The organism is Pseudomonas sp. p50(2008) (genome assembly GCF_015351605.1).
Classification (GTDB): Bacteria; Pseudomonadota; Gammaproteobacteria; order Pseudomonadales; family Pseudomonadaceae; genus Aquipseudomonas.
Map to the genome: position 1 here is coordinate 112,789 of NZ_JACMYF010000002.1, position 230,686 is coordinate 343,474.

Genomic DNA, 230,686 nt, shown 5'->3' on the forward strand with positions numbered 1-230,686 from the left:
ATTCTTTGAGTCGAACGCTTGGTCGGCAAGGATGCAGGAGCCTGCGTTGGTGCACTGACAGGCGCTTGCGTGGCCTGGGCCTGAGAGGCCGCTGCGGCGAGCGGAGCATTTGGCGCTGCACGAGGTGCCGAACTGCGTTTGCTGCCTATTAATAAGGACAGCGCCGGCGCCATGCCATTGCCATGCTCATCAAGCAGCTCAAGGACGCGGCTCAAATACTTTTCGTTGACCCAGTCGAGAACAAAACGATTCGGTGCGTACACGCGCAACTCGTCGCCTTCGGCTTCGACCTGTAGTGGACGGATCCAAGTGTTGAATTGTTGGGCAGGCAGCTCATCGCGCAAAAGCTCCACGCACTGCTGCCAAAGTTCCACTGACACGGATATCCCCTAAGTTGAAAGCCGGTGAGGCAAAAACAAGCGGCCATTGTAGCGGCCAGACGCTGACTTATCCACACGTAGGTTGCTCAGCTTCCAAGGGGAATCAACGCTTTATGCGGAAAAAAGGCGACCAACGGTCTGTGCATAAGCTCTGTGGATAACCGACCCTAAGGTCGTTGTACAAGTAGGGGTGAAACTCGGTGGATAACCTGCCTGTGGATAACACCGCCTTTCACACACAGCTTATCCGACAGTGCAGCACAGGGTTACCACCGTTTACCACGGTAGTTGTCATTCTCTGTACATCAGGATTTTAAAGGGCTGGTGGCAGTTATCCACAGAGAACCGCTCCCCTAGCTTTTATAAGCTTTACAAAAAAGCTTTAAATACTTTCCTTCTTTATTTCTATATCTACCGAGGCCTGGTGATCAGCAAAACGCCCAGAGATCTATTTATAAGGAAACGCTGGTTGGAAATTGACCTAGAGGCTTGCTTTCTCTAGAATCCCCGGTCTCTTAAAACGGGGGCCATTCCGGCCCGTTGTGGACGAACCAGGTAACACGACAATGAAACGTACTTTCCAACCAAGCACTATCAAACGCGCTCGTACCCACGGTTTCCGTGCTCGTATGGCTACCAAAAACGGTCGCGCCGTTCTGTCGCGTCGTCGCGCCAAAGGTCGTGCGCGTCTGGCAGTTTGATAAGCCGGCACTGGAGGTGAGTCAGGACTTCAGTCGGGAAAAGCGTCTGCTTACCCCCCGGCATTTCAAGGCAGTCTTTGACTCCCCTACCGGCAAGGTTCCGGGGAAAAATCTCCTGCTCCTTGCGCGCAACAACGATCTTGATCACCCCCGTCTCGGGCTGGTTATCGGGAAAAAGAGCGTAAAGCTCTCCGTCGAGCGCAATCGCCTCAAACGTCTGATGCGCGAATCGTTCCGTCTGCACCAGGATTCTCTGGTCGGCTGGGACATAGTTATCGTCGCGCGCAAAGGTTTGGGTGACGTAGAAAACCCCGAATTGATTCAGCATTTCGGCAAACTCTGGAAGCGTCTGGCACGCAGCACGCCGGTACCAGCAGTCAAAACCGAAACTGTAGGGGTAGACAGTACCGATGCGTAAACTGGCACTCGTTCCGATCCAGTTTTATCGCTATGCCATTAGTCCTCTGATGGCCAGTCACTGTCGTTTCTACCCCAGTTGTTCCTGCTACGCGTATGAAGCCATAGAAAATCATGGCCTTCTGCGCGGTGGCTGGCTGACCTTTCGTCGTTTAGGTCGCTGTCATCCGTGGAATCCCGGTGGTTATGACCCGGTTCCATCTATCCCTACCTCCCGTTCTTCTTCGATGGCCGAGTAATCATGGATATCAAACGCACGATCCTGATCGTCGCCCTGGCAATCGTGGCCTACGTTATGGTCCTTAAATGGAACCAGGACTACGGTCAAACTGCCCTGCCGACTCAGAATGTTGCTTCCAGTACTACCGCACCGGGCCTACCGGATACGGCGACTGGCAATAATGCTTCTGTCAGTGACGACATTCCACGCGCCACAAGCGATGCCAGTGCAACGGCACCTGCGGAAACGCCAGTAGCTGTTAGCAAAGATCTGATCCGTATCAAAACGGACGTACTTGATCTGGCAATCGATCCACAAGGTGGTGATGTTGCCCAGCTGACTCTGCCGCTGTATCCACGTCGCCAGGATCATCCGGAAATTCCGTTCCAGTTGTTCGATAACGGCAACGAACGTACTTATCTGGCTCAAAGCGGTTTGATCGGCACCAACGGCCCGGACGCAAGTCCTGCCGGTCGTCCGGTTTACTCCTCGGAGAAGAAGGTTTACCAACTGGCTGACGGACAGGACCAATTGGTCGTGGACCTGAAGTTCAGCAAGGACGGCGTCAACTACATCAAGCGTTTCACTGTGAAACGTGGCCTGTACGACGTTACCGTTTCCTACCTGATCGATAACGAAAGCGCTCAGCCTTGGTCTGGCGCGATGTTCGCTCAGCTGAAACGTGACGCGAGCGCGGATCCGTCTTCCACAACGGCCACCGGTACTGCGACTTACCTGGGGGCAGCCCTGTGGACAAGTAACGAGCCGTACAAGAAAGTGTCCATGAAGGACATGGACAAGGCTCAGCTGAAAGAAACCGTCAGCGGTGGTTGGGTTGCCTGGTTGCAGCACTACTTCGTGACTGCATGGATTCCGGCCAAGGGCGAAAACAATATCGTCCAGACCCGTAAAGACAGCAAAGGCAACTACATCATTGGCTACACCGGTCCGTCGATTACCGTCGCGCCAGGTGCCAAGGCTGAAACCAGTGCCGTTCTGTATGCCGGCCCGAAAAGCCAGGCTGTACTGAAAGAGTTGTCCCCAGGCCTGGAACTGACTGTCGACTACGGCATCCTGTGGTTCATTGCCCAACCTATTTTCTGGTTGCTGCAACACATCCACGCGCTGGTAGGCAACTGGGGCTGGTCGATCATTTTCCTGACCATGCTGATCAAAGGGATTTTCTTCCCGTTGTCGGCTGCCAGCTACAAATCCATGGCCCGTATGCGCGCAGTGGCACCTAAACTGGCCGCGCTGAAAGAGCAACATGGCGACGACCGGCAGAAAATGTCGCAAGCCATGATGGAGCTGTACAAGAAAGAGAAGATCAATCCGCTGGGTGGTTGCTTGCCAATCCTCGTGCAGATGCCGGTTTTCCTCTCGCTGTACTGGGTTCTGCTGGAAAGCGTTGAAATGCGCCAAGCGCCGTTCATGCTGTGGATTACTGACCTGTCGATCAAGGATCCGTTCTTCATTCTGCCGATTATCATGGGCGCAACCATGTTCATCCAGCAGCAGTTGAACCCGACACCTCCGGATCCGATGCAGGCCAAGGTGATGAAGCTGATGCCAATCATCTTCACCTTCTTCTTCCTGTGGTTCCCGGCTGGTCTGGTGCTGTACTGGGTAGTGAACAACTGCCTGTCCATCGCCCAACAGTGGTACATCACGCGTAAAGTCGAAGCGGCTACTAAAGCAGCTGCCTGATTTACACTGTGGATAACCACTCAGAACGCCCCCTAGTGGGGCGTTTTGCTATCTGTCACTTTTGTCTGGATATCGGTTTATGAGTGTTCCTCGTGAAACCATCGCTGCTGTCGCCACTGCACAAGGTCGCGGTGGTGTGGGCATCGTCCGAATTTCGGGACCGCTGGCCAGTGTCGCGGCCAAAGCTTTCAGCGGCCGTGAACTTAAACCTCGATTCGCCCATTACGGTGCCTTTCTGGGTAATGACGAAGAAGTACTGGACCAAGGGATCGCGCTGTATTTCCCGGGTCCAAACTCATTTACCGGTGAAGATGTGCTTGAGCTTCAGGGACACGGCGGCCCCGTGGTTCTGGATATGCTGCTCAAGCGTTGCCTGGAACTGGGCTGCCGTTTGGCTCGACCGGGTGAATTCAGCGAACGTGCATTCCTCAACGACAAGCTCGACCTGGCCCAGGCCGAAGCGATCGCCGACTTGATCGAGGCCAGTTCTGCACAGGCTGCCCGGAATGCACTGCGTTCCTTGCAAGGCGCATTTTCAGAACGTGTGCATAACTTGACCGAGCAATTGATCGGCTTGAGGATCTACGTGGAGGCGGCAATCGACTTTCCAGAAGAGGAAATCGATTTCCTGGCCGATGGTCATGTCCTCAGCATGCTCGATAAAGTACGGGAAGAGTTATCCACAGTGCTGCGTGAAGCCGGCCAAGGCGCGTTGCTTCGGGACGGGATGACGGTTGTGATTGCCGGCCGACCGAACGCAGGGAAATCCAGCCTCCTTAACGCCCTGGCCGGTCGCGAAGCTGCCATCGTCACAGAGATTGCCGGGACCACCCGGGATATCCTTCGTGAACATATCCACATCGATGGCATGCCGCTGCATGTCGTGGATACTGCAGGTTTGCGCGACACCGACGATCATGTGGAAAAAATCGGTGTGGAACGGGCATTGAAAGCCATTGGTGAAGCAGATCGAGTGTTGCTGGTCGTAGATGCCACCGCACCGGAAGCGCTCGATCCTTTCGCGCTATGGCCGGAATTTCTGGAAGTTCGCCCGGATCCCGCCAAGGTCACCTTGATTCGCAACAAGGCGGACCTTACCGGTGAGCCTATTGCCCTGGAAGTTAGCGAAGATGGCCACGTCACCATTAGCTTGAGTGCCAAGTCCGCAGGTGCGGGACTGGAACTGCTGCGTGATCATCTCAAGGCTTGCATGGGCTATGAGCAGACCTCGGAAAGCAGCTTCAGCGCTCGCCGGCGTCACCTCGAGGCGTTGCGCCATGCGAGTGCATCGCTTGAGCACGGTCGCGCACAGTTGACGCTGGCGGGGGCGGGTGAGCTGTTGGCGGAAGATCTGCGCCAGGCGCAACATTCCCTGGGAGAAATCACCGGTGCGTTCAGCTCCGATGATTTGCTGGGCCGGATTTTTTCCAGCTTCTGTATCGGCAAGTAACCAATACGGGAACCGGCCCTGCCAGCGAAGGCGAATTCAAATGCGCTTCGCTGGCAGATCCCGGAGGTACTGTTGGTAACTTATCCACAGCCCTCGATTCGTTACCAGTTATAGGACACTGAGCCCAATAGCGTCCGGCTTTCACCCCAGTAGCAACGGCCTGCATCGTTACAGCCGGAAACGTACTCCTTGTCGAACAGGTTTTTCGCATTCACGTCGACCGTCCAGTTGCGATCGATCTGATAGCCGATCGCAGCATCCACCAACGTCACGTCACCCGCATCAAGCTTTCCGTAGAGTGAGGGCGAGGTGTACGCGAACGCACTGTCGAAATACCGCACACCCCCTCCGACATAGAGCCCTTTGAGGCGGCTTTCGAGGAAGCGGTACTTCGCCCAGACAGAAGCCTGGTTACGCGGTACACCCGTCATCTGATGATCTTTGACCAATGAAGTGGCCGCGTCCTTGGTGATTCGCGCATCGGTATAGGTATAAGCCGCCGTTACGTTCAGGTTGGGAGTCAAATTGCTGTTGAGCTCCAGTTCCACACCTTTGGAACGGCTCTCGCCCACTTGGCGATAAGTCGAGGAAGTGGCATCGAAGTAGGTGTCGTCCTTTTTACGCAGGTCATACACCGAGGCGGTGATGGCGGTGTCCCCACCGATAGGTTCGTACTTCAGGCCCACTTCGTATTGGCTGCTGCTGATCGGGTCCAGCGGCGCTCCCGAGTTTGAAATTTGCTGCACCGGAACGAACGCCGTGGAATAGCTCACATAGGGCGTCAAGCCGTTGTCGAACTGGTACATCACGCCACCCTGGTAGGTGAACTTCTTGTCTTCAGAGCTGATGTTGCTGGCCGAGGCGACTTTGTCGCGAAAATCACTGTCGACCCAATCCTGGCGACCGCCCAAGAGGAACAGCCAATGGTCGTATTTGCTTTGGATCTGCGCATAAATACCTTTCATCTGCTGTTCCAGCAACGTGTTTTGCACCGCAATTGGCGTCAGAGGGTCGCGCAGGTAGACGGGATTGTAGATATCGATAGGACCCACGAAACCGGCATTCCAGTCCTGATTGAATGAGGTACGGTCGAAGCTGCCACCGAACAACACCGTGTTTTCCATCTCACCCACCTGGAATTTCCCTTCCAGCTGGTTATCCAGCGAGTACACCATCGACTTGTTGAAACGGTCATAGGCCGTCACGTTCAGTCGCGTGCCAAATCCTGCGTTGTTCAGGTTACCCGGCCAGGTTTCGTGGCGGGTGATTCGCGACTGCATATAGCGCGAGTTCTGCCGGAACTGCCAATCGTCGTTGAAGCTGTGGGTAAATTCATATCCAGTGCTCCAGGTTTCCCGCTCGAACGTATTCCAGTCCGGGTCACCGAGCATGGTGTCCTTGGATAACTTGCCGTTCGGGTTGGTAAGCAACGTCCCGGCCGCTGGCAGGCCAAGCTCCATGTTGGTGTGATCCTTCTGGTAGTTCGCCAGCAGCGTCAGCGTATTGAAATCGTCGAAGTTGAGCGTCAGCGAAGGAGCGATGTACAGCCGATCATCCGGTACGTGGTCGGTTTGCGTATCGGCGTTGCGTCCCAGCATCACGACTCGTCCGAGGATGTTTCCACTGTCGTTCAGTGGCCCGGATACATCGACGCCTAGTTGACGACGATTGTTGGAGCCGTAGCTGAGCTGCACTTCGCCCTGACGGGCCGCAGTCGGGCGTTTGCTCACGAGATTGACCAGTCCGCCAGGCGCGTTTTCGCCATACAGCAAAGAGGAGGGGCCGCGAAATATCTCGACCCGTTCCAGTCCATAAGGCTCTGTACTGGTGTCATACCGATTGCCCTGCACCCGCAAACCATCGCGCAACAGGCCATAGCCATAGTCGGTAGCATTAAAGCCGCGGATGAAGAATAGGTCTCCGGCAAGGCTATCGCCAGCAGCAAACGGTGGCGCAAAGATCCCCGGTACGTACCCGAGTACATCCGTAAGTGTCTGGGATTTTTGATCCTTGATACGTTGGCTTGTTACGACCGAGACAGAGCGCGGAGTTTCAGACAAAGGGGTGCTGGTTTTGGTGCCAACCCGGCTGTTCTTTGCGTTGTAACCAACATCCGCAGCGTAATTCAGGTTCATCTCATTCGGTTGTGTGGCATTGATGTTTGTGGCGCCGAGTACCAGCGAATCAGCGTCGGGAACCGGCTGCAAAATGTAACTGCCCACAGCTTGGGGATCTGCCTGTAACCCGGAGCCCTGCAGCAGAATCGAGAAACCCTGTTCGATGGAATAGCTTCCCGCCAGCCCTTGCGTACGCAATTGAGCTGTTTGTTGCGGCGAGAACGACAGGATCACATTGGCTGCCGAGGCAAACTGGCTCAATGCGTTGTCCAGTGGACCGGCGGCGATCGCGTAGCGCTGAGTGGCACTGGCTGCAACTGCACTGGTGGTGGCCAGCACGCAAATCGCCGTGCTGGTCATCAACAAGCTGTAGGCAATGCAGTGGTGGGAAAAGCGCTTTCGAAACGTAGGAAGTCGCATGGGAAGTTAAGCCCTGAAGGTGGCAAAGAGCCGCGTTGATCGCGATTACCTGTAGGGCCGTGTCAGGTTAAAAAAAGATAACCCCGGCATGCATTTATTTTCTTGAGGCGTCGGGCACATCAAACGACATGGCTGATCGAGACCCAATAGCGTGTGAAATAACGCACGCTGATAGGGAGTGAAGCCTGCAGGTTCGCCAGTACCGCGTCCGTGGAGTCCAGTCGAAAGGTGCCGGAGACACGTAACCTTGAGGAGCGCTGATCACATTGCAGGATCCCTGGGCGATAGCGTCCCAACTCTCGAATAACATCGCCCAAAAATGCATCCAGGACTATTAGTTGACCATTGATCCAGGCCGTTTCCGATAAACGATAAGGGCGAGTCACACCGATACTGGCGCTGTCGAAGTCGACCCCTTCGCCAGCTCGCAGAATGCGTGGACTCGCGGTTTGATCGCCTGGTTGAATGCTGACGCGGTCCTCCAGTACACCGACACGTGTCGATCCCGACAATTGATGAACCGAAAACTGCGTTCCCAGTGCCTGGATGCGGCCGTCCTGTGTTTCGACGAAAAACGGCCGAGCATCTCCGGATTTTCCCGTGCGTACGAGAATCTCTCCCGCGCGCAATCGGATCAGTCGTTGCTGGCCATCGAACAGGACATCCACTGCCGTATGGGTGTTGAGGTACAGACTGGTCCCTTCGGCGAGCTCTATCTTTTTTCGTTGACCGACTTTAGTGGCGTAGTCGGCCCATACATTTCCCAGCGAGGTGTATTGCTGGACGTTCCAGCCAACGTATCCGGTACCGGCAAGTAGAAGTAACAGCTTGAGCACCTGGCGGCGATGATGGGTAGAGGAAAGCGCGCGCCGGGTAAGGTCTTTAGGCAAGGCGCCCAGATGTCGTTGCATTTGCTCCATCTGGTTCCAGGCCGCCAAGTGCGCCGGATTGCTCTCGACCCAATGCTGCCAAGCCTGCTGTTGGGCCTGCGAAGGCGGTTCTATTTGAAACTGCACGTACCAACTGGCCGCGGCTTCAAAGATTTTTCGATCGGGGACGACTGGCATCATGCGCTCGCCAAAATCAGAGAACATTCCGTGAGTGCGCGAATCATGTGTTTCTTTACCGTCGTCAGCGACACCTGCAACTCCAGAGCGATCTGTTGATAAGTCAGGCCATCGATCTGTGAAAGCATGAAGATACGCTTCGCTCTTGCACCTAAGCCTGTCAGGGCTTTATCCACAGCTATCAGGGTTTCGATGATAAGGGCTTTATCCTCTTCACTGATCGTGGTGGCATCGGGGCGGGAAGCCACTGACTCCAGATACGCCACTTCGATGGCTCGCCGGCGGTAACGGTCGATCACCAGCCCACGCGCCACTGTCGCCAAATAGTCTCTCGGCTCGCGAATCTGTGCGGCATTTCTGGCTCCCAGGATGCGCACGAAGGTGTCGTGCGCAACATCTGCAGCATCGCAAGCGTCGTGCAACTTTCCCTTGAGCCAACCATACAACCAGGAATGGTGCTGCTCGTAGATCTGCTGAACTGCCGCCGTATCTGAGGGTAAGGGCATAGTGGAATAGGTGAGTTAATGATAATGGCTATTATTAGCTTTTGTTTCGCCTTCTCACAATAGTGTTCCGCTACCAGGCATCGACTGCTCGGCGGCTACTTTTCCCCTCTTATGCACTGCCATGACACCGTCGGGCGAATTTTTCGTGCCCGAGGTTCGGCCAAATGGACGATTTCTGTGGATTAAGCCCTGTGAATAACCATCACTAAGGGCAGTTGATAACAGGGCCTGAAAACTGGATATAACCACCCCTGTGGATAACCACCTCTTTAATCCACAGGCTTACACCGGTTATCCAACGCGCTCATTGGCACATGAACACAGGGTTTTGAATCTCTGTACACATTGATAATAAAGGCCTGTAGACATCTACCCACAGAACATAGCCTCAGTAGAAATAAACATAAAAACAAAGATTTAATAAATTTCTCTCTTTTTAATTTCTATTATCCCGACTTCTCCACAGCTGGTTAAATTTTGTGCAAAGGGTTCTTTAGGAAGGGCGAAGTCCCTATACTTGTCGACCAGGTCCAAAAACCTGAGCTCAAACTATTCCTGATTACCTAACTGAAGCAGGCACGAGGTGCGTGGTGGATTTCCCTTCCCGTTTTGAAGTGATCGTCATCGGCGGCGGTCATGCCGGTACCGAGGCAGCACTGGCCTCAGCACGTATGGGGGCAAAAACCCTGTTGCTGACGCATAACGTGGAAACCCTCGGCGCCATGAGTTGCAACCCCGCTATCGGTGGGATTGGCAAAAGCCATCTGGTCAAGGAAATCGATGCCCTGGGCGGCGCGATGGCCATGGCTACCGATAAAGGCGGCATCCAGTTTCGCGTTTTGAACAGCCGTAAAGGCCCAGCCGTACGAGCCACTCGCGCTCAGGCAGATCGGGTTCTCTACAAGGCAGCAGTCCGCGAAGCACTGGAAAACCAGCCCAACCTGTGGATATTTCAGCAAGCTGCCGACGACCTGATCGTTGAGCAGGAACAAGTGCGCGGCGTAGTGACCCAAATGGGTCTTCGTTTCTTCGCCGATTCAGTGGTATTGACCACCGGCACGTTCCTCGGTGGACTTATCCACATAGGGATGCAGAATTTTTCCGGCGGCCGTGCCGGTGATCCGCCCTCAATCGCTCTAGCGCACCGTTTGCGTGAATTGCCGTTGCGCGTCGGTCGTTTGAAAACCGGCACACCACCGCGTATCGACGGTCGTTCCGTGGATTTCTCGGTGATGACCGAGCAAGCGGGTGATACGCCAATCCCGGTGATGTCGTTCATGGGCTCCAAAGAGCAACACCCCAAACAGGTGAGCTGCTGGATTACCCACACCAACGCCCGTACACACGAGATCATCGCCGCCAACCTCGACCGTTCGCCGATGTATTCCGATGCAGGGCTGATCGAAGGCATTGGCCCTCGGTACTGCCCGTCGATCGAAGACAAGATTCATCGCTTTGCCGACAAGGAAAGCCACCAGGTCTTCATCGAGCCGGAAGGACTTACCACCAACGAGCTGTACCCGAACGGGATCTCCACCTCCTTGCCGTTCGACGTGCAATTGCAGATCGTGCAGTCGATCCGCGGTATGGAAAACGCGCACATCGTGCGGCCGGGCTATGCCATCGAATACGACTATTTCGATCCGCGTGACCTGAAATACAGCCTGGAAACCAAGGTGATTGGCGGTTTGTTCTTCGCTGGCCAAATCAACGGGACGACCGGTTACGAAGAAGCCGGTGCCCAGGGATTACTGGCCGGGGCTAATGCCGCGCTGCGTGCGCAGGGCAAAGACGCCTGGTGTCCGCGTCGCGACGAGGCGTACATCGGCGTGTTGGTTGACGACCTGATTACCCTCGGCACTCAAGAGCCGTACCGGATGTTCACTTCCCGTGCCGAGTACCGCCTGATCCTGCGTGAAGACAATGCGGACCTGCGGTTGACCGAAAAAGGTCGCGAGCTGGGTCTGGTCGATGACGCGCGTTGGGCTGCTTTCTGCACCAAACGTGAAAGCATCACGCTGGAAGAACAGCGCCTGAAAAGTACCTGGGTTCGTCCAGGCACCGAGCAGGGCGATGCGATTTCCGAGAAGTTCGGAACGCCGCTGACCCACGAATACAATCTGCTCAATCTGCTGAGTCGTCCGGAAATTGACTACGCTGGTCTGATCGCAGTGACAGGTCGCGGTGCGGAAGATCCACAAGTCGCAGAACAGGTCGAAATCAAGACCAAGTACGCCGGCTACATCGATCGTCAACAGGATGAAATCGCTCGCCTGCGTGCCAGTGAAGACACGAAATTGCCTGTGGATATCGATTACACGAACATTTCCGGTCTCTCGAAAGAGATCCAGAGCAAGCTCGGCGCTACGCGTCCGGAGACTCTCGGCCAGGCTTCGCGTATTCCGGGTGTTACTCCAGCAGCCATTTCGCTGTTGATGATTCATTTGAAAAAACGCGGCGCGGGCCGTCAGTTGGAGCAAAGCGCTTGAGTTCGTTGGTCACCTCGCAACACGCCGAAGAGTTATCCACAGGTGCTCGCCAGCTCGGTGTCACCCTGACAGAGGTCCAGCACGCCCAGTTGTTGGGCTATCTGGCCCTGTTGATTAAATGGAACAAGGCTTACAACCTGACCGCAGTCCGGGATCCGGACGAAATGGTTTCCCGTCACTTGCTCGATAGTCTCAGCGTGATGTCGTTTGTCGAAAACGGTCGATGGCTGGACGTGGGTAGCGGCGGCGGCATGCCGGGTATTCCGTTGGCCATCCTGTTTCCGGAGTCGCAGGTGACCTGTCTGGACAGCAATGGCAAGAAAACCCGGTTCCTCACCCAGGTAAAACTCGAACTCAAACTGGATAATTTGCAAGTTATCCACAGTCGCGTGGAAGCTTTCCAGCCTGCACAGCCCTTCAACGGGATCATCTCCCGGGCATTCAGCAGCATGGAGAATTTCACCAACTGGACTCGCCACCTCGGCGATACCGATACGCGTTGGCTGGCAATGAAGGGCGTTCATCCAGCCGATGAGCTGGTAGCATTGCCGGCAGACTTCCACCTCGATAGCGAACACGCCCTGGCCGTACCTGGTTGCCAAGGCCAACGTCATCTGCTGATACTGCGCCGCACGGCATGATTGGGAACAAAAGCAAGAATGGCTAAGGTATTCGCGATTGCGAACCAAAAGGGTGGTGTGGGTAAAACCACCACCTGCATCAACCTCGCAGCATCCCTGGTTGCAACCAAGCGCAGGGTGCTGTTGATCGATCTCGATCCACAGGGCAACGCCACCATGGGTAGCGGTGTGGATAAACACGGCCTGGAAAACTCGGTCTACGACCTGTTGATCGGTGAATGCGATCTGGCTCAGGCCATGCATTACTCCGAGCACGGTGGTTACCAGCTGTTGCCGGCCAACCGCGACCTGACCGCGGCAGAAGTGGTTCTGCTGGAAATGCAGATGAAGGAAAGCCGTCTGCGCAGTGCGCTGGCGCCGATCCGTGAAAACTACGATTACATTCTGATCGATTGCCCACCGTCGCTTTCGATGCTGACACTCAACGCTCTTGTGGCTGCTGACGGGGTAATTATCCCCATGCAGTGCGAGTACTTTGCACTCGAAGGCTTGAGCGACCTTGTGGATAACATCAAGCGTATTGCTGAGCTGCTGAACCCGAATCTGAAAGTCGAAGGCCTCTTGCGGACTATGTACGATCCGCGACTGAGCCTGATGAACGATGTTTCTGCGCAGCTCAAGGAACACTTCGGCGATCAGCTTTACGACACCGTGATTCCGCGCAACATCCGCCTGGCCGAAGCGCCAAGCTACGGCATGCCTGCGCTGGCTTACGACAAGTCTTCGCGAGGCGCCATTGCCTATCTTGCATTGGCGGGCGAGATGGTTCGCCGCCAACGCAAAAACTCACGCACCGCCGCCGCTCAGGCAACTTAAGGAATCCCCATGGCCGTCAAGAAACGAGGTCTCGGACGTGGACTGGATGCACTGCTGAGTGGTCCTACTGTCAGTTCGCTGGAAGAGCAGGCGGTGCAAGCAGACCAACGTGAGCTGCAGCACCTGCCGCTGGACCTGATCCAGCGCGGGAAGTACCAGCCGCGTCGAGACATGGATCCTCAAGCGCTGGAAGAACTGGCGCAGTCGATCAAGGCCCAAGGCGTCATGCAGCCGATCGTGGTTCGCCCCATCGGCAGTGGGCGCTTCGAAATTATTGCCGGTGAACGCCGTTGGCGCGCAAGCCAGCAGGCTGGCCAGGAAACCATTCCGGCCATGGTCCGCGATGTACCGGATGAAACCGCGATCGCGATGGCGCTGATCGAGAACATCCAGCGTGAGGACCTCAATCCGATCGAGGAGGCGGTCGCCCTGCAGCGATTGCAGCACGAATTCCAGCTGACACAGCAACAGGTCGCGGAAGCGGTAGGCAAGTCCCGCGTAACCGTGGCCAACCTGCTACGCTTGATCGCGTTGCCTGAAGTTATAAAAACCATGCTGTCGCACGGTGACCTGGAAATGGGTCACGCACGTGCTTTGCTCGGTTTGCCTGAAAATCAACAGGTTGAAGGGGCGCGACATGTTGTCGCACGGGGGCTGACTGTGCGCCAGACTGAGGCACTGGTTCGCCAGTGGTTAAGTGGCAAACAAGAGCCTGCCGAACCGGTTAAACCGGACCCGGATATCGCCCGACTCGAGCAGCGCCTGGCCGAGCGCCTAGGCTCTGCGGTGCAGATTCGACACGGAAAGAAGGGGAAGGGGCAGTTGGTGATTGGTTACAACTCCCTCGATGAGCTTCAGGGTGTGCTCGCACACATTCGCTGAAACATTTCCTCATGTAGCGTGCAGTCGGAAATCACTACCTGACAGTTGAATAGGGGCAGAACCGCCCCTATACTCTGCGCGCATTTTGTCGGCACAAATTATGCCAAGTTATTGAATTCTGGCAGCCGACCATTGGAGAGCAATAGTGATGGAAAGACGCACGCCAAACCGCTTGCCGTTCCATCGCCTGGCAGTTTTTCCGGTCTTACTGGCTCAATTTGTCGTTTTGGTACTGGCCGCTTTGGCGCTTTGGTACTGGCATGGAGTCGTAGCCGGGTATTCGGGACTTTGCGGAGGCCTGATAGCCTTGCTGCCCAATGTTTATTTCGCTCACAGGGCATTTCGGTTTTCCGGCGCCCGAGCAGCCCAAGCCATCGTCCGGTCTTTTTATGCCGGTGAGGCGGGCAAACTGATTTTGACGGCAGTGCTCTTTGCATTGACGTTCGCAGGTGTGAAGCCATTGGCGCCGCTAGCTGTATTCGGCGTCTTCGTGTTGACCCAACTGGTCAGCTGGTTCGCGCCCCTGCTGATGAGAACAAGACTTTCGAGACCTTAGGGCGTTTGAGGCAACCATGGCAGAGACAACCGCTTCGGGCTATATCCAGCACCACTTGCAGAACCTGACCTTCGGTCAGCACCCAACAGGCGGGTGGGGTTTTGCCCACACCGCAGCAGAAGCCAAAGAAATGGGCTTCTGGGCTTTCCACGTCGATACACTCGGCTGGTCGGTCGCGTTGGGTCTGATTTTCGTTCTTCTTTTCCGCATGGCGGCAAAGAAAGCGACATCGGGTCAGCCTGGTGCTTTGCAAAACTTCGTTGAAGTATTGGTCGAATTCGTCGATGGCAGCGTGAAAGACAGCTTCCATGGCCGTAGCCCGGTGATTGCACCGCTGGCACTGACCATCTTCGTCTGGGTCTTCCTGATGAACGCTGTCGACCTGATCCCGGTTGACTGGATTCCTCAGCTGGCCATCCTCATCACTGGTGATGCGCACATTCCGTTCCGTGCCGTATCGACCACTGACCCGAACGCTACCCTGGGCATGGCCCTGTCGGTGTTCGCGTTGATCATTTTCTACAGCATCAAGGTCAAGGGCATCGGCGGCTTCATCGGCGAACTGACCCTGCACCCGTTCGGCAGCAAGAATATTTTCCTTCAAGCCCTGCTGATCCCGGTGAACTTCCTGCTGGAGTTCGTGACGCTGATCGCCAAGCCTATCTCCCTGGCACTGCGTCTGTTCGGCAACATGTACGCCGGCGAGCTGGTCTTCATTCTGATTGCTGTGATGTTCGGCAGCGGTCTGCTCTGGCTTAGCGGCCTGGGCGTAGTACTGCAGTGGGCGTGGGCTGTGTTCCACATCCTGATCATCACCCTGCAGGCGTTTATCTTCATGATGTTGACCATCGTCTACCTGTCGATGGCGCACGAAGAGAACCATTAAGACCAGTCTCGACTAGTCTGATGTCCCACCCGGTCAAACGGGTGGGTGCCCGAACAGGGCTATGAAACGATTTGTTTTACCGCTTTAAAATCTAAAAAACCTAAACCATACGACGTAAAAGTCGGGAGGAAAGATGGAAACTGTAGTTGGTCTAACCGCTATCGCTGTTGCACTGTTGATCGGCCTGGGCGCACTGGGTACCGCAATTGGTTTCGGCCTGTTGGGCGGCAAGTTCCTGGAAGGCGCAGCGCGTCAACCAGAAATGGTTCCAATGCTGCAAGTTAAAATGTTCATCGTCGCCGGTCTGCTCGACGCCGTGACCATGATCGGTGTTGGTATCGCTCTGTTCTTCACTTTCGCGAACCCATTCGTTGGTCAACTCGCTGGCTAATTACTCGAACCTTCGAGTAATTGGTGTGATGTGCAACGAACGAGCGAGGTGTTGGCGTGAACATTAATGCAACCCTGATTGGCCAGTCCGTTGCGTTCTTCATTTTTGTACTGTTTTGCATGAAGTTCGTGTGGCCTCCGGTCATCGCGGCTTTGCACGAACGTCAGAAGAAGATCGCGGATGGACTGGACGCTGCCGCCCGAGCAGCTCGCGACCTGGAGCTGGCCCAAGATAAAGCGGGTCAGCAACTGCGCGAAGCAAAAGCTCAGGCAGCCGAAATCATTGAGCAAGCCAAGAAACGCGGTAACCAGATTGTTGAAGAGGCTGTTGAAAAAGCCCGTATCGACGCTGACCGTGTGAAGGTTCAGGCTCAGGCCGAGATCGAGCAGGAACTGAACAGTGTCAAAGACGCGCTGCGTGCCCAATTGGGTGCACTGGCCGTTGGCGGCGCCGAGAAGATCCTGGGTGCCACAATCGATCAAAACGCGCACGCGGAGCTGGTAAACAAACTGGCTGCTGAAATTTAAGCGAGGGCGATCATGGCAGAATTGACCACGTTGGCCCGACCTTACGCTAAGGCAGCCTTCGAGCACGCCCAGGCCCACCAGCAACTGGCCTCTTGGTCAGCCATGCTCGGCCTGGCTGCAGCAGTGTCGCAAGACGACACCATGCAGCGCGTGCTCAAGGCCCCGCGACTGACGAGCGCAGACAAGGCCGCCACGTTTATTGACGTGTGCGGCGACAAGTTTGATGCCAAGGCACAGAACTTCATTCACGTCGTTGCCGAAAACGACCGTCTCCCGCTTTTGCCGGAGATATCCGCTCTGTTCGACCTGTACAAGGCCGAACAAGAGAAATCGGTAGACGTTGAAGTAACCAGTGCTTTTGCATTGAACCAAGAACAGCAAGACAAACTCGCCAAGGTTCTCAGTGCACGACTCAACCGGGAAGTGCGCCTGCAAGTCGAGGAAGACAAATCCCTTATTGGGGGCATTGTCATCCGCGCCGGCGACCTGGTTATCGATGGCTCGGTTCGCGGCAAACTCGCGAGCCTTGCCGAAGCATTGAAATCTTGAGTTTGAAGGGGCAGCAGAGCAATGCAGCAACTCAATCCTTCCGAAATAAGTGAAATTATCAAGGGCCGCATCGACAAGCTCGATGTGACCTCCCAAGCCCGTAACGAAGGCACTGTCGTCAGCGTATCTGACGGTATCGTGCGGATTCACGGTCTGGCCGACGTTATGTACGGCGAGATGATCGAGTTTCCGGGCGGCGTCTTCGGTATGGCTCTCAACCTGGAGCAAGACTCCGTAGGTGCCGTAGTTTTGGGCTCCTACCAGTCTCTGGCTGAAGGCATGAGCGCCAAGTGCACCGGCCGCATCCTCGAAGTTCCGGTTGGTAAGGAACTGCTGGGTCGCGTAGTCGACGCACTGGGTAACCCAGTTGACGGCAAAGGTCCGCTGAACAACACCGAGACCGACGCGGTCGAGAAAGTTGCTCCAGGCGTGATCTGGCGTAAGTCGGTAGACCAGCCTGTACAGACTGGCTACAAGGCTGTCGATGCCATGATTCCTGTCGGCCGTGGCCAGCGTGAGCTGATCATCGGTGACCGTCAGATCGGTAAAACCGCTCTGGCAATCGACGCGATCATCAACCAGAAAAACAGCGGTATTTTCTGCGTCTACGTAGCCATCGGTCAGAAACAATCGACCATCGCTAACGTGGTTCGCAAGCTGGAAGAAAACGGCGCACTGGCTAACACCATCGTCGTTGCCGCGAGCGCTTCGGAATCTGCAGCACTGCAATTCCTGGCTCCGTACTCCGGTTGCACCATGGGTGAATTCTTCCGCGACCGCGGTGAAGACGCGCTGATCGTTTATGACGATCTGTCCAAGCAAGCAGTGGCTTATCGCCAGATTTCCCTGCTGCTGCGCCGTCCACCAGGCCGTGAAGCTTACCCAGGCGACGTGTTCTATCTCCACTCCCGTCTGCTGGAGCGCGCATCCCGCGTTTCGGAAGAGTACGTAGAGAAGTTCACCAACGGCGCAGTGACCGGCAAAACCGGTTCCCTGACCGCACTGCCGATCATTGAAACCCAGGCTGGCGACGTTTCCGCGTTCGTTCCGACCAACGTGATTTCCATCACCGACGGTCAGATCTTCCTGGAATCGGCCATGTTCAACTCCGGGATCCGTCCTGCAGTGAACGCCGGTGTTTCGGTATCCCGTGTGGGTGGTGCCGCTCAGACCAAGATCATCAAGAAGCTCTCCGGTGGTATCCGTACCGCTCTGGCTCAGTACCGTGAACTGGCGGCATTCGCCCAGTTCGCTTCTGACCTGGACGAAGCGACCCGTAAGCAACTTGAGCATGGTCAGCGCGTTACCGAGCTGATGAAGCAGAAGCAATACGCACCAATGTCGATCGCTGACATGGCGCTGTCGCTGTATGCCGCTGAGCGTGGGTTCCTGACTGACGTTGAAATCGCCAAGATCGGCAGCTTCGAACAAGCGCTGATTGCTTTCTTCAACCGCGATCACGCCGATTTGATGGCGAAGATCAACGTGAAGGGTGACTTCAATGACGAAATCGACGCTGGCATGAAAGCCGGTATCGAGAAGTTCAAGGCCACCCAAACCTGGTAAGCCGCAGCGGGAGCCGCGAGGCTCCCGCTTGCTAACCTGATAGGTGTTACATGGCAGGCGCAAAAGAGATTCGCAGTAAGATTGCGAGCATCAAAAGCACGCAAAAGATTACCAGCGCCATGGAAAAAGTGGCGGTCAGTAAAATGCGCAAGGCACAAATGCGCATGGCTGCTAGCCGTCCTTACGCGGAGCGCATCCGCCAGGTTATTGGCCATCTGGCCAACGCCAACCCGGAATATCGCCACCCGTTCATGCTCGACCGTGAAGTAAAGCGCGTCGGTTATGTTGTGGTGAGCAGTGACCGTGGTCTGTGTGGTGGCTTGAACACCAACCTGTTCAAGGCTCTGGTCAAGGACATGGCGGTAAACCGCGAAAACGGCGTCGAGATCGATCTGTGTGTTGTTGGTAGCAAAGGTGCGGCTTTCTTCCGCAACTTCGGCGGTAACGTCGTAGCAGCTATCAGCCACCTGGGTGAAGAGCCGTCGATCAATGACCTGATCGGCAGCGTCAAGGTGATGCTGGATGCCTACCTGGACGGCCGTATTGACCGCCTGTCCGTGGTGTCCAACAAGTTCATCAACACCATGACGCAACAGCCTACCGTGGAGCAGTTGATTCCATTGGTGGCAACCCCGGAACAGGAACTCAAGCACCACTGGGATTATCTGTACGAACCGGACGCCAAAGAGCTGCTTGACGGCTTGATGGTCCGTTACGTGGAGTCGCAGGTCTACCAGGCGGTGGTCGAGAACAACGCGGCTGAACAAGCTGCGCGGATGATCGCGATGAAGAACGCTACCGACAACGCCGGTGATTTGATCAGCGATTTGCAGCTGGTCTACAACAAGGCGCGTCAGGCTGCGATCACCCAAGAGATCTCGGAAATCGTCGGCGGCGCTGCCGCGGTTTAACGGTTCAAATATTCAGAGGATCCAGCTATGAGTAGCGGACGTATCGTTCAAATCATCGGCGCCGTTATCGACGTGGAATTTCCACGCGACAGCGTACCGAGCATCTACAACGCTTTGAGTGTAAAAAGCGATGCAGGCACCACCCTGGAAGTTCAGCAGCAGCTGGGCGACGGCGTGGTACGTACCATTGCGATGGGTTCCACCGAGGGCTTGAAGCGCGGTCTGGAAGTCACCGATTCCGGCGCAGCCATCTCCGTACCAGTCGGTAAAGCGACTCTGGGCCGGATCATGGACGTTCTGGGCAACCCGATCGACGAAGCTGGCCCGATCGACACCGAAGAGCGCTGGGGCATTCACCGTCCTGCGCCAACCTTCGCTGAACAAGCGGGCGGCAACGACCTGCTGGAAACCGGCATCAAGGTTATCGACCTGGTATGCCCGTTCGCCAAGGGCGGTAAAGTAGGTCTGTTCGGTGGTGCCGGTGTAGGCAAAACCGTAAACATGATGGAACTGATCCGTAACATCGCCATCGAGCACAGCGGTTATTCCGTGTTCGCCGGTGTGGGTGAGCGTACTCGTGAGGGTAACGACTTCTACCACGAGATGAAGGATTCCAACGTTCTGGACAAAGTGGCACTGGTTTACGGTCAGATGAACGAGCCGCCGGGTAACCGTCTGCGCGTAGCACTGACCGGCCTGACCATGGCCGAGAAGTTCCGTGACGAAGGTAACGACGTTCTGCTGTTCGTCGACAACATCTATCGTTACACCCTGGCCGGTACTGAAGTATCCGCACTGCTGGGCCGTATGCCTTCCGCAGTAGGTTACCAGCCGACCCTGGCCGAAGAGATGGGTACTCTGCAAGAGCGTATCACTTCGACCAAAAACGGTTCGATCACCTCGATCCAAGCGGTATACGTACCTGCGGATGACTTGACTGACCCGTCGCCAGCGACCACTTTCGCCCACTTGGACGCCACCGTCGTTCTGTCCCGTGACATCGCTTCCCTGGGTATCTACCCAGCGGTCGATCCACTCGACTCGACTTCGCGCCAGCTGGATCCGAACGTAATCGGCCAGGACCACTACGACACCGCTCGCGGCGTACAGTATGTTCTGCAGCGTTACAAAGAACTGAAGGACATCATTGCGATCCTGGGTATGGACGAGCTGTCGGAAACCGACAAGCAGTTGGTAAACCGTGCTCGTAAGATCCAGCGTTTCTTGTCGCAGCCGTTCTTCGTGGCTGAAGTCTTCACCGGTGCTTCGGGTAAATACGTTTCCCTGAAAGACACCATTGCTGGCTTCAAAGGCATCCTCAACGGTGACTACGACCACCTGCCAGAACAAGCGTTCTACATGGTCGGCGGCATCGAAGAAGCGATCGAGAAAGCCAAGAAACTGTAATCCCGGCGCCCGGCAACGGGCGCTAATTTAGGTTGAGGCAATCAGATGGCTATGACAGTCCATTGCGATATCGTCAGCGCGGAAGGGGAAATCTTTTCCGGCCTGGTCGAGATGGTGATTGCGCACGGTGCACTGGGTGATCTTGGTATCGCCCTGGGTCACGCGCCGCTGATCACTAATCTCAAGCCGGGCCCGATCCGCCTGGTCAAGCAGGGCGGGGAAGAGGAGGTGTATTACATCTCCGGTGGTTTCCTCGAGGTTCAGCCGAACATGGTCAAGGTACTTGCCGATACTGTGCAACGTGCTGCCGACCTGGACGAAGCCTCCGCTCAGGAAGCCGTTAAGGCTGCCGAGAAGGCCTTGCATGAGCGGGGCGCGGAGTTCGATTACGGTTCCGCCGCCGCACGTCTGGCCGAGGCCGCAGCTCAGCTGCGCACCGTTCAGCAAATCCGCAAGAAGTTCGGCCACTAACAGGTCGATACTTTGTTGTGCGATTGATTAAAAAGGGTAGCCTCGGCTACCCTTTTTTCTTTTCCGATATTCATCACCTGGTCGCAGCCGCTGACCACCCAGGATTGGTAGCCAGTCATGTCTCTAGAAATCGTTATCCTCGCCGCAGGCCAAGGCACTCGCATGCGTTCGGCACTGCCGAAAGTGCTGCACCCGATTGCCGGCAATTCCATGCTTGGCCATGTTATCCACACTGCGCGGCAGCTGGACCCACAGCGCATTCACGTGGTGATCGGTCATGGTGCCGACGCGGTACGTGAGCGTCTGGCGGCGGATGACCTGAATTTTGTCCTGCAGGACAAGCAACTGGGGACCGGTCACGCCGTTGCTCAAGCGGTGCCCTTCATCGAATCCGATACCGTGCTGATTCTGTACGGCGATGTTCCGTTGATCGAAGTTGAAACCCTGCAGCGTCTGCTGAAGAAAGTCGCGGCCAAACAGCTTGGCTTGCTCACTGTGGAACTGGACGACCCGACCGGATATGGCCGTATCGTTCGCGATGCCCAAGGTCAGGTGACAGCCATCGTTGAGCAAAAGGACGCCAACGAAACTCAGCGTGCAATCACTGAAGGCAACACCGGCATCCTGGCAATGCCTTTTGCGCAACTGAGTGGCTGGATGAGCCGGCTCTCCAATAACAACGCCCAAGGCGAGTATTACCTCACCGACGTGATTGCCATGGCGGTCAGCGATGGTTTGGTGGTGGCCACCGAACAAGCTCATGACGCCATGGAAGTGCAGGGCGCCAATGATCGCAAACAGCTGTCCGAACTCGAGCGTCATTATCAACTTCGCGCCGGCCTTCGTTTGATGGCTCAGGGCGTAACGCTGCGCGACCCGGCGCGTTTTGATGTCCGCGGTGAAGTCACCGTCGGCCGCGACGTGCTGATCGACATCAACGTGATCCTCGAAGGCAAAGTAGTCATTGAGGACGATGTGGTGATCGGCCCGAACTGCGTCATCAAGGACAGCACCCTGCGCAAAGGCGTGGTGATCAAGGCGAACAGCCACATCGATGGCGCAATCATGGGTGAAGGCAGCGATGCCGGCCCATTCGCTCGTTTGCGTCCGGGTAGCGTGCTCGAAGCTCGCGCGCATGTGGGTAACTTCGTTGAACTCAAGAATGCTCATTTGGGCGAAGGCGCCAAAGCCGGTCACCTGTCCTATCTCGGTGATGCCGAGGTCGGGGCTCGTACCAACATCGGTGCAGGCACCATCACTTGCAACTACGATGGTGTGAATAAGTGGAAAACCGTATTGGGTGAAGACGTGTTCATCGGCTCCAACAATTCGTTGGTGGCGCCTGTGGATATCTCCGACGGCGCAACCACTGCAGCCGGCTCGACCATCACGCAGAATGTGGATAACGCACAATTGGCTGTGGGCAGAGCGCGCCAGAAAAATATCGACGGTTGGAAGCGTCCGGTAAAAATCCAGAAGAGCTGAGTTATCCACAGATCCGTTGGTGTCTGTCGATAACTATCGCGGGCAAGCTTTGCTCCTACAAATAGAAAGTCGTTCATTAAAGTTATGAACAACCTGTTTCTGTAGGAGCAAGGCTTGCCCGCGATGCGTTTATCCACAGATTTTTTGTCGCTTCCCGCTTGACGAAGTTTCGCCGATAGGTTTTGATTGCTTCCGTTATCTTTCGAATCGAAACTTACCAGCTCATGTCGAAGCGTAATACACCACAACGCCGCCACAACATCCTCGCCTTGCTCAACGAGCAGGGCGAAGTCAGTGTGGATGAGTTGGCCAAGCGCTTCGAAACTTCGGAAGTTACGATCCGCAAGGACCTGGCAGCACTTGAAAGCAATGGTCTGCTGCTTCGCCGTTACGGTGGTGCGATTACCATGCCTCAAGAACTGGTCGCCGACATCGGCCAACCGATCTCGAAATACAAACAGGCCATCGCCCGCGCTGCAGTCACGCGAATCCGCGAACATGCGCGGATCATCATCGATAGCGGCAGCACGACCGCAGCGATGATTCCAGAACTCGGGCAACAGCCCGGTCTAGTCGTGATGACCAACTCCCTGCATGTCGCCACCGCGTTAAGCGAACTGGAACATGAACCGGTGCTATTGATGACCGGTGGCACCTGGGACCCGCATTCCGAGTCCTTTCAAGGGCAGGTTGCCGAGCAGGTACTACGCTCTTACGACTTCGACCAGTTGTTCATCGGTGCCGATGGCATCGACCTGGTACGCGGTACAACCACCTTCAACGAATTGCTGGGACTCAGTCGAGTCATGGCTGATGTTGCTCGCGAAGTCGTGGTGATGGTTGAGGCCGACAAGATCGGCCGCAAGATTCCAAACCTGGAACTGCCATGGGGCAGTGTCCATACCCTTATTACCGATGATCGCCTGCCGCTAGAAGCACGCGATCAGATTCAGGCGCGCGGAATCACTTTGATCTGCGCTGCTGTCAGTCAGGAGAAATAGCATGTGTGGAATTGTCGGCGCAGTCGCAGAACGTAACATCACCGCCATCTTGCTCGAAGGCCTGAAGCGCCTCGAGTACCGTGGTTATGACAGCGCCGGTGTAGCGGTCTACACCAACGACGAAAAGCTGGAGCGTATGCGTCGTCCGGGCAAAGTCAGCGAGCTGGAACTGGCCTTGGAAGTAGAACCTCTGGTCGGTCGCCTCGGCATCGCCCACACCCGTTGGGCCACTCACGGCGCTCCGTGCGAACGCAATGCTCACCCGCATTTCTCTGGCGATCTGGCGGTGGTGCACAACGGCATCATTGAGAACCACGAAGCGCTGCGTGCACAACTCAAAGCGATGGGCTATGTGTTCACGTCGGACACTGACACTGAAGTCATCGCGCACCTGCTGAACCACAAACTCAAAGACCTGCCTGACCTGACCGTTGCGCTGAAAGCCACTGTCAAAGAACTGCATGGCGCTTATGGTCTGGCCGTAATCAGCGCGAAGCAGCCGGACCGTCTGGTCGCCGCTCGCAGTGGTAGCCCATTGGTCATAGGTTTGGGCATGGGCGAGAACTTCCTCGCCTCCGACCAATTGGCCCTGCGTCAGGTCACCGACCGCTTCATGTACCTGGAAGAAGGCGATATCGCGGACATTCGCCGCGATAGCGTGCAGATCTGGGATGTAAACGGTCAGGTTGTCGAGCGTGAAAGCGTCCAGTACCGCGACGGCGCCGAAGCCGCTGACAAAGGCGAATTCCGCCACTTCATGCTCAAGGAAATCCACGAGCAACCGGCTGTGGTGCAACGTACTCTTGAAGGTCGCCTAAGCCCGAACGGTGTGCTGGTACAGGCATTCGGTCCACAAGCTGCCGAGCTGTTCGCCAAAGTTCGCAACGTGCAAATCGTCGCCTGTGGCACCAGTTACCACGCCGGCATGGTTGCCCGTTACTGGCTGGAAGAGCTGGCCGGTATCCCGTGCCAGGTCGAAGTCGCCAGCGAATTCCGCTACCGCAAAGTGGTTGTGCAGCCGAACACCCTGTTCGTGACCATCTCCCAATCCGGCGAAACCGCCGACACACTGGCAGCCCTGCGCAATGCCAAAGAACTGGGCTTCCTCGCCAGTCTGGCCATCTGCAACGTGGGCATCAGCTCGCTGGTGCGCGAGTCCGACCTGACCCTGTTGACCCAGGCCGGTCGCGAAATCGGCGTGGCCTCGACCAAAGCCTTTACCACCCAATTGGTCGGCCTGTTGTTGCTGACCCTGTCCTTGGGCCAGGTTCGCGGTACGTTGGGCGCAGGCGTCGAAGCCACCTTGGTCGAAGAGCTCCGTCGTCTGCCAACTCGCCTGGGTGAAGCCCTGGCCATGGACAGCACCGTGGAGAAAATCGCCGAATTGTTCGCCGAGAAGAACCACACACTGTTCCTGGGTCGTGGCGCGCAATTCCCGGTAGCAATGGAAGGGGCTCTCAAGCTCAAGGAAATTTCCTACATCCACGCAGAGGCCTACCCGGCCGGTGAGTTGAAACACGGCCCGTTGGCGCTTGTGGATAACGACATGCCAGTGGTGACCGTTGCACCGAACAACGAGCTGCTGGAAAAACTGAAGTCCAACCTTCAGGAAGTCCGCGCCCGTGGCGGCGAGCTGATCGTCTTCGCAGACGAGAAGGCCGGCATGACCAATGGCGAAGGCACCCACGTTGTGCACATGCCGCACATCCACGACATCCTGTCGCCAATCCTCTACACCATCCCTTTGCAGTTGCTGTCGTACTACGTCGCCGTGCTGAAAGGCACTGACGTTGACCAGCCACGTAACCTGGCGAAGTCGGTGACTGTGGAATAAGTTATCCACAATCTGGTTAACGCGCTGGTTTCTAACAATAAAGATTGACACAAAACAATAAAGATTGACACGACGCAACATAGATTGACACAAGGCCGAAACCCCCGTATCTACGGGGGTTTCCATTTTTGGGCTGAGCCGTCGGTCTAGATTCTCCGCTTCTTCCCGCTCCGGGAGTAGGCTAAAGAGCGCTGTACCATCGGCAGATGGTGGACGATTTTTTCCTATAACTATTTTCAGGGCGAGGAGAGGCGGTCCCGGCGGACGAAGGAGGTAGCATTGCGCGGTCGTAGGTTTTCGTCTGAGACAGATATTCAGCGGCATATTACGAATGGATTCGGTAGCGGTGCTGGTGCCAGTTATCTGCCCTGGCTGCGCGTCCAAGACGTGCCTTCCAGAGGACGCTCCCATAAGATCCAAGGTGTGAAGATCGATCGCCTCCATCACCTCTTTTCTGACCTAGAACGCGCCTATTTTTTGGTATGTGAATTTTCGGAAGATGTTGTGGATATACGCGAGCAGTATCCATTGCTGCCGCGAGAAAGTGCTCAAGCAATCGCTAGCTCTATCGGAGTGCGATACCCCAGGTATCCGAAGACAGTGCTTCCTTACGTCATGACCACGGATTTTTTATTAACAATAAAAAAGCCCGATGGCAGCTTTAAATCCGTAGCACGAACAATCAAATACCGCAGCGACCTCGAAGGCAAACAAGCCAGGAGAACGTTGGAAAAACTTGAGATCGAAAAGCGTTTCTGGGCTGGTCAACACGTTGATTGGGCCATTGTCACTGAAGAAATGTTCAGTCCCGATTTGATCAAAAACTTAGGCTTGCTCAGGAAATTCGCTCAGCTGCCGCGCGCTTTGGTAGAGCCCTCATTACATTCAGATTTTCTGGAGCACTTAGCTAGCTGCCGTCCATACCCTTGGAGTACTGCTGAAAGTCTGCGAAAGATTGCCGCACGTTTATTTATCTCCTATCAAGATTCTCGGGCTTTATATCATCACCTGATATGGTCCAAGTCGATCAACGTAGATTTGGTTGGTACTCCCATTCAAATGACTGCACTACTACCAACCTTTGAAATCATCGAAAACCCAATAAAAATTTCACTGGCGGCGGAGGGCTTATCATGAAAGTCCAAGTCAATGATATTTTTGAACCGGTCACTGAGTTTTCCGTCGTGCCTGGTATCGTTAGGGTCTTGTATCTCAGTGAGCGATACGATGCGGTAGTTTTGATCCAATTAACGGACCCGCCACGCCAACCGATTGGTTTGGGCTTGGAAGAGCTTCGCGGCTCTGTCATAGCAGGCGATACGAAGCCATCCAAGGTTGTTACGCCTGAGTTTCTCTTAGTGCTAGAGGATGACCTGGATGAGAAAAAGAAGCGGGAAAGGGATGAAAAGTGGAACATCATCGCTCCCCTGATCGACTCAGATTACCCAGGTCAGATATTTGCTCCCGATGAGATGGGGCGAATGGTGGGCGCTAGAGCTGTTGAGCTTGGCATGCAGCGCAAGAGTATCTATCGACTTCTGTACCGTTACTGGATCAATGGCCAGGTTCGAAATGCGCTCTTGAAAAACTACGCGGGCGTCGGAGTTCCTGAGCGCAAGTATGATCCCGCAAAACCGCCCGGCAGAAAACCACGATACCAAGGTATTGCCGTTTCGCCGACCAAGCTTATTGATGCCGTGGATAAGCGCTGTATCCGTGTCGGTTACTCGTTATTCGTGGGGGATAAGACTTCTACGATAACCAGCGCCTATGTCGAGATGCTTAGAAGGTTCTACACAGCGAAAGACCTTTCGAAAAATCCAGAATCGGGTGGTCGCCTCCTACCCGATTCGGAAATTCCTTCCTTCAGGCAGTTCGATTATTGGGGAAAGCAATATTTCGACGAAGTTGAAACTGAACGCGGGCGTAAGGGAATGCGGAAGTGGCTAAAAGATTGCCGCCCCCTTTCTGGAACCGTGCGTGACTGGCTTCGTGGCCCCTGCCATCAGTTTGAGATCGATGCCACCATTGCTGACATTTATCTCGTGAACGGCTACTCCAGGCGGATGCTCATTGGACGGCCGGTGGTGTACGTCGTCATCGATAGCTTCTCCGGCATGATCGTCGGTCTCTACATCGGGTTGGAGGGGCCGAGCTGGAACGGAGCCAGGCAAGCGCTGTTCAACGCTTTCACTTCGAAGGTTCAGTTTTGCGCTACCAACGGGGTCACAATCGATCCCGAAGAATGGGCCTGTCACCACCTCCCGCATCACATCTACGCTGATCGAGGCGAGATGTTGGGGAAAGCAGCTGAAGGTCTTGCCACTGGCCTGAATATCGAGCTGGGAATCGCTCCGCCTTACCGGCCGGACTGGAAGTCGATGGTGGAGAGTCGGTTCGGTATCCTGAACGATTTGACGGGCATCAGGTGGCTACCAGGTGGCGTAGCGGCCAGGGAGAAGGAGCGTGGCGAGCGAGATTACCGACTCGACGCGACGCTGAGCATGAAAGAGTTCACTAAGATCATCATCCAGTGCGTCCTTCACTATAACCGCTTCAACCGGCAGCCCGACAGGCTCACTCAAGAGATGATGAACGACGGTGTCGACCCGACGCCGGTAGGTATTTGGACTTGGGCGTTGGAAAATGGCCACGTCGAACCAAACAATCATCCCGACGAGCTGGTCTATCTCCATTTGCTTCCGCGCGAGCAAGCAACGGTGCAAAAGGGTGGTGTGCTATTCCGAGGGATGCACTATGTCTGTGATGTAGCGATCGAGAACAACTGGTTTGCGAAAGCCCGTAGCCGCGGGGTTTGGTCTATAGAGTGTTGGTATGATCCAAATTCCGCGGCACATATTTGGATCCGGGGCGACAACAAACAGTTCATCCGTTGCGATTTGCGTAAGTCCGATCACAAGTATGCTGATTATCGATCCGATGAAATTTTCGACCTGCTCGAAGCTTACCGCCAGGCTCCACCGGCTCATAAACGCGCTGAGTTGGAGAGTCGGATTTCGCTTCTAGAGGAGGTTAATCAAATCGTCAGTGGTGCGATGGCTGAGCGAAAAGAAGAGCCAGTCCCTGCGACCAAGGCCGAGATGATTGGAAATATTCGTGAGAACCGCGCTGTTGAACGCCTCAAGGAGCGGGAGACCGCCCATGTGCCAGAGGGTGTGAGGATTGACCCGCCTGGGCAAAAGGCAGAGACCGCCCCAGAACGCTCGGAGAACTTTGCCGGCCCTCGCAGCGCTCAGGTCATCGATATGCTCAAACGACTCCGCCCAGGACAAAACTAATGAAAGGCGCCCAAGTTTTCGCAAGCTACACCAAGCAGGCGATAGCGGACTACGCGGGAAATCCGCTCATCGAAGCGCTGCCACCTATCTTCTCAGAAGAGGTAGCAATCCAACTGATCTCGAATTTTCCCCGTCCTGTTGATCCAGAAGAGCTCGCCCTTGACCGTTCGACTCGGATCCACTGTATCGACCGGTTGAGGACGGTGGTTCAGCCTCTGTTGGTCCATATTGATCTGGAGTCCGTATTTTCATTGCTGGTTCGACGAGGGTACGTCGGACGCAACCCGACCTCTCCAGACACTGTCAGACATCTACACTCGCTTTCGGGTGCACAGCGCTACCACGATGGATTCAAGTCGACTGCCGAAACGTTCAGTCTGGTTGGCCTTAGTGGCATTGGGAAGTCCACCGCCCTTGAAGCCATTTTGAGTCTCTACCCTCAAACGATCCGACACGAGCGTTATGAAGGAAAGCAGTTCGTTCATACCCAGATCACCTGGCTCAAGCTTGACTGCCCCCGAGATGGGTCACTGGCAGGCTTCTGTCAGCAATTCTTCTATGCGGTCGGGCGAGCGTTAGGTGATGAGGATTACTACAAGCGGCATCGGGCTCGGAACATCAATGACTCGTTGCAACAAATGGAGCAGGTTGCGAGTACATTTTTCATCGGCGCTCTGTTGATCGACGAACTACAGAACCTGCACCTGGCGAAAACTGGGGGCAAGGACAACATGCTGAATTTCTTCCTCCATCTAGTGAACAACATCGGCATTCCCGTGGTGTTCATCGGGACAAATTCGATGATTAGCCTATTTTCGGACGTCATGCGCAACGCACGGCGTTGCTGCGGCGTCGGGGTACTCGAATTTAAACGCTTTGAGAAGGACGATGACGAGTGGCGAATGCTCGTTGAAAACCTCTGGAGCTATCAGTGGTACCAGCAGCCGGTCGAACTGACCGAAGAAGTGTTTGATGCGCTGTATGAGCATACACAAGGCGTCACCGACTTTTTGGTGAAGCTTTTGGTGCTCAGTCAGAGGTATGCGATCCAGAGTGGTTCGGAATGCGTTACCGCCGAGACAATCGCGTTGGTGAGCAACACCAAGATGCAAATATTGAAGCCAGCTTTGTCCGCCCTGCGAAGCCGAGATCCGAAACGGATGCGGCAGTTCGACGATTTGCTTCCGATTGAAGACCAACTAAGCGACATGATGGCGTTCGATGGTTTGGCTCGGCCGGAGCGACTGGCGTTGCTGCGCAGTGTCATCAGTCGCAGCGACAATAGTGCCCCAAAGCCTAATGCGGCGCCCGTTAACCCACTCAAATCGCAGCCTCCTTCGGCGGTGGCGGTTGAGACGTCAGAGGCACAGGCGTTAAGTGAAAGTGAAGACTCCATTGAGGCGTTGAAGAGCGCCGGTTGGATAAACAGAGATCTATTTGAGTTCTCTCCGTTGTATCGGAAGGGGTGAATAAAAGGTGACGAAATGGGGCTCAAATTCCATTTCTTTCCGGCCGTGTTTCACGATGAGACGCTTCACAGCGTCCTTTCAAGATACGCCCGGCTCTGTGGCGTACGTAGCTGCGGAGCAGTTTTCGATGGAGCGCAGTCCGCAAACTTCTTCTCGCAGAACGTGGCTTTTCCATGTCGACTAGCTGAGCTTGCCGAGGCGCTGCCGTGCGGCACAGGCTTATCGCTAGCCGGGGTTATAAAGCGCCATACGCAGCTGCCCTACTACGAACCTTTTTTGACCCAGCAACAAGTGGACGACGCCAATACCTTGATGGCGGGAAATGGCGAGGGGTTGATGCTAAGGTTGGGGTTAATCGCGAGTCGACTCGAGTTCGCTTCGAGAGTGCGATTGTGCTTCGACTGTATCAACCAGGACATGGCCTGTGTGGGAGCAGCGTACTGGCACCGTGTGCATCAGCTTCCAGGCGTTTTGATCTGTCCACACCATGGAACCCCGTTGAAGTTCCTTGATTACCGCTGGTTGAGCCGAAATTCTCGAAGAATGCACTTACCGGACGATGAGGACGTTCAGTCTCACTCCATTTCGTTAGACATCCCTCAAAATCTACAAAGTGCTCTGCACGAAATAGCGCAGCGTTCGATGCAGGTGCTTGAGACCGATGTTCCTCCATTATGTCCTGATGCGATTCGATCAGTGTTTCTGGATAGCGCTATTGCCTTGGAAATGACTTCTGACACTGGTCGGCTGCACTTAGGCAGATTGGCGCGGCACATGTCTGCGTTCTTTGAGGCTCTCCCCTCCTCAGGGGAGTACTCGATACTGAAACAATCGTCTGCGGATATACCGGCGGCCTGGGTTGTGAAGCTTTTGCGTAAGCCGAGGGGCACCCATCATCCGCTGAAATTCATCCTGCTGGCCTGCGCGCTGAAGGTCGACATGGAAAGGATACTGCGGCAGAACGGGCCTATTACCGAGTCGCTTAATCGAACAGCCAATACCGAAACTCCTGGTGTACGAGATGCCAACGGATCTCCAACCAGTCGCTCAAGCACCATTGAGTATATGAGTGAGGCATCTGAAACGATCTGGAGGCTGGCGCTCTCGGGGGCTGACGCGAAGACCATAGCGTCAGTAACAAGGAACTCGATTCCATGCGTCTACCGAATGATACGCGCGATTTCGGATGGACCTGACCGATGGAAAGAGGCGAGGCTTTCGAAACAGCTGGGTGATAGGAGGACTCGATTTGAGGGGGATTACAGAGCTCGCCTAGCTCATGAGTGTCGAGATTATGTGTGGCTTCATCGAAACGATCGGCAATGGCTGTCTGAGCGCACACAAGAGCCAGGTAAAGCCCACAGACCGCGCAGACAGCAAGCAGAAAGATTCAAAGACCTCGACCTTAACCTTGCCAATGAAGTGGTTCAATGCGCTGAAATGTTACGAACGCTTCCAGGTAAACCTGTCCGTATCTCACGGACAAAAATAGGCAGAGAGCTTCATGTGTTATCTAGGTTTGAAAAGCAGCTCAACAAGCTGCCGCGCTGTGCGGCTGCACTGGCGGCCGAATGCGAAACCCTGGATGCATTCCATAGGAGGCGTTTGAGCTGGGCCGAGCGTAAGCTAAAACTAGACGGCAAACCAATTACTCAATCATCGATATATCGAACAGCGTGTATCAGAAAACCGCGCACAGGGGGACTGCATTCTGATTCTAGTATGGATATTGCTCTGTAACGCCGTCGCCAGAAGCCCCGTCAATGAGCAACGCGTAGATTCGCTGTGTGAGTTTTTGGCGAAGCAATACATGAAGGGTATTTATATGTGTTCGGTATTATATTATGACACCGAATAAAAAACGGCGGATTTTTTAAAGTAGTAGTTGGTGGCTGTTCGCTACTGTGTTGCGCTCATAAAAATCCTTGCCTGGGTACAGGGTGATATGTGATAAAAGTACTTCCTTCACAGGATTCGCGTCCTACCAGAACCCACGCTAAAAAATCGGCTACTCATGTCCAGCATTCTTTTTTTTCCAATATCGATGCCAGATGAGACACTGTTATCTCGTATTACGAGGTACCATTTTTTGTCTGGAAACAAAACAGAGGCAGAAACGTTTCGTGACCTTTTTGGCGTTGCCCCATTTCAACTTTCGATTATACCAAAGCAATTAGGGAACCTTGCGTCTCGATTACCTGGAGTTAAAGAAAGCAACTTTAATGAATTGCTTGAAATTAATACTTATTTTCCTGCATACAAACCTTTTATAGGGTTGTCAAAAGACCCATCTAAGGAACTGGACAGAGTTTTGTCAGATGTTGCCCGAGTGCCTAGGTGGGAGGGTACAAAAAATAGCAGAGCCAAAATTTGCTTAGCCTGTGTGCAGGCTGACCTCATAGAGTCAGGTTACGCATATTGGCACCGAGCTCATCATGTACCGGGCGTTACGGCCTGCTGGCGGCATGGCGAGGAACTTCTTCAATCTTGTCAGGATTGTTCTCACCCTTTCTTTCGTAAAAACAAGTTATTGCCTAACTTAACCGATGATTGTGTTTGTGGGTGGAGCGCTATTAAACCTGCGAACCGCTTACTAGCCTCATCTGAAGAACAAGAATATGCAGTTTTTGTAAATGATATTTTGCAACGCAATCTGCCATCGGTGGATTATAAGGTTTTGGCTGCCTGTTATCGGCGTCAAGCAAAGAAGCGTGGGTTTGTTCATGGAAATCTGATTGGTACTGCTAAATTGTTTAGCAGTATTCGTGAAAAATTCGGCGATGAAATTATTTCGAAAATTGACCTGGCATACGCAGCTGGTATCCGACGTCAATGGATTAGACTATCGACAACAAGAGGTCAAATCGATATGCCGTTGGCGCGGCATCTTCTAATATCTCTCCATCTATTTGGTAGTGCAGAAAATTTTGAGAAATGCTTAGCAGAAGAGTCTCTACTTGCTAGCTCGGCAAACCCGACGGTCCGTCTTAAAGAGAAAGCTCTGCCAGAAAATAAAAAAAAGGCTTATCGAGAAAAAATCTCAATACTACTTGAGGTTAAGCCAGGTATTGGTATGGACTATCTTTGGGTCAATGCTTATCAAGTAACACGCTGGCTCAACGAAAACGATAAGGACTGGTTATTGAGTGAAATTACAAGGGACGTAAAGCAGAAGAATAGTGTCGAGTCGGTGGTGAGCGATGAGGACGAAAAATACGCAACCATTCTTAAAGAAGGCGTTGAGAATTTGTACCGCATCACCCAAAAACAGGCTCGAGTAAATATCAGTAACATGCTTGCACTGTTGCCGCGAAAAGTAAGTAGGGAGCGTGCGACTCGTAAGTCGTTTCCGTTAGTGTCAGAACAACTTGAGCTTCATCTAGAATCTCTTTGGCATTTCCGGTTGCGGAGATTTATATGGACGATGTCGGAGATCGCGAGGCTTAAGTTACCCCCAAACAGCTCCAGCTTAAAATTATTGACTACAGTACCTCATGTGGCCTGCCAGGCTCTCATAAATCACTTCGAGTGGGATTTGGACAGCATGGTCAAGGAAAGTATTGACGGTGAAATGATGCTTAGAAATACCGGCGTATCGCGACAATGGGAAGGGCCGCCAGGTTATGATATGCCCATGGGGGGGAATGCATACATGGAGATGATCGCGTCCAAGTAGATATTTTATAGAATATCCGGGTAATGCTCTGGATTCTATGATCCCTCAGGCGTGTTTTTTGGGCGGCGAATGTCACTATTTATATTGAACTAGCGGCACTTCTACGGGGCATTGGACGTGCACTCTATCAGCGTCTTCAGCAGACAAGGGTTCTATGCCGCGTACGGCGTATCGCCCCACTCAATGCCGCAGACATCGGTATTCCCTGACGCCCCGGCTTCACTCCCATTTGCACCTATCCCGAAGTGGGATTCAAGCATTGACAATGGCATGACGTCGGTAACTGGCGCAAGCCACTCCAGACGGCGACACCACCGATTGAAATTGTGGTGTTCAGTGAGGCGAGGGATACGTAGAGCTGTAGGTCTTGAGAACGTGAGCCCGCGATCAGAGGTATCGCGGGGTGAATCAGACCATAGCGACCGGGCTAAGCATCAGCTTTCGAGGAGATGAGTCAAATTTTGCGTGCTGTTCATCGGCGTTAAGACTAGGCGCTTTACGCGCAGCTATGCTGATTGATGTGATTGATTATTCGACTCGATTTTTGAAGTGAGTCGGAGGGACGAATGAATTTGGCGGGCCTAGTTGAACTGCTTTCCGGTGGCGAAAGATTACCTGGATGTGAGCTAGCTCATTCAGACGCCGTGGCTCTGGTCGGATTTTACTTCCCTGGACGCGCCTATTGCATAGTCGCTGATTGGACAGTGGTTGAAATAGCGGTCTCCCCCCGTCAGTTAAAGGCCGTTGTGAGAAGAGGAGTCACTCCCACTTTGGTCAACGCTTTATATGTTATCCACGATAGCAAAGGACGTTTCCCTCGCGGTCATTGGGTAAGAACCTCATTGGGTGTTTCCTTCACCCATGATTGCCTGTTCGAGACTAAAAACACCGTGTATGTGTTGATGGGACCCGGTCGAAGGGTACGAACAGACCTGGACGTCGCGCAGAGCCTGTACTGAAAGTCACTGGTGCGCAATGTGGCAGTCATCGACGTTCCGCGTTTTAGGTTTCGTCCGCCTCAGCCATCCCTATATTTTTCGGTGCTTACCAATAGTGTTGGCCAAGTATCAGCAATCGCCCCCTAGAACCTGGTTTATAGGGGGGGCCTGTCTACTTCAGAGGAGCCGAGCGGCGTGCTTGCTATAATTCAAACGAATGGTTCACATCCCCAGAATTCTCGGCGATGGCGGTTGGTTTTCTAAGGTTAAGCGCAAATTCTAGCGGGGTGGCAACACATGACCATGCCCTGCGAGCGTACCCGGAGTATCGTCCAAACAGGCGAGTTCTTGCGTGAGCTGTCCAGAGATCAGACCCTCCCAGAATCTGTTCGTCAGCAGGCAAAACGCCTCCTGCGGCATTACCCGGAACCATGGGTGATCTTTGGGATCGGCTCCTTCGAAGAGTTGCTTCAAACAAAGGATCCGAGCGATCCAACGCGAGAGTTCGCGATAGTGGTTCACACTCCCCAGTTGAGCTCTAGCACTGACGGGTAAGGCTGGAAAAACTTACTCAGACTGAGTCTATGATAGAGACCATGGTCTGTGGCAATCCGAGATGGTGCTGTCCGCGCTTCAACGCTACGCCCCTCGTGTTGATGAACGGTATAGATCATTATGCTGTATGTATGTACAGTTAATGGGTTCTTGCGGTCTTACTCATTGCCTAAGTGTTGAAGCCCTTAGGCGGTGTCACGTGCCGAGATAAGGCCTGAAGTTTGTTGGGTAAGGTGTTATTTTCAGTGATTCCATATTGATACTATCGGAACGGAATTCGACCTATGATCACACTGAAAACTGCCATTATTCACAGCTTCAAGAAGCTGGCCAAGACCAGCTTTATCTCCGAGGTGGTCAAGAAGGATGTGGCGCTCGATACTGAAAATCCTGCGTTGCATTTTCTGGTCAATGGCATCCACGGCCTCATCGGCAAAGAAGGCAACAGTGTGGTCTATGGACAGTTTGCCAATGATGACCGTCAGGGGCCGTTTCCAGAGCGCTTCACCGCGTTCGTAGAAGTACAAGATGATAAAGCGCAATTTATCGACTTGACCCACTTGGCAATGGACCAGCTGGTGGAGCAAGCCGGTAATCAAGTCTTGTCGACTGGTGGACACATCCTTTGCGCCCAGTACACCTCGGGCGCAACCGACTTTTTCCTGGTCGCCAGCATGAAGGAGCGCGGTGGTATTCAGCTGGACGAAAACTATGTGCCGAAGGAAATTCAAGAGGTCGATCTCAACAAGGTTCAGCAGGCCGCCAGGATCAACTTGGCTAGCTTCGTGGCCATAAAGGCTATGGCTGCTGCGGCCGCTGCTGCGCCTGAGCAGGATGAGGATGAGGATGACGCGGAGGATGAAGTGGATTCAACCTACCTGTGTTTTATCAGCCGCGGCCGTGATAGTCAGGCATCTGACTATTTCATTTCTGCACTGGGTTGTGCGAAAGGAGTGGCCTCCGGACGCGCTACCAAAAATGCCATTGATAACGTTGCCCGGTTTTTTCGCGACAACAAAGCGTTAAAAAGCTTTGGTTATAAGGCCAAAGAGGCGGTGATCAAATATCTGGAGGAGCAGTTGGCCGCAGGCAAGTCCGCGCGCCTGGACGCCATCTGCCACGTCGCTGTCGCACACGTACCCGCTGACTTAGTGGATGAAATCGTTGGGCTGAAAGACTATTTGAATAGTGAGAAACATAAGGTGCCGGACGACTTTACGGTCAATGCGAAATCGCTGAAAGAGAAGACCCGTATCAAGGGGGACGCTGCTAACTGGTCGTTGCAATTCGAGCGTGGAGCGTTAGGTAAGGATCCGGCTGCAGACGTTTACTATGATGAGGGACGTAAGAAGTTGACCCTGTCCAATCTGACTGCCGAACTGGTTGGTGTGATCGAGAAAGAATTGCTGGCTAGGGCTGGCTAAGAATGTTTTCCAATGTGGTAGCTCTCTACCGTGCCCTCGGAGCGCCCACCATTGAGGATGGGGTCATCCGCTATGAGGGGAGGCCAACGCCCGACATTATCGGTGCGTTGCGAATGTGTGATGACCTGCCCGCAGCCTATGGCAAGTTCGAGCATTGCTCTGAAGAAGCGGACTCTCTAGATATTGAGTTTCGCTTGCCATCGAACGAGTCGGGCCGGTTCTACGCGAACTTAGGCGAGTTTGTCGCTCGCAATGGCTCATTGGGCAAGGGCCAATTTCCGAGCAACGTGTACATTGTTGAGCTCAGTTGGGCGGATAGTGATGACACCGAACCTTCGGCGATTAAGGCGCTCAGGCGCGTCTGTCGGTTGATCGAGCTGCTTGCACTGCTAGCGATCGGCGTCGACAAAGACAGCAGTCCAGATGGTTATAACCTGTTTTTTGCCTTGCCTCCTGATGGGGCTAAGCCTCCGAGAACTTTTCTGTTGCCTACCCAGGTTGACGTCAAGGTTCTTGACTATGAGCTCAACCACCTGAGCTTGTTGGAAGAAATACTCAATCGAAAAAACGAAAACAAGGCGCACCTCTCCGAACGAAAATTGATGATTCGGATGGCGGTGGCGAGCGTCATCGAGAAGTTTGAGAGCGAGCCGAATCTGTTCTTGGTGATCGTGCGGGAGTGGCGGGAGGTCCTCGCCACGTACCGTGCGAATCTGCAAACCTACGTCTATAGCTTCTCGTTTGAGCGGGCCCGGCGCGAGGTGGCCCAGGCTGAAATCGACTATGGCACTAAGCTTAGCGGGGTACTGGGCGACATTGCGGGCAAGATGCTTGCCCTGCCGATATCGTTAGCGGGTCTGGTCGTGCTGGAGAAAACCACCTCAAAATTCGAAGGTTTTATTCTTGTCCTTGGGCTGGCAGTGGTCTCTGTGGTTCTGCTTGCGATCCTCCACAATCAAATGCTGCAAACAGAGCGCCTGCTACACAGTTTCAATGTCATCTTCGATGATTTTAAGGACAAGATAAAAACCTATCCCCCAAAACTTCAGGGCTTGCTCAGGATCACCATCGACCAAGTCGACAAGCAGGGCCGAACGCTAACCAGGACCTTTCGCTTGCTGAAGGGGCTGTCCTTGCTGCCAATCGTCGGGGCTTTGCTGCTGGCCGCGATAAAATACTGGGATGGTTTCGTATGGTTATTGATGACCATCCTGTCGATCGTGTTTTCCGCGCTCAACGTAGTCCCGAACTTTCTCAGCCCGTAAAGGCTTTGCCTCATTTCTATGGAAAATTTTAAGGTGAAATTGGATTAGTAAGTTCAAACTGTTGAATAATGATCCACGCTGTCTTCAATTGCTCGAGGAAAAAATTTATGCTCGCAACAAACAGGTGGCGGCTGAGCACGCAGCATCCTCAACGGAGCTGGAGCGTGCGGCGGTTTTCATAAAGGCAGCGCTTTGCGGGAAATCTGGCTTATCCCTCGGCCACGTCGTTTTCAATCGTTCAGTGATAAACGTTAAGAGAGGAAAACCCACCATTTGAAACTCCTGAGGCCATCACAGTTGGCGGTCAGCAGGAGGTTGCCACGTAGTCTACGTATTGAAGGTCCCGCGTCTTACATTAGCGACGAGAAATCCCAGATGAGCGATGAACTGAATGAGGAGGATATGCGCTTGGCGCTATTCGGCTCCCCAAAACAATCCGACCCCGTAGTACTCGCAAAGCCGCAGCCGAGTCCAACGTCCCGACTAAACTCTAAACCGCTATCACCGAAGCTGAGGGTGACACTGCATGTTACCAAGGACTTCGAAGGCGACGTGAGCGTATTCATTTATGATGCGAACACGCTGAGTACTCTTGTCGCGGAACAAGATGCAAAAAATGAAGCTAAAAAGAAGAAATTCAAATATTTCGATGTGGTCTCGGTCAAACCCATCCAGTAACTATCGTATCGTTAAAGAACGTGCTTCATTACACTGCTCTTGCTCCCTATGCAATACCACTGACCAGCCAGTTGTTTTCTTGCAGACATTCGTTTGCATGTAACTTGACCAGTATGCGCCGTAATAGGGACTGGCTGATAAAGTCCAAAAGAAACAACTCCAGCAGTATTAAAAAATACTCGGTTTTTTGAACAAGCGGATGGGAAACCTCCACAACACTACATCCTGAATATTTCCGCTATCGCTGTCTCATTTTGGTTAGCGGCGAGCGCCTTCCGGGTACAGCTATTGCCGCATCCCAACTTGACCGCGGTCACTGCTTGAATCATATAAGGCTGTGTGATGGTCAGATTGGTCAGGTGAGCCAAAAATATAAACAATCTCGGTTCGACTTCGCTGTGACGATGCATCGAGAACTGGTTTCAGCTCCTGAGCATGCGCACTTTCAGGTGTTGATTCGTGCTGCTGGTTAAGAGTACTCCTGAGAAAAGCCCTAGTAAAGGTAGAGCCACCCATCGGTTGGGGGCATGCCGAAAAAGTTAATTTTGAAAAAACAGGCGAACATTACAGAATTGTAATTGTTCAATCATCTCCCCGTTATCTTCAAATTGCAACGATACAAGTCGGCGACGATACGGGGGCAGAAACTGCTCCCGTAAACAATAATTCCAGCCGAAGAGCTTTCTAGTTCTGCCGAACCTAAGGAGTGATTAATGGATAACAATACGAAATTTTCGATGGCCGCTTTGGCGTTGGTTGTCAGTTCTGGGCCTTCTATAGTGTTTGCGGAGGAAAAGACTGGGGGGTTTATCGAAGACAGCAGCCTTACCGTGCTCAATCGAAATTTCTACTTCAATCGTGATCATCGTAACGGTCAATCAAGCCCCACGGGCAATGGCTACTCCGAAGCCTGGTCGCATGCGATTATCAGTAAGTTCGAATCCGGATTTACTCAAGGCACTGTTGGCGTGGGTGTCGATGCTTTCGCGATGATCGGGTTGAAGCTTGATACGGGTGACGGTCGTAATGGCGGTCGTAGCTCGTTCGATGTACTACCTGTCAACGGTGACGGCGAAGCTCGAGATGAATACACGAAAGTCGGTGGCGCGGCCAAAGTTCGCGCTTTTGACACTGTGGTGAAAGTCGGTGATGTATTTCCCGCCAACCCTGTCGTGGCGTCTGGCGACTCAAGGCTTCTACCGGAAAGTTTCCGGGGTGTGACCGCGACCAATACCAGCATCGAAGGACTGACTGTTCAGGGTGGTCGCCTGCATGCTATGAGTCAACCAGTCTCCAGCAATATGCGCGACAATTTCGCGACCTTCTATGCGGGCCCCGTTAATTCGCCTTGGGTCGGCTATTTCGGTGGCGACTACACTGTGAACAAGAATGTCATCGTTAGTCTTTACTCCAGCCGTCTCAAAGACGCCTGGAATCAATACTATGCTGGCACCGGGTTGAACTACTCCTTGTCTGATGAGCTTTCCGTATTCGGCGGTGTGAATTACTATAAGGCAGTTGACGAAGGGAAAAAACTGCTGGGCGAGTTCGACAACAATATTTGGAGCGCTAAAATTGGCGTGAAGTATGGTGCGCACTCACTTGCACTTTCTCACCAGCGAAATAATGGTAACGACGACTTCGACTATCTGCGTCAGTCGGATTCCATCTTTCTCGACAACTCAATCCAGTACAGCGACTTCAACTCGCCAAAAGAACGTTCATGGATGGTTCGTTACGACCTCGACATGAGCTCGTATGGCGTACCCGGCTTGTCGTTTATGACACGTTATGGTCGTGGCACCGACGCTGACTACTCCAACGCTAACGCAACATACATGCGGCGCGATGCGGACGGGAACCCGTTGACCGATCAGAAACGTTGGGAGCGCGACATCGAAGTAAAATACGTCGTTCAGACAGGTTCCTTGAAAGATATGTCTTTCCGCTTGCGGCAAGCGAACACCCGTGCAACCGCATTTGAATCGGATTTGGATGAAGTCCGTGTGATTGTTGAGTACCCACTAGCGATTCTGTAATACCTGAACGGGATGATTCGTTCTTGACGAATATCCCGTTTTCGATAGAAAGATTTCAAAAATGTAATTTTTCAATCATCTCCACGTTAACTTAAATTGCTTATAGTGAGTGGGAGTTAATAGGAACCTAGCTAGCGCATCTGGTTGGATTCCTATAGACAAGTAGCTAGTCTGTGAAAATCTGAAACTCATTGCTGTTCAGTTAAAGCTCCAAGCTCACCTTTAGAAGCTCCTTTGGAAAAAGGTGAATTTTTAAGACGTCCCTCGGGACGTCTTTTTTATGCGTGCGCCAGGCATGGCGCGTTGCGCGCAAGCGCAACCAGCTTGGCTGTGTGGCCTCGCTGGTGACTTGGAGGTGAAAGTCCTCTACACACCCGGCAAGGGGAAGTGTTAGCCAGAGGCAAGGGTGTCGCGGGTGACCGCGAATCTGAAGGAAGCCCGAGGCAAAATGCTGGCCTGACGAACAGCAAGCGGATAGAGGCGGCGCAGCGGGGTAAAGGGGCGTGTTTCCCTAAAGCCCAATACTTGCACGGGACGCTGCGACGTAGATCCGACAGGCATAAGCAGGAAGGTCGCGCGAATTACCCTGGGAGATCTGCACGTTTGCCACAGTGCTACCGAGCGTCGAGAGGCGACGGGATGAACGTGCAGAAGTCAGCCGAGGCCGTAGTAAGTGGCGAATAAACCCGTCACCAAGGGCCGAACAAGTTATGCCGCCAGTAGGCGTCAAAGTCTCGTTGAATACCGAAATGCAGAAATTTCTCCAAGAGAAGACTGTTACTCCGAGTCCCGGACAGTATCCGAGGATGACGGCTGACAGCGCACAGGTATCGGCGGCGTCTGTGACGTGGACGAACGCGGAGCCGGACACGCTGATGGAGCAGGTGCTTGTACCGGCCAACCTTAGGCGTGCGTATCAAGGCGGCCCGCTCTCGCCGTTGCTGTCGAACATCCTGCTCAACGAACTCGACCGCGAACTGGAACGGCGAGGCCATCGCTTCGTGCGTTATGCCGACGACGCGAACATCTATGTGCGCAGTCAGCGAGCTGGCACGCGGGTGATGGCCGGTGTTGAGCGTTTCCTGAATCAGCGCCTGAAACTGACGCTGAACCGGGAAAAGAGCCACGTAGCACGGCCTTGGGTCTGCGACTATCTGGGTTATGGGATGAGCTGGCATCAGCAACCGAGGCTGAGAGTGGCGACGATGAGTCTGGGTCGCTTGCACGACCGGTTAAGAGACCTGCTGCGCGGGGCGCGGGACCACAAGATGGCGAATGTCATCGAACGAATAAACCCTGTGCTGCGCGGGTGGGCAGGCTATTTCAAGCTCAGTCAGAGCAAACGGCCACTTGAGGAAATTGACGGCTGGGTACGACGCAAACTTCGCTGCGTCGTCTGGCGTCAATGGAAGCGGCCCTCAACGAGGGCACGTAACTTGATGCGCCTGGGGCTTAGCGAAGCTCGCACCTGCAAATCAGCCTTCAATGGCCGAGGCCCATGGTGGAGCTCGGGAGCATCTCATATGAATCAGGCGCTGCCGAAGAAGCTATGGGATCAACTTGGGTTGGTCTCGGTACTGGATACGATAAACCGGCTTAGCCGCATAGCTTGAACCGCCGTATACGGATCCGTACGTACGGTGGTGTGAGAGGACGGCGGATGTAAATCCGCCTCCTACTCGATCCGTTAAAACACGAGCATATAAAAAACGCCCGATACCTCTAAGTGTTGAGGTTAATCGAGCGTTATAAATCCCTCTGACAGCAGCATAGCTGCTAGCCGCCTCGTTTACGACACTCTCCAGCCACAGTGTACCTAATTGTATTTAGCTGTCCTTTTGAATCTTCATAGGTCATTGCGGCGGGCACCACTGCGCAGACTTTTGCAGGCCGCACCACACTGATAACCTTCACAACATCCACCTTCATCCCGTACTCGTATTCTTTCGACACAGGGGCGCTTTTCCCCTGGCTAATTGCATACTGCTCCATGGCTTTAGCATTCGCCACCATCATCTTTTCAAAGGCTTTGTCTCCTCCCCCTTCCGCCAGTACGAGAGAGGATAACGTCAGAGCTCCAGCGAAAGTAATAATACTCATGAACTTCATATTTAGTACCTCATATATTAACTGTTACAAGGATATCAATTCGAACATTGCGATGGCGTGGCGGCTAGGTTACGAATGTGTAATAAAGCCGTAAAAAAAACCGCCGCCGGAAACCGGAAGCGGTTTTTTATACGCAGTACTACTACATTTTACCTGTCTCATCTTTAGCATCACTTGAAACCACGGGAACGCTCTTCCCTTCTCTAGCAACATATGCCTCCATTGCCACATCTCGCGCCGCCATCATTTTTTCGAAGGTTCTGTCCCCCCCACCTTCGGCTAAAGCAACTGAAGAAAGGATTAAAGCACCCGCAAGAGCGCAGATTTGAGCAATTTTCATACTGACACCTCATATAGTTAACGCTAGTAGGGTATCAATTCGAACCTATCAACACGGTGGCGCCAAGATTACAGATTCGTTATGTAGCTCACATAAAAAAGCCCACTATCGAATCTCGATAGTGGGCTTTTAAAACTAAAGAATTATACGGCTTCTATTTTATCGTCTTCGTCTTCGGCTTCTTCCTCGTCTCGGCGGTGCGCCCATTGATAAAGCGCAGGCAATATCAGCAGGGTCAACGCAGTTGAGGATAGGATGCCCCCGATCACCACGGTAGCCAGGGGTCTCTGGACCTCTGCCCCCGTTCCGGTGGCCAGTGCCATCGGAATAAAGCCAAGAGAGGCCACCAGAGCTGTCATCAACACTGGGCGCAACCGGGTAAGAGCCCCTTCATTGATTGCGGAACTCAACGAATGTCCTTCCTCCCGAAGATTGCGGATGAACGCAATCATCACCAGACCATTCAGCACCGCCACGCCCGACAACGCGATGAAACCAACACCTGCCGAGATCGACAGCGGGATGTCTCGGAGCCATAAAGCCATGACTCCCCCCGTCAACGCGAATGGAATACCGGTGAACACCAATAGGCCATCCTTGAGGTTGTTGAACATCATGAACAAGAGTGCGAACACCAAGAGCAGGGCCACCGGGACTACAATCTGTAGTCGCTTGGCAGCGGATTGGAGCTGCTCGAACTGTCCTCCCCAGTTGGTCCAGTAACCGGCCGGGATCTGCACTTCTTTATCAATGGCGCTACTGGCCTCCTGTACAAATGAGCCGATATCACGCCCACGCACGTTGGCGCTGACGATCACCAGACGTTTGCCGTTTTCACGACTGACCTGGTTAGGTCCCAACACTAGATCGAGGCTAGCCACCTCTGAAAGAGCAATAAACCCGATCTGATCGGCATTGGTGTTAAGCAGCGCCGGTACCGGGATTAGCAGTGTGGACAATCCCTCGAGATCCTTACGCATGGCGTCGGATAAACGCACCACCATGTCGAATCGGCGGTCTCCCTCATACATCGTACCGGCTTGACGACCACCGACCGCCACCGCAATGGTGTCTTGTACGTCGCCAACGTTCAGTCCGTAACGGGCGGCTTTGTCACGGTCGATGTTGATGGTCAGTACCGGCAGTCCCGACGTTTGCTCGACTTTGACCTCGGAGGCACCATTGATCTTCTGCATGGACGCGGCAATTTTTGCAGCGGTGCTGTTAAGCACCGCCATGTCATCACCGAAGACCTTCACTGCCACATCACTGCGTACGCCTGAAATCAGCTCGTTAAAACGCAATTGAATAGGCTGAGAAAGCTCATAGTTGCTTCCGGGCATGGCGGCTGTAGCTTTTTGGATATCGGCTATCAACGCCTCCCTGGATTTATTCGGATCAGGCCATTGATTCTTCGGCTTGAGCATCACGTAGCTGTCAGAGATGTTTGGTGGCATTGGGTCTGAGGCAATTTCTGCTGTACCAGTACGAGCAAACATCCGCTTGACCTCCGGTACCTTTGCTAACACAAGTCTTTCCAGACGTTGCTGCATTTCTACCGATTGCGTCAGGCTGGTACCTGGTACACGCAGTGCTTGCAACGCGAAATCCCCTTCACTGAGGCTCGGCACAAACTCGCTGCCCATTCGACTGGCGACCACACCGCACACCGCGATAACGGCTAGTGCTATGGCGAATGCCATTGATCGATGGCCCATGACCCATTCTAGCGCTGGCGCATACACCCGACGGGCGCTACGCATGATGATGTTCTCTTCTTCCTTGACCTTACCGGTGACGAACATCGCAATCGCCGCCGGGACAAAGGTCACCGACAACAGCATCGCGCCGAGCAAGGCAATCACCACAGTAAACGCCATCGGATGAAACATTTTTCCTTCGACGCCGGTGAGGGCAAAAATCGGTAGGTACACGACCATGATGATCAACTGGCCGAAAATCAGCGGTCGGCGTGCTTCCTTGGCCGCCGCGAACACTTCGTGAAAGCGTTCGGAGCGGGTGAGGATGCGTCCGTGGTGTTGCTGTGCATGGGCCAGACGACGGATGGCGTTTTCGACAATGACCACCGCGCCATCAACGATGATGCCAAAGTCCAACGCTCCGAGGCTCATCAGGTTGGCGCTGACCTTGTTGGTAAACATGCCAGTGAATGTGAATAGCATCGCGAGCGGGATCACCATGGCAGTAATCAGAGCCGCGCGAATGTTGCCAAGGAACAGGAACAGAATCGCGATCACCAGGATCGCACCTTCAATCAAGTTCTTCTTAACGGTGGCAATTGCCTTGTCCACCAAATTGGTACGGTCATAGACGGTGACTGCCACCACCCCTTTTGGCAGTGAGCGGTTGATTTGCTCAAGCTTGCTAGCAACGGCTTGGGCCACGGTGCGGCTATTCTCACCGATCAGCATGAACACTGTGCCGAGCACCACTTCACGACCGTTTTCGGTCGCTGCCCCCGTGCGCAATTCACGGCCGATGTCCACGGTTGCGACGTTCTTGACACGGATGGGCGTACCGTCGACGTTGGCCATGACGATATTGGCGATATCTTCGGTGGTCGCTACTTGGCCAGGTGCGCGAATCAGTAACTGTTCGCCACTGTGCTCGATGTAACCGGCACCGACGTTGGCGTTGTTGCGCTCCAGCGCTGTAACAAGGTCAGTCAGCGTAAGCTTGTAAGCCGCCAAGCGTTTTGGATCGGGCGCAATCTGGTACTCCTTGGCGAACCCGCCAATGGTATTGATTTCGGCGACCCCGGGAACATTGCGCAGCTGAGGCTTGATGATCCAGTCTTGGATCACCCTCAGGTCGGTCGGCGTATAGGGACTGCCGTCCTCCTTGACGGCACCTTCTTCAGCCTCGACCGTCCACAGGAAAATTTCACCCAGACCGGTTGAGATCGGCCCCATGACGGCTTCCACCCCCTCGGGTAGTTGCTCCTTGGCCACCTGCAACCGTTCGTTGACCAATTGTCGGGCGAAGAACAGGTCAGTGCCTTCCTTGAAGATCACTGTGACTTGCGACAAACCCGAGCGTGACAGCGAGCGAGTTTGTTCTAGAGCCGGCAAACCAGCCATTGCAGTTTCGATGGGAAACGTGATGCGCTGCTCGGTTTCCAGTGGTGAAAAACCTGCTGCCCCTGTGTTGATTTGCACCTGGACGTTGGTGATATCGGGAACGGCGTCGATCGGCAGCTTCTGGTAGCTGGCTATACCGAGGCCGGCCATGAGGAGAACCGCGAGCAGCACGATGATGCGCTGCTCGATGGCAAATTGGATCAGGCGTTCGAACATGAGAACCTTCTCGTGGAAGTGGCGGATCAGTGGGCGTGTTCAGCCGAGGCTTTACCCAGTTCTGATTTCAGAATGAAACTGCCGGCAGCGGCGACTTGAACACCGGGCTCCAGGCCCTCCGTGATCTCGACCAGACCCGCCGAACGGCCACCTGTCTCCACTGGCTGAGCTTTAAACCCGTCGTCCGTTCGAACGAAAACAGTTTGCGTGTCCTCGACCGTCTGGATAGCCGCTTCTGGTACTGCGACCTTTGTTTGCCGAGTATCAGTGTCAACCTGCACGGTCACGAATAGCCCGGGACGCCATGCACCTTGTGGATTGGCCAAGGTCACGCGGACCGTGGCTGTACGAGTTTGCTCGCCCAACAAACTGCCGACATAGGCCACGGTTCCAGTGACTTCGGCATTCAGTTCCGACGCACTGACCGTGACCGACTTGCCCACCAGTACCTTGTTTAAATCCTTTGGCGAGACACCAAAGGTCACCCACACACGCGACAAGTCGGAGAGGGTGAAGGCATTAGTGGTTTCGCTGACAACCTCACCGAGGCCCAAGTGTTTCTCAACGACAACCCCGTCAAACGGCGCACGCAATTCATATCGGTTACCCCCGCTGGTGACCGAGCTGCCACTGAGTACGCTGATTTTTTGTCGAGCATTGCTGAGGGCGATTTCGGCTTCTTGCAAAGCCTGGCGGGCTTGCAGGAAATCCTGTTCGGCAGAGATTTTGTCCTGCCATAACTGTCGCTCTCGCTCGTAGGTAGTACGGGCCAACTCAAGACGACGTTGCGCCGCGGCTTGTTCACTACGCTGATCAGAAATTTGTTGGCTGGCGATCACGGCCAGCAACTGGCCTTTTTTCACCGGTTGACCAAGATTGACATGGACCGACTCGACGACACCGGGTACACGGGGCACCACATGTGCAGTGCGGTCTTCATCAAAACGGATTTCTCCAGGAAAGGGCAATGAAAGGCTAATACTCTGCGCCTTGGCTTCGACCAACTGGATGCCGGCTGAGCTGATCTGCTCTTCGCTCAGAGTCAAGTGACCTTCTTCCGCTTCGCCTTCGGCGTGTTCGCCCTCGGCTGATTTTTTGCCAGTAGTTTCATCGCCGTGATCGTCATGGCCTTTGCCCTCCTGAGCCTGAGCCTGAGCCTGAGCCTGAGCCTCGGCTGAGGGCACCGATGGGCTGCCCATCCACAACGAGCCGATGCCTATACCCAACGTCAAGGTCAGTGCAGTGACGAGAATTAGTTTTTTATCCATGGAAACTCCCTGCGCAGCCCAGTCGGCAGTCACGGATTACCGTGGTATTGCGATGCTGAGCAGCGGTAAAAAAAGCGTTATATGAAATTCACGGAGTGCGAGTGAGAAGGGCGACATCTCCGAAAATTCGCTCGATGCGCACCCAGGCGTCTGTCGCCTCGGCGATAGCCTGGATGTATTGCGTGCGGGCGCTAATCAAGGTGCGCTGAGCATCGAGTACGTCGAGGAAGTTAAACTTGCCCATTTCGAAACCTCGGGTAGCGGTGTCGACGGCACTTTTCGCGGCAGGCAGGATGGTTTGATTGAACGACGCGACTTCAGTGTTAGCCGTCATCCACTGATCCAGGGTGGTCTGGATTTCTGTGCGCAGGCGTAACTCACTGGCGTTACGAAGGTCGCGGGCTTGATCGGTACGGCGGGCAGCGGCTAGTACGTTGCCCTGGTTACGGTTAAACAATGGGATGGGCATAGACAGCCCCACGACATTCACCCGCTCGCGCTCGCGCTCGTCGTATTGGCTCCCGATACTCACGGTGAGGTCGGGAATTCGCTGAGCCTTCTCCAGGCCAAGGGAGGCTTCCCGCTGATCTATTTGCAGTTTTGCCAATCGTAGTTCCGCGGTTTCACCTATGCGATTAAGCAGCAGTGACGAATCCGGTACGGTTGGCATCGACCGGCCTGGATCACCCACAGACACGAATGCAGGCAAAGGCGCGCCCATGACCTGAGCGAGTCGCTGGTAGGCACTGGCCTCATCCCGCTCAGCCCGCCTCAGCTCCAGACGCACTTCTGATAGCTGAACCTCTGCGCGAGTACCTTCAACGGGTGAGGATTTACCACTCTTGATGCGACCTTGAGCTACACGCAAACCGCGCTCGGCGAGCTCAAGTGATTGACGTGATAACAGCAGCCTTTGCTGAGCCGTCGAGGAGCTGTAAAACGCCTGAATGACATCGGCACGCAGAACATTGCGTTTGCGGTCCAATTCAATACCGGCCGCGTCTTGAGCTCGACTGGCCACCTCGATCCTAGCCCCGCGCTTACCGCCAAGCTCGATCGGCTGGTTGATCATTACCGTCGTAGTGCGCGAGTTTCGCCGAGTATCTTCAGCCTCCCAGGAAACCTCAGGGTTAGGGATCAACCCTGCCTGCTGTCGCTCTCCCTGAGCAATACCAGTCTCCCATTGAGCGGCCGCCAGATCAGGGTTATTGGCAAAAGCGGTTTCAAGCGCCTGATCCATTGTTAGCATTTGAGCGGTCGCCGCAAACAAAGGACTAGTCAAAAGCGCAAGGATCGAAATGAGACCTGCTCTTAGCATGGTCTTATGCGTGATTGGGTGAGCAATAAACTTTCTACGCCGAAGTAATTCCATCATTCCTTAAAACCTTTAAAACAAAAAGAATTTCCCATGAGGCAAATGTAATTCTCCGCACCTATCAACAAGGTGACTGAAAAATTACAAATACGTTATCCAGCGGAAAAACCTCAATTAATGCATTAGGATGAAGTCAACAAGTGCTCGCACCAAGAAACAACCCGAAACAAAAAAAGGGAGCCGAACCTAGTACTTTAGGAGGTCAAGGAAACATGACGAACCTTGCAAAGCTTTAAAAAGACCATATTGCGAAGAAAATTAAAGATGTAGCCAGAATCGAAACATTTATACAGATTAATAAAGCCCTTAAACCATGTTTAACGAGCATCCAATCATTCCGATACATTTACCAGAGGGTGAAATCCTATGCGAATCCTTGTGATAGAGGACGAGCTGAAGACTGCTGAGTACTTACATCAAGGCCTGACTGAAAGTGGCTATATTGTAGACTGCGCATCGACCGGGGCTGATGGACTCCATCTAGCACGTCAGCAAGCTTATGATCTGGTAATACTAGACGTAAATCTACCTGAAATTGACGGTTGGGACGTTCTTGAAAATATTCGGCAGACTAGTAGCACTCGGGTAATGATGCTGACTGCAAGAGGGCGTCTGGCAGACAAAATCAAAGGATTGGATTTGGGAGCCGATGATTACCTGGTCAAGCCATTTGAATTCCCTGAGTTGCTTGCAAGAGTACGCACTTTAATGCGTCGCAGCGAACATGTTCCAGTTCCAGAGGTATTAAAAGTCGCTGACCTTGAACTTGATCAAGGCAGACATCGCGCATTCCGCGGAAAGCAACGCATAGATCTGACGACAAAGGAGTTCGCGCTGCTTCATCTGTTGATGCGTCAATCAGGAGAGGTGTTATCTCGCACTCAAATTATCTCTTTAGTGTGGGATATGAACTTTGACTGCGACACAAACGTTGTCGAAGTTTCGATACGAAGATTGAGAGCAAAAATAGATGATCCATTTGAAACAAAATTAATACATACCCTTCGTGGCGTAGGCTATGTATTGGAGGCGAGGAAATGAAACCGGTCAGCCTATCGATGCGGCTGGGGTTGACAGTTAGCATTATGGGAGCGGTACTAGTAGTGCTGTTAGCGATACTAGCTTTTTTAGCGCTTACTCACGAACTTGATTCGCGCGCAAAAAATAGCTTAGAGAAGAAGATGAGTCAGATTGAGCACAGTCTACTGATGGATATCAGTACCCGTGACATGAGTTTAAAACCACACGTGCTATTAGATCAAGTGCTGGGACACGACAATCTTAACCTGACCATCTTTGATGATGACAACATGAGTGAACCTCTGCTGAGTTTTGGAGCAGATATACCTGAAGTATCTACGAATCAAGCCGGAACAGCCGCCAGTAATAAGCTGTCGTACTACTCCCCAGCCGAAGAGTCCGGAATCCACATCCTCACCGCCTCTAAGCTCATGAAATTAAAGGATGGTGAGTTCGTATCGGTCCTACTGTCTATTGATCGCTCGAATGATGAAACGCTATTGAGCGCCTACCTGAGTTCGACCATTGTAGCGGTTCCACTGTTGCTGATTCTGATTGGTTTCAGCGCCTGGGCTATTGTGCAACGAGGCTTATCCCCCCTCCGGGAATTCCGGAAAGTTGCAGCAATGGTGTCGGCCCAGGATTTAAGTCATCGACTCTCAGTTGTCAAGATGCCCCAAGAACTCAGTGAGCTTGCTCACGGTATAAACTTCATGCTGCACCGTCTTGACGGCGGAGTTCAACAACTATCGCAATTTTCTGATGACTTGGCGCATGAGCTGCGGTCACCGATTACGAACCTTATGGGGAAAGCTCAGGTAACACTTTCTCGAGAACGCCCGGCAAAAGAGTACAAGGCTGTTTTAGAGTCATGCACCGAGGAACTAGGACGAATCACCAGAATTGTTTCAGACATGCTTTTCTTGGCCCAAGTAAGTCATCCGGCTGCACTCGTGCCGTTTGAAAGCATTTTACTAGAGGATGAAGCGCTAAAAGTCATCGACCTTTTTTCTCTATCGGCTGAGGAAAAGAGCGTTGGTATAACTGTCAGCGGATGGGGCAAAGTTTTAGGTGATCGACTCATGATTCAACGGGCTATTTCCAATCTTTTATCAAATGCCATTCGTCACTGCCCAGCAGGGCAGTCCATTGCTATAGCGATTGAAACGCAAACTGAAAAAGTCTCACTATCAATAAGTAATCCTGGGGTAGGAATTGAGCACCAGCACTTGTTCCATATTTTCGATCGTTTCTATCGTGTAGATAACAGTCGCTCACGAGCTGAAGGTGGTACTGGATTAGGGTTGGCCATTGTCCGATCCATCATGAGTCTTCACCAAGGAACGGCAGAGGTCAAAAGTATGTCGGGTCATCCGACAGTCTTTCGACTTACATTTCCAAAATATAATGCGTAAAGTAAACTAATAGACCACAAATCGGGGAAGTGTTTTTAGTAAGACTTTAACTAAAATCAAAACAAATAGAAAACAACCTAAGAGTGCGACTCCGAAATCCTTAGAGCATAGATAGGGTGGGATATTTGCACATAACAAAGCGAGATCAACTCCCCTTGGTACATCCTGCCACTCCTCCCCAACGCGTGCGGCATTAAATTGACTGCCTGTACCGTAACACTTCGAAACGATTGCCTATAGATATCAGCCGAGCGGAGCTTGGCTTCAGACTGAAATAAATCTAAGAGAACCGCGCTTTAACACACCTGCGACATATGGTCGCAAATACTTTTATTGTAAAAGCTCTTCCTCCTGTTGACCCTGTAGCAGCTTCAGGCTTGATACTGGACACTTGAGCAATGCGCGGTTTTGAGATCTTTATGATCGAATAGTTCTACATCATTTCTTAGTCGGGCATTTAAGTAAACTTCGAAATTTCATTATTCAATTCATATTACATAGGGCGGCACTACCATGCGAATGCTTGTAGTTGAGGATGAGCTTAAAACTGCCGAATACCTGCATCAGGGTTTGACTGAAAGCGGCTATATAGTAGATCGGGCGGTGAATGGCACGGATGGACTTCACCTTGCGCGTCAACAAACCTACGACTTGGTAATACTTGACGTCGATCTACCACAACTTGATGGCTGGGGTGTACTTGAGCAACTGCGCCAAAGCAGTAACACCCGGGTCATGATGCTGACCGCTCGCGGGCGCCTGGCGGACAAGATCCGCGGCCTCGACCTGGGGGCTGATGACTATCTGGTCAAGCCATTCGAGTTTCCAGAACTGCTGGCCCGGGTACGAACCTTGATGCGTCGCAGCGAACACGTTCCCGTCCCGCAGGTCTTGAAGGTCGCTGACCTGGAACTCGACCAGGGCCGCCATCGGGCCTTCCGGGGCGAACAGCGCATCGACCTGACGACCAAGGAGTTTGCCTTGCTGCACCTGTTGATGCGTCAGTCGGGTGAGGTGCTTTCCCGTACCCAGATCATTTCATTGGTCTGGGACATGAACTTCGACTGCGACACCAATGTGGTCGAGGTTTCCATCCGCCGCCTGAGGGCCAAAATTGATGATCCTTTTGACAACAAGCTAATCCATACCCTGCGCGGCGTTGGCTACGTGCTGGAGGCCCGGGAATGAAGTCGGCAAGCCTGTCGACGCGGTTGGGTTTAGCGGTGAGTATCCTGGGCGCATTGTTGGTGTTATTTCTGGCGGTTCTTGCATTCATCGCGCTAACGCATGAGTTAGATAAACTGTCAAAAGACAGCCTGAGCGAGAAAATGCGGCAAATCGAGCACAGTCTTTCGCTGTATGAAAAACCTGTCGACATCAAAATCAAACCGCACGTATTGCTGGATCAGGTGATGGGGCATGACAACCTGAACCTTACCATTTATGACCTGAAGAATATGAGGACGCCGCTCTTAAAGTCCGGCTCTGGCTTGAAGGACCCCAGGGTGGAGTTGAAGGCGGCAGGGTCTGCCACCGTCAATGTGTCGTACTCCCCAAGCATCGATGATCAGGGCCGGCACTTCCTGACTGCGTCCAGACTTATCCGCTTACCGAACGGTACGAATATCGCCGTATTGCTGTCGATTGATTGCGTCAACAATGAAGCGCTGCTCAGCACATATCTAAGCTCGACGATCATAGCGTTGCCACTGCTGCTGCTTCTTATCGGCATCAGTGCCTGGGCAGTGGTAAAACGGGAGCTCGCGCCGCTGCAGGAGTTTCGCAAGGTGGCCGCCATGATCTCTGCTCAGGACCTCAGTCACCGACTCTCGGTGGTCAAGATGCCACAGGAGCTCAGTGAACTGGCCCGTGGCATCAACTTTATGCTGCACCGACTCGACAGCGATGTTCAGCAGTTGTCGCAGTTCTCCGATGACCTGGCCCACGAACTGCGATCGCCCATTGCCAACCTGATGGGCAAGGCCCAGGTGACGCTGTCCCGGGAGCGGCCTATTGAGGAGTACAAAGCAGTCTTGGAGTCCTCCACCGAAGAGCTTGGGCGCGTAACCCGGATTGTCTCGGACATGCTTTTCCTAGCGCAGGTCAGTAATCCCGCTGCGCTGGTCCCGTTTGAGACCATTGCGCTGGAGGATGAAGCCTCGAAGGTCATCGATCTGTTTTCCCTGTCGGCGGAAGAGAAACATGTCAGCTTGAGCGTTACGGGCAGTGGGTCGACCATTGGTGATCGGCTGATGATTCAGCGGGCAATTTCCAACCTGATGTCCAACGCAATACGCCATTGTCCAGCAGGCCAAGCCATCTCAATCACCATCGAAGTCCATGCCACAGAAGTCTCGCTACTTGTAGCCAACCCAGGCGCAGGTATTGAACCTCAACATCTGCCGCACTTATTCGATCGCTTTTATCGAGTCGACACCCATCATTCTCGCACTGAAGGCAGTACCGGGCTTGGTTTGGCCATTGTGAAATCGATCATGAGTCTGCATCAGGGAGTGGCAGAGGCTAAAAGCTCCCCCGGTAATATCACGATCTTCAAGCTCGGTTTTCCAAACATCCATGGACAAGCCAGCTGGTGACACCAACCATTGAAAAAACAGCCCTTATTCACGTCATCCGTTCATTCGTGCGTGTTACGACACACACCCATAATTTGGTATTCAATAGTGTGAAGCTTTCCAGCTGAGTCCTCATAGGTCATTCGAAAAGGTACAATGTTGCAAGAGCGAATTGGTGGGGTCGTACTCACCACTTTTGCGATATCAAGCTTCATTCCATCACGATATTTCTGAACTTCCGGAGCTGTCTTGCCTTTTTGGGCTGCGTAGGCTGCCTTTTTTTTCTGATTTGCTTCCATGGCGTTGTCGTTGCGATCACCACGGCTTTCAGCGAATGTTATCGAAGACAATGATAGCGTCAGCGCAACAGCACTTAATTTTAAGCGCTCATCGCAGAGTCTCTTTGAAGTGGTTACAAAGCTGTTAAACTTACGTAAGTTTAACGAGATAAACCTTTCTGACTCATTTTAGAAAAATTACTTATTTGTAATTTCCACCCGTTAGCCTCAAAAGCTTAGTGAGGTATCAAAATCAGCCAGGCGCAGTACCGTCCCACCCAGGAGCCATTGGGGAATCCTATAAAACTGACTATTAGAGCAAATATTTGTGCATTCTGAATTTAAATTGAATGTCGATTATTTCACACAATTTCAAAATTCGAAGGATTAAGAGGGCTCATTGATCACGCGTTTCGAGAACATATCCAGCACCACGCAAGGTATGGATTAGCTTCTTGTCAAAAGGGTCATCAATCTTAGCCCGAAGCCTTCTCATTGCTACTTCAACAACATTGGTGTCGCAATCAGCATTCAGCCCCCAGACAGAGGACATGATTTGCTTGCGTGACAGCGTCGTACCAGTCTGGCGCATCAAGAGGTGTAGCAAGGCGAACTCCTTGTTGGTCAGTTCAATCCGCTGCTTGGCGCGACAGGTACGGTGTCTGCCCAGATCGAGTTCCAGGTCGCCGACACACAGCACATCGGGCAATGCCGACAATTCAGTGCGACGCATCAGAGTACGTACTCGGGCCAACAGTTCTGGAAACTCAATTGGTTTGACCATGTAATCGTCGGCGCCTAGGTCGAACCCTTTGATTTTGTCCTCCAGACTACCTTTAACGGTAAGTATCATGATAGGCGCAATAATGACCTTGCGAATGCTTACAAGTAGACCCCAATCGTCACGTTGCGGTAGGTTCGCGTCGAGCACTACAAGATCATAAGCCTGTTGGGATACTAAGCGTAAGCCATCGATTCCGCTGGCGACGCAATCAACGACGAATCCGCTTTCAGACAGCCCCTGATGTAAATAATGGGCGGTTTTCAGCTCGTCTTCTATTATCAAAATACGCATTTTTCATAAAATCTCGATACTAAATAATAAAACTTCCTTATACGCGCACAGATAACTTCACTCACCAACCCATTCCAACATATTTGCATTGATCGATTTTAGTCAGTAAGAATTTATCACGCATTATCGAGGCTCCGCTACGCAATCGACGTAAAACATACAAACCTCCACACTAAATAGATCTTAGACTAATTGTCCGCAGCAGATGGGCTTATAACAAATTTGTAATTCTTCAGTCATCCTTCTGATAACTGCTCAACAGTACATTGAGTGTGCAAAAAATCTACGCGTCATAGGATCCTGCGGACGGGGCGACTTCTGATCGAATCCAGACACCTGAAATCGATGCCCGCAGTTTTTTTAGACCATCAAATATTTATTAGTGAACAAAGAAACAATGCGCTTTGGGGGCGTAAATCTCGTTATGCGATCTCGCATTAGAAAAATGTTGTGGGCGGCAGGTCCACTGTCTCGTGTTTCGTCGTTGATGACGGCGTCGCGACAGGAAGCCCACGTCGAGGCTAGGACAAAACCCCAAACCGCATTACTCAATAACCCAAGCCCCGTAGATGTCCAGTGGGATATCCAAACTGTCCAAACGGGGCACCAACAGACTGATTTGATCCCTAATCCAGTACTAATGGATGCCAAAGCCTTCCGCGAAAATTCGAACACCACCAACGTAAAGCTCCGTCGGACGCCGAAAGTGTGCGTCATGCGTGCACAGCAAGGTCTGATTTCAGTTCAGAGTTCGCAATGTCTGGCGGAACGAGGATGACCAGCATCCGGAAGCGGTTGACCCTGGTGGACGCTTCAACACCGATTTTGTCCTTCGGCCGCAAACTAAAAAGTATTTCGTCGGCGGCCAGCCGCACCTATCAGTCTCGTGATCTGCACAACGTCACCAAGCTACGCCTGCGGTACGAAATCCGCCTCGCTGTAGACAAGCGCTCGACGGCCAACAGAGCAACAAAGTCTACGCGGCCCCGCACCCAGTATTTCGCTTCAGCACAACTACTGGTGTTCAAGGACGAATCGAGCAGATCTACAGCCACGTCGCTTACTTGGGGGGGCACCTCATGAAAAAGATTTTCATCAGTTTGGGGTGTCTGGCGGTTTGGCTAGTCGCAGATCGCCAACTAGCTGACGAGAACGTTCAGGGTCACTGGTGCATCCACGAGTTGCACCGCGCCATTGGCGATTTTTTCTTACCTAAAACGTAGTGACACTCCGGTGGCAGTTCGCGCCTGGATACGTCGAGATATTCCGGAGTACCCATGAATAACAAAGTACCAATTCGCAGTTGGGAAATCACCCTCGGTAGTAATCAGTTAATTCTTGCAGTTTCAACCTGGCTTCTATTGTTTAGTAACTGGCCATTTTGGCGAGCTGTCTGGCAAGGCGTGGGAGGCCTACAGGACGGAAACACCATATTCGTGCTTAGCCTGCCTTGGTTCGTGTTGATTTGGCTATACGTATTGCTCAGCGTGATGGCCTGGGGACGCTTGATAAAACCTGTGTTAGCTATCGTGCTGCTGGTTGCGGCAGCAACGAGTTACTTTATGAATAGCTATGGCATAGTAATTGATTACAGCATGCTAACGAATGTGATGCAGACGGACAGGTCCGAGGCCACGGACCTGCTGAACTGGGAACTACTGCTGTGGATGCTGGGCTTTGGTGTTATACCGGGGTTGATTATTACCCGAGTCCGTTTGATCCAACGATCGTGGTCCCGCGCACTTGCTCATCGATTGATGGGTGTGGCGGTAGCGCTCACCTGCTTGGCGGTCATCGTATTTACGCTTTATCAATCCTATGCATCGCTGATGCGTAACCATCGCGAACTCCGATTGATGTTGGTTCCGTCGAATGTGGTTTCGGCAATCCATGGGTATACGCGTCGCCAGCTAGCAGTTCCCACCGAATTAAAAACCATTGGTGCTGATGCCCGCCGTGAAGAAGCTACTGCTGGTGTACGCAAACCACGGCTAACGGTACTTATGGTGGGTGAAACCGCTAGGTCCGCTAACTTCTCCCTCAATGGCTATACCCGGGATACCAATCCGGAATTGGCCAGGCGTGGCGTCTTAAGTTTTACCAATGTCAGCTCATGTGGAACAGCTACGGCCGTTTCCTTACCCTGCATGTTCCTGGATGTGGGTAAAGAAGGCTACAAAGACGGTATGGCGCTGCGTAGAGAAGGACTATTAGACGTTTTGCAGCGGGCCGGAGTATCGGTCCTTTGGAGAGACAATAACTCGGGTTGCAAAGGCATTTGCGACCGAGTACCAAATGAAAAATTGAACAATCAAAAAACGCTGGGATTATGTAGAGCCGACGAGTGTTACGACGAAGTCTTATTGCAAGATTTACAAGCCTACTTGGATAAACAGCAGCGGGACTCAATCGTGGTGCTACACATGAAAGGCAGTCACGGCCCATCCTACTCGAAACGCTATCCACCAGCGTTCGAACGATTCGGGCCCGTTTGCAATAATAACCAACTCGAACGTTGTACGCGCGAAAGCATTGTCAGTGCCTATGATAACAGTCTCAGTTATACGGACTACGTACTTGGGCAAACGATCGACCTGCTAAAGCGTAACGCTGAACGTTTTGATACGGCGATGCTTTATGTCTCTGATCACGGTGAGTCCCTCGGCGAGAATGGGCTTTACTTGCATGGACTTCCTTATGCCATGGCTCCCAGCGAGCAGACTAGTATCCCCATGGTACTCTGGATCTCCAAAGATATGCAGTCGCGTCAAAACCTAGATCCTCAATGCCTGAAGGAACAACGCGGAGTATCACTGTCCCATGATAACTTATTCCATTCTATATTGGGGTTGATGGGTATTCAAACTACATCATATCGCCCCGAGCTTGATCTGTTCAGTACCTGTCAGTCCAAAGCGTCAACACCGTTAAAGCTCGCGCAGACATTTGAGCGTCAATCAATGAAAACACCGAAATAAGTGGAGCTGCGCGAGAAAGATCTAAAATGACCCTATAGTATGAGCATACTTTGATTAGAAGCCATGCAACTACTAATCGTTGCATGGCGCCACTTCTAACTCTTCCTAAAAATCAGCATCCGGGTGAGCTTTTTTTAAGACTATTTAGTCGGCCACATCAAGCATCAAAAAAGCTGCAAAATTCTGCCGAGCTATTTTCTCAATACATTCACCTTGCACGTATAGATAAAATGTATAACTCAGGTGTTTAATTACAGTTTGGTTCGTTAGTGAATGTGCGTGAAACATCGACCGCCCCCAAGACCCCCAAAGTTTTGCGACCAATCAATACGGGGTAGTTCATGTCGCCTCGATCCCTCAGTGAAAACTCTTCCTTATAAATTTTATCACCTATGCACATCGTCATCATGACTACTGGACGATGTTCAGCGCCACCGGCGCCTCGAACCTTTACATTTCTTTCGACGCGTCGCTCGAAGAGTGCGTTACTCACCTTCTTAGTTTTTGTGTCTTTTACTTTAACGTTGAAACGAACCCATTCCTCTCCATTTTTACGGAATCGTTCTAAGTCTTTCGCATCCATCGAGGATGTAAGAGCACCTGTATCTAACTTTACTTTCACAGCAATATTTTCTGGCAAAAGTATTCCTTCCTCAATCCACCCGTATACCCTTTCTGGATTAGCAGGTGTTGAAAAGCTGGCTGCGCAACAAAAGCCAAAAACAAAGCCAGCCCAGAATAACTTAAAATATTTCTGACCATTTTAATCGACCCTTTTGATCTGTATCGCGACGTATAAACGTTCATCCAGCTTAAATAAATACCACGACTCAGTTAGTGGACCATACCCTCATGATCGTCAGCCAGTTGATCGTGAAAATCAGATCCTTCCATTTGGACGGTAGTATGGCTGATGTGGAACTTATCACTCATAAGGCTGGTTACTTCAGCCAAGATAGCTTGCTCGCTGCGGGAAGCCGAGTCAGCGACAAGATGGACGCTCATAACACTTTTACCACTGGTCAAAGCCCAGATATGCAAATCGTGGATATTCTTGACCCCCTCAATGCCATAAAGCGTTGCCTCTACCTTTTCAATATCGATGCCCTCTGGAACCCCTTGCAGCAATATGTTCATGCTTTCCTTGAGCAATGACCAAGTCCTGGGCAGCACCCAGAACCCGATGCCAGCCGCGACAAGTGAATCAACCCAAGTCCAGCCGGTGAAACGGATCAAAAGAGCTGCGATGATGACGCCAATAGACCCCACCATATCGCTCCAGACCTCTAAATAAGCGCCCTTCACATTGAGGCTTTCCCCACTGGCAGCACTCAGTAGGCGCATTGAAACAAGGTTGACGATGAGCCCGAACACCGCAATGACCAACATGCCAGTCGACTGGATTTCCGCCGGGACTTTAAGTCGCAGATACGCTTCATAAACGATGTATATAGCGACTAAAAACAGCAAGACCGCATTGAAGGTGGCTGCAAGTATTTCAAATCGTGCGTACCCGAAGGTCCGCTTCCTATCCGCAGAGCGCTTGGCTATATGAATAGCGACCAAGGATATCGCCAAAGCCGCAACGTCCGTCAGCATGTGGGCCGCGTCGGATAATAAGGCCAGGCTGCCGGTGACAAAAGCTCCAATGACCTCCGCGACCATAAAGCTTGTCGTCAGGGTGAGTGCGATCCACAGCAACTTTTCGTGACCGGCGCGTACTTGGCCGTGACTGTGTCCTGAACTCATAACCTTTTCCTCAAACGCCGCTTGCTGAAACTCCAACCACCCAGGTAGCACCCTTGCTACGAGTCGATTGCAGGATATAAAGACCAGCTAATACCCAAAACGGTTCCATCTCATGAAACACCCTATTTCAGAATTGGTGCTGGTTCGAGGTATATCCCGATCAAAGCGCGAAATCGCAGCCTTAATCGAACATCTCCTGCAAAAATGATTTTTTGCGGTACGACTGTTGCCCCTGATGCCCACTCTGGTTTTGATGCCCACTCTGGTTTTGATGTCCACCATGACTTTGATGGCCGCTCTGATGACTGCTCTGATGGCCACCTTCTCTCCAACCGCCACCGTGACTTCCTCGCTGATCTCCATGAGCTTGGCTATCTCCATGCTGGCTGTAACCGGGTTGTACTGCTGGAGGAGCATTCTGTACGGGTGGAATTGGGTTCTGTGGAAGAAACCTAACGGCCTCCTGTTGTTGGCTGCGCTCGATGATCTTGTCGAGTTCACCTCGGTCGAGCCAAACGCCACGGCATTGAGGGCAATAATCAATTTCGATGCTTTGGCGCTCAGTCATTACGAGGGCAGTATCTTTGCAGATCGGACATTGCATGATTTGATTTCCTTGTGTGGGCATGTAATTGAAGACGAAGTCGCAGCTTTCGTATCACCGACGCAGTAGCCGCAGTCCGTTGAATACGACCAGCAGGCTCGCTCCCATATCGGCGAAAACAGCCATCCACAACGTAGCGTGGCCGGACAATGCAAGCGCCAAAAATACAACTTTGATACCCAAGGCCAGTCCGATGTTTTGCTTCAAAACAGAGGCACATCGACGACTCAGGCTAATAAAATCAGCAATCTTGCGTGGGTCGTCATCCATGATGGCGACATCAGCCGTTTCAAGGGCTGTGGCAGTCCCTGCGGCCCCCATCGCAAAACCAATGTCGGCTTGCGCCAATGCTGGAGCATCGTTCACACCATCGCCCACCATGCCAACAGTACCAAAGCGGCGTTTGAGTTCCGCGACGGCGACTTGTTTATCCTCCGGCATCAAGTTTCCGCGTGCATCCTGTATACCGAGCTGCGCGGCGATGGACTTGGCCGTTGCAGGATTGTCGCCCGTGAGCATCACCGGTACGACATTCAATGCTTTCAGAGCAGTTACGGCTGCAATGCTTTCAGGTCTTACTGTGTCCGCCACAGCAAAAATCGCCACCGGACCTCTGGCGGCGCAAAGCACGATTACTGTTTTTCCTGCGTTTTCGAGCAACGACAATCGGGCTTCAAGCGCAGGCGAACACAGACCTAACTCCTCAACCAAGCGGTGGTTGCCCAAGTGCCATAATTGACCATCAATAACGCCTTTGACACCACGACCGTTGAGTACACCGAAGTCCTCAACCGAAAAGGGAGCGACGTCTGGTTGCTGTAATTTCCAGCCGTTGACCAACGCCTTTGCCACTGGGTGCGTGCTGTGGTCGTCGAGACTCGCAGCGATCTTCAAAGCCATTTCGATGGGTAGATCACCAAACGGCTCGGTATCAGTCAGTACCGGCTTGCCTTGGGTCAAAGTTCCGGTTTTGTCGAGTGCCACAACTTTAAGAAGTCGCCCGCTTTCGAGGTATGCACCGCCCTTAATCAAAATGCCATGTTTGGCAGCCGCGGCAAGTCCACTGACAACGGTAATTGGCGTTGAAACTACCAAAGCACACGGGCAGGCGATGACTAGGAGGACCAGCGCCTGATAGAGCCAATCGCCCCAGGTACCAGCGAACAGAACGGGGCCTAACGCAGCAACCAACAGGGCAAGAACCACTACAGCCGGGGTGTAATAACGTGCAAACTGATCTACAAACCGTTGAGTAGGGGCTCGTTGAGCTTGCGCGTCTTGTATGGCCGCAGCGATACGAGCAAGAGTGCTTTCTCCTGCTACGGCCGTCACAGTCGCTTCAACCACTCCGTCGGTAACGATACTGCCTGCGTAAAGCGGGTCACCGACCTGCTTATCAACTGGAAGGCTTTCGCCAGTAATTGGGGCCTGATCAAGCGCAGCGCGACCAGACTCGACGCTGGCATCCAACGGTACTCGCGAACCTGTACGAACCCGAATACGACTACCGAGTAACACACTCGCCACGGGCTGATCTTTCCAGGCACCGTCAATCATTACTTCGGCGGTTTCCGGCGCCAACGCAGTTAGCGACTTGATCGCGTTACGCGCTCGCTCCAAAGAAAGTGCTTCGATAGCTTCAGCAATAGCGAAGAGGAAAACCACCATCGCAGCTTCAGGCCACTTACCAATGACGAGAGCACCAACGACAGCCAGCGACATCAGAAAATAAATGTTCAGAGTAAAGTTCTTAATCGCAATCCAACCCTTTTTTAGGGTAGGCAAGCCAGCGCTAAGAATGGAAAGAGCGGCAACAAAGACCCGTATCAAGGGGGACGCGGCTAACTGGTCGTTGCAATTCGAGCGTGGAGCGTTAGGTAAGGATCCGGCCGCAGACGTTTATTATGATGAGGGACGGAAAAATTTGACACTGTCCAATCTGACTGCCGAACTGGTTGGTGTGATCGAGAAAGAACTGCTGGCCAGGGTCGGCTAAGAATGTTTTCTAATGTGGTAGCTCTCTACCGCGCCATTGGAGCGCCCCCCATTGAGGACGGAGTCATCCGCTATGAGGGGATGCCAACGCCCGACATTATCGGTACGTTGCGAATGTGCGATGGCCTGCCCGCAGCCTATGGCAAGTTCGAGCATTGCTCTGAAGAAGCAGACTCTCTCGATATTGAGTTTCGCTTGCCATCGAACGAGTCTGGCCGTTTCTACGCGAACCTAGGCGAGTTTGTCGCTCGCAATGGCTCATTGGGCAAGGGCCAATTTCCGAGCAACGTGTACATTGTTGAGCTCTGTTGGGCAGATAGTGATGACACCGAACCTCCGACGATTAAGGCGCTCAGGCGCGTATGTCGGTTGATCGAGCTGCTTGCACTGCTAGCGATCGGTGTCGACAAAGACAGCAGCCAAGATGGTTTTAATCTTTTCTTTGCCTTGCCTCCTGATGGGGCTAAGCCGCCGAGAACATTTCTGTTGCCTACTCAGGTTGACGCCAAGGTACTTGACTATGAGCTCAATCACCTGAGCTTGTTGGAAGAAATACTCAATCGAAAAAACGAAAATAAGGCACACCTCTCCGAACGAAAATTAATGATTCGGATGGCGGTGGCTAGCGTCATAGAGAAGTTTGAGAGCGAGCCCAATCTGTTCTTGGTGATCGTGCGGGAGTGGCGGGAGGTCCTCGCCACATACCGCGCGAATCTGCAAACCTACGTCTATAGCTTCTCGTTTGAGCGGGCCCGGCGCGAGGTGGCCCAAGCTGAAATCGACTATGGCACCAAGCTTAGCGGGGTGCTGGGCGACATCGCCGGCAAGATGCTCGCCCTGCCGATATCGCTAGCGGGTTTGGTCGTGCTGGAGAAAACAACCTCAAGATTCGAAGGTTTTATCCTTGTCCTTGGGTTGGCAGTGGTTTCTGTGGTTCTGCTTGCAATCCTTCACAACCAAATGCTGCAAACGGAGCGCCTCCTACACAGCTTCAATGTCATTTTCGATGATTTCAAGGACAAGATAAAAACATATCCCCCTAAACTTCAGGGGCTGCTCAGGATCACCATCGATCAAGTCGACAAGCAAGGCCGAACCCTCACCAGGACCTTTCGGTTGCTGAAGGGGTTGTCCCTGCTTCCAATCGTCGGTGCTTTGCTGCTAGCCGCGATAAAATACTGGGACGATTTCTTATGGCTGTTAAAGGCTATCCTAGCGATGGTGTTTTCGGTACTCAACGTAGCCCCTAATATTCTCAGCCCATGAGGCTTTTTTAACACGTTCTTCGTCTCATCTTACTGCGCTCAAACGACTCATCCATCTGGAGCAGTCCAAGCAGCTGTCAATGATATAGAGGAGATGTATCTTTAATAAAAATCTTGGGTGCTTCATGAGGAGCTCGAGTTGGTCCCTAATGCCTTATCTGACGTATTCAGCCTACTCCGCCAATAAGTTAAATTTCTAATAGTCGAGCTCACGTGTACTGTGGAACACCTTACGCATATGTAATATTCGCGGCAGCTTTCTGAAAGGCATCACTGGTTATCCTCTAGTCAGAAGTAAGTGAACACTAGGAGAAAATCATGAAATCACTAAAAGTTTTTTTTGCCGTTTCCATCTTGACGATGTCTTCTTTGGCCATGGCTGAAGGAGGTGGTGACCGTGTTTATGGTCGAATGATGCAAGAGAACCAGAAGGCGATGGAGCAGTACGCCTTAGAAAACGGAAAGACGACACCTGAAGTCGTCCATTATGAATATGGAATGAACCTCGATGTCCAGAAGGTAATCAGTACCACTCAAGCCAATAAAAGCTGTGGCGTAGCCCCTTCGCGCATGACCTATGAAGATTCGGCGGGCAAGCTTAACACCCTGGAATACAAGGTTATGGGTACTAACTGCCCTCACGGAAGCTAGTTAGCGTTGGCCATAACTGCGCCAAGTTGTTCGGTATGTTTTGAGCCTGCTTACTGTTCGCTGACATAGAAGTAATTTTCAGGTCACGCTGGAGTTATCTATTGTATGAAATTATGTCTGCCGGCACGTAGGAGAAATCCTCACGTGCTGGTGGCTTTTTATAACTATAAAAAATTTCATAAAGAAACTCTGCCAAGCTAAAGCCTGGAGTGTTAAATGAACAATAAAAGCATTTATGGTCTTTCTCTCATTGCCCTTAGCATGAGCATGGCGCAAGTTGCAGTGGCTGTTGAGCAAAGACCTGAAGGATTCATTGAGGGGAGCACCTTTAGTATTCTCAATCGGAATCTCTATCTCAATCGTGATTATCGAAAGGGCCAGTCAAGCCCCACGGGAAATGGGTACTCAGCCGAATGGGCTCATGGCATCATTGGCCGGTTCGAATCAGGCTTTACTCAAGGTACCGTAGGCTTCGGCATTGACGCGTTTGCAATGGAAGGCCTCAAGCTCGATTCAGGTGATGGTCGCTCGGGAGCTCGTAGCTCAGTCGATGTCTTGCCGCACAATAGCAAAGGCCAACCTGAAGACTCCTACTCAAAAGTAGGCGGGGCCGCAAAAGTGCGTTTCCTGGATACAGTCGTCAAGGTAGGGGACGTATTTCCATCGACGCCTGTCGTGGCCTATGGCGATTCTCGACTCCTCCCTGAGAGTTTTCGTGGTGCAACGTTTACCAATACCAGCATCAAAGACCTGACCCTTCAGGGTGGTCGACTGCATGCGATGAGCCAACCCAATTCCAGTGGCATGCGTGACGGCTTTTCGACTTTCTACGCTGGTGCGGTAGATGCTCCGTGGATCGCTTATCTAGGGGGCGATTACACAGTCAATGAGCACGTAGGTGTGAGTCTTTACACCAGCCAATTCAAGGATGTGTGGAACCAGTATTACGCAGGCACCACATTGAGCTATCCGCTCTCAGACAGCGTATCGCTAATCGGTGGCTTTAATTACTACCGAGCGGTTGATGAGGGTAAAAAACTTCTGGGAAGCTTCGATAACAACATCTGGAGCGGCAAGACCGGGGTCAAATTCGGAGCGCACACCGTGACCGTTGGGTACCAGCGCAATAATGGTAACGACGACTTTGACTACCTTCGCCAATCCGACTCAATTTTCTTGGATAACTCTATTCAGTACAGCGATTTCAACTCACCGAAAGAGGAATCCTTGCAGCTGCGCTACGATCTAGATATGCAGGCTTTCGGCATCCCCGGTCTCAGCTTCATGACCCGCTACGCTAAGGGTTGGGATGCGGACTATTCCAACGCGAACAGCGTGTACATGCGTCGTGGAGCGGATGGCGCCCCACTGCAGGATCAAAAGCGTTGGGAACGAGACATCGAGGCTAAGTACGTCATCCAGTCAGGTTCTCTGAAGGACATGTCTCTACGTGTTCGCCAGGCAACGACACGAGCCACGGATTTCGAATCTGATTTGGACGAGGTCCGACTGATTGTCGAATACCCGCTGCAACTCCTTTAACGGGCGCTAGCCATCGGCATTAGGCCCCATTACCAGATACACCCCCGTCTCTTTGTTTCTCCTTTGGTTTTGGAGACGGCTTAGGCGCCCGAGTGGCGCCTTTTTTTGTGTATTGATATAACTGTTGGTATGTTCCGGCCATTATTCCAGATCTGATGCTGCCCCTCATGGGCTCTCGCACAATCAATTGCAGAAACAGGTTCTGCACGAGCAGGTGGTGTTGCTAACTGTGGCGTCTGAGGACGGCCGCGCGTGCCAGATGATCGGCGGTTTGAGGTCTAGGCTTAAGGTAAAGGATTTGCCGGGTTAGCCTGCACTTTGGCTTTATCGAGGAGCGTGACGTAGCCGCAGCCTTGAGTCTCTGACACATGAAAGAGCTGGATTTCTGCACGATGCATTCCACCTACTTCTTTAGCCGCGTGACGGTTATCCCGATCAAGCGTATGGGGATGGCTCGTTGGCGAGAAAGCTTGTTCACTTTTTTACTGAAGAACGTCAACAGCAACCTCAAATACTTTAATTTGCCGCTGAACCGACTGATCGAACTGGGTACGCAGGTTGCGATATAGAAACAAACAAGGCCGCAAATGCGGCCTTGTTTTATTCAGGGTGTTACTCGTGTGAGTGTCCGTGCTCAGCGCTCTCGGATGTTGTTCCTTTCTCACCGCCACCGCATGCGGTCATCAGGCCAAGAAAGCAGATCAGGAGCATCGAACGAATCAGCGTTGCTGGGGTTTTCATGGAATGACTTTTCAAAAAATGGATGAGATAAATGGTCTTTATCTAGGCTGAGCGCTGCATTTTCGGCAATAGAACAGCCATCGCGGCTTCGGATTACTGTTTGATGCTCAAGTAATCGCCGGCCGTTCTCAGTGAGATGGTCACGTCGCTGTTGCTGCGATTACGCCAAAACCAACCATGGGTGCCGTCAAAAATAGCGATGAATTCACCTTTATCACTTTTGACCTGCTTGCCCTTGTTGTAGCTGTGGAAGTAACCCTTTTCACCGTTGTAGGGCTCGCCATGGGTGTCGTAGTTCACAGGCCCACCAACCGTTGTCCATTCATAGTTGACGGTTCTGTTTTTCAGCACTTCCAGCTTGATTTCTTTCCCTTCACCAGGCTTCAGCGTGATGGTTAGTTGATCTTTTTTCAGGGCTAGATTGGACTTCGCCACAGGTTGAACCGCAGATTGCACTTCGGGTTTAACTGCTGCAATTTGCGGAGCCGGCTCCGGAGCCGATGCTTGCGGCGGATCTGCGTCCGCTAAAGCCTCTTGGGCAAGGATGATCTTCAATTCGCCCATCTGGGTAAGGCCCAGTGTTCGGCCTACACCTGTCGGATCAATGGCGTATTCCGAGGGCATTACGACTGTTACCAGAAGTCCCGCAGCAACCAATATTGCAAGAACAGTCGAACGTAGCAGTTTGCGAGTGCTGGGCAATTCATTAACAGTGGGAAGCGGAGTATTGAACATGGTCAGAATTCCTTACGCGGAGACAAACAGGCCGGTGATCTGGTAACCCATCAGCAGGAAACCGGCACTCATCATGGCAACGTTGGCGGTATAGGCGTGACGCCAGAAACTGCCGGTGCGCCGCCAATACCCCATCAAAATGAGAATCGCGCTAAGGGCCAGCAATTGGCCGATCTCGACGCCGACGTTGAAGGCGATCAAGTTCGGAATCAGGCCATCAGGCGAGATTTCGTACTCCTGGATCTTAGTGGCCAGCCCGAATCCATGGAGCAGGCCGAAGATCAGCGTGGCCACCTTGGTGTTGGGTTGGAAACCGAACCAGCGCTGGAATGCATCCAGGTTATCAAGCGCCTTGTACACCACCGAGAAGCCGATGATGGCGTCGATGATGTACGAGCTGATGCTGACCTCTGTAAGTACGCCAAGCAGCAGCGTGACCGAGTGCCCTACAGCGAACAGCGTGACGTAGAGCCCCACGTCTTTCAGGCGATAGAGGAAGAAGATCACCCCGAACAGAAACAGCAGGTGGTCGTAGCCCGTCATCATGTGCTTGGCGCCCATGTAGATGAAGGGCAGCAACATGACGCCGGAACTTTCTTGGATGAAGCCCTTGTCACCTTCCGCGACGGCGTGAGCCATCGCCTCGGGCATCCCGACGAAAAGTGTAGCGACAAGTAAAAACAACAGCAGTAGCGGGCGGTGCGATGGCGCAGTGAATGCGACAACGCCGCTCATCGAGTGCGAATGCATAGATCAATCCTACGTTGCAGGGATCAAAGGCCGCAGAGCGGCCATGGTCAGGATGCGAACGGGGGACGGGGTGGACGCTCGATCAAGAAAATCGGCGGACGAGGAACGGAATATCGGCGCGCATCAACTCGTATAGACAGCTTCGGCTGTGCAGCCAAACTTAACGCGGACGTGAGCTGAGGTGTTTCGTGCTGATGGTCAGGGGTCAACGGTGAGTGGTAGTGATCCGAGTAGCTCGCACGCGACATCTCTGCCTGCTGCTCATGGGAGTGATGGGCGTCTTGTGCAATCTCCCAGGCTGGCTGTTTCGATGTCACCGACAACGTATAGGTATGCCCTGCCCAAGCCACAAACATGGCGAGAGCAAGTGCGATTACCACCGTCATTGTCAGTGTTCTGCTGAACATAGTGTTCGGGTTTCAACTCGTTTTGTGGGGCTTTGATGCGTTTGACCGCATCCCCCTAGGGGGGATAGGATGCCAGCGTAATTCATTGAGGCCTGAGGCTCAAGTCATGAGTGAGCAAGAACACGAACACAGCCATGCGCATACCCACCAAAGTCATGAAGCAATCATCAAGCGGCTCAAGCGGGCGGACGGCCATTTACGCGGCATCATCACGATGATCGAAGAGGGTCGTGAGTGCGTGGACATTGCTCAGCAGTTACATGCTGTTGAAAAAGCGGTGTGCCAAGCCAAGCGCACGCTCATTCAGGATCACATCGATCACTGCCTGGAAGACACTGTTTCGGCGTTGGGCAATGGCGAGCGTGCACCGCTAGAAGCTTTCAAACAAATCACCAAGTACCTCTAGGTCTGACATGCCCAACTTCGCTGAACTCTTGCAACAGGGTGGCTCTCACGCCTGGCTATACTTTCCGAGTGCCATTCTGCTCGGAGCCTTGCACGGCCTGGAACCTGGCCACTCAAAAACCATGATGGCGGCCTTTATCGTGGCCATTCGTGGCTCGGTAAAACAGGCTGTATTGTTGGGCCTGGCCGCGACGCTGTCGCATACCGCTGTAGTGTGGTTGGTCGCCATTGGCGGCATGTATCTGGGCAAAGGCTTGGACGCTCAAACCACGGAGCCGTATTTCCAACTCGCGTCTGCTGCCCTGATCATTGTGATTGCGCTGTGGATGCTGTGGCGTACCTGGCGTGGCGAGCAGATGTTCAAGTTCGAGCAAGGTGATGATCACCACCACGACGAGCATGACCATGGTCATCATGATGAGACCCACCGAATTGATACTGGCCATGGCCGTGTTGAGCTGTCGATCTTCGAAGAAGGCGTGCCACCGCACTGGCGCCTGAAGACATTGACCGGACACGCCTGGGCAGCCTCAGATGTTCGCCTGATGACTACTCGTCTGGACGGCAGCACTCAATCGTTCTCTTTCGTCGAGCGCGAAGACTTCCTGGAGTCGGCACTCGATATCCCTGAACCGCATGAATTCAGTGCCCGCTTGAGCTTGGGCCATGCCGGTCATTCCCATGATTATGACCTGGAATACCTAGAGCATGATCACGGGCACGCGCATTCCGAACTGGAAGGCCTGGAGTTGTCGATTGATGGCTATCAGGATGCGCATGAGCGCGCCCATGCCAACGATATCCGCAAGCGCTTTACCAACCGTGAGGTCACCACGGGACAGATCATCATGTTCGGGTTGACGGGGGGGCTCATTCCTTGCCCTGCGGCCATCACCGTTTTGCTGCTCTGCCTTCAGGTCAAAGAAGTCGCCTTGGGTGGCGTGCTCGTCCTGTGCTTCAGCATTGGTCTGGCGCTCACATTGGTAACCGTCGGTGCAGCCGCCGCTATTGGCGCCAAGCAGGCCTCCAATCGCTGGCCTTGGATGGGCACCGTTGCGCGTCGTGCACCGTACCTGTCCAGCGTGTTGATCATCGGTGTTGGTCTGTACGTCGGCTTTCATGGCTGGATCGGCCTGAACGCATGAGGCGATGTCCGAGTGTTTGAACTCACCAGCTACGTTGGTCTGTTCCTGGCGGCATTCGGTGCCGCAACGTTACTGCCCATGCAGTCTGAAGCCGTGTTGGTCGGGATGTTGCTTTCCGACCAATACGTTGCTTCAACGCTTTTGGCGGTCGCAACTTTCGGCAACGTTCTTGGCTCTGTACTTAACTGGGTACTGGGCCGTTCTGTTGAACGATTCCGTCATAAGGGCTGGTTCCCAGTGAGCGAGAGCAAGTTAGAAAAAGCCCAGCAGTCCTATCTGCGCTACGGGCGCTGTTCACTGTTGCTGAGCTGGGTGCCCATCATTGGCGATCCGCTGACGGTAGTCGCCGGAGTCCTGCGCGAACCACTCTGGAGTTTCCTTCTGATCGTCACCCTGGCCAAGGGCGTGCGTTATCTCGTGCTGACCGCCGTCACACTGGGGTGGGCATGACGACGGCTCATACTACCCCGCTCCCCCCACTCAAGAGCCGAAGCAGTAGCCTGGATCTGATCAAGTGGCTGGCGATGCTCACAATGGTCATCGACCACTTACGATTGGTGTGGCCGGAAATGAGCAACCTGTTCATTCCGGGGAGACTTTCCTTTCCGCTGTTCTGTGTCGCCATTGCGGCCAACGTAGCGCGCTCCAAACCGGGCGAATTGCTGACGGTGGCGAATGGTCGATACCTTGCGCTGATGCTGTTGTTTGCCGCCATTTCAGAAGTGCCTTATCGCTACATCAGCACCTCGGGATCATTCAATGTGTTGGTTACCCTGGCATTGGGGCTGGTGATTGCCTGGGGGTGGCAACATCGCACTCTGTTAAGCAGCGCTATGGCGTTGATGGCCGCCGCAGTTGCCTACGGGCTGGATGATCCTCTGATGTACGGCTTCTACGGTGCACTTGTTCCAGCGGCTGGCTTAGTAGCAATAAAGAACCCCGGCGTTCTTTGGTTGCTGCCAGCGGCTCTATGCCTGTTGAGCAATACCCGCAGTAGCATCGTAACCAGGGCGTTGGACTTGGAAATCTATTCAATGCTGGCTTTGAGCACCGCATTCGCGGCCCCGTTGATCGGACTTTGGCTTCTGCGTCAGACCTTCTCCTTCAAGATCTGGCCGGTTGGGCAATGGGGCTACTGGTTCTATCCGGGGCACCTTGCCGCTCTGCAAGCCCTACGGCTCCTAGTCTGAATGTCCGACAACTAGCCTTAGCAAATCTTAGGAACTTACAATCATTTGTTGGGCCATCGGCGATGTTGATCATCGATCACGTATGGATGTTCGTGATCCGCACCTTCCTGGCCGTCGACGTGCGTGTGATCGCCCGGCAGATTCTCATGGGTGTGCTTGATAGAGTCTTGGTCATGAGCTGGACGCCAGATCACGATGCTGACCACCAGCGCACTACCTGCCACGACAGCGAGCCCAACAAACGACGCAGTGAGGCTGATGTTCGCACCCAACCATCCCGCCAATGGGTAGGTAATCAACCAGCAAGCATGGGATAGCGCAAATTGGGCGGCAAACAACGCTGGGCGATCTTCGGCATGTGCCGAGCGACGCAACAGTCGACCGCTCGGGGTTTGAGCCAAGGAGTAGCCCACCCCAAGCACCACCCACAGCGGTAGCAGGAAGTTATAGGTGGTTAGGTTGATGCCAACTGCTAAGCCTGCGAGCAATACTCCTCCACCAAACAACATGGCCGTTCGGTCTTTGATATTTTTCAACAGTCGAGGCAAGACCAGGGCCGCCACCATGGAACCGCCACCAAACGCGGCCAGCGCCAATGCCGTAGAACTCTGCGGCAGAGCGAAGCGCGACTGCACCAGCACCACCGTATTGACGATGACCATAGCACTGGCGGCCGCAACCGTAAGATTGAGAGCCAACAGCCCTCGCAAGCGAGGTGTGGCCAGAAATATGCGCATGCCACGGGTGGTTCGTTCGTAGATGCTGCGTCGTGGTATCTGCTTCGCCTTAGGCAGCAGCACTGTGGCGACTAGGGCCGCTGAGGCAAGGAACCCAATGACCGTGCCGGCGAACAGGCTATGGAAGCTGATCACCGTCAACAGTGCAGCGGCAAGCATCGGGCTCGCGACACTTTCAAGATCATAGGCCAGACGTGATAGCGACAAGGCACGGGTGTAGTCGTCTTCATCCACCAGTATGTCTGGAATGGTCGCCTGGAACGTCGGAGTGAACGCTGCCGAAGCGGACTGAAGGACGAAAATCAGCACGTAGATTTGCCAGACTTCCGTCACAAACGGAAGAGCCAGTGCGACCAGTGCTCGCACCAGATCCAGAGAGACCAGCATTGCCCGACGGGGTAAACGCTCTGCAAAAGCGGCTGCGATTGGCGCAACGCCAATGTAGGCCGTCATTTTGATCGCCAACGCCGTACCGAGCACAGCGCCCGCATTGGCACCTGCAAGGTCGAACGCTAATAGGCCTAATGCAACAGTGGCAAGACCCGTCCCAATGAGCGCAATCACTTGAGCCAAGAAGAGGTGACGGTAGGTACGGTTGGCTAGGATTTTCAGCATGAAATATCTCAAATAGCGAAGTGCGTAACCATGTGGTTACCGAACTTTCCACGAAGAGACGCAATCAGCTGGTTTCGTCTCTGTTGATTGCTGCATCCCCCCAGGGGGGATGTGGTTCGATCCTAAACCATTGACCTAGGCAGCTCAAGAGATAGGCGCTACGCCATCTATCGAATTATTGAAGTGCCGGGCCGCCCATACGGCTTGTATTGGTACTGCGCGGCGAGGCGACGTGCTGAATGTTTCGAATGCAGCATTCAAATGCTGCAACGCTGCTGGTCGGATGGATTCCCTCCCTGGGTTGTATGGCCAATTGGAACGTGTGATTATATTGTTCTAATAGGTAGGGGGGGTATGGTATGAGTCACATGAGATCAAGCAAAGACAATCTTCTTAAGCGCGTAAAGCGAATCGCTGGGCAAGTCCAGGCGATTGAGCGAGCACTCGACTCTGATGATGACTGCTCGAAAACTCTGCTTTTGGTCGCTTCTACCCGTGGCGCTATCAATGGGCTGATGGATGAAATTATCGAAGACCACGCTCGTGAACACGTCGCGAATCCGACACTCAGCAACGACGAAAGAGCGAAAGGTGTCGACGAGCTGCTCGAAGCCATTCGCCGCTATTCCAAATAGGATTTGCCCAGATGAGTAATTCGTACGCCGAGTATTCCCACGACCATATGTTCCTTGGGAAATCACATGAAGAAAACGCCAAGCGAACCTTGTGGGTGGTGGCCCTGACCGTCGTAATGATGGTTGCTGAAATCACCGCAGGTTATCTCACTGGCTCAATGGCGTTGCTTGCTGATGGTTTTCACATGGCAACGCATGCAGGAGCACTGGGCATAGCCGCAGCTGCTTACGCTTACGCGAAAAGACATGCCTCAAGTGCTCGCTACAGTTTTGGAACTGGCAAGGTGGGAGACTTGGGTGGCTTCGCTTCTGCTCTGATTTTGGGACTGGTTTCCTTGGGAATTGCTGGAGAGTCGCTGTTTCGTCTCTTTCAACCGACTCAAGTGCAATTCGGGACAGCGACTCTAATCGCAATTGTCGGACTAGCAGTGAATGTGGTGAGCGCGCTTTTGCTGTCTGGCGGTCATGATCATCACCATGGGCATGACCACGGCCACGATGAGTCTCACCATGCGCATGGTCACGACAATAATTTGCGCTCTGCATACGTTCACGTCATTGCAGATGCACTGACTTCGGTTCTGGCCATCGCAGCCCTTCTTGCTGGTCGATACCTTGGTTGGGTATGGCTCGACCCTGCAATGGGGATTGTGGGTGCCGTTGTGATTGCACGCTGGGCTTGGTCGTTGATGAGGGTGACTTCGGGTGTATTGCTCGACCAGACAGATGATCATGTCGCTGAAGAGATTCGTGAACTGGTTGAGCGACCGGGAGATGCTTCGATCATTGATCTTCATGTCTGGCAGGTGGGGCCGCAAGCCCGCGCCGCGATTGTGAGTGTTCTGGGCAGCCCAGCAGTCAATGCAGAAAACATACGAGAGCGGCTTGCGACGGTTCATGAGATCACTCATCTGACAGTTGAGTTCCGCACGAAGTTGGGTGCTGACTCACCTGATCAGATCGCTGTTCTGGCTTAGCAATGAACCCGCAGCACGCATAAGTTCGACGAGGAATTGAACAATGGCCAAGGACATCGAAAATCCCTGTATTTCTGTTTGCCAGCTGAACAGCGAACTGTGCGTTAGCTGCGGTCGCACCAAGGAAGACATCAGAAAATGGAAACGAATGAAGCGTCCAGAAAAAATGGCCGCTGTACAACGCGCGACCCTGCGTCTGAAGAGCCTTCAAAAAAAGAACTCTTAAGCCACCGTCATTTACGTTTTCTACTGTTTCAGCCGAGACAGATGTCCTGATTCAGGAAGGCAAGCTGAGGGGGGCAACGCCATCTCCGAACTTAACACTATCGCGATCAGCTGCGCAGTGCTTGTCAGCATGCTGAGGATAGGGTCATCTCAAATTGTTATTGAGGACTGCGGTTCGGGGTTGTCTGATTAGGCACAAGCATGCCTTTACGACGGCTGTTGATCGTCTTTAGCCATGGCTTGAGAATGAAATCGAAGGAGCATGTCCCGCTGCATGGTCATGAACGCTGACCATGCTGTGACGGGAGGGATGGGGTGGGATTAGTTTTGAGGGTACTCAGCAATGACCTGATCTGTGCCAGCTTTGGTCAGGCCGATTATCTGGTAGGCCTCATGCACTCCGTCGACTTCCATTCCTGGAGAACCAGGTGGCATGCCGGGAGCAGCGATCCCGAGAAGGTCGTCGCGTTTACTCATCGCAATTATTTGCTCAGCTGGCACGTGGCCTTCAACAAACTTCCCGTTGATCATCGCGGTGTGACAAGACGAGAGTCGTGGAGCGACACCCAGATCTTGTTTGAGAGCACTCATGTTGGTTTCTTCATGATCGATGACGGTGAAGCCATTGGCCTCAAGATGCTGAATCCATTTTTTGCAACATCCGCAGTTTGCATCACGATGCACATCGATGGTGAGGGCCTGCGCCGCTTGAGCCGTTGAGCCAATGAACAGCGCGGCGAATGTTGCGATACGCAGAGATCGACTTGAAAGTCGGAAGCTACCTGTCATGAATATTTCCTTTTCCCTTGGAGACGGCGAGATGTTCTACGAAGCAATAGAACCCCACTCAAGCGTTCATGCCGCTGCAAAGGTTACATTGAAGGATCTACTCTAGAGTCGGGGAGCTAACTCCCCGATCATTAGAATTCGTAGGGCTAGTGATCAAATCGCTTAGAACCACATCCGAATACCAGCTACAAATCGGGCCTCGTTTGTTTTTTCCCCATCATCGCTGGCCAGGTCAGCCGTCTTACCGTATGAGCGATTCCAGCTAACACCAATGTAGGGGGCGAATTGACGAGTAATTTCGTAGCGCAACCGCAGGCCTAGTTCGGTGTTGGCCAATCCAGATCCTATGCCGCGCTGAGGATCATTTTTTCCGTACAAGTTTACTTCGGCGGTCGGCTGCAAGATCAGGCGATTGGTCAACAGGATGTCGTAATCGCCTTCAAATCGAGCAGCGGTTTGACCGTTCTCACCAATATAAGCAGTCGCTTCAGCTTCAAAGTTATAGAGGGCCATGCCCTGAATACCGAGCGCTCCCCAGGTTTGAGGTGACCCGGGTTTGAAATCTTGTCGAATACCGGTGACGACATCCCACCATGGACCGATGGCGTGTCCCCACAGAGCCTGAAGTTCAGCGTTTTCGGTTACGCCATTTGTACGTTCGCCTTCCGAACGCAACCAGAGGCGGTCGACGTCACCGCCGATCCACCCTTTTGCATCCCAAGCCAGCGCACTGCCGTTGTCAGCGTCTTGGTACTCAAATTTATCCAGGAGGATGAACGAGTTAATTTTTTTATCGTGCACACCATGGCCTGGTACGTCTGGAAAAGCGGCGGCCCGGTCAGCGTCGGTAAGTACGGGGATCGGGGTTCGGCTTGTGGTAGTCGCCCCTCCATCCATGCTTTCCATACCGTCCATTTGCCCGTTATCCATGCTCATCTTGCTGTGATCCATCGCCCCCATCTTGCTATGGTCCATGGCTCCCATTGAGCCGTGGTCCATCTTGGAGTGATCCATCGCGGCATCTTTCGCTTTGGCTGGTTTGGATTTTTGTGCAATTGATGGCTTTGCGTCCGCACTTGATGGCATCGCCATCGACGGATCCATCTCTTCAGCGGCTTGAGCCATAAAAAAGAATGCTGGACCGGTGGAGACTGCAAGTGCCATCAGCGTTGGGCGTAAAAACTTACTGGTCATGATCTCAATCTGCCTTTTTGGTTTTTTGGTCATGATCCATCGACTCATGGCTCATCTTGCTATGGTCCATTGACCCGTGATCTAGCTTCGAATCGTTTGCCGCTGCTGGCTTGTCCGTTGCTGTAGCAGGAACAGTGGTTGAATGATCGCTGCCATTTTCCTCTGCCAGCACCGTGGACGAGAGTCCACTCAGCAGGACAGCGGCAAAGAGGCAATCCACGAGGGAATTACGATTTAGGTATGTGCTCACAGATCGTCTCCTTTACTCATCAACCCGTACTTCACGGAACATGCCCATTTCCATATGGAAAAGCAGGTGGCAGTGATATGCCCAGCGGCCTAAGGCATCAGCGGTGACTCGATAGCTGCGTTTGGTACCTGGTGGCATATCAATCGTGTGCTTGCGCACCATGAACTTGCCGTTCTCATCCTCGAGGTCACTCCACATGCCGTGAAGGTGGATGGGGTGGGTCATCATGGTGTCGTTCACCAAGGTGATGCGCAGACGCTCGCCATACTTCAGGCGCAGTGGTTCGGCGTCAGAGAATTTGATGCCGTTGAACGACCACGAAAACTTCTCCATGTGACCGGTCAGGTGAAGCTCGATGGTGCGATTTGGCTCGCGGCCGTCAGGATCTTGGAAAGTGCTTTTCAAGTCGGAGTAAGTGAGCACTCGACGACCATTGTTCCGCAAGCCTATGCCAGGATCGTTCAGCTTTGGCGTTGGACTCATGGCTTGCATGTCAACCAAGGGATTGTTGGTTTCAGAGGCTGGGTGAGTCTGCATTCCTCCACCCATACCTCCCATGCCAGCCATCCCTGACATATCACCACTGCCCATTCCTGCCATCTTGCTGTGGTCCATGCCAGCCATGTTGGACATGTCGCCTTTGTCCATGCCAGCCATCTTGCTGTGATCCATACCAGCCATGTTAGTCATGTCACCGCTGTCCATGCCGGTCATCCCGGTCATGTCACCTTGGTTCATCCCTGCCATCTTGCTGTGGTCCATGCCGGCCATGTCGCCGCCGCCCATTCCACCCGAGCTGCCATGGTCCATACCAGCCATACCGCCCATCCCCATGTCATCCATAGTTACTATAGGACGTGGGTCAATTGCAGGTATCGGTGCCTTTAGGCCGTCACGCACTGCAAGTGTTCCGCTAGCGTAACCTGTGCGATCCATAGACTGAGCGAAGATGGTGTACGCCTCATCAGTAGCAGTCTCCACAATAACGTCATATGTTTCAGCTACCGCAATACGAAACTCGTCGACGCTCACCGGCTTGACATGTTGACCGTCTGCGGCAACCACGGTCATCTTCAACCCAGGAATGCGGACGTCGAAATAGCTCATGGCCGAGCCGTTGATAAAGCGCAGACGGAGTTTCTCGCCCGGTTTGAAAATACCAGTCCAGTTACCGTTGGGTGCCTGGCCATTCATGAGATAGGTATAGGTATCCGCGCTGACATCGCCGAGGTCAGTAGGACTCATGTTCATCTCAGCCCACATCTTTCGATCTGCTACCGTCGAAGACCAACCTTTGCTGCTGACATCGTCTATGAAGTCTCCGACGGTGCGCTTGTGATGGTTGTAATAGCCCGATTGTTTCTTGAGTTTCGCCATAACGTGGCTGGGATCTTCGTCGGTCCAGTCAGTCAACATCACCACGTAGTCGCGATCGTATTGAAACGGTTCAGGTTCTTTCGAATCGATGACGATTGGACCGTAAACGCCTGCCTGCTCCTGCAAACCCGAGTGGCTGTGATACCAGTAGGTTCCGTTCTGATGAAGCTTGAATTTGTATTCGTACATGCCATCGGGTGCGATGCCATGGAAGCTCAAGCCAGGCACACCGTCCATGTTGGCGGGTAAGATGATCCCGTGCCAATGGATTGATGTGTCTTGGTCTAGACGGTTTTTTACACGCAGAGTGACGGTCTCACCCTCACGCCAACGCAGCAACGGTCCGGGCAATGATCCGTTGATGGTCATAGCTGTGCGAGGCGAGCCTGTGATGTTTACAGGGCTTTCACCAATAAACAGATCAAATTCGTTACCGGAGAGTACGCTCGGCATACCAGGACTTGTCACCGCCCATACAGGAGTGCGCCAAAGGCCAAGGCCGCCGAGAATGCCACCAGCGGCCAAGCCTTTCACGAATGTCCGCCTAGAGGTTTTGGAGTGCATGCCGTTATGTCCAATCAGTCAAAAGGGAAGCCGCGCGAAACAACAAATGAATTGTCTGGATGAGACTCACTCACCGTTACAAAAGACGAACTCAAACGGTAAGCGAGCTCAGAAATTGCCACATTTAAACCACCACAGTGATTACATTTCTGTCAGCTTGTGAGCGTAGCTCAAATATTTAGCAATTTTTGTGGTCCATCGCCCTGGCTTTGCTTTCCGCGACAGGAGGCTGGGAATTTTTCGTTTGGGCTACTTGGTACGATTCCATCGAGTTACTCCTGGCCGCTTCCATACGTTCGAAAGTGCGGTCACCTCCGCCTTCAGCCATAGCAAAAGAAGATACGGTCAGAGCAGCGATGACGAACAAGGTTTTGATAGGGTTCATTTGGGTTTCCTCTGATAGATGGTAGCCCCTGAATCCACAACAAAGTTGTTGATGCTCAGGGAAGAGCTTAAGGCTCAATAGGACTATAAGACTGATTCCCTGTCAGGCAGCTTAGGCCAATATTACAGTTGTGTCAGGTTCCGATATTTCTCTTGAGCTGCGATGTACTTAATCCGTATGGTCTATCCATTGTCGGAATTCGCTGAAATCAAGCTCCTAAAATTTAGCCGTTCGGTGTTCTGTGCTTTCGGTCACTTTCACAGGGCTTGACGTTTTTTGAATTTGCACCGGAGTTATAAGCCGACTCAGACGCGCCACATTCAACACATAAGTGTTTGATATAGGTGAAAATGGGAAATAGTAGCGTGACGGAAGGTGGCCGCTTGTGAGCATTAATTTTGAAAAAGCGCTTGGCTCCGCAGAAAGAGCGTTAGTTTATCGCAGCCAAAGAGCTGAGGTACTTAGCAATAATATCGCTAACGCTGATACTCCTAACTTTAAGGCTAGAGATTTGGAGTTTTCTGCTGTGCTCGCCAGCCAGACAAAACGAGGCTTGGATTCTCCGTTCTCTTTGAAAACAACAAACCTAAAACATATTGCCGCAAACGAATTAGCAAGTGATGGTCAAGGTGATGGTTTGCTTTACAGCACGCCTTACCAACCGTCACTTGATCAAAATACTGTGGATGCACAGCTTGAAGTGGCAAAGTTTACTGATAACGAAATTCATTTTGAAAGCGCTTTTAATAGATTAAACGGAGCATTTAAGGGGCTGCTTAAAGCTCTGCGAGGTGATTAGTAAAATTTACCCAACAATGAAATCAGCGCCTTAAGCGCTGATTTGCGATGGGAAACCGAGTGATTCGACAGCTTTACGAACTTGCTCTGGGTTTTCGCTACTTTCAACTTTTACCTTACCTGCCGCGCGATCCACGGAAACTTTAGCCTCGCTGTCCAACGACTGAATCGCTTTAGTGATTTTGCTGACGCAGCTACCGCAACCAATGCCTGATACGTTTAAGACGAACATGGTTATTCCTCTTGTGCTGAGCGGTCTCTTTTCACCGCGATTACAGCATCAACGTTGACACCGCGGTAAGGTCAAGAGTTATGTTTTGTGGGGTGCGAGCAACGGTTGCGCTCAAGCTATATGGGTATTCCTCAGTCTCAAAGCATTGAAAACTACTGACGCAGAACTGACGCTCATGGCTAACGCAGCGATCATTGGCGACAGAAGGTGCCCCGTCAGCGGATAGAGTAGGCCTGCGGCCAAGGGAATACCCATTGAGTTGTAAAGGAAGGCGAAACCCAAGTTTTGCCGCATGTTTTTTACTGTCGCAACCGAAAGTGCCCGTGCCCGTAAAATCCCCATCAGGTCGCCTTTTACCAGCGTGAGCTGAGCGCTATTCATCGCGACATCAGTCCCTGTACCCATGGCAATGCCCACATCTGCACGCGCCAAGGCCGGTGCGTCGTTGATACCGTCGCCGGCCATGGCAACCTTTCGACCGTATCGCTGGAGGTCCGCCACCAGGCGCTCTTTGTCCTGAGGTTTGACTTCTCCATGAACCTCTTCAATACCCATCTCCTTGGCGACAGCACGTGCGGTGGTGAGCCCGTCTCCGGTGGCCATGATGATTTTTACGTTATCAGCTTTAAGCTTGGTGACTGCTTCTTTGGAGGTCGGTTTTATCGGATCTGAGACCGCCAGTAATCCTGCCAGAACCCCGTCAACTGCTAGATAGATTATGCTGATGCCTTCAAGGCGCAACAACTCTGCACGGTACTGTAAGACCTTGGTGCTTACACCGGCAGCGTCCATCAGCGCTGTGTTGCCCAGCTGTACTTTCTTGCCATCAACAAGGCCACTGACTCCAATCCCAGACCCGGACTCAAACGATTCAGGCTTGGTGAGCGCGATATTTTCAGTTCGGGCGTGATCGACGATGGCGTGCGCCAAAGGATGTTCGCTGCCTTGATCAAGGCTAGCGGCCAGTTGAAGAACATCGTGTGGGTTAAAATCTGGTGTGGCCTCCACACTGTGAAATTCCGGCCGTCCCTCTGTCAGGGTCCCCGTTTTATCGACAATCAGCGTGTCGATCTTGCAAAGGTTTTCAATAGCACTGGCGTCCCTGAACAGCACTCCCATACTGGCCGCTTTACCGGTCGAAACCATGATCGACATGGGCGTTGCAAGACCAAGTGCACAGGGGCAAGCGATGATAAGTACGGCGACAGCATTGATCAGGCCGAAGACCCAGCTGGGTTCCGGGCCGAATAGTCCCCAACCTAAGAATGTCAGCAACGCAATCGCGATAACCCCCATCACAAAGTAGCCGGCGATCGAGTCGGCCATTCTTTGCATTGGCGCTTTGGAGCGTTGGGCTAGAGCGACCATTTGCACTATCTGAGACAGCATGGTGTCGGCGCCGACCTTTTGCGCCTCCATCACCAAGCTCCCGTGAGTATTAAGCGTGGCGCCGATCAAACTATCCCCTGGCCTTTTCATTACCGGCACAGGTTCACCAGTGAGCATGGACTCATCCACCGCACTTTCTCCCTCGAGCACAGAGCCATCAACTGGCACCTTTTCACCAGGTCTGACCCGCAAATGGTCGCCCAAGTGAACATGGGTAAGAGGAATGTCTTCCTCCTGACCATCGGCGTTGATCTTGCGTGCAGTTTTGGGAGATAGGCCTAGAAGGGACTTAATGGCGGCGGAGGTTTGTGACCGTGCTTTTAGCTCAAGAATCTGCCCAAGCAAGGTGAGCGAGATGATGACTGCAGCGGCTTCGAAGTAAACGCCGATGCGTCCATCTTGCATGAAGGTGGTGGGAAAACTTTGGGGAAAGAGGGTTGCTGCGACGCTGTAAAGATAAGCTGCGGAAGTACCCAAACCTATCAGAGTCCACATATTTGGACTGCGATTTCTAACAGATGCTATGCCCCTTACAAAAAAGGGCCACCCTGCCCATAAGGTGACCGGTGTCGCAAGAGCAAACTCGATCCAGTTTTGAACCGAGCCATGGAAGAGTTGTAATGAATGGCCCGCCATGGCTAGAACGGTCACTATCACGGTTAAAGGCAGAGACCACCAAAAGCGGCGCGCGAAATCACGGAGCTCGGTTTTGTCATCGTCATCTAGCGCCGGAATGACAGGTTCTAATGTCATGCCACATTTTGGGCAATTGCCGGGCCCTGGCTGTTTTATTTCCGGGTGCATCGGGCAGGTAAATTCAGTGGCTACTTGGACCGCGGGCTCTGTAGCCGCGATGCTGGGTTCAGTGCTGGGATGAATACCACTGTAGTGCTCTGGAGCTGCCCGAAATTTCTCTTGGCATTTTTGGCTGCAAAACTGATAAATCTGTCCCTGATAAGACTCGCCAAATTTACTTGGAGGCGTAATCGTCATGCCGCACACCGGGTCACGTAGATCAGCGTCAGGGGGCGAGGCAGCGTGGGTAGGACCGTGATCGTGGTGGCTCGGTTTATTGGGCATAGCTATTTCTCTTCCTTGTTGGCTTGCGCCTGATTGCCATGGTCATGTACGCCATGTCCATGCCCAAAAAAATGCATCAATGGACAGATCAACAGAATGAGATAGGGCAAATATGGATAAACGTGGCTGAAATGCTCCCGCACCACGTAGAAGGCGCCGATCACAATGAACATAATCAGTACAACGCCTGTTTTGCGCGTCCAAAATGGGGTGGTGATGCTTCCAGCCGGATGCTGATGGTTATTCATGATCTAGACCCCAGTGTGTGAGCGAGTTGCTCTGATGTCTGCCTCAGAGCGTAGCCAACTCTTGAGGAGACGCGGGTTTAGCGGTCAGTTCAGGCTCAGTTCAGGTCAAATTGACCGACCATCCCAGACTGGTAATGACCTGGCACGTTACAGGCAAATTGAAGTCCAGTTGTATTGTTGAAGGTCCAGATCAATTCCTTTGTTGCTCCTGGCTCGATCAGCATGCTGTTCGGGTCGTTGTGTTCCATTCCAACCATCTTCATCCCTCCCATGCTGTGACCCATGCTGCCCGTCATTTTCCCTGACCCGGTGGGTGTAAGCGTTCCATTCTGGAACATGCTCGCCATTTCTTTTTGGTGCGCGGCATGAGCGGCGGCTTGGCCGATATTGAATTCGTGCAGCAGTGCGCCCTTATTACGAAGGACAAAACGAATAGTCTCACCAGGCTTCACATCGATGTTTTTAGGCATGAAGAAAATATCACCCATCTCCACATCTACCGTACGGGTCACCGCAGAGGCGACGCCAGGCTGGCCGATGTCCTCTTTGCCATGACCTACGTCTGCCATGGCCGTCGCACCGAAGAATAAGGTGATCGCCGCAATAACTGGGGTAACGAGCTTAGCTTTCATGATGACCTCAAGAGCAAATGGAAAACACTAGCTATGCTAAAAGGATAGAGCTGCCAGCTAACTGACGTGAACACTACATTTCTGTCAGTTTCCAAGAGTAGTGCGGCGCGCATATGACGCCGTACCAACCGAGCGGATCAAACAGCCCATCGGAGGTACCCGGTTACTGATGGTTCTCAGAAAGCATCAGTTTGTGTTCGCGCTGCATTTGGTTCAAAACGTCATCAACCATAGCGTCGTGCTTTTCCATCCAGGAAAGATGTTCCTGAGGCGACATTGATGCTTTTGGGTGATCCTGATGGAGTTGGTTCATGATCTCGCCCAGCAGTTTCATATGCTCGGCCATGTGTACATGGCGCTCTCCCTCTGGGGCTTTTTCAGCTTGCACCAAGGTCGCTTCTGCTTTGTCGCGTAGGCTTTCCATACGCTCCGCAATCCGATCTGCGCCACCTTCAGCCAAAGCAGACGCTGAGATGAGTATCGAACCCACAAAGATAAGGATTTTTAGATGATTCATGAGGAAGCTCCTTTTTGATCTGTTTTCCGGCTCCCCCAAGGTTTCATGCGGAGGCGTCGGTCGAGTACTAGGGAGTACTCATGCTCGAACCCTAGACAGCACTCGCTGACATCTACCTGAAGCCAATATTACTTTTCTGTCAGTTGCTGGTTGGCAGAAGCATTTCCTTGCAGACTCATCATCACAATCATTCGAGAGCCACCCCCATGAGACTTCTGGTTGCGGAAGACGAACCCAAAATAGGCATTTATTTGCAGCAAGGTCTTGCTGAGGCAGGGTTCAATGTTGATCGCTTTACCAATGGTAAGGAGGCGCTTCAACACGCGTTGAGCGAGGCTTATGACCTGCTGATTCTCGATGTGATGATGCCTGGGCTGGACGGATGGGAAGTACTTCAGAAGGTGCGGGCATCCGGAAAAAATGTCCCCGTGCTTTTTCTCACGGCGCGAGACCGCGTCGAGGATCGCGTCAAAGGACTTGAGCTGGGGGCAGACGATTACCTCATAAAACCCTTCGCTTTTTCTGAATTGCTTGCCCGCGTCAGAACGCTGCTGCGAAGAGGGAGTACAGCCCCCTCCCAAACTCATATGAAATTGGCTGATCTTGAGGTTGACCTGCTCAAGCGCAGGGTTGTCCGTGGAGGCAAACGTATAGATCTCACGGCCAAAGAGTTTGCGTTACTCGAATTGCTGCTCCGTCGTCGAGGTGAGGTGCTGCCTAAGTCGCTTATCGCTTCCCAGGTGTGGGACATGAACTTCGACAGCGATACGAACGTCATCGAGGTCGCCGTAAGGCGGCTCAGAGCAAAGATTGATGATGATTTTGAGGTCAAGCTTATCCACACCTCCCGAGGCATGGGCTACATGCTAGATGCGCCGGATTCTGGGACGGGGCTGGAATGAAGCGAATGTCTCTGACTACCCGCATGAGCCTGATGTTCATGCTAGCTGTAACGGCGGTGCTCACCGTCGCTGGACTCAGTTTTAACAGCCTTAGCCGGCATCATTTCAAAATGCTAGATCAGCAGGCGCTAAACGAGAAGCTACACTCGACCCAAAGAATTTTGACGGGATTGAGTAGCATTGACCAGTTCAGTGATGTTAAGCCTGAGTTGGAGGCGCTGCTGGGTGCTCACCGAGATTTGACAGCCCTGATCTTCGATGGTCACGGCAAGACCCTTTTTGCTGATCCAGGTCCAATCGATATTCCTGAAGACTTTCGCACGACCTCAAACAACAACGTTTGGGAGTGGCGTGATGATGAGCAAACGTTCCGGGGAATAACGGCGCAGGCGATTGTGACGGGACAAGAAAAACCGCTGACCGTTATGTTGATCTTTGACGTTACGCAACATATGGCGTTCTTTGAGACGCTTGAACGCTGGTTTTTGATAGGGTTGTTTATAAGCGCGCTGGTCAGTGCGGCGCTGGGCTGGATGGTCGCGAGCAGTGGACTAAGACCTATTCGCCAGGTTACTCAAGTCGCTGCGTCAATGTCTGCTAAATCGCTCAAAGAACGGATTCCTTTAGCGGCCGTTCCTAAAGAGCTTCAGCAGATGGTGCTTTCTTTTAATGCAATGTTATCTAGACTTGACGATGCATTTGTTCGCTTATCAAACTTCTCTGCGGACATTGCTCACGAACTACGAACACCAGTCAGCAATTTGATGACACACACCGAAGTGGTGCTTTCTCGAAAAAGGAATATTGAGGATTACGAAGACAACTTGTATTCGAATCTTGATGACCTGAAGCGTATGGGGCGGATGATCGATGACATGCTTTTTCTAGCGAAATCAGATAATGGTCTGATTACTCATGAAAACAAACCGATAGACTTGGTAGCGCTAGTAGAGAAATTACTCGAGTACTACCGCTTGTTGGCTGATGAGCAAGGCATCGACCTTAAGGTGACAGGGAGAGGCAGCGTCCGAGGTGACGTTCTTATGCTCGACAGGGCTATCTCTAATCTGCTCTCGAATGCCCTCCGGTACACCCCCGCAGGGAAATGTATCAGTGTCGATATAAGACAGGAAGGGACGTCAATCTCTATCTCCGTGGAAAACCCTGGAGAACCTATCGCTCCTGAGCACCTTGAAAAACTGTTTGATCGATTTTATCGAGTGGACCCCGCTCGTAGAGAAGGAAACCCAAGTAATGCGGGGCTAGGCTTATCAATCACTCGATCAATCATAGAGTCACACGACGGCAAGATATGGTGCACGTCGTCAGCTGGAAAAACAGCTTTTCATATACAACTCCCTTGTGCGAGTGCAGAAAATGCCTAATCAACAACCCCATATACACCCGAGCAGCTATGTGGTCTTGCGAACGGTTTTCACGGTGTGAACGTCGCAAAACGGAAGCCCATTTTAACCATCTTTTCAAGAAATTCAGCGTCCCAAAGCAGGTCCAAGCTGACTGAAATGTAATCGAATAGTTTGCGTTCGTGTGGCATCGTGTACTTGCGCTGTGACGTTGGAATTCTTGTGATTATTCCTGTCCAGGTCGCCCTAGAACACGGAATCTGCTAGGTAGCTCGCCAGTGTTTTTAATAAGCGTAAAAGTAATAACTAGATACTCATCAAAAACCTAGAACCAACAGCTTTTGCTGTGAGGAGTCTTGCATGTCATTCCTTAAAACCACCACCGTAGCTGTAGCACTGACAGCGGGTTTGCTTTTGAGTGCAGTTGCTCAGGCACATCCAAAGCTGCTTTCTTCTACTCCAGCAGAAGGGTCGGATGTTGCTGCTCCTGCGAAAATTGAACTGCAATTTTCTGAGAATCTAACGACTCAGTTTTCCGGTGCTAAGCTGATCATGACCGATATGCCCGGCATGCCTAACTCCCCAATGGGCGTTAAAGCAGCTGTTGCAGGCGGGGGAGATCCTAAGACGATGGTAATTACGCCTGCATCGCCATTGACCACAGGTACTTATAAAGTTGAGTGGCGTGCCGTCTCGTCTGACACTCATCCCATCACCGGCAATTTTTCTTTCAAAGTGAAATGATTCATGAGCGACTCAATAAATATAGCTGTTCGCTTTGCTCTATATTTTGATCTGATGCTGTTATTTGGACTGGCAATATTTGGTCTTTATAGCCTGAGGGGAAAAGAGAGAGTATCGGGAGCGGTTTTAAATTTTGAGTCGCTTCTTTACAGTACATCTGTTTTAGGTGTGGCTCTGTCTCTAGCAGCCATGTTGTTGCTTGCGAAAGCTATGAGTGGTGTGTCGGGCTTCATGGAGCTACATCACCATATTTTTCAAATGGTTCTCATGGGGACGGACGTCGGTTTGACCTGGATGGTCCGGATAGTGGCGTTGCTGACGGCTGTTGTCGGCGTTGCTCTGAGTAAGCGCTTTCCGACACTCAGTCTTTGGATTGTCACTGTATGTGGCGCCATTGCGCTAGCGACGCTGGCATGGACAGGGCATGGTGCGATGGACGAAGGGAGCCGTCGTTACTGGCATTTTACTAGCGACATCTTCCATCTCTTGGCCGCAGGCGGTTGGTTGGGTGCGTTGGCAGCATTTGCACTGCTGCTGCGTTTAAAATCGCTGAAAGGTGATCAGGAAGTACGAGTTCTTGCTCGGGTACTGACAGGGTTTGAATCGGCCGGCGCGGTGATTGTAGTGATCATCAGTATAACGGGCGTGGTGAATTATCTATTTATCGTAGGACCGAGCCTCGATGAGGTGATGCTCAGCACTTATGGCCAGTTGCTATTTTTGAAAGTCCTGCTATTTGCAGGGATGATCGTATTAGCCACGCTTAACCGTTTTCATCTAAGCCCCTTATTGGAGCGATCAGTTCGCAATGGCGAATACGCTGTCGCGGTGAATGCCTTGCGCCGTAGCATGAAACTTGAGTTTTCAATGGCGGTCATCATTATCTGTCTTGTCGCATGGTTAGGTACTTTAAGCCCTGTCATGGAAATGAGCGCAGCATAGACGTTGGTAACAGCCAATACAGGAGTCTTAAGGGTGAATTGTAAGAGCCATTTGCACCGTCTACACTTTAGCCCATGAAACGCTATGTGCGGTTTTGCCTGATTTTCCTAATTAGCTTGGCGCTTCCCCTTAGCGGGATGGCGGGTGTTCAGGCATCGACTGAACCATGCCCGATGAAAACCATGGGTATAGCGATGATGGATGGTATGGGTCAAGACTGCTGCCACGACATGAAAAGTACCGCTGAGCATGGCAAACCTTGTAAGTCGGGCCAGGAATGCAAAACGGGCGGCATGCTGCAAGTCTCGATCATCAAGCCTCCTATTACCTTGTCCAGTCCAATCGTTCTGCCCTTCTCCAGCCATTTCCCACTCGTACAAACCCCTTCTGGGTTATGGCGACCTCCCCGTACTTGATTCCTGTACCACACTGAGCCTCATTCCGCGTTAGCGGGATGGCATATCTGCGCGCATGTCTTATGAAGCGCGCGGTGGATCATCACAGGAATCGTGAACATGAACTCCAACTGCTTTTGCACAGGTTGGTCCCTCGTGGCCGGCCTGGCGGCAAGCGTACTGGCATTGCCGAGCCTTGCTGGTGCATTGACACTCGATGAAGCGCTGCGGCTGGCCGAAAACAATGCACCGTCGTTGACCGCACAAGACGCCAAAATTCAAGCAGCCACCAGTGCGGCCATTCCCGCCGGCGAACTACCCGATCCCAAGCTACTGCTGGGCGTGCAGAACTACCCCATTGGTGGTGCCGACAGATGGAGCATCGACCAGGACTTCATGACCATGCAAGTGGTCGGGATCAGACAGGAGATGCCCAACAGCGATAAGCGCAAAGCACGTATCGAGGTCGCGGATGCGGCTGTTGATCGAGCGTCCGCTGAGCGTCGAGTGGCGCGTCTGAACGTCCGACAGTCCACGGCATTGGCCTGGATCAGTAGCTACTCGGTTGAGCGTAAAGATGCGATGTTCCAGGACTTCTACAAAGAAAACCGTCTTCTGACCGATACCGTCAGATCTCAGATTGCGGGTGGCCGCGCCCAACCCGCCGATGCGGTGACACCTAAACAGGAAGCTGCCCAACTGGCGGAGCAGCAGGATGATTTAGTTCGCCAACGTGCACAGGCCCGGGCGGCCCTCAAGCGCTGGATTGGCCCTGCTGCCAATGACAAACCGGCGGGCAGCTTGCCTGATTGGCCCATTGAAACCTCTGGATACTCCCATAAGCTGCAACATCACCCTGAATTGGCGGCGTATGTGCCGATGACCCGTGAAGCACAAGCCAAGATCCGTGAAGCTGAGGCGGAAAAGCAATCTGACTGGAGCTGGGAATTCGACTATCAGCATCGAGGCAAACAATTCGGTGACATGGTTAGCGTCCAGTTTTCATGGGATCTCCCGCTGTTTCCTGACTCTCGGCAAAACCCCAAAATTGCGGCAAAGCACGCCGAACTCAACCAGCTTGAGGCTGAGCGGGAAGCTCTGTCGCGCGAGCATACCCAGCAACTGGAGGATGAGTTGGCCGACTACGAGCGACTCAATCGTGCAGTCAACCGTAATCAGGAAAGCTTGTTGCCGCTGGCTAAAGAAAAGGTTGAACTCACCATGGCTAGCTACCGTTCCGGCAAAGGTGATTTGAACTCGGTTGTGGCCGCCCGACGCGAACTCATCGAAGCCCGTCTCAAGCAGATTGACGTTGAAGAGCAACGTGCTCTCACCAGCGCTCGCCTGTATTTCTCTTACGGGGAGCCCGCTCAATGAATTTCAAAGTATGGAAAGGGACTTTAGTTGTCGGCATCTCGATCGCCTTGGGTGTTGCCGGAGGTTACTGGTTAGCCCAACCGCGAATGAGCGAAGTAGCTAGTGTCGAGCCGGATCAGGAAGCCAAAGCCTCTGCCGATCGAAAGGTTCTGTATTGGTATGACCCCATGTACCCACAACAGAAATTCGATAAACCGGGTAAGTCACCCTTCATGGACATGCAGATGATCCCCCAATACGCAGATACCAAGGGGGACAGCGGCGGCATTCGAATTGATCCAAGCCTGACTCAGAACCTTGGTGTGCGACTGGCTCGTGTCAGTCGAGGGGTATTTGCCTCGACACTGAACGTGGTAGGTGTTCTGGCCTTCAACGAACGGGACGTTGCAGTCATTCAGGCCCGTACGGCGGGCTTTGTCGAGCGCGTGTACGGCCATGCATCTGGTGATGTGCTGAAAGTGAATGCCGCCTTGGCAGATATCTTGGTGCCGGATTGGGCAGCTGCTCAAGAGGAATTTCTCGCCCTCAAGCGTAGTGGCGATGCTGACTTGCTGACAGCGGCCCGCCAGCGATTGAGGCTCACCGGAATGCCAACTAAGTTAATTGCTCAAGTTGAGCGCAGTGGCAAAGTTCAACCGAACCTGACTCTGACCAGCCCTATTGGTGGTGTGCTTCAAGAGCTGAGTGTGCGTGAAGGTATGACGGTGGCCGCAGGCGAGACGCTGGCGCGTGTTAATGGTTTGAGCAGTGTCTGGCTGGCCGTGGCAGTACCAGAGTCGGAGGCTGGGTCAATCGTCGTAGGGCAAGCAGCCGAAGCGCGTTTGTCCGCGCTCCCTGGAGTTGTGCTCAAGGGCGTCGTCAGTGCGATTCTTCCGGAAACCAGTTCGGACAGTCGCACACTTCGCGTTCGAGTTGAGTTACCCAATCCGGATGGCCGACTCAGGCCAGGTTTGACCGCGCAGGTAAGTCTCAATCGTTCGACGGAGCAAAGTGTTTTGTGGGTGCCGAGCGAGGCCGTCATTCGTACAGGTCGACGTACGTTGGTCATGCTCTCTGAAGACGCTGGTCGATATCGCCCGGTGGAGGTGCAGTTAGGCCAAGATAACGATGGCAAAACGCTGATATTGAACGGCTTGGAAGAGGGGCAAAAAGTGGTGACTTCTGGCCAGTTCCTTCTCGACTCGGAGGCCAGTCTCAAGGGCGTTGTCGCAAGCTCACTGGACGTTTCGCCATCTACTGTAACCGCAGGCGCTTTGCATGAGGCCGATGGTCAGATCGTTGAGATCAACGACAAAGAAGTCACGCTCGCCCACGGTCCCTTCAGAACATTGGGTATGTCAGGCATGACGATGACTTTCCCTCTCGCCGCTCCAGCTCTGATGAAGGATCTTAAAACGGGCGACAAGGTTCGGATCGCTGTCAGCCAGACGGAAGATGGTCTGCGCGTTGAGCGTCTGGAACGCTCTGGGAGCCAGCCATGATCGCGGCCCTTATTCGCTGGTCGGTGGCTAACCGCTTTCTTGTGTTGCTAGCGACGCTGTTTGTCACGGCATGGGGGATCTGGGCGGTTCAAAGTACGCCCATTGACGCATTGCCAGACCTGTCGGATGTTCAGGTAATTATCCGTACACCTTATCCAGGCCAAGCCCCACAGATCGTAGAGAACCAGGTCACCTATCCATTGGCAACCACTATGCTCTCTGTGCCTGGTGCCAAGACTGTGCGCGGTTATTCCTTCTTTGGCGACAGTTTCGTTTACGTACTATTCGAAGACGGAACTGACTTGTACTGGGCCCGCTCGCGCGTATTGGAATATCTGAGCCAGATACAAAGCCGGCTTCCGGCCAGTGCCAAGCCCGCATTAGGACCTGATGCCACTGGGGTTGGCTGGATTTTCCAGTACGCCCTGGTAGACCGAAGCGGCGGGCATGATTTGGCGCAGTTACGTGCCTTGCAGGACTGGTTCCTCAAATTCGAGCTTAAGACCCTACCGAACGTTGCGGAAGTGGCCACGGTGGGTGGCATGGTAAAGCAGTACCAGGTGCAGCTTGATCCGGTGAAGTTGGCCAGCTTGGGTATCACGCAGTCTGAAGTGACCGAGGCGATCGGCAAGGCCAATCAGGAAACTGGTGGGGCGGTGCTGGAGATGGCGGAGACCGAGTTTATTGTGCGGGCTTCCGGCTACTTGAAGACCCTCAATGATTTTCGTGCTATCCCACTCAAACTGGGCACGGGTGGTGTGCCGGTCACTCTGGGCGATGTTGCCACGATTCAGATGGGGCCTGAGATGCGTCGAGGCATCACCGAACTCGATGGCGAAGGTGAGACCGTCGGCGGCGTGGTAATTCTGCGCAGCGGTAAGAATGCTCGAGAAACCATTGCGGCGGTCAAGACCAAACTCGACGAGCTGAAAAGCAGTCTGCCAGCGGGGGTAGAAATCGTCACTACCTACGACCGCAGCAAGTTGATTGATCGTGCCGTGGAAAACCTCAGCCACAAGCTGATCGAAGAGTTCATCGTCGTCGCGTTGGTCTGCGGAATCTTTCTCTGGCACCTGCGTTCATCTCTGGTGGCAATCATCTCCCTGCCGGTTGGGGTGCTGATCGCCTTCATCGTGATGCGCTATCAGGGTATCAACGCCAACATCATGTCCCTTGGCGGGATTGCCATCGCCATCGGCGCCATGGTCGACGCTGCCGTGGTGATGATTGAAAACGCCCACAAGAAGGTCGAGGCTTGGCACGTGGCCAATCCTGGGGAGGAACTGAAAGGTGAACGTCATTGGCACGTGATGACTGAAGCGGCTGCCGAGGTAGGACCTGCATTGTTCTTCTGTCTGCTGATCATCACCCTGTCGTTTATTCCGGTGTTCACGCTGGAGGCTCAGGAAGGACGTCTATTCGGTCCCTTGGCGTTCACCAAAACCTATGCTATGGCCGCAGCGGCTGGACTGTCGGTAACTCTAGTTCCGGTGTTGATGGGGTATTGGATTCGCGGACGAATTCCTAATGAGCAACAGAATCCGCTAAATCGCTGGTTGATCCGGATCTACGAGCCCGCTCTGGACGCCGTATTACGTCGACCTAAAGTAACGCTGCTGGTTGCGTTGCTAGTCTTTGTCAGCGCGTTGTGGCCGATCTCTCGTCTGGGTGGTGAGTTTCTTCCCCCGCTGGACGAAGGGGACCTGCTCTATATGCCATCAGCTCTGCCTGGATTATCGGCGCAGAAGGCCGCGCAACTGCTTCAGCAGACTGACCGTCTGATAAAGACAGTTCCAGAGGTCGAACACGTTTTCGGAAAAGCCGGCCGCGCTGAAACCGCGACTGACCCGGCACCGTTGGAAATGTTCGAGACCACCATTCAATTCAAACCACGCGAACAGTGGCGCCCAGGCATGACCCAGGAAAAGCTCGTTGAGGAGCTAGAACAAGTGGTGCGTGTCCCAGGATTAACCAACATCTGGATACCGCCTATTCGTAACCGTATCGACATGCTGGCCACCGGCATAAAAAGCCCGATTGGCGTGAAGGTTGCCGGTACCAACCTGACGGAGATCGATGCCGTCACCCAAGCCATCGAGCGTGTTGCCAAGGACGTCTCAGGTGTCAGTTCAGCGTTAGCCGAACGACTGACCGGTGGCCGCTATATTGATGTGGATATCGATCGCAAAGCTGCGGCACGCTATGGGTTAAATATTGCCGATGTGCAATCGATCGTGGCCGGCGCAATCGGCGGTGAAAACGTCGGGGAGACGATTGAAGGGTTGGCTCGTTTCCCAATTAACGTACGTTACCCTCGTGAGTGGCGGGATTCGCTCGGCGCTTTGGAGCAGTTGCCGATCTACACCCCGCTAGGCAGCCAGATCACCCTTGGCACCGTGGCGAAGATCAAGGTCAACGACGGGCCGCCAATGCTCAAGAGTGAGAACGCACGGCCTTCAGGCTGGGTGTACATCGATGTGCGTGGCCGGGACATTGCCTCCGTAGTCGCCGATCTACGCCGGGTCGTCAGTGAGCAGGTCAAGTTGCAGCCCGGCATGAGCCTGAGCTACTCAGGTCAGTTCGAGTTTCTCGAAAGGGCCAACGCACGACTCAAACTGGTGGTGCCTGCCACGCTGTTGATCATCTTCGTGTTGCTCTACCTGACATTTGCACGACTTGATGAGGCTTTGCTGATTATGGCCACGCTGCCATTCGCTCTCACGGGCGGGGCATGGTTTCTCTATCTGTTGGGATTCAACCTGTCGGTTGCCACCGGGGTCGGCTTTATCGCCTTGGCCGGTGTTTCTGCCGAATTTGGCGTGATCATGCTGCTCTACCTGAAAAATGCATGGACCGAGCGTCAAGACCTCGGTGACAACACAGAACGCGGGTTGATGGCCGCGATTTGTGAAGGCGCTGTCCAGCGCGTTCGACCTAAGGCTATGACCGTGGCAGTGGTTATCGCTGGTTTGTTACCTATACTTTTGGGAGGCGGTACCGGTAGCGAGGTTATGAGCCGCATTGCCGCCCCGATGATTGGCGGTATGGTTACGGCACCCTTGCTATCACTGTTTGTGATCCCGGCGACCTATCACCTCTTGCGTCGTCGACACTTGTCCGCTGAGCCTGGCAAGCACTGACGCGTAAAAACGCATACGAAAGGGGCTGCGCTTGCAGCCTCGTTTGAGCTGCACAGCTCGTTTTCATCAGTCCTACATACGCTGTTGTCAGTGCCATTACCCACCAGCACTTGCCAGAAAACGAACGCCGCCACTACTGCCTTTCGATGAGCCAAAAAAGCATCCTGCTCAAAGGCGACTCAGCATTCGTCACCCTCAGATCTCTCTTGAAATCGGGACGAATGACCCTAATATGATCTTATCTTGCCATCATCGTTTTCAATCATGGATGTTTTTCGGGGGTCGGTCGAAATGGCAGAACAAGAAGACGCTAAGCCCGCAAGCGGGCGCTTCAACACAAATGATGAGACGAAGCGGATCGTATGGACCCAGACCGCTGGTCATTGTGAACTGTGCGGCACGGATCTGACGTTCGATTATCGTGCCGGCAAGCCAATGAAATGGGGAGAAGTGGCGCATATCCTGCCCGCCAGTCCCAAAGGCCCTCGGGGACGCGCGGATCATGATGCTGAGGCGCACACAAACAATACCGCTAATCTGATGCTCCTGTGCCCAGGTTGTCATGACAAAATTGATCGTGACGCAGATGGGTATCCTGAAAATGATTTGAGTGGTTTACACCAAGCGTACTTGGAACGCATCCGACTCGCCGCAACGACCCCCGATGGTGGCAGAGCCATTCCTCTCATCGTCCAGAGTCAGCATTTTCAGACGATCAACGATATCCCCTTTCGCGATCTGTTGACTGCGATGTCCGCCGAGGGATTAACCGCCTTCGATCAAGGCATCAAAATCGCCTTCGCTGCACCCGGACCACGTGGCAGGGACACTACCTATTGGCAGAACGTCAAAGACAGCGTCCAGTATGAGCTGGAGCAGCAACTCAAGCGTCGCGGCGGCACTTATGGCGATTCGCCCGCGCTAGCAGTAGTCGGCTTGGCCGACATTCCGGCCTTGATGATGTTGGGCCAGAGTATCGGCGACCGTTCCAAACGCCTGATCTTCTCTTTTCACCGCGAGCATCTTTTGCGCTGGCCCGATCAGTCTGCTGAGCCGCCTAGTTTTCTGTTTACGCCTCCACCCAACGGCGATGGCCCACTGGCGTTGGTGCTCTCCATTTCTGCGCAAGTTCCAGTTCGCGACGTGATCGACGCTCTACCCGGTGCACGTATTGCAGAGCTGTCGATCCCAGAACCAAGCTACGCGATGGTACAGAACCGTCGGGTGATTCATGCCTTTCGCGACGCACTTCAAATACGACTGAGCCAGCTTGAGGCTCTGACTCCTGACCCTATCCACGTCTTCGCCGCCATTCCTGCGGCATTGGCCATCGAGTTTGGCGCGTTGCTCACAACACAGCATCAACATACATACCTGATCTTCGATCGGGACAAAGAAAACCAAGATCGGTTTACGCAAACACTGCAATTGGGCTTGGTGGCCCAGGAGGCTAGGTAAATGCTTTTGAGCAACGAACAGACCAAGCGCAGCAGTTGGGAATATTTTCTGCTTCGCGCCGCGCGGGAAATCTCGCTGTCGGAAGCGCAGTACGAAAAAATCAATGACCGCTACTCCCAACTGGAAAAAATCCTCTCGGCTTCCGACAACCCGCTGCTCGCTGAGGCCCATATTTTCGTTCAAGGCTCGATGCGGCTGAAAACGACCATCAAGCCAATCCCCGGCGCGCCTGCGGATCTGGACACCATTGATGCGGACGCGATTATTTGGCTCCCTCACGCTCAGGGCGCTGGTGCAAAGGAAGTACTAGAAGCGATTGAGCAGCGTTTTCGGGAAGGCTCCCGCGTTCAAGAAGAAGTTAAGCAATTACGTCGTGGCATCCGGATCGTTTATGCCGACGAAAATCCAGGTTTCCACATCGATGTCACGCCTGCCCGCGCGATCAACGGAAATGGCGAAGCAAACGGCGAGGGTAAGCTGGAGGTTCCGGATCGGGTCACAGGGTGGAAAGCAAGCAGCCCTATCCCTTACTCGAACTGGTTGCAGGTTGCTTCTGCCCAAGAAATCTCTCTGGAAAGCTTGGTAGTTGCCAAGAGCCAGCGGATGCTTGATGCCGCGACACAAGATCCTTTGCCGCATTATCAGGATTACATCGATCAAGATCCCCTGCGTGCGACCATTAAGCTACTCAAGCGTCATCGCGATGAATGGGCCATCAAGACAAGGAGCGCTGATACTCGCCCAATATCTGCGGTCATCACCACCCTGGCCACGCACGCATACCTTGATGTCGTAAAGGAGTCGCAGTCGAAGCCTCTGGCTCCGCTCGATGCAATTTTGGAAATCGTTCGCAGAATGCCGCAGCACATCGCGCATAGAGGTAGCGACTGCTATGTCTGCAACCCTGCCGATAACGGCGAAAACTTTGCAGAGAAGTGGAATCGGCCGGGTGAGGGGCAAGGCTATCGCCAAGCATTTGCCAAGTGGCATGCGGACGCCAGTGCATCTGTGTCATTGGGTTTGGAAAGTTTTGAATCCAACGATTCCTTTGCCGAGGCAGTGAAAAAGAATTTCGGTATTGCACCGGCATTCATTACGGCAGTGAACAATGAGATCCCTGCGAATTGGACGATGCCCGGCCGACCGGATGGCACCACTCGAAACTCTGCTTCGATGGGTTCGCTCTTCGGAGGGGCCAGCGGTGGCGGAACCTCTCAGTCGAGCGTAAAGCCAGTTGGACGCCTTGGCTGACCCTATTAAGACGCCATTGCAGCGCGGAATCGCCGCACTGCGAGACACCCTAGGTCAGGATGCTGCCGATGCATTGCTCCAGCCCGCACCCATGCGGGCTGACGAAGCGGCGTGCTTTCACTTCCCCTTGCCCATCGATTACACGGGGCAGGAGCGGCGACTGCGTATAGGTTTCCCCTCCAACTTTCCCCGTGGGCTCTTGCGGCTGAACGTCGAACCCTCTCCATGGCTGGTTTGGCCGCATGCCACCAAGTCGGGGCTTTGCCTTCATGGCTTTCAGGAGCGGCCCATTATGGGCTCCCCGGAGGTCGTGGTAGAGGACAGCCTTGCTCGCTTGGCCCAGATCGTTTCGTTGTCCAAGAGGGGATCAAGCCAGGCAACGCGCGATATCGAATTTCAGAATGAGATCACTACCTACTGGTCTTTTCAGCACGGTCAGTCATTCCAGAACCTCTTACTTTTGGATCGACCTCAGGCCGCCTCGCAGTTGTTTGCTCTCAGCGATCCGCGCCGGGCTGTGCCATCTGGTCAGGAAACGGTTTGGCTAGCATCGAACGTAGCTGCACTCAAAGGGCATTACCGACGGGTTGTCGGGCGCTCCGCTGTCATTCGCGCGGCCGAAACTCCCGGTTTTTACGTCAAGCTTCAGACTTATCCGGATATCCGCACCCCGGATCCAGAAGATTTATTGCTGTGGCTCACGCCACACCTTCAACCAGACGATGCCGAGCAATTGCTGGCATGGTTTGAGCTGCATGGAACGTTGGCGAGTCGATGGATTGTCCTGGAGCTTCCTGGGGGGACGGATGCTCCAACTTATTGCCTCAATGTGCGCTCGCTCGGCGTACAGCAAGAGCGGGGGGCAAAGTTTGGCTTGCGCACAGCGCGCCGCCGGCCAGCCATCGCAAATGCACATCCTCCGGCACTTGTCCGCGCAACTGCCCTAGACGTGCTTGATCGTGCGTCCATTCTGTCCCGCGACATAAGCGGCACTGCAAAGCACCTTGAAAATGCTCGGGTCGTTTGTGTTGGCGTTGGCTCGTTAGGCAGTGCGGTGGCAATACAATTGGCACGCTCCGGTGTCGGCCACCTTTCCCTCATCGATCCTGACACTCTGGTGTCAGCCAATCTGGGTAGGCACGTTCTGGGAGCGGATAGCCTAGGGAGGCTGAAGGCCTCAGCGTTGAGGGACAAGATTCTGTTAGATCTTCCGACTACAGAATGCACCGCTTATTCGACTTTCGCCGAAGTAGTTATGAGCAGCAAACCAGAAGTGTTCGATAACGCAGATCTTGTGGTGATTACGACAGCAGACTGGCAGTCGGAGGTCACTGTATGGCGAGCCAAATCCAGCGGCGTTTCTTGGGGACTTTTACAAGCCTGGAGCGAACCGTATACGCAGGTAGGCCACGCGCTATTCGCACCAGCCGGTACCTTTGATGGCCGTCATTTATTCACGGACATCGGCGATTTTCTCCATAAGTTTACAGAGTGGCCGGGAGGAGGTGTGATTCCACTGCCCGCGTGTGGGGAGAGCTTTATTCCAGGCGGGTCGTTGGGTATGACCAATATTGCCTCTATGGTATCGCACACGGCTTTACGCGCATTGACCGGCAACATCGCCACCGCATCTTGGGTCAGCAGTATCTACAGGCCTGAAGATGTGCCGAGCCTAGGAGGCCAATACAATGGGCCCAAACTGCCAGAGGGGGCGCAGCAACTCCTACTCGAGCGCGGATGGCCGGAACATAAGGATGAAACGGTATGACGGATATCGCTTGGCGCTGGAGATGGGCGGAGGTGGATTCCGAGCTATTGGTGTCGCAAGCTGTTGCGGACATCTTGGATAGTCATCGGCAGGGCCTTTTTGGCGTGGAGCGAGGGGGACAGTTATTCGTCAACCCGGTTAATCCGAAAGGGTTGCTGCTGGCCTTGGCCACGTTGCCTCATCGCGCCGATCGGTCAGGCTGGTCTTGGCTAGAGTTGGATGCGGAGCGGTGCCGTCAGGAGATCCAAGCTGCTAACGAACAAGGGTTACGTCTGGTGGGCTATTGGCATACGCATCCCCAATCTGTTCCGGTGATTTCTCCGGCAGACATAGGAAGTTTCTCCAGATTTGCTGCACGGTACATGCAGGATCTGCCGCACCCAATAGCCATTATTGTCGGCAAGTCCGAAAAACCAGAAGGTATCAAGGCGTGGTCGTTCAGGGACGGCAGATATGTTGAGGCAACCTGGGGCAGATGAACTTCTAGTCAGTGCGGTGGAAGGCTGGTCAGCGTTTATCCTTACCCGCTAGCATAAGGGCGAAGAGCTCTGCCTGAAAGCGGGCATCATCCAATGCGTTATGGTTCGGTTCGCTGAGTGGCTTCAGCGCAGCGGTCATTTTGGATGATTTTGTTTCCTGCCAGCTGCAACCTACAGCGCCCATAAAGTAGGCCTTCATGTCGATAGCGGTAAAACCAAAGGGGTTGGTTTCCAGGTATTTGTGGAAGTAGTAATTGACGAATGACCAGTCAAACGGTGCATTGAGCCCTACGAAAATGACCTTCTGCCCCGTTTGGCACGACGATTTCAGCCACTGATCAAATGTCAGCATCGCCTGTTGCGGAGCGAGGCCCTCGCGCTCCAGCTTCTCCAGACTCAGCCCCGATACTGCCAGCGCTTCGGGGTCGTGTTTCGGACTGTCAGGCCGTAGTTCAAGATAGATGGACGTTTCAGGTTGGGCTACAAGACAAGCTCCGATGGAAAGCAGGCTGTATTCGCCGGGTATAGGCCCAGAAGTCTCGACGTCGACGGAAACATAAAGCTCATCAGGGTGCATGTCATATCCTTTTCGTGTAGTTACCTGATCACGCTCAGGCTCTTAACCATGTGAAGGTGGAAAGGCAGATATAGCCATTGCCACATTTTTTGCTGTTTCACTCGCTATCCGGCGTTCGAGCAGCGGCAGTGCCTGTCTACCAGCGGATTGCGCGTTCCTTTGGTCAGCTCTGGGCCCAAGCATAATGATGTGTGTCATTCTCTGATGGCGGATGAGGGCCGGACGATCATGAGTGAAACTGAGCGCTGGATAGTCAAATGCCAGAAAACTGAGGACGATACTGGCGACATCATCATTGATCTGCCTCAAGAGTTGCTTGCCCAAATGAGGTTAGGTGTTGGGGACGACCTGGAGCTAACGGTATTGAATGGCACATTAGTCCTGACGCCCGTGCGCAACGCAACATCAGTGCGGCCCATGTTTGCAGGCGTCCTGCGTCAGGATGCCTATCATGCTTACCGCATGCGGTTGGAGACGCTTCTTCATATCGCTGTCAATGCTTCGGATCTGGACATTCACGACATGATAGTAGCTGGCTTCTCGGTCAGCCTGATCAAAATGCTTTGTGATGATGGAACCCTCAGCGACGAAGAACGCGACAGAATCATTCAACCCAAAACGCTCAAAACAAAACTGTCAGCCAATCAGCTTTTAACGTTGCATGAGAGCGATCGCCTGTTCCGGTTTGCACATATTACCGCCATGGCCGAGGTGATCTTCGGTGACAAAGGGAAGGCCAAACAATGGCTTTCCAAACCCAAAGCCCGTTTTTTGGGAGAAAGCCCATCGGCGATGGTCACTACAACCTTTGGCACACATCTAGTCGAAGAAATGCTGATTCAAGTGTCTGAGGGCATGTCATTTTGATTCAGCCGCAGCCAAACGGCTTCTACCGCTCCTTAAGTAACATGGATTTCATGCGCCTATACCGGCGTCGCCTTGCCGAATCCGGCATGCACGGGCATCCATGAAGCACTAGGTTTCACCCACATCGGCACCTACCGCTAGGTAGGGTTCACGCACGGCAATGGCATAGCTGGGTACTGGCGCAAACCACTTTATCTGGTGACAGCTCGATAGAAATCATCCCGTTCAGTGAGATGAAGGGAGAAGACGGAACAGCCATGAGATCACCCTGCTGCTATCCGTCGGCATCGGAACCTGGTGATCCGCTGGGAGCTAAGCTGAATGATGCTTCTCGTTCGAATCGGTTTTTTTGATCGGCAGGAGTTACAAATGAATTTGGCAGATTATGTTTCAGTGCTTTCTGCAGGCGATAAAATAAACGGATGCCAACTCGCCCCCTCAGATGCAGTGTCCCTCGCCAGTCTGCATTTTCCTTCCCGTGCCTATTGTCTTGTTGCTGATTGGGCAATTTTGGATCTCGACATTACAACACGTCAGCGAAAAGCCATTACGGATAGACAGCTAATTCCTGCTCTCGTTTACGCTTTGACCGTTATCCAAGACAGTAAAGGCCGCTTCCCGCCTGGTGATTGGGTCCGAACAACGCTGGGTGTTTCCTTCACTCACGACTGCTTATTTCGAACAAAAAACACAGTTTATGTGCTGATGGGGTCCGGTCGAAGGTTGCGCACGGATTTAAACATCGCACTGAGCCTGTGCTGAAAAAACGCTATTTCCGCACAGGTGAGTGACCGGTCGCGCTCACATAATATTTCGGCCTGAATGAACGCTCTCGATGTAGTGTCAATCTATGTTGTTACCAATCGAGCCCCGTATTTGAAGTGCGACCCATCTGTGTCAATCTATGTTGTTGTTGCCTTTACCCCGAATCATCCTACAGACCCCGATTTACGGGAGGGGCTGTGTCAAACTATGTTGTTGATAACCACGCGCTGAAGATCGCATCCATCGGGCTCTTGTAGGAGTTGCCGAAGGCTGCGATCTTTTGCGTTTGAATCAGAGCAAACCTTCATGGACCGCTTTCAGGAAATGCAGGTCTTCGCCGCCGTCGCCCAAGCGCAAGGCTTCTCGGCAGCAGCGCGGCATTTGGGCATGTCTGCAGCCAGTGTGACTCGCGCGGTCGCCGCACTGGAAAAACGCATCGGTACCCAGTTGCTGACACGCACTACCCGCAGTGTTCACCTCAGCGAAGCGGGCCAGCGTTACCTGGAAGATTGTCGGAGAATTCTCACCGAAGTGCAGGAAGCCGAAGATTCGGCAGCAGGCAGTCATGCCCAACCCCGTGGGCAATTGACGGTTACAGCCCCCGTGCTGTTCGGCGACCTGTTCGTCACGCCAATCATGGTGGCGTACCTGAACCGGTTTCCAGAGGTCAGCGTTAATGCCCTGCTGGTTGATCGAATCGTCAGCATGGTCGAAGAGGGTGTTGATGTCGCGGTGCGCATTGGTGAGCTGGCCGACAGTAACCAGCATGCAATCCGAGTGGGAGAAGTTCGCCGGGTGATTTGCGCCTCACCGGCATTTCTCGAAGCTAACGGCCGGCCACTGCATCCGCAAGACCTCGCCCGGCTACCGGTGATAGCGACATCTGCAACGGGTCAGCAGCGACAGTGGCCATTCCTTGATGGGGGCAATTCGCTCAGCGTTCGGCTGGAACCGCGGTTGATCGTCACGGCCAATCAGGCAGCAATCAGTGCAGCCTGTCTGGGGTTGGGGCTTACCCGGGTGTTGTCTTATCAGGTGGCAAGCCAGGTGGCGGCTGGTGAACTGGAAGTTGTCCTCGCCCAGTACGAGCTACCGCCTTTGCCCATCCATGTGGTCTATCAGGGCGGACGTAAGGCGCCGGCGCGAATTCGCAGTTTCGTCGATTTTGCCGTGAATGAACTGCGCGACCATCCAGCCTTGCAGGACTAAATCATTATTTCACTGGCTGAAATAATGGTTTGCATTGGGTGGTTATTCTGTTGTTTTAGCGACTGAAGGAAGATGGCTGCCATCGGCGCTGAACTATCTACTGGCGCCTCTCCCTCGGAGACGACCATGCAACCGATCAAGCTCTATAACTTCCCACGTTCCGGCCATGCTCATCGTGCCGAATTGATGCTGTCCTTGCTACAGCTGCCCACCGAACTGATCTTCGTTGATCTGGCCAAGGGCGAGCACAAGCAGCCGGGATACCTCGCTCTCAACCCCTTCGGGCAAGTGCCAGTAATGGATGATCAGGGTGTGGTCCTGGCTGATTCCAACGCGATACTGGTGTATCTGGCGACGAAATACGGGGACGGTCGTTGGTTGCCAACCGATCCTGTAAAGGCAGCGAAGGTTCAGCGCTGGCTCTCGGTCGCCGCTGGGCAAATTGCTTTTGGTCCCGCCCGGGCTCGATTGATCACGGTGTTCGGTGCGCCATACAACGCGGAAGAAGCCATCACTCGCGCTCACGACCTGCTCAAGGTTATGGATCACGAACTGGCCGATACGCCCTGGCTTGCCGGGAGCGAACCTACAATCGCCGACGTCGCTGCCTACAGCTACATTGCCCATGCGCCTGAAGGCAATGTGTCCCTCGATGATTACGCCAACGTGCGCGCCTGGCTGGCCCGAGTCGAAGCCTTGCCCGGTTTTGTCGCTATGCCGCGCACCATCGCCGGTTTGCAAACCACTGCCTGATGCAGGGGAGAAGCCCATATGGACCGTTCACCCTGGCACGCTGGCGAAAGACAGTTGCAGGCTCACGTCGGTGTCGCCGAGCGTATGGAGGCGTTCGGGCGTAAGGTCATTCGCCGTGAGATGCCGGACCAGCACCGCATGTTCTATCAGCAACTGCCGTTCATGCTGTACGGCGCAGTCGATGCGCAAGGAAACCCTTGGGCCAGCATCCTTGAAGGGCCACCAGGTTTCGCGCGTTCACCTGCGCCAGGCACGTTGCATTTCGATAGCGTTCCGGCTCTCGATGACCCCGCGCAGTTAAAGCCTGGCGCCGCAATCGGCCTGCTGGGCATTGAACTGCACACCCGACGCCGTAACCGCATTAACGGGCGTATCGATGCCGTGACGGGCGACGGCTTTGATGTCGCGGTCGACCAGTCTTTCGGCAATTGCCCGCAGTACATCCAACTGCGGCAGTTTCGATCGGTGCCGATGGCGGACCCGGCGACGCTCACCGTTGAACATTTGAACGGTCTGGATGAAGCCGCAATGGCAATGATCGCCAACGCCGACACCTTCTTCGTTGCCAGTTACGTCGACGTCGATGGGGAGCGCTCGGTGGATGTTTCCCACCGCGGTGGCCAGGCCGGTTTCGTACAGGTACAGGGCAATCTTCTGACGATTCCGGATTTCGCCGGCAATCTGCACTTCAATACCCTGGGCAACCTGCTCCTCAATCCACGAGCCGGTTTGCTGTTCATCGACTTCAATTCGGGAGATCTGCTGCACCTCAGCGGTCGTACCGAAATCATTCTGGAAGGCCCGCAGGTCGAGGCGTTTCAAGGGGCTGAACGCCTGTGGACATTCGAGGTTGAGCGCGTTGTGCGCAGGCCCGCGGCGCTGGCTTTGCGCTGGCGTTTTGACGGTGTTTCACCCAACAGTTTGATGACCGGCACTTGGGAACAGGCTGCCGCAAGGCTGCAAGCCCAGGCGCTGGGCGATCGTTGGCGGCCAATGCGGGTGGTAAGGATCGAAGCGCAAAGCCACAACATCCGTTCGATCTATCTGGAACCCGCCGACGGTGCCGGGTTACCGGTGTTTCAGGCGGGGCAGCATTTGCCGTTGCGGTTCAATATCGACGGAGAAGTGCACATCCGCACCTACAGTCTTTCGAGCGCGCCGTCAGATGATTTCTTCCGTATCAGTGTGAAACGCGAAGGGCGGGTGTCCTCGCACCTGCATGAACAAGTGAACGTTGGCGATCTGTTGGAGGCTCGCACACCGCAGGGGCATTTCACGGTGGCGCCTCATGAGCGTCGACCGCTGGTGCTATTGGCGGCCGGGGTAGGCATAACGCCGTTGCTGTCGATGTTGCGTGAGGTGGTCTATCAAGGCCTACGCACACGGCACATTCGGCCTACGTGGTTGTTCCAGAGTTCACGCACCTTGGCCGACCTGCCTTTTCGTGCCGAGCTGGATCAGTTGCTCGAAGTCGCCGGCGATGCGGTACGGGTACTGCGTGTGCTCAGCCAACCCGAGGCGGACGTGAAAGAGGGCGAAGATTTTGACCTGACGGGACGAATCGACACCGGCTTGATCAAAACCCTTCTCGAAGTGGAAGACTACGATCAGCTGGATTTTGTCCTCTGCGGTCCGGGCAGTTTTACTCAGGGGTTGTACGACAGCCTGCGCGAGATGGACATTCGCGATGCCCGGATTCATGCCGAAACCTTCGGGCCCTCCACCTTGAGGCGTCAACCAGACCCTGACGCATTGGTCATCGAGCAACCGCCGGCCGCGACCACTTCAGTTCCGGTGGTCTTCGAGCGCTCAGCCAAGGAAGCTCGCTGGCATCCTGACGGTGGCAGTTTGCTGGAGTTGGCGGAAAGTCGCGGGTTGCGCCCGGAATTCAGTTGCCGCGGTGGCTCATGCGGGACCTGCAAGACGCGGTTGATCAGCGGCCAGGTCAATTATCCACAGGTCCCTGCGGAGCTTCCGGATGACGGCGATGTGCTGATTTGTTGCGCCGTTCCTGCGCAAGGTTCGCAACCCTTGGTGCTCGACCTGTAACTCAATCAACGCAAATCTTCAAAATCAGGCGTAGGCCAGCGACTTCTCAGCCAACAACTCCTCATACAACGCCGCCCATTTACGGCCCATTTCGTCGGCCGTAAACAACTGCCGATAGCGGGCTTGCGCCTTCACGCCCATTTGCGCGGCCAGCGTCGGGTTTTCCCACAGCGTACGCATCGCTTCTCTAAAAGCTTGTGGATTACTGGGCGGCACCACGATCCCGGTTTCGTTGTTGATGTTGATGTAACTGGTGCCGGTGCCGATTTCACTGGAGATCATCGGCTTGCCAAACATCGCGCCTTCGAGCAGCGAGATACCAAACGCTTCGGACCGCAGGTGCGACGGGAACACCACCGCGTAACTCAACTCCAGCAACGCCACTTTGTCTTCATCACCCAGGAACCCGAGGAAATGCAGATTCTTCAAACCAAGCGCTTTGGCCTGGGCGTGAAGTTCTTTTTCCAGAGGGCCTGCGCCCACGATCACCACGGGATAATTCACTCCCTGCATGGCGTCGAGCAGGATGTGAAGCCCTTTGTAGTAGCGCATCACGCCCACAAAGAGAAAGAACTTGTCACCCAATTGTTTGCGCCAGCGTTCTGTGCGCGCGACATCGGGCTGTGGATAACCTGCCTTGTCCAGGCCGTAGGTGATGACCCGGGTCTTTTCGCGGTAGTCCTTGAGCACATCACTGGTGTGAAAGTAGTTGGGGGAGGCCGCGACAATTCGATCAGCGCTGTCCAGGAATCGACGCATCAACGGACGATAAAGCGTGAGCAGATGGCGTTGGCGAATGATGTCGGAGTGATAACTCACCACGCAGGGCTTTTTGGTGGCGCTTACAAAATGCACCAGGTCCATAAAGGGCCAAGGGAAGTGATAGTTGATTACGTCGGCTTCTGCCGCCAACTCGCGGAACTGTTTGAACACGCTGTAGGAGAAACCGGTGGAGGCCAGTTGAAAATCCATCTTCGCCTGGTGAACCTGGTGCTCGCGTATCTGTATAACGCCCGGCGCCGGGTTGTTGCTCAACGTCAGTACCGTGCTCTCGACGCCGTGGCGAGCGCCACTTTCACTCATCTGGAAGATGACTTGTTCGATACCGCCCATGGAGTCGGGCAAGTAGGTTTTATAAAAGTGCAGAACACGCATATCAGTCTCCCATAGCCTGGCGGTAAGCGCGGGCCGTGACCTTCGCGCAACGCTCCCAGGAAAAAAGCTTCGCTCTTTGCAAACCCGCCTCGCGACAGGCTTGCCAATGCGCCGGGTCATCGATCAACCGGGTCATGGCATCGCGCAAGGTGTCCGGGTCGTCCGGTTCTATGTAGTTGCCGGCGTCTGCGGCGACTTCCGGCATCGCCGAATGGCGCGTCAGAATCACCGGCGTGCCGCTGGCCATGGCTTCCAGCACCGGCAGGCCGAACCCTTCGTACAGGGAAGGGAAGACCAGTGCCCGGGCGCCGGCCAACAGCTGCGCCAGGTCCTCATCGGGCAAGTAGCCGAGCAAGCACACCTGGCCAGCGGCGAGGGATGCACGCAGCTCGTCATTGAATTGATCGCGCTGCCAGCCGGCCATTCCGGCGATCAGCAACGGGAAACGCTGGCGCACGGTTTCCGGAAGCCGGGCGTGGGCACGCAGGGCCAGCGTCAGGTTTTTGCGAGGTTCCAGCGTACCGACGCACAGAAAGTATTCCCGCGCCTCGACGCCATGGGCCTTGAGTACTTGATTGATGGCCTCGGGCGCTCTTGGCCGAAACCGTGCCGACACGCCCAGCGGTGCGACCACAAAGCGTTCTGCCGGCAGTCCGAAACAGGCTTGCGCCTCGTCGGCGACGTACTGCGAGTCCGTCAGAATCAGCCTGGCCCGCTGTACGCCATCGGTCAGTCGTCGTTCGATTTCTCGAAGACGTGCCGGTGGCTGGGTGTCGGGATAATGCAGGTGCGTCAGGTCATGCAGCGTGATGACCGTCGGACCATTGAACGCCAGCGGCCACAGGCTCGGCTCGTGATAAAGGTCGATGCCCTGCGTTTGATTTTGGTCGAAACGCCTCTGTTCCAGCCACCGTCGCGCCTGGTATGCCCCAGGAATTTGTCGCAGCAGCGGCGTCAGGCGCGAGTAACCCGGCATCGCCGCATCGGGCAACACTGAACTCCAGCCCCAGCCATGAAACAGCGCCAGTTCGACATCCGGCTCATGGGCGAGGGCGCTCACCAGCTCGGCGACGTAATGGCCGATGCCGGTGCGCGGGGCCTGCAGGATGCGGGCGTTAAGGGCAATTCGCATGCTGGCTCTCAAGCACTTTCGCTTCGGTGTGCAGGTTACGTTCGATGCGCTCGACCAGTTGTGCACTCGCTTCACGCCAGCTCAGCCACCGCCAGTTTTCAAGGCTGAGGGCCGCAGGAAACTCGCCGCTGCGCTCCATGCCGGTCACCAGGTCCGCGAGGCTTTGCGGGTCGGCGAGATCGAAGTACGCCATGTAGTCGCCGCCGATCTCGCGAAACACCGGAATGTCGCTGGCCATGGCCGGCAGACCTCGTTGCATCGCCTCCACCAGCGGCAACCCGAAGCCTTCGACGTAGGACGGGAACACCAGCGACGTCGCGTGGGAATAGGCGTGCTCCAGGCTCTTGTCCGACAGCCCGTTGAACATGAACAAGCGGCGGTTCAATTCGGGATGCTGGCGAATGCGATCGACCAGGGCCTCGCACTTCCAGCCAATCTTCCCGACGATGCATAACCGTGCCTTGGACCCTGCGGCCCAGGCATGCTCGAACGCGTCCAGCAGGTAGGCATGATTTTTACGCGGCTCGATGGTGCTGACCATCAGGAACACCGGCTCGCGTGTCTTGAACATGTTCAGCAAGCCTTGATCGACGGCCGAGTGGGCGTCGCTCAGGTCGAGTTCGGAGCCGAGGTGGAAGTAATCAAACCAGCGTTGCTCGACCTGCGCCATGCCGACCCGGCGGACCATTTCCTGGCGCACCTGATCGCGGATGGTGGTGGAGATCGCGACATAGCCATCGGCGGTGCGGGCGATCCAGTCAAACCATTCGTTGAACACTTTCACCAGCCCGGCATCGCAAAACTGCGGGTGGGTCAGTGGAATCAGGTCGTAGATCACCGAAACGATGCCGACCCCGTCGCGCTTGAGCTGCTCGGCCAAGGGAAAGAAGTTGGCGTGCCAGGACGAATCCAGCAGCACCAGCTGATCACCGGCACGGTGCTGCAACGGCACGCAGCGCTCAGGGATTTTTTGGCCTCTGAGCGCCCGGTTGAGAAGACGTATCGGCAGGCTCAAGCACGCAAATGCGGCGAGGCGGCAACCCACATAAAGCACCCGACGGGCAAGACGCGATTCACTGAAGGGGCGACGTCTTTCGAGGGTGCGGTGGCGCAGCCAGAACAGATTGGCCATCTGCTCGAGCTTCACCCGCAGCGCCATCAAGTCCATCTTCGGCGACTTCAACGGCGCCAGGCTTTTTACCTCGAACAGCGAGCCATTGATCATCACGACCGGGATGCACTCGCGCCGGGCGTCTGCCGCTGGCAATTGCCGAATCACATTGCGCACGACCCGCTGAATGCCCGAGTTGGCATCAGGGTGTTCAAAGACGTAGGTGCACTCCACCAACAGTCGGGTCATTGCAGCACCTCTGAATCACTTTCGATGACCTTGTCGCTGGAGCGGGTGACGCTGGTCTGCGCTTCCAGCCACGAGCAGCCGACGAAGTCTTCCTGGCGATTGTTGATCACGTGGAACACCAGCCCGTAGTCGCGCCATTCAAAATTGCGGTCCAGGTGCGAGTCCAGTCGCGACAGGCTCAAGGCCACCGAGTAATTACCCTTGCCCAGGCGCATGTCGAAGGCAAAACGGTAGGTCACACGCTCGCCCGCTTTCAGGTCGGTGAGCGCCTTGTCCACACGATGGGTATTGATGCCGTACATGGGTTGGCCGAGGCGGTCCTTGATCATGAAGCCGAGGATCAGCCGCTCGATGTCCTGGCGGACTTCGACCTGCACCTCCAGCACCATCGCGTGTCCGACTTCCGCCACTTCCACCGAGCGACCCTGCGGGTCGAGCAGGCGCACGCTGAGGATGCCGGCTTCACCCGTGCCCGAAATGGTTTGCACCTGCCCGTTGGCGAGCATCTCCTGACGCACCGTCTGACCCTCGCGCTGGGCCAGCATGGCGTTGTAATAGTCCATCACTTCTTCGGGCTTGCCGCGCATGGCCATGCGGCCGTTTTCCAGGAGGATGGCGGTGTCGCAGATCGACTGGATCGCCGAGCGGTCGTGGGACACGATCAGCAACGTGGTGCCGGCCTTGCGGAAGGTACGGATGCGATCGAAGCTTTTGTGCTGGAAGTAGGCGTCGCCCACGGACAGCGCCTCGTCGACGATCAGGATGTCCGGGCGCCGTGCCGTGGCCACGCTAAAGGCGAGGCGCATCTGCATGCCGCTGGAGTAGGTGCGAACCTGATGATCGATGGCTTCGCCGATTTCGGCAAAGCTTTCGATCTGCGGCATCAGTGCTTCGATTTCTTCTACCTGCATGCCGAGCAACTGGCCGGCCATGAAGGTGTTCTGGCGCCCGGTGAAGTCTGGGTGAAAACCCATGCCCAGCTCCAGCAGCGCCGCGACCCGACCTTGCAACTGGATCTCCCCGCAGGTCGGCTGGGTGGTGCCGGTGATCATCTTCAGCAAGGTACTTTTGCCCGCGCCGTTAACGCCAACGATGCCCACCGCCTCGCCGGGCTGGATCTCGAAATCGACGCCCTGCAGGACCCAGTGCAAGTGATGGCGGGTGCGGGAAAACGGCACCATCCATTCGAACAACCGGCTCCAGCGATTCGGGTATTGCTTGTAGGCCTTGCCCAGGCCACTGACGCGTATATGTCCCATCAGAGCTCATCCACCATTTCACCAACACGCTGGCGGAAAAGCCGCAGCCCCATCACACAGAACAACAGCCCGATGACCAGCAGCGGGATCAGCGAGTTCCAGTTTGGCCATTGGTTGTAGAGGAACAGGTTCTGATAGCTGTTCATCAGGGCCGTCATAGGGTTCAACCCGATCAAGCGCTGGATGCCCGGTGGCAGGATCGACAATGGATAAACAATCGGTGTCAGCCAGAACCAGAACTGCAGGCAGATGCCGAAGAACTGCCCGACATCGCGGAAGAACACGTTGAGCACACCCAGAATCATCCCCAGTCCCGCAGCGAACATCACCTGCAGAATCAGCAGTGGCACCAGCGCCAGCAACGCCATGCCGGGCAGGCGTCCGCTGATCAGCAGAAAGCCGAGAAACAGACCCAGGATGATCGCGAAATTGATCCCGGCATTCATCAACACGATCACCGGCAGGCAGATGCGCGGGAAGCTGATTTTCTTCAGCAGGTTGGCGTTTTCCAGAAACATGCTCTGGCTGCGCGTGGTGATCTCGGCGAACAGGCCCCAGGTCAGCAGGCCGGCGCACAGGTAGACGCTGTAGGCCAACCCGTCATCCACACCCGGCAACCGGGCGCGCATGATGGTGGAAAAGATCACCGTGTAGACCACGATCATCGACAGCGGGTTGAGCACGGTCCACAAGGCGCCGAACAGGGAGTTGCGATACCGCGCCTGAAACTCTCTTTTGACGCTGCCGAGGATAAATCCCCGGTAACTCCACAACGATTGGTAAAGATTACGCAGCATTCATACCGTCCGGCCGTATTGATCTTCGAAGCGGACGATGTCGTCCTCTCCCAGGTATTCGCCGCTTTGCACTTCGATGATCACCAGGTCGATCACGCCAGGGTTTTCCAGGCGATGCTTGTGACCCGCGGCAATAAACGTCGATTCGTTCTTGGCCACCAGGTGGGTGCCGGTGCCGTTGTTGGTGACCTTGGCCATGCCTTCGACCACCACCCAGTGTTCATTGCGGTGATGGTGCATTTGCAATGACAGCTTGGCGCCAGGCTTGACCACGATCCGCTTGATCTTGAAGCGCGGGCCTTCCTCGAGCACGGTGTAAGTGCCCCATGGCCGGCTGACCGTACGGTGCAGCCGATAGGCTTCGTGCTTTTTATCCTTGAGCTGCTTGGCCACCCGGCGCACATCCTGGGCACGGTCGGCGTGGGCGACCAGAACCGCGTCGGCGGTGTCGATGATGATCAGGTTTTCCACACCCACCGCGGCAACCAACCGGTCTTCGCTCTGGACGAAATTGTTGTGGCTGTCGATGAAAATGGCTTCGCCGGCGGCGCGGTTGTTTTGCGCATCTGCCGGTACCAGCGCGGCGACGGCGCCCCAGGAGCCAATGTCGCTCCAGTCGAAACGGGCGGGCACCACGACCACTTTCTCGGAGCGCTCCATCAACGCGTAGTCGATGGAAATGTCCATGATCTCGGCGAACAGCGTAGGTGACAGTTCCTGTTGCAGGCTTGAGCTGGTTTCCACCGGCACGCTGGCGGCCATGCAGGTTTTTGTCTGTTCCAGCAGCGCGGGGGCGTGGATCTCGAGTTCAGCAAGCAGGGTGGCGACCGAGAAGCAGAACATCCCGGAGTTCCACAGGAAGTTGCCGCTTTCCAGATAATGCGTTGCGGTTTGCAGGTCCGGTTTCTCGACGAAGCGCTGCACGGTGGCCGCGCCTTTTTCATCCAGTATCGTGCCGGTCTCGATGTAGCCAAAACCGGTTTCCGGAGCGGTCGGCACCACGCCAAACGTCACCAGATGCCCGGATCTGGCCAGCGCCACGGCATGTTCGACGGCGAGCTTGAAGGCTTCTTCGTCGACGATCAGGTGGTCGGCGGGCATGACCAGCATGATCGCTTCGTCACCGTGCAGCGCCTGCAGGGAGAGGGCGGCCGCGGCGATGGCCGGGGCTGTGTTGCGGCCTGTGGGTTCGAGCAGAAAGTGCCCGCGATGCCGGCCCAGTTGTGCATCCTGATAGTGATCCTTCGTCTGGAAGTAATAGTCGCGGTTGGTCACCGTGACGATATCGCCCCAACCGTCGAGCAGGCTGGCTGCGCGCCGATAGGTCTTGCCCAGCAAGGATTGGCCGTCGGGCAGTGTCATGAAGGGCTTGGGATGGCCCTCACGAGAGACTGGCCACAGCCGGGTACCTGCACCGCCGGAAAGAATCACGGGTATCAGCATGGCCTACTCCTTGGCGACGCGTTTCATGTCCGCATCCATCATCATGCGGATCAAGGTATCCAGGTCGGTTTTTGGTTTCCAGCCCAGCACACGCTGCGCTTTGGCCGGATTACCAAGCAGTACTTCGACTTCGGCCGGGCGGAAGAACGCCGGGTCGATTTTCACGAAGTCACGGTAGTTCAAGTCGACGTGTTCGAAAGCGATCCGACACATTTCACGCACGGTCGTGGTCACGCCTGTGGCGACCACGAAGTCATCGGGCTTGTCCTGCTGCAGCATCAGCCACATGGCTTCGACGTAATCGCCGGCAAAACCCCAGTCGCGCTTGGCGTCGATGTTGCCCAGGCTCAGTTCGTGCTGCTTGCCCTGCTTGATGCGGGCGGCGGCATCGGTGACCTTGCGGGTGACGAACTCGATGCCGCGCAGTGGCGACTCGTGGTTGAACAGGATGCCGCTGCTGGCGTGCAGGTTGAAGCTCTCGCGGTAGTTCACCGTGATCCAGTGGCCGTACAGCTTGGCAACGCCGTAAGGACTGCGAGGGTAGAACGGTGTGTTTTCGTCCTGCCGTTCTGCCTGGATCAGGCCGAACATTTCGCTGGTTGAGGCTTGATAGAAACGTGTGTTCGGGCTGAACTGGCGGATCGCTTCGAGCAGGTGGGTGACACCCAAACCATCGACGATGCCGGTGGTGACGGGTTGATCCCAGGAGGCGGCGACAAAGCTCTGCGCTGCCAGGTTGTACACCTCGTCCGGGGCCGACTTGATAACCGCGCGCTGCACCGAACAGGCATCGGCCATGTCACCGTCCAGGTAAACGATATCGGCCTCGACCCCCATCTCACGCAAACGCCAGCGCGAATCGCTGCTGCGACGCGCTACCAGGCCATGGACTTTATATCCTTTGTCCAGCAGCAGTTTGGCCAGATAAGCGCCATCCTGGCCGGTGATCCCTGTGATCAGTGCACTTTTTGTCATTCTTGTCTTACCCGTTTCTCCCAGTCGGACAGGATCGCCCGCAGGGTTTGTTGTGTTGTGATTTCAGGTGTCCAGCCTGTGGTCTGGACGAGCCTGGCAGGGCTGCCGCACACCCGACGCTGATCCGCGCGGCGTAGTCGTGCAGGGTCTTGAATCAGTTGAATGTCGACCTGGGCAAGGTCGCCCAATTGTTCGATCAAGCTGCGGATGCTTTGCTCACGGCCCGAGCAAATGTTGTAGACCTGCCCCGGAGTGCCTTTTTCCAGCAGCGCCAGGTAGGCCGACACCACATCGCCCACGTCGAGAAAATCGCGGGTGACGTCGATGTCACCGACTTCCAGTTGCGGGGCTTGCAGGCCTTGCTTGATCCGGCTGATCTGGCGCGCGGCGCTGGCAATGACGAAGCTGTCTTTCTGGCCTGTCCCGATGTGGTTGAACGGGCGGGCGACCAGTACCGGCCAGCCTTCACTCAAGCCCCATTGCAGGCTCAGGAATTCCGCCGACAGTTTGCTCACGGCATAAGGGTTGCGCGGGCAGGGCGGTTGCAGTTCGGTGATGGGCAGTTGGTTTTCGCTGACCTGGCCATAGACATCACCGGAGCTGACGTACAGAAACGTGCCGGTGAAGCCTCGGGCCTTGAGGGCCTGGAGCAGGTTGAGCGTGCCCAGCAGGTTGATGTTCAGCGTGCGTGCAGGATCACGAAACGCTTCGGGAACGAAGGTCTGTCCAGCGAGGTGAATAACCGCATCGGGCATTTGCGGCCACAAGCCTTCGAGGCTTGTCGGCTCGCTGAGATCGTATCGGCAAGGGACAGACAGAAGCTCCCAATCCGAGGTATTCGCCAGCAGACGCGATTGGATGTGTTGTCCTACGAATCCAGTCAGACCCGTAACGAACAGACGCTTTTTCAAACAGCAGCCCCTTGGTCATACATTTCGGCCATTCCCCATTGGCTATACGGAGATGTCTGAAGGACCGTGTGGCTTCCTTGGTCCAAAGACAGGCGAAATGATTTGTTGTAGTTGTTTGGTAGCCAATCTGTGCCAATTGCGCGGCAATTTCAACAAGTCCATCCGTGACCGGTCAGTTCTCGTTAGCGTAGCCCTATTTATTCTCGCCGGGCGGTTCACGAATCCTCAACGGATGTGTTTAGAATGCCCCTCGCCATGATTATCCAGAGCTCGGTAACGCCACTCTGAAATGGCGAAAAACTGACCACTAAAACAAGAACGAAGGCGGGCATGAAGACGATGGGCGAGGACAGCAACGCTGGCCCGATCCGTGGCTTCACCGTCATAGCGTGAGGTTGCCGGGATGGCGATTTCACCGTGGGATGCCATGAATTTCATTCTTTACTCCGACGTCAACGATAGCTCCATCAGCCAGAGTCTCGGCCGGCCGGAATACAGTTACTACTTTGTGCTCAAGGCCTATCGACCGCTGTTCGAAAGCCTGGGGCAGGTTCATGTCGTCTCGTCGCCCGCGGACGTCGATCCGCTGTTCCGGCAGCTGCAACAGGCCGGTCAGGACAGCCTGTTCATTTCGTTCTCTCCCCCGCACAAGACCCCCACCAATCTGCAATGCCCGATGGTGTGCGTGGTCGCCTGGGAGTTCGACAGCATACCCGCCGAGTACTGGGACAACGATCCACGCCACGACTGGAGCCAGACGTTGGCGCGGCTGGGCCGGGTAATCACCTTGTCCACCCACACCGCCGAAGCCATCCGCCGAACATTGGGTGAAGACTTTCCGGTGCTGGTCTTGCCCACGCCATTGTGGGAACGCTTTGCCGATATCCGTCAGCAGTATCCGGGTACGCCGATCAATCCTGGCACCACGTTGCAAATCAAGGGCTGTATCCTCGATAGCCATTCAATGGGCTTGTCCGCCGATGGCCTGATTGCACCGGTTGTCGACGTACCGCTACCGGAAATCGTAGAACCAGAAGTTGAGCCTCCGGCACCGCCCCCTCTCACCGTTCGGCGGCGTCTGTTCATCACCCGGCACTACATGCGTGAAGCCTACCGGGCGCTGTCGGCCGAGAGTGAGCACTCGGTGCCGTACCTGCTCAAACACAACCTGCTGATGTGGTACCGCGAAGCTGTACGTGATCTGGTCCCGGACGCTGTGCGTCCATTGCTGGCCAGGCTCCGGAGGTCGCCACCACCGCAGGCACTTGATCCGGAACCGGTGGAAGCACCGATCATCGAAGTGCTCGAAACGCCGGAACAGACGTTGCCCCCTGCCAGTGAAACGGTCGAGATCGAAGTCAGTGGCGTCGTCTATGTCAGCGTGTTCAACCCGGATGATGGTCGCAAGAACTGGCACCACCTGATCACTGCATTTTGCTGGGCGTTGCGTGATGCGCAAGACGCCACGCTTGTGTTGAAGATGACCCACAACGATCTGTCGACCTATTACGTCGAACTCATGACTTTGCTTTCGCGGCTGTCCCCATTTGCCTGTCGTGTGGTGGTCATGCACGGGTATCTGCAGGACGAGGAATTTGCCCGGCTCTATGGCGCGGCGAGTTTCTACGTCAACGCTTCACGCTGCGAAGGCCTGTGCCTGCCATTGATGGAATTCATGTCCTGCGCCCGACCAGTAATCGCGCCGGACCACACGGCAATGCGCGATTACATCGACGACCGCGTGGCCTTCGTCGTCAAATCCAGCCAGGAACCCACGATCTGGCCGGAAGATGCACGCATCCTCTATCGCACCTTGCGCCATCGCCCGGACTGGGGCTCATTGAAAGCCGCTTACGAGGACAGCTACGCCATGGCCAAACATCGGCCAGAGGCTTGGCACGCCATGGCTGAAGCCGCCAATGAGCGCATGCGCGAGTACTGTAGTTTCGCTCCCGTGCAGCAGCGTCTGGCGCAATTTTTCGGCAAGTCGCCTGTAAGCGAAATCACCCCAGCGGTTGTCGAAGCGGGAACTGCATCATGCTGATCATCATTCATTCGGAAACCAACAAGAGCAATATCCAGCAGAACCTGGGACGGCCCGAGTACAGCTATTACTTCGTCCTCAAGGAGTTTCGGCCGGTGCTGGAGCGACTGGGGCAAGTGATCGAAGTCAGCAACCCGGACGAGCTGGTTGACCGGTTGTATTTCGATTGCCAAAGCAGGGGCGAGGACTGCGTGTTCTTGTCTTTCTCACCGCCGCACCTCACGCCGACTCACTACGCGTGCCCGACGATTCCCGTGTTCGCCTGGGAGTTCAGCACCATTCCCACCGAGAGCTGGCAAGGAGAACCCAGGCATGACTGGCGAGTGGTGTTGGCGTCCAGCGGCACGGCCATCACCCATTCAAGTTACACCGTGAACGCTGTCCGGAATGCGATGGGATCTGACTACCCGATCAGCGCCATTCCGGCGCCAGTCTGGGATCGCTTCGCTGCGCTGGGCGAGCAACTGGAAAAGCGCCCGGTCGCGCAGGACATCCGTCTTAATCTGCGAGGGTTGCTGATCGACAGCCGCACCGCAGACGTTCGGCCTTACGGGCCTGAACGCTTGCGTGAGGGTACCCCCATCGTTTTTGACGGGCCGCCGCTTGATCATGAGCTGCTGCTTGAGGGAGTGATCTACACCTCGGTGTTCAATCCGTATGACGGGCGCAAGAACTGGAAGGACATGATCAGCGCGTTCTGCACCACGTTCCGCGACGTGCCGGATGCAACCCTGGTTCTCAAGCTCACTCACCATGACATCGCCGACGCGCTGAACGACATGCTGCACCACGTCTATAAAAATCAGTCCTATCAGTGCCGCATCGTGCTGATCCATGGCTATCTGGCGGATGTCGATTACGAACGCCTGGTCGAGGCCACCAGCTATGTCGTCAATTGTTCCTACGGTGAAGGGCAATGCCTGCCGCTGATGGAATTCATGTCCTGCGGCAAACCGGCGATCGCTCCCCTGAACACCGCCATGGCCGACTACGTCGACAGCGAGAATGCGTTCATTGTCGACTCCACCGACGAGCTGACCGCCTGGCCCCACGATCCCCGAGTGGCTTATCGCACCTTGCGGTACGTCACTGACTGGGACTCGCTGTGCTCGGCCTATCGCGCCAGCTACGACGTCGCCAAACACGACGTCGAACGCTATGAAAGGATGTCGGCCCACGCGGTCCACAGGCTGAAGGGCTTTTGCAGTCAGGCCAGCGCCGAACTGCGTCTGAAGGCGTTTCTTGAACAGTTGCTGGAGCATCGCAAATCGCCTACCTCGCACGTGTCCGGCGCATGATTCGGCGTCTGCTGGCAAAGTGGCGACCCGCGCCGCCGGCGCCGTTGCCCGTGGCAATTCCCGACAGTCCTGTGTCGCCTCGTGATGTCGGCTTGTACGATGCGATGCTCGATGGCTGGTTTCTCGGTGACAACGGCGAACTGCTCAAGGGCTTTGCCATTACCGCTGATGACACCTTGCTCGATGTTGGTTGCGGCGAAGGCGTGGCGACGTTGTTTGCAGTGCGCCAGGGCGCGTCGGTGATTTTCACCGACAGTGAACACGACAAGGTTCATGACCTCGCCCGGCAAGTGGAAGCGCAATCGGACAAACCGAATCTGGGCCTCGTCAGTAACAGTTTGCCGTTGCCGCTGGCCGACGGTTGCGCGAGCAAAGTGGTGTGCATGGAAGTGCTTGAGCACATCGATCAGCCAGAACCTTTCATGGCGGAACTGGTGCGGATGGGCCGGCCCGGTGCGCTTTACTTGCTGAGCGTTCCGGCGCCGGTGGGTGAGCATCTGCAAAAGGGCATCGCTCCGGCCAGCTACTATCGGTCCCCCAACCATGTGCAGATTTTTACCCCCGAGCGGTTCGCTGCCCTGGTCGAAGAGGCCGGCCTGGTGATCGAGCATCGTCAAGCCACCGGGTTTTTCTGGGTCATGGGCATGATCTTTTTCTGGGCCAGTGAACGGGCCGCCGGACGTGATGTGGGGGGTGCCGTGCGTGACCGGATTCAGGCGCCGTATCCACCGCTGATGGAGAGCTGGGCGAAGACCTGGCAAGACCTCTTGGTTCAACCCAACGGGCTGGCCATCAAGCAGATGCTCGATGAGTTCATGCCCAAGAGTCAGGTGATCATCGCTCGCAAGCCACTGGCGACCGAGACTGCGTCCAGGAGGACGTCATGAGCAACGAAAAACGCATCATGGACATTGAGCTGCTGCGCGGTATTGCGGTGCTGGGCGTGTTGTTTCATCACTTGCAGGACAGTCTGTTTGCCGCCAGCGTACCGTTGCTGCAAGCCATCACCCTGTACGCCCAGCCTTGGTGGGGCGTCGATTTGTTTTTCGCTATTTCGGGCTTCGTCATCGCGCGCAGTCTGATACCGGCATTACAGGGTTGCAGCACCCGTCAGGAGTACTGGCAGCAGACGCGTAATTTCTGGTTGCGACGGGCGTTTCGCTTGTTGCCGTCGGCGTGGCTGTGGCTGGCGCTGATGTTGCTGGCGTGTATTTTTCTCAACCGCTCCGGTGCGTTCGGCACGCTGCACGCGAATCTGCAGGCGACGTTGGCGGGGGTGGCGCAGTACGCCAATTTCCGCTTCGCCGACAGCTTCTACCACTACGAGTACGGCACCAGTTTCGTGTACTGGAGCCTGTCCCTGGAAGAGCAGTTCTACTTGCTGTTCCCGTTGTTGATTCTGGTGTGTCGCAAGCATCTGGTCTGGGCGTTGCTCGCCTTGGTCGCCGTGCAGTTGTTCACCTTGCGCACGCCGATATTGATGGTGGTCCGAACCGACGCTTTAGCCCTTGGCGTGCTGTTGGCGATGTGGAGTTCGCAGCCGTCATACCTGCGCTGGGAACCGGCATTTCTGCGTCGTCCGTGGGCCGGGTTATCGACGTTGATAGGGGTGTCGTTGGCGCTCAGTTTCATGGCCACCGACCGCTTCACTTTCACCAGTTACCGCATCGGTGTGATTGCGCTGCTGTGTGCGCTGCTGGTGTGGATCGCTTCCTACAATCGCGATTACCTGATGCCTCGCGGGCTGTTCAAGAACCTGATGACGTGGGTCGGTAGCCGCTCTTACGGGATCTACCTGATCCACATTCCGGCTTACCTGCTGGTACGTGAAGTGATTTTCCGTTTGCAGGCCGCGAACCTGCCGAGCCTGGCGGGCCATCCTGTTTTGACATTGCTGATTGCGTTCGGCCTGATCGCGCTGTTGAGCGAACTCAACTATCGCTTCGTCGAAATGCCCATGCGTAACAGAGGCGCCTCGCTGGTGCAGCGCTTGAGCCTGTCCCGAACCGCCGTCCCTTCCTCTGGAGCTACCTCATGCTGAGCCTTTTAAAGAAACTCACGGCGGGTACGCCCGCTCCCGTGCCACCGGTTGTGGCACCCGTCGTGCCCGCACCGGAGAATGTTGATCCATACATGCTCGGCTTGCATGACGCGATGCTCAGTGGCTGGTTCAATCAGGAAACCGGCGAACTGTTCACCGGTTTTCCGGTGACGCCCGAGGACACTTTGCTGGACGTTGGCTGCGGTGACGGCGGCAACGTGCACTTCTGCGCAATGCGCGGGGCGAAGATCATCATCGCCGACATCGACGCGTCCAAGGTCGAAGCAACGCGTCAGCGACTGAGTGATACACCGGCTCGGGGTGTTGAGTGCCACGTCACCGACTGCAACCCGCTGCCTATCGCCGACGAGACCGCCACGCGCGTCGTGTCGACTGAGGTCATCGAGCACGTTGACGACCCAGCGCAGTTTCTCGCTGAACTGGTGCGTGTTGGTAAACCCGGTGCGCTGTATCTGCTCAGCTGTCCGCACCCGAGTTCCGAAGACCTGCAGAAAGACATTGCGGCTCCTGAGTATTTCCAGAAGCCCAACCACATTCGCATCATCAGCGAAGAGCAGTTCAAAGCCATGGTGAGCGACGCTGGACTGGAGGTGATCAGTCACAGCCAATACGGGTTTTACTGGTCGATGTGGATGCTGTTGTTCTGGGAAGCCAAGGTTGATTTCAGCAACGCTGACCATCCGTTGCTCAATCACTGGGCCGATACCTGGCAGGCCATTCTCGCTTCGCCAAGGGGCGCGCAGATCAAACAGGCACTGGATGCCGTGGTCGCGAAAAGCCAGGTGATCATTGCGCGCAAGCCCTTGGGAGAAAACCTGTAGCCGCCTGCTCGTTATGAATAACTTGTAGCAGCTGCCGAAGGCTGCGTTCGAGTGCGCAGCCGTCGTCAATTTCAAGTATCGCGAGATCCCTTTAAACTGAGCATCAAGATTCGCGACTGCTGCGCAGTCGAACGCAGCCTTCGGCAGCTGCTACAGAATCACTTTTGCTCAAGGTGTTTTATGTTTTCCCGCGTGCGCCCATGGGCAATTTTCTTTTCGGTGCTGTTGCTCAATGGCTGCGAACAACCCGACGCACCGCCGCTCGATCAGCAACTCTATGTCTGGCAGCGCCAGTGGACACCGGCGCACGAAATCGCGTTGCGCGGCAGCCGCGCGGAATTTTCCACCCTACGCGTATTGGCATTGCAGGCATTCCCTCAAGCAGGCTGGAGCAGGGCGCGTATCGATCCTGCTTTGCTCAAGCGGGACGCGCGACCGCTGATTGCGGTTATTCGCCTCGATGGTCAACTCAAGTCCCTCGAACCGACCGAAATCACCGCGCAGATTCTGCAGTTGCTCAACGATTGGCAAGGGCAGGGGTTGACTGTCACTGGCGTGGAAATCGACCACGACGCGGGGAATGCTCGTCTGCCGGACTATCAGAAATTTCTCACTGATTTGCGCAGTGCCTTGCCGCCCTCCTTGCCGCTTAGCATTACCGCGCTGCCAGCCTGGCTCGACAGCCCTGAGCTGTCGGCGCTCTTGGCGACCGTCGACAGCAGCGTGTTGCAAGTGCACGCGGTGAGTGATCCACGACGTGGATTGTTCCACGTGGAACAGACCAAAAAATGGGTCGAGAAATGGAACCGTGTGACGTCGAAGCCGTTTTATCTTGCGCTTCCCGCCTATGGCGTTGCCTTGCTACCACAGACCATGGGCGCACCTGTTGTGGAAAGTGAAGTGACCCTCGAGCAGGTCGGGGAGCGCCGAGAGTTGATGGCTGATCCTAGACAGCTCAGCGAGCTCGCTCGTGATCTTCGTGACGATCCGCCCGCGCATCTGGCGGGCCTGATCTGGTTCCGATTGCCGCTGGCAAACGACCGCCGGGCCTGGAGCCTGACGACCTTGGGTGCTGTGGCTCGGGGTGAGGCGTTAGAGCATCGGCTGACGATCGAACTCTCAGCGCAAGAAGGTCTCAATGACATCAGCGTGATCAACCAGGGCAATCTCGACGGAGCCTGGCCCTCGCGTGTAACGCTTGCCGTGAAAAACTGTGAAGGTGCCGATGCGCTGGCAGGTTATGCGTTGCAACAGACTCCGGATGTGCTGACCTTCACGCGCCTGAGTGAGGGTCGCATACTCGCCGGCGAACAACGCGCTATCGGTTGGGCTCGTTGCGCACGAATCGATCAAGGAGCTTCAAATGTTCACCCGTAACTGGCCCCGTCATCTCCTGTGCTTGAGCCTTGGCTTACCGCTGGGTTCAGCACTGGCCTGCGGGCCGGACTTTCCGATGCGCCTGCTCGACAATCGTGCCCAGACCTTGGCGGAGCTGCCAGAAGGTAATTTCCGCTTCGAGATCAGCCGCCTCGGGCATGCCATTGCCGGGCTCAAAAATGTCACCGCTGCCACCCGCACACCTGATGTCGGCTACGGCGATGGGGCGGACTATGTGGAGCAACGGAGCCAAGCCGAGCTGGCGGGTTTGACCGAAGACCAGCAGGCAATGGTGAAACAGCTTCGCGGGCTGACGGATGCACATCAGGTCGAAATGCAGGGTGCGAACTTACCGGCGGAACTCAGGTTGTATCTGGCAGGCGCTGCAGCGTTCAACGCCGGGAATTTCCCGCTCGCGACCGAATATTTCCATAAAGTGCTGGCGCTTCCAGCGGATCAGCGAGCGTTGCGAAGCACATGGGCCGCGTACTCCCTGGGCCGCGCGCTGTTCGCGATGGGCGCCGATACGGACGCGGCCTCAGAGCTTCTGTCTCAGGCTCGTGAGGCGTTTCAGCAAACCCGACAGTTAAGCATCGACGGCTTCAGTGATCCTCTGGAACTGGGTGTCGCCAGTCTCGGCGAAGAAGCTCGTGTGGCGCGAACGGCGGGCGACTGGAACAGCGCCATCGAGCTCTATGCCACACAGAATCTCCATGGATCGCCGGTGGGCTACAGCTCATTGAAACAGCTGACCGCCGAACTGGCCGCGATGTCTGAAGAACCGTTAACGCAGTTGCTCACGGGGAGACCGGTGCAGCAACTGGTGACTGCGTCCTTGATCAGCCGTCTGGGTTGGTCATTTGGTGATCAGCCACCCAATGAACTGAAACTGATCAAACTGCTGCAAAACAGCACGCGAGGTAGCCTCGAGAACGCTGATCGGCTGGCGGCGGTCAATTATCAGCAAGGTGATTACGCCAGCGCCAAAGCGTTCCTCGAGCACGCAGGGGACGGAGGATTAGCATGGTGGCTACGGGCGAAACTGGCGCTGCGCGATGGGGATAAAGTCGCTGCCGCCGCAGCGTATGCAAAGGCGGCTCAGGCATTCCCGCAAACTGAATCCTGGGGGGATCGACGCACGCCGGAATTCGACTATGAAACATTGCAGCCGAAATGTCGGGTCGAGGGTGAAAGCGCGATTCTGGCCTTGCAGCGCGGTGATTACCTGCAGGCGTTCGATCAGCTGTATCACAGCGGGGATATTTACTGGCTCGATGCAGCCACCGTGGCTGAGCGCGTGTTGACCGTCGATGAACTCAAGCAGTACGTGGATACGAAAGTCCCGGTACCGAAAGCCTTCAGTCAGCAGGATCTTATTGACTATGCAATGACCGCTTCCGGTCAGGAGGACAGCGATGTCGCGCCTCTGTCGGTTTCTGCAAAGTTGCGTAACCTGCTGGGGCGCCGCTTGTTGCGGGAAGGGCGCTATGACGAAGCGCCCGTGTATTTTGACAGTATCGGGTTGTACGCCACGGCCAAGTGGTATGCAGAGGTGCGCAACGACGCCGAATCGAAGTGGTGGCCAACCAAGCGTGCCTTTGCTTATTTTCATGCCGCCCAACTCGCTCGTTACAACGGCATGGAGTTATTGGGCTACGAAATGTCCCCGGATTACGCGACCTTCGGCGGCAATTACAGCCTTGAAAATAACGAGCTGAACGTTGGCCCTCTGGTGGCTCAAGAGGAAGTGAACCGTCAGCAAGCCAGCGTCGCACAACCTGATAAGCGCTATCACTACCGCTACGTGGCCAATGCGCTGGCCAGTCGCGCCGCCGACAATCTGCCTCATACCAGCCAAGCCTTCGCAGCGGTACTGTGTGCGGCAACAGGATGGAATTCCGATCCGGAAGAAAAAACAGCCTTCTATCAACGTTACGTTAAAGAAGGACCCTATGTGCAATGGGCGGTGTTCTTCGGTGAAAGTTGCCCTTATCCAGATTTCGAAAAGGCCGACAGACGTTACGTGACTCAGGCGATAGACCCGATCCGCGCCACGCTTCGGCCTTATAAAAAGTGGCTGGAGATGGGTGGGGTCGTGGCGTTTACCGCGCTGGCCCTGGTGCTGATCAATCGCCGCAAACGCAAGGCGCGAGCTTGATCACGCTTGCTGAACAAAGGTGAGTCGCACCGCGAAGCCGATCAGCAAACTGCCGAACACCCATTGCTGCAAGCGTTGAGCCGAAGGACTGCGTTGCAACCATCGGCCCATCGCAGCGCCGACCAGCGCGTATGCGCTGTCGAACAACAAGCCGACACTGACCAGCATCACGCCGAGTACCGCGAACTGCGCAAGCACCGACCCGGCGTGAGGGTCGATGAATTGCGGCAACAGTACCGAGCAAAACAACAGTGCCTTGGGGTTCAGCAGGTTAGTGAGCAACCCTCGCTGAATCGCCTCACGCCACCGCGTCTTTGCGGGTGCCGTAACGCTGCTGTCGAGGTTTGGCAGCAGGGTGGTTCGCAAGCATTGGATACCAATCCACAAGAGATACGCAGCGCCCGCCAGCCGCACCACGTCAAACGTCCAGGGCGCTGCTTTGAACAGCACCGCCAGCCCCAACGCCGCCAGCGCCACATGGCAACCTCGGGCGATGCCCAAGCCTATAGCGGTCGCCAGTGCAGCAGATCTGCCCTGTCGCGCACCGGTTTGCAAAAGCAGAATCATGTCCGGCCCCGGTAGCAAATACACAACCGCCAACGCCATGAAAAACAGCCAGAGTCCATCCATGTCGCACCCGTTCGTCGTCGATTTGGTAGTGACAGTCTAGGATGCAAGGGTGGGGCAGGTGGTTGCGATGATTGCTTCTAATGGAGTCAGTATTGGCATAATCTGCCACGTATTTCCGCTCAAGCCATCGGGATCTGCCAAAAATGAAACTGGATGCCTACGACCGTAAGATTCTCGCAGCGCTGCAACGAGAAGGCCGACTGAGTAACGTGCAACTGGCTGACGAAATCGGGTTGTCCGCATCGCCGTGTTTACGGCGCGTGCGGATGCTTGAAGAGGCGGGGGTGATTCGCGGTTACCAGGCCAATCTGGACCGTGACGAAGTCGGACTGGGCTTGACGGTGTTCGTTGGGGTCAAGGTTGAGCGTCACAATGATGAACAGGCCGAAGCGTTTCGAGTGGCTGTAACGGCGCTGCCCGAGGTGATCTCGGCGTTTCTTGTGTCGGGGGAATCGGATTTTCTGCTGCAAGTCGTGGTGCCGGATCTGCGCGGTTATGACCGGTTCCTGACGGGGAGCTTATTGAAATTGCCCGGTGTGAGTGACATTCGCAGCAACTTTGCGATTCACACCGTCAAGGCACCGGGCGGGTTGCCATTGGAGCATCTGCCGCTGTAGACCGAGTTGCTGACATCGCGAGCAAGCAACTCTCAAATTGTCACAGCTCCATTGTAGGAGTGAGCCTGCTCGCGATGGCGACCGGACAGGCAAAACACATCTTTCGGTAAACCATCACATCTGCGTCGCCATCCCCTCCACATTCATCGCCGCCTGCCGCAACGCCTCAGAGCGCGTTGGGTGTGGATGACAGGTCAGGGCGATGTCCTCCGCCGATGCGCTGAACTCCATTGCCACGCAGTACTCGCCAATCATTTCACTGACACTCGGGCCGACCAGGTGCACGCCGAGAATTTCGTCGGTTCGCTCGTCAGCCAAGACTTTGGCGAAGCCTTCGGTTTCATGGTTGATCTTCGCTCGGCTGTTGGCGGTGAAAGGAAATTTGCCGACCTTGTAAGCACGGCCTTCAGCCTTCAATTGCTCTTCGGTTTTACCGACGCTCGCCAGCTCAGGCCGGGTGTAGATCACGTTAGGAATCAGGTTGTAATTGACTTCGCCAGCCTTGCCGACGATTTGCTCGACGCAGGCCATGGCTTCGTCTTCAGCCTTGTGCGCAAGCATCGGCCCGGAGGTCACGTCACCGATCACCCAAACCCCAGCGGCTTCCGTGCGGTGGCCCTTGTTCTCGAGCATGCCGCGTTTATCGGTGGCCAGGCCGACATTCTCCAGACCCAGGCCTTCAGTGAAGGGTCTGCGCCCAATGGACACCAACACATAGTCGGCTTCCAGCAACTCGGCAGTGCCACCTGCCGAGGGTTCAACGCTGAGTTGCACGCCGTTCGCCGAGGTGGTCGCGCTGACGACTTTCGAACTCAACTTGAAGCTGATGCCTTGTTTGCTCAACGAGCGTTGCAATGTTTTTCCTGCCTCGGCATCCACACCGGGACAGATGCGGTCGAGGAATTCGATGACCGTCACCTGCGCACCCAGGCGACGCCAGACCGAACCCAGCTCAAGGCCAATCACGCCGGCGCCGATCACCACCAGGTGCTTCGGCACTTCGGCCAGTGACAGCGCACCTGTGGAATCAAGGATGCGTTGGTTGTCGATGGTGACGCCCGGCAGGGGGGTGGGCTCGGACCCGGTGGCAATGATGATGTCCTTGGCACTCAGTTCGGTTTTACCGCCGGCGCTGTCTGTCACCGTGACCTTACCCGGTCCGTCGATATGCCCCCAGCCTTTGATCCAGTCGACTTTGTTCTTGCGAAAGAGAAACTCGATGCCCTTGGTCAGGCCGGTCACGCTTTCATCCTTCTGCTTCATCATCTGGGCAAGGTTGAGGACGGGTTTGACCTCGATACCCAGGTTGGCGAATTCCGATCCCATGGCCGCTTCGTAGAGTTCAGAGGCATGCAGTAGCGCCTTGGAGGGCATGCAGCCGACATTCAGGCAGGTACCGCCGAGTGTGGCGCGACCTTCAACACAGGCGGCTTTCAGGCCCAACTGGCCGGCGCGGATTGCTGCGTTATAGCCACCGGGGCCACCGCCGAGAATCACGACGTCATAAGTGCTCATGTTGTACTCCTGGCTAGAAAGGGATCGGGAAGGGTTAAAAGTAGTTGGTCGATAAAATTACGAACGTAATATGTGCGATGCCGCACGTTTCGGTCAAGGCTTCAGCCAAGCGACAGCTTGCGCCGCTTTTGATAGAGCAATTAAGTACAAATATTTCACTACTTTCGTTATATCGTAACGAATTGAGCAGCGTGCGAAACAATCTGAGGTGGTATGCAAGTCGATCTCGATTCAGAAGAGGTGGTAGTCGCGGGACTGCCGCGCTTTCAACAGGCAGTCTTCCAGGGGCGACGATTGCGTCAGCTGCTGATCGGTTTGGGCGCTATCGTGGCTGGCGGGTTGCTACTGGCCTTCTTCGTCAGGCTGTTTTCAGCGCAATCACCTTGGCCTGCCTTGCTGGTCAATCAGAGTGCCGGGTTGCTGGTGCTGATTGCCGGCCTGCAATCGGCCCGGTTCGTGACGCAATGGCGCGCGAGGGCGTTGAACCCGCCAGCAGGGGTGCCCGCCATCGTTACGGATGACGAGCCTGTGCCGTTGGGCTGGTATGAGCGCTTGTTGGACCGCATCAATGAACGATGGCTGCGCACACTGGTGCAGATCGGCCCACCGACACTGTGGCTCGGTGGGTGGGCTCTTCTGGTGCTGTTCAGCGTAAGCCAGGTCTGGAACCTGGCATTGCCGCCCATCGCCTTAGGCTTGGCGGCCCATGTTGGCGCGGCGCTGTCGTTGTTGCTGGCATTCGGGTTGTTGGTGTTCGAACGCCAACTCGCCCAGGAAAACACCGCACAGTGGCCTGAAGCCGGGGCGCTGGCGCAACTGACACGCGTCTCCATCATCTGTCTGGTGTTAAGCGCTCTGTGCCTGTTGTTTGCGGGTGAAACAGCAGTGTGGCCCGTGCGACTGGCGGTGTTGATCGGTTTGCTGCCAGGACTTGTTGCGATCGAGTTGCTGCTACGCGCGGTGCTTTCGCTGTTCAGTCCCCGCCGCGAGCAACTGGAACCAACGCTGCTGGCGCGAAGCTTTGTCGCCGAAATGCTGCGCTGGCCACCGCAACCGTTGCTGGCGCTGCAGCATGAATTGCATAACCGTTTTGGTATCGACTTGCGGCAAATCTGGGCCTTCACGTTCATGCGCCGGGCGTTTGTGCCGGTGGTGGTTTTCGTGTCGATTGTTGGCTGGGCACTGACGGGCATCCATGAAATACCGCTGCAAGGGCGCGGAATCTACGAACGTTTCGGCAAGCCGGTGGAGGTCTTTGGCCCTGGTTTACATGCCGGATTACCGTGGCCGTTGGGCCGGGTATTGGGCGTTGAAAATGGCGTGGTTCACGAGTTGGCCACCAGTGTCGGCGAGAACCCGTTACCGGTTCTGGCCGACCCTGCGGAAGGCCCGGCCCCAACGACTGCCAATCGCTTGTGGGACGCCAGTCATGTGAACGATAAATCCCAAGTCATCGCCAGTAGCCGCGCGGACAAACAAAGCTTCCAGATCGTCAACATGGACGTGCGCTTTGTCTATCGCATCGGCCTGACTGATCAGGCGGCGCTGGCGGCGACTTATAACAGCGCTGACATACCCACATTGATTCGCAGCACGGCCAGCCGGATTCTGGTTCACGATTTTGCGTCGCGCACCCTGGATGGGTTACTCGGTGATGACAGGGTAGGGCTGGGCGAAGAGATCGGTCGGTCCGTGCAGGCAGACCTGAAGAAACTGGACAGTGGCGTCGAAATTCTCGCGACCGTGGTCGAGGCGATTCACCCGCCGGCGGGTGCAGCCAATGCTTATCACGGCGTGCAAGCTGCGCAGATCGGCGCGCAAGCATTGATCTCCCGAGAGCGCGGTGCGGCGGCGCAGGCTACCAATGAAGCGCAGTTACAGGCCAGCATGGCGCGCGATCAGGCAACCGCCAGCGCCCGGGAAATCAACGCGACTGCTCAGGCTGCCGATCTGAAATTTTCCGCAGAACAAAAAGCCTTCGCCAGTGCCGGTCAGGCCTTCGTGCTGGAGCAGTATTTAAGTCAGCTCTCACAAGGTCTCGCCAACGCCAGATTGTTGATCCTCGATCATCGTCTGGGCGGCACTGGTAACGCACCCACCATCGACCTCCGTACCTTCACCTTGCCAGCTGACCCTGTGCCAGCACGCTCTACCGCTCAGCCAGGAGTTGCCCATTGAGCCAGTCGCATACTCACGATCACGATGACCACAGCGGCCATGAACACGGTCATGGCGGGCATCACCATGGACATCACCATCACCACCACGGTGCTCCCGAGGAAGCGGGTCCTTTCCCGTGGCGACGCATGGGCTGGGCGGCATTGCTGGTAGCGTTTGCCATCGCAGCGGCAAGTCTGGTGCAAGTGCGTTCCGGGGAAGCCACGGTGATCACGCGCTTCGGCAACCCGTCGCGAGTGCTCCTTGAACCGGGTCTTGGCTGGCGGTGGCCGGCACCGTTCGAAGCGGCGATTCCTGTCGATCTTCGACTGCGCACTACGTCGAGCGGGTTGCAGGATGTCGGCACCCGGGACGGTCTGCGGATCATCGTCCAGGCCTATGTCGCGTGGCAGGTGCAAGGTGATCCGGACAACGTCCAGCGCTTCATGCGCGCGGTGCAAAACCAGCCGGATGAAGCGGCCCGGCAGATTCGTACGTTTGTCGGCTCGGCGCTGGAAACCACAGCCAGCAGTTTCGACCTGGCTAATCTGGTGAACACCGACGCCAATCAGGTCCGTATCGCTGACTTCGAAACGCAACTGCGCAAACAAATTGATCAGCAGTTGCTGGCGACCTACGGGGTGCGTGTGCTGCAGGTGGGGATTGAACGCCTGACATTGCCCTCGGTGACGTTGACCGCGACGGTCGATCGAATGCGCGCCGAGCGAGAAACCATCGCCACCGAACGTACCGCGATCGGCAAGCGCGAAGCCGCACAAATACGCTCAGCCGCAGAACGTGATGCACGCATCGTCCAAGCGGATGCGACGGTTAAAGCCGCTGACATCGAAGCCCAGTCCCGGGTTGAAGCCGCGCAGATTTATGGTCGCGCTTACGCGGGTTCGCCGCAGCTCTACAATTTGCTCCGCTCTCTGGACACCTTGGGCACGATCGTCACGCCAGGAACCGAGTTGATTTTGCGAACGGATGCAGCGCCATTTCGCGTGTTGGTGGACGGTCCACCGACGCTCGAAAACAAGACTGGGTTGCAGCCATGAACAGGGTTCCACGTGGAACAAATGAATTGAACAGCCCCTGGATTCAAGCGGGGCGATTGGCATTTCTGGGGTTGTACGCGGTGACGGTGTTAGCCGCGCTGGCGTGGGCATTCTCCAATGTGCGGCAGATCGATCCGCAGAACCGCGCGGTGGTTCTGCACTTTGGTGCGCTGGATCGAATTCAAAATGCGGGGTTGTTGCTCGCGTGGCCGCGACCGTTTGAACAAGTGATCCTGCTGCCAGCGGCGGACCGTGTTATCGAGCGTCGTGTAGAAAATCTCTTGCGCAGCGATGTCGCCCTGCAGGCTGATCGAGTGGCAAGTTTTGCGACGCCGATCAGCGATGCGCTAGCGGGCTCCGGTTACCTGCTGACCGGGGATGCGGGCGTGGTGCAACTGGATGTCCGGGTGTTCTACAAAGTCACCGACCCGTATGCCTTCGTCCTGCAAGGCGATCATGTACTGCCGGCACTCGATCGGTTGGTGACACGCAGCGCCGTCGCCCTCACGGCAGCTCGCGATCTGGACACCATTCTGGTCGCCCGTCCCGAATTGATCGGCGCCGACAATCAGGCGGCCGAACGACGCGAACGGTTGCGGGGTGATCTGGTGCAAGGCATTAATCAGCGCTTGGCCGAACTGACAGCGACGGGGCAGGGCGTGGGTATTGAGGTGGCGCGCGTCGACGTTCAATCGAGCCTGCCGGGGCCAGCGGTCAACGCGTTCAACGCCGTTTTGACCGCGAGTCAGCAAGCCGACAAAGCGGTCGCCAACGCGCGCACCGAGGCCGAGAAACTCAACCAGACCGCCAATCAGCAAGCCGACCGTTCACTGCAAGTGGCTCATGCCCAGGCGAGCGAACGATTGGCCAAAGCCTCGGCAGACACAGCGACCGTTTTGAGCCTGGCGAAGGCGCAGGAGGAGGGAACCGACCCGCAAATGCTGCTGCGCATTTACCGTGAACGAATGCCAACAATTCTCGGCCAGGCTGGATCTGTTACCACGGTCAACCCGAAAGACGATTCACGATTGATCATTCAGGGAGCTGCACAATGACTGCGCACACCGCCGGGGCACCGAGCATGTTGTCCTCGGCTGAACAACGCAGTGCCGCACGCCAACTGACCCTGGCGATGCTCGCTCTGGGTCTGCTGACGCTCGGCCTGGTCTGGCGCTGGTTGTCGCCCGAGCAGAAAGGCGTCAGTCAGTTACTGCTGGGATTTGCTTCCGTGCTGGTGGCCATCCCGGTGATGCGTTCGGCCTGGTACAGCCTGCGTTACCCCAGCTTGCACGGCATCACCGATCAACTGATTGCATTGGCGATGCTGGGCGCCTGGGCCACTGGCGATCTCCTGACCGCCGCCTTGCTGCCGATCATCATGATCTTCGGTCACGTACTGGAAGAGCGCAGTGTCATCGGTTCGCAGGAAGCCATTCATGCGCTGGGCCAACTGACGCGTAGTCATGCGCGCAAGGTCCAGGCGGATGGCAGCATCGTCGAAGTCGATAACGGCACGCTCAAAGCTGGCGACATTGTGGAGGTGCGAGCCGGTGATCGAGTGCCGGCCGATGGTCGTGTGCTGTCCGGTCAGGCGAGCCTCGACACGGCGTCAATTACAGGTGAGTCGGTACCGATGGAGGCCGGTGTCGGCATGCCGGTCTTTGGCGGTGCGATCAACCTCGATGGTCTGTTGCGCATCGAAGTGACCCGCACCGGCAATGAATCGACGTTGGGTAAAGTCATCGCGCTGATGCAAAGCGCCGAGCGTTCCAAGCCGCCGATTACCCGTTTGCTGGAACGCTACGCGGGCAGCTACATGGTGCTGGTGTTGTTACTGGCTGCCGTCACCTGGTTCATCACCAATGACGCGCAGGCGATGCTCGCGGTATTGGTGGCGGCTTGTCCTTGCGCCCTGGTGCTGTCAGCGCCGGCTACGGCAATCGCAGGCGTGGCGGTTGCGGCTCGACACGGCATCCTGATTCGCAGCTCTGCGTTTCTGGAAGAGCTGGCTGATCTGACATCGCTGGTGGTCGACAAGACCGGGACGCTGACCTTCGGCACCTTGCGCCTGCAATCCATCGACAGCCCGCTGGCGGATTGTAGCCAGGTGCTGAATCTGGCTGCCAGCCTTGGGGCCGCCAGCAGTCATCCGGTCAGCCGTGCGCTCGCTGGCCTGGTCGACCAGGAGCATTTCCTGCTGCTCTCGGACATTCGTGAACGGCAGGGGCTTGGAGTGGTGGCAATGACCGAGGCGGGGGAAGCCGCGCTGGGTCGGCCAGAGTTGTTCGCTCAACTGGGTATTACCACCAGTGCCGTTCCTGAACACGACGGACCGATTGCCGGCCTGGCGCTCGATGGCGAATTCCTCGCGTGGTTGTTGCTGGCGGATACCGTCAAACCCGAGGCGCGTTTTGCCTTGAGCGAGTTGCGGGAATTGGGTTTGGGTCGCCAGCTACTGCTGACGGGTGATCGCCAGAGTGTCGCGCACACCCTGGCTGAAGAGGTGGGCATCAAAGATGTCGAAGCGCAGGCGCTGCCTGAGGACAAGCTGAATCGTGTGCTGCAGGAAATCGGCAGCGGCTTCCGGCCGATGGTGGTCGGTGACGGGATCAACGATTCACTGGCGCTGAAGGCTGGCGTAGTCGGCGTGGCCATGGGCGCGGGTGGCGCTGACATTGCACTGGCATCAGCCGATATCGTGCTGATCGGCAGTGACCTGCGCAGGCTCGGAACCTGTGTGCGATTAAGCCGCCAATGTCGCCACACATTGCAGGTAAACGTGATCATTGGCCTGGGCTGGACCCTCGCGATTGTAGCCTTCGCGGCGTTTGGCTGGCTCGGCGCCGCAGGGGCGATGATTGCCGCTTTGCTGCATAACTTCAGCACGTTGCTGGTGCTGGGGAATGCCGGGCGTTTGTTGCGCTTCCAGGAGCCTCTGCTGAAAATGAAAGAGGACATGAGTGCTCAATGAACATTTTCAGAACTGCACGCCAACTTTGCAGTCATCTGCGTGAGGGCGAAGGACTTTGTGGGTTCGCAGCGCTGGTTTTATTGCCGCGGTGAATCATAGAAAACGGCTATTAATTCGATAGCCAGCTATTTTTCAAGGATGGTCTACCCTCTCAATCAGACGTCTGAAACAAGGGGGATTCTCCATGCTCGCGCACATTCCACCGGCCTTACAGAATCTGCAGTTACCGATACGCCTGCGACTCTGGGACGGCCATGAATACAATCTGGGGCCGACGCCGAGCGTCACCATTGTGGTCAAGGACCCGCAAATGGTTACCCAGCTCACCCATCCCACCCTTGACGCGCTAGGAGCGGCGTTTGTCGAAGGGAAGCTCGAACTGGAAGGGTCCATCAGCGATGTGATTCGCATCGTCGACGAGTGGAGTCAGGCGTTGGTGGGCGAGGACGATGACAATCAGCCTGTTCGCACGGTTCACGACAAGGAAACCGATGCCAAGGCAATCTCCTACCACTACGACCTTTCCAACGCGTTCTATCAGCTTTGGCTCGACAGCGACATGGCGTATTCCTGTGCGTATTTCGAGACCGGTAGCGAATCCCTCGAGCAAGCCCAGCAAGCAAAATTCCGCCATCTGTGCCGTAAGTTGCGCCTGCAACCCGGCGACTATCTGCTGGACGTTGGCTGTGGTTGGGGTGGCCTGGCGCGTTATGCCGCGCGGGAGTTTGGCGCCAGGGTGTTCGGCATCACACTGAGCAAAGAGCAACTGGCCCTCGCCCGGGAGCGTGTGACTGCCGAAGGGCTGGATGACCTGGTGGAACTGCAACTGCTCGACTATCGCGACCTGCCTCAGGACGGTCGGTTCGACAAGGTGGTCAGTGTTGGCATGTTCGAACACGTCGGTCACGCTAACCTTGCCGAGTACTGCAGAACTCTGTTCGGCGCGGTGAAAGAGGGCGGTCTGGTGATGAACCACGGCATCACCGCCAAGCACACCGATGGCCGTCCGGTGGGGCGTGGCGCCGGTGAATTCATCGAGAAGTATGTGTTCCCTAACGGCGAGCTTCCGCATCTGTCGATGATTTCTGCCGAGATCAGTGAAGCGGGTCTGGAAATTGTCGACGTCGAAAGTTTGCGCCTGCATTACGCACGAACGCTCGATCATTGGAGCGAGCGCCTGGAGGACAATCTGGAAGCGGCTGCCAAGCAGGTGCCGGAGCAGGCGTTGCGGATCTGGCGGTTATACCTGGCTGGCTGCGCTTACGCGTTCGCCAGGGGCTGGATCAATCTCCACCAGATCCTGGCCGTCAAAGCTCACCCCGATGGCAGCCATGAATTGCCATGGACCCGCGACGACATCTACACGCCTTAAAGGATCGGTGAAATGAGCCGGGCGATCCGCATGCCGACCTGTTGCAGGCGGTGGGTCTCCCGGCTTTCTTCTTTGGCGATCTCGTGAGCCTGCGCGAAGTCGTCGGTGAGCATCTGTTCCACTTCGCCGGCGAACACACTGTCGACGGTTAGCAGCATCACTTCGAAGTTAAGCCGGAACGAACGGTTGTCCATGTTGGCGCTGCCGATAGCGCTGATTTCACTGTCGATCAGCACCACCTTCTGATGCAGGAAACCAGGCTGGTAGCGAAACACTCGTACGCCGGCTCGTACCGCTTCGAAGGCGTAAAGGCTGGAGGCAGCGTAGACGATTCGGTGATCGGGCCGTGAAGGCAGCAGTAGGCGCACGTCCACACCACGCAACACGGCCAATCGCAGAGCGGCAAATACGGCTTCGTCGGGGATGAAATAGGGGCTGGTGATCCACACCCGTTCCGTCGCCGCGTGAATGGCCTCCACGAAGAACAACGAACAGGTCTCGTAGGCGTCTGCAGGGCCGCTGGCGAGCAATTGGCAGAGTACGCCGTCATCTGGATAGACATCCGGCAAAATCAGGGGTGGTAGCGAGCGGGCGGCCCAGAACCAGTCCTCCGCGAAGGATTCCTGCATACAGGCCACCACGGGGCCGCGCACCTGGACGTGAGTGTCACGCCACGGTGCGAGCGGGGGTTTTTCCCCCATGTACTCATCACCGACGTTGTGCCCGCCGACGAAGCCGAGCACGCCGTCCACCACGACGATCTTGCGGTGGTTACGAAAGTTGACCTGGAAGCGATTGAGCCAGCCGCTTCGGGTGGCGAACGCTTTGACCTCGACACCTGCATCTCGCAACGATTGCACATAGCTGTGGGGCAGCGAGTGGCTGCCGATTCGGTCGTACAACAAATAAATCGCCACCCCTTCAGCGGCTTTCTTCAGCAGAAGGTTTTGCAGGCGCTGGCCGAGACGGTCGTCGTGGATGATGAAGAACTGGATCAGAACAGCTTCTTTGGCGTGGCTGATAGCGCCGAAGATTGCTTCGAACGTAGCCTGACCGTTGATCAGCAAGCTCACTTCATTGTTGGCCAGGCACGGCATGCGCCCCAGCTTGGGCATTGCTCGTAACGACGCATAGGCGTTCGAGGCGCGTGCGGTGAGCGCTTCTTCTACCCAAGGGCGCCAGTTCAGCTCGGAGATCGCTTTGCGCATCTCTTCGTTAGCTTGGCGACGCGCCTTGATGTAGCCGTCGAAGGTGCTGCGACCAAAAACCAGGTAGGGAATTAGCGTCAAGTAGGGAATGAACACCAGCGAGAGGGCCCAGGCGATGGATCCCTGTGCGGTGCGTACGGTCAGCACGGCGTGGACGGCGGCGATCGAGCCAAGCGTGTGAAGCAGTGCAATCATGTAGCCGAAAATGTGTGGTCCAAAATAATCCATGGGGCAGCCTTGCTCCTGAAGATTCAGTGCTTAACAGACCATGTTCCGTGCAGAATGTCGCTAATTAAATGGCCCATGAACCGATGCCTGTGGCTGACGTCTAACGGCCACTACTGATCAGGAGTTACTCGATGAACGTTCGTCTTCTGGGTTTGGCCATGGCGTTGGGTTTGGCACTTCCTCTGGCCGCTCAGGCACAGATGCTTCAGCCCGGTTTGTGGGAATTGACCACCAGCAACATGAAGGTCGATGACCAGAACCTGCCGGATCTGCAGTTGATCCTTGGTCAGTTGCAAGGTCAGATGACCCCTGAACAGCGCGCTCAGCTGGAAAAGCAGGGGATCACCATGGGTGGCAAAGGTATACGCGCGTGCCTCACACCGGAGCAGGTGAAGACGGACAACATTCCGCTCACTGACCCACAATCGGGCTGCAAACAGGAAATCACTGATCGCAGTGGCAACCAGTGGAAATTCCGCTTCAGCTGTCCGAAAGCACAAGGCGCCGGCGTTGCCACCTTCCTCAGTGATCGCGAGTTCACCACCAAGGTGAACGGCACGTTCAACGCCACGGGTATCCAGCAGAAGGGCAGTCTGGAGAGCCGAGCTGTGTGGTTGGGTCAGGACTGCGGGACGGTGAAACCGCGAGCCTGATCCACAGGTTATGGGAACGGGAAGGCCGCGCTCCGTTATCGGATTATGTGGCCTCCCAATTCCATCGGCTTTCTGCAACGGCATCGTGGGCGTGCAGACTTTCTGCGTGAATGATCCGCAGGTGGAAAGCATTGATAGTTGGAACGCATTTAAGAGCGGCGTGCAGGCGTCGAGCCGCATCTTCGCAGAACATCAGATTCTGGCCGTTGGCCAAGGCGAAGGCTTGCTCGTCGGCGCGTTTAACCGCGGTTTGAACCGCAGTGCCGAGCGCCATTTCTGCATCATTGATGATCGCGATCAGCGGAAGCGCATTGCAGTCATCGTTCAAACGCAACCGCAAATGTGCGGTGCTGCGTTGGCTGTGGGGCGTCGCAACGATGCCGTTTGTAGAGCCAAGCCAATTCAATACGTCATCGAGATTGAGTGACTTCTCCCCGAAGTCATTGGCAAATTGTTGCTGGATTAATTGCCGAGCCAGCGCTGCCGAGCAGGGGCATGTTGAGGAGTAAGACACGTCTATTGATAGTTCCACGTGGAACAATCCATTTTTCAGACTTGCCCGAATGCTAACCGGATAGGCTTTCCATCCGCTCAGTGGGCTGATCAGTGCCGGTCTTTTTAGCAGCAAGTCCGTGTGAATATTGAGATAGGCGTTGTTGGAAAGCTCCTCATGCGTGTCGATGAAACGCTCTAATATTCTGTGCAATAACGCAGGTGTCAGCTGATCGTTCTCAAGCATTTCCAGCGCCAGATACAACCGTGACATGTGGATGCCTCGCGCCTCTTCATTGTCGAGACTCACGCCTGCGTCAACTTTTGCAGCGAGTTGCTGCCCGTTAATCAAGACTGGAAGTGCAATGCCGCACATGCCGACCCAATCGAGTGGCAGAGATTGGCGAGAGGGCTGGATGGCGATATCCGGCAAAGTCAGCGCATTCATAAGCAGGTCCGTCGTGGAAGCGAGTTTGACATGTTATGTTATTACATTAAACTCGCCTACGCCTTTTTCCTGAACTGGCTCCACTGACCCGCGTACCACTATGAGGAATGCCTGATGCCCCATCGTCTCCCCGTCACCGTCTTGTCGGGTTTTCTCGGCGCCGGTAAAAGCACGCTCCTCAACTACGTATTGCGTAACCGCGAGAACCTGCGCGTCGCCGTGATCGTGAACGACATGAGCGAGATCAATATTGATGGCAGCGAAGTACAGCGCGACGTCAGCCTAAATCGCGCCGAAGAAAAACTCGTGGAAATGAGCAACGGCTGCATCTGCTGCACCCTTCGCGAAGACTTGCTGGAGGAGGTAAGCAAACTCGCCAAGGAGGGTCGGTTTGATTATCTGTTGATTGAATCCACGGGGATCTCAGAGCCCTTGCCGGTGGCAGAAACCTTCACCTTTCGCGGCGAAGACGGGCAGAGCCTGGCTGACATTGCGCGGCTCGATACCATGGTCACCGTCGTTGACGGCGTGAACTTCCTGATCGACTACCAGGCCGCTGACAGCCTTGCGTCCCGTGGTGAAACCCTGGGCGAGGCAGACGAGCGATCCATCACGGATCTGTTGATCGAACAGATCGAGTTCGCCGACGTCATTCTCATCAGCAAGATCGACCTTATCAGCAGCAGCGCGCGCGAGGAGTTGATCGCGATTCTTGAACGGCTTAATGCACAGGCACAGATCATCCCGATGGTAATGGGTGAAATCCCTCTGAAAAGGATCCTCAATACGGGGCGCTTCGATTTCGAGAAGGCCTCCCAGGCACCCGGCTGGTTGCAGGAGCTGCGTGGCGCGCACGTGCCGGAAACGCTGGAGTACGGCATTGCTTCCACTGCTTATCGGGCGAGAAAGCCCTTTCATCCGCAGCGGTTTTTCGACTTCATCAACGGATCGTGGGAGAACGGCAAGCTGCTGCGCTCCAAAGGGTTCTTCTGGCTGGCGAGCAAGCACATGGACGCCGGTAGCTGGTCTCAAGCGGGTGGTTTGATGCGCTATGGTTACGCCGGGCGCTGGTGGCGTTTTGTACCGAAAAACCAGTGGCCACAGGACGCAGAAACTACTGCCGATATTATGAAGAACTGGACGGCCGCCACAGGTGATTGCCGTCAGGAACTGGTGTTCATTGGCCAGAACATCGACTTCGATCAACTGAACGAACAACTCGACCAGTGCCTGCTGACTGACGACGAAATGAAACTGGGCGAAGAGGGATGGCGACTGCTGACGGACCCGTTTGGCCCGTGGTACGAGGAGGTCGCCTGAGGGGTCATGGCTTGAGCCAGTTTCCCTGGCTTTGGGCTTCGCAAAACGGCTTCAAATAGGCCGCATCGGTGGCTATACCGTAATAGTGAATATCCTGCCGGTAAGGCATATTGGCGACTTGGGCATTGCTGCAGACGCCAAACGCCCCGGTGGGACATTCATCCACGTACTGCACGTCGACTGTTTGCCCAGGTAGATTCGGCTGGCAGAACCCGTTGGCGAAGAGCTTCTCCGGGATGTTGCGGTTCTGCTGACAAACTTTTACGTCGAGTCGTACACCTGTGCTATGTACCACACATGCCTGGGCCAGCGCCTCGCCTGAAGTAAGCGCTAGCAGTAACGACCATCCCATCAACCGCATTTTCTACCTCCTCAGAACCCTTCAACCATGCTGCAGAACATTCCTACCCATGTCATTGCTGGCCCATTGGGCGCCGGCAAGACCAGCGCCATCAGGCACCTGCTGACTCAACGGCCTGCCGGTGAGCGCTGGGCGGTGCTGATCAACGAGTTCGGCCAGATCGGCCTCGACGCTGCGTTGTTGACCCAGGACGCCGATGGTATCGCACTGGGTGAAGTGGCCGGGGGGTGTTTGTGTTGCGTAAACGGTGCGCCTTTTCAGGTCGGGCTGGGACGTTTGTTACGCAAGGCGCGGCCTAATCGGCTGTTCATCGAGCCGTCGGGGTTGGGGCATCCGGCACAACTACTCCGGCAGTTGAATGAGGCGCCGTGGCTGGGAGTGTTAGCGGTTCAGCCGTGTTTGCTGGTACTGGATGCTCAGGCACTCGCCGCCGGTAAATCGCTCCCTCAATCGCAACAAGAGGCCCTGAGCAGCGCTGGTCTGTTGTTGTTGAACAAGTCTGAGGCGCTGGGTGAGGATGATCGAGCGCGCATCATCGAGCGGCTGCCAGCCATGCCGCTGTACTGGACGCAGCAAGGTGTACTGCCCTTGAATGCTTTACCGGGTCTTGATGCGAAGGCTGAAGCAGGTGTGGATTACTTTATTGCACCCAAAGGATTGGCGCAGATGCCGGCGATCTGGACTGATCCTGCGATACCGATCTGTTTGAGTCAGCAACAGGCGGGCGGCTGGAGCATCGGCTGGCGTTGGCATCCAGGTCAGATATTTGATGCCGCGCGAGTGGATCGATGGCTTGAAAGCCTCGACTGGCAGCGTGCCAAGATGGTGATCCACAGTGTTAAGGGATGGGTATCGGGCAACGCGCTGGATAACTCAATGCTGGACTGGCAACCCAGCGAATGGCGACAGGATTCGCGGATAGAGCTGATTTTCAGTGAGGCGCAGGACCTGGATTCGTTGCAGAAAGGTATGGCTGGGTGTCGAGTGATTTAAAGATCAAAAGATCGTCCGAACGGCCCGGGCCTGTGTTCGGACGATCTTTTTACTTAAGGACGCCACTTGGTGTGCTCTTGCCGCCACTGGCTTAGCTCGATCACCTCGGCCCGTGGTTTCACCACATCGACCACCGCCGCGGTATCGTCGAAGGGCATCGGGTAGGGTGCCAGCTCTATTTGCGCGCTGTGGGCGCCGAACTGGGTAATGGTGCCGTTGTGGCGGGCTTCACCCGTCACGGTGAACTCGAAGTTATAGACCCTGGCCAAACGCCGTTTGCCGTTTGCGTCTTTGATAAATCCGATTTTTTTCAATGCGACGTTGCCGTCCAGCAGCTCGATGCCAAGCTTGCCGCAATGCTGCTTGACCCGCTCCAGCGCGCGCTCGCGCAGGCCATGGTTGTGCCAAAGCCACGCGCCAGCAGTGGCCAGCAGCATCAACACTAAGATATTTCCGAGGGTAAGCATCAACAGGGTGCTCCAACAAGATAGTGCCAGCTTAACTGCGTCGCCGGTCTGTCGTACAGGCTGCGTTTAGTCGCATACTGCGCGGCTCTAATTTCAATCGTTGTACGGAAGACTCACCGCATGAAACGTACGCCCCATCTACTTGCCATCCAGTCCCACGTGGTGTTCGGCCACGCCGGTAACAGCGCCGCGGTATTCCCGATGCAGCGGATCGGGGTGAATGTATGGCCGCTCAATACCGTGCAGTTCTCCAACCACACCCAATACGGCCAGTGGGCCGGTGAGGTGTTGGCGCCGCACCAGATTCCCGAGCTGGTCGAAGGGATCGCGGCAATCGGTGAGCTGGGTAACTGCGATGCTGTGCTCTCCGGCTACCTTGGCAGTGCGGCTCAGGGGCGCGCGATCCTGACCGGTGTGGCGCGAATCAAGTCGATGAATCCCAAGGCGTTGTATTTATGCGACCCGGTAATGGGGCACCCGGAGAAGGGGTGCAGCGTGCCGGCGGAGGTCAGCGATTTCCTGCTGCAAGAGGCGGCGGCCGTCGCGGACTTCATGTGTCCAAACCAGCTTGAGCTGGACAGCTTCTCGGGGCGCAAGCCGCAGTCGCTGTTCGACTGCCTCGCCATGGCGCGAACGCTATTGGCGCGTGGTCCGAAAGCGGTGTTGGTCAAGCACCTGGACTACCCTGGAAAACCGGCAGATGTCTTCGAAATGTTGCTGGTAACGGCGGAGAACAGCTGGCATTTGCGTCGACCATTGTTGGCGTTCCCGCGTCAGCCGGTGGGCGTTGGTGACCTGACTTCAGGGTTGTTCCTGGCGCGCGTGCTGTTGGGCGACAGCCTGGTGGCTGCATTTGAATTCACTGCGTCGGCGGTGCATGAAGTGTTGCTGGAGACCCAGGCGTGCGCAAGCTACGAGCTGGAACTGGTGCGGGCCCAGGACCGGATCGCTCATCCGCGGGTGCGGTTCGAGGCGACGGCGATAAGTCTGTAATGACTAAAATCGTCCGAACGCGGCCCGCGTTCGGACGATCTTTACTTCAAACGTCGCCTTTTATTTCCTGATAACGCTTTTCCAGTTCCTGACGGATCTGCCGACGCTGCTGTGCCTGCATAAAACGACGCTTGTCCTCACTGTTCTGCGGTTGCAGTGGCGGGACGGCGGCCGGTTTGCGCTGGTCATCCACGGCGACCATGGTGAAAAAACAGCTGTTGGTGTGACGTACCGATCGCTCACGAATGTTCTCGGTCACGACCTTGATACCCACCTCCATCGAGGTGTTGCCGGTGTAGTTGACCGACGCCAGGAAGGTCACCAGTTCGCCGACATGGATCGGCTCGCGAAAAATAACCTGATCCACCGAGAGCGTCACCACGTAGCGACCGGCATAACGGCTGGCGCAGGCGTAGGCGACTTCGTCCAGGTATTTGAGCAGTGTGCCGCCGTGAACATTGCCAGAGAAGTTGGCCATGTCGGGGGTCATCAATACCGTCATCGACAGTTGGGCGTTTCCGGGTTCCATAGCGTTCTCACGGTTCAAGGCAGTGATGAAGGAGTGCACCTCTACGGGTGCCTGGTCAGCTTTTTCAAACCGACTGTTATCGGGACGCCGGGCGCATGGCTGCCGTCACGCGCGATCTATCTGTTTCCATATATTGCACCGCCTTTCTGGCGGAAGTCGCGGTGTTAACCTCCGAAAGTCTGTCTCAAGGAGCCCACGCCATGCATGCGATCAGTTTTATTCAGGATCTGGCAGTCATCATGCTGGTCGCCGGTGTGGTCACCGTGTTGTTTCATCGGCTTAAACAGCCGGTAGTCCTGGGGTATATCGTCGCCGGTTTCATCATCGGACCGCATACACCGCCGTTCGGCCTCATCCACGATGAGGAAACCATCAAGACACTCGCTGAACTCGGGGTGATATTCCTGATGTTTTGCCTGGGCCTGGAATTCAGCCTGCGCAAGCTGTTCAAGGTCGGCGCCACCGCGTTTATCGCCGCATTCCTGGAAATCGTGCTGATGATCTGGATCGGCTACGAAATCGGCCGATGGTTCGACTGGAACACCATGGATTCCCTGTTCCTCGGCGCGATCCTGGCCATTTCCTCGACCACGATCATCGTCAAGGCGCTCAACGATCTGAAGATGAAGAATGAGCGCTTTGCGCAACTGATCTTCGGTGTACTGATCGTGGAGGACATCCTTGGTATTGGCATTATCGCTTTGCTGTCGAGTATCGCAGTCAGCGGTACGGTGAGTTCCGGCGAAGTCTTTTCCACGGTCGGCAAACTGTCGCTGTTCATGATTGTCGCGCTGGTGATCGGTATTCTGCTGGTCCCGCGTCTGTTGGCTTATGTGGCCAAATTCGAAAGCAACGAGATGCTGCTGATCACCGTGTTGGGGCTGTGTTTCGGCTTCTGTCTGTTAGTGGTCAAGCTCGAATACAGCATGGTGCTCGGCGCGTTCCTGATCGGCGCGATCATGGCTGAATCCCGGCAATTGCTGAAGATCGAGCGCTTGATCGAACCGGTGCGCGATTTATTCAGTGCCATCTTCTTTGTGGCCATCGGGCTGATGCTCGATCCGCTGATCCTGCTGCAATACGCTTGGCCAATCGCGGTGATCACCGTGGCCGTGGTGTTGGGAAAAATGCTCTCTTGTGGTCTCGGCGCGTTTATCGCCGGCAATGACGGGCGCACGTCACTGCGCGTCGGGATGGGGCTTTCACAGATTGGGGAGTTCTCTTTCATCATCGCGGCACTGGGCATGACGCTGCAGGTCACCAGTAACTTCCTGTATCCCGTGGCCGTTGCAGTCTCGGTGATCACCACCTTGCTGACGCCCTATTTGATCCGCGCGGCCGATCCGCTGTCGATCAAGCTGGCCGCTGTAATGCCGCAGCGGCTCGGCCGGGTGTTGGGAATGTACGGCGAATGGCTGCGCAGCATTCAGCCACAGGGCGAGGGTGCCCTGCTGGCGTCGATGATTAGGCGGATTTTGTTGCAGGTGGGGGTCAATCTGGCGCTGGTGATCGCGATTTTCTTCTCGGGCGCTTTTTTTGCCGAGCGTATGTCTGCGTATCTACAGGACTGGATCAGTGATCCGAGCTGGCAGAAAGCACTGATCTGGGGCGGGGCGTTGATACTGTCGCTGCCGTTCCTGATCGCGGCCTATCGCAAGCTCAAGGCGCTATCGATGCTGTTGGCAGAGATGGGCGTGAAGCCGGAGATGGCGGGTCGTCATACACAGCGAGTGCGTCGGGTGATCTCCGAAGTGATACCGATCCTTTCGCTGTTGGTGATTTTCCTGCTGCTGGCAGCCTTGTCGGCCAGTATTCTGCCGACCAACAAGTTGCTGATGCTGGTTGCGGCGGTGGCGGCGGCCGTAGCGGCGCTGCTCTGGCGCTGGTTCATCCGCGTACACACGCGGATGCAGGTGGCCTTGCTGGAAACCCTGGACAACCACAAGGATGCGTCCGGCCACTGATTTTGCAGCAGCTGGCGCAGCCTGCATCCGGCTGCTACAAAAATCACTTGGGGTGTTTCAGCTTTCCAGCCAGACGTCCCGCGCCCAGTGCCAGACCGATTCCCAGGTTTCTTCGGCAATCAGCTCTTCTTCAGCCTGCCACAGCACCACGGTGCCATCCTCTTCAACGAGGTAGTAGTCGTCACCGTCCTGACAGATCGGGATCATGCTGCGATCGACACCGGCATCCCAGGCATTAGCGGCAACGTCTGGCAAGTAGGTGTGGGATTGCGGATCGGTGACCGTCACGGGTTCCAGGCTGCCGTAGACCACGTCACTGACGGTCAGCAAAAATTCTCTGAAGACAAATGGAATGTCGATGAACAGTTGTTCTTCGATTTCCACCAACTGGTCTTCGTCAGGCAGCTCCAAGGGGACCGGTACCGGTTCGTTGGCTTCACGCAGTTGTTCGATGATTTCTTCCACGTCCGGGATCCTCTTGCTTGATGGCGCGGTTTAGTTGGGGCGGTTTATACAGTAGCTTGGTATAGATGCAACCGCGAAATAGAAAACCCCGGACGAGTCCGGGGTTTTCATTACAACATGCTTAACGCAGAAGGGATCAGCCGTTCTGGCGGATACCGGCCACCAGCCAAGGCTGGTTTTCGCCCTGCGGACGTTCCATGTTCCAGCTCTCGCTGAACACTTCGCCCTGGTCGAAGCGCGAAGTTTTCGACACGCCGCTGAAGGTCAGGGTCGCGATGGTCTTGTCCGCACGATCATCCACGCCGTCCAGTTGCACATTGAGGTTGTCAATGTAGGTGGACTGGAAAGCGTCGCCCAGATCGGCACGTTCGCGCTTCAGGAACTCCAGCAATTGCGGGGTCACGAACTCGGCAATCTTGTCCATTTCGTTCGCGTCCCAGTGCTGCTGCAAGGACTGGAAGTGGTTGCGGGCCGCTTCGATGAAGCTCTGTTCATTGAACCAGGCTGGTGCATTGATCACCGGACGAGCGGCTACAGGAGCTGCCGAACCGCCAAAGATCGAACCGCCAGCAGGCTTTTGTTCGAACACTTCACGCTGCATCGGTGCGTGACCAGCCGGAGCCATGTGCTCTTGCTGCCTGCGACGACGAGCGGCGATGAAACGGAAGATCAGGAACGCAATGACAGCCATGATCAGGATGTCGAAGATCTGCATGCCCTGGAAGCCACCGCCCATGAACATGGAAGCCAGCAGGCCACCGGCAGCGATACCGGCCAGAGGGCCGAGCCAGCGCGAAGCGCCACCGGCTTTTGCAGCAGCGCCAGCGGCACCGGCTGCGCCTGCAGTGGCCGCAGCGCCGCCTGCAGCAGAAGAAGGAGCCATTTGGCTGGTCTGGTGAGTCGGCGCAGCGCCGGAGCTCTTGCCGCCACCAAAGCGCTTGGCGTTGGCGTCCAGGCTCATCGTCAGGCCGATGCACAACGCCATGGCGATGCTAAGAAAACGTTTCATAAAGGGAATTCCCATTTGTGGAAGGCACGCGCGCCATGTTGCACAGCTGAAGTGTTACTGGCTAGCGGCAGAGTGTTTCGGGCTTTTGCCTGACAGGTTGGGTTCAGCTTCAGTCAGCGCAATAAGGCCTGTTAACTTTGGTCTGTAGGAGGAGTGGATAAGTTCGGTAGGAATTGGCCTTTGTAGGAGCAAAGCTTGCTCGCGATGGCAACAGCACGGTCTATCAAGAGACCGCGTTATCGTTCTTCGCGAGCAAGCATTGCTCCCATATGGAATCACGTTCGGGTTAGATCGCTTCCAGCTTCGCATAACCCAGCATCAGCCATTTACTGCCTTCGCTGAAATTCACCTGGACGCGAGCCTGAGCGCCGGCACCTTCGAAGTTCAGGATCACACCCTCCCCAAATACCGAATGCCGCACTGCCTGGCCAAGACTGAATCCGGTATCCGGAATCTCGCTACCGCCAAACAGGCTGCTGGAGCTCTGCTGCTGGCCTCCACCGAAAGGACGGCTGACGCTATTGGACAACCGCACTTCCTGAATCAGGCCTTTGGGCACTTCGCGCACGAAACGCGACACCTTGTTGTAGGTCTCGCTGCCATACAGGCGCCGCGTTTCGGCATAGGTCATCACCAGATTCTGCATCGCCCGGGTAATACCGACATAGGCCAGACGACGCTCTTCCTCAAGACGACCGGGTTCTTCCAGGCTCATCTTGTGCGGGAACAGACCCTCCTCCATGCCCACCAGGAACACATAAGGAAACTCCAGGCCTTTGGCGCTGTGCAGCGTCATCAACTGAATGCTGTCTTCATGCTCGTCGGCCTGAGTATCACCTGCCTCCAGCGATGCGTGGCCGAGGAACGCCGCCAGTGGCGACAGGTCCTCGTCTTCTTCAGCGTTCTCGAAGTTGCGAGCGGCGCTGACCAGTTCCTCAAGGTTTTCTACCCGGGCCTGGCCTTTCTCACCTTTTTCGGCTTCGTGATAAGCGATCAGCCCGGATTGCTCGATGACAGTCTGAGTCATCAAGTGCAGAGGCATTTCCATGCACTTGGCGGCGAGATTCTCGATCAGTTCGATAAACGCCCCCAAGGCACCCGCAGCCCGACCGGTCAGGCCTTTGTTGGCCACCAGCAGGCGCATGGCTTCCCACATCGACACATCGCTGTGGCGCGCATGGTCACGAATCGCTTCGACGGTTTTTTCGCCGATGCCACGGGCCGGAACGTTGATCACCCGCTCCAGGGCAGCATCGTTGCCCCGACCTTCCAGCAAACGCAGGTAAGCCATGGCGTTTTTGATTTCCGCCCGCTCGAAGAAGCGCTGCCCGCCGTAAATCCGATAAGGAATGCGCTCGCGCAGCAAGGCTTCTTCCAAAACGCGCGACTGGGCGTTGGAGCGGTACAGAATCGCGATATCACTGCGAGCCAAGCCCGTTTTCAGCGCGCTTTCGATTGTTTCGACAACGTAGCGAGCTTCATCGTGTTCGTTGAACGCGGCGTAAAGGTTGATCGCTTCGCCTTCGCCGCCATCGGTCCACAATTCTTTGCCCATGCGCCCGGTGTTGTTGGCAATCAGGGCATTGGCTGCCTTGAGGATGCCGGCGGTGGAGCGGTAGTTCTGCTCCAGACGAATGGTTTGCGCATCCGGGAAATCATCGGAGTATTGATAGATATTTTCGATTTTCGCCCCGCGCCAGCCATAGATCGACTGATCGTCGTCACCAACCACCATCAGGCTGTCGCCGCCTTTGGCCAGTAGGCGCAACCAGGCGTATTGCACGGCGTTGGTGTCCTGGAATTCGTCCACCAGAATGTGCCGGAAGCGCTTCTGATAATGCGCGAGCAGCCCTGGGTGATCGCGCCACAGGTCGAGGGCGCGCAGCAGCAATTCGGAGAAGTCGATGACGCCTGCGCGCAAGCACGCGGCCTCATAGGCTTCATAAATGCTGCGCATGGTCGCCAGGAACAGATCGCCGCTGGCTTGAATGTGTTGTGGACGCAGCCCTTCGTCTTTCTGGCCGTTGATGAACCACTGGGCCTGGCGAGCGGGCCAGCGTTGTTCATCCAGGCCGAGCTCGCGGATCACCCGCTTGACCAGCCGTTGCTGGTCGTCGCTGTCGAGAATCTGGAAGGTCTGGCTCAGGCCGGCTTCCTGCCAGTGCGCCCGCAGCAAGCGGTGCGCCAGCCCGTGGAAAGTGCCCACCCACATGCCGGCCGGGTTGAGCCCCATCAGTTGCTCGATGCGATGGCGCATCTCGGCAGCGGCCTTGTTAGTGAAGGTCACCGACAGGATCGAGTGAGGCGAGGCGTTTTCGACCTGGATCAACCAGGCGATACGGTGCACCAGCACTCGGGTTTTACCGGAACCAGCACCGGCCAGGACCAACTGACGACCCACGGAGGCAGCTACGGCCTGGCGTTGGGCATCGTTGAGGGAGTTCAGCAGAAGGGAGAGATCATCGCGCATCGGGGCATTCTAGGGTGCGCCGTCACACCGGGCAAACCGAGCTTTGCATTTACCGATGAAAGAGGCACGAATGACGACCGGTCGGTCACTGGCTGCAAGCGCTGGCGGGGCTCGCTCGGGGACTTTCCAGAGACGAATCGGGGGATGGATTTCGGATTTTTCATGATCCGAAGCAGTTTGGTCCGGGCACTCGCTTGTGTATGCTCCCTCGACGTTTCGGGCCCATGCTCATCATTATAAGAACAAGAACATTGCCTATGACCCTCAGCTCCGACCTGTCGGGCCCCACCGTGGAGCCCCGGGTTATCCGTAAACAGTACGCCATGGAAATGGCGGTGGAGCGCACGCGCCTGCTTTATCAGGGGTCCCTGCTGCCCACGCTGTTCATGCTGATCAATGGCCTGGTCTGTGCCGGCCTGCTCTGGAGTCCTCAACGATATTTTCTGGTCAGTGTCTGGCTGGTCTGGTTGCTGTCGCTGGTGGCGTTGCGGGTGATTCAGGTCGCGGCCTTCGATTCGGCGATTCCCAATCGTCAGGCTCATCCCGTCTGGCGGCGCATGTTTCTCCTTGGCTCGAGCCTCACCGGTCTCACCCTGGCGGGCGCTGGCATTGCCCTCGTACCGGCGGACAACTTCATACAGCAGGCCTGGGTATTCGGCCTGATCGGCGCTGCCGCGTTGTCCGCCAGCGTGGCTTATGCGGTGAGCCTGCCGGCGTTTCTCTCCTTTACCTTGCCCTGTCTGTTGCCGGCCATCGCCTATCTGTTCTGGGGGGGCGACGAGCAAGAGCAGGGTTGGGGCTGGTTCGGGCTGATTTTACTTGGCGCCCTGAGCGTGGTCGCCTGGCAGGTCAACCGGCTGATCGATCGCGGCTTGTTGCGACGTTTCCAGAACCAGGCACTGATCGAACATCTGCAGCAGGCGCAAAGCATCGGCGATCGGCTGAATCAAACGCTGGCCAAGGAGATTGAGCAAAGGCGCCGTGCAGAAGATGAGCTGCGGGAAATCCAGATCGAACTGGAAAGCCGCGTGGCGCAACGCAGCCTTGAACTGGACGCCGCCAATCAGGCCCTCAGCAAAAGCGAAGCGCGTCTTGCGTTGGCCCTGAAGGCCAGTGAGCTGGGGCTGTGGGATTGGAACTTGCAAACCGATGAGGTCCATCACACCCAACTCGAGGAGCTGTTCGGGATTGCTCCGGAGTATGTGACGGCATTGCTCAGTCACCTGAACCCGCGCTTGCATCCCGAAGACTTGCCATCGTTGAAACGAGCGCTGGTGGAGCATTTGAAGGGCCGCAGCGAGGATTATCAGATCGAGTATCGCGTGCGTCACGGCGATGGGCATTGGGTCTGGATCGAGGATCGCGGGCGAGCCGTTGAACGCAGCGAAAGTGGCCGGGTGTTGCGCATGGTCGGCACGCGCCGCGACATCAGTGTCAGCAAAGGTCAGGAAGCACAGCGACAACTGGCGGCGACGGTGTTTGAAGCGGCCAGTGAAGGCATTGTGATCTTCGACCCTGATTACACCCTGATCGCGGTCAATCAGGCGTTCAGCCGCGTAACCGGTTATGACATCAACGACATGCTTGGACGCAATGTCGTCGAGTTGCCGTGCAGTCGGGATGCCCGTCGTCATTACGCGGCCATTCGTCAGGGACTGGAGCAGCATGGCAGTTGGCAGGGTGAGCTGGTTGAAACCCGCAAGAATGGCGAGCTGTATCCGCAATGGCTGCAATTGAATGCGGTGCGCGATGATCGGGGACATGTCAGCCATATCGTCGGCTTCTTCGCTGATCTCTCGGCGCGTCGAGAATCCGAAGAACGCATGCGTTACCTGACCCATTACGATGAGCTCACAGGGCTGGCCAACCGGTCGCTGTTCCGCGAACGTCTGCGTGAGGCTCATCAGCGCGTGCGTCAGGGCGGGCGCAGTCTGGCGTTGCTGCACATCAATCTGGACCGCTTCAAGTTGCTCAACGACAGCCTTGGCCATGAAGTGGCCGATCAGTTGCTGCAGAAAATGGCCCGCCGGCTAATCAATGCGTTACCCGAGGCGGACACCATCGCGCGCTTGTCGGGCGACGAGTTTGCCGTGCTATTCGACGCTTATGGCAATTTGTCGAGCCTGGCACGTGTGGCGACGCGGTTGTCGACCAAGTTGAGATTGCCGATAACGGTTGAGGGTCATGAACTGGTGGTCAGCGCGTCCATGGGCATCAGCATGTTTCCGGACAATGCCCGGGAAATTTCTGCGCTTGTGAGTCAGTCAAACATTGCCATGCAGCACGCAAAACATTTGGGCGGGAACAATTTCCAGTTCTACACCGAAAGTCTCCAGGCCAGCACACTGGAGCGTTTGCAGCTCGAAAACCAACTGCGCAAAGCGGTTGAAGAAAAGCAGCTCAAAGTGTTTTACCAACCCAAACTTTGCCTGGCTTCCGGTCGACTGAATGCCGCCGAAGCCTTGGTGCGCTGGGATCACCCGAGCATGGGGCGCGTGCCACCTGCAGAGTTCATCGGGCTTGCCGAAGAAACCGGATTGATTGGCGCGATCGGTGAGTTCGTGTTGCGTCAGGCGTGTTGGCAAGCTTGTGAGTGGCAACGTCAGGGGCTTGAACCGATTCGGGTGTCGGTCAACCTTTCGGTGCATCAACTGCGCCAAGGAAAGCTCGTCAGTCTTGTTCGCCAGGTGCTGGAAGAAACAGGCCTGGAACCGCATTGCCTGGAACTGGAGCTGACGGAAAGCCAATTGCTCGACAGCGTCGAGCACATCATTTCTACCTTTCAGCAGCTGCGCGACCTCGGGGTAAAACTGGCTATCGATGATTTCGGTACGGGATATTCATCCCTGAGCTACCTGAAACGCATTCCTGTCGATTACGTAAAAATCGATCAGGCGTTTATCCGCGGCCTGAGTGAGGGTAGTGCGGATGCAGAAATCACCCGAGCGATCATTGCCATGGCCCATGGTTTGTCGTTGAAGGTAGTGGCTGAGGGGGTCGAGCGGCAGGAGCAGCTGGATTTTCTCAAGGTGCAGCGTTGCGATGAGGTGCAGGGGTATCTGATCAGCAAACCGATAGAGGCAGAAGGGTTGGCGGTGTTGTTGCGCAATCAGGATCTGGCAATGCTGAAATAACTTCCCGTCAGAGGCGTTAGCCCTCTGACAGGAAGCGTTGATGCATGAAAACGTATTAAGGGTTTATCAATTCGATATTGACATGCTGCAGTAGTTTGCCTTCAAAGAAAATGCTCACGCCGGTGACATTGGAGTTACCGAGCGTTTTATATTCAACATACTTGTCGGTTAATGCTTGTAGCGACATGCCATCAGCTTTTTCCAATACCAGCTCGAGGCGCAGGTTAAAGGATTTGTCTTGCAGTGGCATGAACACCAGTTTCGGCGTAATGCCGCTGTTGGCAACGGTTACAGTGCCAAAGGTGCGAAAAGACTGAGTGCCTGGCCTGCGGTCAATTTGTGCGGTCCAGCCGGTTGTTTTAATGGTCATGTTATATAACTCCTGTCATTTAGTTAATGTGCGTCCTGCCAGATAAATATATCGACTTAAACTCAGTAGTTACAGCGGTCAGTTGACTTCATTTGTAAGTTTGTAAAATTAATAAGTCCGTGATTGGGTGGTTTAATTAAAAAGACTAGAGCCCCTCAGCACGTAACTGAGTTGCTGAAGTAATTCTTTCAATCGACATTCCGTTGAGGCGACCGGCCGCCGGAATGAGCGCTACATGGAGTGAGCTCGCCTGAAATCGAGGGATCAGGTTACGCATTGGGCAGGCAAAAAGCCGATTCATGTAGTATAACTACAAGCGCGCTACATCCCCGGCCCCTGCCAATAACAAAGAGTCCAGCCCTTTGAATCTGCTGCAACACATCGCCCAGTCTCGCCACCTCTTACGCAAGTCGGAGCTCAAGGTCGCCGACCACGTGCTGCTTGACCCTGCGGCAGTGATGCACAGTTCCATGGCCGACCTGGCCCACAGCGTGGGTATCAGTGAGCCGACCATCGTGCGGTTCTGCCGCGCCATCGGTTGCTCCGGATTTCAGGATTTGAAGCTCAAGCTTGCGCAAAGCCTCGCGGCTGGCGCGAGTTTTGGCCAGTTCGCGATTCATGAAGATGATTCAGTCGCCGACTACAGCCTGAAAATTTTCGACACCACCCTGCATACGCTGATGGAAGTTCGCGAGCGCCTGGACCCGGTGGAGTTGCAGCGCGCCGTGACGCTCATGTCCCAGGCGCAGCGCGTCGAGTTCTACGGGTTTGGTGCTTCCGGCGCGGTGGCGGCGGATGCCCAGCATAAGTTCTTCCGCTTGCTGCTGACGGCCGCGGCCTATTCCGACCCACATATGCAGGCGATGTCGGCGGTGACGTTGAAGCCGACGGACGTGGCGATTTGCATATCCCAGTCCGGCCGCTCGAAAGACCTGTTGATCACCGCGAACCTGGTGCGCGAAAGCGGTGCCTCGTTGATCACCTTGTGTCCGAGCCAGACACCGTTGGCTGAATTGTCGACCGTTAATCTGGCGATCGATGTGCATGAAGACACCGAGATTTATACACCGCTGACGTCGCGCATCGCCCACCTTGTGGTGATCGACGTGTTGGCGATGGGCGTGGCAATGGCTAGAGGGCCTAGCCTGGTGAACCACCTCAAGAGCGTCAAACGCAGCCTGCGCAGCTTGCGGTTGTCGCCCAAGTCGGTCAAAGCCCTGGACGATTGATTCGAGGCAATTTGTTTATTGTGGCGAGGGGATTTAGCGAAACGTCGCACCGCCCCGTTGGGCTGCGTAGCGGCCCTCGAATCTGTCACAACAACGCCGAATTGGATAATTTTGCGGCTGCTTCGCAGCCGGACGGGGCGGTGCGACGTTTCGCTAAATCCCCTCGCCACAACGTTCATCTCCCTGTAACTCTCCCGCCGCCAAACCGTCATCCCCCGCGCCTATCTTGAAGCTCCCGTAATCGCCTTGGGAGACTCGAAATGGCCCAGCCCTACGAAGAACGCAACAGCGCCGTCAAAACCCGCCGTCAGCAAGAAGATCAGCGCCGCATGGTGTTCCGCCGCGCTATCGAAGATCGCTGCGAACGTCGCCAGCTTCTGGCTGAGATCGGTGATATTCCTGACGATCTGGAACTCAACTACTGGCAGGCATCACCGGCAGCTTCGCGGCGAAACGCTCAACCAGCGCGCTAATCTGCACTCGCTCGCTGCGAACAAACGCAAGGAACGCGTGCGCCACCGGTGACAGCCGTTTCGCCTTGGCTTGCACCAGGCACCAGCTGCGGTACAGCGGCAGCTCCTCGACGGGCAGCTCGATCAATCCACCCGTCGCCAACTCAAGGTTCAGGGCGTGGCGCGTCAACAACGCTACGCCCAGACCCGCCAGCACACATTCGCGCTGAGCTTCGGCTGACGAGACTTCCTGCGTCTGGTTGAAGTGCACGCGTTTCTCTTTGAAATACTCTTCACACGCCATCCGCGTACCTGAACCGGGTTCGCGCAGCAGGAGTGTGTATGGCTCCAGATCTTGCAAGCGCAGCGGGCCCATGTGACACAGCGGGTGATCCGGCGGCGCCACGGCCACGATCGGGTTGTTCAGAAACGGCAGGAATTCCAGGCCCATGTCCTGCGGCACCATCGACATGATCACCAGATCGTCACGGTTGTCGGAGAGGCGCCGGATGACTTGCCCGCGATTGACCACCGTCAGTTGCAGATTCACTTCCGGGTGCTGACGCTTGAACGCGGCAAACAGGTGCGGCACGAAATACTTGGCGCTGGATTCAACGGCCAGCTTCAGCTGACCTTGCAGCGATCCCTGCATGTCCGAGAGCTGCATGTCGAGGTTTTCCAGTCGCCCAAAAATGTCCCGACTGGCACGCTGGAGTGCTTCGGCGGCCTCCGTCATGTAGAGTTTTTTACCGACATAATCGAATAAGGGCTGCCCGATCAGCTCTTCAAGCTGCCGGATCTGTAGGCTGACGGCCGGTTGTGTGAGAGACATTTCCTCCGCCGCGCGGCTGTACGACCTCAAATCACAGACCTCGTTGAAGATCTGCAATTGACGCAATGTCATACGCATCAATGACTTACGCATTATCTGAACGCTCCCGCCGCAGGCTGATGCGACGACTATAAGTCTTTACTTATGGCTAACCCAATTATTATTCATTTTTGTTAATCCCTTGTGAGCGCTAGTGTGGGGTCGCGACCAAATTGAAACATTTGGTCACGCGTCGACCTGGTCTAGCAGGTCGTGGGTACCACCGGCTCAAGGGAACCTCCAAGTGATAAAAAAGATCCTGATCGCCAACCGTGGTGAGATTGCCGTACGAATCGTGCGTGCCTGCGCCGAAATGGGCATTCGCTCGGTTGCGATCTATTCCGACGCCGACCGCCATGCGTTGCATGTTAAGCGTGCGGATGAGGCCCACAGCATTGGTGCCGAGCCACTGGCCGGTTACTTGAATGCGCGCAAGCTGGTGAATCTGGCCGTGGAAACCGGCTGCGATGCACTGCATCCCGGCTATGGCTTCCTCTCGGAAAACGCCGAGCTGGCCGATATCTGCGCAGAGCGCGGCATCAAGTTCATCGGTCCATCGGCTGAAGTGATTCGTCGCATGGGCGACAAGACTGAAGCCCGTCGCAGCATGATCAAGGCTGGCGTACCCGTCACCCCGGGTACCGAAGGCAACGTTGCCGACATTGCCGAAGCCTTGATCGAAGGTGACCGTATCGGTTATCCGGTGATGCTTAAGGCGACGTCCGGTGGTGGTGGTCGTGGTATTCGTCGCTGCGACAGCCGTGAAGAACTCGAACAGGCTTTCCCGCGCGTGATTTCCGAAGCCACCAAGGCGTTCGGTTCGGCGGAAGTGTTCCTGGAAAAATGCATCGTCAATCCAAAGCACATCGAAGCGCAGATTCTTGGCGACAGCTTTGGCAACGTGGTTCACCTGTTCGAGCGTGACTGCTCGATCCAGCGCCGTAACCAGAAGCTGATCGAAATCGCCCCAAGCCCGCAACTGACCCCGGAACAACGCGCCTACATTGGCGACCTGTCGGTGCGTGCAGCCAAGGCCGTGGGTTACGAGAACGCCGGCACCGTGGAGTTCCTGCTCGCCGAGGGCGAGGTCTACTTCATGGAGATGAACACCCGGGTGCAGGTGGAACACACCATCACCGAGGAAATCACCGGCATCGACATCGTGCGTGAGCAGATCCGCATCGCGTCCGGGCTGCCGCTTTCGGTGAAACAGGAAGACATCCAGCACCGCGGTTTCGCGCTGCAATTCCGGATCAACGCCGAAGACCCGAAAAACAATTTCCTGCCGAGCTTCGGCAAGATCACCCGCTACTACGCTCCCGGCGGTCCGGGCGTGCGCACCGATACGGCGATCTACACGGGCTACACCATTCCGCCGTTCTACGATTCCATGTGCCTGAAACTGGTGGTCTGGGCGCTGACGTGGGAAGAGGCGATGGACCGTGGCTTGCGCGCCCTCGACGACATGCGTCTGCAAGGGGTCAAGACCACCGCCGCGTACTACCAGGAAATCCTGCGTAACCCGGAATTCCGTAGCGGCCAGTTCAATACCAGCTTCGTTGAAAGCCACCCTGAACTGACCAACTACTCGATCAAGCGCAAACCCGAAGAGCTGGCCCTGGCCATCGCTGCTGCAATCGCCGCCCACGCAGGCCTGTGAGGAATAAAACAATGTCCAAGAAGATTCATGTAACCGACACCATCCTGCGCGACGCCCACCAATCGCTGCTCGCCACCCGCATGCGCACCGAAGACATGCTGCCGATCTGCGACAAGCTCGACAAAGTCGGCTACTGGTCGCTGGAATGCTGGGGCGGCGCAACGTTCGACGCCTGCGTGCGCTTCCTTAAAGAAGATCCGTGGGAGCGCCTGCGCCAACTGCGCGCGGCACTGCCTAACACTCGCCTGCAAATGCTGCTGCGTGGCCAGAACCTGCTGGGCTACCGTCACTACAGCGACGATGTGGTCAAAGCCTTCGTTGCCAAGGCCGCGGTCAATGGCATCGACGTGTTCCGCATCTTCGACGCCATGAACGACGTGCGTAACCTGCGCACGGCCATCGAGGCCGTAAAAGCCGCCGGCAAACACGCCCAGGGCACCATCGCTTACACCACCAGCCCGGTGCACACCATCGATGCTTTCGTGGCGCAAGCCAAGCAGATGGAAGCCATGGGCTGCGACTCGGTGGCGATCAAGGACATGGCCGGTCTGCTGACTCCGTACGCTACGGGCGAGCTGGTCCGGGCGTTGAAATCCGAGCAGTCGCTGCCAGTCTTCATCCACTCGCACGATACCGCTGGCCTGGCCACCATGTGCCAACTCAAGGCTATCGAAAACGGCGCCGATCACATCGACACCGCGATCTCCAGCTTCGCATCCGGCACCAGCCACCCAGGCACCGAATCGATGGTCGCGGCCCTTAAAGGCACCGAATTCGATACCGGCCTGAACCTGGAACTGCTGCAAGAGATCGGTCTGTACTTCTACGCGGTGCGCAAGAAGTACCACCAGTTCGAAAGCGAGTTCACCGCAGTCGACACCCGCGTTCAAGTCAACCAGGTACCGGGCGGGATGATTTCCAACCTGGCCAACCAGTTGAAAGAGCAGGGCGCTCTGAACCGCATGAGCGAAGTGCTGGCCGAAATCCCGCGTGTTCGTGAAGACCTCGGCTTCCCGCCGCTGGTGACCCCGACCTCGCAGATCGTCGGTACCCAGGCGTTCTTCAACGTGTTGGCCGGTGAGCGCTACAAGACCATCACCAACGAAGTGAAGCTCTACCTGCAAGGCGGCTACGGCAAAGCGCCGGGCACCGTGAACGAGAAACTGCGTCGCCAGGCCATCGGCAGCGAAGAAGTGATCGACGTTCGTCCTGCGGATTTGCTGAAGCCGGAAATGACCAAGCTGCGTGCCGAAATCGGCGCCGTGGCCAAGTCTGAAGAAGACGTGCTGACCTACGCCATGTTCCCGGACATTGGTCGCAAGTTCCTCGAAGAACGCGCTGCCGGCACCCTGACGCCAGAAGTGCTGCTGCCGATTCCCGAAGCGGGCGGCGTGACCTCGGCCGGTGGTGAAGGTGTACCGACCGAATTCGTCATCGACGTTCACGGTGAAACCTACCGCGTCGACATCACCGGTGTCGGCGTCAAGGCTGAAGGCAAGCGTCACTTCTACCTGTCCATCGACGGCATGCCGGAAGAAGTGGTGTTCGAGCCGCTCAACGAGTTCGTCAGCGGCGGCAGCAGCAAGCGCAAGCAAGCCACTGCACCGGGCCACGTCAGCACCACCATGCCGGGCAACATTGTCGACGTGCTGGTCAAGGAAGGCGACACCGTGAAAGCCGGCCAGGCTGTGCTGATCACCGAAGCGATGAAGATGGAGACCGAAGTTCAGGCCGCCATCGCCGGCAAAGTCACCGCCATCCACGTGGCCAAGGGCGACCGGGTGAATCCGGGTGAAATACTGATCGAGATCGAAGGCTGATTTAACAGCCTCGACCTAACGCTTTAAACCTCGGGGGGGCATGTGCTCCCCTTTTTTTTGCCTGTGATGTCGGTCAGAACGCCATCTGCCACTGCCCGATCAACCCATGATTCCTGCTGTTGCTGCCAATCTCCCCGCTGTAACCAACCCCTACAGAATGACGCGCTGAAATGCCCAGATCCAGACCGGCCTCCAGCACCAGGCTGTCACGATCCAGCGAACTGCCGTCGACGCTGAAGCCTGTACCGCCGACCACAAATGCCTGTCGGGTCGAGTTGCTGACATCACCATAGGTGTGCTTCCAGCCAGCGGTCATGCGCGGCGTGAGGCTCATGCCGTTTTCCAGGGTATTGAGGTGGGCCAGGCGCACACCGAAGGTGCTGCTGAAATTGTCCTGGGTTTGTTGATCGACTTGAAGCGCCGCCGAGCCACCTTTTTCGGTGTAGCTGTCGCGGTGATAACGCTGATACCCCAGGCTGGCGAACGGCTCTGCACTGAGACGGCCGCTGCCCATCGCGTAACCCAGCTCGGCAAAGGCTTGCTGGCTGTCGGCGTCGTAATCGCCTTTTGGCCGATCGCTGAAGCCGCTGAAAGCGACAGTGCGTTTGCTTTCACCCTGATGGCCGCTGTACGCCGCGCCAAGTCGCAAGGAGAGCGGGCCGTTCTGATGCAAGGCGTACACCCCGGCGTGCCAGCTTTCGACGTTGCCATCGAAACCCGTGGCATCCAGGTCTGTCTTGGAGTAGCCACCCAGTACACCAAGTCGCCATTGCGGAGTGAGTGCCCAGTCGGCGCCCAGCACGCTGCCTTTGGTGCGTTGTTCCAGGCCGCTGCTGCCGTGTTCGCCATCGAGCTTGCCGTAGCCACCGATGGCCTGCAGCCAGAGACGGCCGCGAGCGTTCGGATCATTGAGGTTACGGGCTTCGGCAGGAACGCCCGTGGCCGCGAGCACTGGTGCGTTGCGTTGTTCCAGACCCGCCATCAAAGCCGAGCCGCCGCCCATTTGTTGCATCGCACTGAGCATGCTGGCGCCGATCTGGCTGCTGGCACCCAGCGTCGCGCTGGTCAGGTCGGCGTTGCTGGTGCCCGCCAATTGTTCGATCGCGTTGCCGGCCGTGGTGCTGGTGGTGTTAAGCAAGGCGTTGTAGAGCGTGTTGTTTTTTCCGATCGAAGCCAGGCTGTTGACCGCGCGGTTGCCGTTGGCAGTGACGGCGAATTCGTTGAAGGCCACATCGTTGCGCGTGTAAGTCAGATCGACCTGGGTCGGAGTGTAGGCAAGCGTCGGCGTCAGAAACGCGTAGTCACTGGTGACCTTGGCGAAGGTGCCGTTGATGTTGGAGGCCTGCACTACCGTGTATTGGCTTTGCCACGGGTAGGTGCCGCTGCTCGGATTAATCGCCAAGGTTGCGCCATTCAAGTTTGCGGTGCCGCCGACCTGCACCGGTGCGCTGCTGCCATCGGAATTCACGCCATAGGCCAGGGTAGCGCCGCTGCTCATCGTCAGGTCATGGGTGATGGTCGCGGTGCCGAACTGGGTGTTGGTCAGCAGGGTTCCGTCGACCCGCAAACTGCCCACCGACCCACCGCCGGCATATACGCCGCCCGAGTCCACGGACAGGTTGCCGGCGATGCCACCCTGATTGATCAAGGTGGCACCGCTACGGACCGCGCCGCCGTCGCTGAAATCGCCGTTGCCGGTCAGGGTCCAGGCACCTTGCTTGACCTCCAGCCACTCAAAGTGGCGACTGTCGCCGAAGCTTCCACCCGCCACGTCGTCCATCACCACACGGTCGTAACCGGTACCGCCATCCACGACGCCAATGAAGCGACTGCCGTTGTTCAACGTCAGGCTGTCGTTGCCACCGCCCAGGTCCAGCGCCGGGCCGTTGCTGGCGCTGATCGTGCCGCCGTTGATCACGTTGTCATCGAATTCGCCGACGAACTTCACACCAAATCCATCGAGGCCCTGGATCGTGCCGAAGTTTTCCAGTGTCGTCGCCGCCTGACCCGAACCGCCGCTGCCGTCGTCCACCAATATCGCGCTGTTGGCGCCGCTGATCAGCGCATCTTTAGCGTTCAATACATAGCCACCGCCTAAGGCAATGCCCTCGCTGCCATTGGCGATACCCCCTTTGTCCACACCCCCTGCGCCGACGCCCTGAATGGTGCCGTAGTTCTCGATGTGGGCGATGTTGTCGATGTCCACGCCGTCACCGTCACCGTTGGGTTGCAGGCCCGAGTAAGCGCCGGTGATCGTGCCGTGGTTGATCACCGTGCCGTCGCCGTCAGAACCGAAACCCGAACCGTTGCGGCCGGTGATATCCCCATAGTTGACCAGCGTCGCGCCAAGGTCAGTCGTGATGCCGTGACGGCCACCTGAAAGGCTGCCGTAGTTGGTCACGCTCACACCGGTGGCCGTGTCGATGTCAATGCCGTCGAATTTCTCGTCAGCATTGTGCGAATCACCGGTGGAAATCTCGCCGTAGTTAGTGATCGTCGCATTGGTACCGGTCTTCATGCCGTCGCTGGCATCGCCACGAATCAGCCCGCCTGCGCGGTTGATGATGGTTGTCTGGACACCCGCACTGCGCAAGGCATCGAGGTCCAGACCCTGGCCGGTCTTGGAGCGAATGGTGCCGCTGTTGTCGATCAGCACAGTGCCGCTGGCGAAGTTGCTGTCGATGCGCAATGCGTCATTGAAACCGAGCATTTGCCCGCCGCTGCGGTTGTAGATGCTGTAGTTGCGCGCCTTGGTCAGATCGCCGCTGCTGTCGATCGCCCGTCCACCGGTGGAAATAATCTGCCCTGAGTTGTCGATCACCACACCGACGCCATTGGTACTGTCCTTCAGGCTCACCGTCTTGCCGCTGTTGGTGATGCTGCCGGGGGCCGAAAGGGTCAGGGTATCGCTGCCACCCAGGGTTTGAGCGGTGGTGGTCGCGGTGTCGATCTGCACGTTCTTGGCGTGTACGGCGCTGGTGCTGATCAACACAGCGATCATCAGGGCCAGGCGCTGGGGCGAGGAGGGCATGCTGGACGGCCTTTTGTTATAAGCGATGCGGTCGTTTATAGCGGGGAGTTTTTACAGAATGATGTCTGAGAGTAGAAGTGCACGACTCTGCATTTTGAATGCATTCATAAAGCGGGCGGATTAGACGTGACTTCAGTTGAGATCGAAGATCAAGAGATCGCAGCCTTCGGCAGCCCCTACATTGGGATGATGTATCGCGGGCTGCGATCTTCAGATTTTTAAGGCATTAGCCCCGGCACTCGGCCAGCGTTTTCAATTGCCCCGAAGCCGTCTGGTTTTCATCCGAAAGCCAGCGCTCGAACCCTGCCCCGATTGCCGGCCATTCCGAATCCAGAATCGAGTACCAGGCCGTGTCCCGGTTCTGCCCTTTGACCACCATGTGCTGACGGAACACGCCTTCAAAGCTGAACCCCAGACGTTCGGCGGCGTATTTGGAGCGAGCGTTGCCGTTGTTGCACTTCCACTCCAGGCGCCGATAACCCAGGGCAAAGGACTCTTTCGCCAGCAGGTAAACGGCCTCGGTACTTTTCGGTGAACGCTGCATCGGCGCACCGAAGGTCACGTGGCCGATCTCGATGCGGCCCTGTGCGGGAACGATCGACATCAGGCTCAGAATGCCCTGCACCTCACCGCTTGCACGGTCGATCACACAGAAAAAATACGGGTCGCTATTGGCTGCGTGATTGTTCAACCAATCGTTGAACACGTTGCGCTCCGGGAAAGGGCCATAGGGCAGATAATCCCAGAGCTTGGGATCGGCGCCAGGGCCTTGCAAGGCGTTGAACAAATCGTCGCCATGACGCGCCGGGTCGAGTTTTTCCAGGCGGATAAAACGCCCTTCGAGCAGTGTGGCGGTGGGGGCTGGAGCGCCTTTCCAGTCTGCGAGTGAAGTCGACATGCTGTTCTCCTTGAACCTTAGATTGCTTTGCGAAACTGGATGAAACCAGGGCGTTCGGCGATGCGCTCATAGAGCTGGATCGCGGTGGCGTTGGTCTCGTGGGTCAGCCAATGGACTTTGCAGCAGCCGTCCTGTTTGGCGGTGGCGTAGACGAATTCAATCAGTTGCCGACCAACGCCGGTGCCGCGGGTTTCGGGCACTACCAGCAGGTCCTGCAAGTAACAGGAGTTTTCGATGCTCCAGTTAGAGCGATGGTAAATGAAGTTCACCATGCCGATGGCCTTGCCATCGGCCCACGCCAGCGCCGAGTGGGTCGGCTCGCTTGGGTCGAGCATGCGTTGCCAGGTGCTCTGTGTAACCGCTTCCGGCAGCTCGGTGTTGTAAAAGCGCAGGTAGGCTTGCCACAACGGCAGCCAGGCGGCGTGATCGTCGGCGGTGACCTGGCGGATGTCGATCTGACTCATGGGGTTTCCTTAACGCATTAATTGAGCGAGGGTCTGGTCATTGACGTCAGGGCTGACGGCCAGGCCTTCGCGCACGCCCGCGATATCGGCGGGGCTGCGGTTCTGGCTGAGTTTGCGTTTGCCTTCGAGACGGTCGATGGGAATGGCGAAACCGACGATTGCCTTGAGCATGCCGTCGATGTAATCGGCGGGGGCATCGGCGACTGACCACGGCTTGGAGCGGCCAGCTTCATGACGGTCGGTGAGGGTGCTGACGATGTCTAGCAGCCGCCCGCCATCGCTGAAGGTCTCGGCTCGCCCGTAGGCGTGAACCGCAACGTAGTTCCAGGTTGGCACAACTTTGCCGTGTTCGGCCTTGCTCGCGTAGAAGCCAGGGCTGACGTAGGCGTCGGGGCCGGAAAAAATCAGCAGGGCTTCGGCGCCGTCGCGCAGGTCTTTCCACTGTGGATTGGCTTTGGCCAAATGTCCGTACAACGTGCCATTCGAGCCTTGATCGCAATGCAGCAGAACCGGTACATGACTGGCTTGCAGGCCACTTTCACTGTGGGTCACCAAAATGGCGAGACGGCTGGCGAGCATCAGTTCATGCAGTTGGGACAACTCGTCGATGGTAAAAGCGCGTGGCGTATACATGGAAATTTCCCTTGGCGAATGCCTGCATCCTAGGCAGGCTATTGGTCTGTTGTAAGAGCCATTACCGACCAATTTCATAGGTCCATTCCCATGACAGACGTGCCGCTTTCCCTGTCCTTCAATCCTGCGGGTATCGAACTCGATCGCCGACAAGGGTTAAGCCGTCAGCTCTATCAAGCCTTGCGAGTTCGGGTGCTGGATGGCCGGTTGGCCAGCGGTACGCGTTTACCGGCCAGCCGTGACCTGGCTGCGGCACTCTCGATATCGCGCAACAGCGTGGTGCGGGCCTACGATCAGCTGTATGCCGAGGGCTTTATCGAAGGACGTGTGGGTGACGGGACTTATGTCGCTCAGCTACCCCAATCGAGCCTCCCGGCAAAAAAACTATCCACAAAACTATCCACAGGGTTTTCAACAGGGTTACCCACAGCCTTATCCACAAATTGGCTGGATTTACCTGTGATTCCATCCAGTAAAGTTATCCACAGAGGGGCTTTGGAACGGGTTGAAAAGAACCATTTAGCCAAGCCTCCCAGTGGTCCACCGAGGGCTTTCAGGGTCGGTGTTCCGGCGTTCGATCTGTTTCCCTTCGAGGTCTGGGCCAAGCTCAACGCGGCTTTCTGGCGAAAACCGGATTTTCAGCAGTTGTGTTATGGCGATCCAGCTGGCGACCAACGATTACGCGGATTGATCGCCGCGTATTTGCGCAGCTCGCGGGGCATGCAGTGCTCAGCTGAGCAAATAGTGATCACCAGTGGCGCACAGCAGGCGATTAGCCTTTGTGCACAGCTGCTGGTGGAGCCGGGCGACGGGGTGGCGATCGAGAATCCGGGCTATCGCGCTGCGGGTCATGCGTTCGCGGTGGCCGGGGCGAAGCTGCACGGGGTGTCCGTGGATAACGAGGGTATTGATTGCGCAGAGTTGAACGGTTTGAGTGATTGCCGATTGGCGTATGTCACCCCGTCTCATCAATATCCGACTGGTGTGATCATGAGCCTTGCTCGGCGCCTGGAGTTACTGGCGTGGGCGGAGCGTACGGACGGCTGGATCATCGAGGATGACTATGACGGCGAGTACCGCTACAGCGGCGCACCGCTAGCGCCGTTGGCGGCGCTCGATCGTCAGGGGCGGGTGCTGTATGTCGGGACCTTTGGCAAAGTGGCGTTTCCGGCGCTGAGGCTGGGTTACCTGGTGTTGCCGATCGGGTTGGTAGAAGCGTTCTCCCAGCGTCGAGCTGTGGATGTGCGTCATTCCGAAGTCAGCACTCAAGCGGTGATGGCCGAGTTCATGGCGGCGGGACATTTCCAGCGGCACATCCGCCGTATGCGCCGTGCCGCATTGAGCCGGCGCAACACATTGCTGACGGGCTGGCCAACGGGCATTGCAGGTGTGGGCAGCCTCCCGAGCGTAGCCGCAGGACTGCATTTGACGGTGGTGGTCGATACTCTGGCCCGTGAACAGGAGCTGATCGACAAAGCCGCCAGCGTCGACATCGAGATCAATGCCCTTAGCAGTTACTGGTTGCCTGATTCGAAAAAACCTTTGGACCAGCGTGCCGGGCTGGTCCTGGGTTTTGCCGCAGTGTGTGAGAGCGACATCATCGAAGCGCTTGGACGTCTGGAAAAGCGCTGGCGACAATGAGCCGCTGAATTGGCGGCATCCTTATTAGCTTTCCAGCGCTATCGACAGCGTCTCTTTGTGCGTGTCGACAGTGCTCAGTTGCTGTTTCAGCGCGGCTTCGAGTCGTATGTGTGGCCCGCTTCAGACTTCGACCTTGGGCTCCAGGTCAAAAAACAGTTTGCGCAGATCTGGCTCATCGATCTTGCGAAATACCCCATCAATGGGCTCGACAGTGGTCAGTATTTTTTTTTGCTCTTCGGTCAGCGTTTTCAAGTAGGTTTCCGAGATTTTCAGGTGGGCGGTGGTTGGAGCGTCCACAGGGCTTTGCAGGGATGGGTAGTGGAAGTGCGCCAGCCACAGTTCCCGATCATTATTTTTGCTGTCGAGAATGCGGTACTCCTGAAAGTAGTCACCCAGTTGCTTCGTTTGGGTTCGGCCTTTGTCCCGCTGTAATTTGACCATTGCGTTCTCATGCATCCATCTGAATATGCTCTGGGTAGGCTTACGCAACTTGTAGAGGTTGGCGCGGACGCTTTTGCCGGACTCGCGCATGTTTATCGCTGCCGCACGTAATTGTGGCGACAGACTGGACACCGGAAACTCCTTCGTACGGGCCAGAACCTGGTCAACGCTGTTTGCGCCTTGTTCAAGTTTGTTGGCTTGTTGATCGAAGATGTCCTGCATGTCCGCAGGGACTCGCGCAGGTCGACTGGCATCTTTTGTCATGCGTACGATGAAGGAAGGTGCGTCGTCAGACAGGGTGAGTGCCTCGGAAACAATTTCCCTATCGCTCTGTACGGTGGTCTGCCGAGAATGGGGATCCAGTGTAATGGAGCCAATAGGCGCGTCCTCAGTCGTTGGGATTTCAGTGCTGGTCTGTTGGCGCGGTCGGGTCTTTTTGACCTTAGCCTTCGGGTGAGGCGCTCTCGAAGGTCCGGCAGACGATTTCGGTATGGAGGGTTGTATTTTTGCCAGCAGGGACGAGCGTAGTTCCTGCGCATTTTTGGCGAAGTCGTCGATGAGAACGAGCAAATGATCGATCCTGACTTGGTTGAAATGGCCTGGATAGGTGTCGGGTAGTTCCCGAAAGCGTTGATCGACATCGGCAAAGGTTTCGATCAGCTGACTCAGTTCTTCAATCTGTTTTTGTGGAGTGATGTCGTCAGGTGTTTTCTTCAGAAACTTTGCGATCCGGTGAGCGGCTTTTGCGCTCCTTACAATCAGATTGCCAACGTCATCACGCGCTTGCGTCATCGTCGCGCTGGCCTGCTCTTCAAGGCACAATTCCTGAGAGATGCCGATCTCGTTAGCCCTGATCTCCCATTCGGTGAAAGAAGGCGCCAGTTTGTTCAGTTGAGTCGCACGTTCAATGCCGGGCATTCCAAGCGCCTCCAAGGTGCCGCGCTCCTCGCGTGATAGCACCAGCTTTTCGGCCATTGCCTGGCTCAAGTCTGTCACTTGCTGCACCTGGTCAAGATGGATGTTGCGTGTCGGTACTTCTATCACCGCGTCAGATCGCCAATCACGGGTGAGCCGGGCATATTCATTTTTTTTCATCAGGAACCAGAACGACAGGTACTTCTCCAGCTCAGTGTGCATACGCAACGATTCCGAAACGTAGCTCGGACCGCCACCCAGCGCATGCCATTCCCTCGACTGCTCCAGGGCCCGTTGATACGCACTGATCATGGCTTCAAGTTTTTCCACGTAAACCGCTTCCAGCCGGCCACGATCCGCGACAGTGGCTGCGATAAATGCTTCCTGAGCTTTGGCAACGTCGTTTTGTTTCTGTTCTTCGCTGCCTTCTACGTCCGGATCCTCCGGCTTGGCCTTCTTGCGCTGAAACCGCGCTCTTTCTTCTTTCAGTTCGATTCTGCGACGGGCATTCGCCTCCTTCAGCGTTCTAAGTGCATTCTTCGGTCCGCCACCTTTCAATCGCAACCGCAGGTCAATAACCCACCGACCCTCAGGGTCGCTGACCAACAACGGACCATGTTTCGTCGGTGTTTCGGGATCGACAATCTGTACCTGGTCATCCTCGCTGACGCTGACGTTGAACCAGCGCTTGCCGACTTTTGCGTAGTTTTTACCCTCTAGCTCATGCACATAGCTGGGCTTGTCGGTGTCCTCACTTGCCACTTCGGTATTCAGGTCTGGTTCCTTGACTTCGAGGGCGTCCAGATAGGTGACAAGTTCCGATGGGGAAAGGCGGGGGACTGATCCTGCAGCATCCACCAACGCCACATGTGCCTTGGGGATCTCGCCTGAGAGCGAAACCGGGTCCAACGTGATGGCGGTGGTCTCAGGAGCAGGCAACACGCTCAGTTCAAGCGGCTTGTGGGCATTGGCGGGCTTGCTGGAAAGCGCTTTGCGTCGCATCACGGCGTGATGGGCAAGAAGAATACCCAGGGATAGCAGGATGTCTGCCTCGGACTTCCATTCGTTAAAGTTGTCGCCTTTTTCATGGGCATCCAAGGCCTGCTGAATTTGCTCGATAACCTGCCAGGCCCACACAGCAGTGCCGAGGGCGCCACAAAGCAAGTTGCTCGCAACGCCGAACAGGGCCCAACTGCTGTCTTTCAACAGGGTCCAGCGACGCTCGGCATTCGATTGCGACTGACGGTCTGCCAGAGTGATTAGTGCCTGCGCATTGTTTCTGAACAGTGCGGTGTGGATGTCCCCGGTCATTGCTTGAGTGTCCAGGACGACCCGCCCGAACTGGTCGGCCCTCATGAGTGGATTGACCAGCTGTTCAGCCACCAGCCATGGAGACGGCAGTCCAACTGGAAAAACGTACTGGGAATATTCGAAGCTCAGCGTCTTGTTCGCCAGCCACGCCAGTATCGAGTCGCGTAGCTCACCAGGTTGGTGCAGGGCATAAAGTAAATTCTGCCGCGAAGGAAACTGCATCAACGGCACATCCTGCAGGGGGCGGTAGAGCAGGCAGGGACCGTTGGCAGCGTTTCGAGGGTTGATAATGTACATGTTGGTCACGGTGTCGCTGGCGCTGATCAAACGGTGTTTCGGCATCAGGGTAAGGGGGGAGACTGCGATGGGGTTGGCATTGCCAGGGGCAGACTCCATCCATGTGCAGATGGTTTTATAGCCTTGCTCGTCGATTCCGCCAGTTTGTTGGATTTTTTCTTCCAGCGCCTTGAGCGGCAACAACCAGCGTAATTGATCGCGATAAAAATTCGCCTGGCGTTGGGAGGTGGTGGCGTCGTCGATCAGCACTTTCTTGAGGTAGGAGGGGTAGGCACTGCCGACGTCAATGTTGGCCGCCACCTGGGTCAGAAATGCCGGTGTGAGCCAATCCGGAACCTGCACACCGTTTTTGAATGAAAGGGTTGCCATGTAGGGCGCTTCGTTTTCAAGCGCGAACTCGGCCAGTGTTTCAGTGTGTTGATCGTGCGGATTGGGCAGCGTGAAATTATCAACGGTAAAGCTGTTGACGTAGTGGATGCGTAAATCATCCCACGGCAACGACGCGGCACCCGCTGCATCTTCATCGGCAATGATCGCGTCGCACATCGCTTTATGAGCGTATTGGTTGATGGGCGGTATTTCGGTTCTGGCGGTTTTGTACTTGGGTTTTCGATACAGTTTTCCCAAGGCGGTGACATACCGTCGGTAATCGTCGATGTCGTTGGCCGGGGCATCGCGCAGCCAGTCCGGTATTGCGGCATCGAGTTGTTGGTATCGAGATTGTTCACGGGCATCCAGTCCTTTTTCGGGACCGGGCACTTCTGCGTAGGCCTCGGCATTTTTCAGTGCGTCAATGCTGTCTATCTGCGAAGACACAAGGGCCCAGGCCATATGGTCGAGTACGTTGCCGTCGGGCTCGAACAATCGCCATTCCAGAGAGCTTCCTTTCGGTACCGGATCGAGCCGCTCAGGAAGAGAGCTTCCGAGTGCGTCCATAGAACTGAAGGATTCATAGCCACGGTCGATCGTGTACAGGGTGATGAGCTGGCGTTTCAGGTACGTTGCCTTGATCACAAGTGCCCCGCCGACCACGAGGTGCCTGGATGTGCCATTTTCGACGATGTCGATATCGATCAGGCAGGCCTGAATAGTCGAAAAGCCGGCCTTTACGTTTTTGCGCGTGACTCTGTCCGGGTCGACAAAAATCTCCCGTGCCATGGCGCATTCGTCTGCATCCCAGCCCTTCGTCTGGTTCACATCCAGTACTTTTCGCAGAGATTCGGAAAGCTTCTGCCAGCGTGGCATTTCGTGCACTTTCTCATTCCAGAAGTCCAGCTGACGCTCCTGGAACTCGATGAACAACAGGGCGACTGCCTCGTTGAGTATCTGGGCGATTTCCTCGATGTCTACCGAGAGTTGGACCGGGTTATCAACCTGCGGCTCGACGGTTAGAAAGTGCTCTCCTTCGAGGTAGTCGGCGGTTGTTCCACCGAGCGCGTGCCGAACAAGCGCGAGGTTCAGCGTTTCATAAGTGATCGGCCCGCGTTCTATTTCATCGTTGATCACTTGCCACTGCGGGCTGCCGACTTGCGCTGTGTTGGGGTCTATATCCAGGTCGGAGTATTTTTCTTTGAGCATTTGACGCAGCAAGGTCGAAGCGACTTCATGGAGCGTGGGGCCATGGCTGATCTGGTTGATCAGATTGCTTTTTTCCACCAGGGGGTCGGCGCTGCGGCTATCGATGGTTTTGTTCGTCATTGTTGTTTCCTTCGGTGCTGGTATCAGGAAGAACGTGTCAATCCTGGCGAGGGCATCGAAGGTAAGAGGGTGTGAATCCGGGAGGTGGTAAGTAATTATCGCCCTCGAAAAAAACCCGCGGATACGCGCGGGTTTTCAGGCGGCAGCGGCAATGGCTGCCTCGGTGATGTTTCTCGCGGTTGTCAGGTCCCGGATTTGATCTTTGTCCAGGCACGAGTCCGCGCACGTTCTGCATCGCGCGGTAACGGTTGAAGGGTATAAAGCGTTTCCATGGCGGCGTCGGTCGGGTACAGGTTCGGGTTGTTCCGGATGGCGGGGTCCACCAGTTGCGTAGCGTCCTTGTTAGGGTTCGGGTAGCCAACGAAGTCGCTGACCGGCGCGATCACTTGCGGTTGCAGCAAGTAGTTGATGAAGGTGTAGGCATCCTCAGTGTTCTTCGCGCCTTTGGGAATGGCGAGCATGTCGAACCAGATCGGCGCGCCTTCTTTGGGCAGGCGCATGTCGACGGTCACACCGTTTTTGGCTTCCTTGGCGCGGTTGGCGGCCTGGGAGAAGCTGCCGGAGTAACCGACAGCGACGCAGATGTCTCCATTAGCGATGTCGGCCATGTATTTGGAGGAGTGGAAGTAAGTGATGTACGGACGGATTTTCATCAGCAACGCTTCAGCCTTGGCGTAATCCGCCGGCTTCTTGCTGTTGGGGTCCAGACCGAGATGCTGCAGGGCCAGCGGCAGGATCTCCGACGGCGAATCGAGCAGGGCGACGCCGCACTGCTTGAGCTTGCTGATGTTTTCTTCCTTGAAGATCAGGTCCCAGCTGTCGACCGGTGCGTTATCACCCAGCGCGGCTTTGATCTTGTCCGGGTTGAAGCCGATCAGGATGGTGCCGTACATGTACGGCACGGCGAACTTGTTGCCCGGGTCGTTGGCTTCGATCAGCTTCATCAGCTTGGGATCGAGGTGATTCCAGTTCGGCAGTTTGCTTCGGTCCAGCGGCTGGAACACCCCCGCTTCAATCTGCTTGGCCAGGAACACGTTGGAAGGCACCACGACGTCATAGCCGGAGTTGCCCGTCAGCAACTTGGCTTCCAGGGCTTCGTTGGTATCGAAGATGTCGTAGACCAGCTTGGTTTGCGTGTTCTGTGCCTTGAAGTCTTCCAGTGCCTTGGGGGTGATGTAGTCGAACCAGTTGTAGACGCGCAACGTTCGCTCTTCAGCGTGAACGGCACCGCTGAGCACCGAGGCGCACAGCATCGGGGCCATAAGGCGCTTGAGTCTGTTCATTGTTTTTATTCCTTATTGAGCGCTTTCAAAACCTTCGAGTACGTTCACGGCATTGATGCCGATTTCTTCGACGGCGTAACCACCTTCCATCACGAACAGTGTCGGCTTGCCCAGTTTGGCGATGCGCTCGCCCATGGCCAGATAGTCCGGGCTGTCGAGTTTGAACTGCGAAATGGGATCGTCCTTGAACGTGTCGACGCCCAGGGACACGACGACGATGTCCGCACCGTAGGTTTCGATCTCTTTGCACGCCTGCTCAAGCGCGGCACTCCAGCTGTCCCAACCACTGCCCGCCGGCAAAGGGTAATTGAAGTTGAAGCCTTCACCCGCGCCTTCGCCGAGTTCGTCCTCATAGCCGAGGAAGAACGGAAATTCGGCTTCCGGATGGCCGTGGATCGAGGTGAACAGCACGTCGCTGCGCTCGTAGAAAATCGATTGTGTGCCGTTGCCGTGGTGGTAGTCGACGTCGAGGATCGCGACTTTTTTGTGGCCCTGATCGAGAAACGCCTGGGCGGCGATGGCAGCGTTATTGAGGTAGCAATAACCGCCCATCAAGTCGCTGGCAGCATGGTGTCCCGGCGGGCGGCACAGGGCGAATGCACTGCGGGCGCCGCGCTGGATTTCTGCCTGTGCGGTCAATGCAACCTGGGCCGCGCTGTACGCTGCTTGCCAGGTGCCGGCGGTAATGGGGGCACCGCCGTCGAAGCTGTAATAACCCAGTTGGCCGTGCAGGCTGGTGGGTTTGATCGCACGCAAGGTCCGCGCTGGCCAGGTGTAGGGCAGCAGGTCGCCGTCGGTGTTGAATTCAGTCCAGCGTGCCCACGCGCCTTTGAAGAAGTCGAGGTAGTCGCGGCTGTGGATGCGCGCGATGGGGTCGAGGCCGAAATCTTTCGGCGCTTCTACGGGACCCAGTTGCTGGTGTTGCACCCGTTGCAAGACATGGTCGGCACGGGAGGGCATCTCGAAGCAGGGTTTGAGCTGCCCGTCGATCAGTTCACAACGGCCGTGGTGCAGATGGTGGTCATCCGAGTAGATCGTCAGCATTTCTTGTTCTCCGCAGGCTGATTCGGTTGAACACAGTTTTGCGGCGCAAGGCGTTTCGGAGAACGGCAGGAAAGGCCAAAAGGGGATTTATGTGGCCAAAATAGTTGACCGAAATTCGCCCCTATTTGAAGCGGCACCGCTTCAATCCAGAGCGCTCTGTCGCAGGTAAATTCGCCGCGATAACGTCACACAAAAGCTTTGCTCCTACAGGTTTTATGGCGTTTTCAAGGTCGGAACTGACTGGGCGCCACGCCGCTCCAGCGCACAAACGCATGGCGAAAGCTCGCGGTCTCGCTGAATCCAAGCGCTTCGGCGATCCGGTAGATCGGCAGCTGATCTTCACAGAGCATCAACTTGGCCTGCTCAAAGCGTAATTCATCGAGCAATTCCTGATAGCTGCACCCCAGATCCTTCAGATGCCGGCGCAAGGTGCGAGCTGAACAATTCATCTGTTGCGCCAGACCCTCAAGCCCCGGCGCTGCATTCAACTGCGCGCGCAGTAACTGCCGAATACGCCCCAGCCATGCCTGGCGCCCGGTGAACTCGGTGTTTTGTTTGCGGCAGCGTTCGGCCATGGCCTGGTGAGTAATAACGTCTGCGAGCGGTAAGGGTTCATCGAGCCAGCGCTTGTCGAACGCGAAGGCGTTGTCCCGGGCCTCGAAGTGCAGCGGGCAGTTGAAGTGCTCGGCGTAGGTCGCTTGATAGTCCGGTGCGGCGTGCTCGAAGCGAGTTGCCAGCAGAGGCAGCGAATGCCCGAGCAGGTCGTCGCAGATGACTTTCAGCGACACCAGGCAAAACTCGGCGTTGAACACGGCCAGCGCCGGATTCTCTCGGTAATCGGCGGCCACGAACCAGATACGCTCGCCGTCTTCTTCCAGGCTCAGTTCGAAAAGTGTTCCCAACAGCGCCGGATAACGCATGGCCAGACGTAACGCGTCACCGAAGGTGGCACTGGTGAGCAGTGCATAACCGAGCATGCCGTAGGAAGAAACGTGCATCCGACGCCCCAGTTCCAGGCCGATATCGCGCTTGAGCGCCACAGCGTTGGCGCACACTTGCATCTCTTGGTTGGTGGTGATGCGCGTGTCTGCCCGGTTCAGGTCCGCTGCACTGATACCGCTGCCCGCGAGCAGCGCTTCGCTGGACAGGCCTTGGCCCTTGAAGGCGTTGAGCACCAGAGAAACAGCATTGAGGGTGGTGAGGTGGGAGTGGAGCATGGCGACTTCCAGCCTGGAGGTGACTGGAACACAGCAAGTTGTGTGCCCACGACAAAACCTTGTAGGAGCGTGTAGCTGTCGAGTGAAACGAGGCTGCGATCTTTTGACCTTAAAAATAGATCAAGAGATCGCAGCCTCGTTTCACTCGACAGCTACACAGTGCCTACAAAGGCCTTGCGGTATCAGCTCAGTTCACCGCAGAGGTCGAGTTCGACCAGACGCCGTACTTCAGCGGTGTCCAGGCCCGCGCCGAGCAAGCCATGTATCTTGCCGAACGCCGCTTCGCGGGTCATGCCGCCACCTGACAATACGCCGACGCCACGCAACCGGCTGCCAGCCTCGTAGACATCCAGCTCGACGCCGCCCTCGTGACATTGCGTAATCGCCACAACGACAACATCGCTGTCCTGTGCCCGTTGCAGGCTCGCCAGAAATCCAGGGTTGTCGCTCGGCCCGGTACCGCTGCCATAGCACTCCAGCACCAGGCCCTGGATACCGCTGTTCAGCAAGCCGTCCAGCTGCTCGGCGCCAATCCCGGGAAATAGCGGCAGCACGGCAACGTTGGCCAGTTGTTTAGGCTGGTTGTAGTTGAGCTGCGGCAGCAGGGTGGTCGCTTTTGTTCCGCCACCCTGACGCGCCAGCAACTTGAACGGATGGCGCCCAAAACTGCGTACTTTCGCGCAACGGGTCGGGTCCAGCAGTTCGCCGTGGAAGTACAGGTGTACGCCCGGTGCCAAACCTTTCCCAAGGGCCACCAGCGCGCCGCTGAGGTTTTCCCAGGCATCGCTGTCCGTCACGCCAGCGGGCAGCATGGAGCCAGTGAAAACGACGCGAGCGTGCAGGCCGAGCAATTGAAAACTCATGGCCGCGGCGCTGTAGGCGAGGGTGTCCGTGCCGTGAAGGATCAGCACGCTGTCGCAGCCTTGCACGTCAACAGCGTCGACGACCGCTTCGCGCAATTGCTGCCAGTAAGCCGGTGACATGTTCGCGCTGTCGATCAGCGGTGACATCTCGCGAAAGCGCCACTGCGGCACCACTAATTCAGGCTGGCTGTGCAGGTACTCGCGCATCCGTGCTTCGAAACCGGACGCCGGTGCCAGACCGTGTGCACTCGCTTGCATGCCGATGGTGCCACCGGTGTAGAGCACCATGACGTGCTGGGCGGCGGGGTAGGTCGAGGAATTCATGTTGGTTCTCCGAGAACAATGACTTCCCTGTAGGAGTGAGCCAGTGGAGAGGGGATGAATCCCCTCGCCACACAACCTCACTCCCACACGGTTTTGAGAACTTTAACCGATCAGCGTTGCGCCGCGGGTACGCCTTGCGGCTCAGCTTCTGCCTTCACAGCGGCTGCTGGCGGATTCGCTGGCCAGGCTTTCAGGTCCAGGTCCAGGTCCGGGAACTTGCTCGAATCAAACACCGGCGTCTTGATGCCGGCAGCGCGCTGGTCATCGTAATCACGCAGGATGCGCATACCGACCTTGAACAGCAGGAACAGCGCGATCAGGTTGACGAAGGCGAGCATGGTCATGGTGATGTCGGCGAACGCGAACACGGTGCCGAGGTTCTCGATAGCGCCCCAGAAAATCAGCACCAGTACCAATGCGCGGTAGCCGATCAGCGCCTTGCGGTTTTCGCCGATCAAAAAGCGCAGGTTGCTCTCGCCCAGGTAGTAGTTGTAGAGGATCGAGGTGAACACGAACAACGCCAAGGCGACCGAGATGAACATGCGGCCCCAGTCACCGACCACGGCGGCCAGGGAGTTCTGGGTCAGGGCAATGCCGTCGCCTTCGAAGCCAGGGGTATAGAAGCCCGAGAGCAGGATCAGCAACGCGGTGCAGGTGCAGATCACGAAGGTATCGAGGAACACGCTGAACGCCTGAACCACGCCTTGCGCCACCGGGTGCTCGACGGACGCCACGGCGGCCACGTTAGGCGCACTGCCCAGACCGGCCTCGTTGGCGAACACGCCGCGCTTCACGCCCATCACAATCGCGCTGCCGATCAGGCCGCCGAAGGCTTGATCGAGACCGAAAGCGCTTTTGACGATGGTCATCAACATGCCTGGCACCTGATCGAATTGCAGCACGATCACGTAAATGGTCACGCCGATGTACACCAGGGTTTTCACCGGTACCAACAGGTCCGCGACCTTGGCGATGCGCTTGATGCCTCCGATGAACACCAGGCCCAACAGCACGGCCAGACCGATGCCGGTGTAAGTGGTGTCGAGGCCGAAGGCGTTGTTCAGCGAGTGCGTGACGGCGTGGGATTGCAGGCCGTTGAACGCGAAGCCGAAGGTGATCAGCAGCAGGAACGCCATGATCATGCCCAGCCAGCGTTTTTGCAGGCCGTGCTGGATGTAGTAAGACGGGCCGCCACGGTAGGTGCCGTCGGCGTCGCAGCGCTTGTAGAGCTGGCCGAGGGAGCATTCGAAGAAGCTGCTGGACATGCCGACCAGCGCGGTCACCCACATCCAGAACACCGCGCCCGGGCCGCCCAGGGTAACGGCGATGCCGACACCGGCGATGTTGCCTGCACCGACGCGACCCGCCAGGCTGAGCATCAGGGCCTGAAAGGAGCTGAGTTGGCCGGCGCTGCTTTTGAGGCTGTCGCGGAACACCGCGAACATGTGGAAAAAGTGACGCAATTGTACGAAACGCGAGCGGATCGTGAAGTAGCTACCGAGCCCGACAATGAGCACGATCAGTACTTTCCCTGAGAGGAAGTCGTTAATGACTTCGAGCATGGAGTATTCCTCGCTGTTTTTTATGTGGAGCAACATGCTGGGCGGAGCGGAAACATCGCGTTACACCGGATTGCGCGCGGCAAAACAGGCGAGGCGAAGGTTTCGTCCCGGTTCCAAATTGCGGGTTTGTTATTAGTTCGGGGTTCGCATGGGTGATGGCCTCGTTACCGACGACCGCTCACGCGAAGAGGGGCGGCACTATACCGATGAGTGCGGCGCCCGTCTGCACGGTTGTGGTGCAAGCGATAAAACGGGGTATTGCTTCTACAGAATTCGATAAAAAAAAGGGCCTGGGGAATAAATCCCCAAGCCCTCAAAAGGTGAGAGGTGTCTAGTCCCTCGACCTGGTGAGCAGTAACTAAAGCGTTTGGTCAGGCCTTCAAAGGCACCAGACGCGGAGCAATCATGTTTTCCGGACGCAGGATGTCGGCGAGCATTTCGTCGTCGAGCAAGCCTTCTTCGCGCACCAGTTCCAGCACGCCGCGGCCGCTTTCGAGAGCGATGCGCGCGATACGGGTGGCGTTTTCATAGCCGATGTACGGGTTCAGCGCAGTCACCAGGCCGATCGAGTGCTCGACCAGTTCACGGCAGCGCGCTTCGTTGGCGGTGATGCCGACGATGCAGTGCTCGCGCAGCATGTCCATGGCGCGTTGCAGCAGGCGGATCGAGTCGAAGATCTTGAACGCGATCAGCGGCTCCATCACGTTCAGTTGCAACTGGCCGCCTTCGGCTGCGATGGTCAGCGCCAAATCGTTACCGATGATCTGGAACGCTACCTGGTTCACGGCTTCCGGAATAACCGGGTTGACCTTGCCTGGCATGATCGAGCTGCCTGGCTGACGCGCTGGCAGGTTGATTTCGTTGATGCCGGTGCGTGGACCGCTGGACAGCAGGCGCAGGTCATTGCAGATCTTCGACAGTTTGACCGCAGTACGCTTGAGCATGCCGGAGAACAGTACGAAGGCGCCCATGTCCGACGTGGCTTCGATCAGGTCGGCCGCTGGAACCAGCGGTTGACCGCTGATCAGTGCCAGGCGCTGAACGGCCAGGTGCTGGTAACGCGGGTCGGCGTTGATGCCCGTACCGATGGCAGTGCCGCCCAGGTTCACTTCGGTCAGAAGCTCTGGTGCCAGTGTTTTCAGACGTGCGAGGTCTTCACCCAGGGTGGTGGCGAACGCGCGGAATTCCTGGCCCAGGGTCATCGGCACAGCGTCTTGCAGTTGGGTACGGCCCATCTTCAATACGTGGCTGAATTCTTCACCTTTGGCAGCGAACGCCTGGATCAGGCTGTCGAGGCTGGCGAGCAGGGCGTCGTGGCCCAACAGCAGACCCAGACGGATCGCGGTCGGATAGGCGTCGTTGGTCGACTGCGCCATGTTCACGTCGTTGTTCGGGTGCAGGTACTGGTATTCGCCCTTCTGGTGACCCATGGCCTCCAGCGCGATGTTGGCGATGACTTCGTTGGCATTCATGTTGGTCGAAGTGCCAGCGCCGCCTTGAATCATGTCCACCACGAACTCTTCGTGGAAATCGCCGCGGATCAGTCGTGCACAGGCTTCGCTGATGGCTGCGTGCTTGGCGTCGCTCAGGTGACCCAGCTCACGGTTAGCGTCAGCGGCGGCCTGTTTGACCATTGCCAGACCGACAACCAGTTTCGGGTAGTGCGAAATCGGAACGCCGGAGAGACGGAAGTTATTCACCGCTCGCAGGGTCTGGATGCCGTAATACGCTTGAGCCGGTACTTCGAGTACGCCAAGCAGGTCTTTTTCTGTGCGGAAAGATGCAGCGGAGGACATGATAGAAATCATCTCGATATGGACCCGGTCTGTGCCGGAACACCGCAAATGCTAGGCTTGTAGAGAATTTTCGGCCAATGCCTTTAAACACTGCCCTATGCAAATTCGGCATAATGCCCGTGTGACGCCGTGATTGCGGCGAACGTGTGACCTAATTTGGTGCGTGTCCGGGAGGGCGTGATGAATCTGGAAAGTAAATGGCTTGAGGACTTCAGCGCCCTGGCCGCGACGCGCAGCTTCTCCCAGGCTGCGGAGCGACGCTTTGTGACGCAGCCGGCGTTCAGTCGCCGCATTCGCAGCCTCGAGACGGCGCTCGGTCTGCAACTGGTCAACCGTTCGCGCACCCCTATCGAACTGACCGCAGCGGGGCAGCTGTTTCTGGTGACGGCGCGGACCGTGGTCGAACAACTCGGTGAAGTGTTGCGTCACCTGCATCATCTGGAGGGTGGGCAGGGCGAAGTGATGCAAGTGGCAGCTGCTCACTCGCTGGCGCTGGGCTTCTTTCCGCGCTGGATTGCTCAGTTGCGAAACGAAGGCCTGAACATTGCCACACGGCTGGTAGCAACCAACGTTGGCGACGCGGTGCACGCGCTGCGCGAAGGCGGCTGCGACTTGATGTTGGCGTTTTACGATCCGGATGCTGCGCTGCAAATGGATCCTGAGATTTTCCCGTCGCTGCACCTTGGGCATACCGAAATGCTGCCGGTATGCGCGGCGGATGCCGACGGTAAGCCGCTGTTCGATCTCGAAGGCGAGGCGAGTGTGCCGTTGCTGGCTTACAGCGCCGGTGCGTTTTTGGGTCGTTCGGTGAACATGCTGCTGCGCCAGCGCGCGCTGCGTTTCACCACTATTTATGAAACGGCCATGGCGGACAGTCTGAAAAGCATGGCGCTGGAAGGTTTGGGCATTGCATGGGTTCCGCAACTCAGCGTGCGCGCCGAACTGGCGCGCGGTGAGCTGGTGGTCTGCGGCGGTGCGCAATGGCATGTGCCGCTGGAAATTCGTTTGTACCGCTGTGCACTGGTGCGCAAGGCGAATGTGCGGTTGCTGTGGCGCAAGCTTGAAGGGGGCGCGGCGCAGGGCACATAACTGCGTTGTGTTCACCGGGCGCCAGGATCGCAGCCTTCGGCAGCTCCTGCGCCCATCTCTGCAGGAGCTGCCGAAGGCTGCGATCTTTTGATCTTTTTGGCTGACCTTAAAGTCAGTAAAACTGGCACTTTGCGCCGTATGACAGATGGTCGTAACAGGGGCTGTTTATCTGCTCCATTGAGGTATACTGCGCGGCCTTCGGCCGGCTTGACTGGCCATTTTTCGTACAATTGAGCCACGCATATTATGCGTGGCTTGTTGTTTTTGACGCGCCTGCGGGCGCCCAGAGAGAAGAGGCACGACGATGAGTGCACTGGTTGGCGTGATCATGGGCTCCAAGTCCGATTGGTCCACCCTTAGCCACACCGCCGATATGCTGGAAAAGCTCGGCATTCCTTACGAGGTGAAAGTGGTCTCTGCCCACCGCACCCCGGATCTGCTGTTCCAGTATGCCGAAGAGGCCGAGGCGCGTGGCATCGAGGTGATTATCGCCGGTGCCGGCGGCGCGGCCCACTTGCCGGGCATGTGTGCGGCCAAAACCCACCTGCCGGTGCTCGGCGTGCCGGTGCAGTCATCGATGCTGTCGGGCGTCGATTCCCTGCTCTCTATTGTGCAGATGCCCGCGGGCATTCCGGTTGCCACCCTGGCCATCGGCAAGGCTGGCGCGATCAACGCCGCATTGCTGTCGGCGAGTATCCTGGGCGCCAAGCATCCGCAATTCCATGCGGTGTTGAAAACATTCCGTGCTGAGCAGACAGACAGCGTCCTGGAAAATCCAGACCCACGCATCGCCTGAGGTTGTTGACGATGAAAATCGGTGTAATCGGTGGCGGCCAGTTGGGTCGCATGTTGGCGCTGGCGGGCACTCCGCTGGGCATGAACTTCGCTTTCCTTGATCCGGCGCCGGATGCTTGTGCCGCCGCGTTGGGCGAACACCTGCGGGCCGATTACGGCGATCAGGACCACCTGCGTCAGCTGGCCGATGAAGTCGATCTGGTGACTTTCGAGTTCGAAAGCGTACCGGCCGAAACCGTGGCATTCCTGTCGCAATTCGTTCCGGTTTACCCGAGCGCCGAAGCCCTGCGTATTGCCCGCGATCGCTGGTTCGAGAAGAGCATGTTCAAGGACCTGGGGATACCGACCCCGGCGTTCGCTGACATTCAGTCGCAAGCCGATCTGGACGCCGCCGTGGCTTCGATCGGTCTGCCGGCCGTGTTGAAAACCCGTACCTTGGGTTACGACGGCAAGGGTCAGAAAGTCCTGCGCACACCTGAAGATGTGGTCGGTACGTTTGCCGAGCTGGGCAGCGTTGCCTGTCTGCTGGAAGGCTTTGTACCGTTCACTGGTGAAGTCTCTCTGATCGCCGTGCGTGCTCGCGATGGTGAAACGAAGTTCTATCCACTGGTTCACAACACCCACGACAGCGGCATCCTGAAGCTGTCCGTGGCCAGCACCGACCACCCGTTGCAAGCCTTGGCTGAAGACTACTCCAGCCGCGTGCTCAAGCAGCTGGACTACGTTGGCGTGATGGCATTCGAATTCTTTGAAGTCGACGGTGGCCTCAAGGCCAACGAAATCGCCCCGCGGGTCCACAACTCCGGACACTGGACCACCGAAGGCGCCGAGTGCAGCCAGTTTGAAAACCACTTGCGGGCCGTTGCCGGTCTGCCGCTGGGTTCGACGGCCAAGGTCGGCGAGAGCGCAATGCTCAACTTCATCGGCGTCGTTCCACCGGTAGAGAAAGTGATCGCGATTGCCGATTGCCATCTGCACCACTATGGCAAGGCGTTCAAGCTGGGTCGCAAGGTCGGTCACGCCAACCTGCGCTGCGCCGACAAAGCCACGCTGGAGCAGCAGATCATCAAGGTCCAGGCGCTCATTGCTGAATAGTTTCATCTGACGGCGGCGGAACCATTCAAGGACCGCCGTTCTCTCATGGCAGTATGCAAAAGTCTGACTAGGCTTTAGTCACTTACTCGGAGGGAAATGTCATGGGAATTATTGGAACCATCTTTATCGGCTTGATCGTCGGCCTGCTGGCCCGGTTTCTGAAACCAGGTGACGACAGCATGGGCTGGATTATGACCATCCTGCTCGGTATTGGCGGTTCGTTGGCGGCCACTTATGGCGGCCAGGCTTTGGGTATCTACCACGCTGGCGAAGGCGCAGGCTTCATTGGTGCGCTCGTGGGCGCCGTGGTGTTGCTGGTGATCTACGGCCTGATCAAAAAGAACTGATCCAGGCGACAAAGCCCTCTCGGCTGCGCAAGCCGGGAGGGCTAGAATGCTCGGCGATTCATTTATCCCCTCCTTTACCGAGCACGTTCATGCGCCGTCTTCTGTTGACCTTTCTTTTGCTGGGCACGGGCCTTGCCCACGGCAGCGAACTGCCGGAAACCGACTGGCTCGAACTGATGCCCAAGTCAGACCAGAAAGCCCTCGAGTCCATGCCCGATATCGATCACAACTCCCCCGAAGGCGATGGCACCTTTACCCAAAAGGGTGGCATGAAGCAGAGCAAAGGGTTGCCGGCGGTGATGTATTCCACCAAAACCGTGCCGTCGATGAACGACAAGAACATCCGTATTGGCGGTTACCCGGTACCTTTGGAAAGCGACGCGAAGGGGCGCAGCACGTTGTTCTTCCTCGTGCCATACCCTGGCGCCTGCATTCACGTGCCGCCACCACCGCCTAATCAGTTGGTGCTGGTGAGGTATCCGAAGGGCTTGAAGCTGGACGATATCTACACGCCGCTGTGGGTGACCGGAACGTTGAAGGTGGAGAAGGTCAACAACGACCTGGCCGACGCGGCGTATGCGCTGGATGCGGCGAAGGTGCGCGTGGTGCAGGAATCGGATTTGTAGGTGATCAAATGTAGGAGTAAGCCTGCTCGCGATAGCGGTTTAACAGTCAACATTGATGTTGGATGTTATGGCCTCATCGCGAGCAGGCTCACTCCTGCAGTGTTTTTGGCGTTACAGCGGTTTACTGGCGATGCTGACACCAAGTGTATGGCTGGCCCCTGGCGCCAAAGCCACCACATCACCCATCACATTCGCTGTCTCGATGCACAGCATGCGCTGCCAGCCATCGTCAGCCATGTCGCTGAACGCCGCAGCGCGCTCGATCCAAGGATTCCAGATCACGGCAGTGCGTGAGCCGACGCTGGTCAATTCAATGCGCCGTTCCCAAGCGGGGTCGACGATGCTCAGCTGCGCCGGGGTGTCGAGGTAGATACGATCGGTCTCGCCGCTGAAGCGCAGGTCACCGGATTGGGTCACGGTTTTCCAGTCGTCCAGGGTCTCGATATAGCTCAACCCATCCAACCCTTCGACGTGCACATGGCGTACGTCGCTCACCGCGAAATAGCTATGCAGCGCCTGGCTGATGGTGACCGTTTCGGTTCCCTGGTTCTGGCTGGTCAGGTTGATGTGCAGCTGATCATCCAGACGAATGCTCAGTTTCAGATCCACCTGATGTGGCCAGCCTGGCAATCCGCCTTCGGGGTAGGGCAGGAGGAATTCGACCTTCAGGCTTTCGCCCTCGGTTTCGATGCCGGCCAACTCCCAGTCCATTGCCCGCACCAGCCCGTGAGCCGTGGGTTCTTCGTTGCTGACGCGCATCGCCTGAACGCTCTGAGGATTGCGCGCAAAATTGCCAAACCACGGCCAGCACACGGGAACACCGGCGCGGATGCTCTTGCCGGTCTTGAACACCGCCTCGTCGTTGAGCCAGATCACCGGCGGTTGGCCGGCCACCTGATAACTGAGGATGTGCGCACCTTGCTGGGCGACCAGCAATTCCGCCTGACCGTGGCGGATGCGCCAGCAGTTCAGTTCATCCAGTTTCATGGCTTCTACGTTGGGCGTGCTCATGGGGCAACTCTCGATCAGGAACAATGACTGCAATGGACCGCGAAACAGCCTCCGGGTTTAACGGGGCTGTTGGTCAGCGGGCTCTTGGCGGAACCGAACGCGTGCGTCCGCTGCCATCGATCGCGACAAACACAAACACCGCTTCGGTCACTTTACGCCACTCGCTGGACAGCGGGTCGTCGCTCCAGACTTCGACCATCATCTGAATCGAGCTGCGGCCGATTTCCAGGGCCTGGGTATAGAAGGAGAGCTGAGCGCCCACGGCCACCGGCACCAGAAACGCCATGCGGTCGATTGCAACAGTCGCCACGCGGCCACCGGCAACCTTGCTGGCCATTGCGGTGCCAGCCAAATCCATCTGCGCCACCAGCCAGCCGCCGAAAATATCGCCAAAGCCGTTGGTTTCGCGTGGGAGTGCGGTGATTTGCAAGGCCAGGTCGCCTTGCGGGATTGGATCTTCTTGTTCGAGCTCTATCATGCCGGGGGTGCCTCTGACCCGTGACTCTTCATTGGTACTTCAGGTGAATAGCCGTCTCAGAAAAAACGATTCAGCCCCGAACATACTACGTTCGTCACGTTTTTCGTAAGGCGCCTAAAGGGAAACTCTGCGAAATCGCCTATGAACCCCGGCAGGCGTTTTCGCACAGCAACCCTTTCCAGCCATTGCAAGATTGCGAGTATATCGGTCGGTAGACTCCGAGACGACCGTCCGGTTCTCATTTTGACCGTCAAATATGCACATCTATGTGCTTTTTCGAACAATTTGTTATCGTGCCGAACCTGCCCAAGCCCTCGCCAGCGTTGTTGGGGTTGCAGATCCGACTATAAGAGAAGCCCTTGCCATGACCACAGCGCCTTCGAATATCGCGCAGCCCACACAATCCGCACGTCCGCTGACCCGCAACGACTACAAGACGTTATCGCTGTCCGCTCTGGGCGGTGCGCTGGAGTTCTACGACTTCATCATTTTCGTGTTCTTCGCCACGGTGGTGGGCAAGCTGTTTTTCCCCCCGGACATGCCCGAGTGGCTGCGCCTGATGCAAACCTTTGGCATCTTTGCCGCGGGCTACCTGGCGCGTCCGTTGGGCGGCATTGTGATGGCGCACTTCGGCGACCTGCTGGGTCGCAAGAAGATGTTCACCCTCAGTATCTTCATGATGGCCGTACCGACCCTGATCATGGGCTTGTTGCCGACTTACGCACAGATCGGCATGTGGGCGCCGATCCTGTTGCTGCTGATGCGGGTTATTCAAGGCGCTGCGATTGGCGGTGAAGTGCCGGGCGCATGGGTCTTCGTTTCCGAACACGTACCGCAACGACATATCGGCTATGCCTGCGGCACGCTGACCAGTGGGCTGACGGCGGGTATCCTGCTGGGCTCGTTGGTCGCCACGGCCATCAACAGCATCTATACCCCGGTGGAAGTCGCCGACTACGCCTGGCGGATCCCGTTCCTGCTGGGCGGTGTGTTCGGCCTTTTCTCGGTTTACCTGCGCCGTTGGTTGCACGAGACCCCGGTGTTCGCCGAGCTGCAATTGCGCAAAGCCCTGGCCGAAGAGGTGCCGCTCAAGGCTGTATTGCGTGACCATCGCGGGGCGATCCTGATCTCCATGCTGCTGACCTGGTTGCTGTCTGCCGGCATCATCGTGGTCATCCTGATGACCCCGACCGTGCTGCAGACCGTCTACCACTTCGCACCAACCACCGCGTTGCAGGCCAACAGTGTGGCGATCGTGTTCCTGAGCCTGGGTTGTGTCGCTTCAGGTGCGCTGGCTGACCGCTTTGGCGCGGGACGGGTGTTTGTGTTTGGCAGCGCTGCGCTACTGATCAGCTCGTGGACTTTCTATCACAGCCTGTTCAATCACCCGGACTGGCTGTTCCCGATGTATGCCTTGACCGGTCTGCTGGTGGGCACCATCGGCGCAGTGCCTTACGTGATGGTCAAAGCCTTTCCGGCGGTGGTGCGCTTCAGCGGACTGTCGTTCTCCTACAACCTGGCCTACGCCATTTTCGGTGGTTTGACGCCGATGGTGGTGACGTTGCTGCTCAAGGAAAGCCCGATGGGGCCCGCCTATTACGTCGCGATTATTTGTGGCGTCGGGATTTTGGTCGGTGGGTATCTTTGGAAGAAGGGGCGCTGAGCCCCGAAACTGTCTGTAGCTGTACCGGCCCTATCGCCAGCAGGCAGGCTCCCACTTTGAAATGCATTCCAATGTGGGAGCCTGCATGCTGGCGATCAAGGCGCATGAATTCCGATAAAACCTCGAATGATGGCCTTTCATCCAATTGTCATATTTCAGCCATAGAGTGTTCATACGACCTGCCGATACTTGGCCCCGACTTAACACACCCTATCTGCTAGGAGTAAGGCATGAAACTGAAGCGTTTGATGGCGGCAATGACTTTTGTCGCTGCTGGCGTTGCGACTGCCAACGCGGTTGCCGCTGTTGACCCTGCTATCCCGAGCTACACCAAGACCACTGGTGTGTCGGGCAACCTGTCCAGCGTCGGCTCCGATACCCTGGCCAACCTCATGACCCTCTGGGCTGAGAACTACAAAAAAGAATACCCGAACGTAAACATCCAGATTCAGGCCGCTGGCTCGTCTACCGCGCCACCTGCGCTGACCGAAGGCACCGCTAACCTGGGCCCGATGAGCCGCAAGATGAAGGACAACGAGCTGCAGGCCTTCGAAACCAAATACGGCTACAAGCCAACTGCCATTCCAGTCGCTGTGGACGCCTTGGCGGTGTTCGTGCACAAGGACAACCCGATCCAGCACATGACCATGGAGCAGGTCGACGCGATTTTCTCCTCGACTCGTCTGTGCGGCGCTAAAGCCGACGTGAAAACCTGGGGCGATCTGGGTGTGACGGGCGACCTGGCCAACAAGCCGGTTCAACTGTTCGGTCGTAACTCGGTATCGGGCACGTACGGCTACTTCAAGGAAGAAGCCCTGTGCAAAGGCGACTTCAAGCCAAACGTTAACGAACAGCCTGGCTCGGCTTCGGTCGTGCAGTCGATCAGCTCCTCGCTGAACGGCATCGGTTACTCGGGCATCGGCTACAAAACCGCTAGCGTGAAGACTGTTGCACTGGCCAAGAAAGGCAGCACTGACTTCATCGAAGACACCGAAGAAAACGCCCTGAACGGCAAGTACCCGCTGTCCCGCTTCCTCTACGTTTACGTCAACAAAGCCCCGAACAAGCCTCTGGCTCCGCTGGAAGCCGAGTTCGTGAAGCTGGTTCTGTCGAAACAGGGCCAGGAAGTGGTAGTGAAAGACGGTTACATCCCACTGCCAGCCAAAGTAGCTGCTAAAGCTCTGGCTGACCTAGGTCTGCAAGAAGGCGGCGCTGAAGTCGCAAAAAAGTAAAACCCTAGGCCCGGGACGTGCCCCGGGTCTGTGTGGTCGCTTGGCTTGTGTGGTGAGGGGATTTATCGGAATGCCGCACCACCCCGTTCGGCTGCGAAGCAGTCGCAAGACCGGTGAATACGATGTATCTGAAAGATCGTGATCATCAGTTATGGGGCTGCTTCGCAGCCCGACGGGAATAAATCCCCTCGCCACAGAATTAAGCGGCCACCCCCAATTTTTCGATCCTCTACCAGCTCCCTGCTGGTGGCGGATTTGTCGCGTCACTGCACTGTCATCTTTCTGTCATACAGGATCGCTAGGGTGTGCGAATGAATGATCTGGCCAATTCCACAATGACTACAAATCCCCCCAAGCGAATTGATTTCAATACGCCTGAGCTGCAGCGCAAGCGCCGTATTCGCGCGCTTAAAGACCGTTTGACGCGTTGGTACGTCCTCGTTGGCGGCCTCGCCGTTCTCGGCGCGATCACGCTGATTTTCTTCTTTCTCGCCTACGTTGTTGCCCCGCTGTTCCAGGGAGCCGACCTGGACGTCAAGGACTCGATCACGCCCGCCTGGATGCAAGATGCCGGCAAGCCGTTGATGATCTCCCTGGAAGAACAGAATCAGGTCGCCATGCGGGTTTCCGACAAGGGGCAGGCGCTGTTCTTTGATATCGACAGTGGCGCAGAGCTCAAGCGCGTCGATTTGCCGGTTCCAGCGGGCAGCCAGGTCACCTCCATTGGCGAAGATCAGCCGGGTTCCCCCCTGGTCGCGGTAGGCTTTTCCAATGGCCAGGCCCTGGTATTCCGCCACACGTATAAAGTGTCGTACCCGGACGGCAAGAAGACTATCTCGCCAGCCATCGAATACCCGTATGGCGAAACGCCGATCGCACTCAACGAAGCGGGCGGGGCGCTGGAGCACGTCAGCCTCAACGCTACGGACTCGACCCTGATGCTGGTCGGCTCCACCGGTTCTCAGCTCAACGTTCTGTCGCTGACCAGCGAAGAAAACATGATGACCGGCGAAGTCACCAACGAGCAGAAGCGTATCGACCTGCCGCAGATGACCGAGACGGTAAAAAACATCTTCGTCGACCCGCGCCAACAGTGGCTGTACGTGATCAACGGTCGCGCTCAGGCCGACGTGTTCAGCCTGCGCGACAAGAGCCTCAATGGTCGCTACAAACTGCTTGAAGATGGTGAAGCGCAAATCACTGCCAGTACGCAACTGGTTGGCGGTATCTCGCTGATCCTCGGCGACTCCAAGGGTGGTCTGGCCCAGTGGTTCATGGCCCGCGATCCGGATGGCGAGCAGCGTCTGAAGCAGATTCGTACCTTCCAGATGGGCACCACGCCGATCGTTGAAATCACTGCCGAAGAGCGTCGCAAAGGTTTTATTGCGCTTGATGCTTCCGGCAAGCTTGGCGTCTTCCACAGCACCGCCCACCGCACCTTGCTGGTGGATCAGGTGGTCGAAGGCCAAGGCATTTTCGGTCTGTCACCACGGGCCAACCGCGTCATCGTGGAAGCCGGCGGCAAGCTGCAACCTCTGTTGCTCGACAACCCGCACCCGGAAGTGTCGTGGAGCGCGTTGTGGAGCAAAGTCTGGTACGAGAACTACGACGAGCCTAAATACGTCTGGCAATCGACCGCAGCCAACACCGATTTCGAGCCCAAGCTGAGCCTGTCCCCGCTGACGTTCGGCACCTTGAAAGCTGCGTTCTACGCCATGCTGCTGGCTGCGCCGCTGGCTGTTGCGGCGGCCATCTACACCGCCTATTTCATGGCCCCGAGCCTGCGCCGCAAGGTCAAGCCGGTGATCGAACTGATGGAAGCGATGCCGACGGTGATCCTCGGTTTCTTCGCGGGCCTGTTCCTCGCGCCGTATGTGGAAGGACACCTGCCCGGCATTTTCAGCCTGCTGATGCTGTTGCCGATCGGCATTCTGGTGGCCGGTTTCGCCTTCAGCCGCTTGCCTGAATCCGTGCGCCTGAAAGTGCCGGATGGCTGGGAAAGCGCGATCCTGATCCCGGTGATCCTGTTGCTGGGCTGGTTGTCGTTGTACATGAGCCCGTACATGGAAAACTGGTTCTTCGGCGGCGACATGCGCATGTGGATCTCTCACGACCTGGGCATCACCTACGACCAGCGCAACGCACTGGTAGTTGGCCTGGCGATGGGTTTCGCGGTGATCCCGAACATTTACTCCATTGCCGAAGACGCCGTGTTCAGCGTGCCACGCGGTTTGACCCTGGGTTCCCTGGCCCTCGGCGCCACGCCTTGGCAGACCATGACTCGCGTGGTGATCCTCACCGCCAGCCCGGGCATTTTCTCGGCACTGATGATCGGCATGGGGCGTGCGGTCGGTGAAACGATGATCGTGCTGATGGCCACTGGTAACACCCCGGTCATGGAAATGAACCTGTTCGAAGGTCTGCGCACCCTGGCCGCCAACGTTGCGGTGGAAATGCCCGAATCGGAAGTCGGCGGCAGCCACTACCGCGTGCTGTTCCTCTCGGCCTTGGTGCTGCTGTTGTTCACCTTCGTCATGAACACCCTCGCGGAACTGATTCGTCAGCGTCTGCGCAAGAAATACTCGTCGCTTTAAGAAAGGTAGAAGTCTGTGAAACAGAACTCCCTGAACGGATGGTTCAAGAGCGGCGCCCCAGGCGTCTGGATCAGCGGTGGCGCGGTGTCCATCGCCGTCATCATGACCATTGGCTTGCTGGCAGTGATTGCCGTGCGTGGTCTGGGCCATTTCTGGCCGGCGGACCTGATCCACGCCAGCTACGACGTGCCGGGCCAGGCTAATCACCTGGTCATTGGTGAAGTGGTACAGAAAGAAGAAGTGCCTCGCGAGCGCCTCAAAAGCGCTGGCCTGCCGGTGCCCGATCAGGGCCCGGAGTTCATGACCCGTGAGCTGATCAAGGTCGGCAACCGTGACCTGAACGGCAGCGACTTCACCTGGATTGTGGGTGAGTGGCTGACCAACCAGAAGACTCCACCGGAGTTGATGGCGATCGAGCGTCGCGAGTGGGGCAACTTCTACGGCTATCTGGTCAACGTTAAACAGGATGGCAAGGTCATCGCCGAAGGCGAAGCGGCGTGGCCTGAATTGCAGGCGCGCGTGGAGCGCGTCAACAAGCTGGCTGCCGAGCTCAAGACCCTGGAAAAATCCGACATTGGTGCAATCAACGCCGGGTTGGAACGCATCCGTCTGCATGGTCGCAAACTTGAACTGGCAGGCACCCTCGATGCCACAGCGCAAGCTGACATGGATGGCGAGCGCGCAGAACTGAACGCCCGTTATCAGGACATTGAAGCGCGTCTGGCTGATCTGCATGCCCAATTCAATCGCGACAGCCTGACGGCCCGCGACGCCAACGGTAAAGAGATCGAAATAGGCATCGGCAAAGTGGTGCATGCCTACCAGCCGAACGCCATGGGGACCTTAACCAAGATCGGTTTCTACTTCAGCAAGGTCTGGGAGTTCCTGAGCGACGACCCGCGTGAAGCGAACACCGAAGGCGGGATCTTCCCGGCCATTTTCGGCACCGTGATGATGACTCTGATCATGGCGATGATCGTGACGCCATTCGGTGTGCTGGCGGCGGTTTACCTGCGTGAGTACGCGAAGCAGAACGCCTTGACCCGGATTATCCGCATCGCGGTGAACAACCTGGCCGGTGTGCCTGCGATTGTTTACGGCGTGTTCGGTCTGGGTTTCTTCGTCTATGTACTGGGCGGTTCGGTTGACCGGTTGTTCTTCCCCGAAGCGTTGCCTGCGCCGACCTTTGGTACGCCGGGCCTGCTCTGGGCTTCGTTGACCCTGGCGCTGCTCGCGGTGCCGGTGGTGATCGTGGCCACTGAAGAAGGTCTGGCGCGCATTCCGCGGACCGTGCGCGAAGGCTCGCTGGCCCTCGGTGCGACCAAGGCCGAAACCTTGTGGAAGATCGTGCTGCCGATGGCCAGCCCGGCGATGATGACCGGCATGATCCTGGCCGTGGCTCGCGCCGCCGGTGAAGTGGCGCCGCTGATGCTGGTCGGTGTGGTGAAACTGGCACCGTCGCTGCCACTGGACGGCAACTACCCGTACCTTCACCTTGACCAGAAGATCATGCATCTGGGCTTCCATATTTATGACGTCGGCTTCCAGAGCCCGAACGTTGAAGCGGCGCGACCGCTGGTGTACGCCACGGCGCTGCTGTTGGTACTGGTGATCGCCACATTGAACCTGTCGGCCGTTTACATCCGTAACCACCTGCGCGAGAAGTACAAAGCGCTCGACAGCTAATACAAGTCCTGTGGGAGCGGGCTTGCCAGCGATGGCATCACCGCGGTGTTGATGGCGTACCGAGTCGCCTGCATCGCTGGCAAGCCAGCTCCCACAGTGATCGCGACAGGCAAAGAATTTGAGTAACCCGCTGGCTCCGTCGGCGGATCAACGAACCGAATTTGTTAGCACAGGGAGCCTCCCATGCAGCACGAAACACATACCCACGGCATCAACATGTCTGCCCTGGGCCGCGACAAGCAGAGCCTCAGCCTCGAGCAGGAAACTGTGGCCATCGAAGTCCCGGGCCTGAGCCTTTTTTACGGCGACAAACAAGCGCTGTTCGACGTCAGCATGAACATTCCGAAGCAGCGCGTGACCGCTTTCATCGGCCCGTCCGGCTGCGGCAAGTCCACGCTGCTGCGCACGTTCAACCGCATGAACGACCTGGTCGATGGCTGCCGAGTGGAAGGCGCGATCAACCTCTATGGCAACAACATCTACCGCAAGGGCGAAGACGTGGCCGAGCTGCGTCGTCGTGTCGGGATGGTGTTCCAGAAGCCTAACCCTTTCCCGAAAACCATCTACGAAAACGTGGTTTACGGCCTGCGCATCCAGGGCATCAACAAAAAACGTGTACTCGACGAAGCCGTTGAGTGGGCCTTGAAAGGCGCGGCGCTGTGGGACGAGGTCAAAGACCGCCTGCACGAGTCGGCACTCGGCCTGTCCGGTGGCCAGCAGCAACGTCTGGTGATCGCCCGTACCATCGCCGTAGAGCCGGAAGTGTTGCTGCTCGATGAACCGTGCTCGGCACTCGACCCGATCTCCACACTGAAAGTCGAAGAGCTGATCTACGAACTGAAATCGAAATTCACCATCGTCATCGTGACCCACAACATGCAGCAAGCCGCGCGGGTTTCCGATTACACGGCGTTCATGTACATGGGCAAACTGGTGGAATTCGGCGACACCGATACGTTGTTCACCAATCCGGCGAAGAAGCAGACCGAAGATTACATCACCGGTCGTTACGGCTAGCAGATGGTGGTTTGCTCACTTAACTGACGCTGCGGTCCTCCGCAACTTACCGGACGCTCCAAGGACGCCAACATGATTAGTAAAGAAGGCCTTACCCATCACATTTCCGCCCAGTTCAACGCCGAACTCGAGGAAGTGCGCAGCCACCTTCTGGCCATGGGCGGGCTGGTGGAAAAGCAGGTCAACGACGCGGTCACCGCGCTGATCGAGGCCGACTCCGGCCTGGCCCAGCAGGTTCGCGAGATCGACGACCAGATCAACCAGATGGAACGCAATATCGACGAAGAATGCCTGCGCATTCTGGCCCGTCGTCAGCCGGCGGCCTCCGACTTGCGGTTGATCATCAGCATCTCCAAATCGGTGATCGACCTGGAGCGCATCGGCGACGAGGCGACCAAAATCGCCCGTCGCGCGATTCAGCTGTGCGAAGAAGGCGAAGCGCCACGCGGATACGTCGAAGTTCGTCATATCGGCGACCAGGTGCGCAACATGGTTCGCGATGCCCTGGACGCTTTTGCCCGTTTCGACGCCGATCTGGCGTTGTCGGTGGCCCAGTACGACAAGATCATCGACCGCGAATACAAGACCGCGCTGCGTGAACTGGCGACCTACATGATGGAAGACCCGCGCTCTATCTCGCGCGTCTTGAGCATTATCTGGGTACTGCGTTCGCTGGAGCGGATTGGCGATCACGCGCGCAACATTTCCGAGCTGGTGATTTACCTGGTTCGCGGGACCGACGTGCGGCACCTGGGCCTGAAGCGCATGAAGGAAGAAGTTGAAGGCACAAGTGCTGAAACCGCTAATGTTCCGGGCAAAGTTGACGATAAGTAAGTTTGCCCAAGAGAAACGCCCGGCCTTTTGGTCGGGCGTTTTTGTTTGTGGCCCATGCATTCGACAACAGCACCCGTGAACGAAAAGTCCCGGCGTGACTGAGGGTTTTGGCAATATGCCATCAGCAATGCGCTACGCTTGCCGGGGTTTTGAAGGGGTGATGGATGAGTAAGGTCAGTGTGTTGGTCGTGGACGATGCGTCATTCATTCGTGACCTGGTGAGAAAGTGCCTGCGTAACTATTTTCCGGGCATTCGGATCGAAGATGCGATCAACGGCAAGAAAGCGCAGACCTTGCTGACAAAAGAAGTGTTTGACCTGGTGCTGTGCGACTGGGAAATGCCGGAAATGTCAGGTCTGGAGCTGCTGACCTGGTGCCGCGAGCAGGACAATCTCAAGACCATGCCTTTTGTGATGGTGACCAGTCGCGGCGACAAAGAGAACGTCATCCAGGCGATCCAGGCCGGTGTTTCCGGCTACGTCAGCAAGCCTTTCAACAACGAGCAGTTGCTCACCAAGGTCAAGCAGGCGTTGAACAAGGTCGGCAAGCTCGACGCGCTGATGAACAGCGCTCCGGTGAAAGTGAACTCCGCCTTCGGTAACGACTCCCTGAACGCCTTGACCGGCGGCCAGGCCACCGTGGTCACTACCTCGCCTGCGCCGGCACCGTCACGTGGTCTGCTGAACACTCCGCCAGTCAAGGTCAGCGCCGGGGCAGCCATCACGTCCGGTCGAGGCCAAGGCCAGTTGCGTCTGTCGAGTGGTACTCAGCAATGCGTGATCAAGGCCTTGAGCCTCAAGGAAGCGCTACTGGTAGTGAAGCGTACCGATGCGTTGCCGCAAGTGCTCGACAGCGCCGTGCTCGACCTGGAGCAGGGTGACAATGCCGAAGTCGCCCGCCTGAACGGCTACCTGCACGCCATCGTCGCCTACGAGCCCAAGCCTGATAGCGAATGGTTGCAGCTGACCTTCCGCTTTGTGGATCAGGACGCGCAGAAGCTCGACTACATTTCCCGATTGATTGCTCGGGGTACGGTGCAGAAGCATTTCATTCCAGGTGCGTAAGTCGCTCGTCGCCTCATGAGCTATTGCGCGAGCAGGCTCGCTCCCATACTCGGTCCTTGTCACACCAACGATCAGTTGTAGGAGTGAGCCTGCTCGCGATGAGGCCATCAAAACAGCCGCACATCCCCTGAACGGCCGAACTTGAAACATCTGCCACCTCCACGGGTCCATTGCAGCTGCTAGGCTCCTCCCCAGGCCTTCCTCGATAGAACCCTTGCTTATGCTCGCGCGCCTGATTTTTCTCTGTGGTCTTTTCATGGCCTCCACCTCGGCTGTGGCCATGACGATCTACAAATCCAAAGACGCGAACGGCGTGGTCTCCTACAGCGACCGCCCCACGAAGGGCTCACAAGTGTTCGTTTTTCGCGATCGCATGGTCGAGAACCTTGGGGGACAGGTGTACCTGGACATCAAGAAGCAGAAGGGCGCCGACAGCGTCTTCGTGCGCAATGACCTCTATGCCCCGGTGGAGATCGAGCTGAGTTTCGCTGGCCTGAAAAACGTCAGCGGCGCACCAAGCCGACCGATTCGCCGGGTGATGCCGGCACGCAGCAACATTCGCCTGGCGCTGCTGACGGCCACTCGGGCAGGAAGGCCTCTGGTGTATACCCCGAAATTCGAATACTCCCTGGGCGACCCCTCAGGCGCTGCCATGGCCTACCGATACCCGTTGCCGTGGCGTGGTGGCCCGTTTCGCCTGAGTCAGGGTGCCAATGGCCAATACAGCCATTTCGGCCCGAAGAACCGCTACGCCATCGACATCGCCATGCCTGAGGGCACACCGATCATTGCGGCCAGGGGCGGGGTGGTGGTGAAAACCGAGAACAGGCAGACCGGTCGTGGCACCGATCCGTCAGGTAATTTTGTGCGCGTGCTGCACGATGACGGGACGATGGGCGTGTACCTGCACCTTATGCAGGGTTCGGTGAGCGTTCGGGAGGGCCAGCGTGTGGCAGTGGGCAGCGCGCTGGCGTTGTCAGGCAATACCGGCAACAGCAGTGGGCCGCACCTGCATTTCGTGGTGCAGCGCAATACCGGACTGGGGCTGGTGTCGATTCCGTACCAGTTCAGTCAGCCGGTAGGGGGGTTGCCCAACTTTGCGTTGGGCAAACAATGAAAGTGGCAGAAGTCTATTGCGGTAAGGGGATTCATCTGTGATGAGATGATTCCTCTGTAGTAAGGGGATTCCTCTGTGGTGAGGGGATTTATCTGTGGCGAGGGGATTTATCCCCGTTGGACGGCGCAGCCGTCCCAGTGCGTCTAAATACGAAGGGGCCGCTTCGCGACCCAACGGGGATAAATCCCCTCACCACAAAAGCCCAGCAGGCCCAGCAGGCCCAGCAGGCCCAGCAGGACTAGCAGGACTAGCAGGACTAGCAGGACTAGCAAGCCCAGCAAGCCCAGCAAGCCCGCATCAATCCAGCATCAACACCTTGGCCAGAACAATCTTCGGCCCTTTCATCTTCTTGATGATGATCCGCAGTCCTTCGACTTCCAGCACTTCTTCCTCTTCCGGCACCCGCTTCAGGCTGTCGTAGACCAGCCCGGCGAGGGTCTCGGCCTCAACGTGGTCCAGATCGATACCCAGCAGCCGTTCGACCTTGAACAGAGGCGTGTCACCACGCACCAGCAGCTTGCCCGGTTGATACGCGAGAATCCCGCGCTCAGCCTTGCGGTGTTCGTCCTGGATATCACCGACCAGCACTTCCAGCACGTCTTCCATGGTCAGGTAACCGATGATATTGCCGTCGGCTTCTTCAACCAGTGCAAAGTGCGAACCGCCTTTGCGGAACTGCTCCAACAGTTGCGAGAGCGGCATATGACGGGAAACGCGTTCCAGCGGACGGGTCAGTTCGGCCAGGTTGAACGATTCGGGAATATGGTCCAGCGCCGCGAGTTCCAGCAGCAGGTCCTTGATGTGCAGCAGGCCGACAAACTCCTGGCGATCGCTGTCGTACACCGGATAACGGCTGAACTTGTGGCGACGGAACATCGCCAGGATTTCTTTCAGTGGCGCGTTGAACTCCAGCGTCACCAGGTCTTCCCGGGAGTTGGCCCAATCGACCACTTCCAGCTCGCCCATTTCCACGGCCGAGGCCAATACACGCATGCCTTGGTCACTAGGGTCCTGACCACGGCTTGAGTGCAGGATCAACTTCAGTTCTTCACGGCTGTAATGGTGCTCGTGATGCGGGCCGGGTTCACCCTGGCCAGCGATCCGCAGGATCGTATTGGCACTGGCATTGAGCAGGTAGATGGCCGGGTACATGGCCCAGTAGAACAGGTACAGCGGCACGGCGGTCCACAGCGACAGCAGCTCGGGTTTGCGGATGGCCCAGGATTTCGGAGCCAGCTCGCCAACCACGATGTGCAGGTACGAAATGACGAAGAAGGCAGCGAAGAACGACACGCCCTTGATCACTTCGGCCGACTGCACGCCGACGGCTTCCAGCATCGGTTCGAGGATGTGCGCGAACGCCGGCTCACCGACCCAGCCAAGGCCGAGGGAGGCGAGGGTGATACCCAGCTGGCACGCCGAAAGGTACGCATCGAGCTGACTGTGAACGGTGCGCAGGATGTGCCCGCGCCAGCCGTTCTTCTCGGCGATGGCTTCAACCCGGGTCGAGCGCAATTTGACCATGGCGAATTCCGCCGCAACGAAAAAGCCGTTGAGCAAAACCAGGATCAGAGCAAAAAGAATCATGCCGAAATCGGCGAAGAGTGTCGCGAGGGTCAAGCCAGGGGATGGGTCCATGATGGAGTTTTGCGGGTTCCGTGTATTCGAAAGAAAGGAAAAATGTGTACCTGAAACGCAGGCACAAGTCAGCCAATGTAGCGGCTGACTGGTTAATTGCATAGTGGCGCGTGCTGGCCGGTATCAGTCAGTGGTGCTGATGGCCAGGTTTTTGGTGACTTGGGCGGGCGCAAAATGGCAGGTGAACGTGCTGCCGTGGCCCGGTACGCTGCTGATTTCCATCCGAGCGCGGTGGCGCAATAGCACGTGTTTGACGATGGCCAGCCCGAGGCCGGTGCCGCCGGTGTTGGAGTTGCGGCTGGAGTCGACCCGGTAGAAGCGTTCGGTCAGGCGCGGCAGGTGCTTGCTGTCGATGCCCATGCCGGAGTCCTGCACGCTCAGGTGCGCCCCTTGTTCATCACCCCACCAGCGGATGCGGATTTTGCCCTCGGCCGGGGTGTATTTCACCGCGTTGAACACCAGGTTGGAAAATGCACTGCGCAATTCGGCTTCGCTGCCCTTGAGCTGGATCGTCGGATCGGCTTCGAGGGTGATGTGATGATTTTTCTGATCGGACAGTTGCTGCGCGTCGCTCTTGATCGACTGCAGCAAGCCATCGATGGCCACGGGCTGGTTGTCCGAGGGGTAATCGGTGGCCTCCAGTTTGGCCAGCAGCAGCAAGTCATTGAGCAACGTCTGCATGCGTCCGCCTTGTTGCTGCATCTGCTGCAAGGCGCGGGTCCAGCGCGGGTTCACTTCCTCGACGTTATCGAGCAGGGTTTCCAGGTAGCCGCAAATCACCGTCAGCGGTGTGCGCAACTCGTGGGAAACGTTGGCGATAAAGTCTTTGCGCATCTGTTCCAGCTGATGGATGCGCGTCACGTCGCGTACCAGCATCAAATGCTCGTTGTTGCCGTAGCGAGTGATGTACAGCTGAATGCGCAGGCGGTCATTGATCGGCGAAGGGATCTCCAGCGGCTCGGCGTAGCTGTCCTGCTCGAAGTATTCCTTGAAGCGTGGATGGCGCACCAGGTTGGTCACGGGCTGACCGCTGTCCTGGGGTGTCTTGAGACCTAGCAGGGTTTCCGCCGCGCGGTTCCACCATTCGAGGTTGCCGTCGGTGTCGAGCATGATCACGGCATCTTTAAGGGCAGCGGTAGACTCCTGAACCCGGTCGATTACTGCCTGCAGACGTCCACGAACACGTTGGTCGCGGCGTTGCAGGTGGTAGATGCTGTCGAAGACTTCACCCCACAAACCATAGCCGTCCGGCGGTGCCTCATCGGGTTTGTGCAGGCGCAACCACTCGTGCAGACGCAGCAATTGCTTGAGCGTCCAGGCCAGGTAAAGGCCCAGGCCTGCGGCGAGACTCCAGCCGTAATAGCCGGTAATCAGGCCAATCACCAGGCAGGCGGTGACCAGTAGCAGCATGTGGCGAATCAGGGTGCCATGCCAGTTTTGGTTCACTTGAAGCGCGTCCTTGTCAGCTTGTCGGGCGGGAAAAGTCCGGGTCAGGCCTTGGTAGAGAACCGGTAGCCGGTGCCGCGCACGGTTTGTACCAGATTTTCGTAAGCATCACCCAAGGCTTTGCGCAGACGACGGATGTGCACATCGACCGTGCGCTCTTCGACATACACATTGCCGCCCCACACCTGATCCAGTAGTTGGCCACGGGTGTAGGCGCGCTCCTGGTGGGTCATGAAAAATTGCAGCAAGCGGTATTCGGTCGGGCCCATTTCGGCAGGTTTGCCGTCGATGGTGACACGGTGGCTGATCGGATCCAGCAGCAGCCCGCCGACTTCGATCGGTGATTCGCCGTCCGTCGGCCCTGCACGCCGCAGCACGGCCTTGAGGCGCGCCACCAGCTCGCGGGGAGAGAAGGGTTTGGTGATGTAGTCATCAGCGCCGACTTCAAGACCCTGGATCTTGTTGTCTTCCTCGCCCTTGGCCGTGAGCATGATGATCGGGATGTCCCCGGTCAGCTCATCGCGCTTGAGGCGGCGGGCCAGTTCGATGCCGGACGTACCGGGCAACATCCAGTCGAGCAGGATCAGGTCCGGTTTGCGGTCGACGATAATGGCATGAGCCTGCTGGGAGTTCTCAGCCTCCAGGCAGTCATAGCCGGCCATTTCCAACGCAACGGCGATCATTTCGCGAATGGGCGCTTCGTCGTCGACGATCAGAATGCTCCTGCCAACCATGCCTTTAATCCTCTTGTCATTTAACTGTCTTGCGCCGCATTAGATAACGGAATTATTGCAGTCGTGTGACAGTATTTTAGTCGCCCTGCGATTGTCATGAACCTGAACTAAGCTCTAAGTCCGAACCCTGACAACCACAAAAGAAGGTTTCCATGACTCAGTACACGCTATCCCTTAAAGCCCTGATGCTGGCAGCCGCCCTGGCTTTGCCATCAATGGCCTTCGCGGCTGAGCCTGCGATGATGAAAGGCGACATGATGGTCGACCATAAAGGTATGACCTTGTACACCTTCGACAAGGACACGGGCGGCAAGTCTGTGTGCACCGGTCAGTGCGCGGAAAACTGGCCACCGTTAAAGGCGCAAGCGGATGCCAAGGCTGAAGGTGACTGGACCATCGTCAAGCGTGACGACGGCACGATGCAGTGGGCCTACAAGGGCAAACCGCTGTACTACTTCATGAAGGACAAGGCGCCGGGTGACAAGACGGGCGACAAAATGAAGGACGTCTGGCATGTCATCACCAACAGCGGACCGAAAATGTAAACCAGCAACACGGTAATCCTGTAGCAGCTGGCGAAGCCTGCGTTCGGCTGCTACATGAAGCGATTCAACGCAACGCGTAATCCAGCACAATCCCCACGAAAATTGCCAATCCTGCCCAGTGATTGTGCAAAAACGCCTTGAAGCAACGTATCCGGTCCTTGCCACGGGTGTACCAGAACTCCCACGCAAAACAACATGCCGCCGCCAGCAACCCGAGGTGAAACCAGCCTCCGAGTTCGAATGTCGACCCGGCCAGCAACAGGCAACCCAGCGCCAGCCCCTGCAGCGTCAGAATGATCACCCGATCCGCTTCACCAAACAGAATCGCTGTCGATTTCACGCCGATTTTCAGGTCGTCATCCCGATCAGTCATTGCGTAATAGGTGTCGTAACCCACCGTCCACAGCAGGTTGGCGATCCACAGCAACCACGCTGCCGCCGGCAGTTCCCCGGTTTCGGCGGTGAACGCCATCGGCATCCCCCAGGAAAACGCCGCACCCAGCACCACTTGCGGGTAATAGGTGTAGCGCTTCATGAACGGATAACTGAGGGCCAGCGCCAGGCCACCGAACGACAGCCAGACCGTCGCCGCGTTGGTGCACAACACCAGCAAGAAGCTCACGCCCATCAGCAACGCAAAAAACACCAAGGCTTCTTTCGAGCTGATCTTGCCGCTGACCAAGGGCCGCTGTTCCGTGCGTTTCACATGACCGTCGACCTTGCGATCTGCCCAGTCATTGATCACGCAGCCACCGGCACGAGTCAGCACGACGCCCAGAACAAAGATCACAATGTTGGCCAGCGAAGGCGAACCCTTGCCAGCGATCCACAGCGCCCACAGCGTCGGCCAGAGCAGCAGATAAATGCCGATCGGTTTGTCCATGCGGGTCAGCTGAATGAAATCCCACGCCCGCGGGTTTACGCGATTCAGGGACTTGAGCAGGCTCTGATACATCAGCAATTCTCCGGATGGGCGCGGGCGGCCGTCCATAAAGTCGGCAGGAAGATCTCGGCCACCAGCACGCTCAGGGCGCCACGGTCGAAGCGCGAGCGACGGCCCCACAGTTCCGGCGCCCGACACGCCGCCGGCAACCAATGCTCTGGATAGTGACAAACCTCAATGGCGCGGCGCTGGAAGGCGTGATCGCAAAACAGCAACTCCCCCAAAGAGCGGCTGCCCAGTTCGTCCATGTGCAACCCGTCGCCCTGCAACGCACTGCGCGCCGCAACGCTACGGGCAAATACCCAGGCCTCGCCGTGCCCGCGCAAGTACACCTCGCGCACCCAGCCTTCGCTGCCTTCAGCGAGGTTCAGCGCGACACATTCGTCGTCACGCAGCGGTTGCCAGCCTTCGAACAAAGGCGAGACGCTGAACCCGTCATTCGACAGACGGATCAACCGTCGTGTCAGCGAACCTTCATCGAACAACCAGTCGAGGGTAGACGTGTCGGGGAGGGGCGTCAGTTGGCTTTGAGAGCGCCAGAACGGGGCCGGGCAGGGGGATTTTGAGTGCGGCACAGTGAGTCATTATTGGCAGCAAATGAGGCGGCGAGCTTACCATGTCAGTCGGCGATTTTGATTGGTCCGGCATGGCGTTGCGTCGAACAGGCTTGCATCTGCCGGGCTCGATCAGTACAAAACGCCCTGAGCCGGACGGCAGCGCTTCAATCATTGACCGTTCGCGCCGGCAAAAGCCTGAATCCTGAGGAAGTATCTGAATGAAAAAGTGGCAATGTGTGGTCTGCGGCCTGATTTATAACGAAGCCGACGGCTGGCCGGACGACGGCATTGCGCCGGGCACCCTGTGGCAGGACGTGCCGGAAGACTGGCTGTGCCCGGACTGCGGCGTCGGCAAGATGGATTTCGAAATGATTGAAATCAACTAAGCAAACAGAGGAGTAAGGAATGAACGCACCTGTCGTGATCGTTGGCACTGGCCTGGCTGGTTACAACCTGGCTCGAGAGTTTCGCAAACTCGATGGCGAAACCCCGCTGCTGCTGATTACCGCAGATGATGGCCGCTCCTACTCCAAACCGATGCTGTCCACCGGCTTCGGCAAGAATAAAGACGCTGACGGCCTGAGCATGGCCGAGCCCGGTGCCATGGCCGAGCAATTGAAGGCTGAAGTGCGCACCCACACGCGGATCAGCGGCATTGATCCGGGCCACAAGCGTTTGTGGATCGGCGAAGAATCGGTGATCTATCGCGACCTGGTCCTGGCCTGGGGGGCTGAAACCGTGCGCGTGCCCATCGAAGGCGATGCGGCTGACAGCGTGTTTCCGATCAACGATCTGGAAGACTACGCGCGCTTTCGCGCAGCAGCGGCCGGCAAACGCCGCGTGTTGTTGCTCGGCGCCGGGCTGATCGGCTGCGAATTTGCCAACGACCTGATGCTCGGCGGCTACGAGGTGCAACTGGTTGCACCCTGCGAACAAGTCATGCCGACCCTGTTGCACCCGGCAGCCGCCGCAGCGGTACAGGCCGGGCTGGAAAGCCTCGGTGCACGCTTCCACCTCGGGCCGGTGCTCAATCGCCTGAAACGCGTGGCTGACGGGCTGGAAGCGCATCTGTCCGACGGTCAGGTCATCGCGTGTGACGTCGTGGTATCGGCCATCGGCTTGCGCCCGCGCATCGACCTGGCCGCCGCTGCCGGTGTGCAGGTCAACCGTGGCGTCGTGGTCGACCGTCACCTGAAAACCTCCCACGCTAACATCTACGCGCTGGGTGATTGCGCCGAGGTCGACGGGCTGAATCTGCTGTACGTCATGCCACTCATGAGCTGTGCCCGAGCACTGGCCCAAACCCTCGCCGGCAACCCTACCGTGGTGAACTACGGCGCGATGCCAATTACCGTTAAAACGCCGGTCTGCCCCTTGGTCGTTTCACCTCCGCCACGCGGTCTGGAAGGCGTCTGGACCGTGGAAGGGCAGGGCGCGGACATCAAGGCATTGTGCCGCGATGCCGACGGCAAACTACTCGGTTACGCCCTGACCGGCGCAGCGGTGATGGACAAACTGGCACTGAACAAAGAGCTTCCTGCGCTGCTGGCGTAAATACTGGTCGTTCTGTCGGAATCACCCCGCTTTTGCCCCCACAAACGTCGCGCCGACACTGGCGCGGCTCCCCGCTGCGTGCCATTCTCACTCCCGTCTGCCGCAGAGTAGAGCACCTGCGGCGCTTTGGGCGCTGTTCCAACGAGAACAGCACGGACATAACAACAAAAAACCGTCAAAGGGGCTTCACTAATGCGTAAACCAGAACTCGCCGCTGCAATCGCGGAAAAAGCAGATCTCACCAAAGAACAGGCCAACCGCGTCCTCAACGCCGTTCTCGAAGAAATCACCGGCGCTCTGCACCGCAAGGACAGCGTCACGCTGGTGGGCTTCGGTACCTTCCTGCAACGCCACCGCGGTGCCCGCACCGGCAAAAACCCGCAAACCGGTGAGCCCGTCAAAATCAAGGCCAGCAACACGGTTGCATTCAAGCCAGGCAAATCGTTGAAAGACAGCGTTAATCCGTAATCAGTATTCCCTGCCCGCATTGCGGGAGAGCGGAATGAAAAATGGGCACGCCAACTAGGTTGGGTGCCCATTTTTTGTGGGCGGCGGTTTAAATGACTCGACTTTGTTGCTGGGCGAAAAACTTAGCCATATCCGGTTCGTTCAGATGATCCAGCGCTCGTTCCACCAATAAATGCACGCCGTCGGCCAGGCGGCTGAGCGCTAGGGCTACGGAACGGCGTGAACCATCCACATCGTCTGCGAGGTCGTTGGCGATGGCGCTGATGGACAGCAAGTCTTCCGAAGCGTTGGCGAGGAGGGCTTCCGTGTTGATGCCGGGGCAGACAGCGAAGAGTTGGCCGTTGCGCTTTGGTGGTTTTGGTTCGGTTGATGGCGAGCGATGGTCGAGGGTTTGCTCGGCGGCTTCGTTGAGGGCGTTTGAGTCGTGATTTTCGTGGGGGGAGGTCGGGTCGGTGTCTGGCGGGTTGGGTGTGACCTTGAACATTTTACTAACTCCTGAATGGAGCCGTTCACTCGTCGCTGCTAAACGAAGGGTGGCGGCTGTGCGCGGGTTAGCAGACCGGGGAGTTAGCAAACCGGCGCGCCCGAGGGCGCCCCACGCACAGCCACCATCAAGTGCAGGGATATGAATACCTGACTGAATGACGCTGTGCACCTCACTAACACCGCGGGCTGCTAAACCCGATCACTGATGGGCAGTGACAGGAATCAAGTTACCGAGCGGTCTCAAGGCGCACAAGCCGGCGGATTCTGGCGTAGCCGTAGGTAACGGCGCAAGGTGTTGTAGCTTGCCGGAAGTAACTCTGAGGGGTTTTAAACAAGCGCTGTTTAGTGGAGTTTAACTGCCGAAAATGCTGGGACTTCTTACCAGCTGCCATAAGGGATTCCGAATTTGTCGACGTAGGATTTGGATTCTTCCGACAGAAAGTAATATTCACCGTCTGACAAACCCCTATAGGGGCCTTCGGGATTGATCGTGCCTTGTACGCGGGTGACCTCGGTCGACTTTAGGCAAGGCCCTCCTAACCACACTTTGGCAATCCCTCCCGGCGCCAAACCCACTACCAGCAGTTTTCGGTAATCTGTGATCACCTTGCCGTCGAACGCACAAAATACATCCTCGCTTTTGCGCATGAGCTGTCGAGTTGACTCAGGAATCTCGATGTACGCTTCGTAGGTTTGTGGTTCGACTATTGACTGCCAGCGCACGTAGACCAAACGCGGTAGATCAGCGCCTGTGACGCGTCGGCCCTTTCCTCCTGGGCTTTCTCTCCACCCTTCTGGCTTGCCTCTGAACTCAGCCGGTATGCCTTTACTGAGGGCCCGGGGATAACCCATGGCTGGTATTCCGCTGCCCGCGCCGCGGTACAGGCGCTCATTGATGTCAACGACGTCCGCCGTTTCGATCCAGACCTCCATGTAGTCGGGGGCAAAAAAATTAAGACTCCACGCGTCATACGGCAATGACCGGTGATGATCCAGAGTGCAGCCGCTCAGGAGCATTGCAATCACCGGTGCAACGCCTATGTTGACCACAAATGAATGCTTAAGCATGTTGGCGCCTCTTACCAGCTGCCATAGGGGATACCGAATTTGTCGACGTAGGCTTTGGATTCTTCCGACAGAAAGTAATATTCACCGTCTGACAAACCCCTATATGGGCCTTCGGGATTGATCGTGCCTTGTACGCGAGTGACCTCGGTCGACTTTAGGCAAGGCCCTCCTAACCACACTTTGGCAATCCCTCCCGGCGCCAAACCCACTACCAGCAGTTTTCGGTAATCTGTGATCACCTTGCCGTCGAACGCACAAAATACATCCTCGCTTTTGCGCATGAGCTGTCGAGTTGACTCAGGAATCTCGATGTATGCTTCGTAGGTTTGCGGTTCGACTATTGACTGCCAGCGTACGTAGATCAAACGCGGCAGATCAGCGCCTGTGACGCGTCGGCCACTCCCTCCCGGATGCTCGGCCCATCCTTTAGGATTACCGTTGAATTTTGCAGGTATGCCTTTGCTGAACGCGCGTGGATACCCTAGTGAGGGTAAACCGCTGCCCGCGCCGCGGTACAGGCGCTCATTGATGTCAACGACGTCCGCCGTTTCGATCCAGACCTCCATGTAGTCGGGGGCAAAAAAATTAAGACTCCACGCGTCATACGGCAATGACCGAGGATGATCATTGGTGCAGCCGCTTAGTAAGAGTGCAATCGCCAGCGCAACGCCCATGTTGATCACGAATGAATGCTTAAGCATTGGGATGCACCAAGCGCACATGGTTTTCGGCGGGTCGATTGATAAACACGATGTCCAGACGGCTTTCGTTGTAGTCATGGACAGCATTCCAGTGAGCGGACTGGTGGATGTATCGTCTAAGCAGCAATTCATCTTCGTCCAGGCTTAAGCCTAAATGGCGAGTTTCGCCCAGTGCATAAGCCATCAGTTTTTGGGCGATGGGTTGCAGCTCAGCTGGTAAAGAAAGCTTTGGATCTTTGTCTTTGATAGCGTGAAATGGAACGTCGTTTCTCGCCGCCATCTCCCGCATGATGCGTAGGTAAACCAAAGCCAACTCGTTGCTCACCATCCGCTCGCTGCGGACCGCCGCATAGACATTTTTCCATTCACTTCTGTCGCCTTTGGCGGTGGTACCACGTTCCACCGACCAGGTTTTTACCTCCAACTGCAGCCCATACAGAACGAGTTGGCGCTGAAGACGACCCAGCTCTGCCCGAGTGCTGAGATAGGCGTTTGTGGAGGTGGACGGCACGGCAAGATCTATGTGGGTGCTACTGCACGGTTTACTCACTAGAACCCGTTCGATGGCGTTTGGCAGGTAGCCACCGCCCAGATCGGAGTGGACGCCCGGTAGTACGATGTCGGCGGCGCCAGCACTGTTGAGCGGAAAGTTGTGGCGGCGCTCGTCGCGAGCCACGAGGTGCACGATTTTTTTCGCGATATCGGGGGGCAGGTGCAGGTCAACGACGGGGTTGCTGGCGTTGTGGGATTTTTCGTCGCGGGCAGCGAAGCTTGCTATGGCGGCAACGGTGTCGAAGAGGCCGATAAAGTTGATGGCGACATCGGTGTTGGTGCGCCAGGAAAAATCCTCAACAAAACCGGGAGCATCTGCCAGGGCTGAAGCCAAAATACTCTGGTTGCCCTTCAGGACTTCATTGGCGAAATGCCGCGCGGCGGCGGCGCCCCGGCTGAAACCAAAAATATCGAACTCGACTCTTTCGATTTGCCGCTCCGGGTTGCTCATTTGAAATTCCCGAAGCTTTTCCATTATGAGTGAAGGACTCTGCTCAACTCTCGCCAGCACACCATGTGCGCCCCTGCCGGTCGCTTTCGCAATAGACGAATCCTCTTCTCCGCTGATGGTGCCGATGCCGTCCAGATAGACTCGGAGGGATGCTTTCTTCTCATCAACGCCAATCTGCTTATTACTGTCATCGCTATACAGCTCATACAGCTTCGCCACATTACTCGAGTCATTCCCATAACTGCTATCTGGCACGCCGCCCTTACCGTCATACCCATGCTTCTCACAAAACAGACGAATGTATTCAGCCGCCTCCTCCAGATTCACATCACTCGCATAACACCCCGCAGCCTTCTCACTGTTGGATCGGTTATTCCCGGTGCCATCAAAGAACACGCCAATGCGCAACGTAATCCCTGCTTCCTCTTCGACTTCCTCCTCTTCTTCTTCCAGCCCTTCCTCCAATTCATCCACGGGCGGCTCCACCTGCGGCGCTACGAGGGCCAGCAAGCCCGCCACCGCTCCCGGCATCAACGCCCGTGCGGCCAACCCTGCCACTGGCGAACCACCGACCTCGATCTCGCTGCTGCTGAACACCCCGTCGGCATTGATCACGATGTGCTGACCGCCTGCCTTCAAGGTCATGCTGGCGCCGGCGTCCAGCACCAGATGGGCCCCGGCCTTGATATGAACATGCTCGCCAGCCTCGACCACCAGGGCTTCGCCGATCTGCGTGTGGCGGCTCCCTGCAATCTGCAGGTAGTCGCTGGCCTGAAGCTTGACCTTGCGATCCGCCGTGACGGTGCGGTGTTCTTCGCCCTCGAACAGCGCAATGCTGTCGCCCTTGATGACTTCCCGACGATCCTTGCCCACGTCCAGCCAGCTGTTGTTGAGCACTAACTGTTCGATGTCACGCTGGGCACGAAGGTAGATTTTTTCCTGCCCGGCACGGTCTTCGATCATCAGTTCGTTGTAACCGCGACTGCGGGGTGAGCTGTGGCTGCGCAGCACGGTTCTGGTTTTGTTTTCGGGCAGGGAGTAGGGGACAGACTGGACCTTGTTCGGCACGCAACCGGTGATCAACGGGTTGTCGGGATTGCCCTCCAGGAACGTGACCACCACTTCCATGCCGATGCGCGGGACGGTCATCGAACCAAAGCCTTCACCCGCCCAGCTGGACGAAACCCTCACCCAGCAGCTGCTCATTTCGTTGTCGTGTTCGGCCCGGTCCCAGTGGAATTCGACTTTCACGCGCCCGTATTCATCGCAATAAATTTCTTCGCCCGCAGGGCCGGTGACCCGGGCGGTCTGGCAGACCAGTAGCGGTCTTGGTGCAGGCATCGGTGGACGATAAAACACGTCCCACGGAATCGCAGTGAAGGTGTTGCGGTAGCCCTGGCTAAAGCCGTCCTCAGGTTTGGCGTCGCTGGGCGTTGCTTCTTCCAATGATTGAGGCAGTTTTCCGGCATGCGTCACGCTGAGCAGCAGCCAGGAATCGTTGTACGTCTCACGCGGGTGGTCGGTCAGGCCGAAGAGGTGACCGCAGCGCAGCGTCGGCTCGTCGCTTTCGCCCTCGGCCAATTGGTAATCGGCACGATGCCGTTCCAAGCCTTGCCGGACGAGCTGTTTGCCGCGTTCTTCACTCTCTTGAAACAGCGGATAGCGATAGTCTTCAAGCGTTGGGTTGAACCTGGCGTTGATGCGGCTTTCCAGCAACCGGCTCGGGCGTTTCAGGTCATACCCTCGGCGCGTAACCTGGCTGGTACGGGTGCTGAAACGCATGGAGAACTGACTGACGACCGAATGCTCCGCCACCATGCCCGCGCCTTGCCGATAAGGAGTTTTGCCTAGTGTGGGGAAGAAGGACTGGTGCTCGGTAAATATCAGCCGGTGACCGTCTTGAGTGTGTTGGTGATGCCACGCGATACCCTCCTCGGCGCACAGTCGCTGAACGAACTCAAAGTCACTTTCCCCGTATTGGGTGCAGTATTCGCGCTCGGGACTCTCGCAGGGGTGGAAGGTAAACGCGTCAGCCTGGATGCCATGGCCCTTGAGCACTTGGGCGATGATTTGCGGCACCGTCTGGCGTTGAAAAATCCGTTGATCGTGGCGGAACTGCAAGTAGTGCAGCGCCGGCACCAAGGTCAGGTGATAACGCGTCAGGCGATTACCGATCTCGCCCGCGAACGCATTTTCGATTCGACCATGAATGCCCTCGCCATAGAGGCCGAACTGCAAATAGGCAGGTTGGTTGAGCAGACACTCCAGATCGACATCCGGATACTCGCTGACCAGTTCAACATTAATTGCATACAAGGCGCTGATGGCTTCAATGCCTTCAAACGCCAGCACTTTAAAATCGTTGCGCACTGTGGATATTACCAGCGTGAACGGGTGAGCATTAGCCGGGGCAAACATACGCTTATCCTTTTGCTGTTTATGAATCCGATCTTGAGCAGGCAATTAAAACAAGCCTGAGCAGCAAGCCATTTCGGATTTGTATCTGCGTCAAATGCTGAAACACGCTAACAAGGCGTGGTAATGATTGATGTAGGAAATGTCTATTGCCCGCGTCGGAAACCTCCCTTATTACAGGATGTTGCATCGATTCCGAGAAAGGCTTTTTAAACGCGTACCTTGTTTCCAGATGTTATTACTGCGTTAGCGACTTATGTGTTTTTAGTACATCGATCTGCCGATCGATGCAGTTGTATGTTGGTAACTATTCCTACAAGAAGAAATATCAAGTTACCGATGCATCGACTTATTTTTTTAACTACGAGAATTTTCGGAAGCGTCCTACATTTTTCATTTTGTATTCTTGTCATGCTCTGCGCCGACTTAAATGACATTGGACAGGCGTCATTCAAGCGCTCGTCTGAAATGACTATAGTTCTAAAAATAGGCCATGGATGTCTTACTCAAGCAAACTTTCAACTTATTACCTTGAGCTCGCAAAAGCCTCTGTTTCCAAAGAGCATTTCGCGGGCGAGGACGTTCGTTTTTCGAATGAATATGAGGCGTTGGAAAGTGAGCTGGGCAAAGCCCAATCCATGCACGACAGCGGTCAGATCGACTGGCTGAAAATCCGTGAAAACAGCGAAAACCTGCTGCGTACCCAGTCCAAGGACTTGCGGGTCGGTGCCTGGCTGACGTGGGCGCTGTATCAGCGCGAGTCGTACCAAGGTTTGCTGGCCGGGCTTGGTTTGCTGCACCACCTGTGCGAACACCACTGGCCAGACATATACCCGGGCAAGGCGCGCACCCGTTCCGCTGCCATCAGCTGGTTGATACCCCGTCTCGACCAAGTGTTGAACGAACACATTCCGCTCAAAGAGCAACTTCCACTGTTCCGCCGACTGGTCGAGCATTTGGAAGGTCTCGATACGGCGTGCACCCAGCATTTGGGGAATGAAGCCCCCTTGCTCCTGCCAATCGCCCGACGTTTGAAAAATTTGGTGCAGCGCGCTGCGGACAATCAACCGGAGCCCGGTGTCATCGGTACCGCGGTAGCCCAGGTCAAACAAGTCGCGGCGCAGTTGCTTGTCACCAGCGAGCCCATCGACAACGAAAAGGACGCTCAAAAGGCGCTGCGTGCCCAGCAGGAAAATGCCCGTCCGTTATGCGCCTGGTGGCTCAAGCAAAAGGCCACGGATCTGCGGGCCTTGCGACTCAATCGCATGTTGCTGTGGTTGTCCGTCGACGCGTTGCCGGATCGCAATGGCGAGCAAATCACTGCGCTTCGCGGGCTCCCGGCAGATCGATTCAAAACTTATCAGGAGCGTTACGATCAGGCGCGGTATGCCGATCTTCTGGTGGACCTCGAGGCCAGCCTGTCAAAGGCGCCGTTCTGGTTCGACGGTCACCGAATGGCGTGGGAATGTTTGCAGAGGCTGAACGCCGAGTCGGCGATGCGCGAGGTGGAGGTTCAGTTTGCGCAATTGATCGAGCGCCTGCCTGGATTGATCGAGTTGCGCTTCCAGGATGGCGCACCGTTTGCCGATCCCGCCACTCGCGAGTGGATTGCCGGCCATGTCATACCGCATCTGCAACCCGCCAGTGCTCCTCTCCCCATCGAGTCAACTGAAGACCTGCCCGCGTGGGAGTCGGCCCTCGAAGAAGCGCTGCCGATCTTGCGAAAGGATGGACTCAAGGCCGCCGTGCAAAAACTCAAGCAGGGGCTTCAAAGCGCTCAGGGCGGTCGCTCGCGGTTTTTCTGGCAGTTAACGCTCGCCCGGCTCTGCGTCTCGGCCAAGAAATACGAACTGGCCAAGACCCAACTCGAAACGCTCGACCAGACATTGCAGGACTCGGGCATCGGTGGCTGGGAGCCCGATCTCGTCCTGGAAGTGCTGCATTTGCTGCATAGCTGCTGCGAGTCGTTGCCGCAGAACCATGAGGTGCGTGAACGCAAGGAAGAGATTTATCGCAGGTTGTGCCACCTCGACCTTGAAGTGGTACTCGATTAGGCCCCTGGGCCAACACCATAAGGAAAATAGCCATGGCCAAAGAAGGCTCTGTCGCCCCTAAAGAACGCATCAACGTCACCTTCAAACCTGCCATAGGCGGCGCTCAGGAAGAGATTGAACTGCCGCTGAAATTGCTGGTGATCGGCGACTACACCCATCGCAAGGATGAACGCAAAGTCGAAGATCGCAAGCCTATCAGCATCGACAGGACGACGTTCGACGAAGTGTTGGCCAAGCAGGAGCTACAGCTGACGTTGGGCGTTCCGAATCGCCTGCAGGATGAAAACGCCACCGAAGAGCTGGCAGTGAAGATTCACGTCAAATCCATGAAGGACTTCAATCCGGCCAGCCTTGTCGAGCAAGTGCCAGAGCTGAAAAAACTGATGGAGCTGCGCAATGCGCTGGTCGCCCTGAAAGGTCCGCTGGGTAATGCGCCAGCCTTTCGCAAAGCCATCGAAGACGTGCTGGCCGATGACGAATCCAGAAGCCGGGTATTGGGTGAATTAGGTCTCAACACCCACGTCTCGAACGCCTGAGTCTCCATCAGCCAAGGAAGCCAACACTATGAGCACGAGTGCAACGCAGCAGAACATCAACGAGAGCAGCGAATACAGCATTCTCGATAGCATCATTGCCCAGACCCGGCTGACGCCGGACGACGACGCGTACAACATCGCCAAACGTGGTGTATCGGCATTCATTGAAGAGTTGCTCAAGCCGCAAAACAACGGCGAGCCAGTGAAGAAAGCCATGGTCGACCGCATGATCGCCGAGATCGATGCCAAGCTCAGTCTTCAAATGGATGAAATCCTGCATCACTCGGGTTTCCAGTCCATGGAGTCGTCGTGGCGGGGCCTTAAGTTGTTGGTTGATCGCACCAACTTCCGCGAAAACATCAAAATTGAAATTCTCAACGTCTCGAAAGAAGACTTGCTGGACGATTTTGAAGACTCGCCAGAAGTGATGCAGGCTGGCCTGTACAAGCACATCTATACGGCCGAGTACGGTCAATTTGGCGGAAACCCGGTGGGCGCAATCATCGCCAACTACTTCATGTCCCCAAGCTCGCCCGACGTGAAGCTTATGCAGTACGTGTCCAGCGTTGCCTGCATGTCACATGCACCGTTTATTGCCGCTGCCGGCCCGAATTTCTTCGGTCTGGAAAGCTTCACCGGCCTCCCGGACATGAAGGACCTGAAGGATCACTTCGACGGTCCGCAATTCGCTAAATGGCAGAGCTTTCGTCAATCAGAAGATGCCCGCTACGTCGCCCTGACCGTGCCGCGCTTTCTGCTGCGCAGCCCGTATGACCCGGAAGAAAATCCGATCAAGTCGTTCGTGTACAAAGAAACAGTCGCCAACAATCACGAGCACTACCTGTGGGGCAACACCGCATACGCATTTGGCACCCGGTTGACCGACAGCTTCGCCAGATTTCGTTGGTGCCCGAACATCATCGGTCCGCAGAGTGGCGGTGCGGTAGAAGACCTGCCGTTACATCACTTCGAAAGCATGGGTGAAATCGAAACCAAGATTCCGACCGAGGTTCTGGTGTCCGACCGTCGCGAATACGAGTTGGCGGACGAAGGCTTCATCTCCCTGACGATGCGCAAAGGCAGCGACAACGCTGCATTCTTCTCTGCCAATTCGGTACAAAAACCGAAGCTGTTTGGCATCAGTGCCGAGGGCCGGACGGCGGAGCTGAACTACAAGCTCGGTACGCAACTGCCGTACATGATGATCGTCAACCGACTGGCTCACTACCTGAAAGTGCTGCAGCGCGAACAACTCGGTTCCTGGAAAGAACGTACCGACCTCGAGCTGGAACTCAACAAGTGGATTCGCCAGTACGTGGCCGACCAGGAAAATCCCAGCGCTGAAGTGCGTGGGCGTCGACCACTGCGCGCGGCCCAGGTCCTCGTCAGTGATGTCGAGGGCGAGCCGGGCTGGTATCGCGTCAGCCTGAATGTGCGCCCGCACTTCAAGTACATGGGGGCTGATTTCACCCTTTCGCTGGTTGGCAAGCTGGATAAAGGTTGAGCGAAAAACACCCATGACCGGATATGGCAGCCTGTTCGAACGCCTGAACGGCGACGCGCAAAAACGTGTCGGCTCACGCCACGAGAGGTGCGTCGTGGCGTCGGTGGCTGCTCATCTGGCCAAGATGCTCAGCACCCGATTGGGCAGTGTGCAGACACTGTCCGATTACGGTTTGCCTGATTTGAATGACATGCGCTTGAGCCTGCACGACTCCCTGAGTCAGGCGCGCCGGGCCATCGAACATTTCATCGAAGCCTATGAACCGCGTCTGCGCGATGTTCGTGTGATCTCTCTGCCACGTGATGACGATCAGCTGCGACTGACGTTCCGTATCGAAGCCCTGCTGGAAGTCGAAGGTTTGAAGCAGCAGGTCGCTTTCGCCGCGAAGCTCGATGGTTGCGGTCAGGTCAAGGTCAGCTAACGACTCACAGGTATCCATCATGTCCTTTAACCACTACTACCAAAGTGAGCTCACTGCACTTCGCCAGTCAGGGCGTCGATTCGCTGAGCGTAGCCCTGCACTGGCGCCGTTTTTAGGGCAGGCCGGACGAGATCCGGATGTGGAGCGTCTGCTCGAAGGATTTGCATTTCTGACCGGTCGCCTGAGGCAGAAACTCGATGACGAATTGCCGGAGCTCAGCCATTCATTGATGCACCTGCTGTGGCCCAACTATATGCGCCCATTGCCCGCGTTTAGCATGTTGCAATTCGACCCGTTGCAACGCTCTGGACCCGCCGTCATGGTCGAGCGCGACACGCCGGTGGAGAGCGTGCCAGTCGACGATGTGATTTGTCACTTCCGCACCTGTTATCCCACTGAGGTGCTGCCACTGGAGCTGGTGGCGCTGAACTACTCGGTCAAGGGCGGCGGCGCGCTGCTGAGCTTGCGGTTGGAGATGAGCGCTGAGGGTCACCTTGGCGAGTTGGACCTGAGTCGACTGCGTCTGCATTTCGCCGGTGAGCGCTACATTACCCAGCTGCTTTACCTTGGCGTATTGCGCAATCTTCAAGGTATCGAGCTGATCCCCCTGGATGGCGCAGGTATGCAAGTCCATGGTGACGGCGACACGCCCTTGGCGTTCACGATCCCGGGCGACCGTGTGCAACCGGTGGGTTTTGCTGAAGAGGAAGCGCTGATTCCGTATCCGCTGAATACCTTTCGCGGCTATCGCTACCTCCAGGAATATTTCGCCTTTCAGGATAAATTCCTGTTCGTTGACGTCAATGGTCTCGATCTCCTGAATACCTTGCCTGAGGACGTGCTCAAGCGGATGCGCGGCCTGGAATTGCGTTTCGACATTCGCAAAAGTGGTATCCAGCGACTGCGCCCGACGCTGGAGAATGTGAAGCTCTACTGCACGCCGATCGTGAACCTGTTCAATCACGATGCACTGCCCATTCGCCTCGATGGCAAACAGGATGAATACCTGTTGCTGCCGGCCGAGTACAACCAGGAAAACTGCGGTGTGTTCTCGGTGGAAACCGTGAAGGGCTGGAAGGCGGGGAATGCTGGATTTCAAGACTATGTCCCCTTCGAGTCTTTCGAGCACGACTCAAGTTTCGATGTGCCCACTAGCCGTCCGTACTACAGCGTTCGCCAACGATCATCCTCGCTGCATGATGGGCTCGACACCCATCTCAGTTTTGGCATACGCCACACAGACGCGACCGAAACCCTGTCGATCGAGCTGGTATGCACCAACCAGAATCTACCGCGCAAGCTCAAGCTTGGTGATATCTGCAAGCATGGTGTGAAGACGCCGGAGTTCCTGAGCTTCCGCAATATCACGTCGGCCACGTCGAGTTTCGCTCCACCGTTGAACAGTGACTTCCTCTGGAAACTGGTCAGCAACATGTCGCTCAACTACCTCTCGCTGGCTGACGTCAGTGCGCTGAAGGTGATTCTCGAAACCTACGACTTGCCGCGTCATTACGATCAGCAGGCAGAGAAAGTCAGCAAACGATTGTTGGGTGGACTCAAGTCGATCAGGCACGAACACGTCGATCGATTGCATCGGGGTTTACCGATTCGTGGGTTGCGCACCGAGCTGACCATCGACCCGCAAGGGTACATCGGCGAGGGCGACCTGTTCGTTTTCGGGTCCGTGCTCAACGAGTTTTTCGCGCTTTACGCCAGCCTCAATTCGTACCACGAACTGCGGGTACTCAGCACACAAGGAGACGTGCACCAATGGACACCCCGCATGGGCCTGCAGCCCCTGCTTTGAGCGGGCTGACCCAGGTAATACGTGAGTACTCGCTGTTTCAGGCGGTGCTGCTGGTGGTTGAGCGGCTGCGCGATGCACACCCGCATTTAAACGAAGATGATCTGTATGACCAGCTGGAATTTCAGGCTAATCCCGGCTTCGGATTCCCAGGCAGCGACGTTGATCGTGTGGAGTTTTTTGAAGAACACGGACTGCTGCGTGCGCGTCTGCGTTTCAATCTTGTCAGCCTGGTCGGATCGGGTTCACCACTGCCGGCGTTCTACGGGGAGCAGGCGTTAGGTGATAGCGAAGAAGGGAATACCACCCGCGACTTTCTCGACCTGTTCCATCATCGCCTGCAACGGTTGATGCTGCCGATCTGGCGCAAGTACCGCTACTGCGCACGCTTTCAGAGCGGCGCTCTCGACCCTTTTTCCGCGCAGTTGTTTGCGCTGATCGGGCTCGGTAGTGAAGAGCTGCGCCGGGCTCGGGAACTGAACTGGAAGCGCCTGTTGCCGTACCTCGGGCTGCTCAGCTTGCGAGCGCATTCGGCGGCTTTGATCGAGGCAGTGCTGCGTTACTACTTCAAGCATGCCGAGTTGAACCTCGAGCAGTGCATCGAGCGTCGCGTCGAGATCCTCGACGAACAGCGCAATTGTCTGGGTTGCAGTAACAGCGTGCTCGGAGAAGACCTGGTGCTGGGCGAGCACGTCCGCGATCGCAGCGGCAAATTTCGTATTCACGTTCGCGAGCTCGATTGGCAGCGCTTTCACGAATTCCTTCCGATCGGTGTTGGCTACCAGCCGCTCTGCGCGCTGGTGCGTTTCACCCTGCGCGACCCCCTCGATTACGACATTCGCCTGGTCCTGTGCCAGGACGAAATCCGCGAGCTGCGCATCGGTGAACCGAACGTCTGCCGTCTGGGTTGGACCAGTTGGCTGGGCCGCGAAAAGGCGGACGGCGTGGTGACGCTGGACAGCAAAATTCATTAAGGATGTGAGACACATGATCAATGTAGACCTGCAACGCCTGATTCAGGCACTGGACGCCGAAACGCGTCGCGACCTGGAAAGCGCTGCCGAACGATGTGTCGCCCGTGGTGGCAGCAAAATACTCGTCGAAGACCTGCTGCTTGGCTTGCTGGAACGCCCAAAAGGCCTGCTGGTGAGGGCGCTGCGCGATGCCGACATCGATGCCGGGGAAATGAGTAGCGCGCTGCAATCACGCGTTGAGCACAACGCTTCACGCAACCCGGTGTTCGCCCCGGAACTGGTGCAATGGCTGCAGGACGCCTTGCTGGTTGCCAACCTTGAACTGGGTCAAATCCAGGTCGACCAAGGTGCGTTGATTCTCGCGCTGCTGCGCAACCCGATGCGTTATGCCGGTAGCCGCTATCAGGCGCTATTGACCCGGCTGAACATCGAACGGCTGAAAGCATTCGTCCTGTCTTGCACAGAGCAAGTGGTCCCCGGAAAACCCGCGGTATCGGGTGAGTCTCTGCTTCAGCGATTCACCCACAACCTGACCCAACAGGCTCGCGACGGCCTGATCGACCCGGTGTTGTGTCGCGATGGCGAGATCCGTCAGATGGTCGACATCCTGGCTCGTCGCCGTAAAAACAACCCGATCGTGGTGGGTGAGGCCGGTGTCGGTAAGACGGCCATTGTCGAAGGGCTGGCCTCGCGCATCGCGGCGGGTGAAGTGCCGGACGTCCTCAAAGGTGTCGAGCTCTTGTCTCTGGACATGGGCCTCTTGCAGGCTGGGGCCAGCGTCAAAGGCGAATTCGAACGCCGCCTCAAAGGGGTGATCGATGAGGTCAAGGCTTCACCGAAACCCATTGTTCTGTTCATTGATGAAGCCCATGCCCTGATCGGCGCGGGCGGTAATGCCGGCGGTTCCGATGCGGCCAACCTGCTCAAGCCAGCCCTGGCGCGCGGCGAGTTGCGCACCATCGCCGCCACGACCTGGGCGGAGTACAAAAAGTACTTCGAAAAAGATCCGGCGCTCGCCAGACGATTCCAACCGGTTCAATTGCATGAACCCACCGTCAGCGACGCAGTGACGATTCTGCGTGGGCTGGCGCCACTCTACGAAAAAAGTCACGGCATCTACCTTCGCGATGACGCGGTCGTTGCCGCCGCGCAGTTGTCCGCTCGTTACCTCACGGGCCGCCAGCTACCGGACAAGGCCGTCGATGTTCTGGACACCGCTTGCGCCCGTGTGCGCATCAGCCTTGCCGCTGCTCCGCCGAGCCTTGAGCGCCTGCGTGGCGAGCTGGCGGAAGGTCGTTGCCAGCGCCTGGCCCTGCGGCGCGATGCCGACGCAGGATTGCCGATTGACCACCCGGCGCTGGCCGCACTGGAGAGTCGTTTAGCCGTCGTTCAAAGCGACGTCATGCATATCGAGGCCCTTTGGATTGAGCAGAAAGAGCAGGCAAAACGTCTGCTGGATCTGCGTCAACAACTTGCTAAAGCGCGGCAAAGCTCCCTCGAAGAGTTAACCCTGGAGCAGGCTCAACGTGTCGAAGGACTGAAAGCCGAACTGCACGAAACTCACTGCGCCCTGACCGCTGCACAAGTCGACGAGCGTCTGGTGAGTTTTGAAGTGTGCCCACGCCTGGTGGCCGAAGTGATCAGCGCCTGGACTGGCGTCCCGCTGGCGCAACTGGCCCGTGAGCACAACGCCAGGGTCGCCAGTTTCGCCACCGACCTGGGCACTCGTATCCGTGGTCAGGAACAAGCGGTTCATGCGTTGGATCGCTCGATGCGCGCGGCGGCTGCGGGCCTCAACAATCCCGACGCGCCAGTGGGTGTGTTCCTGCTGGTCGGCCCTAGCGGTGTCGGCAAAACCGAAACCGCACTGGCACTCGCTGACTTGCTGTACGGCGGTGATAGATTCGTCACGACGATCAACATGTCCGAGTTCCAGGAAAAACATACCGTTTCGCGCCTCATCGGTGCACCGCCGGGCTACGTCGGTTACGGGGAAGGCGGCATGCTCACCGAAGCCGTACGCCAGAAACCGTATTCGGTACTGCTGCTCGACGAAGTCGAAAAAGCCGACCCGGATGTACTGAACCTGTTCTACCAAATCTTCGACAAAGGTGTGGCTAACGATGGGGAAGGGCGCGAGATCAATTTTCGCAATACCTTGATCTTGATGACCTCGAACCTTGGCAGCGAACGCATCAGCGAGCTCTGCAAAAACGGTGCGCGGCCCACTGCACGACTGCTCGAAGAAACCATTCGGCCAGTCCTCGGCAAACACTTTAAACCGGCGTTGTTGGCGCGTATGCGCGTGGTGCCTTATTACCCGGTTGCCGGCCCGGTCCTGCGTGAGCTGATTGAAATCAAGCTGGGTCGATTGGGCGAACGACTGAGCAGTCGTCAACTGGAATTCACGTACTCGTGCAGTCTTGTCGATCACCTGGCCGAACGCTGCCTGCAAAGCGATAGCGGCGCCCGTCTGATCGACCACTTGCCGCACTGCACGTACTGCCGCTGGTGGCTGATCGCTTGCTTGCAGCAATGGCGGTCGGAGACAGTCTCAGCCGTGTTCACGTAACGCTCGACGACACCTCCTCCGTTACCTGCGAGTTCGTCTGATGAGCGTCATGTTCACGCAATTGCCACAGCCCCTGGCGTATGCCGAGGCTTTGTTGGCCCAGTTCTCCAGCCTCTCCCGGTCGGCAGACAGCGCCGCGCTGCCAGGTGACCTCGTGCGCGGGTTAGGCACGCTTACCGGTTGCGAACTGGCGCAGTTGTACCTGCTGGATACATCCAGTGCCTGCCTTGGAATGGCGACTGAGTGCCTGAACGGCATTCTGCACCCCAGAGAAGTGACAAGCCTGTCGACCGATTACAGCGCTGAGCCATTGCTGCAATTCGCCCTGGATCAGAATCGCGTGGTCTGCCTCACCGAGTTGAGTTGCACCTTACACAAAAGCGAATTCCTGCCGCCGCAGAGCGTGCCTTGGCAGACGTTGCTGTGCGTGCCTTTGATCAATCAGCAACAGAGCGTCGAAGGCTTGCTGGTGTGTGCCAGTACCCGACACATCGAGCTGCAAGGCTTCGCCGAGTCACTGGCCCAGCTGGGTTCGTTCGCGCTCGGTCAACTGCACCTGCTCCAACGTTTGCGAGGGCCTGCGGTTGAGGCACCACCCATGTCGATCAGCATGCCGAGCGCCAGGGATTTCGGATTGATCGGTAGAAGCACGACCATGCGTCAGACGTGTTCGCTGATCAGTAAAGTCTTGCACAGCCCGTACACCGTGCTGTTGCGCGGGGAGACGGGCACCGGCAAGGAAGTAATAGCCCGGGCCATTCACGATGGCGGAGCGCGGCGTGCGAAGTCTTTCATCGTGCAGAACTGTGCAGCGTTTCCCGAAAGTCTTTTGGAAAGTGAGCTGTTCGGCTATCGCAAAGGTGCGTTCACGGGCGCTGACCGCGATCGTCCCGGGTTATTCGATGCGGCGAATGGTGGAACCTTGTTGCTGGACGAAATTGGCGACATGCCGTTGTCCCTGCAAGCCAAGTTGTTACGCGTACTTCAGGAGGGTGAAATTCGCCCGCTGGGTTGCAACGATACCCACAAGGTCGATGTGCGCATCATTGCCGCGACTCACCGCGACCTGGCGGTCTTGGTCCGCGAAGGAAAATTTCGTGAGGACTTGTACTACCGCCTCGCGCAATTCCCGATCGAATTGCCGGCCCTCCGATACCGCGCTGGCGACGTCCCGGAACTGGCTCGGCACTTTGCCGCAAAGGCCTGTGCGTTCCTGCAACGCGATAGCCTGCGCTGGTCAGAGGCGGCACTGTCTCACCTGTCAGGGTATGCCTTTCCGGGCAACGTTCGCGAACTCAAAAGCCTGGTTGAGCGGGCGGTTCTGCTCTGTGAGGGCGGTGAGTTGCTACCTGAACATTTCTCCCTGCGTACGGATGTCATTGCGCATGCCGGCAGTGCTCACCTGCGTGAACGAATGGCGCAAGTCGAACGCAACCTGCTGCTCGAGTGCCTGCGCAGGAACGCCGGTAACCAGACCGCTTCTGCCCGAGAGCTCGGACTGCCACGCCGAACGCTGTTGTACCGACTTGATCGACTGAACATCAGCGCGAGCGACGTCAATGGATGAGGCCGTTTTTCGCCGTTCATGGAGGCATGCCCTTCGCCTCGAATCCACTTTCACCCCCCTTGGAGCCCCTCTGATGCCTGTCCGTCACCGGCATGCTGTTCTGCTGACCCTCGTTGTTCTGTGTGGCCTCGGCGGCTGTAGCGGCAATTACAAATTCAACGATGACACCTATCGCCCTCTGGGTGATCCGCAGGCAGTCAATCGCGGCAAGTGATCACAAGGAGCAAGACGATGGAACTGGTTCTCGAAATCCAGAACGCCAAGGAATTCGTGCCCACGGAGCTTTGGCACAAGACCTTCAAGCAGGCGGGTGGCACGATCGGGCGAGCGGAGAACTGCGACTGGGTTCTTCCGGATCGCAAGCGCCACCTGTCCAAAAGCCATGCGCTGGTGACCTGCCACGACGGTGCGTTTTTTATCACCGACACCAGCCGCAATGGCATCCGGACGATTGAAAACGGTCCGAACCTGCCTAAAGGCGAAGCGGTGCGGATTGAACACGACAGCGTCTACTTTCTGGGCAGTTACGAAATTCAAGCGCGACTGGCCGGTGTGCCCACGACCTATGGCGTCGCCAGTCAGGCTGTCGCGGACAGCGTGATTCCGGACGATGCTTTTCTTGAGCTGGATCCTTTGAAGGCTTTTGATCAGCAAGCGCTCGCTTACACCGACATCGATGAACTGATCACGCCGCGCATGCCGATTGTGGATGTCCACCCACGCGCCGACTACGCCCGTATCGACATGGAAAACCTGCAGGTGCCGCAGTTGGTAGAGGCACCGCCGGAACCGTTGCCAGCTCCGGCGCAGAGCGCTGTTGATCGCCAAAGCCAGGACTTCTGGAAGCGCTTCGGTATCGCTTTGGGCATAGACCTGAAGGATCTGGACCACGCTGAGCGCGAAAACCTGGCACTGGACGCTGCTCGTTTGCTCAATCAAAGCGTCGATGGCTTGCAGCAAAGCTTGCGCACCCACAGCGAATTGAAAAATGAGCTGCGCCTGGCCCAGACCACCGTTCAGGGCATCTACAACAATCCGCTGAAACTCAGCGTCGATGCCGGGGAAGCACTGGGCATTCTGTTGCGGACCAACAAGCCTGGCCAGTACCCGGCCGAACAGGTTCTCTCCCGGGCATTTCGTGATTTGCAGACGCATCAGGTGGCGCTGTTGGCCGCCAGTCGTGCTGCGATTCGAGGGGCGCTCGAGCACTTCTCGCCCTCGCAACTGACCCTGCGGTTTGAGCGTGACCAACAGCCACTGTTCACCACTGCGGGCAGCCGTTGGAAGGCTTATGGCCGTTATCACCAGGCCCTGCGTCAGGACGATGAGTGGAGCGAGCGGTTGCTCGCTCGTGACTTTGCTCAAGCCTACGAAGAACAGGTTCGGCTGATCTCGACTCTTCACGTAGACCAACGGGGATGACGCCCATGCCTCGCGGCTCTTCCGTTTACTTCAAGACACTGGCGGCGCTGGTGGTTTTGATCCTGCTGTCGGGTTGTACGTCATTGTCGCCGTACTCTCGCCTGACCAAGCTCGACCTGAAACTCACCGCCAACGATCAACTGAACCCGGATCTCAATGGCCGTCCGTCACCGATCGTCATTCGACTGTACGAGCTCAAACATCCCGTGGCTTTCGAGAACGCCGATTTCTTCAGTCTGTACGAGCGCAGCAAAGAAATCCTGGCCCCTGATCTGGTGGTCATTGAGGAGCTTGAATTGCGACCGGGGGAACGCATCGAACTCAAGCTCGCGCTGCAAGCCGATAGCCGCTACGTCGCTGTACTCGCGGCCTACCGTGATCTGGCGCAAACCCAATGGCGATACACCGTGCCAATCACCCCATTGAGCCTCACCGTGACTGATTTGATCCTCGATCAAACCGGTATTCGCAACACTTTAGAAACGCTCGTCAGGACGGATGACTGATCATGAATTCGCATAAAGTCATTTGGCAGGAAGGCATGCTGCTGCGCCCGCAACACTTCCAGCACAGCGACCGCTACTACGATCACCAGATGAAAACCCGTACCCAGTTACTGGGTGGTTATACCTGGGGTTTCCTGACCCTGGACATCGATGCCCAGTTCCTCAAAATGGGCAAGCTGGTGATCAGCCATGCCAGCGGAGTTTTGCCCGACGGCAGTCTGTTCGAGTTGGGCAGCACGTCGGAGCCGTTGGCACTCGTCCTGCCTCCCAATACCGCAAACACGCCGGCTTACCTGGCGCTGGCACTCGTCACCGGCAATCACATCGAGGCTCGTCGACCCGAGCAATCGGACGTCCTGGCACGCTACACCGTGTATGACGCAGCAGTGGCAGACTCCAATGCCGGCGAGGGTTCCTCCAGCCAGGTCAGCTGTGCACGCCCGGACTTTCGACTGTTGCTCGGCGAGCAGCAGAGCGATCAGGCGTACGTGAAGCTGAAAGTTTGCGAAGTGCTCGACACCACGCCCGACGGCATTATCAGCCTCGACCCGGACTTCGTTCCCACCTTCATTCAGGCGCATTCCTCCAGTTACCTGCTGTCGTGCCTCAAAGAAGTGATCAGCATGCTCGGTCACCGGGGCGACGCCCTGGCAGAGCGGATCCGCTCGAATGGCAAGGTCGCGGGCGCGGAAGTTGGCGACTTCATGATGCTGCAACTGATCAACCGCACCGAGCTCCTGCTGCGTCACTACCTCGGTCTGGAACAGGTTCACCCCGAGGCTTTGTATCGAGCGCTGCTGATGTTGCTCGGTGATCTGGCGGCGTTTTCAAGCGATAGCAAACGTCCACGTCTGGACAGCCGTTATCAGCACAGCGATCAAGGCGCGAGTTTTCGAAAATTGATGGAAGAGATTCGTCAGGTGTTGTCGATGGTGCTCGAGCAGCATGCGATCGAACTGGAGCTGCAAGCGCGGCAGTACGGCATCATCGTTTCGCCTTTAAACGACCATACACTACTGGGCTCCGCATCGTTTGTACTGGCCGCCAGTGCTCACTGCGACCCGGAGGATTTGCGCCACCGTTTGCCGGCGCACCTCAAGGTCGGTCCGGTAGAAAGCATCCGCCAACTGGTCAACCTGCACTTGCCAGGTATCAAGGTCAGGCCGCTGCCGGTAGCCCCTCGGCAAATCGCCTTTCATGCCAGCAAAACCTATTTCATTCTTGATTTCAGTGCCGAAGACCAGGCGCAACTCGAGCGCTCTGGCGGCTTCGCGTTCCATGTGTCGGGAGAATTTGCCGAGCTCGAATTGAAATTCTGGGCCATCAGGAACTGACCGACATGAGTAAGGATACGGAACTCCACCATGACGATAGAACCGTCCTGGTAGACCACGACGGGCGCCACCCAGCGTCGAGCCCGCTGACGAATTCGACTACGCCTCCACGCATCGAACAGCTGCAGGATCGGATGATTTATGCGGCTGCCAAACGTCCGGTTGAAACGTACAACATTGGCTTCAACTCGCTTGTGACAGCGGCGTCCCGACTGCTGTCGCAAGTGGCCCGGCTGAAAAGCGGTGAGGTCTGCGAAGATTTGCAAAGCCTTGGCGTGCGCCTGTGTGATGAGCTGGATAGCTTCGTCAAAGTAGCGCTGCACGACGGTATCGAGAATGGCCAGGTTTCCTCTGCCCGTTATGTGCTGTGCACCGTGATTGACGAAGCCGTGGTGACGACGCCTTGGGGCAAGGAAAGCCAGTGGTCGCAAACGAGCCTGCTGAGCCGCTTTCACAAAGAAACGTCGGGCGGTGAAAAGTTCTTCCTGCTGCTTGAGCGGCTGTCGAAAGACCCGGCCAAGAACCTGCCGATGCTCGAGTTGATGTACCTGTGTCTGTCTCTCGGATTCGAGGGTAAATACCGGGTTCAGCCCCGTGGAACCCTGGAACTTCAGCAGGTCAGCGACGCGCTTTACCGGCAGATTAGACATCTGCGCGGTGATGTTTCGCTCCAGTTATCCCCGAAATGGGAAGGCCTCAAGGAAGAGCGCCGCAGCCTGGTGCGCATCGTTCCCTGGTGGTGGGTGGCGCTGTTTACGACGGTGTGTCTGGTCGTGATGTATTCAAGCTTCGACCGGGTGCTGGGTGAGCAACGAGACAGCGTTTTGCAACCTTTTCTGCCGCTTGATCCAGCACCGGTTTCGCCGTTGGCGCAGCGGTCAAACAGGGACGCGTGATGAAAAAACTTTTCAAAAAAACTGGTGTATTTTTGCTTCAGACCTGGGTCTGGAGCTTGCTGCTGGTCCTCTCGATAGCACTGTTGGTGTGGGGCCTGGGCCCGTTGCTGGCAGTGGATGACTATAAATTCTGGGAAAGTGCCACATCACGGCTGCTGACAATCAGTGTACTGAGCCTGCTCTGGGGACTGAGCATGGTGTACGTCAACTGGCGAGTAGGCATACGCAAGAAAACCATTGAAGACAGTGAAGATGGCTGGAGACGCAAAGGCCAGGAAGAGCAAAGCCACACCGAGCGAAAAGAACTGAGGCGACGTTTCAAAGCCGCTTTAGCAACCTTGAAGACTTCAAGCCTCTATCGGGGGCGCAGCGAGCGCTGGCGCGACGATCTGCCCTGGTACGTTTTGCTTGGCCCGCAGAGCAGCGGCAAGACCAGCCTGCTGGTGTCCTCAGGACTCGAGTTTCCGATCAACACGCTTGACCGCAAATCCACCCAGGAGGTGCTGCGCACGGAACACTGTGACTGGTATTTCGCCGAGCACGGCGTCCTGATCGACACGGCCGGACGCTACCTGAGTCAGCAGGATGGTATGGCTGGCGACACCTGGAAAACGCTGCTCGACCTGCTGCGTCAGCGGCGTCGCAACCGTCCGCTCAATGGCGTGCTGGTGACCTTGCCAGTACCGCTGCTGTTCGGCGCGGACCGGGGCATGCTGGAAGGCGTGGCCGATCAGGTGCGTGCCCGCTTGCAGGAAATTCAGCAGCGGCTGCACGTCAATGTGCCGGCCTACCTGGTGATCACCAAGGCGGATGAACTGCCGGGGTTCGACGAATTCTTCGATCAACTGACCCGTGAAGACAGTGATCAGGTGCTGGGCGCGACGCTGGGTAAAGACCTGCGCGACACGGACGCGAGCAGGGTGCGCAGCGAATTCGAAACGCTGCTGCGTCGCCTGAACAGTCAGGTGATCCTGCGCATGCATCAGGAGCGTGACGCTCTGCATCGCGGCCGCATTCTCGACTTTCCGCACCAACTGGGGCTGATCGGCGATGGCCTTTGCCTGTTCGTTGAAAAGGCGTTCACCGGTAATCGCTATCAACGTGTGAGCCAGCTGCGAGGCTTCTACCTGACCAGCGCGCCTCACCTGAGCAACACGCTCCGGGATATGAGCAAGGTGGCCTCGCAAAACCGTCGCATCATTGGTGCACGTTTTATTCACCAGATGATCAGCCGTGTGATTTTCCCCGAGGCTGATCTTGCCGGTCTGGACGCGCGCGAGCGCAGACGCATTCATTGGGGCCAGCGGGCTTTGTACCTCGGTGCACTGACTGCATTGGGCGTGTTCGGCCTGTTGTGGGCAGCCAGTTACTCGGCTAACCACGAGCGTTTGGAACAGCTGCGTTCATTCGCACAGACCTGGACGCAGCAGCGATCTGAAGTCACTGCAGGTGCTGATTCGATGGCGGCACTCAAGCGACTCGACACGGCTTATGCGGCCACTCGAGTCTTCCCTGAAAGAGAGGGTGTCTCGTACCACGAGCGTGCAGGTCTGTATCAGGGTGCCGAAGTCAGCCCGACCATTGTGGCGGCCTACGAGCGTGAGCTTCAAACGCACTTGCTGCCAAGCATAGCGACCCTGCTGGAGGGCCAGATCCGCGTCAACATGAAGGATCGCGAACGTTTGCTTAACAGCCTGCGTGCGTACCTGATGCTGAGCATGGAAGATCGTCGAGAGGCCGAGTGGCTAAAGGATTGGGTGGCTGCTGACTGGTCCCAGCGTTACGCCGGCAACACCGTGGCGCAGAACGCTCTGGCCGACCACTTTGAGCGGTTATTGAAAAAGCCGTTTGCTTACCCGCTTAACGATCAACTGGTGGCGCAGGCACGTCAGGTACTTCGCAGCGAATCGCTGGCCAACGTTGTGTACCGCACGCTCCGCGAGCAGGCCCGCCATCTGCCGGATTACCGTTTCAGTCAACATTTGGGACCGCAGGGCGCGTTGTTTGTCGGTACCGATTACGTGATTCCGGGGTTCTATACAAAGAAGGCATACCACCAATACTTTTCGGTCCAGGGCGCGTCGCTAGTCACTGACATCCTGCGTGACAACTGGGTGCTGGGAGAGGGTGCAGGCATCAGCGGCATGGACTTGCGTCGCCTCATGGTCGAGCTGGAACAGCTGTATTTTCGCGACTACACCCATCTATGGGGCGAAGCGCTCGGGAAAGTTGCGTTACAACCCATCACTCACGCCGGCGACGGCGCCGAACAATTGGCCGGCCTGACCTCGGCCAGTTCGCCCTTGCTGCAACTGCTGGTGGAGGTGCGTGAGAACACACGTTTTGCGGTCATGCCGGAGATCCTTGATGGCGCGGCAGATGAGCTGGCTGAGAAGGGCGGCAAATTGGGCAAGCTTGCCACGGCAGTGGCGGGCAAGGCCTCCAGCGTGGCGGCGAGTGTGGATAAGAATCTGCCAAGCACCGCACGCCAATCCCTGCAACGTCGCTTCGAACCATTGCACCGTCTGCTGGATGAAAACGACGGTCCGACCGCAGATTTGACCCCCGTGCTGCAGGCGGTCAATGACGTTCAACAGCAACTGTCCAGCCTGGCCCGCTCCAGCACCCCGGATCAAGCAGCGTTTGTCATGGCCAAGACGCGCATGGGCGGTCAGCGTGATGCCTTGAGCCACCTGCGCACGACAGCAGGCCGCTTGCCGCGCCCGATCAGCGCGTGGTTCAACGTGCTGGCCGAAGACAGTTGGCAGCTTGTGCTCAACGATGCGTATCAGTACCTGAACCAGCGATACCAGGGCGAGCTGTACAGCTTCTACGGCAAAGGGATCAACAAGCGTTATCCGTTTAGCGCCCACAGCACCAGTGACGTTGCACTCAACGACTTCCGTGAGTTCTTCATGGCACAGGGGGTTGTCGATCGTTTTTTTGAAAGCTACATGAGGCCTTTCGTCAGCGGCGGTCCAGGCAACTATCGCCTGCGTAGTATTGACGGGCGCAGCCTGCCGATGTCCAGGGTCTACCTCGACCAGATGGCTACCGCTCACGTGATCCGCCAGAGCTTTTTCGCCGAGCATCCGAGCGAGCCTAAAGTGCGGTTCAGGCTGGAGCCATACACCCTGGACCCGTCCGTCAGCCGTTCCGAATTCAAGTTCGGCAACGAGACCATGGAGTACCGTCACGGTCCTATCACGCCAGCCTCCTTCACCTGGCCGACCGATGCCGAGGGTGGGCGCACCAGCCTCGTCCTAGACAAAATGGTCGGTCGACCGATCGGTATCGAAAAAAACACCGGCCCGTGGTCGCTGTTTCGTTTATTCGATCTGATGCAGACCGAGTACCTCGACGGTCGTGACGTGATGGTGCTGAAAGCGGACCTGGGCGGTCTTCGCACCAACTACCTCCTGATGAGCCAGCGCATGCCGAACCCGTTCGACATGGGCGTTTTGCGAACCTTCCGCCTGCCGGTGCAGCTCTGATGCAGAGGGTCAGTCCGTGGCGCAGCGCAGCGCGCACCGATAAAGGAAAGATCCGCAGGCGCAACGAAGATGCATTCCTTGACTGCCCACAACAAGGGCTATGGGTGGTCGCGGACGGCATGGGCGGTCATCAGGGAGGCGATATTGCCAGTCAGTTGATCGTCGCCAGCCTGGCGGAATTACCGGCTCAGGTAGGCTTCGATGATCGGGTTAATGGCGTACGTACTTGCCTGCACTGGCTCAATCGACGATTGGGTCAGGAGTTGACCCTCACCGCCGGGTGCCGCGACAGCGTCATGGGTAGCACGGTCGTGGCGCTGTTGATCGAAGGTAATCGCGCCGCCTGTCTCTGGGCGGGCGACAGCCGCTGCTACTTGTGGAGGGGGCAGCGGTTGTTCCAGCTGACCACGGACCATTCACTGCAACAGCAATTGATCGATGAGCAGCGCATGAGCGTCGAACAGGCCAGGGCGCAACCCGGTGCTCATGCACTGACCCGCGCCATCGGTGCGAGCGAACACCTGACCTTGGCCATGCTCGAATTCGAGGTCTATTCGGGCGATGCGTTTTTGTTATGCAGCGATGGTCTTTATCAGGAGGTGAGCGCTGATGGCTTGGGCAGTGCCCTGAGCCATGTCTCGCCACAGGGCGCGCTGCAGCAGCTGTTCAACGCTGCGCTGGACAGTCCGGCTCGGGACAATCTGACAGCCGTAGTGATTCGACAATGAGTGCGTTTTCACCAGCGTCCACGTCTACTCAAGCCGGCATGGGTGAGTTACCCGAAATCCTGGCTGGTCGCTACCGCGTCGAGCGCCTGCTTGGCGCTGGCGGCATGGGCGCGGTCTACCGGGCGCGGGATCTGCTGCGAGAGCAGTTCGATGATCCCGACCCGTGTATCGCGGTGAAAATGCTCAGCGAAGTCTTGTGCGAATCGCCCGACGCCAGCAGCTTGCTCTACAGCGAATTCGCCCTGACCCGGCGACTGCGCCACGACAACGTCGTGCGTTTGCACACCTTTGACGTGGACACGAACTGCCAGAGGGCCTTCATCACCATGGAGCTCATGCGCGGAACGACGTTAGACAAACTGCTCTGCGAGCGGCCGTCGGGACTGCCGTGGAACGAAGTGCGCGAAATCGCGCTGCCACTCCTCGACGCGCTGGCTTACGCTCATTCCCGTGGTGTGCTGCACGGCGATCTGAAACCGAGCAATGTGATGCTCAGCGATGACGGCGTGCGCTTGTTCGATTTTGGCTTGGGGCAAGCCGAGGAAGGCGTGCTGCCGGGCCTGCCGCACCTGAGCCGCAACCGCTTCAACGCCTGGACGCCAGCCTATGCCGCGCCGGAGCTGTTGGAGGGTGGGTCGATGACCTCCAGCGCTGATGTTTTCGCGGTGGCGTGCGTGATCTATGAGTTGGCGGGGGGGAAACATCCATTTCGGCGGTTACCGTTGGATGAGGCGCGGGATGAGCGACCGCCTGTGAAACTGCGAGCGCCCAGGAACTTGCCGAGGCGCTGCTGGCCGGTACTGCGCAGGGCGCTGGCGTATGAGTTGCCGCAGCGGACTGTCACGGCTGCCGAATTGCGGGAGGTGCTGGGTGGCCGGTCGTTTTTTGAGTTGCGGCGTTGGTTCAGGGCACCCCGGCGTTAAAGGTCTGAAAAACTGTAGGGTTGAAGCTCGGTGATTTGCGACAGAATTGTCAGGTGTTCTACGGCTTTTACTTTTTCCAGATGATCGAGGGTATCCGGGCCGCCGAGCATGAGCGCCGGAACAAAACCGTACATCTCGTCGTGGCGCAGGGTGCCGAGCTTTTTCTTTGCAGGTTTGAACAAGTCGCCGTAGTTGTTTGTATCTACGTCCCGTGACAACAGAAAATTTCGTAGTCCCTTATCCATTTGCTCACCAGTAAAGATTGAGGTGTGCGTCGTGTAGCGGGAAAGGATGCTAGTGAGTTTGAGAGATGCCCCCGTTTGCTCACCCCAAAGGTACAAATCACCGAAAGCGCTGCGAGCAATTAAGTGATAGTTGTCAAAATCTGCAAATTTTGTCCCTTCGAGCCAGGATGCCACAACTCCTTCATATTCCTGAGGGTTCACTATCCAGAAAATTCCGTCACCGTAACCACACCAGCCATGTTCGACCCAGTATTCCAATAGCTGGTTTGGCAGCTTGCCTCTGTAACGTTCGATACTTGATATCGGTACTTCCTGTCGATCAATAGGATCGCCGAACTTTTCTATAAACCTTGCAAATACTTTGTCCATGCGATGCCTTCCAGTTAATTAGCACTTGTGCAGTTTTACATTGAGAAATGTTGACTCGCGCATTGCGAGGGGTACGGTTTCTGCAGCTGCCTTCAGATTTGCGATCTTCGGCTTCCACTGAGGGCCGATACTGGAGTTCACCTGTCGATCGCCAAAGTCCGCAATGATGTCCTTTCCGCCAGCGCTCAGATCTGGATTATGCAGCCCAGCAAGGCTTGCCATCGTTCGTTTGGCTTTCCTGATAGCTGCTTCCTCAGCATCAAGTTCGTCCATAGTTTGCGAAAACTCATCTAAGAATCGCTCTTTTAGCTTGTTTTGTAAGTCTTTTCGAGCCTGACTGGCGGCTTGTTGGCTTCGTTTCACCGGATTGGCAATATTCTCCAGATACTCATCAACCGTCAGCCGATTCAGCCCATCCTCCTGCCCCTTCAGCTGCCGCTCGAACTCTCCGATTTTAGACGCTGGCATCTTGTCTGCTTTGAAACATTCGACTTTATGAAGCGCCATGGCGTTCGGTTTGTCACGGGTTGAGTGCTTGTCTTTGTCAGGGGGACGATTTGCCGGTGGCGCAGGCTCCTGCGTGCCGACTGTGCCTTTGCGCGGTCCGGCGGTTTGCAAGTCGGGTCGTTTTTTAAGTGCGTCTTCGTGCTTGAGCATCCACTGGGCTAACTGCGCACCCTTGGGGCTCGCTCGCATTTCCTGGGCGAGGACATTTGCGTTTCCTCTACCACGGGTAAGGTAAGCAACGATAGCGCCCAGCAGCAGGGCGACAACCTCCACATGCCCCTGCGCGATGTGATGGGCGGCCCTGTTCTGAGCAAAAGGATCGTCTTGGCTGAACGGGTTTAACCCTTCCTCGCCGCGCGGGCCTTCCCACGCGATGTTGATGCCGGTCAGGTAATACTCGCCAATGCGCGGCAAACCCTCGACGAAAAACTCGGCAATGGACGTCAGGCCGAGTATCCCCAGTATCCAGGTGCTGACTTGCAAGCCCATTGTGGCGCCAGCGGCACCCATGGGGAGGGCGCCGATTCCGCCGAAAAGCGCGCCTGTACCCGCGCCGATGGCGCCACCGACCAGTACGCTGCCGGCAACGATCATTGCCATCTGCGTGACGACTTCAATCAATTCGTTGAGGACGCTGGCGATATCGAGATCAGAGAAACGCTGCCTCAATAAGCGCCCGGTTTCCCACTCGGCCTGAATGAATGCAGACCTGACACTGTTGATACGACGGATGTTGAGAGAGAGGGAAGGTGCCCGCTCATTGAACTGCGTGCGATAGGTGGCGCCGCCCTGATAACCCATCTGCTCAGCAATACGGCTTTCTATCTCGTGCCACGTGGGCACGATTCGCCCTAAAAACATTTGAGTGTCTCCCTGACAATTTCGCCCGTTAGTGCACCAAAAACACCGGTGTCCATTGCCGGAAGACGCTAACAAGCTATTGAAAGGGGAGATGTAGGAAGGATCGCTGACTGAGGTGGGACGCTTCCGATATTTCAGAATGTTGCATCCGCGACATCCATCAGGCGCTGTCTGTGGGAGCAAAGCTTTGCTCCCACAGTTGGATATCTCCCTTATGCCTTGACTGGAGACACCGCTGAATTCGGTAAGTCGATGTGATCCA

General features: G+C 56.1%; 197 protein-coding genes and 4 pseudogenes (2 of these 201 running past the window's edge). 126 read left to right on the forward strand and 75 right to left on the reverse strand.

Translation table 11 applies throughout. The features are described 5' to 3' along the window. Positions 1 to 380: the 5' end (the start) of a chromosomal replication initiator protein DnaA gene (dnaA, locus tag H7698_RS05610; protein ID WP_194690836.1), read on the reverse strand. It extends 1,141 nt beyond the left edge of the window; 380 of the gene's 1,521 nt are visible here — the first part of the coding sequence; its start codon is at positions 378 to 380; its stop codon lies off the left edge, out of view. A gap of 566 nt (positions 381 to 946) precedes the next feature. On the opposite strand from dnaA, the gene rpmH reads away from it, so the two are divergent. From rpmH to mnmE, 5 genes are all read left to right on the forward strand, one after another. Next, on the forward strand, positions 947 to 1,081 hold the full coding sequence (gene rpmH / locus H7698_RS31180) for a 50S ribosomal protein L34 (RefSeq protein ID WP_003213577.1): 135 nt from the start codon (positions 947 to 949) through the stop codon (positions 1,079 to 1,081). Between the two features lie 16 nt (positions 1,082 to 1,097). Then, positions 1,098 to 1,499, forward strand: a complete 402-nt coding sequence (gene rnpA / locus H7698_RS05615) for a ribonuclease P protein component (RefSeq protein WP_202027651.1) — start codon at positions 1,098 to 1,100, stop codon at positions 1,497 to 1,499. Next, positions 1,492 to 1,737 (forward strand): membrane protein insertion efficiency factor YidD, encoded by a 246-nt coding sequence (gene yidD, locus H7698_RS05620; protein WP_052966011.1) that lies wholly within the window; start codon positions 1,492 to 1,494, stop codon positions 1,735 to 1,737. Before rnpA ends, yidD begins: the two co-directional genes overlap by 8 nt. Before the next feature lie 2 nt (positions 1,738 to 1,739). Beyond that, positions 1,740 to 3,425 (forward strand): membrane protein insertase YidC, encoded by a 1,686-nt coding sequence (gene yidC / locus H7698_RS05625; RefSeq protein WP_162437607.1) that lies wholly within the window; start codon positions 1,740 to 1,742, stop codon positions 3,423 to 3,425. A gap of 79 nt (positions 3,426 to 3,504) precedes the next feature. Further along, complete coding sequence (mnmE, locus tag H7698_RS05630) at positions 3,505 to 4,875, forward strand: tRNA uridine-5-carboxymethylaminomethyl(34) synthesis GTPase MnmE (protein WP_194690837.1); 1,371 nt, start codon at positions 3,505 to 3,507, stop codon at positions 4,873 to 4,875. Between the two features lie 101 nt (positions 4,876 to 4,976). Here the strand turns inward: mnmE and H7698_RS05635 are convergent, their stop codons facing one another. From H7698_RS05635 to H7698_RS05645, 3 genes are all read right to left on the reverse strand, one after another. Further along, entirely contained in the window at positions 4,977 to 7,412 is a 2,436-nt protein-coding gene (locus tag H7698_RS05635; protein ID WP_194690838.1) for a TonB-dependent siderophore receptor, read from the reverse strand. Between the two features lie 119 nt (positions 7,413 to 7,531). After that, the gene (locus tag H7698_RS05640; protein ID WP_194691114.1) at positions 7,532 to 8,479 is read right to left on the reverse strand and encodes a FecR domain-containing protein; all 948 of its coding nucleotides are present in this window, start codon (positions 8,477 to 8,479) and stop codon (positions 7,532 to 7,534) included. Beyond that, positions 8,479 to 8,985, reverse strand: coding sequence for a sigma-70 family RNA polymerase sigma factor (locus H7698_RS05645; RefSeq protein WP_194690839.1), 507 nt, complete (start codon positions 8,983 to 8,985; stop codon positions 8,479 to 8,481). The genes H7698_RS05640 and H7698_RS05645 overlap by 1 nt, the downstream gene beginning before the upstream one ends. Positions 8,986 to 9,575: 590 nt before the next feature. Between H7698_RS05645 and mnmG the strand changes: the two genes are divergently transcribed. The 28 genes from mnmG (at position 9,576) to H7698_RS05775 (ending at position 42,353) form a co-directional block, all read left to right on the forward strand. Beyond that, complete coding sequence (gene mnmG / locus H7698_RS05650) at positions 9,576 to 11,474, forward strand: tRNA uridine-5-carboxymethylaminomethyl(34) synthesis enzyme MnmG (protein ID WP_194690840.1); 1,899 nt, start codon at positions 9,576 to 9,578, stop codon at positions 11,472 to 11,474. After that, on the forward strand, positions 11,471 to 12,115 hold the full coding sequence (gene rsmG / locus H7698_RS05655) for a 16S rRNA (guanine(527)-N(7))-methyltransferase RsmG (protein WP_194690841.1): 645 nt from the start codon (positions 11,471 to 11,473) through the stop codon (positions 12,113 to 12,115). Before mnmG ends, rsmG begins: the two co-directional genes overlap by 4 nt. Positions 12,116 to 12,133: 18 nt before the next feature. Further along, the gene (locus tag H7698_RS05660) at positions 12,134 to 12,931 is read left to right on the forward strand and encodes a ParA family protein (RefSeq protein ID WP_007934331.1); all 798 of its coding nucleotides are present in this window, start codon (positions 12,134 to 12,136) and stop codon (positions 12,929 to 12,931) included. Between the two features lie 9 nt (positions 12,932 to 12,940). Beyond that, entirely contained in the window at positions 12,941 to 13,813 is an 873-nt protein-coding gene (locus H7698_RS05665) for a ParB/RepB/Spo0J family partition protein (protein WP_007948093.1), read from the forward strand. Between the two features lie 148 nt (positions 13,814 to 13,961). Continuing rightward, positions 13,962 to 14,369, forward strand: coding sequence for a F0F1 ATP synthase subunit I (locus H7698_RS05670; protein WP_162437613.1), 408 nt, complete (start codon positions 13,962 to 13,964; stop codon positions 14,367 to 14,369). A 16-nt stretch (positions 14,370 to 14,385) separates the two neighbouring features. Next, the gene (gene atpB / locus H7698_RS05675) at positions 14,386 to 15,255 is read left to right on the forward strand and encodes a F0F1 ATP synthase subunit A (protein WP_162437614.1); all 870 of its coding nucleotides are present in this window, start codon (positions 14,386 to 14,388) and stop codon (positions 15,253 to 15,255) included. A gap of 133 nt (positions 15,256 to 15,388) precedes the next feature. Then, positions 15,389 to 15,646: a F0F1 ATP synthase subunit C gene (atpE, locus tag H7698_RS05680; protein WP_002555987.1), complete on the forward strand. Its 258-nt coding sequence runs from the start codon at positions 15,389 to 15,391 to the stop codon at positions 15,644 to 15,646. 56 nt (positions 15,647 to 15,702) lie between these two features. Continuing rightward, a complete protein-coding gene (locus H7698_RS05685; RefSeq protein WP_008027535.1) occupies positions 15,703 to 16,173 on the forward strand; it encodes a F0F1 ATP synthase subunit B in 471 nt (156 codons plus the stop codon). Between the two features lie 12 nt (positions 16,174 to 16,185). Beyond that, on the forward strand, positions 16,186 to 16,722 hold the full coding sequence (locus tag H7698_RS05690; RefSeq protein ID WP_059403768.1) for a F0F1 ATP synthase subunit delta: 537 nt from the start codon (positions 16,186 to 16,188) through the stop codon (positions 16,720 to 16,722). Positions 16,723 to 16,743: 21 nt separating this feature from the next. Continuing rightward, the gene (atpA, locus tag H7698_RS05695; RefSeq protein ID WP_008155713.1) at positions 16,744 to 18,288 is read left to right on the forward strand and encodes a F0F1 ATP synthase subunit alpha; all 1,545 of its coding nucleotides are present in this window, start codon (positions 16,744 to 16,746) and stop codon (positions 18,286 to 18,288) included. 50 nt (positions 18,289 to 18,338) lie between these two features. Then, positions 18,339 to 19,199: a F0F1 ATP synthase subunit gamma gene (gene atpG / locus H7698_RS05700; RefSeq protein ID WP_150582364.1), complete on the forward strand. Its 861-nt coding sequence runs from the start codon at positions 18,339 to 18,341 to the stop codon at positions 19,197 to 19,199. A gap of 27 nt (positions 19,200 to 19,226) precedes the next feature. After that, positions 19,227 to 20,606: a F0F1 ATP synthase subunit beta gene (gene atpD, locus H7698_RS05705; protein ID WP_150630634.1), complete on the forward strand. Its 1,380-nt coding sequence runs from the start codon at positions 19,227 to 19,229 to the stop codon at positions 20,604 to 20,606. A 45-nt stretch (positions 20,607 to 20,651) separates the two neighbouring features. Beyond that, complete coding sequence (locus H7698_RS05710; RefSeq protein ID WP_007969909.1) at positions 20,652 to 21,077, forward strand: F0F1 ATP synthase subunit epsilon; 426 nt, start codon at positions 20,652 to 20,654, stop codon at positions 21,075 to 21,077. 117 nt (positions 21,078 to 21,194) lie between these two features. After that, a complete protein-coding gene (gene glmU, locus H7698_RS05715) occupies positions 21,195 to 22,562 on the forward strand; it encodes a bifunctional UDP-N-acetylglucosamine diphosphorylase/glucosamine-1-phosphate N-acetyltransferase GlmU (protein ID WP_194690842.1) in 1,368 nt (455 codons plus the stop codon). Positions 22,563 to 22,786: 224 nt separating this feature from the next. Then, positions 22,787 to 23,563, forward strand: coding sequence for a DeoR/GlpR family DNA-binding transcription regulator (locus tag H7698_RS05720; protein ID WP_162437616.1), 777 nt, complete (start codon positions 22,787 to 22,789; stop codon positions 23,561 to 23,563). Position 23,564: 1 nt separating this feature from the next. After that, a complete protein-coding gene (gene glmS / locus H7698_RS05725; RefSeq protein WP_194690843.1) occupies positions 23,565 to 25,397 on the forward strand; it encodes a glutamine--fructose-6-phosphate transaminase (isomerizing) in 1,833 nt (610 codons plus the stop codon). 279 nt (positions 25,398 to 25,676) lie between these two features. Next, entirely contained in the window at positions 25,677 to 26,534 is an 858-nt protein-coding gene (locus H7698_RS05730) for a TnsA endonuclease N-terminal domain-containing protein (RefSeq protein WP_017341694.1), read from the forward strand. Further along, complete coding sequence (locus tag H7698_RS05735; RefSeq protein WP_017341693.1) at positions 26,531 to 28,696, forward strand: Mu transposase C-terminal domain-containing protein; 2,166 nt, start codon at positions 26,531 to 26,533, stop codon at positions 28,694 to 28,696. Before H7698_RS05730 ends, H7698_RS05735 begins: the two co-directional genes overlap by 4 nt. After that, the gene (locus H7698_RS05740; protein ID WP_194690844.1) at positions 28,696 to 30,165 is read left to right on the forward strand and encodes an ATP-binding protein; all 1,470 of its coding nucleotides are present in this window, start codon (positions 28,696 to 28,698) and stop codon (positions 30,163 to 30,165) included. The genes H7698_RS05735 and H7698_RS05740 overlap by 1 nt, the downstream gene beginning before the upstream one ends. 15 nt (positions 30,166 to 30,180) lie before the next feature. Next, positions 30,181 to 31,905, forward strand: coding sequence for a TnsD family Tn7-like transposition protein (locus H7698_RS05745; RefSeq protein ID WP_194690845.1), 1,725 nt, complete (start codon positions 30,181 to 30,183; stop codon positions 31,903 to 31,905). Positions 31,906 to 32,179: 274 nt separating this feature from the next. Further along, positions 32,180 to 33,841 (forward strand): TnsD family Tn7-like transposition protein, encoded by a 1,662-nt coding sequence (locus H7698_RS05750; RefSeq protein ID WP_082239619.1) that lies wholly within the window; start codon positions 32,180 to 32,182, stop codon positions 33,839 to 33,841. Positions 33,842 to 34,407: 566 nt separating this feature from the next. Further along, positions 34,408 to 34,800 carry a DUF6957 family protein gene (locus H7698_RS31815; RefSeq protein WP_414813048.1) on the forward strand — a complete coding sequence of 131 codons (393 nt, stop codon included), beginning with the start codon at positions 34,408 to 34,410 and terminating at the stop codon, positions 34,798 to 34,800. A 282-nt stretch (positions 34,801 to 35,082) separates the two neighbouring features. Beyond that, positions 35,083 to 35,334 (forward strand): BPSL0761 family protein, encoded by a 252-nt coding sequence (locus H7698_RS31820; RefSeq protein ID WP_395604941.1) that lies wholly within the window; start codon positions 35,083 to 35,085, stop codon positions 35,332 to 35,334. Positions 35,335 to 35,618: 284 nt separating this feature from the next. Further along, complete coding sequence (locus H7698_RS05755) at positions 35,619 to 36,758, forward strand: nucleoid-associated protein (RefSeq protein ID WP_050682854.1); 1,140 nt, start codon at positions 35,619 to 35,621, stop codon at positions 36,756 to 36,758. A gap of 2 nt (positions 36,759 to 36,760) precedes the next feature. Then, positions 36,761 to 38,023, forward strand: coding sequence for a hypothetical protein (locus H7698_RS05760; protein WP_194690846.1), 1,263 nt, complete (start codon positions 36,761 to 36,763; stop codon positions 38,021 to 38,023). 375 nt (positions 38,024 to 38,398) lie between these two features. Further along, positions 38,399 to 38,701 carry a hypothetical protein gene (locus H7698_RS05765; RefSeq protein ID WP_017341685.1) on the forward strand — a complete coding sequence of 101 codons (303 nt, stop codon included), beginning with the start codon at positions 38,399 to 38,401 and terminating at the stop codon, positions 38,699 to 38,701. 713 nt (positions 38,702 to 39,414) lie between these two features. Then, positions 39,415 to 40,740, forward strand: a complete 1,326-nt coding sequence (locus H7698_RS05770) for an OprD family porin (protein WP_017341682.1) — start codon at positions 39,415 to 39,417, stop codon at positions 40,738 to 40,740. Between the two features lie 710 nt (positions 40,741 to 41,450). Next, entirely contained in the window at positions 41,451 to 42,353 is a 903-nt protein-coding gene (locus tag H7698_RS05775) for a group II intron maturase-specific domain-containing protein (protein WP_130205466.1), read from the forward strand. 163 nt (positions 42,354 to 42,516) lie between these two features. Here the strand turns inward: H7698_RS05775 and H7698_RS05780 are convergent, their stop codons facing one another. From H7698_RS05780 to H7698_RS05800, 5 genes are all read right to left on the reverse strand, one after another. Beyond that, the gene (locus H7698_RS05780; RefSeq protein WP_017341680.1) at positions 42,517 to 42,849 is read right to left on the reverse strand and encodes a DUF2790 domain-containing protein; all 333 of its coding nucleotides are present in this window, start codon (positions 42,847 to 42,849) and stop codon (positions 42,517 to 42,519) included. Between the two features lie 142 nt (positions 42,850 to 42,991). Then, positions 42,992 to 43,189, reverse strand: a complete 198-nt coding sequence (locus H7698_RS05785) for a co-regulatory protein PtrA N-terminal domain-containing protein (protein WP_017341679.1) — start codon at positions 43,187 to 43,189, stop codon at positions 42,992 to 42,994. Between the two features lie 143 nt (positions 43,190 to 43,332). After that, complete coding sequence (locus tag H7698_RS05790) at positions 43,333 to 46,506, reverse strand: CusA/CzcA family heavy metal efflux RND transporter (protein WP_017341678.1); 3,174 nt, start codon at positions 46,504 to 46,506, stop codon at positions 43,333 to 43,335. A gap of 26 nt (positions 46,507 to 46,532) precedes the next feature. Next, a complete protein-coding gene (locus H7698_RS05795; RefSeq protein ID WP_194690847.1) occupies positions 46,533 to 47,774 on the reverse strand; it encodes an efflux RND transporter periplasmic adaptor subunit in 1,242 nt (413 codons plus the stop codon). Between the two features lie 88 nt (positions 47,775 to 47,862). Further along, positions 47,863 to 49,149 (reverse strand): TolC family protein, encoded by a 1,287-nt coding sequence (locus tag H7698_RS05800; protein WP_017341676.1) that lies wholly within the window; start codon positions 49,147 to 49,149, stop codon positions 47,863 to 47,865. 366 nt (positions 49,150 to 49,515) lie between these two features. Here H7698_RS05800 and H7698_RS05805 point away from each other — a divergent pair, with 366 nt between their 5' ends. From H7698_RS05805 to H7698_RS05820, 4 genes are all read left to right on the forward strand, one after another. Further along, positions 49,516 to 50,190 (forward strand): heavy metal response regulator transcription factor, encoded by a 675-nt coding sequence (locus H7698_RS05805; protein WP_017341675.1) that lies wholly within the window; start codon positions 49,516 to 49,518, stop codon positions 50,188 to 50,190. Beyond that, entirely contained in the window at positions 50,187 to 51,584 is a 1,398-nt protein-coding gene (locus H7698_RS05810) for a heavy metal sensor histidine kinase (RefSeq protein WP_017341674.1), read from the forward strand. Before H7698_RS05805 ends, H7698_RS05810 begins: the two co-directional genes overlap by 4 nt. A 513-nt stretch (positions 51,585 to 52,097) precedes the next feature. Further along, complete coding sequence (locus tag H7698_RS05815; protein ID WP_017341673.1) at positions 52,098 to 52,772, forward strand: heavy metal response regulator transcription factor; 675 nt, start codon at positions 52,098 to 52,100, stop codon at positions 52,770 to 52,772. After that, positions 52,769 to 54,181: a heavy metal sensor histidine kinase gene (locus tag H7698_RS05820; RefSeq protein WP_017341672.1), complete on the forward strand. Its 1,413-nt coding sequence runs from the start codon at positions 52,769 to 52,771 to the stop codon at positions 54,179 to 54,181. The genes H7698_RS05815 and H7698_RS05820 overlap by 4 nt, the downstream gene beginning before the upstream one ends. Positions 54,182 to 54,222: 41 nt before the next feature. Here the strand turns inward: H7698_RS05820 and H7698_RS05825 are convergent, their stop codons facing one another. Both H7698_RS05825 and H7698_RS05830 read right to left on the reverse strand, forming a co-directional pair. Beyond that, the gene (locus H7698_RS05825) at positions 54,223 to 54,522 is read right to left on the reverse strand and encodes a DUF2790 domain-containing protein (protein WP_031319196.1); all 300 of its coding nucleotides are present in this window, start codon (positions 54,520 to 54,522) and stop codon (positions 54,223 to 54,225) included. Positions 54,523 to 54,835: 313 nt separating this feature from the next. Continuing rightward, positions 54,836 to 55,513, reverse strand: coding sequence for a heavy metal response regulator transcription factor (locus tag H7698_RS05830; protein ID WP_194690848.1), 678 nt, complete (start codon positions 55,511 to 55,513; stop codon positions 54,836 to 54,838). A gap of 774 nt (positions 55,514 to 56,287) precedes the next feature. Between H7698_RS05830 and H7698_RS05835 the strand changes: the two genes are divergently transcribed. Together H7698_RS05835 and H7698_RS05840 are read left to right on the forward strand one after the other, a co-directional pair. Then, a complete protein-coding gene (locus H7698_RS05835; protein WP_130205470.1) occupies positions 56,288 to 56,596 on the forward strand; it encodes a hypothetical protein in 309 nt (102 codons plus the stop codon). A gap of 194 nt (positions 56,597 to 56,790) precedes the next feature. Beyond that, entirely contained in the window at positions 56,791 to 58,491 is a 1,701-nt protein-coding gene (locus H7698_RS05840) for a phosphoethanolamine transferase (RefSeq protein WP_017341668.1), read from the forward strand. A gap of 247 nt (positions 58,492 to 58,738) precedes the next feature. Here the strand turns inward: H7698_RS05840 and rloA3 are convergent. The 4 genes and pseudogenes from rloA3 to H7698_RS05860 all read right to left on the reverse strand — a co-directional run. Next, a pseudogene (gene rloA3 / locus H7698_RS05845) lies at positions 58,739 to 59,197 on the reverse strand (retropepsin-like aspartic peptidase RloA3); the annotation flags it as partial. Between the two features lie 128 nt (positions 59,198 to 59,325). Further along, the gene (locus H7698_RS05850) at positions 59,326 to 60,240 is read right to left on the reverse strand and encodes a cation diffusion facilitator family transporter (protein ID WP_017341666.1); all 915 of its coding nucleotides are present in this window, start codon (positions 60,238 to 60,240) and stop codon (positions 59,326 to 59,328) included. 181 nt (positions 60,241 to 60,421) lie between these two features. Next, entirely contained in the window at positions 60,422 to 60,868 is a 447-nt protein-coding gene (locus H7698_RS31715; RefSeq protein WP_321197510.1) for a TFIIB-type zinc ribbon-containing protein, read from the reverse strand. Between the two features lie 30 nt (positions 60,869 to 60,898). After that, complete coding sequence (locus H7698_RS05860; protein ID WP_235992747.1) at positions 60,899 to 62,629, reverse strand: heavy metal translocating P-type ATPase; 1,731 nt, start codon at positions 62,627 to 62,629, stop codon at positions 60,899 to 60,901. 13 nt (positions 62,630 to 62,642) lie between these two features. Between H7698_RS05860 and H7698_RS05865 the strand changes: the two genes are divergently transcribed. The 5 genes and pseudogenes from H7698_RS05865 to H7698_RS05885 all read left to right on the forward strand — a co-directional run. Continuing rightward, the gene (locus H7698_RS05865) at positions 62,643 to 62,840 is read left to right on the forward strand and encodes a hypothetical protein (RefSeq protein ID WP_223272654.1); all 198 of its coding nucleotides are present in this window, start codon (positions 62,643 to 62,645) and stop codon (positions 62,838 to 62,840) included. Between the two features lie 2 nt (positions 62,841 to 62,842). Further along, positions 62,843 to 64,105, forward strand: coding sequence for a hypothetical protein (locus H7698_RS05870; RefSeq protein WP_017341663.1), 1,263 nt, complete (start codon positions 62,843 to 62,845; stop codon positions 64,103 to 64,105). A 317-nt stretch (positions 64,106 to 64,422) separates the two neighbouring features. Next, the gene (locus H7698_RS05875; RefSeq protein WP_017341662.1) at positions 64,423 to 64,755 is read left to right on the forward strand and encodes a DUF2790 domain-containing protein; all 333 of its coding nucleotides are present in this window, start codon (positions 64,423 to 64,425) and stop codon (positions 64,753 to 64,755) included. A gap of 216 nt (positions 64,756 to 64,971) precedes the next feature. Further along, the gene (locus tag H7698_RS05880; RefSeq protein ID WP_017341661.1) at positions 64,972 to 66,297 is read left to right on the forward strand and encodes an OprD family porin; all 1,326 of its coding nucleotides are present in this window, start codon (positions 64,972 to 64,974) and stop codon (positions 66,295 to 66,297) included. 145 nt (positions 66,298 to 66,442) lie between these two features. Beyond that, positions 66,443 to 66,866, forward strand: a pseudogene (locus H7698_RS05885) (KUP/HAK/KT family potassium transporter); the annotation flags it as partial. 265 nt (positions 66,867 to 67,131) lie between these two features. On the opposite strand, the gene H7698_RS05890 reads toward H7698_RS05885, so the two are convergent. Both H7698_RS05890 and H7698_RS05895 read right to left on the reverse strand, forming a co-directional pair. Next, positions 67,132 to 67,773, reverse strand: coding sequence for a hypothetical protein (locus H7698_RS05890; RefSeq protein ID WP_031319193.1), 642 nt, complete (start codon positions 67,771 to 67,773; stop codon positions 67,132 to 67,134). A 12-nt stretch (positions 67,774 to 67,785) separates the two neighbouring features. Continuing rightward, positions 67,786 to 68,523 carry a HupE/UreJ family protein gene (locus H7698_RS05895; protein WP_052909679.1) on the reverse strand — a complete coding sequence of 246 codons (738 nt, stop codon included), beginning with the start codon at positions 68,521 to 68,523 and terminating at the stop codon, positions 67,786 to 67,788. Positions 68,524 to 69,036: 513 nt separating this feature from the next. Between H7698_RS05895 and H7698_RS05900 the strand changes: the two genes are divergently transcribed. The 4 genes from H7698_RS05900 to H7698_RS05915 are packed head-to-tail and all read left to right on the forward strand — an operon-like array spanning position 69,037 to position 71,670. Next, entirely contained in the window at positions 69,037 to 69,336 is a 300-nt protein-coding gene (locus H7698_RS05900; RefSeq protein ID WP_017341657.1) for a metal-sensing transcriptional repressor, read from the forward strand. 7 nt (positions 69,337 to 69,343) lie between these two features. Beyond that, complete coding sequence (locus tag H7698_RS05905; protein ID WP_052909678.1) at positions 69,344 to 70,480, forward strand: nickel/cobalt efflux protein RcnA; 1,137 nt, start codon at positions 69,344 to 69,346, stop codon at positions 70,478 to 70,480. 12 nt (positions 70,481 to 70,492) lie between these two features. Beyond that, on the forward strand, positions 70,493 to 70,930 hold the full coding sequence (locus tag H7698_RS05910; protein ID WP_017341655.1) for a YqaA family protein: 438 nt from the start codon (positions 70,493 to 70,495) through the stop codon (positions 70,928 to 70,930). Beyond that, positions 70,927 to 71,670, forward strand: coding sequence for a TraX family protein (locus tag H7698_RS05915; protein ID WP_017341654.1), 744 nt, complete (start codon positions 70,927 to 70,929; stop codon positions 71,668 to 71,670). Before H7698_RS05910 ends, H7698_RS05915 begins: the two co-directional genes overlap by 4 nt. Positions 71,671 to 71,711: 41 nt before the next feature. Here H7698_RS05915 and H7698_RS05920 read toward each other — a convergent pair whose 3' ends face one another. Beyond that, positions 71,712 to 73,022, reverse strand: a complete 1,311-nt coding sequence (locus H7698_RS05920) for an MFS transporter (protein ID WP_017341653.1) — start codon at positions 73,020 to 73,022, stop codon at positions 71,712 to 71,714. Positions 73,023 to 73,381: 359 nt separating this feature from the next. Between H7698_RS05920 and H7698_RS05925 the strand changes: the two genes are divergently transcribed. The 3 genes from H7698_RS05925 to H7698_RS05935 are packed head-to-tail and all read left to right on the forward strand — an operon-like array spanning position 73,382 to position 74,860. Continuing rightward, positions 73,382 to 73,657 (forward strand): metal/formaldehyde-sensitive transcriptional repressor, encoded by a 276-nt coding sequence (locus H7698_RS05925; RefSeq protein WP_017341652.1) that lies wholly within the window; start codon positions 73,382 to 73,384, stop codon positions 73,655 to 73,657. 11 nt (positions 73,658 to 73,668) lie between these two features. Beyond that, positions 73,669 to 74,634 (forward strand): CDF family Co(II)/Ni(II) efflux transporter DmeF, encoded by a 966-nt coding sequence (gene dmeF / locus H7698_RS05930; protein WP_017341651.1) that lies wholly within the window; start codon positions 73,669 to 73,671, stop codon positions 74,632 to 74,634. A 43-nt stretch (positions 74,635 to 74,677) separates the two neighbouring features. Further along, positions 74,678 to 74,860 (forward strand): DUF1289 domain-containing protein, encoded by a 183-nt coding sequence (locus H7698_RS05935; RefSeq protein WP_017341650.1) that lies wholly within the window; start codon positions 74,678 to 74,680, stop codon positions 74,858 to 74,860. A gap of 320 nt (positions 74,861 to 75,180) precedes the next feature. Here the strand turns inward: H7698_RS05935 and H7698_RS05940 are convergent, their stop codons facing one another. The 5 genes from H7698_RS05940 to H7698_RS05960 form a co-directional block, all read right to left on the reverse strand. After that, entirely contained in the window at positions 75,181 to 75,648 is a 468-nt protein-coding gene (locus H7698_RS05940; RefSeq protein WP_017341649.1) for a DUF411 domain-containing protein, read from the reverse strand. Between the two features lie 162 nt (positions 75,649 to 75,810). Next, the gene (locus tag H7698_RS05945; protein WP_017341648.1) at positions 75,811 to 76,875 is read right to left on the reverse strand and encodes a copper resistance protein B; all 1,065 of its coding nucleotides are present in this window, start codon (positions 76,873 to 76,875) and stop codon (positions 75,811 to 75,813) included. Beyond that, a complete protein-coding gene (locus tag H7698_RS05950; RefSeq protein ID WP_130205476.1) occupies positions 76,847 to 77,092 on the reverse strand; it encodes a hypothetical protein in 246 nt (81 codons plus the stop codon). The genes H7698_RS05945 and H7698_RS05950 overlap by 29 nt, the downstream gene beginning before the upstream one ends. A 12-nt stretch (positions 77,093 to 77,104) precedes the next feature. Further along, positions 77,105 to 79,033 carry a copper resistance system multicopper oxidase gene (locus tag H7698_RS05955; protein ID WP_017341646.1) on the reverse strand — a complete coding sequence of 643 codons (1,929 nt, stop codon included), beginning with the start codon at positions 79,031 to 79,033 and terminating at the stop codon, positions 77,105 to 77,107. Positions 79,034 to 79,211: 178 nt separating this feature from the next. Continuing rightward, positions 79,212 to 79,418, reverse strand: a complete 207-nt coding sequence (locus H7698_RS05960) for a co-regulatory protein PtrA N-terminal domain-containing protein (RefSeq protein ID WP_017341645.1) — start codon at positions 79,416 to 79,418, stop codon at positions 79,212 to 79,214. Positions 79,419 to 79,803: 385 nt separating this feature from the next. Between H7698_RS05960 and flgB the strand changes: the two genes are divergently transcribed. Next, positions 79,804 to 80,217 carry a flagellar basal body rod protein FlgB gene (flgB, locus tag H7698_RS05965; RefSeq protein WP_017341644.1) on the forward strand — a complete coding sequence of 138 codons (414 nt, stop codon included), beginning with the start codon at positions 79,804 to 79,806 and terminating at the stop codon, positions 80,215 to 80,217. Positions 80,218 to 80,247: 30 nt separating this feature from the next. On the opposite strand, the gene H7698_RS05970 is transcribed toward flgB, so the two are convergent. From H7698_RS05970 to H7698_RS05990, 5 genes are all read right to left on the reverse strand, one after another. Continuing rightward, positions 80,248 to 80,448: a heavy-metal-associated domain-containing protein gene (locus tag H7698_RS05970; protein WP_017341643.1), complete on the reverse strand. Its 201-nt coding sequence runs from the start codon at positions 80,446 to 80,448 to the stop codon at positions 80,248 to 80,250. A 111-nt stretch (positions 80,449 to 80,559) separates the two neighbouring features. Continuing rightward, positions 80,560 to 82,917, reverse strand: coding sequence for a heavy metal translocating P-type ATPase (locus H7698_RS05975; RefSeq protein ID WP_080995098.1), 2,358 nt, complete (start codon positions 82,915 to 82,917; stop codon positions 80,560 to 80,562). A gap of 2 nt (positions 82,918 to 82,919) precedes the next feature. Then, positions 82,920 to 83,165, reverse strand: a complete 246-nt coding sequence (locus H7698_RS05980) for a DUF2933 domain-containing protein (RefSeq protein WP_017341641.1) — start codon at positions 83,163 to 83,165, stop codon at positions 82,920 to 82,922. A 95-nt stretch (positions 83,166 to 83,260) separates the two neighbouring features. After that, entirely contained in the window at positions 83,261 to 83,797 is a 537-nt protein-coding gene (locus tag H7698_RS05985) for a cupredoxin domain-containing protein (RefSeq protein ID WP_017341640.1), read from the reverse strand. A gap of 163 nt (positions 83,798 to 83,960) precedes the next feature. Next, a complete protein-coding gene (locus H7698_RS05990) occupies positions 83,961 to 84,314 on the reverse strand; it encodes a co-regulatory protein PtrA N-terminal domain-containing protein (RefSeq protein WP_017341639.1) in 354 nt (117 codons plus the stop codon). A 206-nt stretch (positions 84,315 to 84,520) separates the two neighbouring features. Between H7698_RS05990 and H7698_RS05995 the strand changes: the two genes are divergently transcribed. From H7698_RS05995 to H7698_RS06045, 12 genes are all read left to right on the forward strand, one after another. Further along, entirely contained in the window at positions 84,521 to 85,216 is a 696-nt protein-coding gene (locus H7698_RS05995) for a heavy metal response regulator transcription factor (protein ID WP_017341638.1), read from the forward strand. Continuing rightward, on the forward strand, positions 85,213 to 86,601 hold the full coding sequence (gene copS / locus H7698_RS06000; RefSeq protein WP_031319189.1) for a copper resistance membrane spanning protein CopS: 1,389 nt from the start codon (positions 85,213 to 85,215) through the stop codon (positions 86,599 to 86,601). The genes H7698_RS05995 and copS overlap by 4 nt, the downstream gene beginning before the upstream one ends. Before the next feature lie 339 nt (positions 86,602 to 86,940). Continuing rightward, positions 86,941 to 87,324 (forward strand): copper homeostasis periplasmic binding protein CopC, encoded by a 384-nt coding sequence (gene copC, locus H7698_RS06005; protein ID WP_017341635.1) that lies wholly within the window; start codon positions 86,941 to 86,943, stop codon positions 87,322 to 87,324. 3 nt (positions 87,325 to 87,327) lie between these two features. Beyond that, entirely contained in the window at positions 87,328 to 88,266 is a 939-nt protein-coding gene (gene copD / locus H7698_RS06010) for a copper homeostasis membrane protein CopD (RefSeq protein WP_130205478.1), read from the forward strand. A gap of 74 nt (positions 88,267 to 88,340) precedes the next feature. Beyond that, positions 88,341 to 88,682 carry a hypothetical protein gene (locus H7698_RS31315; protein WP_080995097.1) on the forward strand — a complete coding sequence of 114 codons (342 nt, stop codon included), beginning with the start codon at positions 88,341 to 88,343 and terminating at the stop codon, positions 88,680 to 88,682. Positions 88,683 to 88,781: 99 nt separating this feature from the next. Then, positions 88,782 to 90,038, forward strand: coding sequence for a TolC family protein (locus H7698_RS06015; protein WP_017341633.1), 1,257 nt, complete (start codon positions 88,782 to 88,784; stop codon positions 90,036 to 90,038). Further along, positions 90,035 to 91,519 carry an efflux RND transporter periplasmic adaptor subunit gene (locus tag H7698_RS06020; protein WP_017341632.1) on the forward strand — a complete coding sequence of 495 codons (1,485 nt, stop codon included), beginning with the start codon at positions 90,035 to 90,037 and terminating at the stop codon, positions 91,517 to 91,519. The genes H7698_RS06015 and H7698_RS06020 overlap by 4 nt, the downstream gene beginning before the upstream one ends. Beyond that, on the forward strand, positions 91,516 to 94,659 hold the full coding sequence (locus tag H7698_RS06025) for an efflux RND transporter permease subunit (RefSeq protein ID WP_031319188.1): 3,144 nt from the start codon (positions 91,516 to 91,518) through the stop codon (positions 94,657 to 94,659). The genes H7698_RS06020 and H7698_RS06025 overlap by 4 nt, the downstream gene beginning before the upstream one ends. 291 nt (positions 94,660 to 94,950) lie before the next feature. Beyond that, positions 94,951 to 96,117, forward strand: coding sequence for an SAVED domain-containing protein (locus H7698_RS06030; protein ID WP_130205480.1), 1,167 nt, complete (start codon positions 94,951 to 94,953; stop codon positions 96,115 to 96,117). Next, the gene (locus H7698_RS06035) at positions 96,118 to 97,368 is read left to right on the forward strand and encodes a nucleotidyltransferase domain-containing protein (RefSeq protein ID WP_019334920.1); all 1,251 of its coding nucleotides are present in this window, start codon (positions 96,118 to 96,120) and stop codon (positions 97,366 to 97,368) included. After that, the gene (locus tag H7698_RS06040) at positions 97,352 to 99,136 is read left to right on the forward strand and encodes a ThiF family adenylyltransferase (RefSeq protein WP_130205482.1); all 1,785 of its coding nucleotides are present in this window, start codon (positions 97,352 to 97,354) and stop codon (positions 99,134 to 99,136) included. Before H7698_RS06035 ends, H7698_RS06040 begins: the two co-directional genes overlap by 17 nt. Further along, positions 99,133 to 99,615, forward strand: coding sequence for a Mov34/MPN/PAD-1 family protein (locus tag H7698_RS06045; RefSeq protein ID WP_130205484.1), 483 nt, complete (start codon positions 99,133 to 99,135; stop codon positions 99,613 to 99,615). The genes H7698_RS06040 and H7698_RS06045 overlap by 4 nt, the downstream gene beginning before the upstream one ends. Before the next feature lie 28 nt (positions 99,616 to 99,643). On the opposite strand, the gene H7698_RS06050 is transcribed toward H7698_RS06045, so the two are convergent. Next, positions 99,644 to 100,192, reverse strand: a complete 549-nt coding sequence (locus H7698_RS06050; RefSeq protein WP_130205486.1) for a 3'-5' exonuclease — start codon at positions 100,190 to 100,192, stop codon at positions 99,644 to 99,646. A gap of 228 nt (positions 100,193 to 100,420) precedes the next feature. Between H7698_RS06050 and H7698_RS06055 the strand changes: the two genes are divergently transcribed. From H7698_RS06055 to H7698_RS06075, 5 genes are all read left to right on the forward strand, one after another. Further along, positions 100,421 to 101,059: an antitoxin Xre/MbcA/ParS toxin-binding domain-containing protein gene (locus H7698_RS06055; RefSeq protein WP_223272653.1), complete on the forward strand. Its 639-nt coding sequence runs from the start codon at positions 100,421 to 100,423 to the stop codon at positions 101,057 to 101,059. A 321-nt stretch (positions 101,060 to 101,380) separates the two neighbouring features. Continuing rightward, the gene (locus H7698_RS06060; protein WP_130205488.1) at positions 101,381 to 101,821 is read left to right on the forward strand and encodes a DUF6957 family protein; all 441 of its coding nucleotides are present in this window, start codon (positions 101,381 to 101,383) and stop codon (positions 101,819 to 101,821) included. 309 nt (positions 101,822 to 102,130) lie between these two features. Beyond that, positions 102,131 to 103,033, forward strand: coding sequence for a LysR family transcriptional regulator (locus H7698_RS06065; protein ID WP_162437618.1), 903 nt, complete (start codon positions 102,131 to 102,133; stop codon positions 103,031 to 103,033). 126 nt (positions 103,034 to 103,159) lie between these two features. Beyond that, entirely contained in the window at positions 103,160 to 103,786 is a 627-nt protein-coding gene (locus H7698_RS06070) for a glutathione S-transferase family protein (RefSeq protein WP_162437619.1), read from the forward strand. An 18-nt stretch (positions 103,787 to 103,804) separates the two neighbouring features. Beyond that, positions 103,805 to 105,835 carry a 2Fe-2S iron-sulfur cluster-binding protein gene (locus tag H7698_RS06075; RefSeq protein ID WP_194690849.1) on the forward strand — a complete coding sequence of 677 codons (2,031 nt, stop codon included), beginning with the start codon at positions 103,805 to 103,807 and terminating at the stop codon, positions 105,833 to 105,835. Positions 105,836 to 105,859: 24 nt separating this feature from the next. On the opposite strand, the gene H7698_RS06080 is transcribed toward H7698_RS06075, so the two are convergent. From H7698_RS06080 to H7698_RS06120, 9 genes are all read right to left on the reverse strand, one after another. Then, entirely contained in the window at positions 105,860 to 106,990 is a 1,131-nt protein-coding gene (locus H7698_RS06080; protein ID WP_194690850.1) for a glycosyltransferase family 4 protein, read from the reverse strand. A gap of 1 nt (position 106,991) precedes the next feature. Beyond that, a complete protein-coding gene (locus H7698_RS06085) occupies positions 106,992 to 108,122 on the reverse strand; it encodes a glycosyltransferase family 4 protein (protein ID WP_194690851.1) in 1,131 nt (376 codons plus the stop codon). After that, positions 108,106 to 109,482: a glycosyltransferase family 4 protein gene (locus H7698_RS06090; protein ID WP_194690852.1), complete on the reverse strand. Its 1,377-nt coding sequence runs from the start codon at positions 109,480 to 109,482 to the stop codon at positions 108,106 to 108,108. The genes H7698_RS06085 and H7698_RS06090 overlap by 17 nt, the downstream gene beginning before the upstream one ends. After that, complete coding sequence (locus H7698_RS06095) at positions 109,479 to 110,741, reverse strand: ABC transporter ATP-binding protein (protein ID WP_194690853.1); 1,263 nt, start codon at positions 110,739 to 110,741, stop codon at positions 109,479 to 109,481. Before H7698_RS06095 ends, H7698_RS06090 begins: the two co-directional genes overlap by 4 nt. Continuing rightward, positions 110,741 to 111,538 carry an ABC transporter permease gene (locus H7698_RS06100; RefSeq protein ID WP_162437625.1) on the reverse strand — a complete coding sequence of 266 codons (798 nt, stop codon included), beginning with the start codon at positions 111,536 to 111,538 and terminating at the stop codon, positions 110,741 to 110,743. The genes H7698_RS06095 and H7698_RS06100 overlap by 1 nt, the downstream gene beginning before the upstream one ends. Beyond that, positions 111,539 to 112,981, reverse strand: a complete 1,443-nt coding sequence (locus tag H7698_RS06105) for a mannose-1-phosphate guanylyltransferase/mannose-6-phosphate isomerase (protein ID WP_194690854.1) — start codon at positions 112,979 to 112,981, stop codon at positions 111,539 to 111,541. Between the two features lie 3 nt (positions 112,982 to 112,984). Beyond that, a complete protein-coding gene (gene gmd, locus H7698_RS06110) occupies positions 112,985 to 113,956 on the reverse strand; it encodes a GDP-mannose 4,6-dehydratase (RefSeq protein ID WP_194690855.1) in 972 nt (323 codons plus the stop codon). Further along, positions 113,953 to 114,867: a GDP-mannose 4,6-dehydratase gene (locus H7698_RS06115; RefSeq protein WP_194690856.1), complete on the reverse strand. Its 915-nt coding sequence runs from the start codon at positions 114,865 to 114,867 to the stop codon at positions 113,953 to 113,955. Before H7698_RS06115 ends, gmd begins: the two co-directional genes overlap by 4 nt. A gap of 225 nt (positions 114,868 to 115,092) precedes the next feature. Continuing rightward, complete coding sequence (locus H7698_RS06120) at positions 115,093 to 115,305, reverse strand: hypothetical protein (RefSeq protein WP_194690857.1); 213 nt, start codon at positions 115,303 to 115,305, stop codon at positions 115,093 to 115,095. On the opposite strand from H7698_RS06120, the gene H7698_RS06125 reads away from it, so the two are divergent. From H7698_RS06125 to H7698_RS06155, 7 genes are all read left to right on the forward strand, one after another. Beyond that, entirely contained in the window at positions 115,295 to 116,911 is a 1,617-nt protein-coding gene (locus tag H7698_RS06125) for a glycosyltransferase (protein ID WP_194690858.1), read from the forward strand. The two genes, H7698_RS06120 and H7698_RS06125, sit on opposite strands and share 11 nt — an antisense overlap. Continuing rightward, entirely contained in the window at positions 116,905 to 118,209 is a 1,305-nt protein-coding gene (locus H7698_RS06130) for a glycosyltransferase (RefSeq protein ID WP_194690859.1), read from the forward strand. The genes H7698_RS06125 and H7698_RS06130 overlap by 7 nt, the downstream gene beginning before the upstream one ends. Further along, positions 118,206 to 119,096 carry a class I SAM-dependent methyltransferase gene (locus tag H7698_RS06135; RefSeq protein ID WP_194690860.1) on the forward strand — a complete coding sequence of 297 codons (891 nt, stop codon included), beginning with the start codon at positions 118,206 to 118,208 and terminating at the stop codon, positions 119,094 to 119,096. The genes H7698_RS06130 and H7698_RS06135 overlap by 4 nt, the downstream gene beginning before the upstream one ends. After that, the gene (locus H7698_RS06140) at positions 119,093 to 120,250 is read left to right on the forward strand and encodes an acyltransferase family protein (protein ID WP_194690861.1); all 1,158 of its coding nucleotides are present in this window, start codon (positions 119,093 to 119,095) and stop codon (positions 120,248 to 120,250) included. The genes H7698_RS06135 and H7698_RS06140 overlap by 4 nt, the downstream gene beginning before the upstream one ends. Then, positions 120,244 to 121,092: a class I SAM-dependent methyltransferase gene (locus H7698_RS06145; protein WP_194690862.1), complete on the forward strand. Its 849-nt coding sequence runs from the start codon at positions 120,244 to 120,246 to the stop codon at positions 121,090 to 121,092. Before H7698_RS06140 ends, H7698_RS06145 begins: the two co-directional genes overlap by 7 nt. A gap of 180 nt (positions 121,093 to 121,272) precedes the next feature. Then, positions 121,273 to 122,469, forward strand: a complete 1,197-nt coding sequence (locus tag H7698_RS06150) for a DUF3142 domain-containing protein (RefSeq protein ID WP_194690863.1) — start codon at positions 121,273 to 121,275, stop codon at positions 122,467 to 122,469. Further along, on the forward strand, positions 122,456 to 124,627 hold the full coding sequence (locus tag H7698_RS06155; protein WP_194690864.1) for a hypothetical protein: 2,172 nt from the start codon (positions 122,456 to 122,458) through the stop codon (positions 124,625 to 124,627). Before H7698_RS06150 ends, H7698_RS06155 begins: the two co-directional genes overlap by 14 nt. Here H7698_RS06155 and H7698_RS06160 read toward each other — a convergent pair whose 3' ends face one another. Next, the gene (locus H7698_RS06160; protein ID WP_194690865.1) at positions 124,628 to 125,257 is read right to left on the reverse strand and encodes a LysE family translocator; all 630 of its coding nucleotides are present in this window, start codon (positions 125,255 to 125,257) and stop codon (positions 124,628 to 124,630) included. A 143-nt stretch (positions 125,258 to 125,400) separates the two neighbouring features. On the opposite strand from H7698_RS06160, the gene H7698_RS06165 reads away from it, so the two are divergent. Then, positions 125,401 to 125,874, forward strand: coding sequence for an Lrp/AsnC family transcriptional regulator (locus H7698_RS06165; protein ID WP_194690866.1), 474 nt, complete (start codon positions 125,401 to 125,403; stop codon positions 125,872 to 125,874). Between the two features lie 114 nt (positions 125,875 to 125,988). Here the strand turns inward: H7698_RS06165 and lpdA are convergent, their stop codons facing one another. Beyond that, positions 125,989 to 127,389, reverse strand: a complete 1,401-nt coding sequence (lpdA, locus tag H7698_RS06170; protein ID WP_194690867.1) for a dihydrolipoyl dehydrogenase — start codon at positions 127,387 to 127,389, stop codon at positions 125,989 to 125,991. A 213-nt stretch (positions 127,390 to 127,602) separates the two neighbouring features. Between lpdA and hflK (H7698_RS06175) the strand changes: the two genes are divergently transcribed. From hflK (H7698_RS06175) to cfaB, 5 genes are all read left to right on the forward strand, one after another. After that, positions 127,603 to 129,567 carry a protease modulator HflK gene (gene hflK / locus H7698_RS06175; RefSeq protein ID WP_194690868.1) on the forward strand — a complete coding sequence of 655 codons (1,965 nt, stop codon included), beginning with the start codon at positions 127,603 to 127,605 and terminating at the stop codon, positions 129,565 to 129,567. Beyond that, entirely contained in the window at positions 129,564 to 130,604 is a 1,041-nt protein-coding gene (gene hflC, locus H7698_RS06180) for a protease modulator HflC (RefSeq protein WP_194690869.1), read from the forward strand. Before hflK (H7698_RS06175) ends, hflC begins: the two co-directional genes overlap by 4 nt. Then, a complete protein-coding gene (hflK, locus tag H7698_RS06185) occupies positions 130,601 to 131,659 on the forward strand; it encodes a protease modulator HflK (RefSeq protein ID WP_194690870.1) in 1,059 nt (352 codons plus the stop codon). Before hflC ends, hflK (H7698_RS06185) begins: the two co-directional genes overlap by 4 nt. Next, on the forward strand, positions 131,656 to 133,575 hold the full coding sequence (locus tag H7698_RS06190; RefSeq protein ID WP_194690871.1) for a cation-translocating P-type ATPase: 1,920 nt from the start codon (positions 131,656 to 131,658) through the stop codon (positions 133,573 to 133,575). Before hflK (H7698_RS06185) ends, H7698_RS06190 begins: the two co-directional genes overlap by 4 nt. A gap of 184 nt (positions 133,576 to 133,759) precedes the next feature. After that, positions 133,760 to 134,947 (forward strand): C17 cyclopropane fatty acid synthase CfaB, encoded by a 1,188-nt coding sequence (gene cfaB, locus H7698_RS06195; RefSeq protein WP_162437642.1) that lies wholly within the window; start codon positions 133,760 to 133,762, stop codon positions 134,945 to 134,947. Here the strand turns inward: cfaB and cls are convergent. Continuing rightward, a complete protein-coding gene (cls, locus tag H7698_RS06200) occupies positions 134,944 to 136,383 on the reverse strand; it encodes a cardiolipin synthase (protein WP_194690872.1) in 1,440 nt (479 codons plus the stop codon). The genes cfaB and cls overlap by 4 nt on opposite strands. A 131-nt stretch (positions 136,384 to 136,514) precedes the next feature. Between cls and H7698_RS06205 the strand changes: the two genes are divergently transcribed. Beyond that, the gene (locus H7698_RS06205; RefSeq protein ID WP_194690873.1) at positions 136,515 to 137,036 is read left to right on the forward strand and encodes a DUF3617 domain-containing protein; all 522 of its coding nucleotides are present in this window, start codon (positions 136,515 to 136,517) and stop codon (positions 137,034 to 137,036) included. A gap of 43 nt (positions 137,037 to 137,079) precedes the next feature. Here the strand turns inward: H7698_RS06205 and folE2 are convergent, their stop codons facing one another. After that, a complete protein-coding gene (folE2, locus tag H7698_RS06210; RefSeq protein WP_194690874.1) occupies positions 137,080 to 137,976 on the reverse strand; it encodes a GTP cyclohydrolase FolE2 in 897 nt (298 codons plus the stop codon). A gap of 114 nt (positions 137,977 to 138,090) precedes the next feature. On the opposite strand from folE2, the gene zigA reads away from it, so the two are divergent. Then, positions 138,091 to 139,296 carry a zinc metallochaperone GTPase ZigA gene (gene zigA, locus H7698_RS06215; RefSeq protein WP_194690875.1) on the forward strand — a complete coding sequence of 402 codons (1,206 nt, stop codon included), beginning with the start codon at positions 138,091 to 138,093 and terminating at the stop codon, positions 139,294 to 139,296. Positions 139,297 to 139,300: 4 nt separating this feature from the next. Here the strand turns inward: zigA and H7698_RS06220 are convergent, their stop codons facing one another. Then, a complete protein-coding gene (locus H7698_RS06220) occupies positions 139,301 to 139,657 on the reverse strand; it encodes an NADH:ubiquinone oxidoreductase (protein WP_194690876.1) in 357 nt (118 codons plus the stop codon). 27 nt (positions 139,658 to 139,684) lie between these two features. Here H7698_RS06220 and H7698_RS06225 point away from each other — a divergent pair, with 27 nt between their 5' ends. Next, positions 139,685 to 140,650 carry a CobW family GTP-binding protein gene (locus H7698_RS06225; RefSeq protein WP_194690877.1) on the forward strand — a complete coding sequence of 322 codons (966 nt, stop codon included), beginning with the start codon at positions 139,685 to 139,687 and terminating at the stop codon, positions 140,648 to 140,650. A gap of 53 nt (positions 140,651 to 140,703) precedes the next feature. Here the strand turns inward: H7698_RS06225 and H7698_RS06230 are convergent, their stop codons facing one another. Next, on the reverse strand, positions 140,704 to 141,117 hold the full coding sequence (locus H7698_RS06230; protein WP_162437654.1) for a DUF3301 domain-containing protein: 414 nt from the start codon (positions 141,115 to 141,117) through the stop codon (positions 140,704 to 140,706). A gap of 120 nt (positions 141,118 to 141,237) precedes the next feature. Here H7698_RS06230 and pdxY point away from each other — a divergent pair, with 120 nt between their 5' ends. Then, positions 141,238 to 142,110 carry a pyridoxal kinase PdxY gene (pdxY, locus tag H7698_RS06235; RefSeq protein ID WP_162437649.1) on the forward strand — a complete coding sequence of 291 codons (873 nt, stop codon included), beginning with the start codon at positions 141,238 to 141,240 and terminating at the stop codon, positions 142,108 to 142,110. Positions 142,111 to 142,156: 46 nt separating this feature from the next. On the opposite strand, the gene H7698_RS06240 is transcribed toward pdxY, so the two are convergent. Then, the gene (locus tag H7698_RS06240; protein ID WP_194690878.1) at positions 142,157 to 142,639 is read right to left on the reverse strand and encodes an acyl-CoA thioesterase; all 483 of its coding nucleotides are present in this window, start codon (positions 142,637 to 142,639) and stop codon (positions 142,157 to 142,159) included. Positions 142,640 to 142,839: 200 nt separating this feature from the next. Between H7698_RS06240 and H7698_RS06245 the strand changes: the two genes are divergently transcribed. After that, positions 142,840 to 144,603, forward strand: a complete 1,764-nt coding sequence (locus H7698_RS06245; RefSeq protein WP_194690879.1) for a cation:proton antiporter — start codon at positions 142,840 to 142,842, stop codon at positions 144,601 to 144,603. A gap of 57 nt (positions 144,604 to 144,660) precedes the next feature. On the opposite strand, the gene H7698_RS06250 is transcribed toward H7698_RS06245, so the two are convergent. From H7698_RS06250 to uvrD, 3 genes are all read right to left on the reverse strand, one after another. Next, entirely contained in the window at positions 144,661 to 145,068 is a 408-nt protein-coding gene (locus H7698_RS06250; protein ID WP_110657681.1) for an SMI1/KNR4 family protein, read from the reverse strand. 136 nt (positions 145,069 to 145,204) lie between these two features. Continuing rightward, positions 145,205 to 146,077, reverse strand: a complete 873-nt coding sequence (locus tag H7698_RS06255; RefSeq protein WP_194690880.1) for a Tim44 domain-containing protein — start codon at positions 146,075 to 146,077, stop codon at positions 145,205 to 145,207. A gap of 286 nt (positions 146,078 to 146,363) precedes the next feature. Further along, the gene (gene uvrD / locus H7698_RS06260; protein WP_162436587.1) at positions 146,364 to 148,547 is read right to left on the reverse strand and encodes a DNA helicase II; all 2,184 of its coding nucleotides are present in this window, start codon (positions 148,545 to 148,547) and stop codon (positions 146,364 to 146,366) included. Between the two features lie 257 nt (positions 148,548 to 148,804). On the opposite strand from uvrD, the gene H7698_RS06265 reads away from it, so the two are divergent. Beyond that, positions 148,805 to 151,681, forward strand: coding sequence for an EAL domain-containing protein (locus tag H7698_RS06265; protein ID WP_194690881.1), 2,877 nt, complete (start codon positions 148,805 to 148,807; stop codon positions 151,679 to 151,681). 55 nt (positions 151,682 to 151,736) lie between these two features. On the opposite strand, the gene H7698_RS06270 is transcribed toward H7698_RS06265, so the two are convergent. Further along, complete coding sequence (locus H7698_RS06270) at positions 151,737 to 152,051, reverse strand: hypothetical protein (protein WP_162436589.1); 315 nt, start codon at positions 152,049 to 152,051, stop codon at positions 151,737 to 151,739. 362 nt (positions 152,052 to 152,413) lie between these two features. Between H7698_RS06270 and hexR the strand changes: the two genes are divergently transcribed. Together hexR and H7698_RS06280 are read left to right on the forward strand one after the other, a co-directional pair. After that, complete coding sequence (hexR, locus tag H7698_RS06275) at positions 152,414 to 153,280, forward strand: transcriptional regulator HexR (RefSeq protein WP_028620399.1); 867 nt, start codon at positions 152,414 to 152,416, stop codon at positions 153,278 to 153,280. A 260-nt stretch (positions 153,281 to 153,540) separates the two neighbouring features. After that, positions 153,541 to 153,753 (forward strand): PA3496 family putative envelope integrity protein, encoded by a 213-nt coding sequence (locus H7698_RS06280; protein ID WP_162436590.1) that lies wholly within the window; start codon positions 153,541 to 153,543, stop codon positions 153,751 to 153,753. Here H7698_RS06280 and H7698_RS06285 read toward each other — a convergent pair. Beyond that, positions 153,695 to 154,642, reverse strand: coding sequence for a LysR family transcriptional regulator (locus H7698_RS06285; RefSeq protein WP_178114279.1), 948 nt, complete (start codon positions 154,640 to 154,642; stop codon positions 153,695 to 153,697). The genes H7698_RS06280 and H7698_RS06285 overlap by 59 nt on opposite strands. 205 nt (positions 154,643 to 154,847) lie before the next feature. Here H7698_RS06285 and H7698_RS06290 point away from each other — a divergent pair, with 205 nt between their 5' ends. Together H7698_RS06290 and oadA are read left to right on the forward strand one after the other, a co-directional pair. Beyond that, entirely contained in the window at positions 154,848 to 156,263 is a 1,416-nt protein-coding gene (locus H7698_RS06290) for an acetyl-CoA carboxylase biotin carboxylase subunit (RefSeq protein WP_008156643.1), read from the forward strand. 11 nt (positions 156,264 to 156,274) lie between these two features. Beyond that, entirely contained in the window at positions 156,275 to 158,083 is a 1,809-nt protein-coding gene (oadA, locus tag H7698_RS06295) for a sodium-extruding oxaloacetate decarboxylase subunit alpha (protein ID WP_162436592.1), read from the forward strand. A 73-nt stretch (positions 158,084 to 158,156) separates the two neighbouring features. Here oadA and H7698_RS06300 read toward each other — a convergent pair whose 3' ends face one another. The 4 genes from H7698_RS06300 to H7698_RS06315 all read right to left on the reverse strand — a co-directional run bounded on the left by H7698_RS06300 (position 158,157) and on the right by H7698_RS06315 (position 163,109). Beyond that, on the reverse strand, positions 158,157 to 161,114 hold the full coding sequence (locus H7698_RS06300) for an autotransporter outer membrane beta-barrel domain-containing protein (RefSeq protein WP_194690882.1): 2,958 nt from the start codon (positions 161,112 to 161,114) through the stop codon (positions 158,157 to 158,159). Between the two features lie 226 nt (positions 161,115 to 161,340). Then, complete coding sequence (locus H7698_RS06305; RefSeq protein WP_194690883.1) at positions 161,341 to 162,012, reverse strand: GNAT family N-acetyltransferase; 672 nt, start codon at positions 162,010 to 162,012, stop codon at positions 161,341 to 161,343. A gap of 17 nt (positions 162,013 to 162,029) precedes the next feature. After that, positions 162,030 to 162,476, reverse strand: coding sequence for a GNAT family N-acetyltransferase (locus H7698_RS06310; protein WP_162436595.1), 447 nt, complete (start codon positions 162,474 to 162,476; stop codon positions 162,030 to 162,032). 9 nt (positions 162,477 to 162,485) lie between these two features. Next, entirely contained in the window at positions 162,486 to 163,109 is a 624-nt protein-coding gene (locus tag H7698_RS06315; protein ID WP_194690884.1) for an FMN-binding negative transcriptional regulator, read from the reverse strand. Positions 163,110 to 163,199: 90 nt separating this feature from the next. Between H7698_RS06315 and pdxR the strand changes: the two genes are divergently transcribed. After that, positions 163,200 to 164,750, forward strand: coding sequence for a MocR-like pyridoxine biosynthesis transcription factor PdxR (gene pdxR / locus H7698_RS06320; RefSeq protein WP_194690885.1), 1,551 nt, complete (start codon positions 163,200 to 163,202; stop codon positions 164,748 to 164,750). A gap of 120 nt (positions 164,751 to 164,870) precedes the next feature. Here the strand turns inward: pdxR and H7698_RS06325 are convergent, their stop codons facing one another. From H7698_RS06325 to aspA, 7 genes are all read right to left on the reverse strand, one after another. After that, entirely contained in the window at positions 164,871 to 169,412 is a 4,542-nt protein-coding gene (locus tag H7698_RS06325) for a dermonecrotic toxin domain-containing protein (protein WP_194690886.1), read from the reverse strand. A 182-nt stretch (positions 169,413 to 169,594) separates the two neighbouring features. Further along, positions 169,595 to 170,695 (reverse strand): polyamine ABC transporter substrate-binding protein, encoded by a 1,101-nt coding sequence (locus H7698_RS06330; protein WP_162436599.1) that lies wholly within the window; start codon positions 170,693 to 170,695, stop codon positions 169,595 to 169,597. A 12-nt stretch (positions 170,696 to 170,707) separates the two neighbouring features. Further along, positions 170,708 to 171,739, reverse strand: a complete 1,032-nt coding sequence (locus tag H7698_RS06335; protein WP_194690887.1) for a histone deacetylase family protein — start codon at positions 171,737 to 171,739, stop codon at positions 170,708 to 170,710. Between the two features lie 224 nt (positions 171,740 to 171,963). Beyond that, on the reverse strand, positions 171,964 to 172,956 hold the full coding sequence (locus H7698_RS06340; RefSeq protein ID WP_162436601.1) for an AraC family transcriptional regulator: 993 nt from the start codon (positions 172,954 to 172,956) through the stop codon (positions 171,964 to 171,966). Between the two features lie 182 nt (positions 172,957 to 173,138). Beyond that, positions 173,139 to 174,143, reverse strand: coding sequence for an asparaginase (locus H7698_RS06345; protein WP_194690888.1), 1,005 nt, complete (start codon positions 174,141 to 174,143; stop codon positions 173,139 to 173,141). Positions 174,144 to 174,253: 110 nt separating this feature from the next. Next, the gene (locus H7698_RS06350; protein ID WP_162436604.1) at positions 174,254 to 175,705 is read right to left on the reverse strand and encodes an alanine/glycine:cation symporter family protein; all 1,452 of its coding nucleotides are present in this window, start codon (positions 175,703 to 175,705) and stop codon (positions 174,254 to 174,256) included. Between the two features lie 371 nt (positions 175,706 to 176,076). Further along, entirely contained in the window at positions 176,077 to 177,501 is a 1,425-nt protein-coding gene (aspA, locus tag H7698_RS06355) for an aspartate ammonia-lyase (protein ID WP_162436605.1), read from the reverse strand. Between the two features lie 180 nt (positions 177,502 to 177,681). On the opposite strand from aspA, the gene H7698_RS06360 reads away from it, so the two are divergent. The 5 genes from H7698_RS06360 to H7698_RS06380 all read left to right on the forward strand — a co-directional run bounded on the left by H7698_RS06360 (position 177,682) and on the right by H7698_RS06380 (position 181,453). Beyond that, positions 177,682 to 178,590 (forward strand): LysR substrate-binding domain-containing protein, encoded by a 909-nt coding sequence (locus tag H7698_RS06360; RefSeq protein ID WP_162436606.1) that lies wholly within the window; start codon positions 177,682 to 177,684, stop codon positions 178,588 to 178,590. A gap of 304 nt (positions 178,591 to 178,894) precedes the next feature. Continuing rightward, positions 178,895 to 179,386 (forward strand): 5-(carboxyamino)imidazole ribonucleotide mutase, encoded by a 492-nt coding sequence (gene purE, locus H7698_RS06365; RefSeq protein ID WP_017341565.1) that lies wholly within the window; start codon positions 178,895 to 178,897, stop codon positions 179,384 to 179,386. Between the two features lie 11 nt (positions 179,387 to 179,397). After that, on the forward strand, positions 179,398 to 180,480 hold the full coding sequence (locus H7698_RS06370) for a 5-(carboxyamino)imidazole ribonucleotide synthase (RefSeq protein WP_162436607.1): 1,083 nt from the start codon (positions 179,398 to 179,400) through the stop codon (positions 180,478 to 180,480). Between the two features lie 101 nt (positions 180,481 to 180,581). Next, the gene (locus H7698_RS06375; protein WP_027926291.1) at positions 180,582 to 180,827 is read left to right on the forward strand and encodes a GlsB/YeaQ/YmgE family stress response membrane protein; all 246 of its coding nucleotides are present in this window, start codon (positions 180,582 to 180,584) and stop codon (positions 180,825 to 180,827) included. A gap of 89 nt (positions 180,828 to 180,916) precedes the next feature. After that, on the forward strand, positions 180,917 to 181,453 hold the full coding sequence (locus H7698_RS06380) for a DUF3299 domain-containing protein (protein ID WP_162436608.1): 537 nt from the start codon (positions 180,917 to 180,919) through the stop codon (positions 181,451 to 181,453). Between the two features lie 111 nt (positions 181,454 to 181,564). Here the strand turns inward: H7698_RS06380 and H7698_RS06385 are convergent, their stop codons facing one another. Next, positions 181,565 to 182,464 carry a D-hexose-6-phosphate mutarotase gene (locus tag H7698_RS06385; protein ID WP_194690889.1) on the reverse strand — a complete coding sequence of 300 codons (900 nt, stop codon included), beginning with the start codon at positions 182,462 to 182,464 and terminating at the stop codon, positions 181,565 to 181,567. Between the two features lie 73 nt (positions 182,465 to 182,537). Continuing rightward, a complete protein-coding gene (locus H7698_RS06390) occupies positions 182,538 to 182,942 on the reverse strand; it encodes an acyl-CoA thioesterase (protein ID WP_007896491.1) in 405 nt (134 codons plus the stop codon). A gap of 364 nt (positions 182,943 to 183,306) precedes the next feature. On the opposite strand from H7698_RS06390, the gene H7698_RS06395 reads away from it, so the two are divergent. The 8 genes from H7698_RS06395 to H7698_RS06430 all read left to right on the forward strand — a co-directional run bounded on the left by H7698_RS06395 (position 183,307) and on the right by H7698_RS06430 (position 194,149). Then, on the forward strand, positions 183,307 to 184,605 hold the full coding sequence (locus tag H7698_RS06395; RefSeq protein ID WP_194690890.1) for an MFS transporter: 1,299 nt from the start codon (positions 183,307 to 183,309) through the stop codon (positions 184,603 to 184,605). A 230-nt stretch (positions 184,606 to 184,835) separates the two neighbouring features. Beyond that, positions 184,836 to 185,837, forward strand: coding sequence for a phosphate ABC transporter substrate-binding protein PstS (locus tag H7698_RS06400; RefSeq protein ID WP_162436611.1), 1,002 nt, complete (start codon positions 184,836 to 184,838; stop codon positions 185,835 to 185,837). Positions 185,838 to 186,148: 311 nt separating this feature from the next. After that, a complete protein-coding gene (locus H7698_RS06405; protein ID WP_194690891.1) occupies positions 186,149 to 188,431 on the forward strand; it encodes an ABC transporter permease subunit in 2,283 nt (760 codons plus the stop codon). Between the two features lie 15 nt (positions 188,432 to 188,446). Further along, on the forward strand, positions 188,447 to 190,117 hold the full coding sequence (pstA, locus tag H7698_RS06410; RefSeq protein ID WP_194690892.1) for a phosphate ABC transporter permease PstA: 1,671 nt from the start codon (positions 188,447 to 188,449) through the stop codon (positions 190,115 to 190,117). 183 nt (positions 190,118 to 190,300) lie between these two features. Then, complete coding sequence (pstB, locus tag H7698_RS06415; RefSeq protein WP_060540210.1) at positions 190,301 to 191,134, forward strand: phosphate ABC transporter ATP-binding protein PstB; 834 nt, start codon at positions 190,301 to 190,303, stop codon at positions 191,132 to 191,134. 72 nt (positions 191,135 to 191,206) lie between these two features. Beyond that, on the forward strand, positions 191,207 to 191,968 hold the full coding sequence (gene phoU, locus H7698_RS06420) for a phosphate signaling complex protein PhoU (protein ID WP_162436614.1): 762 nt from the start codon (positions 191,207 to 191,209) through the stop codon (positions 191,966 to 191,968). A gap of 164 nt (positions 191,969 to 192,132) precedes the next feature. Then, positions 192,133 to 193,032 (forward strand): response regulator, encoded by a 900-nt coding sequence (locus tag H7698_RS06425; RefSeq protein WP_162436615.1) that lies wholly within the window; start codon positions 192,133 to 192,135, stop codon positions 193,030 to 193,032. 220 nt (positions 193,033 to 193,252) lie between these two features. After that, the gene (locus H7698_RS06430) at positions 193,253 to 194,149 is read left to right on the forward strand and encodes a peptidoglycan DD-metalloendopeptidase family protein (RefSeq protein ID WP_194690893.1); all 897 of its coding nucleotides are present in this window, start codon (positions 193,253 to 193,255) and stop codon (positions 194,147 to 194,149) included. A gap of 297 nt (positions 194,150 to 194,446) precedes the next feature. Here the strand turns inward: H7698_RS06430 and H7698_RS06435 are convergent, their stop codons facing one another. The 3 genes from H7698_RS06435 to phoB all read right to left on the reverse strand — a co-directional run bounded on the left by H7698_RS06435 (position 194,447) and on the right by phoB (position 197,967). Then, positions 194,447 to 195,787, reverse strand: a complete 1,341-nt coding sequence (locus H7698_RS06435; RefSeq protein WP_194690894.1) for a hemolysin family protein — start codon at positions 195,785 to 195,787, stop codon at positions 194,447 to 194,449. A gap of 123 nt (positions 195,788 to 195,910) precedes the next feature. After that, on the reverse strand, positions 195,911 to 197,197 hold the full coding sequence (phoR, locus tag H7698_RS06440; RefSeq protein WP_208525637.1) for a phosphate regulon sensor histidine kinase PhoR: 1,287 nt from the start codon (positions 197,195 to 197,197) through the stop codon (positions 195,911 to 195,913). Positions 197,198 to 197,277: 80 nt separating this feature from the next. Further along, entirely contained in the window at positions 197,278 to 197,967 is a 690-nt protein-coding gene (phoB, locus tag H7698_RS06445; RefSeq protein ID WP_008007735.1) for a phosphate regulon transcriptional regulator PhoB, read from the reverse strand. A 152-nt stretch (positions 197,968 to 198,119) separates the two neighbouring features. On the opposite strand from phoB, the gene H7698_RS06450 reads away from it, so the two are divergent. After that, on the forward strand, positions 198,120 to 198,512 hold the full coding sequence (locus tag H7698_RS06450) for a COG4315 family predicted lipoprotein (protein ID WP_194690895.1): 393 nt from the start codon (positions 198,120 to 198,122) through the stop codon (positions 198,510 to 198,512). Between the two features lie 64 nt (positions 198,513 to 198,576). Here H7698_RS06450 and ubiA read toward each other — a convergent pair whose 3' ends face one another. Beyond that, on the reverse strand, positions 198,577 to 199,467 hold the full coding sequence (gene ubiA, locus H7698_RS06455; protein ID WP_194690896.1) for a 4-hydroxybenzoate octaprenyltransferase: 891 nt from the start codon (positions 199,465 to 199,467) through the stop codon (positions 198,577 to 198,579). Beyond that, positions 199,467 to 200,030, reverse strand: coding sequence for a chorismate--pyruvate lyase family protein (locus H7698_RS06460; RefSeq protein WP_194690897.1), 564 nt, complete (start codon positions 200,028 to 200,030; stop codon positions 199,467 to 199,469). Before H7698_RS06460 ends, ubiA begins: the two co-directional genes overlap by 1 nt. A 200-nt stretch (positions 200,031 to 200,230) precedes the next feature. Between H7698_RS06460 and H7698_RS06465 the strand changes: the two genes are divergently transcribed. The 3 genes from H7698_RS06465 (at position 200,231) to H7698_RS06475 (ending at position 202,034) form a co-directional block, all read left to right on the forward strand. After that, positions 200,231 to 200,398, forward strand: coding sequence for a rubredoxin (locus tag H7698_RS06465; RefSeq protein WP_007954349.1), 168 nt, complete (start codon positions 200,231 to 200,233; stop codon positions 200,396 to 200,398). Between the two features lie 19 nt (positions 200,399 to 200,417). Then, the gene (locus H7698_RS06470) at positions 200,418 to 201,566 is read left to right on the forward strand and encodes an NAD(P)/FAD-dependent oxidoreductase (protein ID WP_194690898.1); all 1,149 of its coding nucleotides are present in this window, start codon (positions 200,418 to 200,420) and stop codon (positions 201,564 to 201,566) included. 192 nt (positions 201,567 to 201,758) lie between these two features. Further along, complete coding sequence (locus tag H7698_RS06475; protein WP_003213368.1) at positions 201,759 to 202,034, forward strand: HU family DNA-binding protein; 276 nt, start codon at positions 201,759 to 201,761, stop codon at positions 202,032 to 202,034. 88 nt (positions 202,035 to 202,122) lie between these two features. On the opposite strand, the gene H7698_RS06480 is transcribed toward H7698_RS06475, so the two are convergent. The 4 genes from H7698_RS06480 to tssI all read right to left on the reverse strand — a co-directional run bounded on the left by H7698_RS06480 (position 202,123) and on the right by tssI (position 207,710). After that, complete coding sequence (locus H7698_RS06480; protein ID WP_194690899.1) at positions 202,123 to 202,518, reverse strand: DUF6124 family protein; 396 nt, start codon at positions 202,516 to 202,518, stop codon at positions 202,123 to 202,125. A 380-nt stretch (positions 202,519 to 202,898) separates the two neighbouring features. After that, positions 202,899 to 203,588 (reverse strand): DUF2931 family protein, encoded by a 690-nt coding sequence (locus H7698_RS06485; protein ID WP_194690900.1) that lies wholly within the window; start codon positions 203,586 to 203,588, stop codon positions 202,899 to 202,901. Between the two features lie 11 nt (positions 203,589 to 203,599). After that, a complete protein-coding gene (locus tag H7698_RS06490; protein WP_442966272.1) occupies positions 203,600 to 204,289 on the reverse strand; it encodes a DUF2931 family protein in 690 nt (229 codons plus the stop codon). After that, positions 204,282 to 207,710, reverse strand: a complete 3,429-nt coding sequence (gene tssI / locus H7698_RS06495) for a type VI secretion system tip protein TssI/VgrG (RefSeq protein WP_194690901.1) — start codon at positions 207,708 to 207,710, stop codon at positions 204,282 to 204,284. Before tssI ends, H7698_RS06490 begins: the two co-directional genes overlap by 8 nt. A gap of 494 nt (positions 207,711 to 208,204) precedes the next feature. On the opposite strand from tssI, the gene tssA reads away from it, so the two are divergent. The 16 genes and pseudogenes from tssA to H7698_RS06575 form a co-directional block, all read left to right on the forward strand. Continuing rightward, positions 208,205 to 209,761 (forward strand): type VI secretion system protein TssA, encoded by a 1,557-nt coding sequence (gene tssA, locus H7698_RS06500; protein ID WP_194690902.1) that lies wholly within the window; start codon positions 208,205 to 208,207, stop codon positions 209,759 to 209,761. Between the two features lie 32 nt (positions 209,762 to 209,793). After that, positions 209,794 to 210,297: a type VI secretion system contractile sheath small subunit gene (tssB, locus tag H7698_RS06505; RefSeq protein WP_162436624.1), complete on the forward strand. Its 504-nt coding sequence runs from the start codon at positions 209,794 to 209,796 to the stop codon at positions 210,295 to 210,297. A gap of 28 nt (positions 210,298 to 210,325) precedes the next feature. Then, positions 210,326 to 211,801 (forward strand): type VI secretion system contractile sheath large subunit, encoded by a 1,476-nt coding sequence (tssC, locus tag H7698_RS06510; protein WP_194690903.1) that lies wholly within the window; start codon positions 210,326 to 210,328, stop codon positions 211,799 to 211,801. Positions 211,802 to 211,814: 13 nt separating this feature from the next. After that, on the forward strand, positions 211,815 to 212,222 hold the full coding sequence (gene tssE, locus H7698_RS06515) for a type VI secretion system baseplate subunit TssE (protein WP_194690904.1): 408 nt from the start codon (positions 211,815 to 211,817) through the stop codon (positions 212,220 to 212,222). Between the two features lie 19 nt (positions 212,223 to 212,241). Continuing rightward, positions 212,242 to 214,029: a type VI secretion system baseplate subunit TssF gene (tssF, locus tag H7698_RS06520; protein WP_194690905.1), complete on the forward strand. Its 1,788-nt coding sequence runs from the start codon at positions 212,242 to 212,244 to the stop codon at positions 214,027 to 214,029. Continuing rightward, positions 213,993 to 215,000 (forward strand): type VI secretion system baseplate subunit TssG, encoded by a 1,008-nt coding sequence (tssG, locus tag H7698_RS06525; RefSeq protein WP_194690906.1) that lies wholly within the window; start codon positions 213,993 to 213,995, stop codon positions 214,998 to 215,000. The genes tssF and tssG overlap by 37 nt, the downstream gene beginning before the upstream one ends. A 13-nt stretch (positions 215,001 to 215,013) precedes the next feature. Then, positions 215,014 to 217,613: pseudogene (gene tssH, locus H7698_RS06530) on the forward strand (type VI secretion system ATPase TssH). Between the two features lie 8 nt (positions 217,614 to 217,621). Continuing rightward, positions 217,622 to 219,139 (forward strand): sigma 54-interacting transcriptional regulator, encoded by a 1,518-nt coding sequence (locus tag H7698_RS06535; RefSeq protein ID WP_194691116.1) that lies wholly within the window; start codon positions 217,622 to 217,624, stop codon positions 219,137 to 219,139. A gap of 73 nt (positions 219,140 to 219,212) precedes the next feature. Continuing rightward, on the forward strand, positions 219,213 to 219,353 hold the full coding sequence (locus H7698_RS06540) for a type VI secretion protein (protein ID WP_162436630.1): 141 nt from the start codon (positions 219,213 to 219,215) through the stop codon (positions 219,351 to 219,353). Between the two features lie 17 nt (positions 219,354 to 219,370). After that, the gene (gene tagH, locus H7698_RS06545; RefSeq protein ID WP_194690907.1) at positions 219,371 to 220,561 is read left to right on the forward strand and encodes a type VI secretion system-associated FHA domain protein TagH; all 1,191 of its coding nucleotides are present in this window, start codon (positions 219,371 to 219,373) and stop codon (positions 220,559 to 220,561) included. 5 nt (positions 220,562 to 220,566) lie between these two features. Further along, entirely contained in the window at positions 220,567 to 221,067 is a 501-nt protein-coding gene (gene tssJ / locus H7698_RS06550) for a type VI secretion system lipoprotein TssJ (RefSeq protein WP_194690908.1), read from the forward strand. A 2-nt stretch (positions 221,068 to 221,069) separates the two neighbouring features. After that, positions 221,070 to 222,401, forward strand: coding sequence for a type VI secretion system baseplate subunit TssK (gene tssK / locus H7698_RS06555; RefSeq protein WP_194690909.1), 1,332 nt, complete (start codon positions 221,070 to 221,072; stop codon positions 222,399 to 222,401). A gap of 5 nt (positions 222,402 to 222,406) precedes the next feature. Further along, the gene (gene icmH / locus H7698_RS06560; RefSeq protein WP_162436634.1) at positions 222,407 to 223,297 is read left to right on the forward strand and encodes a type IVB secretion system protein IcmH/DotU; all 891 of its coding nucleotides are present in this window, start codon (positions 222,407 to 222,409) and stop codon (positions 223,295 to 223,297) included. Then, positions 223,297 to 226,791 (forward strand): type VI secretion system membrane subunit TssM, encoded by a 3,495-nt coding sequence (gene tssM / locus H7698_RS06565; protein WP_194690910.1) that lies wholly within the window; start codon positions 223,297 to 223,299, stop codon positions 226,789 to 226,791. The genes icmH and tssM overlap by 1 nt, the downstream gene beginning before the upstream one ends. Beyond that, positions 226,791 to 227,519, forward strand: a complete 729-nt coding sequence (locus tag H7698_RS06570) for a PP2C family protein-serine/threonine phosphatase (protein ID WP_194690911.1) — start codon at positions 226,791 to 226,793, stop codon at positions 227,517 to 227,519. The genes tssM and H7698_RS06570 overlap by 1 nt, the downstream gene beginning before the upstream one ends. A gap of 11 nt (positions 227,520 to 227,530) precedes the next feature. After that, positions 227,531 to 228,442: pseudogene (locus H7698_RS06575) on the forward strand (serine/threonine-protein kinase); the annotation flags it as partial. On the opposite strand, the gene H7698_RS06580 reads toward H7698_RS06575, so the two are convergent. From H7698_RS06580 to H7698_RS06590, 3 genes are all read right to left on the reverse strand, one after another. Then, positions 228,439 to 229,056: a GAD-like domain-containing protein gene (locus tag H7698_RS06580; RefSeq protein ID WP_194690913.1), complete on the reverse strand. Its 618-nt coding sequence runs from the start codon at positions 229,054 to 229,056 to the stop codon at positions 228,439 to 228,441. The pseudogene H7698_RS06575 and the gene H7698_RS06580 overlap by 4 nt on opposite strands. 18 nt (positions 229,057 to 229,074) lie before the next feature. Continuing rightward, positions 229,075 to 230,424, reverse strand: a complete 1,350-nt coding sequence (locus tag H7698_RS06585) for a DUF6861 domain-containing protein (RefSeq protein WP_194690914.1) — start codon at positions 230,422 to 230,424, stop codon at positions 229,075 to 229,077. Between the two features lie 212 nt (positions 230,425 to 230,636). Further along, a protein-coding gene (locus H7698_RS06590; RefSeq protein WP_235992754.1) for a DUF6124 family protein crosses the window boundary here: on the reverse strand, positions 230,637 to 230,686 show its end. The gene runs 247 nt beyond the window's last position; only the last 50 of its 297 coding nucleotides appear in the window; the start codon falls outside the window, past its right edge; the stop codon is at positions 230,637 to 230,639.

What these genes read in the sequence shown, in the direction of transcription:
- rpmH (WP_003213577.1), top strand. Translation starts at nt 947, where the DNA reads ATGAAACGTACTTTCCAACCAAGCACTATCAAACGCGCTCGTACCCAC.
- yidD (WP_052966011.1), top strand. Translation starts at nt 1,492, where the DNA reads ATGCGTAAACTGGCACTCGTTCCGATCCAGTTTTATCGCTATGCCATT.
- yidC (WP_162437607.1), top strand. Translation starts at nt 1,740, where the DNA reads ATGGATATCAAACGCACGATCCTGATCGTCGCCCTGGCAATCGTGGCC.
- mnmE (WP_194690837.1), top strand. Translation starts at nt 3,505, where the DNA reads ATGAGTGTTCCTCGTGAAACCATCGCTGCTGTCGCCACTGCACAAGGT.
- H7698_RS05635 (WP_194690838.1), bottom strand. Translation starts at nt 7,412, where the DNA reads ATGCGACTTCCTACGTTTCGAAAGCGCTTTTCCCACCACTGCATTGCC.
- H7698_RS05640 (WP_194691114.1), bottom strand. Translation starts at nt 8,479, where the DNA reads ATGCCAGTCGTCCCCGATCGAAAAATCTTTGAAGCCGCGGCCAGTTGG.
- H7698_RS05645 (WP_194690839.1), bottom strand. Translation starts at nt 8,985, where the DNA reads ATGCCCTTACCCTCAGATACGGCGGCAGTTCAGCAGATCTACGAGCAG.
- H7698_RS05660 (WP_007934331.1), top strand. Translation starts at nt 12,134, where the DNA reads ATGGCTAAGGTATTCGCGATTGCGAACCAAAAGGGTGGTGTGGGTAAA.
- H7698_RS05665 (WP_007948093.1), top strand. Translation starts at nt 12,941, where the DNA reads ATGGCCGTCAAGAAACGAGGTCTCGGACGTGGACTGGATGCACTGCTG.
- H7698_RS05670 (WP_162437613.1), top strand. Translation starts at nt 13,962, where the DNA reads ATGGAAAGACGCACGCCAAACCGCTTGCCGTTCCATCGCCTGGCAGTT.
- atpB (WP_162437614.1), top strand. Translation starts at nt 14,386, where the DNA reads ATGGCAGAGACAACCGCTTCGGGCTATATCCAGCACCACTTGCAGAAC.
- atpE (WP_002555987.1), top strand. Translation starts at nt 15,389, where the DNA reads ATGGAAACTGTAGTTGGTCTAACCGCTATCGCTGTTGCACTGTTGATC.
- H7698_RS05690 (WP_059403768.1), top strand. Translation starts at nt 16,186, where the DNA reads ATGGCAGAATTGACCACGTTGGCCCGACCTTACGCTAAGGCAGCCTTC.
- atpA (WP_008155713.1), top strand. Translation starts at nt 16,744, where the DNA reads ATGCAGCAACTCAATCCTTCCGAAATAAGTGAAATTATCAAGGGCCGC.
- atpG (WP_150582364.1), top strand. Translation starts at nt 18,339, where the DNA reads ATGGCAGGCGCAAAAGAGATTCGCAGTAAGATTGCGAGCATCAAAAGC.
- atpD (WP_150630634.1), top strand. Translation starts at nt 19,227, where the DNA reads ATGAGTAGCGGACGTATCGTTCAAATCATCGGCGCCGTTATCGACGTG.
- H7698_RS05710 (WP_007969909.1), top strand. Translation starts at nt 20,652, where the DNA reads ATGGCTATGACAGTCCATTGCGATATCGTCAGCGCGGAAGGGGAAATC.
- glmU (WP_194690842.1), top strand. Translation starts at nt 21,195, where the DNA reads ATGTCTCTAGAAATCGTTATCCTCGCCGCAGGCCAAGGCACTCGCATG.
- H7698_RS05720 (WP_162437616.1), top strand. Translation starts at nt 22,787, where the DNA reads ATGTCGAAGCGTAATACACCACAACGCCGCCACAACATCCTCGCCTTG.
- glmS (WP_194690843.1), top strand. Translation starts at nt 23,565, where the DNA reads ATGTGTGGAATTGTCGGCGCAGTCGCAGAACGTAACATCACCGCCATC.
- H7698_RS05735 (WP_017341693.1), top strand. Translation starts at nt 26,531, where the DNA reads ATGAAAGTCCAAGTCAATGATATTTTTGAACCGGTCACTGAGTTTTCC.
- H7698_RS05740 (WP_194690844.1), top strand. Translation starts at nt 28,696, where the DNA reads ATGAAAGGCGCCCAAGTTTTCGCAAGCTACACCAAGCAGGCGATAGCG.
- H7698_RS05745 (WP_194690845.1), top strand. Translation starts at nt 30,181, where the DNA reads ATGGGGCTCAAATTCCATTTCTTTCCGGCCGTGTTTCACGATGAGACG.
- H7698_RS05750 (WP_082239619.1), top strand. Translation starts at nt 32,180, where the DNA reads ATGTCCAGCATTCTTTTTTTTCCAATATCGATGCCAGATGAGACACTG.
- H7698_RS31815 (WP_414813048.1), top strand. Translation starts at nt 34,408, where the DNA reads ATGAATTTGGCGGGCCTAGTTGAACTGCTTTCCGGTGGCGAAAGATTA.
- H7698_RS31820 (WP_395604941.1), top strand. Translation starts at nt 35,083, where the DNA reads ATGCCCTGCGAGCGTACCCGGAGTATCGTCCAAACAGGCGAGTTCTTG.
- H7698_RS05755 (WP_050682854.1), top strand. Translation starts at nt 35,619, where the DNA reads ATGATCACACTGAAAACTGCCATTATTCACAGCTTCAAGAAGCTGGCC.
- H7698_RS05760 (WP_194690846.1), top strand. Translation starts at nt 36,761, where the DNA reads ATGTTTTCCAATGTGGTAGCTCTCTACCGTGCCCTCGGAGCGCCCACC.
- H7698_RS05765 (WP_017341685.1), top strand. Translation starts at nt 38,399, where the DNA reads ATGAGCGATGAACTGAATGAGGAGGATATGCGCTTGGCGCTATTCGGC.
- H7698_RS05770 (WP_017341682.1), top strand. Translation starts at nt 39,415, where the DNA reads ATGGATAACAATACGAAATTTTCGATGGCCGCTTTGGCGTTGGTTGTC.
- H7698_RS05775 (WP_130205466.1), top strand. Translation starts at nt 41,451, where the DNA reads ATGCCGCCAGTAGGCGTCAAAGTCTCGTTGAATACCGAAATGCAGAAA.
- H7698_RS05780 (WP_017341680.1), bottom strand. Translation starts at nt 42,849, where the DNA reads ATGAAGTTCATGAGTATTATTACTTTCGCTGGAGCTCTGACGTTATCC.
- H7698_RS05785 (WP_017341679.1), bottom strand. Translation starts at nt 43,189, where the DNA reads ATGAAAATTGCTCAAATCTGCGCTCTTGCGGGTGCTTTAATCCTTTCT.
- H7698_RS05790 (WP_017341678.1), bottom strand. Translation starts at nt 46,506, where the DNA reads ATGTTCGAACGCCTGATCCAATTTGCCATCGAGCAGCGCATCATCGTG.
- H7698_RS05795 (WP_194690847.1), bottom strand. Translation starts at nt 47,774, where the DNA reads ATGGATAAAAAACTAATTCTCGTCACTGCACTGACCTTGACGTTGGGT.
- H7698_RS05800 (WP_017341676.1), bottom strand. Translation starts at nt 49,149, where the DNA reads ATGATGGAATTACTTCGGCGTAGAAAGTTTATTGCTCACCCAATCACG.
- H7698_RS05805 (WP_017341675.1), top strand. Translation starts at nt 49,516, where the DNA reads ATGCGAATCCTTGTGATAGAGGACGAGCTGAAGACTGCTGAGTACTTA.
- H7698_RS05810 (WP_017341674.1), top strand. Translation starts at nt 50,187, where the DNA reads ATGAAACCGGTCAGCCTATCGATGCGGCTGGGGTTGACAGTTAGCATT.
- H7698_RS05815 (WP_017341673.1), top strand. Translation starts at nt 52,098, where the DNA reads ATGCGAATGCTTGTAGTTGAGGATGAGCTTAAAACTGCCGAATACCTG.
- H7698_RS05820 (WP_017341672.1), top strand. Translation starts at nt 52,769, where the DNA reads ATGAAGTCGGCAAGCCTGTCGACGCGGTTGGGTTTAGCGGTGAGTATC.
- H7698_RS05830 (WP_194690848.1), bottom strand. Translation starts at nt 55,513, where the DNA reads ATGCGTATTTTGATAATAGAAGACGAGCTGAAAACCGCCCATTATTTA.
- H7698_RS05835 (WP_130205470.1), top strand. Translation starts at nt 56,288, where the DNA reads ATGACCAGCATCCGGAAGCGGTTGACCCTGGTGGACGCTTCAACACCG.
- H7698_RS05840 (WP_017341668.1), top strand. Translation starts at nt 56,791, where the DNA reads ATGAATAACAAAGTACCAATTCGCAGTTGGGAAATCACCCTCGGTAGT.
- H7698_RS05850 (WP_017341666.1), bottom strand. Translation starts at nt 60,240, where the DNA reads ATGAGTTCAGGACACAGTCACGGCCAAGTACGCGCCGGTCACGAAAAG.
- H7698_RS31715 (WP_321197510.1), bottom strand. Translation starts at nt 60,868, where the DNA reads ATGCCCACACAAGGAAATCAAATCATGCAATGTCCGATCTGCAAAGAT.
- H7698_RS05865 (WP_223272654.1), top strand. Translation starts at nt 62,643, where the DNA reads ATGGAAAGAGCGGCAACAAAGACCCGTATCAAGGGGGACGCGGCTAAC.
- H7698_RS05870 (WP_017341663.1), top strand. Translation starts at nt 62,843, where the DNA reads ATGTTTTCTAATGTGGTAGCTCTCTACCGCGCCATTGGAGCGCCCCCC.
- H7698_RS05875 (WP_017341662.1), top strand. Translation starts at nt 64,423, where the DNA reads ATGAAATCACTAAAAGTTTTTTTTGCCGTTTCCATCTTGACGATGTCT.
- H7698_RS05880 (WP_017341661.1), top strand. Translation starts at nt 64,972, where the DNA reads ATGAACAATAAAAGCATTTATGGTCTTTCTCTCATTGCCCTTAGCATG.
- H7698_RS05890 (WP_031319193.1), bottom strand. Translation starts at nt 67,773, where the DNA reads ATGTTCAATACTCCGCTTCCCACTGTTAATGAATTGCCCAGCACTCGC.
- H7698_RS05895 (WP_052909679.1), bottom strand. Translation starts at nt 68,523, where the DNA reads ATGCATTCGCACTCGATGAGCGGCGTTGTCGCATTCACTGCGCCATCG.
- H7698_RS05900 (WP_017341657.1), top strand. Translation starts at nt 69,037, where the DNA reads ATGAGTGAGCAAGAACACGAACACAGCCATGCGCATACCCACCAAAGT.
- H7698_RS05905 (WP_052909678.1), top strand. Translation starts at nt 69,344, where the DNA reads ATGCCCAACTTCGCTGAACTCTTGCAACAGGGTGGCTCTCACGCCTGG.
- H7698_RS05915 (WP_017341654.1), top strand. Translation starts at nt 70,927, where the DNA reads ATGACGACGGCTCATACTACCCCGCTCCCCCCACTCAAGAGCCGAAGC.
- H7698_RS05920 (WP_017341653.1), bottom strand. Translation starts at nt 73,022, where the DNA reads ATGCTGAAAATCCTAGCCAACCGTACCTACCGTCACCTCTTCTTGGCT.
- H7698_RS05925 (WP_017341652.1), top strand. Translation starts at nt 73,382, where the DNA reads ATGAGTCACATGAGATCAAGCAAAGACAATCTTCTTAAGCGCGTAAAG.
- dmeF (WP_017341651.1), top strand. Translation starts at nt 73,669, where the DNA reads ATGAGTAATTCGTACGCCGAGTATTCCCACGACCATATGTTCCTTGGG.
- H7698_RS05935 (WP_017341650.1), top strand. Translation starts at nt 74,678, where the DNA reads ATGGCCAAGGACATCGAAAATCCCTGTATTTCTGTTTGCCAGCTGAAC.
- H7698_RS05940 (WP_017341649.1), bottom strand. Translation starts at nt 75,648, where the DNA reads ATGACAGGTAGCTTCCGACTTTCAAGTCGATCTCTGCGTATCGCAACA.
- H7698_RS05945 (WP_017341648.1), bottom strand. Translation starts at nt 76,875, where the DNA reads ATGACCAAAAAACCAAAAAGGCAGATTGAGATCATGACCAGTAAGTTT.
- H7698_RS05955 (WP_017341646.1), bottom strand. Translation starts at nt 79,033, where the DNA reads ATGCACTCCAAAACCTCTAGGCGGACATTCGTGAAAGGCTTGGCCGCT.
- H7698_RS05960 (WP_017341645.1), bottom strand. Translation starts at nt 79,418, where the DNA reads ATGAACCCTATCAAAACCTTGTTCGTCATCGCTGCTCTGACCGTATCT.
- H7698_RS05970 (WP_017341643.1), bottom strand. Translation starts at nt 80,448, where the DNA reads ATGTTCGTCTTAAACGTATCAGGCATTGGTTGCGGTAGCTGCGTCAGC.
- H7698_RS05975 (WP_080995098.1), bottom strand. Translation starts at nt 82,917, where the DNA reads ATGCCCAATAAACCGAGCCACCACGATCACGGTCCTACCCACGCTGCC.
- H7698_RS05980 (WP_017341641.1), bottom strand. Translation starts at nt 83,165, where the DNA reads ATGAATAACCATCAGCATCCGGCTGGAAGCATCACCACCCCATTTTGG.
- H7698_RS05985 (WP_017341640.1), bottom strand. Translation starts at nt 83,797, where the DNA reads ATGAAAGCTAAGCTCGTTACCCCAGTTATTGCGGCGATCACCTTATTC.
- H7698_RS05990 (WP_017341639.1), bottom strand. Translation starts at nt 84,314, where the DNA reads ATGAATCATCTAAAAATCCTTATCTTTGTGGGTTCGATACTCATCTCA.
- H7698_RS05995 (WP_017341638.1), top strand. Translation starts at nt 84,521, where the DNA reads ATGAGACTTCTGGTTGCGGAAGACGAACCCAAAATAGGCATTTATTTG.
- copS (WP_031319189.1), top strand. Translation starts at nt 85,213, where the DNA reads ATGAAGCGAATGTCTCTGACTACCCGCATGAGCCTGATGTTCATGCTA.
- copC (WP_017341635.1), top strand. Translation starts at nt 86,941, where the DNA reads ATGTCATTCCTTAAAACCACCACCGTAGCTGTAGCACTGACAGCGGGT.
- copD (WP_130205478.1), top strand. Translation starts at nt 87,328, where the DNA reads ATGAGCGACTCAATAAATATAGCTGTTCGCTTTGCTCTATATTTTGAT.
- H7698_RS31315 (WP_080995097.1), top strand. Translation starts at nt 88,341, where the DNA reads ATGAAACGCTATGTGCGGTTTTGCCTGATTTTCCTAATTAGCTTGGCG.
- H7698_RS06015 (WP_017341633.1), top strand. Translation starts at nt 88,782, where the DNA reads ATGAACTCCAACTGCTTTTGCACAGGTTGGTCCCTCGTGGCCGGCCTG.
- H7698_RS06020 (WP_017341632.1), top strand. Translation starts at nt 90,035, where the DNA reads ATGAATTTCAAAGTATGGAAAGGGACTTTAGTTGTCGGCATCTCGATC.
- H7698_RS06025 (WP_031319188.1), top strand. Translation starts at nt 91,516, where the DNA reads ATGATCGCGGCCCTTATTCGCTGGTCGGTGGCTAACCGCTTTCTTGTG.
- H7698_RS06030 (WP_130205480.1), top strand. Translation starts at nt 94,951, where the DNA reads ATGGCAGAACAAGAAGACGCTAAGCCCGCAAGCGGGCGCTTCAACACA.
- H7698_RS06035 (WP_019334920.1), top strand. Translation starts at nt 96,118, where the DNA reads ATGCTTTTGAGCAACGAACAGACCAAGCGCAGCAGTTGGGAATATTTT.
- H7698_RS06045 (WP_130205484.1), top strand. Translation starts at nt 99,133, where the DNA reads ATGACGGATATCGCTTGGCGCTGGAGATGGGCGGAGGTGGATTCCGAG.
- H7698_RS06050 (WP_130205486.1), bottom strand. Translation starts at nt 100,192, where the DNA reads ATGCACCCTGATGAGCTTTATGTTTCCGTCGACGTCGAGACTTCTGGG.
- H7698_RS06055 (WP_223272653.1), top strand. Translation starts at nt 100,421, where the DNA reads ATGAGTGAAACTGAGCGCTGGATAGTCAAATGCCAGAAAACTGAGGAC.
- H7698_RS06060 (WP_130205488.1), top strand. Translation starts at nt 101,381, where the DNA reads ATGATGCTTCTCGTTCGAATCGGTTTTTTTGATCGGCAGGAGTTACAA.
- H7698_RS06065 (WP_162437618.1), top strand. Translation starts at nt 102,131, where the DNA reads ATGGACCGCTTTCAGGAAATGCAGGTCTTCGCCGCCGTCGCCCAAGCG.
- H7698_RS06070 (WP_162437619.1), top strand. Translation starts at nt 103,160, where the DNA reads ATGCAACCGATCAAGCTCTATAACTTCCCACGTTCCGGCCATGCTCAT.
- H7698_RS06075 (WP_194690849.1), top strand. Translation starts at nt 103,805, where the DNA reads ATGGACCGTTCACCCTGGCACGCTGGCGAAAGACAGTTGCAGGCTCAC.
- H7698_RS06080 (WP_194690850.1), bottom strand. Translation starts at nt 106,990, where the DNA reads ATGCGTGTTCTGCACTTTTATAAAACCTACTTGCCCGACTCCATGGGC.
- H7698_RS06085 (WP_194690851.1), bottom strand. Translation starts at nt 108,122, where the DNA reads ATGCGAATTGCCCTTAACGCCCGCATCCTGCAGGCCCCGCGCACCGGC.
- H7698_RS06090 (WP_194690852.1), bottom strand. Translation starts at nt 109,482, where the DNA reads ATGACCCGACTGTTGGTGGAGTGCACCTACGTCTTTGAACACCCTGAT.
- H7698_RS06095 (WP_194690853.1), bottom strand. Translation starts at nt 110,741, where the DNA reads ATGGGACATATACGCGTCAGTGGCCTGGGCAAGGCCTACAAGCAATAC.
- H7698_RS06100 (WP_162437625.1), bottom strand. Translation starts at nt 111,538, where the DNA reads ATGCTGCGTAATCTTTACCAATCGTTGTGGAGTTACCGGGGATTTATC.
- H7698_RS06105 (WP_194690854.1), bottom strand. Translation starts at nt 112,981, where the DNA reads ATGCTGATACCCGTGATTCTTTCCGGCGGTGCAGGTACCCGGCTGTGG.
- gmd (WP_194690855.1), bottom strand. Translation starts at nt 113,956, where the DNA reads ATGACAAAAAGTGCACTGATCACAGGGATCACCGGCCAGGATGGCGCT.
- H7698_RS06125 (WP_194690858.1), top strand. Translation starts at nt 115,295, where the DNA reads ATGAATTTCATTCTTTACTCCGACGTCAACGATAGCTCCATCAGCCAG.
- H7698_RS06120 (WP_194690857.1), bottom strand. Translation starts at nt 115,305, where the DNA reads ATGAAATTCATGGCATCCCACGGTGAAATCGCCATCCCGGCAACCTCA.
- H7698_RS06130 (WP_194690859.1), top strand. Translation starts at nt 116,905, where the DNA reads ATGCTGATCATCATTCATTCGGAAACCAACAAGAGCAATATCCAGCAG.
- H7698_RS06135 (WP_194690860.1), top strand. Translation starts at nt 118,206, where the DNA reads ATGATTCGGCGTCTGCTGGCAAAGTGGCGACCCGCGCCGCCGGCGCCG.
- H7698_RS06140 (WP_194690861.1), top strand. Translation starts at nt 119,093, where the DNA reads ATGAGCAACGAAAAACGCATCATGGACATTGAGCTGCTGCGCGGTATT.
- H7698_RS06145 (WP_194690862.1), top strand. Translation starts at nt 120,244, where the DNA reads ATGCTGAGCCTTTTAAAGAAACTCACGGCGGGTACGCCCGCTCCCGTG.
- H7698_RS06150 (WP_194690863.1), top strand. Translation starts at nt 121,273, where the DNA reads ATGTTTTCCCGCGTGCGCCCATGGGCAATTTTCTTTTCGGTGCTGTTG.
- H7698_RS06155 (WP_194690864.1), top strand. Translation starts at nt 122,456, where the DNA reads ATGTTCACCCGTAACTGGCCCCGTCATCTCCTGTGCTTGAGCCTTGGC.
- H7698_RS06160 (WP_194690865.1), bottom strand. Translation starts at nt 125,257, where the DNA reads ATGGATGGACTCTGGCTGTTTTTCATGGCGTTGGCGGTTGTGTATTTG.
- H7698_RS06165 (WP_194690866.1), top strand. Translation starts at nt 125,401, where the DNA reads ATGAAACTGGATGCCTACGACCGTAAGATTCTCGCAGCGCTGCAACGA.
- lpdA (WP_194690867.1), bottom strand. Translation starts at nt 127,389, where the DNA reads ATGAGCACTTATGACGTCGTGATTCTCGGCGGTGGCCCCGGTGGCTAT.
- hflK (WP_194690868.1), top strand. Translation starts at nt 127,603, where the DNA reads ATGCAAGTCGATCTCGATTCAGAAGAGGTGGTAGTCGCGGGACTGCCG.
- hflK (WP_194690870.1), top strand. Translation starts at nt 130,601, where the DNA reads ATGAACAGGGTTCCACGTGGAACAAATGAATTGAACAGCCCCTGGATT.
- H7698_RS06190 (WP_194690871.1), top strand. Translation starts at nt 131,656, where the DNA reads ATGACTGCGCACACCGCCGGGGCACCGAGCATGTTGTCCTCGGCTGAA.
- cfaB (WP_162437642.1), top strand. Translation starts at nt 133,760, where the DNA reads ATGCTCGCGCACATTCCACCGGCCTTACAGAATCTGCAGTTACCGATA.
- cls (WP_194690872.1), bottom strand. Translation starts at nt 136,383, where the DNA reads ATGGATTATTTTGGACCACACATTTTCGGCTACATGATTGCACTGCTT.
- H7698_RS06205 (WP_194690873.1), top strand. Translation starts at nt 136,515, where the DNA reads ATGAACGTTCGTCTTCTGGGTTTGGCCATGGCGTTGGGTTTGGCACTT.
- folE2 (WP_194690874.1), bottom strand. Translation starts at nt 137,976, where the DNA reads ATGAATGCGCTGACTTTGCCGGATATCGCCATCCAGCCCTCTCGCCAA.
- zigA (WP_194690875.1), top strand. Translation starts at nt 138,091, where the DNA reads ATGCCCCATCGTCTCCCCGTCACCGTCTTGTCGGGTTTTCTCGGCGCC.
- H7698_RS06220 (WP_194690876.1), bottom strand. Translation starts at nt 139,657, where the DNA reads ATGCGGTTGATGGGATGGTCGTTACTGCTAGCGCTTACTTCAGGCGAG.
- H7698_RS06225 (WP_194690877.1), top strand. Translation starts at nt 139,685, where the DNA reads ATGCTGCAGAACATTCCTACCCATGTCATTGCTGGCCCATTGGGCGCC.
- H7698_RS06230 (WP_162437654.1), bottom strand. Translation starts at nt 141,117, where the DNA reads ATGCTTACCCTCGGAAATATCTTAGTGTTGATGCTGCTGGCCACTGCT.
- pdxY (WP_162437649.1), top strand. Translation starts at nt 141,238, where the DNA reads ATGAAACGTACGCCCCATCTACTTGCCATCCAGTCCCACGTGGTGTTC.
- H7698_RS06240 (WP_194690878.1), bottom strand. Translation starts at nt 142,639, where the DNA reads ATGGAACCCGGAAACGCCCAACTGTCGATGACGGTATTGATGACCCCC.
- H7698_RS06245 (WP_194690879.1), top strand. Translation starts at nt 142,840, where the DNA reads ATGCATGCGATCAGTTTTATTCAGGATCTGGCAGTCATCATGCTGGTC.
- H7698_RS06255 (WP_194690880.1), bottom strand. Translation starts at nt 146,077, where the DNA reads ATGAAACGTTTTCTTAGCATCGCCATGGCGTTGTGCATCGGCCTGACG.
- uvrD (WP_162436587.1), bottom strand. Translation starts at nt 148,547, where the DNA reads ATGCGCGATGATCTCTCCCTTCTGCTGAACTCCCTCAACGATGCCCAA.
- H7698_RS06265 (WP_194690881.1), top strand. Translation starts at nt 148,805, where the DNA reads ATGACCCTCAGCTCCGACCTGTCGGGCCCCACCGTGGAGCCCCGGGTT.
- H7698_RS06270 (WP_162436589.1), bottom strand. Translation starts at nt 152,051, where the DNA reads ATGACCATTAAAACAACCGGCTGGACCGCACAAATTGACCGCAGGCCA.
- H7698_RS06280 (WP_162436590.1), top strand. Translation starts at nt 153,541, where the DNA reads ATGGCCCAGCCCTACGAAGAACGCAACAGCGCCGTCAAAACCCGCCGT.
- H7698_RS06285 (WP_178114279.1), bottom strand. Translation starts at nt 154,642, where the DNA reads ATGCGTATGACATTGCGTCAATTGCAGATCTTCAACGAGGTCTGTGAT.
- oadA (WP_162436592.1), top strand. Translation starts at nt 156,275, where the DNA reads ATGTCCAAGAAGATTCATGTAACCGACACCATCCTGCGCGACGCCCAC.
- H7698_RS06300 (WP_194690882.1), bottom strand. Translation starts at nt 161,114, where the DNA reads ATGCCCTCCTCGCCCCAGCGCCTGGCCCTGATGATCGCTGTGTTGATC.
- H7698_RS06305 (WP_194690883.1), bottom strand. Translation starts at nt 162,012, where the DNA reads ATGTCGACTTCACTCGCAGACTGGAAAGGCGCTCCAGCCCCCACCGCC.
- H7698_RS06310 (WP_162436595.1), bottom strand. Translation starts at nt 162,476, where the DNA reads ATGAGTCAGATCGACATCCGCCAGGTCACCGCCGACGATCACGCCGCC.
- H7698_RS06315 (WP_194690884.1), bottom strand. Translation starts at nt 163,109, where the DNA reads ATGTATACGCCACGCGCTTTTACCATCGACGAGTTGTCCCAACTGCAT.
- pdxR (WP_194690885.1), top strand. Translation starts at nt 163,200, where the DNA reads ATGACAGACGTGCCGCTTTCCCTGTCCTTCAATCCTGCGGGTATCGAA.
- H7698_RS06325 (WP_194690886.1), bottom strand. Translation starts at nt 169,412, where the DNA reads ATGACGAACAAAACCATCGATAGCCGCAGCGCCGACCCCCTGGTGGAA.
- H7698_RS06330 (WP_162436599.1), bottom strand. Translation starts at nt 170,695, where the DNA reads ATGAACAGACTCAAGCGCCTTATGGCCCCGATGCTGTGCGCCTCGGTG.
- H7698_RS06335 (WP_194690887.1), bottom strand. Translation starts at nt 171,739, where the DNA reads ATGCTGACGATCTACTCGGATGACCACCATCTGCACCACGGCCGTTGT.
- H7698_RS06340 (WP_162436601.1), bottom strand. Translation starts at nt 172,956, where the DNA reads ATGCTCCACTCCCACCTCACCACCCTCAATGCTGTTTCTCTGGTGCTC.
- H7698_RS06345 (WP_194690888.1), bottom strand. Translation starts at nt 174,143, where the DNA reads ATGAATTCCTCGACCTACCCCGCCGCCCAGCACGTCATGGTGCTCTAC.
- H7698_RS06350 (WP_162436604.1), bottom strand. Translation starts at nt 175,705, where the DNA reads ATGCTCGAAGTCATTAACGACTTCCTCTCAGGGAAAGTACTGATCGTG.
- aspA (WP_162436605.1), bottom strand. Translation starts at nt 177,501, where the DNA reads ATGTCCTCCGCTGCATCTTTCCGCACAGAAAAAGACCTGCTTGGCGTA.
- H7698_RS06360 (WP_162436606.1), top strand. Translation starts at nt 177,682, where the DNA reads ATGAATCTGGAAAGTAAATGGCTTGAGGACTTCAGCGCCCTGGCCGCG.
- purE (WP_017341565.1), top strand. Translation starts at nt 178,895, where the DNA reads ATGAGTGCACTGGTTGGCGTGATCATGGGCTCCAAGTCCGATTGGTCC.
- H7698_RS06370 (WP_162436607.1), top strand. Translation starts at nt 179,398, where the DNA reads ATGAAAATCGGTGTAATCGGTGGCGGCCAGTTGGGTCGCATGTTGGCG.
- H7698_RS06375 (WP_027926291.1), top strand. Translation starts at nt 180,582, where the DNA reads ATGGGAATTATTGGAACCATCTTTATCGGCTTGATCGTCGGCCTGCTG.
- H7698_RS06380 (WP_162436608.1), top strand. Translation starts at nt 180,917, where the DNA reads ATGCGCCGTCTTCTGTTGACCTTTCTTTTGCTGGGCACGGGCCTTGCC.
- H7698_RS06385 (WP_194690889.1), bottom strand. Translation starts at nt 182,464, where the DNA reads ATGAGCACGCCCAACGTAGAAGCCATGAAACTGGATGAACTGAACTGC.
- H7698_RS06390 (WP_007896491.1), bottom strand. Translation starts at nt 182,942, where the DNA reads ATGATAGAGCTCGAACAAGAAGATCCAATCCCGCAAGGCGACCTGGCC.
- H7698_RS06395 (WP_194690890.1), top strand. Translation starts at nt 183,307, where the DNA reads ATGACCACAGCGCCTTCGAATATCGCGCAGCCCACACAATCCGCACGT.
- H7698_RS06400 (WP_162436611.1), top strand. Translation starts at nt 184,836, where the DNA reads ATGAAACTGAAGCGTTTGATGGCGGCAATGACTTTTGTCGCTGCTGGC.
- H7698_RS06405 (WP_194690891.1), top strand. Translation starts at nt 186,149, where the DNA reads ATGAATGATCTGGCCAATTCCACAATGACTACAAATCCCCCCAAGCGA.
- pstB (WP_060540210.1), top strand. Translation starts at nt 190,301, where the DNA reads ATGCAGCACGAAACACATACCCACGGCATCAACATGTCTGCCCTGGGC.
- phoU (WP_162436614.1), top strand. Translation starts at nt 191,207, where the DNA reads ATGATTAGTAAAGAAGGCCTTACCCATCACATTTCCGCCCAGTTCAAC.
- H7698_RS06425 (WP_162436615.1), top strand. Translation starts at nt 192,133, where the DNA reads ATGAGTAAGGTCAGTGTGTTGGTCGTGGACGATGCGTCATTCATTCGT.
- H7698_RS06430 (WP_194690893.1), top strand. Translation starts at nt 193,253, where the DNA reads ATGCTCGCGCGCCTGATTTTTCTCTGTGGTCTTTTCATGGCCTCCACC.
- H7698_RS06435 (WP_194690894.1), bottom strand. Translation starts at nt 195,787, where the DNA reads ATGGACCCATCCCCTGGCTTGACCCTCGCGACACTCTTCGCCGATTTC.
- phoR (WP_208525637.1), bottom strand. Translation starts at nt 197,197, where the DNA reads ATGCTGCTACTGGTCACCGCCTGCCTGGTGATTGGCCTGATTACCGGC.
- phoB (WP_008007735.1), bottom strand. Translation starts at nt 197,967, where the DNA reads ATGGTTGGCAGGAGCATTCTGATCGTCGACGACGAAGCGCCCATTCGC.
- H7698_RS06450 (WP_194690895.1), top strand. Translation starts at nt 198,120, where the DNA reads ATGACTCAGTACACGCTATCCCTTAAAGCCCTGATGCTGGCAGCCGCC.
- ubiA (WP_194690896.1), bottom strand. Translation starts at nt 199,467, where the DNA reads ATGTATCAGAGCCTGCTCAAGTCCCTGAATCGCGTAAACCCGCGGGCG.
- H7698_RS06465 (WP_007954349.1), top strand. Translation starts at nt 200,231, where the DNA reads ATGAAAAAGTGGCAATGTGTGGTCTGCGGCCTGATTTATAACGAAGCC.
- H7698_RS06470 (WP_194690898.1), top strand. Translation starts at nt 200,418, where the DNA reads ATGAACGCACCTGTCGTGATCGTTGGCACTGGCCTGGCTGGTTACAAC.
- H7698_RS06475 (WP_003213368.1), top strand. Translation starts at nt 201,759, where the DNA reads ATGCGTAAACCAGAACTCGCCGCTGCAATCGCGGAAAAAGCAGATCTC.
- H7698_RS06480 (WP_194690899.1), bottom strand. Translation starts at nt 202,518, where the DNA reads ATGTTCAAGGTCACACCCAACCCGCCAGACACCGACCCGACCTCCCCC.
- H7698_RS06485 (WP_194690900.1), bottom strand. Translation starts at nt 203,588, where the DNA reads ATGCTTAAGCATTCATTTGTGGTCAACATAGGCGTTGCACCGGTGATT.
- H7698_RS06490 (WP_442966272.1), bottom strand. Translation starts at nt 204,289, where the DNA reads ATGCTTAAGCATTCATTCGTGATCAACATGGGCGTTGCGCTGGCGATT.
- tssI (WP_194690901.1), bottom strand. Translation starts at nt 207,710, where the DNA reads ATGTTTGCCCCGGCTAATGCTCACCCGTTCACGCTGGTAATATCCACA.
- tssA (WP_194690902.1), top strand. Translation starts at nt 208,205, where the DNA reads ATGTCTTACTCAAGCAAACTTTCAACTTATTACCTTGAGCTCGCAAAA.
- tssB (WP_162436624.1), top strand. Translation starts at nt 209,794, where the DNA reads ATGGCCAAAGAAGGCTCTGTCGCCCCTAAAGAACGCATCAACGTCACC.
- tssC (WP_194690903.1), top strand. Translation starts at nt 210,326, where the DNA reads ATGAGCACGAGTGCAACGCAGCAGAACATCAACGAGAGCAGCGAATAC.
- tssE (WP_194690904.1), top strand. Translation starts at nt 211,815, where the DNA reads ATGACCGGATATGGCAGCCTGTTCGAACGCCTGAACGGCGACGCGCAA.
- tssF (WP_194690905.1), top strand. Translation starts at nt 212,242, where the DNA reads ATGTCCTTTAACCACTACTACCAAAGTGAGCTCACTGCACTTCGCCAG.
- tssG (WP_194690906.1), top strand. Translation starts at nt 213,993, where the DNA reads ATGGACACCCCGCATGGGCCTGCAGCCCCTGCTTTGAGCGGGCTGACC.
- H7698_RS06535 (WP_194691116.1), top strand. Translation starts at nt 217,622, where the DNA reads ATGTTCACGCAATTGCCACAGCCCCTGGCGTATGCCGAGGCTTTGTTG.
- H7698_RS06540 (WP_162436630.1), top strand. Translation starts at nt 219,213, where the DNA reads ATGCCTGTCCGTCACCGGCATGCTGTTCTGCTGACCCTCGTTGTTCTG.
- tagH (WP_194690907.1), top strand. Translation starts at nt 219,371, where the DNA reads ATGGAACTGGTTCTCGAAATCCAGAACGCCAAGGAATTCGTGCCCACG.
- tssJ (WP_194690908.1), top strand. Translation starts at nt 220,567, where the DNA reads ATGCCTCGCGGCTCTTCCGTTTACTTCAAGACACTGGCGGCGCTGGTG.
- tssK (WP_194690909.1), top strand. Translation starts at nt 221,070, where the DNA reads ATGAATTCGCATAAAGTCATTTGGCAGGAAGGCATGCTGCTGCGCCCG.
- icmH (WP_162436634.1), top strand. Translation starts at nt 222,407, where the DNA reads ATGAGTAAGGATACGGAACTCCACCATGACGATAGAACCGTCCTGGTA.
- tssM (WP_194690910.1), top strand. Translation starts at nt 223,297, where the DNA reads ATGAAAAAACTTTTCAAAAAAACTGGTGTATTTTTGCTTCAGACCTGG.
- H7698_RS06570 (WP_194690911.1), top strand. Translation starts at nt 226,791, where the DNA reads ATGCAGAGGGTCAGTCCGTGGCGCAGCGCAGCGCGCACCGATAAAGGA.
- H7698_RS06580 (WP_194690913.1), bottom strand. Translation starts at nt 229,056, where the DNA reads ATGGACAAAGTATTTGCAAGGTTTATAGAAAAGTTCGGCGATCCTATT.
- H7698_RS06585 (WP_194690914.1), bottom strand. Translation starts at nt 230,424, where the DNA reads ATGTTTTTAGGGCGAATCGTGCCCACGTGGCACGAGATAGAAAGCCGT.